Genomic DNA, 197,583 nt, shown 5'->3' on the forward strand with positions numbered 1-197,583 from the left:
TGGAACCCAGGGAAATACCTTGTGGACGACCTGGCAGCCGGTACCGGGATACTATTGGACACTGTTTAATTTATATGATGCATCAGGTAATCTGGTTGACCAACAGTGTTATGGGTTTACAAATGCACAGTAGAAGAGTACTATAAATTTATAATTATGAAACATATGAAGGAAGAAATCTATATGATACAGATGAAATGAAAAGGTGCGGCGTAGAGTATTATTCAATTGGAAGATAATGGCGCAGGCGGTAACTTTTGTTACTGCCTGTTTTTGCATCTGCTCTTGTTAGATGGAAAATTTTGCGTTAAAATGAAAAAGATTGGAAATACAAGCATAAATTAATGGAGGAAGTGTAATGAGCAGAGGAACAGAAGAATTAAAAGGAAAAATAATTCTTGTTACTGGTGGAGCTGGCTTTATCGGTTATCATCTGAGTAAACAATTATTAGAATATGATTGTACAGTTATTGGATATGATAATCTGAATGATTATTATGAAGTCCAGTTAAAGTATGACAGATTAAAGGATTTGGAAGGAAGAGAAGGATATACATTTATTAAGGGTGATCTTGCAGATAAAGAAACATTGGGAAAATTATTTCAGGAGTATTCTTTTGATATCGTAGTAAATCTTGGCGCACAGGCAGGTGTAAGATATAGCATTGATAATCCGGATGCATATATTTCATCCAATATGATTGGCTTTTATAACATACTGGAATGCTGCAGACATTATCCGGTAGAACATCTGGTATATGCATCATCCAGTTCTGTATATGGCGCGAATAAGAAAGTGCCATTTTCAGTAGAAGATAAAGTAGATTATCCGGTAAGCCTTTATGCAGCAACCAAGAAATCGAATGAGCTGATGGCGCATTGCTATAGCAAATTATATGGAATACCGGCAACCGGTTTACGTTTCTTTACAGTATATGGTCCGTTTGGACGACCAGATATGGCATATTTTAAATTTGCAAAGAAGATTATGGCAGGTGAAACCATCCAGATTTACAATAATGGCGATATGATGCGTGATTTCACATACATAGATGATATAGTGAAAGGAATTACCAATATTCTGCCAAATCCACCAGCAGAGATAGGGACCGGAGCCAGATATAAAGTTTATAATATTGGTAACAATAAGCCGGAAAAATTAATGGATTATATTGAAACACTGGAGAAACATTTAGGCAGGGAAGCGAAGAAAGAATTCCTGCCGATGCAGCCGGGAGATGTTTACCAGACCTATGCAGATGTAAGTGATCTGATGCATGATTTTGATTTTAAACCAAGTACTTCGATTGATGAAGGACTGGGAAAATTTGTAACATGGTTTAAGGAATATTATAGATACGAGTAAGGAAGAGATGTACAAAATGAAGAGAATTTTAAAAAGAGCAATAGCATGTTTACTGGCAGTCCTGATGCTGGCCGGGGAAGCACCGATGCAGAAAGTCCTGGCAGCAGAAGTAGAAAGCCAGACAGAACAGCAGGAAAATGTAACGAAAGAAACAGAACAACAGACTGCGGTACAACAGGCTGAGACGGAGCAGGAACAGCAGGATAAAACCGATGTTCAGTTAGATACTGAGCAGCCGGAAGATGCAAATGATGTTCAGTTAGATACTGAGCAGCCGGAAGATGCAAATGATGTTCAGGTGGGCACTGGACAGCCAGAAGAAACAACTGGTATTCAGGTAGAAGTACCACTGCTTAATTATGTATATGTAGATAAAAACAGGGTAGAAATAGGCGACACGCAGAATATTGTACTGAGTGTGGGTGACGATACAACAGTAATAGAGTCTGCTAAGTTGTATGTTCAGAATAAGGATGGTGAACAGTATACTTTAGAAGCATCTGAAATAGATGGAAATGCAATACTGTTTGCAGAAAATTATCAGGATGAAAACCAGACAGGTGTGTATACACTTTATAGCTATGAAATTACAGTAGATGGTATCGTTTATACACAGGTGCTTTCAGAAACAGGAGTGGATGTATCTTATGGAGTAAACTGTGATGTGGAATCCACGCCGGATGCACAACTGGTAGATGAGGACACAGTAGAATCTGACATGGATGTAGTATCTTTTGACGAGGATGGTAATCAGACATCCGAAGATTCTATTGCATCAGCAATTGAAAATCAGCAGCAGGAGCAGTCTGAGGATGGAATTACCCGCTCTACTTATGGCAGCAATGGAAATATCGTTGTAGTACTGGATCCGGGACATGGTGGTTCGGATCCGGGGGCATCAGGGAATGGACTAAGGGAAAAAGACCTTACACTTAAAATTGCTCAATATGCGAAACAGGAATTGGAAAAATATGCAGGAGTAACAGTATATCTGACGCGTACATCAGATAGTTACGTGGGATTAAAAGATAGAGCAACTTATGCTAAGAGTGTAAATGCAGATATATTTGTCAGTTTACATATTAATTCGAATACAAGTGCGAGTCCGAATGGGGCTGAAATATATTATCCTAATAGAAATTATAACGCATCTATTGGTGAAACGGGGAAACAACTTGCTTCTCAGGTTATAAAACAATTAACAGCATTAGGAATAAAAAATAGAGGAATAAAAGAGGAAGATCAATGTAAAGATCCAGATGAAGAATATATGTATCCAGATGGTTCCCATGGAGATTATCATTCGGTTATTCGTAATTGTAAAAAAGAAGGAATTCCTGCAATACTTGTTGAACATGCTTTTATATCAAATGCATCAGATGCAAGCAATTATTTATCATCAGATGAAAAACTGAAAAAATTAGGTGTAGCAGATGCACAAGGCATTGCAGAATATTACAATTTAAAACAGGGCTTTCAGATTAACAAAATCAATTTTCAAGATAAAAACAACTCTGTAGAAATATCAGCACAGTGCTCAGATACAAAAGGAGTACAGTATCGGTATTTATATTATGATTTTGCAACACAGTGCTGGGGTGTTATTTCTGAGTGGACAACAGAATCTAAAGTGGAATGGCAGCCAAAAGCTGGTAATTACTGGGTACAGGTAGCAGCAATTGACAGCAATGGAAATGGTACGACGAAGACAGTTTCCTATGCAGCAACACATAATTATACCGGCTATTATCTTGATCTGAATGGAATGTGTTATATCATGAGAGATAATGGTATTGATGTAGGTGTGGCGTATGACAGCAATGCATCAGATGTGAAATTCAGATGGCAGGCATATAATTTGGATAAACAGCAATGGAGCATGGTGGCAGACTGGACGGGAAGCAACTGGGTAACATGGAAACCGGAACAGGGCAACTTCTGGCTCTATGTAGAGGCAATGACACCGGATGGTGCGACACAGAATACGATTATGTGTTTTGCATCACAGAAAGATTATTCCCATCATTCATTAAACCTCAATGGAATGTGCTACAATATTTATGATGACCGGATTGATGTCGGAATTGCTTATGATAGTGATGATTCCAATGTGACATTTAAATGGGAAGCATATAACCTGGATAAGCAGGAGTGGAATCTGGTAGCAGACTGGACGGGAAGCAACTGGGTATCCTGGTATCCGGACAAAGGCAATTACTGGATGCATGTGACAGCACGGACATCAGATGGTGTGACGAAAGAATATACAATCTGTTTTAATGCAGCAAGAAATTATAATCATAAATACATATCCATTAATGGAATTTGTAGCGTGAATGATAAAGCAGCTATTAATCTTGGAGTATCCTATAATACAAATGACACATCTCCGGCTTTTCGTTGGCAGATATATGATTTGAGTACAAGCACATGGTCTACACTGACAGACTGGACTGGAAGTAACTGGGTATCCTGGTATCCGGGTTCTGGTAATTACTGGGTATATGTGGAAGCAAGAACCAGTGACGGAACAGTAGAAAACTATTGCATTGCTTATCAGGTGACGGCAAGATATGAGATCATGGGAACGACCAGTACCAATATTTCCCAGATGGTTGCATATTATAATGCCAATAATGCTTATCCGGAATTCTATGCATCTTCCGATGCACCGACAATAGAAGCATTTTGCCAGATATATCTGGAAGAATGCCAGGCAGAAGGACTGAAAGCAGAAGTGGCATTCTGCCAGGCGATGCTGGAAACCGGATTTTTACGATATGGCGGGGATGTACAGATTAACCAGTATAACTTTGCCGGATTAGGAGCAACTGGTAATGGAGCACCGGGAAATTCCTTTGGCAGTGTAAGGGAAGGAATCCGGGCACAGGTACAGCACTTGAAGGCCTATGCATCAACTGCTGGTCTGAACCAGCCATGTGTGGATTCACGGTTCCAATATGTAAAGAGAGGAACTGCACCATATGTAGAGTGGCTTGGAATCCAGGAGAACCCATATGGAAAAGGATGGGCGACTGCTAAAAATTATGGCTATAATATTGTTAATCTTTATATGGCAAAACTGTTTAAATATTAAATGAAGGAAAAAGAGTGAAATGAAAAAAGCGTTACAGAAGATGATCACTTTTTGTGCAGTGGTACTGGGGATATGCTGCATGAACAAAATGGATGCAAAGGCATTTACAACAGGAAATTTGGAATATATGAATGGAAACTATTATTTATATTCCGGCAATCAGAAAATAATCAATGACTTTGTATTTGATGGCTCGTATACCTATTATGCCCAGGCAGATGGAACACCAATGATGAATCGTCTGACCTATCATCCAGATGGGGAACACGTTATTTATTTTGATGAAGATGGGCATGAAGTATTTAATAATTTTCAGTATTGCCCAAGTGTCGGATATACCTGCTATTTTGATTCCCAGGGCTATCTGTATAAAGACCAGATAACATACCTGGACGGACAGCCATATTATTTAAATGCAAATGGGGCGTTAGAGCAGAATGGCTGGTTCCGGTATGCGAATGGAAGAGATTATGGATATGCGGAATCTGACGGATGTTTAATAAATAATAAATTTGCAAAAGATAATCAGGGACGTGTTGTCTTTTACCACTGGAATGGAATGGTTGCAAGAGGTCTGATATCCGATGGATTATGGTATTATAGCATGGATGAAGGGGATGGACATTACCTGGGACGTTTTAAAGCGGCAGGCGTTGCACCGTCAGATACCTATCAGCTCCAGGTACTTGACCTTGTCAATGAAGAACGGTTAAGCAGAAACATTGCACCATTAAAGTTAAACGAACAGGTGCAGCAGGCAGCACAGGTACGTGCAGGTGAAATCAGCACAGTATTCAATCATATACGTCCGGATGGAAGATCCTGCTTTACGGCACTGGATGAGTATGTAACAGATGGATATGGTTCTGCCGGAGAGAATATTGCAGCAGGACAGAGCAGCCCACAGGAGGTGGTGAATGACTGGATGAATTCACCAGGACACAGAGCCAATATTCTGAAAGAAAGTTATACGGCACTGGGAGTAGGATATTATTATGGTTCCGGTCCATACTACTGTTATTGGGTACAGATGTTTATTGGAGACAGATACTGGTAAAATTTATGAGGTAAAAGGAGAAGAAAATTTATGAAAAAGCAATTTATGAAGAAACATTTTTGGAAGACTGCGGCGTGTCTGGGACTCATGGCAGTAACATTGGCAGGCAGTAATAAGATAACGGCGGAGGCACATACCGCACACATAATGGGAGAACTTAAGACGGAGAACGGAGTGCAGTATCTGTATTCAGAAGGACAAAAAGTAATCAATGATTTTGTCTTTGATGGAACTTATACTTATTATGCGCAGGCAGATGGAACACCGATGAAAGACCGTCTGTCTTATCATCCGGATGGAGAACATATTATTTACTTTGACGAGAATGGTCATGAAGTTTTTAATAAATTCCAGTATTGTGAAGCTGTAGGATATACCTGTTACTTTGATTCCCAGGGCTATATCTATAAAGATCAGATTACATTTGTAGATAGTGTGCCATATTATCTGAATGCAAACGGTAAGATGGAAGATTCCGGCTGGTTCTACTTCGCGAACGGTAAGGACTGCGGATTTGCAGATACAGATGGAACCTTGCGGAATAATGGATTTTCTTATGATCCATGGGGAAGAGTTGTCTTCTACAACTGGAATGGAATCGTAGCCCGTGGCATAATTTCCGATGGAGTATATCTTTATAACATGGATTACTATGATGGACATTTCCTGGATGGATTCTCAATAGAAGATGTGCTGCCAAATTAGTTCTGAAAAGAATTGGTTGAAAAGGGAAAAAAGAACTGGTACAATTGATTTGTAACCAAAACAATAGAGCAACAAGAAATGGAGAAAGAAGTTTATGAAGAAACAACTGATGAAGGTTGTGGTATGTCTGGGGATTATTCTTGCAGCATTTTCTGTAAATAAGACATCTGCCAAAGCATACACAACAGGAACATTGAGCAGTGATGGACATCTGTACAGCAATGGCAGAATGGTAATCAATGATTTCGTCTTTGATGGAACCTATACCTATTATGCACAGGCAGATGGAACACCGATGAAAGACCGTCTGACCTATCATCCGGATGGAGTACATATCATTTATTTTGATTCCCAGGGGCATGAAGTATTCAGCAATTTCCAGTATTGCCCAAGTGTCGGTTATACCTGCTATTTTGATTCTCAGGGGTATATCTACAAGGATCAGATTACTTTTGTGGATAGTGATGTCTATTATCTGAATGCAAATGGTAAAATGGAGGATAGTGGTTGGTTCCAATTCGCAAATGGTGTGGATTATGGATATGCTTATAGTGATGGTACTTTGAATTGCTATGGATTTGGTTATGATCCATGGGGAAGAGTTGTATATTATCACTGGAACGGAATGGTAGCCCGTGGACTGATCGCAGATGGTAACAATTACTATAGTATGTCAACGGAAGATGGACATTATCTTGGAAGCTTTTCCAATGGAAATACCAATCCGCTGTATGGACCAGGTTACTATATTGTTGGTATAAATATGCCGGCAGGAGAATATTTCCTTGCAAATCAGGGCGATGGTGTTTCATTTAATATTTATAATAGTAATGGATCTGTCCGGGATGACTGGAGTGATCAGAACCTGATTTTTACTGCTGTGCCAGGTGAAGAAGTATACATTTATGAGGGAATCGCAACGCCAAATCTTGCTTCCCAGTCAATCAGCCTTTCCTATGTCGGTGTGAATGCAAAGATTGGTATTCATCTTGGTGAAGGCGTATATCGTATTACTGCAACAGACCGTTCGAGTTATAGAAGCTACTACAATGTGTGGAATGATTCTACATTTTTACATGGTGTTGCAAACAGCCATGAATTTTCATATACAGGAGAGTCTGTTGATGTAAGAGTCTATAATGGACAGGTGCTGGATGTATGGGGTGCGACGGTTGCTTATGTAGGCCCGTAATCAGAATAGAAAAGAATAAAAAGCGTAAGAAAATGCTTTCTGATGTGTCAGAAAGCATTTTTTATATTGAAAGGATAGTAATAAAGCTGATATAATAAAGACAGCTATTAGAATGAAGGAGGAAAACGAATGAAAAAATGGAAGAAAGGGATGGCGTTGCTGGCAATTGCTGCAATGATAGTGCAATTATTACCGGTGAATGTAAAAGCAGAAAATTTAAACACAGATTTAAGTGAAAAAACAGGATATCTTCCTGCAGGACTGATGGAAGTCACCCTGACAGAGGAAGATGTAGCTGATGCGATTTCATTAGAGGACCAGGAATATAGGGCAAAGACATATAGTGCTTCTGGTACTGATTACAGTTCCAGCTATTACTATAATCAGTTATCTTATGAAAAGAGAACATTATATAATAGTATGCAGTATGAATGTGAACAGTATCTGGATACACAGGAGGATGCGGTAGTAGATGGTTCTTCTTATGCAAGGACAGACTACATAGAATGCACAGGCATGTCAACAGATGATTTGTGGGAAGTTGTTTGGATATTTACGCTTTCAAACCCGCAGTATTATTTTGTCCGTGGTACATCCGCTTTTAAAGGATATCAGGGCTCAAAACAATATGTGGCACTGGCAATTTATCCGGATTATCAGAAAGGATATGTACGTGCAAAATATACTGCCCAGTTTAATGCAAAAGTGAATAACTGGATAAATGAGATTAATGCAGAATCCTCAGATTACTTTAAAATTAAAAAAGCACATGATATTGTATGTGCGAACATCGTATATGATAATGATTCCAGCAATCAGGAAAAGCATCAGAGCAGCGGAACAGCAGTACTGACGGGAAACTCAGTATGCGCAGGCTATGCACAGCTCTTTTCCCTGTTATGCAATGCAGCAGGCATATCTGCAATCTGTGTAACCAGTCCATATCATGAATGGAACGAAGTGAAGCTGGATAATAACTGGTATGTTGTAGATTGTACCTGGGATGATTCTGATTCAGACAATAGCTGGTATTATAATTATTTTTGCAAATCAGATGCTACAATAAATGAGGGATATCATGAAGTGGAAAGTTGTCTGAGTGCATACAGACCGGCATGTAATTCAGATTATATCGGAAAAGTGTCCTCTTATAATGGAATCAGTTTTTATCGTGAAGTAGATGGAAATATCCGCAGCTATGATGAAAAAGGAAAACTGATTACCAATAAATTTGTATTTGACGGAAGTTATACCTATTATATGCAGGCAGATGGAACACCGATGAAAGACCGTCTGACTTATCATCCGGATGGAGAACATATTATTTATCTGGATACAGAAGGACATGAGGTGTTTAATAATTTCCAGTACTGTCCAAGTGTGGGATATACCTGCTATTTTGATTCCCAGGGATATATTTATAAAGATCAGATTACCTTTGTTGGCGATAAAGTATTTTATCTGAATGCAAATGGAAAGATGGAGAACAGTGGCTGGTTCCGGTTCGCAAATGGCAGGGATTTTGGATATGCGAATACGGATGGAACTTTGAAATGTGATGGATTTTCTTATGATCCATGGGGAAGAATTGTATTCTATCACTGGAATGGAATGGTAGCCCGTGGATTAATTACAGATGGTGTATATTATTATAATATGGATGCAACAGACGGACATTATCTTGGAAGTTTCCAGTAAATAAGAGGAGATTTTGGATGAAAAGAAAACTGGTTACATTTTTAACAATGACAGCAATGGTGACATTATTTACGACAGGAATAAATGAGACTGCATATGCGCAGACAATGGATGAAGAGACGGTGGTGTCCCAGAACTATGCAAGCGGAACTGTTTATATTTATACGGCAGCAGACCTGGTGAATCATGCAGATACATCAATGGGAGACAATTATGTTCTCATGAATGATATTGATATCAGCGCATATATGGGGAACATTGCAGGTATGCAGCTGCAAGGAACATTTAATGGAAATGGACATATCATATATGGAATCACTGGAGACAAGTCCCTGTTTTCCTATAACTTGGGACGAATCAGTAATCTTACTGTAGTGGGCAATCTGCAGGTAAACAGTGCGTCCTTTATTGATGTTGCTGGAATTACAGCATATAATGCAGGAACCGTTGAGGACTGTGTCAGCAAGGTGAATATTACCTCTGGTGGAAGCGCTAATATCCGTGTTGGCGGAGTTGCAGCAACTAATGTAGGTGACATTTACCGTTGTAAGAATGAAGGATATATTTCCGGAAATATTGCGGAAGTGGGCGGTATTATAGGGCTGAATGGTGGAACAAATGTGGTGGATTGTGAAAATACCGGAGCAATCAGCTTTACAACCAGTAATTGTCATGTTTATGCAGGCGGAATCATTGGCGATGAAACAAGATTTGGCGGAAATACCCAGTTTAGTGTAGAAAACTGTAAAAATTCAGGAGATATTTCCGGAGATGCCGGAAACGGAGCCGCTACAATTGGCGGTGTCATTGGTGAAACAGCAAGAAAAGGTGACAATAGTACATCATTGATTAAGAATTGTACAAATACAGGAAATATTTCCGGTACAGGTAGCCTGGGAGGAGTGATTGGAAATATTAACCGTGGAAATTCCTATATGCAGAATGGTGTGGAAATTTCTTCGGGTGGAGATAATATTGTTGTAGAAGGCTGCGGAAACAGTGGAAACATTACTGCAAAGAAATCAGGAAGTTCCTCTGTTGGAGGCGTATTTGGCGGTGCTGTAATTTCCAAAACTGGAACGATATATGTAAAAGGATGTGGTAACTCAGGAAGTATTTATAGTGAAAACGGCAGGAGCAATGTCAATATAGATGTTTTAGGCGGAATTGGCGGTGCCATGAATAATTTTGGAACTGAGGATGGGACTGGCAGCTATGTATATGTAGAAAACTGCTATAACAGAGGCTATGTAGATGATAATGTAAATTATTCTTCAGACCAGATTGCAAATACATCAGGCAGTAATATGGCAGTAACGAATTGCCAGTATACCGGCAACCGTTTTAAGACAGATGCAGATGGAACAATACATGCATATTATCCGGATGGAACACCTATTTACAATCAGTTTATATTTGACGGATATTTTACTTATTATATCCAGGCAGATGGAACAGCAATGAAAGACAATCTGACTTATCATCCGGATGGAACACATATTATCTGTTTCGATGAAAAGGGACACGAAGTATTTATGGATTTCTATTATTGCTCCAAAGTAGGATATACCTGTTACTTTGATTCACTGGGATATATTTATAAGGACCAGATTACTTTTGTTGGCAATAAGACATATTATCTGAATGCAAATGGTAAAATGGAGAATAGTGGATGGTTCCAGTTCGCAAATGGCATGGATTATGGATATGCAAATGCAGATGGAACATTAAAAACGAATCAGTTCTCCTATGATCCATGGGGAAGAATTGTATTCTACCACTGGAATGGAATGGTAGCCCGCGGATTGATCACAGATGGTGTCTACTATTATAATATGGATACAACAGACGGACATTATCTTGGAAGTTTCCAATAATTGAAAAATCAGAAAATACTGGAAAAAAGACTGGAATCCGGATGGTCATTATTTGACCATCCGGATTCTTTTTGATACAATATAGATAACTATGTTTTCTAAGGAGGAATACTTAAGAATATGATAAATTATGATTTCGTGACAGAGAGCATGAGAATGCATCTGACGAAACAGAATCGAATGGTTTTTCGTGGTTTCTTTCCAGAAGATAATCCGGAAGGAAGAACGATTAAAGTATATGTAAATAAAAAGGAAATTCCAGTAGAGATAACAATAGAGAAAAGTGTGGATGTCAGAAGAAGATATCTGCATTACCAGATGAATGTAGGAGAAGAAGTTACAGGAGAATTTGGAATACCGGAAGAACCGGTTACAGAAATCCGGGTATACAGCTGCAAGGGCAGTGAGGAAGCGTTGTCTTTCCGGGCAGATGGGAAATTATATCAGAGCATATGCAGCCAGCTGGAAAGCAATCTGGAGATGGAACGTTTAGAAGAGGATAAAATTGTTCTGACCGGATGGAGTGCAGCAGGGGATACAACCAAATGTGAAGTTTTTATCGATAAAAAAAGTGTACCATTTGAAGTACAGTGGAAATATCGTAAAGATGTAGTAGATGTTTTTGGAGAACTTTCAGACAGTATAAATTGTGGTTATGAAATCTTTGTACCGGATCAGGGAGGAAAGAGACTGGTACTTATACTGAAAGCAGCAGATAAGCAGAAACGGTTTGAAATATTATTGGAAAAAGTCCGCCAGGGAGAAGAAAAACAGACTGGTTCCGGCTATGTGAGAAAAGCGATTGCGTATTGGAAACATTATGGCTTCCGGAAAATGGTGCGTAAGGTGTTCTATAAGTTAAAGGGCAAAAAGGACACGATGAATTACGAGGAATTTCTGAAGAAATATGGAGTAGACGAAAATGAACTGGAGCGGCAGAGACAGGATGTAATAAAAGATGGACCATTGTTTTCAGTTGTTGTTCCATTATACTGCACCAAAGAAAAATTTCTGCGTGAAATGATAGAGTCGGTACAGGCGCAGACATATACCAACTGGGAACTGTGTCTTGCAGATGGAAGCGGAAAAGAAAAATCCCTGAAAGAAACTGTAGATATATATGCAAAAGAGGATAAGCGTATAAAATATATTTTATTGGAAAGCAATGAAGGAATTGCCGGTAATACCAATGAAGCACTGAAAATGGCGAATGGAGATTTTATTGTATTGACAGACCATGATGATCTGCTTTCACCGGAAGCATTATATCAGTGTGCGAAAGCAATACAGAAAGAGCCGCAGACAGACGTTATTTATTCGGATGAAGATAAGGTGGACATGAATGGCAGACACTATTTTGAACCACATTTTAAATCTGATTTTAATATTGATTTATTATGTACCATGAATTATATCTGCCATTTATTCGTATTCCATAAGACGATTCTGGAGAAAGCAGGTTTCTTTCAGAGTGAATATGATGGCGCACAGGATCATGATTTTATACTGCGTTGTACCGAGGCAGCAGAACATATTGCCCATATTCCAAGAGTGCTGTATCATTGGAGATGTCATTCCCAGTCAACTTCAGAGAATCCGGAAAGCAAGCTGTATGCATTTACTAATGGATGCAAGGCGGTAAAAGCACATTATGACAGAATTGGAATTCCAGCAGAAGTAGAAAGAGGACCTTTTTATGGAATGTATCATACCCGTTATCAATGGAAAGAAGAACCATTGCTTTCGATTATCATTCCGAATAAAGACCATGTGGCAGACTTGAGAAAATGTATGGATTCCATCGAAGAGAAATCCACCTACCGGAATTTTGAATTTATCATTGTAGAGAATAACAGTACAGAAGAAGAGACCTTTGCTTATTATAAAGAGATAGAGACAAGAGATAATGTAACTGTCTTATATTACAAAGGAGACTTTAATTATTCGAAGATCAATAACTTCGGTGTGGCGCAGGCAAAGGGAGAATATATCCTTCTTCTGAACAATGATACGGAGATAATCGAACCAGACAGCATCAAGGAAATGCTGGATGTATGTATGCGCCCGGATGTAGGAATCGCCGGAGCAAAATTATTATATGAAGATAATACCATACAGCATGCAGGTGTTATCGTTGGATTTGGCGGTATTGCAGGTCATGCATTTATCGGACAGGACAAAGAAGACAATGGATATTTTTCCAGGAGCATAAGTGTGCAGGATTTATCAGCAGTAACAGCTGCCTGTCTTATGGTACGAAAAAGTGTATATGAAGAAGTCGGGGGACTGGATGAAGAATACAAAGTAGCTTTCAATGATATTGACTTCTGCCTGAAAGTAAGAAAAGCAGGTTATCTTGTAGTATACAATCCATATGCACAGTTCTACCATTATGAATCAAAATCAAGAGGTCTGGAAGATTCTGCGGATAAAGTGGCAAGATTCCAGCGGGAGATCGCTTTATTTGGAGAACGCTGGGGAGATATTCTGGAAAAAGGGGATCCGTATTATAATCCGAATCTGACACTGGATAAAGCAGATTTTTCACTGAAAGAGTGAGAACCATAAATGGTCTGGTATTGTAAAAAGTGGTGCAATATCATGAATATATAACGGAGGCATAGAAATGATTAATTTCAATGAACCACCTTATATGGAAAAAAGCATGGATTATATCCGTAAGGCGGTAGAGAACAAGAAGATTTGTGGAGATGGAGAATTTACAAAGAAATGTAATGCTTGGCTGGAAGAACATACCGGGACAAAAAAGGCATTACTGACAACATCTTGTACCCACGCAACAGAACTGGCAGCTATTTTATCCGGGATTCAGCCGGGAGACGAAGTGATCATGCCGGCATATACCTTTGTATCTACAGCAGATGCCTTTGTCTTAAGAGGTGCTAAGGCGGTGTTTGTGGATATCCGTCCGGATACCATGAATATAGACGAAAAACTGATTGAACATGCGATTACCGATAAGACGAAAGCGATCGTTCCGGTACATTATGCCGGAGTATCCTGTGAAATGGATACGATTCTTGCAATTGCAGAGAAATATCATCTTCTGGTAATTGAAGATGCCGCCCAGGGTGTGATGTCTTTTTATAAGGGAAAGGCACTTGGAACCATGGGAGATTACGGATGTTACAGTTTCCATGAGACAAAGAATTACAGTATGGGAGAAGGCGGAGCACTTTTAATCCGGGACGAGAAAAATGTAGAGAATGCAGAAATTGTCCGGGAGAAAGGAACAAATCGTAGCAAATTCTTCCGGGGACAGATTGATAAGTATACCTGGGTAGAAGCGGGTTCTTCTTATCTGCCAAGTGAGTTAAATGCAGCATATCTTTATGCACAGCTTGAAGCAGCGGATAAGATTAATGAAAAACGTCTGTCTATCTGGAACCGCTATTGGGATGGATTGGAAAAATTATCTGATGAGGGTAAAATTGTCCGCCCAACGATACCGGAGGGCTGCGCACATAATGCACATATGTTTTATCTGAAAGCAAGGGATTTAGAGGAAAGAACAGCTTTAATCAGTTATTTAAAGGAACAGGGGGTACAGGCTGTATTTCATTATATTCCATTACATACAGCACCGGCAGGCCGGCGCTATGGTATGTTTGCAGGAGAAGACCGTTATACAACGAGGGAAAGCGAGAGGCTGGTCCGCCTGCCGTTATATTATAATCTGTCATTGGAACAGGCAGACTATGTGATAGATAAGGTTAATGCATTTTACAAAGAGAGATAAATGAAAATACAGGAAAGAGGACAGAGTAAATGGTTATTGTTATTGGGGCAACAGGATTTATTGGAATGTATACCGTAGACCGCTTCTTGGAAGAAGGTTATGAGGTGCTGGCAACTGGAAGAAATGCAATCATGAAGCAGGAACTGGAAGCAAAAGGCGTTACCTGTGTGTCATTGGATATTTCGAAAAAAGAAGATTTTGACAAATTACCGACAGAAGGTGTAGAGGGTGTCATTTTACTGGCAGGTCTGCTTCCGGCAAATGCACCGGTGGACATTGCACAGGATGAGAATGCTGCAGATTATATTCGCATCAATGTGGAAGGAACGATAAATGTGCTGGAGTACTGCCGCAAGAATGGCATTCAGAAAGTGATCGCTACCAGCAGCTATGCAGATGTAAGAAATGCATGGAAAAAGGGTGTTGCACTTAAGGAGACAGAACCGAGAGATTTCATGTATACAGGAGACCATGCAATATATGTGATTTCCAAGAATGCAGCCAATGATGTAATGGAATATTATAATGAACAGCATGGCATGCAGTGCGCTTCTTTCCGTCTGCCGCCGGTATATGGTGTTGGCCCGCATTCAGAAATTTATGTTAATGGCAAATATTATAAGACGGGAATCCAGACTTTTATCGAAAATGCAGAAGCTGGAAAAGACATTGAAATCTGGGGTGACCCACAGATTTCCAGAGACATTATTTATGTAAAGGATGTTGCAAGAGCATTTGTGCTGGCGTTACGCAGTGATAAGACCTATGGTCTTTATAATATGACATCCGGTACAGAACTAACTTTAGAGAAGCAGGTGCAGACCGTTATTGATGTATTTGGACCGGGTAAGGGGTCTCAGATTGTCTATCGCCCGGACAAGCCAAATAATACACCATCCTTTTTGTTTGATATGACAAAGGCGAAGGAAGATTTCGGTTTCGTGCCGGAGTATCTTTCTTATCGTGCAATTATGGAAGATTATAAAAAAGAATTAGAAAGCGGAAGATGGGATAAGTTCATCGCAAGCCGCCGCAAGGAAAGTTAAGTGCCGGGAGGATGGCAATATGAAGAAAATTGTAATTATAGGAGCGAATTCTTTTCAGAATCCGCTCATTTTAAAGGCGAAAGAGATGGGATATGAGACACATGTATTTGCATGGAAAGATGGCTCTATCGGAGAACGGACAGCAGATTATTTTTATCCCATCAGCATTGTGGAAAAGGAAGCAATCTTAGAAGAATGCCGGAGGATTCAGCCGGATGCAGTTGCAACAATAGCATCTGATCTTGCCAATATTACCGTGCAGTATCTGGCAGAGCAGCTGGGATTACCACATAATTCTGACAACTGTATCTATATATCTACCAATAAATTTGCCATGCGGGAAGCTTTCGCAAAACATGGTGTGCCTACACCGGGCTTTGTCAGTGTATGTGAAGGGGATGATTATGCGAAAGCAGTAGAATCTATGCAGTTTCCAATGATTGTAAAACCGACCGACCGTTCCGGAAGCCGCGGTATTATGAGGGTGGAACGTCTTGAAGAGATTGCTCCGGCAGTAGAAGAGGCAGTGCGTAATTCTTTTGAAAAGAAGGCAATTATTGAAGAATATATCGAAGGCAATGAATATAGCTGTGAATGTATTTCTTATCAGGGCAGACATCATGTGCTGGCGGTGACAAAGAAATATACCACAGGATATCCTCATTTTATTGAGACCGGACATATGGAACCACCGGAGCTTTCTGAAATTGAAATGAACCGGGTGAAGGAATTTATTCCGAAGGCACTTACTGCTCTTGAGATTGAAAATGGCGCTTCTCATTCAGAATTTAAACTGGATGCCGATGGCAATGTAAGAATCATTGAAATTGGTTCCCGTATGGGTGGCGACTGTATTGGCTCCCATCTGGTATATTTATCTTCCGGATATGACTTTGTCCGCATGGTAATTGAGACTGCTTTGGGACAGGAACCGGAACTGACACCGGCACATGAGCCGATGTGTGCGGGAATCCGCTTTGTGTTTACAAAGAAGGATCTGGATGTTTTGGAAGAGATTAAGAGCAAAAGTCCGGAATTGCTTCAGATGGTAAGTGAAATGGAACCGGTAGGGGAACATCAGGTAGTAGACAGTGGAAGCCGTTTTGGTTATTACATTCTGGCTGGAAAAAATCAGGCAGAGATTAAGGATTGGTTGGAACGATGAGTAAAGTAGAAGGAAAGAAAAAGTGGATACTGCTGATTTTACTGCAGCTGGTAATTATGATATACACATTATCCGGTGTGGCAGCGAAGTTTGCAGCAGGATATGAGTTTTTATCCATGGGATTTATTCTGTGTTACGGAGTGGAAATCTGCATCCTTGGATTGTATGCCATTTTCTGGCAGCAGATTATCAAAAGGGTTGATTTGTCGGTAGCATATGCAAACCGGAGCATTGCGATTTTGTGGTCTATGATCTGGGCAGCACTGATTTTTGGAGAACATATTTCGGTACAGAATATTATTGGTGTCCTTCTGGTAATTGCCGGCACCATGATTGTGAATAAGGAGGGTTAAAAGATGATATACTGGCTTTTTCTGGTGGCATCCGTAGTAGTAGCTTCCTTTTCGCAGATTTTGTTAAAGAAAAGTGCTGCAAAAAAATATGATAATGTAATAAAGGAATACTTAAATCCATATGTCATCATCGGATATGCCATGATGGTAGGAACTACCGTATTGACGATTCTGGCATATCATGGAATTGAATATAAGAATGGCCCGGTCATTGAATCCCTGGGCTATATCTTAATTATGATTTTAAGCTTTTTCTTTTTTAAAGAGCCGATTACAAAACGTAAAGTATTTGGAAATGCACTGATACTGCTTGGCATTATCGTGTTTTACCTATAGGAGGGTATGAAAATGGATATATCAGTTGTAGTTCCGGTCTATGGATGCCGGGCAGCACTGCATGAATTGCATAGACGTCTGGTGGAATCGGTAAGTACCATCACTGATGATTTTGAAATTATTCTGGTAAATGATGCCTGCCCGCAGAATTCGTGGGAAGTAATCGAAGAAATCTGTAAGGAGGACAGCCGTGTAAAGGGGATTGAATTATCCCGGAATTTCGGACAGATTATGGCAATAACTGCAGGACTGGATGCCTCAAAAGGAGACTGGGTAGTGGTGATGGACTGTGATTTACAGGACAGACCGGAAGAAATCCCGAATCTTTATCGCAAGGCTCAGGAAGGTTATGATGTGGTCTTTGCCAGAAGAGTACATAGAAAAGATTCTTTCTTAAAGGTATTGGTATCTAAAATATTCTATAAGATTTATTCCTTTGCATCGGATGGACACTATGACCCGGCAATCTGTAATTTCAGTATCAGCAAACGTGTGGTAATTGATAATTATTGCAAAATGCGGGAAATGCACCGTGCTTTTGTTATTTATGTGAAATGGCTTGGCTTTAAACAGACAGCAATTGATGTGGAACACGATTCCCGTTTTGAGGGAAAATCCTCTTATAACATGAAGAAACGTTTTAAGATGGCAGGAGAGATTTTAACCTCCCAGTCAGATAAGCTTCTAAAATTCACCATGGGCTTCGGCTTTTTGATGTCCATCATTTCAGCACTGGTGATTATCGGACTGATTATCTATTATTTTACCGGTCATGTGGCAGCAGGCTGGACCAGTATCGTAGCAACCAACTGTCTCATCGGAGGAATTATTATTATGGTAGTCGGTCTGGTAGGCATTTATGTAGGAAATATTTTTATGCAGTCAAAACAAAGACCCCTTTATGTGGTGCGCCAGATGCTGAATGAGGAGAAGGAAGATGCAGATTCAAATCGATAGGAAGAAATGGTTAAAAAATGCAGCAGTATTGCTTGCAGAACTGGTTCTGATTCTTGCAGGGCTGGTTCTGGTGGGAACGGTTGGAGAACGGGGATTTGACAACTGGAAAATATATTTTACTTTCCAGCAGGAAAAACAAAATCTTGAAGAAATAAAAAGCTCTGCTAATGATTTAATCCAGGATGAGGATGGATATATTACGGGGGAAGACAGTTTCTTTATTATTCCGGTAAATGCAGATAAACTCTTGGATGTTGAAATGAATCAACTGAATCAGAAAATTACAGGTTTTATCTGGCAGTCAGAAACAAAAGAATTTAATAGTGATCCAGCAACATATACTTATCAGCTGGGGCATAATCCAATTCAGGTGGAAAAAGGAACAAAGTATATTAAACTATTGATTTCAGATGTACAGGGACTGCATTATAATATTAACCAAATCTCTTATCGAAATCCATTTGAAGTGTATGTACGAATTCATAAGAAGGCTATTTTTAAAATAGCAATTGTATTATTGCTGGTTGGAGTACTGGTAAAAGGTGTGGAATATATTTCGGAAGATAGAACAAAACTAAAAAAAACTGCTTCCATTACAGTATTTCTTTTTGTGGTTGGTATCACCGTATTATATATTTTTCATGATTATATATTTGGTGACAGACTTTTTATCTTTGCGGATATTGGCTCAGATACCATCCAGCAGTATTATCCATATTACATGAACTGTGTAAGAAGAATACAGGAAGGAACATTTGGTATCTGGAACTGGGATTATGGTTTGGGAACAAGTCTGATGAACAATATTTCACAGACGTTGGATCCATTTGGATTGTTTGTAATATTAGGTGGAGTAATCGGTGGAATCTCAAAGGTAAGAAGACTGCTTGTAGTAGCGCAGATATTGAAGATTGTTTTATCGGCACTTTTATGCCGTTATTTTTTGAAAATGTTTCATGTTTCAGAAAAAGCAGCATGTGTTGGCGGATATCTTTATGCATTTAATGGTTATCTGATGTTATGGGGACAACATTATTTGCTGGGAACAATTTGTGTATACCAGATAATAATTTTGATTTTCCTGGAGAAACTGTTACGGGAAGTCAAAGTAAAATATATTGCGGGATTGGGAGTCGCAGTCGCAGCATCGACATTATACAGTTATTATAATACATATATGGCACTTGCATTTGCTGCAATATACTGTGTACTCAGGCTGATTAATCCGGAGCTGGACTGGCAATGGAAAGACAGATTAAAACGTGCGGCAACAGTCTTTGGAACAATTATATGTGGCGTATTTATGGATGCGGTGACATTATTGCCGGCAGCATCTTACCTGACTTCCAGTTCGACAAGGCTGGATTCCAGTGAGTCTGCAATTACAAAGTTTTTAAGTGGTCTGTTTTCTACTTATACAATGGATGCCAATATAGAAACAACGGGTCGTCTTATATCAAATAATACTTTTTGCATTAACCAGTTAGAGCATGCAACGGGTTGGGGAAATTATTATGAGATGCCAAATGTCTGCCTTACTGTATTTATATTTATATTTCTGGGACAATTTCTTGTACGTAAAATAAGAGAGTGCAAAAATACAAAACAGCTGGTATATGGAATCTTTGTGACAATGGTAGGCGTATTTATTTTGTATAATCCGGGATTTGCCATTGCGTTTAATGGATTTGCATATGTGCAGGCAAGATATACTTTTGTAATCATGCCGGTAGCAGCATTGCTGGTAGCAACAGAATGGGAAAGTCTGATTGTAAGAAAAAAAATCAGTATTTTTGGATTGGCATTGGGGCTGGCGGCAAGTGTTGGAGTGCTGTTACAGACCGATCGGAGAGCGTCTGGTGAAGTGATAAAATATGATGGACAGCTTATTGTTTTGTGCCTGATCTTTGCAGGATTGCTTGGAATTGGATATTTTTGCAGAACAAAAAAGATATGGGGGATAGTAGAAGTTTTCCTTGGAATATGTCTGATTATTTCTGTGGGAAGGGAAAATTATATTACCAATAATGAGCGGGTAACGGCTTATGCTTCGGGAGAAAAAATAATTTATTCTGATAAAGGGATGGGAAATGATACGATAGATGCATTGAAATATTTAAAGGAGAAAGATGATTCTTTTTACCGCGTGGAGAAGACATACTCATTTTCTTCAACGTATGGAGATTCGTTGATAGCCGGATATTCTGCTATAACTGATTATAATAGTACCATAAATCGCAATTTGTCATCTTTTTATACAAATCTGTACAGTAGCCAGAAGGTGACAGATGCTCAAAGGGCATTTATTGTGACAGATGAAACAGAGATTTATCCGATGCGGTTGATTAATTTAAAATATATTTTAAGTACATCTGAAATTGATTATTCCTGGTGCCAATATGTACATAAAATAGGGGAGGTATATATATATCAAAATATATATGCAGATTCAGTTGCTTCTTTTTATGAAAAAACTATTTCACAGGAAGAATGTGAAAAAATGGATGAAGGAAGTCGCCGAAAACTTTTAGGGGATACCTTGATTGTCAGGGACAGACAGGATATGTTATCAAAGGAAGAACCTGGACAGACGGACATTGGAGATTTTAAAGTAGACGGTTCTTCACTTGAAGGTACTGTTTCGAATGAGAAGGAAGGATTTCTGCTTTTGACTATTCCAGATCAGGAAGGCTGGGAAATCTATGTAGATGAGGAAAAAGAAACAATCATAAATGGTGATTATGGATTTACTGCAGTAAGACTGAAACCTGGAGTTCATAATGTGCAGGCGGTATATCATATTCCAAGGTTAAAGGAAGGTATTATAGGAAGTGTACTTGGAATCATTGTTTTAGCTGGAGTATGTCTGATATTGCATTTAAAAGATAGAAAACGAGGTGTGGGTAAGCAGAAATGAAAGAGAAAATAAAAAAAATTCCGGTTAAATATTGGATCGCAATTGGTGTATTTTTAATAATTTCAGTTTTGATGGTAAAACATAGAAACGTATTTTATGAATCAAGACAGGATAATTATAATGATAGAAGTGGAGAGAATGATGTAATTCCAGCTGAAGAGACGATTGTTACACAGTATTTTGAAATAAAAGAGAGTGTGCAGTCGATTGCACTTTTAATGACAAATGATTCAGGTCAGAATGTTGTTATAGATGCAGGACTTTATAATGCAGATACAAATGAATTACTAGCTAGCGCACAGACCGATTTACCGGATTCCAGGGGGGAAGAGTCGGTAATAAGTTTTTCATTTTCATCTGGTGAGGTGAGTGGAAAACAGAAAGTATATCTTACGCTGCAGGAAGAAACTCCTGTTGATGAGGTGAATTACTGTGTACTGAAAGGGGATTATGAATCCGATATGGCAGTAAATAATCAGGAGTCAGGAACAAGACTTCGGATGTCTGTTATTTACGGCGGAGGATTAAATCTAGCATTTTTTGTTTTATTCGGATTAGGAGCAGCTGTAGTTGTTGGTATTTGTGTGTTGCCGAAACGGTTAGAACGTCCGGAGTATATATTTGTTATTTTAGCAACAGTAATGGGAATTGCAATGGCGTTAATTAATCCGCCGTTTCAGGAATGTGATGGTCCATCGCATTTTTATAAGGCAATGGATGTTTCTTATGGAAATATACTGGGCTCTTTTGGTAATTTTTCCCATGGGGATGGTGTGATAAATGTTCCTGAGAATGTGAGTGATATTTCATATCGGCAGATAACACCGGATGGAAGTGAAGGAAGTGAATATGTAAATTATTTAAAAACTCATAAATTTTCAAATGTTAAGGTTGAAATGACATATTATGAAAGTGTGACGTCGATTGTATATTGGCCACAGGGACTTGGAATTTTCATTGGAAGAGCATTGAATTTAAGTATCTATGGTGTCATTTTGATGGGAAGACTGTTTAACCTGTTAACTTATGTTATGCTTGGATTTTTTGCAATTCGTTTTATTCCCTGCTATAAGAATTTACTTGCAATGCTGGCAGTAATGCCTTTAAGTATATATCAGGCAGCTTCGCTTTCGCAGGATGCGGTACTGAATGGATTTGGGTTCTTATTTATTGCGTTATGTTTATATTATGCTTTTGATGAAAATGTCAAGTTGTCATGGAAACATACGTTACTGCTGGGCTTTTTGTTACTTGGAATGTTCTTGTGTAAATATGTTTATGCATGTATGGGATTGTTGGTATTTTTGATTCCAAAGAATAAATTTGAAAGTAACCGAAAGTATTGGAAAGCATTTGCAATAACCTTGATACCATTTGCTATTTTATGCATTTATATCATGTCTCGGGTTTCAACGGGAATTAGTGGGCTTCAGGCAGTTGGTGGAGCATCCAGTGATATGACACAGTTACAGTATCTGATGGCTAATCCGCTGGTGGGTGTAAAGGTAATATTCTCTACTGTTTTGGTACAAACAAATGAATATTTGCATCAGCTTAATATACTGGGAAGCCTGAATTATCCGCTTAGTATGCTTATGATTATTGCACCGTGTTTTCTGACTACAGTTGGAATGCTGGATGGTCAGAGTATGGATGGAAAAATAAAAGTAAGACAGAGGGTATTACTAATCGTTACTTTTATAATTACAGCAGTGGCAGTGATGCTCGGACTGTATATTGCTGATGGTTATGCAAACCCGGTAGGGGCTGCTGTTGTGGGAGGAGTACAGGGAAGATATTTTATTATTCTTATAATTCTTCCATTTATCGCATTAGTCAGTGATAAAATAAAACATAACATAAATCATTTTACAATAAAGGTATCTGCAATCATGGGAATAATGCTTCTTTATGCATTGTTTATTCTGATTAAGACCTGTTATTAAGGAGAAAGGGCGAATAGAGGAATGGGATGGAACATTGGTAGTACAGCTTTTTTTGTGGCAGCAGTGATAATAGTTTGGAGCAGTATTTTTGGCTTGTATAAAAGTGAAGAAAAACAGACCGGAGTGACATGGATAGTAATGTTGCTTATTTTATTAAACTGTTATCACACATTTTGGGCGGCGGTTTTAGATTTAGTACATATCCCGATAAATATTATATCAATTGGAATCATTGATATGATAACAGGAGGTATAGTATGGTTTTTTAATTGGAAAAAGAAGAAATATCAGAAATATGAGTTTGCGGTAAGTGATTTGATGTTTGTCGTAACAGCCGTAGTTGTTTTAATTATTTTTGCAAAAACAAGATATGGTGGAACAGCTCTTAATCTTAATTTCCTTACAATTGATCCAGCGAATCATTTCCGGGCAGCAATGGACCTTGTGAATGACGGAACTGTTACAAGTATGTTTTATGAAACTGTTTGGAATGGATTATTTATAGAGATGCTGGCACCACTGGCAACAGTGGACTATTACTACCGTTTTTATGTTTTGAGTGAACTGATTCAGGTGTGCCTTTCTGCATTTGTTTTCTATGGAATAGCAAGAAAGTATAGTAAAGACCGTTTCGGCAGGGTTGCAGCGTACATTCTTTCCTTTGTATATATGATTGGATATCCTATGTGTTCCATGATTTATGGTTTTACATATCTTGGAATGGGTGTTACCGTTGTAGGTATGTTGATTATTTTAACTGATATGTATTTAAAAGAGAATATGGGAAAATGGATGAACATCATTTTCCTGATGCTGGGGTGCCTTGCTATTTTTGAATGCTATGTGATGTTTATGCCGGTGGCCTTTTTTGCACTAATTACCTGCATTTTTGTAAAACAATGGAAAATGCATAAGTTAGTATCACGAGACACTGTGGTAACCTGTCTGGCAGTGTTCCTGATTCCGTGTATTCTTGGATTTGTATATACATATGCCGGTGTATTTAAAGATGGGGTAACGGTATCCAGTGCAATTGTGAATGAAGGGGCATGCTACAGGGATCTTTTTTCTAATTTTGTTATATATATACCGCTGATTTTATTTGGATTCTATGCAATGTGTAAGAAAGGGGATAATAATCTTGTATTGTTTTTGGCACCTTACACATTTGTATTTACATTGTTACTGCTTTGGAAAACGGTTACAGGTAAGGCATCTACATATTACTTCTATAAAATATATTTTTTGTTGTGGTTAATAGCTTTTGTATTAGTATTTTATGGAGTCGTTTATGCACAAAAGCAGACCAGAGTCCTGATAACAGGATGCTTTATTACCTGGGTATTTTTGGTTGGAATGTATCTGGGAAAAGTAGAGGAACGTATCCAGATACATAATAGTCTTATGGTTTCGTCATATAAGGCAGAAGCATATAATGATTTATTGCATTATAATTACATAACGTTTTGGATGCCAGGATATTCGAAAGAGAAAGAGGAATTATATCATTGGGTTTACAATGAACTTTTAGAACAAGGAGAGGAACTTGTTCCGATGGCAGGATACTGGGAGGATGATTTGTGGTATCAGGCAATTACGAATCAAAGATATTATGGCTGGGGACAGAGTGATCCGAATCACACAGATTATTTTAATCATTTGAATGATTCTGGAGCAGAGTATATACTGGTATTAAAAGACAGCCAGATTTATCAGGATGAACAGGCATATTTTGATTCACTGGAAAGGATATATGATACGGAAATCGGCTTTGTAGGTAAGCTAAATGAAAAGTAAGGAATGATTCATATGGATAAGAAAGTAAATGTATTATTATCGGCTTATAATGGAGAGAAGTATATTCGTGAACAGATAGAAAGTATATTGGAACAGTCTTATAAAAATATTGAAATATATGTAAGAGATGATGGTTCAAAAGATGGAACACTGACTATTTTAAAAGAGTATGAAGAACGAGGCCTAGTTCATCTTGAAGCAGGAAAAAATGTCGGCTTTGTGAAAAGTTTTGAGTGGCTGATTGCAAATGGCGGTGAAGCAGATTATTATGCCTTTAGTGATCAGGATGATTTTTGGTTTCCGGATAAGATAAAAATGGCATTGGAATTGCTGGATAAAAGCCCATCGGATGTTCCTGTTTTGTATTTCTCAAATTATGATTATTATGATGGCGGGTTAAATTTTGTGGCACATAGGGACTGTAAACATCCTAATATATCTTTTGCAAATTCAATGGTAGACTGTGTTTCATTGGGCTTTAACAGTGTATTTAACCGTAAAGCTAAGGACATGGTAACAGAACAGATGCCAAAATATTCTACCGGACACGACTGGTGGATGTATATGGTGTGTGTTGGCATGGGAAAGGTTATATATGATGAACGTGCAACCGTAAAATACCGTAGAACAGGGAGCAATGTTAGTAACAGCGGGGATAGCTTTTGGAAAGCACAAGTTTGGAGGTTTAAAAAGTTTTTCCTGAATCACTATTTTAAGTATATCAGACGTCAGATTCGTGAATATGCGGAATTATATAAAGATAAGCTGAGTGAAGAAGATAGAAAGACTCTTTATCTGTTTACACAAGAGGGATTTCATCCAATAGTAGCATTGAAAAAAGTGTTTTATCCGCATAAATTGCGTCAGGGAATGATTGATGAAATCTTTGTCAGAGTACTGTTCCTCATCGGAAGGCTGTAAGTTGCAAATTTTAAGAAAACATAGTAAACTGTATAAGTTAACAAGAAGGAGCAACGATGAAATTTACTGTTTTAATCGTAACCTATCATCCGGACTGGAAGAAATTATTAGTTACACTGGATTCTGTCATGGCACAGACCTTTAAGGATTACGAAATCGTAGTCTCAGATGATGGTTCAGAAGAAAACTGTTTTGATAAGATAGAAGCTTATTTTGCGGCACACCAGTTTGCAAATTATACCCTTATTCCTCATGAGAAGAATCAGGGAACGGTAAAGAACCTCATAGATGGTCTGGCAAAGGCAAAGGGTAAATATGTCCGGGATTTTGGACCGGGGGATGCATTCTATAATGAACATACCCTGCAGCAGGTGTATGATTTTATGGAAGAGAACCGGTATGAGTCCTGCTTTGGACTGATGCGGGGTTATTGCCGCAGGGAAGATGGCGGTGTAGATTATGTGGAATTTCCGCATCCCTTTGATTTATCTCCATATAAGAACTGGAATGAGGATAAGATTGTAAAGAATCTGGTGCTGTATCGGGACAATGCTTCCGGTGCATGTACCTGTTATACCGTAGATTATTATATGACTTATCTTAAGAAGATAGAGGGAACGGTCATTTATGCAGAAGATATTTTTCAGATGATGGCAGGCTTAGATGGCAGACCGATGCATTTCTTCCCGGATTATCTGGTATGGTATGAAGCCGATACCGGAGTATCCACTAAGAAGAAAAGCAGCTTCTCGGAGCTTCTTGCACAGGATGTAGACCGTTTCTATGCCATGATTCAGGAGCAGTACAGCGATAATCCATATGTGAAGAAGCAGAAAAAGGTATTGGGATTATATAAAATCAGAAACCTTTATCTTCGTACTTTGTTACGGCTGTTCCGCAATCCGGATGCCATTCGTTATCTTATAAGCCATATGCTGCAGGCACGAAAAGGTGCATACCGGCCATCACATCAGCAGAAGGGATTTTTGGATAATCCGGAATTCGGCAAAGAAAAAGCAGAGTAAGGGTAAGAAAAGAATTAAAATAGAAAAGTGAAGCACAGCAATGTGGAAGAAGGAGAATGTCCATGGAAGTGATTAAGTACAGATTTCAGCAGCATGGGGATGAACGCGGTCAGCTGGTAGCATTGGAAGAGATGCGTGATATTCCATTTGAAATTAAGCGTGTTTACTATATGTATGATACCGTAGATGGTGTACGAAGAGGCTATCATGCACACCGGTGTTTAGAACAGATTCTGATTCCGATTCATGGAACCTGTAAGATTCATCTGGATAACGGCAGTGAGACGGCAGAGGTCTTATTGGACAAGCCATATGAAGGCTTATATATTGCAAATAATATGTGGCGGGAAATGTATGATTTCTCCGAGGATGCAGTGCTGATGGTACTGGCATCAGAATATTATGATGAAAATGATTATATCAGGAATTACGATAAATTCCTTGCATTTGTAAAAGAGGAAAATAAGGATAAGTAAAGGAGAATTGCCATGAAAATACCATTTGTGTCATTTGAGAAAATGCATGATGAAATCAAGGAGGAACTTACCGGAAAATTTCAGCAGGTTTTAGCAAAAAACTGGTTTATCCAGGGAGAAGAATTAGCAAAGTTTGAAGAAGAGTATGCTGCATATTGTGGCGTGAAATACTGTGTAGGTGTAGGTAACGGACTGGATGCACTGTTCCTTCCACTGAAAGCATATGGAATCGGGACAGGCGATGAAGTCATTGTTCCATCCAATACCTTTATTGCAACTGCACTGGCAGTTTCTTATACAGGTGCAACTCCGGTATTTGTAGAGCCGACTTTAGAGTCCTTTGACATTGACCCGGCAAGAATCGAAGAGAAGATTACCGATAAGACCAAAGCAATTATGGCAGTACATCTTTATGGACAGCCGGTACCAATGGATGAAATCATGGAGATTGCAAAACGCCATAATCTGAAAGTAATTGAAGATTCTGCACAGGCACATGGTGCACTCTATAAGGGAAAACATGTGGGAAGTCTTGGAGACGGAGCTGGATTCAGCTTTTATCCGGGCAAGAACTTAGGTGCATTAGGAGATGCCGGAGCTTTTGTAACCAATGATAAAGAGCTGGCAGATAAAGTACGTGCCCTTGGCAACTATGGTTCTGATTATAAATATCATCATATCTATCAGGGAAATAACTCCAGACTGGATGAGATGCAGGCAGCTTTCTTAAGAATTAAATTAAAGAACTTAGACCGCTGGAATGCAAACCGTATTGAGACAGCAGAGAAATATCTTGCCGGAATTAAGAATCCGGAAATCGCTCTGCCAACTGTAATGCCGGATACGAAGCATGTATTCCACATCTTTGCAATCCGCTGTGCACGCAGGGATGAATTAGAGAAGTTCTTAAATGAAAAGGGAATTGGAACCAATAAACATTATCCGATTCCAATGCATCTGCAGGGCGCATATGAAAGCCTTGGCATCAAAAAGGGAGAGCTTCCACTGGCAGAAGAGATTTCTGCAACAGAGCTTAGCATTCCGATGTATTATGGAATGACAGAGGAAGAAACCGGATATGTCATTGATGCAATCAATGCATTCAAATAGAAGAGGAGAGACTATGTTTCGATTTGAAAAATATGAGGACAGTTTAGAGGAACAGTGGGATAAATTTATCACAGAAAAATCCATAAACGGAACCTTTTTACAGAGCCGCCGGTTCTTCAATTATCATCCGGCAGGCAGATTTAAAGATGTATCTCTGGTAGTATATAATGAGAAAAATAATATCGCAGCCCTGATTCCGGCATGTGAATTGGAGCAGGATGGGAAAAAGGTATTTTTCTCCCACAAAGGAACCACCTTTGGCGGTATCATTATCGACAAGAAGCATCACAATGCAAAACATGTCGTGGTATTAGTAGAAGAATTAAAAGATTATCTTAAGGAGCAGGGCTATAACGAGGCTTATCTTAAGATGACTTCCGATATTTTCTCAGAAGTAGAAAGTGATTTATTCCAGTATGCATTCCAGCATGCAGGCTATACGGAGCATAAGGAGCTGAGTACTTATGTAAACTACGCGACTTATAAAGAGGCAATTCTTTCAAACTTTGCACAGGGAAAACGTACCAATGTACACAACTGTGAGAAGGAAGGTCTGGAATGCAGACCGCTGACGACAGATGATGAGATTAAAGAATTCTATGATATTCTCTGTGAGAACCTTTCCAAGTATGATACCAAACCGGTACATACTTTAGCAGAGCTTTTAGATTTCAAGAATGACCGTTTCCCGGAGGAATGTGGATTCTTTGGTATCTTCAAAGAGGATGAAATGTTAGCAGGTTCCATGATGTTTTATTTCGATAAAGTAGGCTGTGCCCATACACAGTATCTTGCTGCAAGACAGGCGTTTAATAAATTAAGCCCGATGACCTTTATGTATTATTCCATGATTGTGGAAATGAAGAATCGTGGCTATAAACGGATTTCCTGGGGAACAGCAACCGAAGATTTGGGTAATTATCTGAACATGGGACTGATTACCAGCAAAGAAGACTTCGGAAGCTCCTATTGTAATAACCTGACCTACTCCATTACATTGTAGGCACTGGAGGATAGTATGAAAGTAAGCGTCCTTGTGACTTTTTATAATCAGGAAGATTATGTGGATGAGGCATTGCAGAGTGTCTTTGACCAGAAATGTGATTTTGATTTTGAAGTACTGATTGGTGACGATGGATCTACCGATGGCACCATGGCAAAATTACAGAAATGGAAGCAGAAATATCCGGACAGAATGGAAATTTATGTGATGGACCGGGAACCTGGTGTGAAATACAACAGTAGCCAGCGGGCATCAAGAAACCGTCTGAATCTTTTGCAGTATGTAAAGGGAGAGTATTTTGCTTATCTCGATGGGGATGATTTCTATGTCGATGACCATAAACTGCAGAAGCAGGTAGAGATTATGGATCAGCCGGAAAATGCAAAATATGCAGTCTGTGCCCACAATGTCTATGCCTATGATGAGAAGACGAAAGAAAATACCCCATTTTTAAACTGCAATCATACGATGAAATTAAAGGGAACAACCTATTGGGGGCGTTTCTATTTCCATCCGGATTCTATTCTGATGCGAAGTGCCTATATCAAGGATATTCCGAAGGATGTGGTAGCAGATTATTTTAATGATAATACCATTACGTTCTGTTTTATTAAGCATGGGGATGTATATTATATGCCGGATATTATGGCGAGCTATCGTCAGACCGGAGACGGCATCTGGACGGGAAATTCCCGGTTTATCAACTATCTTAGAAATTTGATGGACTATGACTTGGAGCAGAAGATTGCACCGGAATTTATCCGCTACAGTCTCGTACGTCACTGGGCAGATATGAGTTTCATGCATAAATGTAAGGAGAAACCGGCTGGTGAGAAGGCTGCTTTCTATGAAGATAAGATAACAAAGGACGGACTTGACGTTTCAAAGGCATGGTTAGAATATGTTAAGACTGGAAAAATGTCTGATAAAAAGGCTTTGAAATTATACCGAAAAGCAAAGTTCTGGTATTTTGTCTGTCATGTAAAATGGCTGTTCATTGACAGTTTATTATTACACAATTAGGATATCTGGAATGGATGGAATCAAAGATGAGTGAGAAGAAAAAATTTGGCTTTGTGGTATTGCATTATTGCACTCTTGATATGACAAAGAAGTGTATTGCGGCAATTCAGGAGAAAATGGCACAGGCTGATTATGAAATTGTGGTAGTAGATAATGCGTCCGGCAACGGAACCGGTAAAGATTTAGCGGAGTGCTATAAAGACACAGAGCATGTAAGTGTTCTTTTGAGTAAGGAAAATCTCGGCTTTGCCAAAGGCAACAATCTAGGCTATGTATATGCAAGAGAAGAACTGCACTGCGATTTTATCTGTGTAATGAACAATGATGTGATTTTATTGCAGGATAACTTTGCGCAGCTGGTGGAGGCAGCCTATGAAGCACATCAGTTTGCAGTAATGGGACCGCATATTGAATTAAAGGATGGCAGGGAAAATGCCATGTATTATGAAATTGCATCCATTGAGGGTTTGAAAAAAGAACGCCATGTATATGAGACGAGATTAAAACACATTACCTCTTCCATTTATCCGCTTTGGAATCTTTGGGACAGAGCAAAGCTGCTGCTTCGCATCTTCCTTGGAAAGATTCATGTCATGCCGGAATTAAAGAAACATGAAGACTGCACAGAAGGCTCCTTGGAATATCAGGATGAGCTGGTACTGCATGGCTGCTGTCTGATTTTCTCGCCGATTTATCTTACAAAATATAAAGATGCATTCGTGCCGGATACCTTTATGTTCCGGGAAGAAGAACTTTTATATTTAAGATGTAAAGAAGCGGGAATACCGATGGTATACTGTCCGGAGGTAAGAATTCTTCATCTTGAGGATATCTCTACGGATTATATTTATAAGACCGAGCGTAAAAAAGAAATCTTTAATCTGGAGAATCAGATTAAATCACTTGGAATTCTCTTGGAACATTTAGAGGTAATGCAGAAGTAACTGCGAGGACATATTGTGAAAGAAGTAAAATCAATCAAATTTAACTTTATAATGAATCTGATTCGGGTTTTGATGACGATATTATTCCCACTGATTACCTATCCGTATGCAACGCGGGTACTGAATTCTGCCGGAGTAGGACGGGCTGCCTATGTAGCATCCATTGTCAGCTATTTTCAGCTGATAGCATCCTTTGGTGTCAATAATTATGCCATTACAGAGGGTGCAAAAATCCGTGATGATAAAGCAAAATTAAATAAATTTGCTTCGGAAATGTTTTTCATCAATCTGGTATTTACGGTGCTTGCCTATATCGGATTTGCAGGTGCGTTGTTCCTGCCGAAGTTTGATGGCTATGAAATGCTGCTGTTAATCAGCAGTTCTACGGTTCTATTTACCACCCTTGGTATGGAATGGCTCTATGAACTGTTGGAAGAGTATGAGTATATTACGATTCGTTCTGTCATTTTCCAGGTAGTAGCACTTGTAATGCTATTTGTGCTGGTACGGAATGAAGGTGATGTGGCATGGTATGTGGCATTGACTGCGGTATCTACCGTTGGCTCCGGTGTGCTGAATTTTATTCACAGCAGACATTACATCCATTTATTTGAAACAAGAGTCCATTGGGCTGATATCAAGGTTCATATGAAACCGATGGTATATATGTTTGGCGTTTCGATTGCATCTGTTATTTATCTCAATTCCGATATTACAATGTTGGGATGGATGAAGGGAGATAAGGATGCGGGAATCTATACAACGGCATCGAAGATGAATCAGGTTTTGTGTACGCTGATTAAATCTCTGAGTACGGTTATCATGCCCCGGATGGCATATTATCTTGAAAATGACCAGAAGGATAACTTTGACCGGCTGTTAAAACAGGCATTCCGTTTTATGATGATGTTAATTGTACCATGTATGGTGGGTATGCTTTTGATTTCGCCGGAAGTCATTCATCTGATATCCGGTAAGAATTACAGCGAGTTTTTCCCGAGTGTTATAACATCGAGAATTCTTGCCATCAATTTGTTCTTCTCGCCGATTAACGGCTTTATTGCATATCAGATATTTATGCCAAAGAAGAAAGAGAAGATTATTTTCTGGGCAACCTTGGGTGGCGCAATCAGTAACCTTATCATTAACTACCTGCTGATTCCGGTATTAAGCTACGATGGAGCAGCAATTGCTACCGTACTGGCAGAGGCAATGGTAATGTTAATCTGCATTATCTTAGGACATAAGATGATACCGTTTAAGGGAATGATGCAGGGTGTCTGGAAATATGTCATCGCATCCGTTCCGATGGTCATTGCATATGTGCTGTTTCAGAAGGTAACTTTCAGCAGTTATTTGATTTATATGTTACTGATGATTATAATTGGAGTAGTAACCTACGGCATTATGCTTTTAATCTTAGGGGATGAACTGGTGCGTGAAGAAGTACGCATGATATTTGGAAAATTGAAACACAATGAAAAATAAGGAGGATACACATGAAAATTGCAGTAGCAGGAACCGGTTATGTGGGATTGTCAAATTCCATTTTATTAGCACAGAATAATGAGGTATGGGCAGTCGATATTGTTGAAGAGAAGGTCGATCTGATTAATCATAAGAAATCTCCAATCGTCGATAAGGAGATTGAAGAATATTTAGCAGAGAAACCATTGAATCTGCGGGCTACCACAGATGCAAAGGCAGCATATGAAGGAGCAGATTTTATTATCATTTCCACTCCGACCAACTATGATGAGAAGAAGAATTACTTTGATACATCATCCGTAGAAGCCGTAATCAAGCTGGTTATGGAATATGCACCGGATGCAATTATGGTTATCAAATCTACAGTTCCGGTTGGCTATACCGAAAAAGTAAGAGCGCAGTTTGGTAGCAAAAATATCATCTTCTCTCCGGAATTCTTAAGAGAAGGAAGAGCATTATATGATAACCTCTATCCATCCCGTATCGTAGTGGGATATCCGAAAGAGGATGAAAGCTTAAGGGCAAAGGCAGAAGAGTTCGCCGGCTTATTAAAACAGGGTGCTATCAAAGAGGATATTCCGGTATTATTAGCACACCTCACCGAGGCAGAAGCAATCAAATTATTTGCAAATACTTATCTTGCACTGCGTGTTTCCTATTTTAATGAGCTGGATACCTATGCAGAGGTAAGAGGATTAAATACCAGACAGATTATCGAAGGCGTAGGCTTAGACCCGCGAATCGGTAACTATTATAACAATCCGTCCTTCGGATATGGCGGATACTGCCTGCCAAAGGATACCAAGCAGTTACTGGCAAATTATGCGGATGTTCCAAATGATATTATCGGAGCAATCGTTGCAGCCAATACGACAAGAAAAGATTTCATTGCACAGCAGATTTTAGATAGAAATCCTTCTGTAGTAGGTATTTATCGTCTGACCATGAAGACCAATTCCGATAACTTCCGCCAGTCTTCTATTCAGGGCGTTATGAAACGTTTGAAAGCAAAGGGCATTGAAGTAGTGATTTATGAGCCAACCTTAAAGGATGACAGCTTCTATAATTCCAAAGTAATCCATGACTTAGACGAGTTCAAGAAGGTGTCCGATGTTATTGTATCCAACCGTAACAGTGCAGACTTAGAGGATGTGCAGGACAAGGTATATACCAGAGATATTTATGACAGAGATTAATTTTAGAAAATAAAGCTGCCTGATTAGAACGACGAGATTAGCGCAGTGAGATTAGAGCAGTGAAAAAAGGAGACAAGATGAAACTGAGCCTTTATAACCTCAGAAAAGGTTTCCGATATTTAAAAAATTATGGTTTAAAGGAATTCTTCATCCGCCTGAAAGAAAAAGGAGAACCGGAGCAGATTTCCTATGCGGAATATGCAGCAGGCCATAAGGTAACAGAAGCACAACTTAAGATACAGACAAAAGAATCTGATAAGTGGTCCTATCGACCGCTTATCAGTTGTGTTTATATGGGAGAAAATAGAGAAGATGCGTTGGCTATGTTAGAACAGCAGAGCTATATCAACTGGAATCTAACCTGTATCGATAAGCTCTGTACCGGAAAAGAAATAGAGCTTTCCGGGGAATATGCAGCGCTTATTGAGGCGGGTGACACCATAGAACCGGATGCTTTATACGAGCTTGCCCATGCCATTGCTTTTCCAAAAGAGACAAAGCAGTCAGGAATTCACTGGGAAGAAATCGGAAAGCCGGATTTGATTTATACGGATGAAGATGTCAGATGTCCGGATGAATCAAAGACAACGGAGACAGCAGAGCCTCTTTTAAAGCCGGACTTCAGCCCGGATTATCTGGAAAACTACTGTTATATCAGACATTTATGCTGCATCAGAAAAACGGTATTCCTGCAGGCGCTGAAAGAAAATGACGGAAATCCTGCAATAGAAGAACTGATCTGCCGGGCGGCAAAGCAGTCCGATAGTATCATCCATATTCCCAAAGTGCTTTATCATACAAAGGCGGAGCATGCACCGAGAGTAGAACATGCCTCTATGGCAGTGGGTAGTCACGAAAAGAAGCAGCCACTGGTATCTATTCTGATACCGAATAAAGACGAAAAAGCTTCTTTGGAAAAATGCATCACATCCATTCGGCAGGGCAGCTACCGGAATTATGAGATTATCATTATAGAAAATAACAGTAAAAGCGAAGAAATCTTTGATTATTATAAAGAGCTGCAGATGCAGTATCCAGATATCCGCGTGGTAGAATGGAAACCTGAGATACCGGGTACTTTTAATTATTCAGCCATTAATAACTATGGAGCATCCTATGCAAAGGGTGAATATCTTTTGTTCTTAAACAATGATATTGAGATTATAACAAAGGATTACATGGAACGGATGCTTACCCTGTGCGGAAAAGAAAATACCGGAGCAGTGGGAGCAAAGCTTTATTACCCGGATGATACGATACAGCATGCCGGAATTGTCATAGGCATCGGTGGGCATGCCAGAGGAATTGCAGCCAATATGTGTGTAGGACAGGTACGCAGCGATAGTGGGTATATGTATAGAGCCAGCCTGCGGCAGAATTTAAGTGCAGCAACAGCAGCATTTCTTATGGTGCCGGCAAAGGTGTTCCGTGAGGTGGACGGATTCTGCGAAGCTTTATCAGTAGCATTTAATGATGTGGATTTGTGTCTTAAAATCCGGAAGAAGGGTTATCTTATTATATATGAACCATCTGTAGAAGCGTACCATTATGAATCAAAGTCCAGAGGACAGGAGGATACAGAGGAGAAAGTACGCCGTTTTCAGGAAGAGATTGAATATATGAGAACCCGCTGGATTGATATTTTAAAGCAGGGAGATCCCTATTATCATCCCGGACTGACCCGTTACCGGACAGATTATTCCCTGGGACAAAAGCACTAAGGCATTGCAGAATTTGTAAGAAAGTGGTAACTTTGTAACTGAGTATAGAGAAAAACAAGTAACAGGGAGGTAGAGTTACACATGATGAAAGTTTATATTTGTCCGAAATGTGGCTGGATACGGACGGTTTCAAGAAGAAATGAAGTGGAATGTTTTAAATGTGGAAATGAAAAGATGGTTCTGGCAAAGATTCCTTATGAGAAATATGGGAAGATGAGTGAGAAAGAACGGAAAGACTATTCGGAAAGCTGGCTGTATATTCACAGAAACAGCATTTGACAGAAGAAGAACATACTTTTTTCACAGAAAATTAAGAAAGAATTCGGTTGTACCTGCCAGGGTAGGACTGGTATAATATTCCTAAAAAGATGGCTTGTATTGCATAAGAGGGAATAGATTATGTATAAAAAAGAACGAAAAAGCTGGATGAAGCATCTTGACTTTACGATTCTGGATATTATTTGTCTGGAACTTGCATATGCCTTATCCTATTTTATGCGTTTTGGAAGAAAAAATGAGTTTTTAAATGAGGAATATCAGCGATTAGCGGTAGTCCTTATTTTGATTGATATCTGCGTGGTATTTTTCGGCGAATCCTATAAGAGCATTCTGCGGAGAAAGAATACGCAGGAATTTAAGCATGTTGTTGTTCATACAACAATCATTGTTGCTGGAATGATGGTATATGGATACTGGACCAGACAGTCTGACTTTTCCAGACAGATTTTCCTGATGTTTTGGGGACTGTCTATGATTTTTGAATTTGTCGGTCGTTCTGGGCTTAAGAATTTTATTAAGAAAAAGATGATGAATGACAGAAATCTGTCTGCCATGATAGTGGTAACGACAGATGAACTGGTGGAGAGCTGTCTTAAGGAATTTGAAAATCTGCCATATCGGGAATTTGCCGTGCGTGGAGTTGTTGTAGTGGATGCAATGCGTAAGGGAGAAACTATACGGAGCATTCCGGTGGTGGCAAATGCAGATGATTTCTTTGAATATGTAAAAAATAATGTGGTAGATGAAGTATTTATCAATGGCAATACGATAGCCAGCAGCCAGGCACTGGCAGATGATCTGCTGGAAATGGGCGTTACGGTACATTTTAATCTGGTACATGCTTCCAAGCTGATGCCGAATAAAGTAATCGAGCAGTGTGGAAATTATATGGTTTTAACTTCCAGTATGTGTATTGCAACACCACGTCAGTTGTTTTTTAAACGTCTGATGGACATTGTAGGCGGTTTTGTGGGATTGGTGATTGCCGGTATTGCTACCATTATTTTTGCACCGATTATTAAGAAACAGTCACCGGGACCGATTTTCTTTTCCCAGATCCGTGTGGGGAAAAATGGCAGGAAATTCCGCTTTTATAAATTCCGTTCCATGAATGTAAATGCAGAAGAACAGAAAAAAGAGCTGATGGGGCAGAATGAGATGTCAGGGCTGATGTTTAAGATGGAAGATGATCCGAGAGTATTTCCGGTTGGCAGGTTCATGCGGAAGTTTTCCATTGATGAACTGCCACAGTTCTGGAATATTTTAAAAGGGGATATGAGTCTGGTAGGCACAAGACCGCCAACGGAGGAAGAATTTGCCGGATATGAGGCAAGGCACCGGGCAAGACTCGGAATTAAGCCGGGGCTTACCGGAATGTGGCAGGTCAGTGGAAGAAGTGACATTACGGATTTTGAAGAAGTGGTACAGCTGGATACCTACTATATTACAAACTGGTCACTGGCATTGGATATTAAAATCTTGTTTAAGACCATTCAGGTTGTTATAACAGGAAAAGGATCGAAGTAAGCAATGGGATTAACGAAAAAGGCTGCATATGCAGTTGGAATGATACGCAAGCATGGACTCCGAGGACTGGCGATTAAAGTAATGGAAACAAAATATGAGCCCATAGACCATGAATATACGAAAAACTGGCAGAATTATATGGTGACAAAAGAAGAATGGAAGGTGCAGCGGAATACGTTGTTTGAACATATGCCGCTGGTTTCTGTTGTAGTACCATTATATGAGACACCGGAATGCTTCTTACGGGAACTGATAGAGGGCATGCTGGGACAGTCCTATGAAAACTGGGAACTGTGTCTTGCAGATGGAAGCCCTACCGATAAAATCGAACGTTTTCTTGCAGAAAATTATAAAGAGGATGCAAGAATACGTTACCGCAGACTGTTGGAAAATGGTGGGATTTCAGAGAATACCAATGAGGCAGTTGCGATGGCAATAGGTGAATATATCGGATTATTGGACCATGATGATGTGCTGGCTGCCAATGCCCTTTATGAAGTGGTGAGGATGTTAAATGCCCATCCGGATGCACAGGTGATTTATTCCGATGAAGATAAAATTGATGCAGAATCCGGGATACACAGCCGGCCACATTTTAAGACGGATTATAATCCGGAATTGCTGATGCATTATAATTATATCTGCCATTTTCTGGTGGTAAAGAAGACCATGCTAGAGAAGGTGGGGGATTTCAATCCCTGCTATGATGGTGCCCAGGACTATGAACTGGTGCTCCGCCTGACGGAGCAGACGGATGCCATTTATCATATTCGAAAGATTCTTTATCATTGGAGAATACACAGTGGTTCCACGGCAGGCAGTTCCCTGTCCAAGGATTATGCCTATGATGCGGGAAAGCGGGCATTGGAAGCTTACGTGCAGAGGCGGAAAATCCCGGCAGAGATTAAAGAAGCCCAGGGGCATAATTCTTATGAAGTGATTTATGAACAGGAAGTTCCGGAGCCGGAGCTTATTAATCTTGCGGAAATAAAGGAAAAAGATGCTTTAAATGAACTGGTAGAAAACAGCACAAGGGAATATCTTTTCATTTATGACAGCCGTCGCACCAGATTGCTTGGGGAGAGAGAACGAAAAGAACTGGCACAATATGCCTGTTTAAATAAAGTGGGACTGACAGGTGTCCGGTTTAAAAAACACCGGAAGTTAGTTTCGGCAGGCATTGGCGTATTACCGGATGGAAAGATGGGATATCTTTTTGAAAAACTTCCGGTCTGCTTCAAGGGATATTTCAACCGGGCAGTGCTTCCGCAGAATGTCAGCGCCGTTCCGCTGGAACAGTGTATCATAAAGAAAGAAGCATATCTTAAGGCTGGCGGAATTGCGCTGGATAAAGAACCGTTAGAGCGGGCAATAGATTTTGCCGGACGTCTGAAAAAAGCGGGATATCAGATTATGCTGGATGCAAAACTTACAGCAGTTTATAAGGGATAGAAAATGAAACATGTATTTATTATAGGCAGTAAAGGAATTCCGGCGGCTTACGGCGGGTTCGAGACATTTGTAGAGAATCTGACCGGACAGGCAGTCAGTGAAGAAATTCAGTACCATGTGGCGTGTATGTCCGACCATAATGAAGAATTTACTTATCATAATGCGAAATGCTTCCGGGTGAAGGTGCCGGATATCGGACCAGCGAGAGCCGTGTATTATGATTTGGCAGCATTTCGTTACTGCATTCAGAAAATTAAAAAAGAAAAGATAGAGGATGCCGTTGTCTATGTGCTGGCATGCAGAATAGGACCATTTGTGGGGCACTTTAAAAGGCAGCTGCACCGGTTGTCTGGTACACTTTATGTAAACCCGGATGGACATGAATTTATGCGGGCAAAATGGAATAAATGGATTCGTAAATACTGGAAATATTCGGAAAAGGGAATGGTAAAGCATGCAGATTTATTAGTCTGTGATTCAAAGAATATTGAACAGTATATCAGGGATGAATATCATAAATATCAGCCGAAGACCACATTTATCGCATATGGAACACTATCTTATAAAGCAGGTGAACCAACAGAGGAGTTGCTGGCATGGTATCAGAAGTTTGATATCAGAAAAGAAAATTATTATCTTATCGTCGGAAGATTTGTCCCGGAAAATAATTACGAGACAATGATTCGGGAATTTATGGCATCTGATTCCACAAAAGATCTTGTAATCATCACAAATGTGGAAGAAAATGCTTTTTATGAAAGTTTAAAAGAGAAAACCGGCTTTTTAAATGATAAGCGGATTAAATTTGCAGGAACCGTGTATGATGCTGCATTGCTGGCAGAAATCCGCTACTTTGCTTATGGATATTTCCATGGACATGAGGTGGGAGGAACCAATCCATCCCTTCTTGAGGCACTCAGTACCACAAAACTGAACCTGCTTTTAGATGTGGGCTTTAATAAAGAAGTGGGGGAAGATGCCGCACTGTACTGGAATAAGAAAAACGGAAATCTTGCCACACTGATTCAGAAGGCGGATACTATGGATGAAGCAGAGCGGGAAGAGCTTGGCCGGAAAGCGAAGGACAGAATGAAGAAATGGTATAGCTGGGAAGCAATTGTACAGCAGTATGAAACACTGTTTTTTACAGGAGAGGAAGAGAGAGAATGATATCGGTCTTAGTAGTAACCTATAACGGAGAAACCTATATCAGAGAACAGATAGACAGCATACTTAAAAATATCGGACTGGGTGATGAACTGGTGGTATCGGATGATGGTTCACTGGATACTACGAGGGAAATCCTTAAGTCCTATCAGGAACAGGATGCCAGAATCCGTGTTATGGAAGGACCGGGTGAAGGCGTTATTGCCAATGTGGAAGCAGGACTTAGGGCGTGCCGGGGCGATTATATTTTCCTTGCAGACCAGGATGATGTCTGGATGCCGGATAAAGTAGAGAAAGTCATGGAAGTATTCCGGAGGAAGAAAGCCATGGTTGTGGTTCATGATGCCAGAGTGACAGATGCTGCATGCAAAGAGACACTGATGCCGTCCTTTTTTGTTTACCGCCACAGTGGAAGAGGTGCGATTAAAAATATGATTAAGAATACCTATATGGGCTGCTGCATGGCATTTCGGAAAGAGGTATTGGATGCAGTACTTCCGATTCCGAAGGATGTTACCATGCATGATCAGTGGATTGGTGTGAAATGTGATTTGAAATATCACCGCACGGTATTTTTAAAGGAGCCATTGATTCTTTACCGGAGGCATGAAAAAAATGTATCTGATTTTTCCCATAACAGCGTAGGTGTAATGATTAAGAATCGATTAATTTTTCTGAAACGGATCTTAAGCTATCATGGATAATATTGACACAAAAAGTGTTTTGTTATATATTAATTTCAATTGTTTTGAAAAATGAATAAAAACTGTTTAACATCAGGAAAATAAGATAATGGAGATGACTTATGAGTACAAGTAGTAATAATAGAAACCGTAAAAGAAAGAAAATGACCAGACGTCAGAGAAGAAAGAGAAAATTGATGCTTTTTATAGTAGAAGTACTGGTTATCTTAATTCTTCTGGCAGCATTATTTGTAATTATTAAATTAAATAAACTCAATAATACCGGTGATTTGGATGAAGATAAGCTGAATATTAATATTGATGCCAAAACCCAGGAATTGTTAGATGGTTATACGAACATTGCATTATTTGGTATTGATAACCGCAGTACCGGCAAATATGAGTCCGGAAACAGTGACTGTATCATGATTGCAAGTATTAATAATGATACGAAGGAAGTAAGACTGATATCGGTTTACCGTGATTCTTTCCTGGCAGTAGATGATGATGACGATTTAAGAAAACTCAATGCAGCATATGCAAAAGGCGGTCCGACCGGTGCAGTTGCAGCATTGAATAAGAATCTTGATCTGGATATTAAAGAGTATGTAGCTGTGGACTTTAATGCAGTTATGGAAGTGGTAGATGCACTGGGTGGAATTGAACTTGATATTAGTTCCAAAGAAGCAGAAACCATGAAAATATATATCAATGAGATGAATGAGGTAATGGGAACCAATGGAACAGCCGTTTCCGGACCTGGACTTCAGACAGTGAACGGAATCCAGGCATTGGCTTATTGCCGTGACCGTTACAGCGGTGGTGATGACTACGGCCGTACCGAGCGTCAGAGAACCGTTATCAGTAAAATAGTCGAGAAGGCAAAAGCAGCCAGTCTTCCTACATTAAATAAGGTGATTGATGAATTATTCCCGGATATTTCCACAAGTCTTAGCAGTTCTGAAATATTGGGACTGGCAGCAGGCATCAAAGACTACGAACTGGCAGATACACAGGGCTGGCCATTCCAGCTTACGACAGAGCGTATGGGAGGAAAGCTTGGCGATGTAGTAGTTCCTACAGATCTGGAAACCAATGTAAATTTACTGCATCAGTATTTATTTGATGTAGAAGATTATGAGACAACACAGACCGTAAAGAATATCAGTAAATCCGTAATCAATGAGACTGGAAAGACTGCTTCGGATACAGTAAGGGATACAAATCCGTTTACGGCAGAGGACACAGAGGCGGATACCCAGACACAGTAAAGAAAGATAAATAAAAATATTCATAGGAAAAGCTGTCTGGAATAGGACAGCTTTTCTTTCGCAGGAAATAAGGAAGAGACGAAAAAGAGACGGAAAACGAATTCAGAAAAGTTGTTTCTTATATCATGACAGGAGGTTCTCCATGGCGGGAAGAACATCGGAAAAAGGGAATACAACAGGAAAAACAATATTCTGCTTTATCGGAAAGGTAATAGGAGCTGGAATTACAGCATTTGCAATTCTGGCGCTTTTTTGCGTATTTTATTACAACCCTCCGGTACATGAACCATGTGGAAATGGAGTGACCAGCTATGTAAGACAGGCAGATACGTTCTGGGCGAGAGGAACGGAAGGTTTTGCCATGGGAACTACAGATGACAGTGGTTATAACAACAGTTATCCGGCGGATGGAAGAAAGACTGCTATTTTAATGATGGGTTCTTCCCAGACGGAAGGACTGTATGTCAACGAGGATAATTGTGTATCTTATTTGCTAAATGAGAAATACGCCGAAGATGGAAGCAACCGGTATGTATACAACGTGGGAATGTCAGCCCATACCATTTACCGTAATATCAGTAATTTGGAAAATGCCCTTAAGGTTTATCGGCCTGCTGAATATGTTGCGTTAGAGACCGGAACACTGGCAATGAATCCGGTAGAAGCTGCGCAGGCATTGAACCATGAAATGCCTGAGCTGACAGCGGGAAGCGGAATACCGGCACTGGAAGTATTAGAAAAGAATCCTTATATCAAGCTGCTGTATCAGCAGTATAAGAATCTGCAGAGCCAGAACAATGGCGAAGCAGATGTAACGATTACGGAAAATGCAGGATATGATGTATTTGGTGATGACACCTATGCGGCCACGGAGGAACTGCTTGCCTATATCAGCAGGACAGCGGAAGAAGCAGATGTTCAGGCGGTGATTTATTATATTCCGGATATGACATTGACAGAGGATGGTAGTTATGAATGCTCTGCAAGTGTGGACACCAGAGATACTTTTGCAGAATTATGTGGAAAATATAATATTATTTTTGCGGACATGACAGATTCCGTAGAGGAAGCCTATGTGAAAGAGCATATCGTAGCCAGTGGATTTGATAATACAACAGTTGGCTATGGGCATCTTAATGCATATGGACATGAGCTTCTGGCACAGTGCATTTATGATGCAATCGGAGAGGAGGAGCAGAGATGAGTTTTGCAAGTGTAAGCTTTTTACTGTTTTTTCTTGTAGTGCTTCTTCTTTTACTTCTTGTACAGAGGGTGCTGCCTTTTGCGGAAATAAAGCGCCGCATCATATGCCAGGGAATCCTTCTGATAGCCAGTTATGTTTTTTATGGCTGGTGGAATATGCGGCTTTGCCTGCTTTTGATGGGAATTACCTGGATTTCCTTTTTTACCGCAGTTAAAAAAGATGAAAAGCATCTGCGGCAGAGCCGGATTTCTTTTCTGATTGGAGTAGGTACGCCTTTGGCGGTCCTTGGAATTTTTAAATATTATGATTTCTTTGTGACTTCCTTTTGTGATGTGTTTCATCTGACACCGGGAGTGCTGAATCTGATTCTTCCGGTAGGAATTTCCTTTTATACCTTTCAGGCATTGAGCTATACCATTGATGTCTATACCGGGAAGATAGAAAAAGAAAAAAGCTTTTTGCAGTTTGCGTTGTACTTAAGTTTTTTTCCACAGCTTGTAGCGGGACCGATTGTAAAAGCATCGGAGTTTCTGCCACAGCTTAAGGAGAACCGGAAGGTTACACTTGCGGGACTGGAAAGTGGAATACAGATATTTGTATTTGGTATGTTTAAGAAAGTGGTATTGGCGGACAATATTTCTGTATTTGTGGATGAAGTATATCGTAGTCCCCAGATATTTGGTTCCGGAACGGTTGCACTGGCAGTAGCAGCCTATGCCATTCAGATTTATATGGATTTTTCCGGTTATTCGGATATGGCAATCGGCTGTGCAAAATGTATGGGCTATGAATTACCGGTGAACTTTAACCTTCCATATATATCCCATAATGTCAGTGAGTTCTGGAAACGGTGGCATATCAGCCTTTCAAGCTGGCTGATGCAGTATCTTTATATTCCGCTGGGTGGTAACCGCAAGGGACGTATTCGTACTTATGTAAACCTGATGATAACGATGCTTTTAGGGGGACTCTGGCACGGTGCAGAATGGAGCTTTGTATTGTGGGGTGGTCTCCATGGACTGGCTCTTTGTATCCATAAGGGCTTCCGGAAACTGGCTGGGTATCAGAAAGGGCAGGAGAGAAAGAAAAATGTTCTGGTGGATACCTTATCCATCCTCGGAACGGACATTTTTGTCTGCATCTGCTGGATATTCTTCCGGGCAGAAAATGTGCCGAAGGCATGGCTGGTATTAAAACAGTTATTTGGCTTCCAGGCGGGCATTACACATCCGTACAGCTTTGCCATTGCAGCAATTATTATTCTTTGCATTGCAACAGTGGCTGCATATCTTAGGGCAGCAAAGAAAAAAGAAAAGACCGTCAATGGTTTTTATCCGGTTATGGATTTAAATCATTTCTGGTCTCTTGTGATTTTCTTTGTTGAGATAGGCCTTATCCTTGGTCTGGCTTATGTGAAGGGCAGTCCGTTTATTTATTTTCAGTTTTAGGTAAGGCAGTTTGTGTGTCTGCCATGGAGGTCTTTGGTGTCATCGGTTCATCAATAATGAATGGTGGACGGTTTCTGGTGGCATCATAAATACGCCAGATGTAGGAACCAATAATACCGATGGAAAGCATAATAATTCCCATACCCATTAAAAGTACGATTAATAATGAGGTATAGCCTTCTGCAGTTATAATTCCGGTCATTTTCCGGTAAATTGTAATAAAGAACAGAATGAGTGCAAAGAGAAATACTCCGGCACCGGCTGCAGTGACCATGGTAATCGGAAAGCTGGAGAATCCTATCAGGGAATCCGTGGCAAGTTTTATTTTTTTGTGAAGAGTCCATCGGGAATGTCCGATGGTTCTTTTTTTCCGGATATAAGGAACAGTTGCAGTCTGAAAGCCACTCCACAGGACCTGTCCCATAAGAGAGGTATTTTTTTCCTTCATTGCGACCAGCAGGTCAATGATTTGGCGGTCAATCAGAAAACTGTCAAATCCACCTTTGGGCATGGTGGGAAGTGCAACCTCCTTCATAATATAGGCATAAAGGGAAGAAACAGCTTTCTGTGTAAGAGGTTCCTCACGGTCAGCACGGGTAGCAAGTACTACCTTATTACCATCCCTGTATTTTTCTAACATACTTAAGATTAATTCGGATGGTTCCTGTAAGTCTGCAGCTTTGCGGACAGCACAATCGCCACTGCAGCGGGAGAGTCCTGCAAGAATGGCAGCATGTTCACCAAAATTACGGGATAATTTTAATGGGATAATATGTGTATCCAGGCGGGCAAGCTCGCAGATGACATCATAGGATTTATCTTTGGAACCATCATCAACCATGAGAATTTCATAGTCACAATCTAGTTTACATAAAACCTTTTCCCGCAGATCATTGTAAAGTGGAAGAAGGTTATCATGGTTAAAATACACTGGTATTACAATGGATAGTTTCATAACATTGGCTCCTTTCATAAACTATTACTTCTTGATTCTTTATTATGATAACGTATGTTTTTGTAAAATCAATAGGGTAAAGAAAGTCTTAAGAAAATAGTAAGAGAACTCTTAGTTGTCTGGATAAGTTTTCAGGAGTATAATACCAACGATTCATCATGAAGAAGAAATTAATAATGAAAAGGAAATGAGAATGGAAAAGACAAATCAGACTCTGAAAAGAGGGTACTTAATATGTTTATTTCTGGCATTGACAATTTGGAGTATGGCAACTACTTCCGGAAGCGGGCCGGATGAAGCAATGAAATATGATATCTGTAATTATATAGCGTCCCATGGAAAGCTTCCTGATGGAACGGACCCGGCGCTAAGAAATCCAATCTGGGGAATATCATATGGATTTACTCCGATTCTGTCATATATGATAAGCGGAGTTTTTTTGAAAATAGCTTTTTTATTTACCACAAATGCGTATTGGCTGTATGTGGCAGTCAGATTCACCAGTGTACTTTCCATAACCGGAATGGCATATTTGATGTTTCAGATAGGAGAGTACTTATTTCAAACCAATAGAAGCAGATTTTTGTTCGTAATGTCTGGAACCCTGCTGCCCCAGGTAATGTATCTTGGAAGTTATCTGAATAATGATTCCTTTGCATTATTTACAATTGCATGGATTATTTATGCCTGGCTTAGGGGCAGGGACAGACACTGGGACTGGAAAAGCTGTATCCTATTAGGAACTGGAATAGGGTTATGTGCATTATCTTATTATAATGCCTACGGTTATCTTTTGATGAGTATACCGTTTTTCTTTATTTCCTACTGGAAGGAAAGGCAAATAGAAGGTGAAGGAAAAAGAACTGACATGCATCGGATGTTCAGGATGGCAGCAGTAATTGCTATTGTAGCAATACTTTTAGCTGGCTGGTGGTTTATCCGGAGTGCAATATTATATGATGGTGATTTCCTTGGACTTCGAACAACGGATAAATATGGAGAAATGTATGCACAGCCGGGATTCCGTCCGTCAGAACGGCCGACGCCATATCATCAGGGCTGGTCATGGTACCAGATGTTATTTACTTCCGGCTGGCTGAGAACATCACTGATCAGCTTTATTGGAATATTAAGGACCTGCGACTGGAATCTGATGGGCAGGGGCTATCTGGGGATTGGAATACTTTTTCTTGCTGGAATCATTGGCTATCTGGCAGGCGGGTGGAAAAGAAAAATATTTTCGTCAGACAGACTGCTGCATATCACATTTCTGATATGCATGGTAATTCCATGCGGATTGAGTATTTATTATTCTTTTTATAGTGACTATCAGCCACAGGGGCGGTATCTGATGCCGATGCTGATTCCGTTTCTTTATTTTGTCACGACAGGACTGACTTTGGTACTTGAAAAGATACCACAAAAAGTAAATCGTATGTTATACGGTGGAATTTATATGTTTTTCATATTGATATCTGCAGCAAGTTTTTATTATGTTCATGCGCTGATATAGATTTCAAAAAAGGACTGGATAATCCCCGGTTTTTCTTATATAATGTCAAAAGGACGATAAAGACAGTTCTATAAAAGATAGGATGAAACAACAGCAATTGGAATAGAATGTAAAAGAAAAGCAGGAGGAAGAATTATGTGCGGAATTGTTGGATATATAGGGAAGAAACAGGCTGCACCAATTTTGTTGGATGGACTTTCAAAACTGGAGTACCGTGGTTATGATTCGGCAGGTATGGCAATCTTTGATGGGAAGAAGATTAACATGGCTAAGGCGACCGGAAGATTAAAGGTATTATCTGAGCTGACCCATGAGGGTGCTACCTTGCCGGGAACGGTTGGAATCGGTCACACACGCTGGGCAACCCATGGTGCACCGAGTGATATCAATGCGCATCCACATTTCAATGAAGCCGGTACGATTGCTGTGGTACACAATGGTATCATTGAAAACTATATGAAATTAAAGAAAAAGTTATCAGAAAAAGGCTATAAGTTTCGGTCAGACACGGACACTGAGGTTGTGGCCCAGCTGCTGGATTATTACTATACCGGGAATCCATTGGAGACCATTACCAAGGTCATGCATCGTGTGGAAGGTTCTTATGCACTGGGAATTATCTTTGCAGAGAATCCGGATGTTATCTATGCAGTCCGTAAGGACAGCCCTCTGATTGTAGGAAGAGGTGAGGGGGAGAATCTGATTGCATCCGATGTCCCGGCAATTTTAAAATATACCAGAGATGTATATTTTATTGAAAATGAAGAAATTGCCCGCCTCTCCGAGGAAAAAATAGAATTCTTTAATGTAGACGGGGAATCTATCGAAAAAGAATGCAAACATATCGAGTGGGATATTCATGCAGCAGAAAAAGGCGGCTATGAGCATTTCATGTTAAAAGAAATGAATGAACAGCCAAAGACCATAAGAGATACCATCAGTCCACGTATCAAGGATGGCAGAATTGTCATCGATGAGCTTGGAATGAGTGACGAAGAAATCAGAAATATCAGCAGAATTCACATTGTTGCCTGCGGTTCTGCTTATCATACCGGATTTACCAGTAAGTATATTTTCGAAGGAATGGCAAGAATTCCGGTAGATGTAGATGTGGCATCCGAGTTCCGCTACCGGAATCCGATTTTAGAGGATGGAGCCCTTGTCATTATTATCAGTCAGTCCGGAGAGACAGCAGATTCCCTGGCGGCACTCCGTATGGCAAAAGAGCGTGGTGTTAAGACCCTTGGTATTGTAAACGTAGTTGGAAGCTCCATTGCAAGAGAGGCAGATAAAGTAATGTATACCTGGGCTGGACCGGAAATTGCAGTTGCAACTACAAAGGCATACAGTGCACAGCTTGTGGCACAATATCTTCTGGCAATTAAATTTGCACAGGTTCGTGGTAAAGTTACGGAAGCAGAAGTAGGAGAAATGCTTCGTGACCTTAAGAAGCTGCCGGATCAGGTAGAAATGTTACTGAGCCATAAAGAGAAGATCCAGAAATTTGCCAACCGTTTCATTGCAGCTAAGGATATTTTCTTTATCGGAAGAGGAATTGATTATGCGATTTCCATGGAAGGCTCTTTAAAATTAAAAGAGATTTCCTATATTCATTCTGAGGCATATGCAGCAGGTGAGTTAAAGCATGGAACCATTTCCCTGATTGAAGATGGTACACCGGTCGTTGCAGTGGCAACACAGGATGCACTGCTGAAAAAGACCATCAGCAATATTGTAGAAGTGAAGACCAGAGGCGCATTTGTCATGGCAGTCACCAATGAAGGCAATACAGAGATTGAAAAGACAGCAGATTATGTCATCTATATTCCACAGACCAATGCATATTTTGCCAATTCACTGGCAATTATTCCATTACAGCTGTTCAGCTACTATGTAGCAGTTGGAAAGGGCTGTGATGTGGATAAACCAAGAAATCTTGCAAAATCCGTAACGGTTGAGTAATTTATAGAGCAATTGGAAAAGAAGATGCGGTTTTACTTAGAATTCTATTTCTATGAAAGGACATTTTATTTTGTGCACACTAAAATGCCAGCCGTTCTAAAATTTTGTTTTGCTTGCTTGTAAACTGTCTTTCCGTTGCTTTGACTTAAGATAGCTCCACCGTCCGTTGAATACGGATGCCACATAATGCCTGCAAGGGGCACTAAGGATTTCGGATAAAGTTTAATTCATCTGGCAACCGGCGCATATTCACATCCATGTTCAGATGCGCCTCGCTGGCACGTCCTGTGCCAGCGTTGCCGGGTGCCAGACGAAATCCTAAGTGCCCCTAACAGTCCTTATCAGGCATCCGTACTTCGACGAACGGTGGAGCTATCTATGTCAAACATTGGAAAGACTGTTTTTATAGCAAAAAGCAAAACGAAATATTAAGAACGGTGGTATTTCGGTGTGAAAATAAAATGTCCTTTTTTATAGAAAAAATTCTAATGTAAAATATATCCTCTTTTGCAGAGCTTTTTACAAATTAAACATAAAAGAAACATATTTTTCTCAATAAATAAACACAGAACTGACACAATTTATGGATATTATCATAATCAGAAAGTAACAAAGAGATGAAAGGAGTAATCTTTATGGAAAACAATTATAACAACAATTTTAACTCCAGCTCTCCTTATTCATATAATCAGACGAACCAGCAGACAGGAGACGGAACAAATACTTCATGGAGCAGTCAGGTGAACGGAAATACTTCACAGGGCTACAGTCAGGGAACCCAGTATGGACAGGGAAATGCCTATTATAGTCAGGGAACCCAGTATGGACAGGGAAATGCCTATTATAGTCACGGAACACAGCCATATGGACAGAATCAGCAGAAGAAAAAACGGAAAGAAAAAGTAAAGAAAGAACATGGTAAAGGTGGATTTGGTGTAAAACTTGCAAAATGTGCAGCTATTGCATTAGTCTTTGGATTGATTTCAGGAAGCGTATTTGCGGGAACAAATCAGCTGCTTGGAACGAAGTGGAGCAACTCTGAATCTGCTAAGACAGAGGCTTCCCTGAATAAGAGCAGCAGCGGAGATACCGTTAAGGCAGCAAATACTTCATCCAAAGCAGTAACCGATTTGACGGATGTCTCAGATATTGCAGATAATGTAATGCCATCTATTGTTGCAATTACGAATATGAGTGAAAAACAGGTAAGCACCTGGTATGGATATACTGCATCACAGCCACAGGAAAGCTGTGGTTCCGGAATCATAGTAAGCCAGGATGACCAGTACATCTATGTAGCAACGAATAATCATGTGGTATCCGGTGCCCAAAGTATTACCGTGCAGTTCTCAGATGACAGCACAGTAGCCGCAGAAGTAAAAGGAACAGATGCAGGAAGTGACTTAGCAGTCGTTGCAGTTCCGATTTCCGATATCAGCGCAGACACCTTAAGTACCATTAAGGTTGCAACCCTTGGCAATTCTGATGACTTAAGTGTAGGTCAGGCAGCAGTCGCAATCGGAAATGCGTTAGGTTATGGGCAGTCTGTTACAACCGGTGTTATCAGTGCATTGAACCGAGAGGTGTCCGTAGAAAATGATGACGGTTCTACCACCACCAATGAACTGATACAGACTGATGCGGCTATTAACCCTGGTAATAGTGGTGGCGCATTACTGAATGCCAAGGGTGAAGTAATCGGTATCAGTTCTGTAAAATATTCTGATACCAGTGTAGAAGGTATGGGCTATGCTATCCCGATTAATACAGCGTCTCCGATTATTGAAAAATTAATCAACCGGGAACAGGTGGATGAATCCCGTTCCGCATATCTTGGAATCTCAGGTGTAGATGTATCCTCCGCCGTTGCACAGACCTATAATATGCCGGAAGGAATATATCTCTATCAGGTAAAGGAAGGTTCACCGGCAGAGCAGGCAGGCTTACAGGCAGGAGATATTATCACATCCTTTGATGGAAGCAAGGTTTCATCTACAACAGAATTAAATGATGCGATTAAGTATTGTGCAGCAGGTGATTCTGTAGAAGTTGTATTTGAACGTCAGACAGATGGACAGTATCAGGAACAGACGGTAACCGTAACTTTAGGGCAGAAAAACTAAAAACGGATAACAAAAGGTAACCCTTAGTCATCTATAAAGCAAAGCCACCGATAAGGCAGATAAAACAGCAGTGTCTTAAATATGTTGAAGAAAACATAGACACTGCTGTTTTTTTACTTTACAGGAAATTGCTTTCCTGTAAAGTAAAAAACGCTCCGCGAGGATGCACACTGCGGCGTATAAGGTAGATGTCGCAAGCGACCGCCGCAGGCGCGAGAATGTGCCAAGGCACATTCTTTGTTACGCAAGTAGCGAGAAAAAGTCTGGCAGAAAAGAAGGAGCCAGGTTTGTTTGAGCGAACTTCTTTTCTGCCAGACTTTGGTGAGCGCTGCGAGAACTTTAGAAAAAATTAATAGTTGTTTCGGGTATTTTCTGATATGATAGAAAAGTAAGAAAAATAAACTTATGAGGAAAGTAAAAGATGAATCCATTAGATTTTAGCAGAATAAAAGACGAGGCACATCCGGAGGATTTTTTAAGTGAGATGAAACCCTTTGGGGATTTGATGATGTATTACCGGTGTGCCATGATGGAAGTGGAAACAAAGTTTAAGGTATTAAATGAGCAGTTTTCCACACAATATAACAGGAATCCGATTGAGTCCATAAAAACAAGACTGAAGAAACCGGCAAGTATTATTGAAAAAATCAAACGGAAGAACATTGGATTTTCCATGAAAGCAATTGAGGAGAATATGTTTGATATTGCGGGAGTGCGTGTCATCTGTTCTTTTCAGGAAGATATTTATACTATGGCAGATTTGCTGCTGCAGCAGGATGATATCATTCTGGTAGAGAAGAAAGATTATATTGCACATCCGAAGGATAACGGATACCGTAGTCTGCATCTGATTGTAGATGTGCCGATATTTTTATCGAACGAGAAGCGCCATATGAAAGTGGAGGTGCAGCTCCGGACCATTGCCATGGATTTCTGGGCGAGTCTTGAGCACAAGCTTCGCTATAAGAAACATATTAATAATTCAGAAGAAATAGCAGATAAATTAAAGCATGTTGCAGATGTAATTACAGAAATGGACTGCGAGATGCAGGATATCCGTCATATGATAGAATTTATAGACGATAATACAGAATCGTAGTATACTATAGATATCTGGCACAAGGAGGAGGTAATAAGATGACAGAGGGTGGATTTCTGATTTTCCTTGGAATTTTAATCTTATTTGTAATAATTGTAGCTGTAATAGCGGTAGTAGCCGCAGTATCCGGGGCCGCAGCGGCAATTGCAGATGAGGACAAAGAAGAAGAGTAGAGAAAAAGAACGTTCCTGAATGGAAATTATTCCAGACGGGAACGTCCTTTTTTGTCTTTTACAATGTTATAAATCGATACCAAGTCCTTCAAAAAGCACTTTCATAGAGTCTATTTCAAGAATCAGAATCATGGCACTTTTAATCTGGGTATGGGCAAAACTTAACCGTTCATCAATAAAGAGAACCTGATAATCCAGTCTTGTAAATTCTTTTTCCGGGACAGCCAGAATTTCACCAATGGTACCAAGATGGTTCTGCGGTGGTTCAATATCAATAAAGGTATTTGTCATTTTTGCAATAGAATTTACATAAGCAGCAGTTGTGATGTTTGCCATTTCGCGCAATACGGATAAATCCATATCATTCAGTGAATCAATGGAATCGACATTTTTTTCATAAAAGGTGTTGATAAGCCGGCTGGTAAATTCTTTCTCCACAATCTGAAGCATAACACCATTCATATCACCTTTTACATTTACAGTCATACCAATAGCAGTTTTATCTGCCCCACCAAGATAATCTGCAGCTTTGGCATAATCCATCAGGCAGATATTTGGCACTTCAATATCTACCGGTGTATTTAAGAGGCCTGCCAGTGCAGTAGCAGCATTACCGGAACCGATGTTGCCAATTTCAGCTAGAACGCTTAAATGCATAGAATCCAGTTCTTTTAAATTTAGCATAGACATAAAAACTCTCCCTTTGTCATTACAGTATAAATTTTTCTCGTTTTCGTTTATTATAACATAGGATACAGGCAATGAGAATGGATTTTTATGGCATTTCGAAAGGAATTATAAAGAATTTTGAAGAATAAAAAACTCACCCTTGACAAAAGTGCCTGGCAAATTTAATATAATGCCTAGAGATAAAGGTAATGAGAAAGAGGAGTACATCGGTACGGTTCTAAGAGAGGACGGCTCATCGGCTGAAAGGTTGTCTGAATACGACAGATGGAAGGTAGCTTTCGAACCGGAAGACCCAGAAAGCCTGTAACCGGAATCATATAAAGAATTTCAACAAGGCATAAGTTTTCCCGGCACTCCACGTTACGGAGAAGAGATATGCATAGATACTATGTATAACGAAGGTGGTACCGCGCTGATTCGCCCTTCTTATCCAGTTGGATAGGGAGGGCTTTTTAACTTTACAGAAAATTGTTTTTCTGTAAAGAAAAACATGTGCCTTTAGAACAGCAGTATTTCCTATCAAAAGTCCTAAACCTTTCAGATAACTGAAATGTCTATGAATAAAAATAATGCTTTTACAAATTACGAAACGTCCAATTTAGAAAAAGGAGAACAATTATGAGCAAAGAACTTGCAAAAACCTACGACCCAAAAGGGATTGAAGACCGACTTTATAAGAAATGGGAAGACAATGGATATTTCCATGCACAGGCTGACCGCAGCAAGAAACCGTTTACCATTGTAATGCCGCCGCCAAATATTACCGGACAGCTTCATATGGGACATGCATTGGATAATACCATGCAGGATATATTAATCCGTTACAAGAGAATGCAGGGATATAATGCATTATGGCAGCCGGGAACAGACCATGCAGCCATTGCAACAGAGGTAAAGGTTATTGATTCCTTAAAGAAGCAGGGAATTGACAAGAATGACCTCGGAAGAGAAGGCTTCTTAGAAAAATGCTGGGAGTGGAAGGATGAGTATGGCAGCCGCATCATCAACCAGTTAAAGAAAATGGGTTCTTCCGCAGACTGGAGCAGAGAACGTTTTACCATGGATAAAGGATGCTCTGATGCAGTTCTTGAAGTATTTATAAAATTATATGAAAAAGGTCTTATTTATAAAGGCTCCCGTATTGTAAACTGGTGTCCTGTCTGCAAGACATCTATTTCCGATGCCGAGGTAGAACATGAAGAACAGGATGGCTTCTTCTGGCATATCAATTATCCGGTAGTAGGGGAAGCGGGAAGATTCGTAGAAATCGCAACCACCCGTCCGGAGACTTTATTTGGTGATACTGCAGTAGCAGTAAATCCGGATGATGAACGTTATCAGGATATTATCGGAAAAATGTTAAAGCTTCCGATGACAGACCGTGAGATTCCGGTTATTGCAGACTCCTATGTAGATAAAGAATTTGGAACCGGATGTGTAAAGATTACACCGGCTCATGACCCGAACGACTTTGAAGTGGGAAAACGTCATAATCTGGAAGAAATCGTTGTTATCAATGATGATGCAACCATGAACAGCAAAGCCGGCAAATATGCGGGCATGGACAGATACGAATGCCGGAAAGCACTGGTAGAGGATTTAGAGAAGGAAGGACTTTTGGTAAAAGTTGTTCCGCATTCCCATAACGTAGGAACCCATGACCGCTGTGGCACAACCGTAGAGCCAATGATTAAACAGCAGTGGTTTGTAAAAATGGATGATTTAATCAAACCGGCAGTAGAAGGTGTAAAGAATGGAGATATCAAGCTCCTTCCAAAACGTATGGAGAAAACCTACTTTAACTGGACGGATAATATCCGTGACTGGTGTATTTCCAGACAGCTCTGGTGGGGACATCGTATTCCTGCATATTACTGTGATGAATGCGGAGAAATGGTAGTATCTAAGAACGCACCGGAGAAATGCCCGAAGTGCGGCTGCACCCATATGACACAGGATCCGGATACTCTGGATACCTGGTTCTCTTCTGCATTATGGCCATTTTCAACCTTAGGCTGGCCGGAGAAAACAGAAGACTTAGATTATTTCTATCCGAATGATGTATTAGTAACCGGATACGATATTATTTTCTTCTGGGTAATCCGTATGATTTTCTCAGGATATGAGCAGATGGGCAAAGCACCATTCCATACTGTATTATTCCACGGACTGGTTCGTGATTCCCAGGGCCGTAAGATGAGTAAATCTCTTGGAAATGGAATTGACCCGTTAGAGGTTATTGATAAATATGGTGCAGATGCCTTGAGACTGACACTGATTACCGGAAATGCACCGGGAAATGATATGCGTTTCTACTGGGAGCGTGTAGAAGCATCCCGTAACTTTGCCAATAAAGTGTGGAATGCATCCCGTTTCATTATGATGAACTTAGAGGGCATGGAGGTAACAGAGCCTGCAATTTCTGACCTGGCACCGGAAGATAAATGGATTCTTTCAGCAGTTAATACATTGACCAAAGATGTAACAGAAAATATGGATAAATTCGAACTTGGTATTGCAGTACAGAAAGTATATGACTTTATCTGGGATGAATTCTGTGACTGGTATATCGAGATTGCCAAAGTTCGTACTTATAAGAAAGACGAGGATGCCAGGGCTGCCAACAGTGCACTCTGGACACTTCGTACTGTATTAGGACAGGCATTAAAATTATTACATCCATATATGCCATTTATCACAGAAGAAATCTACTGTACCTTAAATCCGCAGGAAGAGACCATTATGCTGGCTGACTGGCCGGTTTACAAAGAAGAGTGGAATTTCTCGGCAGAAGAAGAGATGCTTGCTCATGTAAAAGAGCTGGTAAAAGGCATCCGTAACTTAAGAACAGAGATGGATGTTCCACCATCCAGAAAGGCAAAGGTATTTATCGTATCTGAAGACAAAGCACTTTGTGAGACCTTCGAGAGCATGAAGAAAACATACCAGAATCTTATCAGTGCCAGCGAGATTGATGTCCAGTCCGATAAGGCAGGAATCGGAGAAGATGCAGTATCCGTAGTTATTCCGGGAGCTGTTGTATACATGCCGTTGGAAGACCTGGTAGATATGGAAAAAGAAAAAGAGCGTCTTTTGAAAGAAGAAGAGCGTCTTAAGAAAGAACTTGCCCGCTCCCACGGCATGTTAAATAATGAGAAGTTTGTAAGCAAGGCACCTGCTGCAAAGATTCAGGAAGAGAAAGATAAGCTTGCAAAATATGAGCAGATGATGGCTACCGTACAGGAGCGTCTGGCTCAGATGAAATAGTTACAAAAGTTAAAAGACAGGTATTGTCGATTCGCCGCAGTTTCTGCGGCGAAAACTTTTTATGGAAACAGGATAACCTCTTGAAAAAATTTTCCACTATATTATACTTAGAAAAGTGGTGACAAAAATGACTTATGAAGAGATTTGCAATTATATATATGAAATACCAAAGTTCACAAAGAAAAACAGTTTAGAGCATACGAAAGAGATTCTGCGGAGGCTTTCTATCAGAGAGCATCAGTTTGAAATCATCCATGTGGCAGGAAGCAATGGCAAGGGAAGTGTGTGTGCATTTATCAATCAGGTGCTGGTGGAACATGGATATGAAGTGGGACTCTTTACTTCTCCGCACCTTGTATGCATGGAAGAACGTTTCGTAATCAATGGCGAAAAGTGCAGTCAGGAAGAATTTGTAGAAAGCTTTGAGGCAGTGCAGAAGGTGGTAGAGCAGATGGAAGCAGAAGGACTGCCGCATCCAGCATTTTTTGAATATCTTTTTGCCATGGGCATGTATCTTTTTCAGAAGCGGAAAGTACATTATCTTATTTTAGAGACCGGACTTGGCGGAAGGTTAGATGCAACGAATGTATTTGAGGAACCGTTGCTTACGATTATTACATCTATCAGTCTCGAGCATACACAGATTTTAGGAGATTCCATTGAAGCAATTGCAGGAGAAAAGGCAGGGATTATCAAAGAAGGCGTTCCTGTTATCTTTGATGGAAGTAATGAAACAGCGGCAGAAGTGATAAGGCAGACTGCAAGGGCAAAAAGAGCACCTTATTACTGTATTTCTTTAGAAAGTCTTAAAATTCATAAAATAACCGGGAAAACTATTGATTTTTGTTATACCAATGGGTATGATGTTGTTGATTTGAAAATCCCGTTTCCGGCAGAATATCAGATGATGAATGCGTCACTGGCATATCGGGCGTTATCTGTCCTTCAGGTGGAAACCGGAATTGGAAAAGCAGAGATTATCTCTGCAATGGAACATACCAGATGGATGGGCAGAATGCAGCAGGCAGAGCCATTTATCTATTTTGATGGAGCACATAATGCAGATGGTATTGCCCACTTTGTGAAAAATGTGCAGAAGATTGCGGAAGAAAAGCCAGTTCTTCTTTTTTCCATGATGGAAGAGAAGAATCATAAAGAAGCAGTAAAAGTACTGTGCAAGGAAGTTTCGTGGGATAGTATTGTACTGACCCGCATCCCGGACAGCCGTGGAATTGACCCATTGAAATTGCAGGATGAATTTATGGCAAACGGCCGGGAAACAGTAGTAATAGAAGACTGTGCACAGGCATACAGATATGTAAAGGAATACAGGAAGGACAACCAGATGGTATTCTGTGCGGGTTCCCTGTATTTGATTGGAGAATTGGAAAAGATAGCAGGAGGAAATGAAGCATGATAGATTTTGAAGAAGAATTAAAGAAATTCAAACCAAGCCTGGAAGTAGAAGAGGCAGAGGAAGCTATTTACAATCAGGACTTAACGGATATGACAGACATTTTAAGAGAAATGATGAAAGAAGCAAGACGACAGTAGAATTCGTTAAGTGAGGTAAAGTATGAAATGTTATAATTGCGGAGCAGATCTGACAGGGGACAACCGTTGTCCGAACTGTGGAATTGACGTAAAAGTATATAAGAAAATTGTGATGACCTCTAATTATTATTATAATCAGGGATTAGAGCGAAGCAATGTCCGTGATTTATCCGGAGCGATTGAAAGTCTTAAGAAGAGTCTTCGGTTTGATAAGACGAACATTCAGGCAAGAAATCTCCTGGGACTGGTACTTTTTGAGACCGGTGAGGCGGTATCTGCCATGGGTGAATGGGTGATTAGTAAGAGCCTTCAGCCAAAGGATAATGATGCAGGACGTTATCTGGACGCTGTGCAGAAGAATCCGGCACAGTTAGAAACGGTAAATCAGACCATTAAGAAATACAATCAGGCATTGTTATATTGCAGACAGAATAGTACAGATCTTGCAATTATCCAGTTGAAGAAGGTATTGTCCTTAAACCCGAAACTGGTAAAGGGACATCAGCTGCTGGCTCTTTTGTACATGAAAGAGAATAAATTCGAGCAGGCAAAGAAGTCATTGCGGGCAGCTATGAAAATTGATTCCAGCAATACGATTACACTGCGTTACATGAAAGAGACCAATCAGATGCTGCGCAGTGCCAACAGCGGTAAGAAGAAAAAGAAAGAAGATGACCTTATTTCCTATAAGAGTGGAAATGACCTCATTATCCAGCCGACAAAATTCAAAGATACTTCAGGTTTTGCCACAATACTGACCATTTTGCTTGGGGTGGCAATTGGTGTTGCAGTCACCTGTTTCCTTGTAGTGCCAAGTGTAAGACAGAAGGCAAAGAGTGATGCCAATACGTCAGTGGTTCAGGCAAATGATACCATAACCACGAAGAATCAGCAGATTACCAATCTGGAAAATCAGATTGATGACCTGAACCAGCAGGTGTCTTCTGCAAAAAGCGATTCCGAGGAGACTTCCAATAAGATTAACAGCTATGACCAGCTGCTTTCAGCATATAAATCCTTCCAGGAGGGAGATATTACAGCAGCAGGAGATGCACTTTCCGGTGTGAAGGAAGAAAACCTTTCCGATACCGCAAAGGAAATTTATCAGAATATCAACGCAACTGTAAATGACCAGTATCTTCAGGTGACTTATGCAGACAGTTATCAGGCATACAGTAATTATAACTATGAAGAAGCGAAGACCGGATTTGAAAAGGTAGTAGAGATGGATGAGGCATACCAGGATGGCAATGCGATTTATTATCTGGCACAGACCTACCGGAATCTGGGCGAGAATGAAAAAGCCATCGAATACTATCAGAAAGTGATTGATGGTTATCCGAATACGGAACGTGCAGCCAATTCTTCCCGCTATCTGGAAGAATTACAGAATGCAGAACAGTAACAGAATAAAGAAAAACAGTTTACAAAAGACGTCAGGCAGATTGCCGGGCGTCTTTTGTAGTTTACAGGAAATTGCTTTCCTGTAAACTACAAAACGCACCGCGAGGATGCACACTGCGGCGTATAAGGTAGATGTCGCAAGAGACCGCCGCAGGCGCGGGAATGTGCCAGGGCACATTCTTTTTACGTAATGTATATGGAGGATAGAAGAATGGAATTTAAGTATGAATTAGAAAATGGATGTCTTACCATCCGGGTGCCAAAGGAGTTGGATCATCATTGCGCCACACAGCTGCGGGCAGAGGCAGATTTACTGATTGATTCTTACCGGGTTAACAAACTGGTTTTTGATTTTGCCGGTACAGAATTTATGGACAGCTCAGGAATTGGCGTGGTAATCGGAAGGTGCCGGAACATGAATTACAGCGGCGGAAAAGTGGTGGCAGAGAATATGAATGAGCGGATCCGGAAAATTTTTGTGGTATCAGGTCTGCATAAACTGGTTCAGATGAAAGAAGGGGAGAAGAAGTAGGTATGAAAATGGAGGCTGTAAATATGGAAAGAAGAAATGAGATGAAACTGGAATTTGAGGCATTATCCGTAAATGAAGGATTTGCCAGAGTAGCGGTAGCAGCATTTTGCGCCCAGATGAATCCCACACTGGATGAGTTAGAGGATATTAAAACTGCGGTATCGGAGGCGGTAACCAATGCCATTATCCATGGCTATGAAGAAAAGGAAGGAACGGTAGTGATGCAGTGCTGTCTTTCCGGAAGTACCGTACATATTACCGTAAAAGACAGCGGGAAGGGAATTGCGGATATTGAACGGGCAAAGGAGCCGTTTTTTACGACAAGGCCGGAGCTGGAGCGGTCCGGTATGGGCTTTTCTTTTATGGAGGCTTTCATGGATGAAGTAGAAGTACGGTCAAAGGTCGGAGAAGGAACTGTTATAAAAATGAAAAAAAATCTGGTGCGGGAAAGTTAAGTGGAGAATGGAACAGACAATTGCTTATATCAAACGGGCACACAAAGGGGATAAGCAGGCAAGAGATACGCTGGTGCTTGGAAATCAGGGACTGGTCTGGAGTGTGGTACAAAGATTTTTAGGAAGAGGACATGATAAAGAAGAACTGTTTCAGATTGGATGCATCGGACTGATGAAGGCAGTGGATAAATTTGATGTAAGTTATGAGGTATGCTTTTCCACTTATGCAGTACCGGTGATTATGGGAGAAATCCGCCGCTTCCTGAGGGATGATGGCATGGTGAAGGTCAGCAGGAGCATGAAAGAAAAAGGCTATCTTATCAGCAATGCAAGAAAGGAACTGACAGACATGCTTGGAAGGGAGCCGGAGTTAAAGGAACTGGCAGAAAAAACCGGGCTTTCGGAGGAAGAGATTGTCCTTGCAGTGGAAGCCAATGGAGAAGTAGAATCCATTTACCAGAGCGTCTATCAGTCAGATGGCAGTGAAATCTATCTATTAGACCGGTTAAAGGATAAGAAGAATGCGCAGGAAGAACTGGAAAATAAGCTTCTGATAGAAGAATTGCTGCAACAGTTATCCGGAAGGGAGCAGCAGCTGATTAAGATGCGTTATTTTGAAAATGCCACGCAAAGCCAGATTGCAGCAAAGCTTGGCACCAGTCAGGTGCAGGTCAGCCGCATGGAGAAGAAAATATTACTACAGATGAGAAAATATATGAGCCAGGGTTGACAAACAAAGGGGGTGGAAATATACTAAAAAAGGATTAAGCAAGATTCCCTTGTCAAAGTGTTCCGGCTTTGATGGGGACTTTTTTTTACAGGAAAAGAAGAGAAAGGAAGTGGAAAGATGATTAAGTACTATTGCAGTGAACAGAACCGTATCACCGAAATTGAATCACCAGGGGAGGATTGCTGGATATCCCTTGTAAATCCAACAGAGGCAGAAGTCGCAGCAATGGTAAATCAGTATGGAATTGATGCAGATGCCATGCGTTCTGCACTGGATACGGACGAGCGCTCGCGTATTGAAACAGACGAGAATTATACCATGGTATTGGTTAATATCCCGAATATTGAAACCCATAATGATAAGGAACTTTATGATACTATTCCACTTTCTATTTTTGTGGTAAAAAAAGCAGTCATTACAGTAAGTCTTGAAAAGACTCCGATATTAGAAGCATTTGCTAATGGTACGGTGCGGGATTTTAATCCTGCCATGCGTTCCCGCTTTGTGCTTCAGATTTTGTACCGGACATCCTCTCTTTTCTTACAGTACTTAAGAAGTATTGACCGCCAGAGTGAAATTGTGGAAAACAAGCTGCACAAGTCCACACAGAACCGGGAGTTAATCGAGCTTTTGAAACTGGAAAAGAGTCTGGTTTACTTTACGACAGCACTCCGCTCCAATGAGGTGGTACTGGAAAAATTATTTAAAAATGACAATATTAAAAAATATCAGGAAGATGAAGAACTTCTTGAGGATGTTATTGTTGAAAACAAGCAGGCAATTGAGATGGCAAATATTTACAGCGGCATTTTGAGCGGAATGATGGATGCTTTTGCATCAGTTATTTCCAACAATCTGAATGTGGTAATGAAGGTGCTTGCCATAATTACAGCTGTACTTTCTGTTCCGACTATGATATTCTCAGCATATGGCATGAATGTGGCTGCAAAGGGAATGCCGTTCGCAGAGAGTCCTTATGGATTTCTTATTATCGTATTAATCGCAGTGGTATGCAGTCTCATTGTTGCATTAATCTTTGCTAAGACAAAGATGTTTAAATAAAAGTAGGGGATGGAAGGTAATATGTACGACAATTATGTGTTTGACCTGTATGGAACACTGGTAGATATCCATACAGAGGAAAACGATGCTAAGGTATGGGAAAAACTGAGTCTGTTTTACGGATTTCATGGAGCTTTATATGCCCCGCAGGAATTACAGGAATCTTATCTGGCATTGATTCAAAGCAAAGAGACAGATTTAAAGGGAGAGTTGGAAAAGGAGCCACACTATGCCCATGAGGCATTTCCGGAGATTCGCATTGAAGAAGTATTCAAAGAGCTTTATGCGAAGAAGGGGATAAAGGCTGATGATGCACTGGCAGTTCATACCGGACAGTTCTTCCGGGTACTGACCATGGAGTATGTGCGGATTTATGATGGCGTAAGAGAATTATTAAAAGCATTGAAAAAATGTGGTAAAAAGGTATATCTTTTATCCAATGCCCAGAGAATCTTTACGGAATATGAGATGAATTATTTGGATATTACAAAATATTTTGACGATATTTTAATTTCATCCGATTATGGAACCAAGAAACCAGACATCCGTTTTTTTGAACAACTGATAGAAAAGTATCATCTGGATGTGAAGAAAACACTGATGATAGGAAATGATGTACGCTGTGACATCAACGGGGCAAAAGAGGCAGGTCTTGATACTTTTTACATTCATTCGAATATTTCTCCAAAAGATGACCAAAAGCCGGACAGTACCTATTACCTGCCTGCAATGGATATGAAAAAAGTAAAAGAACTTATCCTGCAAAACGCTTCCGGTACTCGCGGGGTGTAACATAAAAGCGTTTCTTAAACAGCCGGTTGAAGTAAGAGAGGTTGTCAAAGCCTACTTCAGCGGCAATGTCTAATATAGAAGCTTCAGACGAAATAAGCAGCCGGCTGGCCATGGTCAGCCGGTAATCATTTAAATATTCTGTAAAAGTAGTTCCCATGGTATTTTTGAAAAACTTCATAAAATGAGACTGGCTTAAGTCCAGCGCATCTGCCATTTCTTCAATGGAAATTTTACTGGCATAATTTGTCTCAATATATTTAATGATGCGTTTCATCTTTTCCAGGGATTTCTGGTTCTTGCGGGAGACGCTTGTTTCGCAGCAGTTAGAGATCAGAATGGAAAAGAGCAGGAAAAGCTGTCCTTTAATCACAAGCTGGAAGGCCGGGGGATTGGTCCTGCAGACTGCATCCGCAGCATTGATACAACCGGCAACCTCGTTATAGAATGGCATACCCGGTGTAAAATGTGTGGTAAGCCGCAGTGTGCCGTCTAAAAGCGGTGTAAAGTAGCGACTGTTACAGATGTCTGTCTGTTTGGCAAGGAGCATTTCCAGTTTAAAAATAATATTAATATATTCCATTTTGTAATCGAGATACTGTTCAATGGAATGAACCTGTCCCGGAAGAATCAGAAGAATACTTCCTTCCTGAACCGGGTATTCTTCCAAATCTACGGTAATCAGTCCGCAGCCTTTTTTGATGTAGATAATTTCCGTTTCATCATGCCAGTGGGCAGGCACCCGCTCAAAATCTAAGGGAATTGAACAGGGATAGGTGATATATGGGAAACTTTCTGAACCATGTGATTTTTTTTCCTGGTAATTTTCATATTCGAGAATATTCATGGGAAACGCCTTTCGTCAAAATGTACAAAAAAGTGATTTTTTCTAAAATCTCCGAAATATGATAGTATTGTACCACTTTTGACCGGTATATTACAAGAAAATGTAAAAGAAATGTTAGATAATGCATACATAAGAGAACGAACTGAATTCAAATTTTACGGAGGGTCAAAAATGAATTTACAGGAAATCGTAACAAAGAAATATAACAAGGGAATTGCTGATTGCTCTAATGAAGAATTATACTTCGCATTATTAGAGATGACAAAAGCAATGGCTGAGAAGAAAGAAAACCACAACGGAAAGAAAAAATTATATTATATTTCCGCAGAGTTCTTAATTGGAAAACTTCTCTCCAACAACCTGATTAATTTAGGTGTATATGATGAAGTAAGAGATGTACTTGCAGCAAATGGCAAAGACATCTGTGCAATTGAAGAGGTTGAGCCGGAACCATCACTTGGTAACGGTGGTCTTGGAAGACTTGCAGCATGCTTCCTTGATTCTATTGCAACATTAGGATTAAACGGTGATGGAGTTGGACTTAACTATCATTACGGATTATTCAAACAGGTATTTGAAAACAACCTTCAGAAAGAAACCAAGAATCCTTGGATTCAGGATGAAAGCTGGCTGACAAAGACAGATAAGAGCTATCAGGTACAGTTTGGTGGATTTAATGTAATTTCAAAATTATATGATATTGATGTTACCGGATATGAAAACACAACCAACAAGCTTCATTTATTCGATATCGAAACAGTAGATGAGAGCATCGTTGGGGATGGAATTGACTTTGACAAAGAGGATATCAAGAAAAACCTGACATTATTCTTATATCCGGATGACAGCGATGACAAGGGACGTCTCCTTCGTGTTTACCAGCAGTACTTCATGGTAAGCAACGCTGCACAGTTAATCTTAGATGAGGCAGTAGAAAGAGGATGTAACTTACATGATCTTGCTGATTATGCAGTAATCCAGATTAATGATACCCATCCATCTATGGTAATTCCGGAGATGATTCGTCTGTTAATGGAAAGAGGAATCGGCATGGACGAGGCTATTGCAATCGTTTCCAAGTGTTGTGCATATACCAATCACACCATCTTAGCAGAAGCATTAGAGAAATGGCCAATCTCTTTCTTAGAGAAAGTTGTTCCACAGTTAATGCCAATCATCTACGAATTAAACAACCGTGTAGTTGCTAAATATGATGACAAGTCTGTATACATCATTGATGATGAAAAACGTGTACACATGGCTCATATGGATATCCACTACGGATTCAGCGTAAATGGTGTTGCATACCTTCATACAGAAATCTTAAAAGATTCTGAGTTAAATAACTTCTACAAGATTTATCCTGAGAAGTTCAACAACAAGACAAACGGTATCACATTCCGTCGTTGGTTATTACACTGTGATAAGGGATTGACATCCTTAATCGAAGAACTGATTGGACCAGGATTCAAGAAAGATGCAATGGAACTGGAAAAATTAGGACAGTTCGTAAATGACGATGCAGTATTAGACAAATTGCTTGCAATCAAGACTGAGAACAAAGTTGTTCTTAAGAACTACTTAAAGGCAACACAGAACATCGACTTAGATGAGAACTCAGTATTTGATATTCAGATTAAGAGATTACATGAGTACAAGAGACAGCAGATGAATGCACTCTATGTAATTAACAAATATTTTGAAATCAAAGCAGGAAAGAAACCGGCAAGAAAGATTACCGCAATCTTTGGTGCAAAGGCAGCTCCGGCTTACATCATTGCAAAAGACATTATCCATTTAATTCTCTGCTTACAGCAGTTAATCGCAAATGACCCGGAAGTAAGTCCATACTTACAGGTTGTTATGGTAGAGAACTACAATGTTACTTTAGCTGAGAAATTAATCCCGGCAGCAGATATCCATGAGCAGATTTCCTTAGCTTCTAAAGAGGCATCCGGAACATCTAACATGAAGTTCATGTTAAATGGTGCAGTAGCAATCGGAACCATGGACGGAGCAAACGTAGAAATGCATCAGTTAGTAGGAGATGATAACATCTACATCTTCGGAGAGTCTTCTGACGAAGTAATTGAGCATTACGCAAAAGCTGATTATGTATCACGCAAGTATTATGATAATGATGCAGATATCAAACGTGCAATCGACTTCATCGTAAGTGATGAAATGAAAGCAATCGGAAATGCAGAGAATTTAGAGAGACTTTTCAATGAGTTAATCAACAAAGACTGGTTCATGACTCTTCCGGATTTCGAATCTTATCGTGCAAAGAAAGATGAAATGCTTGCAGATTATGAAGATAGAAAAGCATGGGCAAAAATGATGCTGACAAACATCAGCAAAGCCGGCTTCTTCTCATCTGACCGTACAATTGAGCAGTACAACAAAGATATTTGGAAATTAGACTAAATTTTGATAAAAGTATTCTCCAACCTTTAAAAACAATGAGGGACAGATAGAAATATCTGTCCCTTGTTGCGTTTTATGAAATACGACTTAGAGCTTCAATCCCTTTAACAGTGCGCCAAGGCTGGTAGAAGCACTTTCATCAGAGGTGTAGGCGGATAAGTCTTCTTTTTCTTCTACAGAAGTATCTACCATTTCTTCTTCCAATGCACGCATGCTTAAGCTGATTTTGCCGTCGTTGGTATTTAAAAGCTTGGCTTTTACATGCTGTCCTTCCTTTAATACTTCGGAAGGCTTATTAATACGGCGTTCACAAATCTGGGAAATGTGGACAAGTCCCGTAAGTCCGTCCCCAAGGTTGATAAATGCACCATATGGCATCAGGCTTTCCACGGTTCCTTCTACAATACTGCCCGGAACTAACATGGCAATCTTATGATTTCTTTCTTCTGTTTCTTTTTCAAGAGCAACGGATTTACCGGAGAGAACCAGCCGGTCATCTTCCTCATCGACAGTAATGACACGGACTTCTAATTCCTTTCCAACATAGCTTTCTGTATCTTCTACATAGGCAGTGGTAATCTGTGAAGCCGGAATAAAACCGCGAATGCCATAAAGATATGCAACCACACCGGCTTTTACCGCTTCAATGACCTTTACGGTAACAACGGTTTCGTTTTCCAACAGCTCTTTTAACTTATCCCAGGCAAGCACTTCGTTGGCTTCTTTCATGGAAAGTAAAATGTTGCCTTCTCCATCATCCCGGCGGATGACCGTTGCTTCTAAGACATCTCCCGGATGAATGTGCTCGTCAATGACAAAGGATGGGTCGTTGCTGACGTCATCTGCTTTGATGATTCCCGGGGCATAATACTTTAAGTCCAATGTGATGGCGTCTTCATCCACAGAGATAACGGTTCCGGTTAAGATGTCTCCTTCGTTGATTTTCCGGAAGGAAGCCTCAAGCTCTGCTTCAAAGTCCTGCATGGTTTCTTTTGCTTCGTTTTCTGACATAGTAAAACCTCTTTTCTTATCTGATTCTGGTTAGGCGATTGCGAAAGGGGACAGGAGCTGCCGGAAGAATATTACGGGATTCACAGGGGATTTATCTTTATCCGGTATGAAATGCCAACAGTTCTTATAATGCGTGTTTTTCTTAATTGTAAACTGTCTTTCCGGTTGCTTTGGCTGAATATCGACGCTGTCCGCCGGGCACAGATGCCACATAATGCCTGCAAGGGGCACTGGGAATTTCGGCATACTTTTTCTTTTGCCTGGCAACCGGCACAAATTCACATCCATGTTCAATTGTGCCTCGCTGGTACATCCCTGTACCAGCGTTGCCTGTTGCCAGACAAAATTCCCAGTGCCCCTAACAGCCCTTATCAGGCATCTGTGCTTCGGCGAACCGTTTCGATATTCTGACAAACATTGGAAAGACTGTTTTAATAGCAAAAAGAAAGACACGCATTTTAGAACTGTGGTATTTCGTAGCGAAAGATAATCTCCTGTGAATCCGTGATATTATTGGGGCAATCATCTTTCTGTCCCGCTTCGCAATCGCCTAACCATATGCATGAGAATAACTCATGATTTTTCTTGCAGTGTATCACAGGAAACGAAGAAAAACAAGCCGGGGCGAGGTTGAAAGAAGAGCCTTAATTTGCTATACTAAAGCGGATGAAAGCGAGGCAATTATGAAGAAAATAAAATATATGGCAGTTGTACTTGCAGCAGGACTGTTGCTGGCCGGCTGTGAGGAGGATGAGACACAGAATAATAAAGATGCATATCGGCAGATAGGCATCAACTGTATGCAGGAGGGTGACTATGAAGGAGCCGTTGATGCATTTCAGAATGCACTGGACCAGTCACTGGCAGTTGTAGGAGAAGAAGAAATAGATACCTGTTATTATAAAGCAGCAGCACAGTATGCCGCAGGAAAGAAAGAGGATGCCATTGAGACATATCAGGCATTAATCAATTATGACAAGAAAAATGCCCAGGCATATTTCCTGTTAGGAGAACTGTACCGGAAAGAAAATGACATGGATAAAGCAAAAGAAAATTTTAATCTGGCAGCACAGTATGCTGGCACTGACTATGAAATGTATATTGCTTTGTATCAGGAGTGTTATGCCGCAGGAATGCAGACCGAAGGTCAGGAGTATCTGAAAAAAGGTATTGAAGCAGGTGGTAAATCAGCGGAGGACTATGCCCAGAGAGGCAGAATTTATCTATTACTGGGAGATTATGATAATGCGGAAACAGAGCTTACGACAGCCATTCATAAAAAGAGCACGGAAGCTTCTTTGTATATGGCACAGCTCTATGAAGTGAAAGGCGAAGATGAGAAGGCAGCCGGATTATATAAAGAATATATTGATGAAAATCAGGATAATCCGACAGCATTGATCTGTCTGGGAGGAATGGAATTAGAAAAAGGTAATTATGACAGTGCAATAAACTATCTTAAGATGGCACTGGATTTAGATGCAGGCTCACAGAAGCAGGAGGCGCAGCGTAATCTGATACTGGCATATGAACAGAGCGGAGATTTCGCATCTGCAAAAAGCGAGATGGAGGATTATACAAAGAATTATCCGAATGACGAAGAAGCTGCCCGGGAATACTTGTTTTTGATGACACGTTAAGCAAAAAGGGCAAAATGTATGGGACAGGGAAACGAGAGAAAAGGGCAGAGAGGAACAATACGAAAATGAGCGAAACCTATGAGATTATCGTGCTGGATTTAGATGGCACCTTAACTAATTCAAAGAAAGTCATTACACCAAAGACGAAAGACGCACTGATGCGGATTCAAAAAGAAGGGAAAAAAGTAGTGCTGGCATCCGGCCGTCCTACCGGGGGCATTGTAAAGCTGGCAGACGAACTGGATTTGAAGAGCTATGGCGGATTTGTACTGGCATTTAATGGTGGAAAGATTATTAATTATGAGACCGGAGAGATTGTATACAATAAGACAATACCGGTAGAACTGGTGCCGGCAGTGTATGAGCAGGCATGCAGACTGGGTGTGGGCGTGCTTACTTATAAAGGAAATACCATCATCCATGGAAACGGAGTGAATAAATATAGCCGTAACGAGGGAAAAATTAACGGAATGCCGATAAAAGAGGTAGATAATTTCGCAGAATATGTAGATTATCCGGTAAATAAATTCCTGATGACAGGAGAACCGGAAAAGATTGCAAAAGCACAGGATGTGATGCGGCAGACCTTTGGAGAACAATTAAACGTTTTCCGCTCAGAACCGTTTTTCTTAGAAATTGTTCCACCATCCATTGATAAGGCATATTCTCTTGGAAAACTGTTAGAATATCTGGGAGAAAAGAAGGAGCAGATGATCTGCTGTGGAGATGGCTTTAATGACAAGTCTATGATTGCATTTGCCGGGCTTGGTGTGGCAATGGCAAACGCACAGCCGGAGGTAAAAGAGGTTGCAGATTATATTACCACTTCCAATGATGAAGACGGAGTGGCACTTGTAATAGACAGATTCATGTAAGGAAGGCGTATGGCATGCAGAAAATAACAGAACTATTGTCAAAGGGAAAATCACCATATCATGTAACAGAATGGACAGGAAAGCAGTTACAGGAGGCAGGGTATGAAGAATTAAAGCTGCAGGAATCCTGGCAGCTTCATGCAGGCGGTAAATACTATGTAAGACCGTATTCCGGTATGGTAGCGGCATTTGCTGTTCCAGAACAGCTGGATAGAAAGACGGCGCTCCGCCTGATGCTGGCCCATACAGATTTCCCATGTTTTAAAATAAAACCGAATCCTGAGGTGAAGACGAAGGATTACAGGCAGTTAAATGTGGAGCCATATGGCGGTATGCTCAAAAATACATGGTTTGACCGTCCACTTGGAATTTATGGGAAAGTGGTATTAGAATCGGAACATCCATTTGCACCGGAAGTAAAGCTTTTCGGAAGTGAGGAACCATCAGCAGTGATTCCGTCATTAGCACCACACCTGAACCGTGAGGCAGGCGGAAAACAGGAATATGATATGCAAAGAGAACTGCTTCCACTGTTTGGAATAGAGCGGGACGGAGACGTTACGGAGAATTTCTTTACGGATTACTTAAAAGAGCATCTTGGGGCAGAGGTAAATGAGGTTTTAAGCTATGATTTATTCCTTACCAATATGGATGAACCGGAATTAATAGGAAGTGATAAGAAGCTTCTTTCTTCTCCGAGAATCGATAATCTGGCATCGGTAGCAGCAATTGTGGAGACAATGTGTGAAAAAACAACCGGAGATTCACTGGTTGTAGCAGGACTATTTGATAATGAGGAAATCGGCAGCCGTTCCAAGCAGGGAGCAGACAGCAGTCTGCTTAAGGATATCATAATGAAGATTGGAGCAGCCTTTGGAATGGCAGAAACAGAGATAAATGATATGCTCCGGGGAGGCTTTCTCTTGTCTATAGACGGAGCTCATGCCGTACACCCGAATTACACAAATAAATCAGATATTACGAATGATGTGATATTGGGAAAAGGAATTACCGTTAAGACTTCTGCCAGCCAGCGGTATCTTTCTGACAGTGAGGCAACAGCGGTGGTGATGCAGCTTTGTAAAAAGACAGATATTCCATATCAGGTGCAGGTAAACCGTTCTGGCATGCCGGGTGGACAGACCCTTGGACCAATTGCGGTTTCCTACCTGCCAATGCAGGGGGCGGATATTGGAATTCCAATGCTTGCCATGCATTCAGCAAGAGAACTGGCAGATATGGGAGATTATCAGGCATTGGTAATGTTTTTGAAAATATTTTCTGCATAAAGAAATTGCAAAAAAGGTTGGACTTTTTGGAAAAATATCACAAAATGTCGTTGACAATCGGCAGGATTCAGTACAAAATTAGTAGTATAACGTAATGCACAGAAAGTGCATTGATTGGAGGAAATATATGGCGTTGGGAAAGAACAAAAAAATTGTAAATCTGGTTCAGTCAATCAGTGAAATGAAAGAAGAGAATTATGCTGCAGGTTTACCGGAACTGCAGAATATGTATGAGCGAATGAACGCTGGCAGACGTCAGCTTGCACAGGTATATAGGGAAGATATGAAGGCAGTTATGACAATGAGTGCTTTGGGTCTGAAAGTTGGACATGATACCGTAAAGATGACAACGGCAGCAGAAGATGTCAATGCAGCAACAAAGACAATCCATGATGCAACAGCAGAAACATCCAGTATTGCAGAGGAAGTAAGAAATGCCCATGAGGGTCTGACCAATACAATTATTGATGTATCAGAGAAAACTACGGATATTTATAAGAAGATAGAGAATGGCCAGGAAGAACTGACCGCTATCCGGGATTTATCCAAAGATGCAATCTCAGAATCCACAGAAATGAAGAAGAATATGGATGCATTGATGGATGTTATCAATCATATGAATGAAGTCATTGAAGGCATCAATGCAATTTCCGAACAGACCAACCTGCTGGCATTGAACGCATCAATCGAGGCAGCAAGAGCAGGAGAAGCAGGAAAGGGATTTGCCGTTGTAGCGGAAGAAATCCGTCAGCTGGCAGAGGGAACCAAGCAGTTAACCGGAAATATGGGTGAATTCGTAGAAGGAATCCGCGATGCTTCTGAGAAGAGCTCTAAGAGTGTGGATGTTGCAATTACATCTCTTGACAATATTGATCAGAAAATTAATGCCGTATGGAATATTAATGACGAGAACAAGAAAAATGTTGGAACCATCAGCGAATCTATTGGTTCCCTTGCTGGTATCAGTGAAGAAATCAGCAGCTCCATGAATGTGCTGGAAACCCAGGTGTCCTGTATTGAAAACCAGTGCAGTAATCTCAGCAATGATGCAGAATTGCTGACGGTTATAAATGGAAATTTAAAAGGTTCGGTAGAACCATTAGCCCAGGTTGAAACGGGTATGGATAATGTGGCGAAGGTTATAGGAGAAATGAGCCATGATGCATTTTACCGTATGGATAATGCAGTTTTTGATGCTTATGTACAAAAAGCAATGGAAGCACATAGGGCATGGCTTGAAACTTTACATACCATGGTAACTGAGAAGAATGTCCTTACGTTACAATTTGATGATACAAAATGCGGCTTTGGCCATTTTTACTATTCCATGCATCTGGAAAATCCGGCAATTGCACCGGTCTGGAATGCACTGGCAGAGAAACACAGAAGATTCCATGGCTATGGAAAAGAAGTGCAGCAGGCACTGTTCGATGAGAATGCGGAAAGAGCAGAAGAAATTTATCAGGAAGCAGAGAAATGCTCAAATGAATTACAGAATGATTTTGCTGCAATTTTAAATATTTCTGCAGGATTATCCCAGAACGGACAGAGTGTGTTTGCATAAACAGAAAGTAAGAAAAGGATATTTTATGCCTGAATTTTTTGAAAATAATGAAATGAAAGAAAGAGTCATCCTGGTTGGCGTAAGCAGCCAGGATGGCGATGATACAGAAGACTCCCTGGATGAATTGGAGGAGCTGGTGAAGACTGCCGGAGCAGTAACGGTGGGCAGGGTAATCCAGAACCGTCAGACAATACATCCGGGGCTTTATATTGGTAGCGGAAAAGTAGAAGAGCTGCTGGATGAAATTGCATGGACCAATGCAACAGGAATTGTCTGCGATGACGAACTAAGCCCGGCACAGCTTCGGAATCTTTCGGATGCCCTGAACGTAAAAGTGATGGACAGAACTTTAATTATCCTTGATATTTTTGCAGCCAGAGCATCTACCAGTGAAGGAAAGATACAGGTGGAACTGGCACAGCTCCGTTACCGCATGAGCCGTCTTTCCGGTATAGGAAAGAGTATGTCAAGGCTGGGAGGCGGAATTGGAACGAGAGGTCCGGGAGAGAAAAAGTTAGAGGTAGACCGTCGTCTGATTGCATCAAGAATCAGCCAGCTCAAACGGGAGCTGGAGGAAGTGAAACGGCACCGGGAAGTGAATCGTGTGGCAAGACAACGGAATCATGTTCCGGTGGCAGCAATTGTAGGGTATACCAATGCCGGTAAATCAACTCTTTTAAATGCTCTGACCGGAGCTGGAATTCTTGCAGAGGATAAACTTTTTGCAACCTTAGACCCGACTACCAGAATGTTAGAACTTCCGGGAAGCCAGAAGCTTTTGCTTACGGATACGGTAGGGTTTATCCGGAAACTGCCGCATCATCTGATTGATGCCTTCCGTAGTACTTTAGAGGAAGCTAAGTATGCAGATTTTATCATTCATGTGGTGGATGCATCCAATCCACAGGCTGCCAAGCAGATGCATATTGTATATGAGACATTGCACCAGTTAGAGGTTACAGATAAAAAGATACTGACATTGTTTAATAAGCAGGATGCTATTACAGACCGGGAACCATTGCGGGATGGCAGGGCAGATATTACTTTACGGGTATCTGCAGCAAGAGGTGATGGCCTAGAAGAACTGAAAGACTGTCTTGCCCGGATACTGCGGGAGAACAAGCGCTATCTTGAGACAGTGCTGCCATATGACAAGGGTGGATTGCTGCAGCAGATAAGAGAAACAGGAGAATTAATAGCAGAAGAATATCTGCCGGAGGGAATCCGTATAGAAGCATATGTACCTCCGGCGCTATTTGAGAAAATACATGCATGAGCAGATTGCCCCAGAACTGCTTGTATGCTAAAATAGGAGCAACAGGAGGTATTCCACATGACAATCTTAATAAAAGGTGGCCGCATTTTAGATCCGGCTACGAAAACAGATGATGTAATGGACCTTTTCATAGAAGATGGAGTCATTACAAAAAGAGGGAAAAATATCAAAAAAAAGGCAGAGAAGACTATTGATGCCAAAGGACTGTATGTAATGCCGGGACTCGTTGATATGCACGTGCATTTGCGGGATCCAGGATTTACCCATAAGGGCGATGTTGAAACAGAAACCCGTTCCGCAGCAAGAGGCGGATATACCACGGTACTTGCAATGCCAAATACCAGGCCGGTGGTAGACAATGCTGATGTAGTACGTTATGTACATCATAAGGCAGAAAGTGTCGGACTGGTGCATGTATTACAGGTTGGCGCTATAACAAAAGGACAGCAGGGAGAGGAATTAGCTGACATCAAAGAGATGGCGGAGGCAGGAAGCCCTGCAATCAGTGAAGATGGCAAATCAGTCATGAATTCACTTCTTGCAAGAGATGCCATGCTGGTAGCAAGAGACTGTAACATTCCGGTACTGTCACATTGCGAAGATAAGAATCTGGTTGGCTCCGGCGTGGTCAACGAGGATGAGAATGCAAAACGTTGGGGACTGGCTGGAATTACCAATTCCGTAGAAGATATCATGATTGCAAGAAATATCCTGTTATCCAAAGATACCGGTGCACACCTGCATCTTTGCCACTGCTCCACGAAGAATAGTGTAAACATGGTGAAATATGCCAAGTTAGAGCATATTCCGGTATCCGCAGAGGTATGTCCGCATCATTTTACACTGACATCAGATGATATGGCAGAGGGAGATACCAATTATAAGATGAATCCGCCACTCCGCCGGAAAGAGGATGTGGAGGCATTGAAAAAGGGACTTTCCGATGGAACCATGGAAGTCATTTCCACAGACCATGCACCGCATACCGCAGATGAAAAAAATAACAGCATGGTAAAGGCTCCGTTTGGAATCGTTGGAATGGAAACTGCAGCAGCACTGACTTATACAGAACTTGTGCTGGGGGGATACTTAACACCGATGCAGATGGTAGAGAAGATGAGCTATAACCCGGCACAGATTCTTCATTTGAAGAAGGGAACTTTGGAAGAGGGAAGTATGGCAGATGTCATGCTTTTTGATCCAGAATGCACTTATGCCATTGATAAGAACAAGTTCTGGTCGAAAGCAAAGAATACACCATTCCACGGCAGAAAAGTAACCGGTAAAGTAATGATGACTATCTGTGAAGGCAGAATTGTATATGATGCAGCAGAAGAATAAGAAAAAGAAAGGCTTAAAGATATGATTAACAAATTAATTAAAAAAATCGAGAAAACCCATGCACCAATCGTTGTCGGCTTAGACCCGATGTTAGATTATGTTCCGGAACATATTAAGGCAGCAGCATTTAAGGAGCATGGTGAGACTTTAGAGGGTGCAGCAGAAGCAATCTGGCAGTTTAACAAAGCAATTGTAGATGCCACTTATGATCTGATTCCTGCTGTAAAACCACAGATTGCCATGTATGAGCAGTTTGGAACAGAGGGTGTGAAAGCATATCAGAAGACAGTAGATTACTGCCACTCCAAAGACCTTGTGGTAATCGGAGATGTAAAACGTGGCGATATCGGTTCTACATCCGCAGCTTATGCAGTGGGACATCTTGGTAAAGTTCAGGTGGGAGGTAAAAAGCTTTCTGCTTTTGATGAAGACTTTGCAACAGTCAATCCATATCTGGGTTCAGACGGAATCAAGCCTTTCCTGGAAGTATGTAAAGAAGAGAAAAAAGGTATCTTCATTTTAGTTAAGACCAGCAATCCATCCAGTGGAGAATTCCAGGACAGATTAATTGATGGCAGACCACTGTATGAATATGTCGGTGAAAAGGTAGCGCAGTGGGGCGAAGAAGTCATGGGAGATAACTACAGCTATGTGGGAGCAGTAGTAGGAGCAACCTATCCGGAGATCGGAAAAGTCCTTCGTAAAGTAATGCCAAAGAGCTTTATCCTGGTTCCGGGATACGGTGCCCAGGGTGGAAAAGGAGCGGACTTAGTACATTACTTCGACGAAAACGGACTGGGTGCAATTGTTAATTCATCCCGTGGAATCATTGCCGCATATAAGCAGGAAGCTTATGCATCTTTTGGAGCAGAGCATTTTGCAGATGCATCCAGAGCAGCAGTAGAGGCAATGATAAAAGATATCGATGGAGCTTTACAGGCAAGATAGGAGAAGAAGATGGCAGAGAAGTTTAAAGAACAGGCGATTATTATCCGCCAGGAAGAAATTGCGGATGACATTTACAGTATGTGGCTGCGTACGGAAGAGATTGCAGCACATGCAAAAGCAGGTCAGTTTGTATCTGTATATTGTAATGAAGGAAGCAGACTGCTTCCAAGACCAATCAGTATCTGTGAAATTGATAAAAAGGATAATGCCATCCGTCTGGTATACCGTAAAGTTGGAAAGGGAACAGAAGAGTTTTCCGGTATGCATACCGGCGGAATCCTTAATATAACAGGACCGCTGGGAAATGGATTTCCGAAGAAAGAAAAGAAAGCGTTCTTAATTGGCGGTGGAATTGGTATTCCACCAATGTTAGAGCTGGCAAAAGAATTGGACTGTGAAAAGCAGATGGTACTTGGCTTCCGGGATGAACTTTTCCTGATGGATGAATTTCGTGAAGAAGGGGAAGTCTATGTGGCAACTGAGGACGGAAGTGCCGGGACAGAAGGAAATGTATTGGATGCCATTCGTGAAAATGGGCTGACAGCAGATATTATCTATGCCTGCGGACCAAAGCCGATGCTGGCAGCTATTAAGGAATATGCAAAAGAGAAACAGATTGAGTGCTGGATTTCCATGGAAGAACGTATGGCTTGTGGAATCGGAGCCTGCTTAGCCTGCGTGTGCCAGTCTAAGGACAAGGACGAACATTCCAATGTCAATAATAAACGTGTATGTAAAGAAGGACCGGTTTTCCGGGCTGAGGAGGTGGAACTTTAATGAATACAAGAGTGAATCTGGCAGGAGTATTATTGAAGAACCCGATTATGACAGCATCCGGAACCTTTGGCTCCGGTCAGGAATACAGTGAATTTGTAGATTTGAATAAACTGGGTGCAGTAGTGACAAAAGGTGTTGCCAATGTACCATGGCCGGGGAATCCGACCCCTCGTGTGGCAGAGGTATATGGTGGAATGTTAAATGCTATCGGTTTACAGAATCCTGGTATTGATGTATTTGTACAGCGTGATATTCCGTTTCTTACCCACTATGACACACGCATTATTGTAAATGTATGTGGTAAAACAACCTCCGATTATATAGAAGTTGTGGAAAGACTCTCCGATCAGCCGGTAGATATGCTGGAAATCAATATTTCCTGTCCAAATGTCAAAGAAGGCGGTATTGCCTTTGGACAGAATGCAGCTTCTGTAGAAGAAATTACAAAAGAAGTGAAAAAATATGCAAGACAGCCGGTTATTATGAAATTGAGCCCGAATGTAACGGATATTACAGAGATGGCAAAAGCGGCAGAAACAGGCGGAGCAGATGTGATTTCCCTGATTAATACACTGACTGGAATGAAGATTGATGTAAACCGCAGAAAATTTGCTTTGGCAAACAGAACTGGTGGGATGTCCGGACCGGCAGTGCATCCAATTGCAGTGCGTATGGTATATCAGGCAGCCCAGGCAGTGAATATTCCGATTATCGGAATGGGAGGTGTACAGAGCACGGAAGATGCATTGGAACTGATACTGGCAGGAGCAACCGCAGTATCTGTGGGAACTGCAAACTTTACCAATCCTACCGCAACGATTGATATTATCAATGGTATACAGGATTATATGGAAAATAATGGAGTTGAAGATATCAATGAACTGATTGGTGCAGTCACTGATTAATGGGACTGTTTTTGATGCTGCCGGAAGAATATCACGGGATTCACAGGGGATTATCTTTTGCTACGAAATACCGCAGTTCTAAAATGCGTGTTTTTCTTTTTGTTATGAAAACAGTCTTTCCAATGTTTGTCAGAATATCGACACAGTTCGCCGAAACACAGATGCCTGATAAGGGCTGTTAGGGGCACTGGGAATTTCGTCTGGCAACAGGCAACGCTGGTACAGGGATGTACCAGCGAGGCACAATTGAACATGGATGTGAATTTGTGCCGGTTGCCAGACAAAAAGCAACGCATACCGAAATCCCCTGTGCCCCTTGCAGGCATTATGTGGCATCTGTACCCGGCGGACAGCGTCGATATTCAGCCAAAGCAACCGGAAAGACAGTTTATAATCAAGAAAAACACGCATTATAAGAACTGTTGGCATTTCATACCGGATAAAGATAAATCTCCTGTAATCCCGTGATATTATTGGGGCAATCATCTTTTTGTCCCCTTTCGCAACCGCCTAAAGTAATGTAATTGCCAGAAAGGATAGAAACAGTGGAAAAGATTTGGAATTTCTTTGAAAATCTTGATGAACTTGTATATGTCTCAGATGTTGATACATATGAACTTGTGTATATGAACCGGAAAACACGGGAAAACTTTGGATTTCAGACCCAGGAGGAAATAAAAGGAAAGAAATGTTATGAGGTGATGCAGCATAATGCCGCCCCTTGTAGTATGTGCAATAATCAGGAACTGGTAGAAGGTGAGTTTAAAGAATGGAAGTATTATAATCCGGTTCTTGGCAAACATCTGTTGTTGAAGGATACTATGCTGGAACAGGATGGTCGACGTTACCGGGTAGAAATTGCACTGGATGTCAGCAACGAAGAAAAACAGGGAAGTCTGATTCAAAACTATGAAAATATGGAGGCTATTATAAATGAGGGCATAAGAATTTCGTTAAATGCCCCTACATCAGAACAGTCGCTGGAAATTATCCTGGAATATCTTGGAAAGGCATTGAATGGAGAACGTACCTATATTTTTGAAAAAAACTTATTGGGAAATGACGATAACACCTATGAATGGGTAGCGAATGGTATCAGGCCTGAGAAAGATAATTTGCAGAATGTTCCGGCTGAAGTATGCGAGAACTGGTACCGCAATTTTAGGGAAGGCAAAAATATTATCATTGGTAATCTGGAAAATATACGTGAGAGTGATCCACTGCAGTATGAGAATCTGAAACAACAGAATATTTCAACGCTGGTAGTAGTTCCACTGTATGAAGGTCAGAAAATCATCGGTTTTTATGGAGTTGATAATCCTCCCGAAAAAATGTTGGATTATACTTCTAATATGCTTCAGATTATGGGATATTTTATTGTCTCCAGCATCAGAAGGCGTAATCTGGTGCGGGAATTGGAACGGATGAGCTATAGTGACCAGCTTACGAAACTTGGAAACCGGTTCGCCATGGAACAGTATGTTACAGATGCATCAGGGACTTCATGCTTTGGTGTGGTGTATTGCGATATTACAGGACTGAAAAGGGTAAATGATACTTTAGGTCATCAGGCAGGTGACCAGCTCATTCTGCGTGCCGGCGAATTACTCCGTGAGGAATTTTCAGACTATGGACTGTTCCGTATTGGAGGGGATGAACTTCTGGCACTGTGTGCAGGTATCGGAGAAGAGGAACTGAAGCAGCGGATAGAACGTATGAAGGCTGGCATGAAGAAAAAGGATGTAGTAATGGCAGTCGGATCAGTATGGCAGGAAAGCTGGGAACGTGGATTTGACCTCTTGCTGATGGAAGCTGAACGCAGAATGTATCAGGAAAAAGCAGCTTATTATAATAATGCCGGTATAGACCGGCGCCATTAAGAAAAATGCATTGAGGTTTTCAGGGAAGTATGGTAGCATAAGAAATTAGGTAAAAGAAAAAAGTGATATTTCACTGTTGACATATTCAGGAGGTTTCATACATGGAAGCATATAAGAAAGAGTTTATAGATTTCCTACCTGCTCCTTTATCTTAACCCTTGTGAATGCCCTCAAATGCTTGATTTTACAGGCTTTGAGGGCATTTTTAATTTGAGAGGAAACTATCGTAACTTATCATAAAATGGTGTAATTTGATGAAAAAAGTGTGTAGTAAAGTGTGTAGTAATTCGTAGGAAGGATACGCTAAATATCAAGAGTGGCAGTTGATTCGTCCATGTGTTTGTAGAGATACAGATGCATGGACTTTTTTATTTTGGTTACCGGCACAGATGCCGGAGAAAGAGAGGATTATATGACAGAGAAGATTAGAGAATACAGTATGAACGGAGCACTGATTATCGGTGTGGATAATGGCTACGGAAATATGAAAACAGCCAGAAGATGCTTTAAGACAGCAATTGCAAAGTATGACAGCGCACCTGTGTTAAGCAGAGATTATATCGAGTACGATGGTGGATATTATGTCATTGGAGAGGGAAGAAAGGGTTTTGTGGCAGATAAGCAGACTGATGACGACAATTATATGCTGACACTTGCGGCTATTGTAAAGGAACTGGAAGCAAGAGGAATGACAGACTCTGTAAACAGGGCAAGGATTCATCTTGCAGTTGGGCTTCCTCTGAAATGGGTGCAGGCACAGAGGGAGGACTTTAAGAGATATATGCTTAGAAACAGCAGCGTAGAGGTCGGCTATAAAGACAGACTTTATTATATTGAATTCGCTGGCTGTACAGTTATGCCGCAGTGTTACTCGGCAGTGACAGAGAATCTGAAGGATTTTGCAGGGGTGACACTTCTTGCAGATATTGGAAATGGCACCATGAATTTGATGTATCTGAATAACGGTAGACCAATGGAAAGCAAGGCATGGACCGAGAAGCTTGGTGTGTTCCAGTGTTTTCAGAAGATTCACAATATGGTGCAGGACAAAACGGGAGACAATCTTATGGATGATGTAATTGATAATATTCTTCGTAGCGGGAAGATTGAACTGCCGGAGCCACATGCATCACTCGTGGAAAAGGCAATTTGTGACTATGTGGAGGAGATTTTTCAGAAGCTTCGTGACCATGAATATAATGAGAAGCTGATGAAGGTTTACTTCATGGGTGGCGGAGCAAGACTGGTAGAACAGTTTGGAAGTTATAATCCGGACACCACCATTTTTAATCATGATATCCGTGCTAATGCAAAGGGCTATGAGTATTACTGCTATATGCTTTTAAGACATCAGGAAAGAGCAGGCAGAAGGTAGGTGAGGCAATATGACAAAGCACTACAGGAATCACAACATCCGTTTCAATATGACGGATGAGGGAGGCGTGCAGGCGTGGGAACGCCTGCACTCCGCTGAAGTGGAACAGGACTTTAAGTCGCAGAATGCTTTTGTGGTGGCTGCGATTAATGATTATTATGAAAGGCATCTTGCCAAGAAAAACGATCCATATCTGGAGAGTCGGGAAAAGGAAGATGCCTTTGCAGACAGACTGGTGCAGACTGTGGAGCAGAAGCTTCTTTCAAATCTTCCGGCACTTGCAGCCATGTATCAGATGCAACAGCAGGCATTTTTTCAGGCAGGACTACAGGCTGGTGGGATAATGTCTTATCCGTATCAGCAGGGAAATCCGGGAGCTGAGGCATCGGTGGGGGTAAAGCTAGTTACGGAACCGATACAGGGCAGTGAACAACCGATAGAAGTTGTAAAGCAAGAACTGTCGGAGCCAGAAGAGAATGAGTTTCTGGATTACTCGTTTGGTGTGTAAATTATGGATTCGTGTTGATTTTCAATTGATAAAAGAAGAAGTGGCATGATATAATTAACCACACAATGAGTGTGTGAGATAAAGGTTCAGATACCACTTCGAACGGTGGAAGAGTGGGAAGCGGGTCGAAGAAAGCCTCCTGAATATATTCCACGGTTGAAAAAGTATCAGATTATGTATGAACAGCAATTTGGGAAGCAAAACAAGAAGGAACACGATGATACTGTTTGAGGTCACAGTTTGTGACCTCAGAATGAGTACACAGATTGTAGACTTGAAGTCGCAATTTGCGACTTCAAAAATGGATTGGAGGATTCGATGGCAAAAGATAATAGTGAATTGATTGACGTAAATTCAGATGTAAAGGATAGGGTTATGGAAGTGAGTCATATTCAGAGTCTTATATATGTTATTAGAGGAAAACAGGTAATGCTCGATAGTGACTTGGCAATTTTGTATCAAGTTGAAACAAAAACTTTTAATCAGGCTGTAAAAAGAAATATTGAAAGATTTCCTGAGAATTTCAGGTTTCAACTAAAAAAGGAAGAGTACGACTCTTTGAGGTCACAATTTGTGACCTCAAAAGAAGGGAGAGGTGGAAGAAGATATCTGCCATATGTTTTTACAGAACAAGGTATTGCAATGCTTTCTGCGGTGCTGAGGAGTGATATTGCAATACAAGTCAGTATCAGGATAATGGAAACATTTGTTGAAATGCGTAAATATATGGCAAACACGTCACTTTTGTATGATCGCATGAATGCAATAGAAGAAAGACAGATAACTTATCAAAATGAAACAAATGAGAAATTTGATAAAGTATTTGCATATATTTCTGACCACGAAGAATCACAGCAGAAAATCTTTTTTGATGGACAGATATATGATGCGTTTAGCTTACTGATAGATCTGGTAGCTAGTGCAACGAAAAGTCTTGTATTGGTCGATAATTATGTCGATGTGGGAACTTTAAATATTCTGTCCAAGAAGAAAGAGAATGTATCGGTAACGATTTACACAGTTAGAAAAAACAGATTGTCAGAAAAAGATATTGAAACTTTCAATCAACAGTATCCCAAACTTGAAGTGAACTACACAGGTGTATTTCATGACAGGTTTTTAATCATTGATGACAAAAAAGCGTATCACATTGGTGCATCATTAAAAGATGCAGGAAAGAAATGTTTTGCTATAAGCTTATTAAACGATTCTGGTGTGATATATGATATTTTACAGAGGCTGGATATAGAAACAGAAGAAAACGAATCATAAAGAGGGATAATGACTTGGGGTGGGTAACACCCAAGTCCCCCCCCAAGTCACCCCCCCAAGTCTAACAGACTGATATTACAGAAAGAATTCTATTGTTTTGTAATGAGGGTAGAAGCAAGAAGGATATAGCCGATGATAATCAATTCAATTATCCAAGTAAACATCGGCTACATTCCCGGGTACAATTGCAGTAAAGACAGAAAGACACACCATCCCCTTTGTAGATGGTGTGTCTTTCTGTCTGGGGGTCTCGGGGGCGTAGCCCATGAGCAGGTAGCACCGATGGCGCAGACAATGAGGCGGAAATAAAATCAGGGTACCGGAGGGGACCCTGATTTTATTTTTGACGAGTTGGCAAGCCAGCGGTACTACCTGCCTATATCATCCCCACCACATCGGAAAGGGAATAGAAGATTTCAATAAGTAGTAGAGATGTGAAAAAAAGCAGTCCGAAGCGGTAAGCGAAGGGCTGCTTTTGTCTGTCTGACGGAGTCTTTTTTCCGTCAGGCAGACCTGTGGGGATGATGTGCCCTGCTGACGAAGCATCGCTTACACAAAGGCTACGAAGAAATACCAAGACGGATGCAGATGATAGCGGTTCTTATGGACAGTATAGCTATAACAGATACAGTTTAGACAACATCTGCAACCAAATGGCTACAAAGCAGAGCAACAGTAGAACCACAACAGGGGCATGACACTGCAATTTACCGGTGCAGACCACAATTTCTATTAGTATGTAGCCATAATCCGGTGCAATCGTAGCCAAAACACAATAACTGAAAATACCAAAAAATGAAGCCATGAAACAATTGGAAGAAAAGGCAGCAATGCCAATTCAACCAATGAGTTTTGTGGCTTTTTTTACAGATAAAAAGAAGGAGGACACTATGGGGAAACGAACAAGAGACGAGGTAATCTATTCTCGTGTGGATTACCGTGTAAAACAGGAATTTGAATCACAGATGAAGGAGAGCGGATATAAGACTTCCGCTGATTTCATCGACTATCTGCTCCGGGGCAACAAGGGCAGGCAGATTGACGGGACAACATTAAAGCAGTTTATGGAGGTCATGAATGAGGTCTGCTACGAACTGAAAAAGCAGGGAGTCAATATCAACCAGCTGGCAAGGAATATCAATGCCTATCCGGATTTGATATCCATGACAGCATTTGAACCGTTCCAGAGAGTATTCCGGCGGTTGGAAGACTCAGTATTAAAACTATATGAAAAGGTGGTGAGTTAGATGGCGGTATATGGAAATGTCAATGTAAAATATGCTCCATGCAAGTCTGTGGCACAGCTTCACAGTGCTGCAGATTATATTCTGGGGAAGAAGAAGGAACAGCTAAGTTCCAGTGTTATCAAGACAAAGTCGGAGTTATATAATGCTTTTGGCTGCAATCGGGATAACTTTGCAAACAGTGTCCTTATGACAAGGAAAATGCATCAGAAGAAGTATAGCCGGTTCTTCCCGCGGGACATTCTGGCACAGAAGCTATCAATATCCTTTCATCCGGAGGACAATGATAAGCTGACTTATGCAGAGGCTTACAAGATGGCAGAGGACTTTGCTCGTGAGTTCTTCTGGAAAAAGGGATTTGAGGTATTGTTTGCGGTTCATGTGGATACGGAGCATGTTCACGTGCATTTTCTGGTAAATAACTGTAATCAGAAGGATGGTTCTTCCTTTCGGAGAGGTCCGAAGGAGCTGGTGGAAATGTCGGAATATTTTGGAGAACAGTGCAGAAGCCGGGGCTTGACACACTCTGTCCGTGACAGCTTCTACAATCCGGATAAGACCAGGGAGGAACGCACCTTAGCGGAAAATCATATGCAGAAAAGGGGAAAACTTTCTTTCAAGGATGAAATGCGTGTGTATATCAGACTTGCCATGAATGATCCGACCACGCAGAACATTCATGATGTGGTGAATATGTTAGAAAGAACCTATCATATGAATGTAAGGCTGAAAGGTAATACCATTAGCTATGCCCTTCCCTATCGTAGCAGTAATGGAGGCAAGGTAAAGGCAGTACGAGGCAGTAAGCTTGGTAAGCGATTCACGGTTGCAGGCATCAGGGAATATATGAAACAGAAGGAAAAAGAGGATTGGTTTGATTATCCAAGGCAGGAGCAGGACATCGAGCATTCCAGTCAGTCCATGAAGGATTATCCCAGATGGGAAGAGGATGAGGAGGAAGTGAAGGAGTCTGCTTCTAAGGCTAAAAAGCAGATACCAACACAGGAGTCACAGCCGACCAGAAAACCGGATGTTTCTGTATATGAGGCATATGACGAGTTTCAGGAAAAACATGAGATACCGGAGAATGACGAGTCTTTCTTTTATGGTGCTGCATTTGATGACTTCAATAAAGAGTGGCAGGGACTTGATGCAGGCGCAGGCTCGGTAAGTACTGAGTTTGGCACAACAAATAACTCAACCGACGCAGAACCATATAATGAGGATGAGTTAGACGAATTACTTGATAACAATTCGTCAACGGTGCCGGTTCAAAATAAGCCGTTTCCATCTCCAGCAGAATACCGCAAGCTCTCTCTGGAAAAACGTGCTAAACTTCTTCCGCCACCTTCTGATGACCGAATTGAAGAACTAAAGAAGTATCAGGACAGAATGGGATATACCGAAGAATCCATGCGGAGTATGCGTTACAAGATGTCTGTATATGATGATTTTACCGAGGAATATGATTATCGTGTGAAATACAACAGAAATCATTCTTCAGAGGAGCAGCTAAAAGCACAAGCGGAACAGCAGATAATCACACCGGTTCGTAGACGTGGGCGTGGCAGATGACAAGGCTTTGATTGCCTTTCAAACTCACTTTCGGTAAGAAAAACTCCATTGCACATAAAATGATTTTGAGCTATAATTTTAATGGATTTTTGTATGAAAGGCGGGTATGATATATTACCAAACATTATGCTGGTAGGAGCAGAGCAAGAGTTATCACAGACGGGAAAAGAACACCGTTTGAAAGAAGCTATTGCCCCCGTAGCGGAAAAGTATGATTATATCATTATAGACACGCCGCCCTCTTTGGGTGTGTTGACCGTAAACGCATTTACGGTGGCAGGTGATATTCTGATACCGACCACAGCGGGCATATTTGCCACAACAGGAATTAACCAGCTTAACGAAACAGTAAGGAGCGTACAGCGGTACTGCAATCCTAATGTAAAGATAACGGGTATTCTGTTTACAAGGTTCAATCCGAGAGCAAACATCAGCAAGCAGATAAAGGAACTTACGGAACAGTTGAGCGAGTACATTTCTGCACCGATATATAAGACCTATATTCGGTCAGCGGTAGCGGTAGAGGAAGCACAGGCAAACAGAACAGATATATTTGAGTATGCGGAGAAGTCCACCGTATCAGAGGACTATAAAGCCTTTATAGAGGAATTTTTGAAAGGAGAGGTAGAGAGTAATGGCAGGAAAGGCAAAATTTGACCAAGAAGCGGCGTTTAAGTCGATTATAGGTGCAGGAGCAAGCGAGGGTTCAGAGAAGCCAGTGGCAAAAGGCAGACCAAAAGCGGAGTGGGAAACAAAGAAGCCCATAAAAAAGCGTGTGAGCATTGGAACGAGGGTGGCTTAGCAAAGGTTTGGATAGATAAGGACGGGTATCTTTGTATCGAATATGAAAGCGGCGAATGGTGGCACTACAACGATAAAGGAGAGTGGTGGTAGATGAAAGTAGGAAAGTATCAGATAGGACGTTTCCATGCGATTATTCGCAAGGAATACGCAGACGGAAGTGTTGACTATTGGCAGGGATATAAGACATTATTAAATGAAGAATGAGGTGAAGAGAATGAATAAGAAACAAAAGAAAATATTTTTTTGTGTTTGTATGATTTTTTTTCTGTTTTTAATTGTTACTATATATTTATTGAAGCAGAAATCACCATATGAATATTTGAAAGAACAAAAAGGAATGACAGCACAAACTACTGCAAATGAATGTTTGGAAGAAATTCGATTCGACAATAAATATATAGTGTTTTTCATAAATGAGAATGGAAATCTATCATGTGCAGTTATGAAGAAGAAGATATTTTCTTATGAAATATTAAGAATTAGTGGAGAACTATCACAGAGCAAGAATAGTAAAAATTATTTATTTAGTTCATACGAAGATAATGGATATAAATGGATTGATTGGGGTGTGATAAATGATAGTGATATTGAATCAGTATTATCTAATGATAACAAGATGAATATTATTGATAATTTGCAGTATTCATTTAGAATATGTTGGATTATTGGAAACGGAGAAGAGAATACGCCACCAGAGCATGAAGAAATAAAAATAGGTAGTTCAATTTGAACTACCTATTTTTTATGGTTAGTTTAATAATATATTCCGGTAATATTGCAAACTAAAGGCCATTGATTTTTTACATTACTTAATGTAAATCCAGCCGAAACGCTATCACTTCCTACATTCATAGAAACACTACCTGTTGTTTTTTGATAGGTATGAATATATTTTAAGACAGCTTCTGCCGTGTTACCATTTCCAGTCATAGTATTCTTTTTGATATTAATAGTTGCATTTATATTTTTATTATAATTTGCAAAATGGTCTTCAAAAAGACTTTCTTCAAAAGACCATACTCTTCCACCGTTTGCGATAGAGTCAACCATTGTAGGATAAGTGACTTTTCCAGTTAAATCAGTCGCCGAGCATGAAGATGAATTTGTAGTAAATAAACCAGACCAAGTAATTCCCATAAAATCTTTACCTATGGCTGGATTTTTTTCTGAACTTGTAAAAGCCCCAAAGTCCCAATTTGCGTTTCCATTTAATTTACATGAGACGCTTTTTCCAGAGATAGATTGAGAACCAGAAAAAGTAAGTGTTAATTTTCCATAGGTTCTTTTAGCAGCACGACTTGTAGACATTGTGTTAATGTTGGAGAAATTATCAATACCAATATTTTCAACTTCGTCTTTAGATAAAAGACGACTATTAGAAACATAAATATCTTCATTTTTATCGGTAGCAAGAGTTTCTTCTACAAAAACTGTTGCTGTTATCGTATCAAGTTGCTTTGATTCGTTGTTAAGTGAATAGTTATTAGGTGCAGGTGATGTTTCTGTTACAATATAAGCATCTGGAAATTCTGGGGAGTAAATTATATTGTTAGTTTTTGTTACAGTATCATTTGAGATATTATTAGATTCTTTTGCAAATGTCGTTGTAGACATTCCCATAACCATAACAGCAGTAAGTGCAAGATTTACAAGTTTCTTAAAATGTTTTTTCATCATAGGCAATACCTCGCTTTCTTTGAAAAATCAATGGTTTACATAAGTCATCATTGCATATTGTCAATATTTTGTCATGTAAAAAATGAAAAATTCTGTAAATTTATAAACGCAATAATGATATAACAGAAAAATGTGATTGTACTTGCATTGTCAAGATAATTATTTAATAGGAATATTGATAATAAATTATATATAATATATAATTTATAATTTATGTATAGTAAATATGAAATAAGTTATTTATTTAAAGAAAGAGGAAAGGGAGTGAAGCTGAACGAGAGATTACTTTTTAATCATTTTTTTAATAGTGGTGCTGGTTCTGCTTCTTCCGTTTATCCTTTGGTGGAAGCACAGGCACAAAGAAACAGATAGAAAGGGGAACAGTAAAATGTAATAGGGTGAATGATTATAGCAAAAAGACCAGTATCAATATATGATTTTAAGGCTTTCGGGGCTGCCATTAAAGCCGCGAGAAACGAATACGGAGAAAGTCGCAAAAAAGTAAGCGACGAGTTATATATCTCCCCGCGCTATCTTGCGAATATCGATAACAAAGGACAGCAGCCGAGCCTACAAGTTTTCTATGACCTCGTTACCCGTTATGCTGATATTTGGGTGTGTTCTGACTATATGTATCATTGTTATGGCAATACCTAATGCGTGCTGATTAGTATTTTTTTATATTGCTCCGCAAGCTCTTTCTTTCCCCATCTCATATACAAACTATACAAATAACGAGCAGTACTTTTGGAATAATCATTATCAGGGTTCTCGTTCATAACAGCATGAAAGACGGCATCTGCGTTAAGCAGGTGCTGTTCTGCTATCACAGGCTGAGAACGGGTATAAGCAATGACACCACGATAGAACTCGCACATACCATAATCAAGGTTATTTCTACCCATAACTTCATCAATGGTGGATTCACAGAAATCAATAATTTCCAGAGCAGAATCATATTCCTTATTCTGCACCAGCATGTTAGCAAGTGAGAGTGTCTGCTGCAGGGTATCATTATTCTCTATCAATCCAAGACTGGCATATTCCCTGCGTACTGTGAAAGCTGTCTTGAGTTCTGATACGGCTTCTTCCAGTTTCTTCCGGAACAGATAAGCTGTAGAGAGGTTGTTGTGCAGGTTTGAAAGCAGATTGGCGGAACGGGCATCCGCAGTATTGGTCTTATGGTAATTTTCCATGAGGGCAATCGCCTTTTTATATTTCTTAATGGCATTATCATATTCCTTGCGTGGGAACAGAAGCTGTGCTTTGTAATCTAATAATAATGCTTTGTCACAGGCAGAAATGTGGTTGGTTTCTTGCGTAATATCTGGTGTGCCTGATTTATCTGAATTATACGATTTACTCGTTTCATCCGACTTGCCCGAATCATTCATAAGATTCATCACATATTCTATACGTTCTACCAGCTCCGACAGATAATCGGTATCCAGATATTTGTCAAAGTAAGGGTACATATCCTGTAAGAACAGTAGATAGTAAGCCCTGTTATCTAGGATGATGTGTCTGTTGATGCTTTTCAGACATTCCATGACAGTCACCGGTCTTTTTACATCCAGACCGTGAGCAAGGCAAATCAAATGCAGGTGATTTAACATCACATGGCAGTCTGATACGGTTGGAATGGTCTCTGCGATTGCCACTTCCTGAATGAGAGGATGGAGTGCAATCGTCTTATTTTCGGTATCTTCACTGATAATGCCATAGCGTATCAGCTCATTAACATTTTTGAGAGAATCCAGTTCCAGCCACATTTTGAACGCACTTTTATAAACTCCTGATACCGGCAGGAGTGAGAGGTTACGGAGGATATCAATACTGTCCTCATTTAATCTATTAAGCTTCATCAACATGCGAAGGTGTCCTATCATACTGGCATAGGAGAATTCATCATCCTTGAATACCTCGATTTCTTCCATGTTCTGCCCGATACCGCAGGAACGCAGCTCCTGTAACAATTCTTCCGGTTCCATGCCGCTGGCTTCTAAGGTAAGAGCAGCCATGCAGACAGTCAGGGTATGACAGTTCACTTCTTCTATAATGGCAGACACACTGTCCGGATCACGTTTTGCAGAAGGACAATGCTTGTAGAACAGTTCTGTCAGTTCTTTTTCTTTATCCAATTCCTTTATTTCTATAGAATCATAATTCTTAAGTTTGCATCTGCTGGTAATCAATAGCTGCATATCATTCTTCATCAGTTCCTTTAAGAAGGGTTCGTCCTTTGGAAGCACATTGAAGTTGTCCAGAATCAGCAGTGTATCTGTGTGGAGTCTCTGCATCACCTTATAGTGATTCTGAAAACGGACTTCCTCATTCATTTCTACGGAATCATCTGCAAATGTAAGGTTTGCGATGTCTTTTCTCAAATCACCGGTGTAATACAGATAAATGATATTGGTGTACTTTTTACGGTTCGTCTGTGCATAGGCTTTGGCAACTTCGCTTTTTCCAATGCCTGCCATACCAGTAATGAATAAGACGGATTGATTGGAAAGATGGGATGCGATTGCTTTTATCTCATCCTTTCGTCCAATGAATGCCTGATTGCAGGAGGGAAGCTTATTGCAAAGAATCACTTCCGAAAGGTCGGGAGAATAGAGCGCACCTGTGCTATGGTCATTCAAAATCGCATATCTTACCACAGAGCAGAAAAAGGCTGCATTATCCGGCTCCTGAATCAGTGCATCAGCCATTTCCTGCCCGATGGTTTTTATACTGTCTGTAATCAATTCCTCCATCTGGATTCGAGCCTGTGCTTCGTTCAACAGGTTCGGAATAATCTTATCTCTGAAATCATCCTCCATCGTATCCCATTCATCCTCATCTTCATAAGTCTTTAGGATATCTATAGGAATCGGGCGGGCGCCATTGCACCAGCGGCTGTACATCGTCGTGTCATCTGCGATTAATTCCGAAGCTGTCAGAGTATCATCCAGATATGCAGAGAACAGACTGCGTACAAGCTGGTGCTGCGGGTAGGTTTTCTTTTTATTTTCCAATAATACACCAATCACATTGGCGAAGGTCAGTCTGTTTCTCATCTGTGTGCTCCTTTCAGAGAGGATTTATCAATCCCGCTATCTATCTTATCTGTCTTTCTATATTTTCATTCTTTGAAAAGTTTCTATGTCAAGTCGCGGTCAAGTGACCGTCAATTATTTTATTCTCTATATTTTACTACAATTAACTTACAAAACGTAGCCGGGCGGCATCAGAAATGAAGCAAATCGGCTACAACAATCATAACACAAAACAAACTTATGTTCTACAAGAATATCGAAATGTTTTAACTGTACATTGAAAACTTCATGAGTTGTATTCACAGTCAACGGACTTTGCGATGATACTTAAAGCAATTTAAGCGGAGCAAAGAACAGACACTTCCGTCAAGGGTGGGAGATGATCTCGCGCAGGAGAGGCCCACAGGCAGGTTTCAGTAGTGAGAAATCGGTGCTAAAGAATCCAGACAGTGGATACGTAGAAAACCAAACTAAGAGTACTGGAACAATCTTACTTTAGGAACCGCTTATTGCGGGTAGGAAAGAAGGTGGTTAATGAGAATATTACGAGAGGAGGCAGGACTACCATGAAAACAGAACTTGATACAAGAGCGTTATTAAATGTAAAGGAAATGTGTGAGTACCTTGGTATTGGACAGACGAAAGCAAGAGAATTGCTTTCCAATCCGGCCAATGGTTTCACGGTAAGAATCGGTAACAGACTATATGCTCATAAGGGCAGATTAGACCACTGGTTACTGAATCAGATTCTTTCATAAATAAGAACACGGAGGAGTTTCAAAATGAGAATTCAATTTTTGAAACGGATTGATAATTGTAAGGTTTTATGGTAGAATAGGGACGATATTTGGAATCCTTCCTATTCTACACTTAGGAAGGAGGCATAAATGGGTAAATCCCTTAATGGTAAAGAATTAGGTAAAGGCTTATCACAGAGAAAGGATGGTCTTTATCAGGGAAGATTCGTGAATCGTTTTGGCAAGAAGCAGACGGTTTACGCAAAGACGCTGAATGAGGTAAGACAGAAGCTTAGAAACGAACAGTATGAGGATGAAAAGGCACTCAATGTTGTTGCGAAGGACGTAACGCTTGACGAATGGTATGAAATCTGGATGGATACCTGCAAGAAGAATTGCAGAGACTCCACCAAGGAGACATACGCAGGTCATTATCGCAGAATACAGAAGGCTCTGGGATGGAGAAAACTCACATCCTTGAATTTACTGATTATGCAGCAGGCGATTAACGAACTGGAAACAGACAATGAGCGTAAGAATTCGAAAAAGATACTGGTCGATATGCTGGAGAAAGCAATAGACTCTGATTTACTTATCAAAAATTCTGCTAAGCAGATCAATACTGTGATTTCTAAAGAGGTTAAGAAAGAACGTAGAGTATTAACGGTAGGTGAAACGGAGCTTTTTTTTAGCTATGCGAAGGACACATTCTACTACAATTTATATGTAGTGGCAATCGACACAGGAATGCGTATTGGTGAGTTGATGGGGCTTCAGTGGTCTGATGTAGACTTTGAAAAGAAGGTTGTACACGTCAGACGTTCCTTATGCTATTTCCGCAAGGATGGCAAATATGTCTTTGAATGGCATGATACCAAGACGCATAACAGCAAGCGAACCATTCCCTTAACAACAAGAGCTATGGAAGCTCTGAAAAAACAAAGAGTTCGCGGGCAGGAGATTCTGCTTAAGAACGCACAAACAGCACAGGACGAATACAAGAATCTGGTTTTCGTAACCAGAAACAATCGACCTACACAGCAGTTCATCGTACAGGAATGTATGGATGTAACAACGAGACGAATTCAGAAGGAACACCCGGAATTTGAGAGGTTCTCTCCTCATTGTTTCCGTCACACCTTTGCAACAAGGGCAATCGAGAACGGAATGCAGCCTAAGAGCGTGCAGAAGCTTCTCGGACATGGCTCCTTACAGCTGACAATGGATTTGTATTGTCACGTAACAGATGATACCTTGTTTGACGAGATGAGGAAGATGGAAGCGGTGTAAAGTGTGTAAAAAGTGTGTAGTAAAGCAATTTGAGACAATAATAAAGGCGTGAAAGCCTTATAAACAGGAGGTTTTAAGATAAAATGGAACAGTATAAGCAGGAATTTATTGAATTTATGGTGGAGAGTGAGGTTTTGAAATTTGGTGACTTCACATTAAAGAGTGGAAGAAAGTCTCCATTCTTTATGAATGCAGGTGCATATGTAACCGGTTCACAGTTATCCCGCCTTGGAGAATATTATGCAAAAGCAATTCACGACCACTATGGTACCGATTTTGATGTGCTGTTTGGACCGGCATATAAGGGAATTCCGCTTTCTGTTGCAACAACAATCGCATTCAGCCGTCTTTATGGCAAAGAGATTCGTTACTGTTCTAACCGTAAAGAAGTAAAAGACCATGGCGATACCGGAATTTTGCTTGGAAGCAAAATCAAAGATGGTGACCGTGTTGTTATTATTGAGGATGTAACGACATCCGGAAAATCTATTCAGGAGACATTCCCAATCATTCAGGCACAGGGAGATGTAACCATTCTTGGACTGATGGTATCCTTAAACCGTATGGAAAAAGGACTTGAGACAGACAAATGCGCATTGGATGAGATTCAGGAGAAATATGGTTTTCCTGCAAATGCAATTGTCAGCATGGCAGATGTGGTAGAGTGTTTATACAACCGTCCTTGTCAGGGCAGGCTTATCATTGATGATAAGATGAAAGAAGCAATTGATAAATATTATGAGCAGTATGGGGCAAAATAAACAGCAAAAATGAAATGGGGAAAAGGAATTGAGTCAGAAGACGAGAAAACTGCTTCGTATCGGAGCATGGATTTTATTCGTAATATATCTGGGTCTGCTTTGCTATTTCCTGTTCTTCTCAGAAATGATGGGAAGAACCTATTCCGAAAGAAGCTACCATTATAATCTTATGCCCTTAAAAGAAATCAAGCGGTTTATTATTTACCGGAAGGTACTGGGGACGAAAGCAGTCTGCTTTAACCTTCTGGGAAATATTGTCGCTTTTATTCCTTATGGAATGCTGCTGCCATTACTGGCACATAATCAGAGAAAGTTCTACCGGATAGTGCTTTTGAGTTTTGACTTCAGCCTGCTGGTGGAACTGGTACAGCTTGTATCCAAGGTAGGAAGCTTTGATGTAGATGATCTGATTTTAAATACCATCGGCGGGGCAATTGGATATGTTGGATTTTTGCTGGCAAATCATATCCGGTGTCACAAATTTGAGCAGAAAGAATAGACTTCGGTACAATATGGTATCGGGAGAAAGAACATGAGAAAAAGACGAAGAGGATACAGAAAATATAAATTTACAGAAAAAACACTTTCGAAAAGAGGAATTACAGCACTTGTTCTGGCATTACTGTCACTGGTCAGTTTTGTGGTGATGGTAGTTCTTGCATTCAGAAGTGCCGGTAATTTAAGCATATACATAGCCTGCTATGGAATCCTGGCTTTTTTTGCAGCATTAGCCGCAGTGATTCTTGCAATTATAAGCCTGAAGGAGGAAAATTCATTTCGCAGCATTCCGTATGCTGCTACATTTTTCTCGATTTTTTCACTGCTTATCTGGATAGCTGTCTATGCAGGCGGTATTCTGTTGTAGGCAAAATTAGAAATATAAAGGATATAAAGTATGGAATATCAGAATTTAAACGCAGAAGAAAGAGAAGCAATTACAGAACGACTGGATTTGGTAACGGAACGGATACATGAACTTGCGGCAGAACCGGAGGTTTGTGAGCCGTTCCGTGCTTATTTTAAAGGAACGGCAGCATTTATTGTAAAAACGGAAGAAGTATTGCGGCAGGTATTAAATGACAGCTTCTGCAGCCAGAGCAGGGAAACATTACAGAAGATAAATGAAGCATTGTATGAGGAGATTTTGCCGGAACATTATAAAGAAAGCTATGCCAACCCGGATTATGCCTGTATAACCCTGGGCGAGGAATACGGTACACTGCTTAGTATGCTTTACGCAGAGCTTCGGAGCCTGATTCCTTATGCTTATGAGGGCGATGTGGAAGCCTATACCTGCTTCTGTGAATTGTTTATCCAGGTTTATACCTGTTTTAATGACGAAGAGGGAACAACCCCGAAAGAAGTGCAGCAGGCAATTTACTGGTTCTTCCACGATTATAGTGAATTGTTTACCGAGCGCAGCGTCTGTGAAATGGTAGATGCCAGCCGGGATTTCTTTACCCGGATAGTAATGGATTCTGATTTACAGGATTTAAAATACCTTTATTATTATGGAGAACCAGTCGGAGAAAATGAAATCCGTATGGCAGAGTATATGAACCAGCTTCCGCAGGAGAAGATTCAGGCAATGGCGGATACTTATACGGAAGGCTACCGGATTGGCTTTATTACCACCGGAAAAGACTTATCCATAAAATCTACCGTAAATGTGGAATATGCCATCGGAATGGAACGTATGGTGCGGGCAGCAATTGCTAATTTTGAGAAGATGGGATTAAAACCGACGATTTACCGGGATGCGTTTTCTTCCTTCCGTAACCGCGGCAATTCCAAGCGGGGCTGCTATGCGGCTTCTGTGAACCGTCAGTTTGATTATGACCATAAAGCAGATAAAGCAGTATATTTAGATAAAGCCTTTGTGGAACGCCGATTAGAGACACTCCGGACTGTATATGAAGATAAGAAAGAACTTGCAGCAGGCTACGCAGGTCCGGCAGTAATCGAAGTGTTCGGAGAACCGTTATTTGAACCGGAAAATAAAAAAACTGCCTGCCATTACAGCGACAAGCAGAATGAATTAAATGTCTATTATGCGTCACAGGCTGGGCAGATTACCAATCAGTATATTAAGGGAGAGGAAAGAAGCTTTACGATTATTGCTTATCCGCTCCCGCAGATTGGCAGCAACTTTGAAGAAATCTTTGATAAGACGGTAGAATTAAATACACTGGATTATACCCTGTACCGGGATATGCAGGCGAAAATTATTGAAGTATTAGACCAGGGAGTCAGGGCACATATCAGAGGAAAAGGCGATAACGAAACAGATATGACCGTGGAATTATACCACCTTAAGAATCCACAGAAAGAGACTATCTTTGAAAACTGCGTGGCAGATGTCAATATTCCGGTAGGGGAAGTATTTACTTCACCGGTGCTGACCGGAACCCACGGAGTACTGCATGTATCTTATGTCTATCTTAACGGACTCCGGTATGAGAACCTGAAAATGACGTTTGAAGATGGAAAAGTTGTGGATTACAGCTGCAGTAATTTTGACAGTGAAGAAGAGAACCATAAATATATTTATGATAACGTGCTGATGCACCATGATACGCTGCCGTTAGGGGAGTTTGCTATTGGAACCAACACCACGGCATACCGGATGGCAAAGGACTTTGATATTGCAGATAAATTGCCGATTCTGATTGCAGAGAAGACAGGTCCACATTTTGCAGTGGGAGATACCTGTTATTCCCAGGCAGAGGATACGCCGGTTTATAATCCGGATGGCAAAGAAATTGTGGCAAGGGATAATGAAATCTCAATTCTTCGGAAAGAAGACGAGAGTAAGGCATACTTTAACTGCCATACGGATATTACGATACCGTATGATGAATTAGACTGCATTTATATTGAACGGGCAGATGGCAGTACCGGGGATATTATAAGAGATGGCAGGTTTGTAGTACCGGGCACAGAAAAACTGAATGAGCCGTTGGAAAATAAGACTTCATTTCCGGCGTAAAACAGTGTATACTAAAAGGACAAGTATCTATGAGAAAAGGAGAAAGAAAATGGCAAAAGTAGGAATTGTAATGGGCAGTGATTCAGATATGCCTGTAATGGCAAAAGCAGCAGATATTTTGGAACAGCTTGGAATCGAGTATGAGATGACAATTATTTCCGCACATCGTGAGCCGGATGTATTTTTTGAATATGCAAAGAGCGCAGAGAGCAAAGGATTTAAAGTAATTATCGCAGGAGCAGGAATGGCAGCACATCTTCCGGGAATGTGTGCAGCAATCTTCCCTATGCCGGTAATCGGAATTCCAATGCATACCACATCTTTAGGCGGAAGAGATTCTCTTTATTCTATCGTACAGATGCCGACCGGTATTCCGGTAGCAACCGTTGCAATCAATGGTGGCGCAAATGCAGGAATTCTTGCAGCAAAGATTCTTGCAACATCAGATGATGCATTATTGGAACGATTAAAAGAATATTCTAAGAATTTAAAAGAGCAGGTAGAAGCAAAGGATAAGAAGCTTCAGGAAGTCGGCTACAAAGAATACATGAAATAGCAGGCGTAAGTGAGTCAGTATGCCTTTATCGTTGACGAGCGGTGAAATCATTAGATAAGAATAGTGAAATAGAGGAAAAAGAAAAGGGTAGAGAGAAAAAAGTTTTAAAAATAAGGTTGAGGAGAATACGAATGAAAACAACACTGATTATTATGGCGGCAGGCATTGGCTCCCGTTTTGGCGGCGGAATTAAGCAGCTTGAGAAAATGGGACCAAATGGCGAGATTATTATGGACTATTCCATTTATGACGCGGTGGACGCAGGTTTTGATAAGGTTGTATTTATCATTCGCAAGGATATTGAGGCGGATTTTAAAGAAATCATTGGAAACAGAATCGGAAAACAGGTAGAAGTAGATTATGTATTCCAGGATATCAATGATATACCGAAAGGCTTTACAGTGCCGGAAGGCAGAACAAAACCATGGGGAACCGGTCAGGCAGTATTATGCTGCAAAGGCGTAGTGAAGGAACCATTTTTAGTCATCAATGCAGATGATTATTACGGAAAAGAAGCATTTGTAAAGATGCATGATTTTCTGGTAAATCATGAAGAGGATAAGGAAAGATTCCGCCTTGGAATGGCTGGATATATCCTGAAGAACACACTGAGTGATAACGGAACCGTTACCCGTGGTGTCTGTGTGGTAGATGAAAAGAGTGGCTATCTTGAAAAAATTTTAGAGACACACAGCATCTATGCCGATGAAAAAGGAAAAGTACATTGTGAAGAAGCTGATGTGGCAGAATGGATTCACCCGGATGTAAATGTATCTATGAACATGTGGGCTGGCTATCCGGATTTTATTGATTATCTGGAAGAGGGCTTCCGTGAGTTCTTAGCACATATTGAAGACAATCCGATGAAGAAAGAGTATCTGCTGCCAAATATTGTGGAATTGCTTTTGAATCAGGATAAGGCAACCGTAAAAGTTTATGAGACAGCAGACCGCTGGTTTGGAGTTACTTATTTAGAGGACAAACCATTTGTTGTGGATTCCATCCGCGGACTGATTAAAGACGGTGTCTATCCGGAAAATCTTTGGGCATAGAATTGGAGGATTGTAACATGAAAAAGAAGAGAATTGTGATTGCATTAGGACATGAAGCATTGGGAACAACACTTCCGGAACAGAAGAAAGCAACCAAGCTTACCGCAAAAGCAATCGGAGATTATATTAAGGATGACTGTCAGGTAGTTCTTTCCCACAGCAATGGACCACAGGTGGGAATGATACATACTGCAATGGCTGAATTCGCAAGAATTTATCCGGAATATACTGCTACTCCGATGTCTGTCTGCTCTGCTATGAGTCAGGGCTATATCGGATACGATTTGCAGAATGCCATTCGTACCGAATTATTAAACCGTGGAATTTACAAACCGGTATCTACTGTTTTAACACAGGTAACCGTAGACCCATACGATGAAGCATTTTATCATCCAACCAAAATTATCGGCCGTGTCATGACAGAGGAAGAGGCAGAAGCAGAAGAGAAGAAAGGGAACCATACGGTAAAACAGGGCGATGGATACCGCCGTATCGTGGCAGCTCCAAAGCCAATGGACATCGTAGAAATTGATGCCATCCGTGCACTTTCCGATGCAGACCAGGTAGTAATTGCCTGTGGTGGTGGCGGTATTCCTGTATTAGAGCAGGATAATAATCTAAAAGGTGCCAGCGCAGTCATTGAAAAAGACCTTGCAGCAGGCAGACTTGCAGAGCTTTTAGATGCTGACCAGCTCATTATCTTAACCAGTGTTGAGCATGTGTGTTTAAATTATGGCACAGCCAATGAACAGCCATTGGATGAGATGACGGTAGAAGAAGCAAAACAGTATATGGACGAGGGTCAGTTTGAAGAAGGAACCATGCTTCCGAAGATTCAGGCAGCAATCGATTACATCGGCAATTCTGCAGTCCGTTCCGTACTGATTGCAAACTTGGAGGAAGCATTAGATGGTGTCAGCGGATTAAAGGGAACTTTGATTCATAAGTAAGATGATATAGGGAAATGTGAGGGAATCTATGAGAACATCAGAAAGAAGCACATTCCATAAGGGCAGCAGGCACTCGGCAGTTACCGTATGCCTGTTGCTTGTTATGTGTCTGGTATTTCTGACCGCTTGCGGGAAGGATAAAAAAGACGATACAGTTGCGAATGTGAATACCGAAGAAACATTAACAAATACAGAGGTACCAACAACAGAAAGTGTAATTGACACCGAAGAAGTTGTAGATACGGAAACAGAAACAGAGACGGAAACAGAGCATGTTCCGGCAGTATTGAATCCGGATACGGTAGTTTATGCAGAAGAGACTGTTTATACGACAACAAGAGTCAATGTGAGGATAGAACCTTCTACCGATGCAGAGGTTTATAAGAAATTATCTGCGGGAAAAGAACTTATCCGCACTGCAAATGATGGAAGCTGGAGCCAGGTTTCATTGGATGAAGGAACTTATTATATGGCATCCGATTATTTGACCACAGAGAAGCCGCAGGAGCCGGTAGCATTGACTGGAAGTGCAGGAACCGGAATTATATCCGGAAGCGGTGGACATGTCATCTGCATTGACCCGGGACATCAGAGCAGAGGAGACAGTACACCGGAGCCGGTAGCACCGGGATCTTCTGAGACCAAGGCAAGAGTAACCGGAGGAACATCCGGCGTTGCAACCGGACAGACAGAGTATCAGCTTAATTTATCCGTCAGCTTAAAATTGCGGGATGAACTGGTAGCAAGAGGTTATACCGTAGTCATGACAAGAGAAACCAATGATGTGAATCTCAGTAACAGCGAGCGGGCAGCCATTGCAACCAATGCGGGAGCAGAAGCATTTGTCCGTATACATGCCAACGGATCTACCAACAGCGGAGCCAATGGGGCTATGACAATCTGCCAGACGGCGTCCAATCCGTATGTAGGAAGCTTTTACAGCCAGAGCCGTTCTCTTTCCCAGAATATACTGGATAGTCTGTGTGCACAGACCGGTGCAAAGAAGGAATATGTGTGGGAGACTGATACCATGAGTGGAATTAACTGGAGTACCGTACCGGTAACAATTGTAGAAATGGGATATATGACAAATCCCACCGAAGATTCCAATATGGCAACGGACTCTTATCAGACTCAGATTGCACAGGGAATCGCCAATGGGATTGATGCTTATTTTGCCGGTAATTAGGCAAGATAATTAATGACAGCAAAGAGAATGAGATCTTCTTTTGGAGAAGCATTTGCAATGCTGTGGGACTCTCCGCTTTTGCAGACGCAGGTATCACCGGCTTCTAAAGCAACGATGGTTCCGTTATCGTCATAGGCTGCATGACCGGAGAGAATGGTGATGATTTCTTCTTCCCCTTCATGCATATGCTTTCCGAGAGAACAGCCCGGTCTTAAGATGAGTTTTGCAATCATCTTGGCTGGGCTTTCATAGTCTATAGGATTGACGGAACGGATAATCTCAACAGTGCCGGTTCCGCCTTTCATATTTTCGTTAAAAATATGTTTTAATTCAGATGCTCTATGATACATATATTACCTCCTGAATAGTTGTGCTATGCATTACAGTATAGCCAGTGAGCAGTCAAATGTAAATATGTATTGTGATAGAAAATTATTGCCAATAAGAATGAAAAAGAAATACAGGAGACCTTTATGAATTTATTATCAGCAGAGAATATAACCAAGACATTTACCGGAAGAAAGTTATTTTCCAATGCCTCCTTTTATTTGCAGGAAGGAGAGAAAGTCGGAATTGTGGGAATTAACGGAACCGGAAAATCCACTTTACTGAAAATGCTGGCAGGCTTAGAGGAACCGGATGCTGGAGAAATCACCAAGGCAAATCATGCGGTAATCCGCTATCTTCCGCAGATGCCGGAATTTGGAGAAGAAGAGACTGTTTTAGAAAGTGTACTGGTAACGGCACACCGGAAGAATCAGGCAGATGCTTCCGGGGAAGATTATCAGATGTGGAATTTAGAGAGCAAGGCAAAATCCATGCTCACAAGACTTGGCGTATATAATTTTGAAGAAAAGACGAAAAACTTATCCGGTGGAGAAAGAAAACGTCTGGCTCTTGTGGCAGTGCTTTTAACACCCTGCGATATTCTGCTGTTAGACGAGCCTACCAACCACCTGGATGCAGATATGGCAGAGTGGCTGGAAGGATACTTAAAGGGCTTTAAGGGAACACTGATTATGGTAACCCATGACCGGTATTTTCTGGACAGCGTATGTAACCGTATTGCAGAAATTGATAAAGGCTCCATTTACAGTTATCAGGAAAATTATTCCGGTTATCTGAATCTGAAGCAGGAGCGCATGGATATGGCAGTTGCCGGGGAACGGAAGCGGCAGTCCATCCTTCGCAAGGAGATCGCCTGGATGCAGCGGGGCGCAAGGGCAAGGTCTACCAAGCAGAAAGCCCATATCAAACGTTATGAGAATCTTAGAGACCAGTCGGGACCACAGTTTGATAAGCAGGTGGAATTGAGTTCGGTTTCCAGCCGTATGGGAAAGACGACGGTAGAGCTTCATCATATCAGTAAATCCTATGGAGAAAAAAAGCTGATTGAGGATTTTTCCTATATCTTTCTTAAGAATGACAGAGTCGGATTTGTGGGACATAATGGATGCGGTAAGACCACTTTGATGAAGATTATCGATGGCAGGGTAAAGCCGGATGCCGGAGAACTGGTTATCGGACAGACCATAAAGATAGGCTATTATTCCCAGGAGATTGAAAAGGATGCATCGGCGGGAGTTGCCTATATGGATCCGTCTTTAAAGGTTATTGAATATATCCGCAATACTGCAGAATATGTCCGGACAGAGGATGGACTGGTGTCCGCATCAGCCATGTTGGAGCGTTTCTTATTCCCACCGGAAGAACAGTATGGCGTTATCGGAAAACTTTCCGGTGGAGAAAAGCGGAGACTGAATCTGCTTCGTGTATTGATGGAAGCACCGAATGTACTGATTTTGGACGAGCCGACCAATGATCTTGATATTACCACACTGGCAATTTTAGAGGATTATCTTGATAATTATGATGGAATCGTCATTACGGTATCCCATGACCGGTATTTCCTTGACCGTATCGCAAAGCGGATTTTTGCATTTGAACAGGGAAACATAAGACAGTATGAGGGCGGTTATACGGATTATCTTGCCAAGCGGCCGGAGGAAGAGACTGCAGCAGGAAATGCAGGCACAGAGACTTCCAGGAAAAAAGCAGACCAGACGGAAAACGCAGATGCCACAGAGAATGACGAAAAGAAGGATTCCAAGGCGACCTGGAAGAGCGGCAGGAAGTTGAAATTTACCTGGCAGGAGCAGAAGGATTATGAGACCATCGAGGACGATATTGCAGCTTTGGAAGCAAAGTTAGAAGAACTGGATGAGAAGATGGGAAGCTTTGCCAGTGATTTTGTAAAATTAAATGAGCTGACCCAGGAGAAGATAAAAGTGGAAGATGAATTAGAGCATAAGATGGAACGCTGGGAGTATTTAGAAGAACTGAATGCCAGAATAAAGGCTCAGGACAAGTAGGAGATAAGGCTATGGAGAAGGAAAAAAACAGTAAGAATATTATGGATTATGCAACGGTTACACTCTTAGATGCAGAGAATGCCATTGAAATCATCGACCAGACAAAGCTGCCTGGAACGATAGAACTGATCCGGTTAAAAAGTGCGCAGGAAATCTGGAATGCCATTTATTTATTGAAAGTCCGTGGCGCACCGGCAATAGGTGTGGCAGCAGGCTTTGGCATTTATCTTCTGGCAAAAGAAATTGAAACAGAGGATTATGAAGTCTTTTATGAAGCTTTTCAGAAACAGAAAGAATATTTGAATTCTTCCCGTCCGACCGCAGTCAATCTCTCCTGGGCATTAAACCGGATGGAGAAAGTCTGCATTGCAAATAAAAATAAGCCGGTTGCAGAGATAAAAGAATTGCTTCATAAAGAAGCCATTGAGATTCAGGAAGAAGATATCCGGGTCTGCAAAAGCATCGGAGAACACGGACTGGCACTGGTGAAGCCGGGTGATGGTATTTTGACCCATTGCAATGCCGGACAGCTTGCCACCAGTAAATATGGAACTGCTACAGCACCGATTTATCTGGGGGAAGAAAGAGGTTATCATTTTCATGTATTTGCAGATGAGACAAGACCTCTTTTGCAGGGGGCGAGACTTACTTCTTTTGAACTGCATGCAGCAGGGGTGGATGTGACCCTGATTTGTGATAATATGTCAGGCGCCGTTATGAAGCAGGGGCTGGTACAGGCTGTATTTGTAGGCTGTGACCGGGTGGCAGCCAATGGAGATACGGCAAATAAAATCGGAACCTCCGTTGTGGCAACGGTAGCAAAGCGGTATCATGTACCTTTTTATGTCTGTGCACCGACTTCTACCATTGACTTAAATACAGCAACCGGAGATGACATCTGCATCGAAGAGCGTCCGGCAGAGGAAGTGACGGAGATGTGGTATCAGGAGCGGATGGCACCGGAAGGCGTCAAAGTATACAATCCGGCATTTGATGTGACAGATCACGATTTAATCAGCGGAATTGTAACAGAGTATGGAATCGCAAGAGAGCCATATACGGAGAGCTTAAAAGAAATCCTTTCGAAGAGAAATGCATAAGGTATCAATTTTTGTGCAAACTGATATCTTGAAAAGTATCTATCAGTAAGGTATGATAGTAATAATGAGGTTTTAATAAAAATATAGGCGGTGTCGATCACGTACACCGCCTGTTTAGCGAAAAGAGGGAATAGAAATGGCAATAAAGTTTCAGAAAGAGCCAATGAATGCACATTCATCCATAAAGCATGTAATCGGCGTAGTCAGCGGTAAAGGTGGTGTTGGAAAATCTTTTGTCACAGCATCCATGGCAGCCGCTATACGTAAGAAAGGTTATGAAGTAGGTATTATGGATGCCGACATTACCGGACCATCCATTCCAAAGATGTATGGAATTCACGGAAAAGCAGTCGGAGATGGAAAAGAGATTCTTCCGGCAGTGGCAGAAGACGGAACCAGGATTATGTCTGTAAATTTATTGGTTGATACAGAAGAAACGCCGGTTGTATGGCGTGGACCAGTCGTTGCCGGCGTAGTAAAGCAGTTCTGGAGTGACGTGGTATGGGGTGACATTGATTACCTTTTCGTAGATATGCCACCGGGAACCGGAGATGTTCCACTGACTGTATTCCAGTCTCTTCCGGTAGAAGGAATCATTATCGTAACTTCTCCGCAGGAACTGGTTCAGATGATTGTAAAGAAAGCATATAACATGGCAGGGATGATGAATGTTCCTGTCCTTGGAATCGTTGAAAATTACAGCTATTTAAAATGTCCGGATTGTGGAAAAGAGATTTCCTTATTTGGAGAAAGCCATATTGATGAAATCGCAGCAGACCTTGATTTGTCCGTTCTTGGAAAACTTCCATTGGATCCGGCATATGCAAAAGCTGCCGATGCAGGACAATTTTATACTATGGACAACCCATATATTGCCAAAGCAATTGAGGCGTTGGAACAAATTTAGATAATAACAGGTAATCTGCCATTTCGGTGGGTTACCTGTTTTATGCGGGAAATAAAAAATATGTTTCCCGTAGTTAAAGCGATGCAGCATAGCAACAGAAAAATGCATGAAAAGCACCGCAGACGTGGAAAATAAAATTCCACGGATATCAAACATTATATTTTAAGGAGGAGCTTTCGTTATGAACGAACGAAAAGACGCAATTCGCGACGCACGGACACTTGGTGTTCCGAAGATGCTGTTGTTAGGACTTCAGCACATGTTCGCAATGTTTGGCGCAACCATTCTTGTGCCGATTCTGGTGAACAGCTATTTTGAGGGAGAAGGCCTTTCCGTACAGGTTACTTTAATCTGTGCCGGTCTTGGAACTTTATTCTTCCACCTTTGTACCAAATTAAAAGTACCTGCATTCTTAGGTTCATCCTTTGCATTCTTAGGAGGATTTTCTACGATTGCACAGTTGGATACCGGAGTCTTTGCAGACATGACCATGGGAGAGAAGCTTCCATATGCCTGTGGTGGTATTGTTGTTGCAGGAGCTTTATATCTGATTCTTGCACTTGTTATCAAGGTCGTAGGAGTAAAGAAAGTAATGCGTTTCCTGCCACCTGTTGTAACAGGACCAATCATCATCTGTATCGGCCTTTCCCTTGCACCATCTGCAGTAAACAATGCATCCACCAACTGGATTCTTGCACTGATTGCACTGGCAGTTATCATTATCTTTAACATCTGGGGAAAAGGAATGTTCCGCATTATCCCGATTCTTTTAGGTGTTGTCATTTCCTATGCAGCAGCACTGATTATGCAGGCAGCAGGACTGACTAATCCGGATGGAAGTGCTATCTTAAACTTTACCGAAGTAGCATCTGCAAGCTGGGTAGGACTTCCTCCATTCCAGTTATGCAAATTTAACCTGACTGCAATCTTGGTTATGGCACCAATCGCACTGGCAACTATGATGGAGCATATCGGAGATATGTCTGCAATTTCTGCAACTGTTGGTGAGAACTTCATCGAAGATCCGGGACTTCACAGAACCTTAATCGGTGACGGACTTGCAACCGCATTTGCAGGTATGGTTGGTGGTCCTGCAAATACTACATATGGTGAGAATACCGGTGTATTGGAATTAAGCCGTGTGCATGACCCTAGAGTGATCCGTATTGCAGCTGTATTTGCAGTTATATTAAGCTTTATTCCGAAAATGGCTGAAATCATTGGCTCCATGCCATCTGCAATCATCGGTGGTGTCAGCTTCATGCTTTATGGTATGATCTCTGCAATCGGTGTCAGAAACGTAGTAGAAAATCACGTTGATTTTACCAAATCCCGTAACTTAATCATTGCAGCAGTAATCTTAGTCAGCGGACTTGGATTTTCCAATGGACTTACCTTTACCATTGCAGGAACCAGCATTACCTTAACCGGACTTGCAATCGCAGCTTTAGCTGGAATTATCTTAAATGCAATCTTACCTGGTAAAGATTATCATTTCGGAGATGATCCAAAGGCAGATGCCAACCGTGGACTTGACATGAATCCGATTCAGGAAGAAGATATTCAGTAAGTAATAAAAAGCAATTTATGTAGAAAGAAACAGGTCATATTCAGCTTGTGAGGGCTGGGATGACCTGTTTTGCGTTGCTTGGGAATGGCTGGAGTTTAGTTTTTTAATATTTCATTAAGTTGTTTCGAAATCAAAGGAAACACGGTATACTATAAGCAGCAGTAAAAGTGATGAAAACGTACGGAAAGAAGAGGAACATATCATGTTAGAACAGTTATTACATATAGATGGGCAGATTTTATTATGGATACAGGAGTATCTGCGATTCCCGGCACTGACTTCCGTGATGAAGGATATTACAAATCTTGGAAATGCTGGAATCTTATGGATTCTGATAACCATTGTGCTTTTGTTGGACAAGAAGACGAGGAACGTAGGCTATATGTCGGCACTGGCTTTAATTGGTTCGTTAATTGTAGACAATATTTTACTTAAAAATCTGGTGGCAAGAACCAGACCCTATGAAGTGGTTGATGGATTGAAGCTTTTAATTGAAAAGCAGCCAGATTATTCTTTCCCATCGGGACATACCGGAAGTTCTTTTGCATCAGCAATTGTATTATGGAAAGAGCTTCCTAAAAAATATGGAGTAATGGCATTAATTGCAGCTGTTCTGATTGCATATTCACGGTTATATGTAGGGGTGCATTATCCGTCGGATGTGTTGGCAGGAGTGGTGATTGGAACCGTACTGGCGTTAGTTTCGGTATGGCTGGTAAAAAAGATTCAGGGACAGAAGAAACTTGTGAAATAAAAAATGTTTCTAAACCGGATGAGAAAAAAGTAGAGTCAGGAAGCAGACTCAAAGCAGGAGGAGAAGGATGGAATTACAGCAGGCGGTGGAATTATCAAAGCGGGTTCAAAATGAAATCAAAAAAAGCGTAAAAGGAAAAGATGATTGTATCCGGAAGGCATTCTGTGCAATTTTAGCAGGAGGACATATTTTAATTGAAGATGTACCGGGAGTGGGAAAGACAACGCTGGCACTGGCTTTTTCGAGGGCATTGTGCCTTGAAAATCACAGGGTACAGTTTACACCGGATGTACTGCCGGCGGATATTTTGGGATTTTCTATATATGATAAGGAGCAGGGCGGCTTTTATTATCATCCGGGTGCAGTCATGTGCAATCTGTTTTTGGCAGATGAAATCAACCGTACTTCTCCAAAGACCCAGTCAGCCCTGTTAGAGGTTATGGAAGAGGGAGAAGTGACGGTAGATGGCATCAGTCATCCGGTTCCGAAACCATTTCTTGTAATGGCAACCCAGAATCCAAAAGGAAGCACCGGAACGCAGATGCTGCCGGAATCCCAGTTAGACCGTTTCATGATTTGTATGAGCATGGGATACCCGGATTTGAAAAGTGAGATTGAGATTGCCAAAGGAAAGAGCATCGGACAGAGCTATGAGAGCATAGAAGGTGTGATGACAGGGGCGCAGCTGCAGGCAATGAAAGAAACCGTAGAAAATATTTTTATACATGACAGAATTTATGAATATATGATGGCGCTGATTCATGCCACCAGAAAAAATCCTTATATTGAGCTGGGCGTCAGTCCGCGTGGAATGGTGGCACTGACGAAAATGGTGCGTGCCAATGCATTTTTAAAAGAGAGAGATTATGTGATTCCGGCTGATGTAGAGGATGTTTTTTATGATGTCACAAAGCATAGAATCGTATTAAATACCAAAGCACGGGTCACCGGGGTGTCCGGGGAAGCAGTTCTTGAAAAAATTATGGAAGATACCACAAAACCAACTTCATTTAAGGGAAAAGAGTAGCCTATGGCAACAGGACTGATACTTGTACTTATTGTTGGTGCATTAGGATATCTTGGAATCATTTATACCAGCCCGGCATTGATGCTTTTGTCGATTTGCTGCGGAGTAATGCTGTTTTTAGGCTATGGCTATATTTTATATATGATGCTTCGGGTAAAATGCCGGATTCAGATTCCGATTGTTATGGCAGAGCAGGAAGAAGGCGTTATGATCTGTGCGGTGACGGAAAACCGGAGCAGGCTGCCATTGCCGAAGGTGGTATACCGGATGGATTATCAGAACTCCTTTGGCAGGAAAAAGAGAAAGTTATCCATACAGACGGCGGCGGATGCAAAGAGCAGCAGCCGGATGAGCGTGGAGGTAGCAGCAAAAAGCAGTGGAAATTATACATTCCGGCTGGTTCGGGTAAGATTTTATGGCCTGCTTGGAATCGGCTATCTGACCAGGTATGTGCGCTATGAGGAACGGCTTTCCATTATGCCAAAGATAACACCGGTAATGATAGAGGTGGGATTAGCTTCCCGGTATTTTCAGGGAGAATCGGAAGTATATGATGATAAAACCGGGGGAGATGACGTATCTGAGGTATTTCAGATCCGTTCCTTTCAGCCGGGAGATAAAATCCAGAATATTCACTGGAAATTATCGGCAAAAGAAGATGAACTGATGGTGCGGGAAAACAGCCAGCCGATGGGCTGTCCGGTGGTGATTCTTCTTGACATCAGCGGAGGACAGAAAGAGACGGAGAAGCAGAGAAACCACTTTTTTGAAATGGTAATTTCGATTTCTTTTGGACTGGTGGAAAAACAGTGCCCTCATTATATCGCATGGTATGATGAAAAGGAACATGACCTCATCCGGGTAAGGGTAGATAAGGAAGAGAAGGTATATTATTTTATTCTGCTTTTGTATGGAGCGGTTCAGAGCCGGGAAAAGATGGATATTGCACTTTTATATCAGGAGAAATACCGGGGTGAGACAGCAGTTACAAAGATAGAAATGAACCTTGCAGGAAAACTTATTGTGGCAGGAACGGAAATAGAAGATTTCGCAAAAGCGGAGATTAGAGTATGAGAAAAAAGAAGAAAACATATGCATCGGTTATGAAAAAGACCGGAAACATACGGTATTCGCAGAAAGGACGGCGGGCAGGAAAAATTGCATTGCCGCCGCAGGTCATGCGTGTGGGAATGCAGAGCCTGCTGGCTGTACTTTGGGAGCTTTCCATGTTCTTTATATTTGGAGACATCTTTCTGACTAACCGGTTTGGAAAGCCTGTATTGATATGGGTTTCTGTTTCTGCGGCAGCATTGACGTTTTCTTTTTCCTATTTTAAGAAGGCGGACAAGTGGCTGCTGCCTGTGGGAGAACTGCTGGTGGGACTGGTGCTTGGCAGGAAGGAACTTTATCCCGGGATGGCAGGACTGATCCGGCTGGTAGTGCAGAAAATCAATATGTACTATAATGTGCAGATTGTATCCGGATTTGAACGGTATCTTGATTTAAATCCGGTGGTAGCAGTAACAGCATGGCTGTTAGTTATCTTGTCTATTCTGCAGATTTATTTTCTGGTGGTAAGAAAACGGCTGGCTGGAGTGTTGATTCCACCGCTACTTCTTATAATGCTGGATTTTGCGGTGGGCTATGCACCATCAAAGCGGGCATTGATTTGTTTCTCACTGGCTGCGGCAGGAAGCTTTGGTTACCGGGCTGCCGGCCGGGTGGAATTAAAGCAGTTGGAATATCTAAGGCAGAAAGCAGTATGCCTTTTTCTGGTGGTGGCGGTAGTTGTTTCTTCGCTGGTATTTAGAGTGGCAGAACCGAAAGCCAAAGAAATGGTGGCAAGAAGAAGTGAAATTGAAAAAAATGCGCAGGATATGGTAACAGAAATGGCAATGACAGCTGCCAATCTTTTGGCAGAAATTCCTTTTGGTAAAGATATTTTCTCCTTCCATCAGCCGGGACGGGTCAGCAATATGGCACCGGAATTTGAGGACAAGCCGGTTATGGAAGTGACTGCTTATCAGATACCGGATGATACGGTATATTTAAGAGGTTATGTAGGCGATTATTACAAAAATGGAAGCTGGAAGACTTATGATTCCAGTGATTTTGTGACTGCCATGCAGGAAGCAGACAGCAGTCTTAAGGAACAGACCGCGGGACAACAGGTACAGAATATTCTGGCATATACCCAGAGCTATTATACCTATTACTGGGATACCATTTACCGGGTGCAGTATTTTGATGAGAAAGACCCCTATGCATACCTGCCATACTATACGTTGGCAAGCTATTATCAGGATGAACGGCAGCCCGCCGGGGTTCTTATGGATGGAGACCGTACTGTGCTCCGAAATGGCAATGACGTTCTGGAAGTAGACGGAACCATAAGAAACAGCATGTCACATCTTTATATGAATGCTTTGTTTACAGCAGATTTGGCAGATGGTGCTTATGTGGACCGGAATGAGACACTGAGCGAATCGGAAGTAAATGAAATTATAGAGAATATGAATAGCTGGCGGTATGATTTGGCTGGGTTTAACAGCAAATTACCGGAAGACGAATGGGCATTTATAAAGAGATATAATGAGTATACGGAAAAATATACGTATGTGCCGGAAAATCTCACAAGAATCCGGGAACTGGGAAATCAACTGGAAGCGGAGTATGAAAGAGATTATTCGGATTTTGTAGATAACCGATTTACTGTGAATGGTACTTATTATGATAATATTTATAACTTTAAGGAAATCTATGCAGTCTATCTGGTGAAACGGGAACTGGCGAAGTGTAACTATAATCTGGATTTGGACAATGTGCCATGGGGACAGGATGTAACAGAACATTTTCTGTTTGATACGAAGGAAGGCTTCTGTCAGCATTTTGCCAGTGCGGGAACACTACTTCTGCGGCAGATGGGAATTAAGGCACGGTATGTCAGCGGCTATGCTGTAAGTACATCGAAGTTTAAGAAGGACAGTGATGGGAATTATACGGCAGAGGTTCTTGATAATCAGGCACATGCCTGGACGGAAATCTATATAGACAGTGTTGGCTGGGTGCCGGTGGAGATGACGCCGGGAAATAAAACCGGCATTGACCGTCTGGAGATTCAGCAGGAAAGTGACAGCATTACCATCCGGATGAATGATGGCAGAACAGCTGACCTAATTACGCTGGAGCGAAGTGATTATCAGGACAGTTCCAAAGATGACAATCAGTCGGATTTATCTGGCAGCGGAATGCAAAATACGGAAAATCAGAATACAGAAAGTCAGGGTACAGAAAGTCAGAACACAGAAAGTCAGAACACAGAAAATCAGGATACGGAAAATCAAAATACAGAAAATTTCATGCAGGATGGCAGCAAGACAGGAAAACAGAATCAGAAGGAAAGCCGTTTAAAGGTCATTTTGATTGTTGTGGTAATCATCATTCTGCTTTTTGCAGCAGGTATCTGGTATTACTTAAGAAAGATAGAAGGAAAACGGAAGAATGGAATACATAGTTACAAGCGTATCATCCGTTGGAATTCGAACCAGATTTATCGCATCTTACGGCGGAAGGGCATTGTAAATGCTAAAGTACAATCCGACCGGGCATTCAGGGAACAGCTTTTAAATTATGGGGGCTGGAGCATGGAAGAAAAGGAGCGTTATCTTCAGATTCTTGAAGTGGCAGCGTATAGCCATAAGAAACTTACCAGAGAGGATATGCAGTTTGTACAGAAGCTTTACCGGAAGTTAAAAGAATAAAAACAACAGCCGCACCAGTGTATACACGGATACGGCTGTTGAGCTTGGAATTATACGGTTTCCGGTTCGTCGTAATCAACACCAAAGGTTTCTACGGTAACGGTTTTCATTCGTTGGTCTTCCATTGGACGGTCGCTGTAGTCGGTTGCAACTTCTGCGATTTTATTTACCACATCCATGCCTTCGATGATTTTACCGAAAGCAGCGTAAGCACCATCTAAGTGTGGAGCATCCTTATGCATGATAAAGAACTGGGAGCCGGCAGAGTTTGGCATCATGGAACGAGCCATGGAAAGAACGCCTGCAGAATGCTTTAAGTCATTGGCAAAGCCGTTCTGTGCAAATTCACCCTTGATACCATATCCTGGACCGCCCATTCCGGTTCCTTCCGGGTCACCACCCTGAATCATAAAACCGTTGATGACACGATGGAAGATAAGTCCATCATAAAATCCCTTGTTGACAAGGCTGATAAAGTTATTTACTGTGTTAGGAGCAACCTGCGGATATAATTCCGCTTTCATAATATCTCCGTTTTCCATTTCAAATGTAATAATAGGATTCTGAGCCATTGTAAGATACCTCATTTCTGTTCATTGAATTCATCCTGCATAACAGAATGTAGTTCTACTATAGCGGAAAAAGGCTTTTTTGTAAAGAAAGAGAGAAGGAAATATGTGCCACTGGAATACTGTAAACTGGAACTGTATCATACGAAAAGAAACATTAGAAGAAAAACTTTCTGAAGAAGAGAAACATGCATTAAGCCGCCTGCAAAAAGAACTGTCAGAGCAGAAAAAAGTGGAACTTCTTTTTACAGATGCTGATTTGGAAAAAGATATCACATTTTTCCTGAGCGGACATCATGTAAAGCCGGAGGAATGTATGCTGCTTGCAACAGATCCGGAAGAAGTGGCATGGGCGAAAAAGGAGGCAGATTCTGACTCAGACCAGCTTACCATCATTGGCTATGAAGTGCCGGATTTTTCAAAACAGATGCCTTTAAGCAATGTGGATATGCTGCTTCTTGGACTGGAAGAAGTGGACACAGAATTTTTACTTCGGACATTTCAGCGGAAGCATCACCTGCCGTGGCGGATACTAGAGACAAAGCGGTGCTATCTGAGAGAGATTACGTTAGATGACATGGACGATTTATTTGATTTATATAATAAGAAGGGAATCTCCGATTATATCGAGCCCCTTTACGAAAGGCAGGAAGAGGAGGAGTACCAGAGAGCATACATTGAAAATATGTATGGCTACTATGGATATGGCATGTGGCTGGTAAAGGGAAAAGACACCCATCAACTGATTGGAAGAGCCGGGATCGACTATCGCAAACTGCTTGACGAAAAAATTATCGAGATGGGCTATGTCATTGCACCGGAATACCAGAGGCAGGGTTATGCATATGAGGTCTGTCAGGCAATCATGGCATGGGTAAAAAATAATCTTGAATTTCGAAGAATTGACTGTCTGGTGGAGCCGGGGAATGAAGCATCGTTGGGACTGCTTCATAAACTTGGCTTTCAGGAAACAGAGAAGATAAAACAGGATGGAAAAATATTCCGGCATTTCTGGTATTTTTATCCGTGATTGGAAAGTTAAACGGTAGGAGACATTTTTATACATAATATAAATCTTTTTTTCATATATAGTACAAAGCGAAAATGTATCCGGAACATGATATAAAAAATAAGTTACGGATACAGACGCAAGGTACGAAGATGGATGGAGGATATATGGGAAAAGAGAAGGTGGCAGGAAAAGGAAATCTTTTTACGACAATGGGCAAAGTGTTGCTGGTCATGTATATTCTGACGGGAATACTGCTTTTTATTCTGGCGGCAGTCTTATATAAAATGGAATTAAGCGAAGCTGCGGTAAATATCAGCATTATCATAAGCTATATTGTAGTGGGATTTGTCGGCGGCTTCATCATTGGAAAGATTAAGAAGAGCCGGAAATATCTGTGGGGAGCCGTGATGGGGCTATTATATTTTGCGGTGCTGCTCATTGTGTCCCTGATATTGAAAAAGGGACTGGATTCCGGGATGCAGCACATCCTTACAACACTGATTTTATGCACTGCTTCGGGAACTGTGGGCGGAATGCTCAGTTGAAAAAAAGTGCTTTTCTTATGAAAGACTATGTGTTATACTAACTAGAGGTATTTTTTCGAAAGGAGATAACGAGATGAAACATATTAAGACCCTGAATACAAGAAAGTTACAGAATACAGTAAAGAAGGGCGGATGCGGCGAGTGCCAGACATCTTGTCAGTCAGCATGCAAGACTTCCTGTACTGTAGGAAACCAGACTTGCGAGCATTGCAAATAATTACCAGAAGTTCAGATTGAGAACGAACGAAACGACCGTACGCCTGCGCGGACGGTCGTTATAATGTTGTAAGAAAGTGAGGAAATATTGTAGTGGTTCACCAGTATAAAAACAACGGCTATAATATTGTCCTGGATGTAAACAGCGGCGCCATCCATATTGTGGATGACTTAACCTATGATGTCATTGCATTGTGGGAAGAGACAAGCCGTGAAGAAATCATACAGAGACTGAATAAGACCTATGATGAGGCGGAGATAAAAGAAGCAATTGAAGAGATAGAGGAATTGCAGAAGAACGGAGATTTGTTCACACCGGATGATTATGAAGAATACATCGGTGATGTAACAAAGCGTCCTACTGTAGTAAAAGCACTGTGTCTGCATATTGCCCATGATTGTAACCTTGCCTGCAGATACTGTTTTGCAGAAGAGGGAGAATATCACGGCAGACGTGCGTTAATGTCCTATGAAGTAGGAAAAGCTGCATTGGATTTCCTGATTGCCAATTCCGGCAACCGCCGGAACTTAGAGGTGGACTTCTTCGGTGGAGAACCTACCTTAAACTTCCAGGTGGTAAAAGATTTGGTAGCATATGGAAGAGAGCAGGAAAAAATACATAATAAGAATTTCCGGTTTACACTGACCACAAATGGCGTTCTTTTAAATGATGATATTATGGAGTTCGCTAATAAAGAGATGGACAATGTTGTATTAAGTATTGACGGAAGAAAAGAAGTCAATGATTATATGCGTCCGTTCCGTGGTGGTCAGGGAAGCTATGATGTGATTGTTCCGAAATTCCAGAAATTTGCAGACAGCAGAAATCAAGAACGCTACTACGTGCGTGGAACCTATACCCATCATAATTTAGATTTTTCCAAGGATGTACTGCATCTGGCAGACCTTGGTTTTAAGCAGATTTCCGTAGAGCCGGTTGTGGCACAGGAGACAGATGATTATGCCATCCGTGAGGAAGACCTGCCACAGCTTTTTGCAGAATATGATGCACTGGCAAAAGAGATGGTAAAACGGAAAAAAGAAGGAAAAGCATTCAACTTCTTCCACTTTATGATTGATTTGGAGGGTGGTCCTTGTGTTGCCAAGAGACTTTCCGGATGTGGTTCCGGAACCGAGTATCTGGCAGTAACACCTTGGGGAGACTTATATCCATGTCATCAGTTTGTTGGAAATGAAGATTTCCTGATGGGAAATGTTTTTGAAGGCTTAAAACGTACCGATATCCGGGATTCCTTTAAGAGTTGTAATGTTTATTCCAAGGAAAAATGCAGAGAGTGTTTTGCAAGATTCTACTGTAGCGGTGGATGTGCAGCGAACTCTTATAATTTCCATGGTGATATTCATAATACCTATGACATTGGTTGTGCATTACAGAAGAAACGTGTGGAATGCGCAATTATGATAAAAGCCGCAGAGGCGGAAATTTAAGTCAGGAGAAAGGAAGAAGAAAATGAAGAAAAGTAAGGGCGTAGCCATATTACTTGCAGTTCTCTTGGTTTTAGCAGGACTGTCGTATTATGCGTCTATCATCTTATCTTCAACCGGAAAAGGCGAAGATAAGAACATTAAGCTTGGATTGGACCTGGCAGGTGGTGTCAGCATCACATATCAGGTAGAATCTGAGAATCCGACTTCCGAGCAGATGAAGGATACTATTTACAAGCTTCAGAAGCGTGTGGAAGGCTACAGTACAGAAGCATCTGTATATCAGGAAGGTGATGATCGTATCACCGTTGAAATTCCAGGAGTAAAGGATGCAAACAAGATTCTGGACGAACTTGGAAAACCGGGTTCCTTAGAGTTCCGGGATCCGGACGGAAATGTTTACATGACCGGTAATGATGTAAAGGATGCACAGGCTGCAACACAGCAGGACAACCTTGGCAACAAGCAGTATGTGGTTCAGCTTACACTTACCGATGAAGGTGCACAGAAATTTGCAGATGCAACCACTGCCAACGTTGGAAAGGTCTGCCCAATTGTATACGATGACGAGGCAATCAGTACGCCTCGTGTAAAAGAAGCAATTACCGGCGGAAGCGCAGTAATCGATGGAATGAGTTCCTATGAAGAAGCAGAGACTTTAGCTTCTAACATCCGTATCGGTTCTCTTTCCTTAGAGTTATCTGAGTTACAGTCCCAGATAGTAGCAGCACAGCTTGGTACAGAAGCAATTTCAACGGCATTAAAGGCAGCAGCAATCGGTCTTGCCCTGATTGCGGTATTCATGATTGCTTACTACTGGATTTCAGGTGTGGCAGCAACCATAGCACTTGGAATTTATACTACAATGGTAGTTGCAGTTATTTATCTTTTTGAAATTACACTTACCCTTCCGGGTATCGCAGGTATCATCCTTTCCATTGGTATGGCGGTAGATGCAAATGTTATTATCTTCGCCCGTATCAGGGAAGAAATTGCATCCGGCAAGACTGTTTCGACAGCGATTAAGACCGGATTCCAGAAAGCGTTATCTGCAATTTTAGACGGAAATATCACCACCCTGATTGCTGCAGCAGTGCTGGCATTTAAGGGAAGCGGTTTCGTAAAAGGATTTGCTTATACACTGGCAATCGGTATCGTATTATCTATGTTTACTGCATTAGTTGTAACAAGACTGGTATTACATGGATTGTATGTAATTGGTTTCCGTGATGCAAAATTCTATGGAAGACAGAAAGACCGCCGTCCAATGCATTTTATTGCAAAACGCCACGTATTCTTTATTGTTTCAGCAGTAATTATCATTGCCGGATTTGTGGGAATGGGCGTAAACAAAGCCAATGGCAAGGGCGCATTGAACTTAAGCCTTGAATTTGTCGGTGGTACATCTACAACCGTAGATATGGGTAAAGATTATACTCTTGCAGAATTAGATTCTGAAGTAATTCCTCTGATTGAAGATGTGACTGGCGATTCCAGTGTGCAGGCTCAGAAGGTAGAAGGAAGCACACAGGTTGTATTTAAGACCAGAAGCCTTGATTTGGACGAAAGAGAGCAGTTAAATACTACATTAGAAGAAAATCTTGGTGTAGATACTTCAACTGTTTCCTCTACTAATATCAGTTCCACTATCAGTGGTGAAATGACAAAAGATGCGGTCTGGGCAGTAGTAATTGCAACAATCTGTATGCTGGTTTATATCTGGTTCCGGTTTAAAGACATTCGTTTTGCAACTTCTGCTATTTTAGCACTGATTCATGATGTACTGGTTATTTTAACCTGTTACTCCTTATTACGTCTGTCAGTAGGAAGTACATTTATTGCAGTAATGCTGACAATCATCGGATATTCCATCAATGATACCATCGTTATCTTTGACCGAATCCGTGAGAATATGCATCTGGTAAGAAATGTGGATAAGGAAAGCTTAACCGAAATAGCTGACCGCTCCATTTCCCAGACAATTTCTCGAAGCTTAAATACTTCAATTACAACTTTTGTAATGGTATTCCTGCTTTATATCCTTGGAGTTGCATCCATTAAAGATTTCTCACTTCCTCTTATGGTAGGTATTGTGAGCGGAACTTATTCTTCTATCTGTATTGCAACAGAGCTGTGGTTTGTATTCAAAACACGCTTTGCAAAGAAGAATGCATAAGTAACAGAAATGATTTCCCCTCTTCTGATTTTGGAAGAGGGGATTTTTACATTTCGGCATTGTTTAAAAAATTAATATCCGGGGGATTGCGAAAGGAAAGAAGAGATTTACTGCAATAATATTACGTTGATTTGCAGCAGATTCTCTTTCGTTATGAAATACCACAGTTCTAAAATGCGTGTTTTTCTTTTGGTTATGAAAACAGTCTTTCCAATGTTTGCCAGAATAGCTGCACGGTTCGCCGAAGTACAGATGCCTGATAAGGGCTGTTAGGGGCACTGGGAATTTCGTCTGGCAACAGGCAACGCTGGTACAGGGATGTACCAGCGAGGCACATTTGAACATGGATGTGAATTTGTGCCGGTTGCCAGAAGAAAGTATAATTATGCCGAAATTCCCTGTGCCCCTTGCAGGCGTTATGCGGCATCTGCTTTCGACGGACAGCGCAGCTATTCAGTCAAAGCAACCGGAAAGACAGTTTATATGCAAGAAAAACACGCATTGTAAGAATTGTTGGCATTTCATATCGGATAAAGAGAATCCGCTGTAAATCGCCGTAATATTTTCTGGCAAAGACTATTTCCTTTCGCAATCACCGAAAATTAATATTTGAAAAAGGAGAAAAGAATGAATACAATTCAGAAAATAGCAATTGCATATGGAATAATTGCAAATATTGTCGGGCTATCCGTCATGGGAATAGATAAACGCAGAGCCATCTGTCATAAATGGCGTATTCCGGAAAAAACATTATTTCTGGTAAGCATACTGGGAGGAAGCATTGGGACATGGGCAGGTATGTATCTGTTCCGTCATAAGACAAAACATTGGTACTTTGTAATAGGAATGCCATTTATACTGATTGTGCAACTGGTTTTATACTATTATTTTTGGTAAAAATATTTTCAAACCGGGATAGGCGTGATAAAATATATCAAACAGAAATGAGATATGGATAATAGGTGAACAACAGTATCAGGGAGAAATGCAAATTATGGCAGGAATGATGGAGTTAAATGGCTGCCGGATTATTGTAAAGGAAATTGCCGGCGGGAAGAGGGTATTAGATACAAGAATTAAATCTTATGATCCGATCCGTAAAGTAGTAAAGGTTAGTGCAGGAAGCCTGGACAACCGGATGGAGCATGCAGTGACGGTTATCATATTTGGACCGAATGGGAGCCTGGTAGAAGCTACCGGTAATCTTCGGAAGGTTATAATTGCCAATGAAGTAGAAATCGAGCTGGGCAGGAGTAAGAATGGTGAGAAGCGGAAGCATGCCCGTTATCCCTTAAAAGAAAAGGGATATATAGAATCTGTTATTGTGGATGGAACATTAATTGAATTGCAGAAGCCAATTGAAATGGAAACCTGTAATATCAGTGGAAATGGAATTCTGATTCAGACAATGGCAGGAAGCGGGACAGTTGGAACGGAACTGCGGATTTGCGTGAAACTTGGAGATACAATGTTACAGAAGACATATCGGATTGTCCGGATACAGAATGCAAATCTTAAGACAGAAGAGTATGGCTGCATGATGATTCGTGACAGGAATATATAAGGGCGGAGTGACAGAATGAGACTTAGAAAAATTCCAATTGATTTTTTATGGGAAGGCCTGGAACTTTCCGGAGATATTTATAATGACAGAGGTTCGGTGCTGCTTTTGAAACGGGGCGAAGTCCTGACACAGGACCGGTTAGATAAACTTTCCAAGTTTGAACGTGGTGGATATATTACAACCAGTGAGGAAACTTATCAGGAAATTCTCAACAGTGGAAAAGCACCAAGAGCTGCATTGCAGAGAGTATACGAAGAAGCAATCGGCTATACAGCATTAAAAAACGATGTAGACAGTATTTTTTCTGTAACCAGAAATGCTTCCGAAATTAATATGGAAGCAACGGAGACTGTTACAAAGGATATTTTTACTAAGATTAAGGTATTGGATTTTCCTAAAATATTTCAGTGTATTGATGCACCGAGAGAGATGGATGAGAATTTGCAGCGCCATTCCCTGAACGTAGCATTTACCAATGGTGTTATCGGGCAGTGGCTGAAGCTTCCGGAACCGGTGATTAAAAAGCTGGTATGCGCCGGATTAGTGCACGATATCGGAAAGACGAAGATACCGGAAGAAATCTTAAATGCACCGAGAAGACTTACGGAAGAAGAATTTGAAATCATAAAAGCTCATCCCGTTTATTCATATGAGCTGCTTTGGGATAATGTAGATGAAGATATCCGGTTAGCGGCAAGACATCATCATGAGCGGCTGGATGGCAAGGGTTATCCGGATCAGATTGCAGGAGATGAGATTTCTCTGCTGGCAAGGATTACCGCCATTTCCGATGTGTATGATGCCATGATTTCCCAGAGAAGTTATAAGGAATCCATGATTCCTTTTGATGTGTTGGAGAAATTTAAAAAGGGCGAATTTCCGGGACTGGATGAACGCCTGGTAGACTTATTTGTGAAAAATATGGTGGAAAATTACCGGGATGTAAAGGTACAGATGTCCGATGGAAGAATCGGTGTGGTGCGTTACATTCCACCAAATGACCTGAATCATCCGATTATCAACTGTAATCATGATGTCAGTCAGACAGATGATAAATGGTATTGCGTCTGCATTGCAAATCAGACAGGAAAATAGATTTTGCATAAATAAAAACCTCTTTACCAGAAAACTGGTAAGGAGGTTTATTATTTATAGGCTTTGTTTCAGGCAGGTTTTGATATCATCGGAAGCATTGCTGATTGGCTTTATGTGGAAGGTATCGGTAAGATACTGCAGCACATTTGGACTGATGAAGGCAGGAAGCGTTGGACCTAAATAAATATCATGAATGCCAAGGCTTAAAAGGGCAAGCAGGTCAGCAACCGCTTTCTGTTCATACCAGGATATAATCAGTGACAGTGGAAGTCCGTTTACGTCCGTTTCAAAAGCATCTGCAAGTGCAGTAGCAATGCGGATGGCAGAGTAGACATCATTACACTGTCCCACATCCAAAAGACGTGGAAGCCCTGCTACTTCACCAAAATCTAGTTTATTAAAACGGTATTTTCCGCAGGCAAGCGTCAGAATCATACAGTCAGATGGAACCATCTGGGCAAAGTCAGTGTAGTAATTTCGTCCCGGACGGGCACCGTCACAGCCGCCGATAAGGAAGAAATGGCGGATTTGTCCGCTTTTAACAGCTTCCACAAGCTGTGGGGCATAGCTTAAGGCAGCGTGGTGTCCGAAACCTACCAGAATCTCTTTTGCCGGCTGGTCTTCCTGAAAACCGCCAAGTTCAATTGCCTGTTTTATGATTTCACTGAAATCTTTGTCTCCATTTTCTTTCCGACCGACATGTTTCACACCATCCCAGCCTACTACATTCGTGCTGTAAATCCTGTCTTTGTAGGAATCTCTCGGACGCATCAGGCAGTTGGTGGTCATCAGGATACAGCCTGGAATGTTGTCAAACTGTTTCTGCTGATCCTGCCAGGCTCCACCGAAGTTACCTACAAGATGAGAATATTTTTTCAGTCCATCATAACCGTGGCAGGGCAGCATTTCACCATGGGTATAGATGTTGATGCCGGTGCCTTCCGTCTGCTTCAACAGCATTTCCAAATCCTTTAAGTCGTGACCGGAGACAATGATAAATGGCCCTTTTTTAATAGTAACATTTACCTTATGCGGGGAAGGATTGCCATAAATAGTGGTATTGGCATCGTCCAGTTTTTTCATGACTTCAATAGCCATTTCACCGGTACGCATGGTCAGACGGATCAGGTCTTCGACAGTCAGCCGGTCATCGGTAATGGCTTCTAATGCCAGTATATAAAAGTCATCCACTTCATCACTGAAGTAACCTAATTCTCTTGCCTGATGACCATAGGCACTGATACCTTTTAAACCGTAGAGAATAGTCTGACGGAGGGAGCGGATGTCTGGGTCTAAGGATTTGTCATACATAATGCCCGCCATAGGAGCATCCTTTAACATATCCGTTTTTGAATCCGGCAGATGATAGGTGGCATGGAGTGTGGAATTCGAAATTTCACCTACCAAATTGTGAAGCTCTTCTTTGATTTGCTGTGATTGCCGGAGCAGTGCCACATGTACATCTGCATCAAAATTTACATTGGTAAGTGTCGTAAAAAGTACATTTTCAATAAAGCTTACAATCGATTTGTCCATATGTTGTCCCTGCTCCACCAGCACTTTTCCGTAGCAGCTGATTCCCTTTATCTGAAAAATAAGTAAATCCTGCAGGTTGGCAATTTCCGGTGTCTTTCCGCATACGCCAAGCTTTGTACAGCCTTTGCCACCGGCTGTCTGTTCACACTGATAGCAGAACATTTCATAATTTAAATCCATGTTATTTCCCATACGATAATCTCCTTTTATAGAAAATTTTTTGGACGATTGCGAAAAGATATATTTTTCTTTCAAAATTTTTACTATAGAAGGGCATTTCAGCACAAATTACTTCCAATGCCCTTCTATATTTAAAATTTTTGAAATAAATTCTTACGTTCTTTTTCATAATCGCCTAAGAAAAGTTTATATATCGGCATTAGCATGAGCCGGGAAAAGGAATATTATGCATGAAGAAATAGAGTAGATAAAATAGAAAGTTGACAATGGAATAAAATCTGGCTAAAATACTTAGGAACCGAACTAATTAGAAATAGTAATAAGTTTAAAGAAAGGAACAGATTTGCCATGGAAACAGGAAAGGTAATTAATAAAATATCCAACCGGCTCCGCAGACGTTCTAAGAAAATACAGGAATCTATCGGAATCAGCGGAGCAAAGGGTAACATCTTAAATTATATTCTGGTGGAATCAGAAAACCATCCGGTATACCAGAAAGAGATTGAGGAAGAATTTGGCTTGCGTCCGTCTACTGCAACAGAGACTTTAAAGAATCTTGAGCAGGCAGAACTAATCTGCCGGGTGCCGGAATCAGAGGATGGAAGATATAAGAAGATTGTTTTTACAGAACAGGCGCGGAAGATTGAACATATTCTGCGAAAGGAAATTACGGAATCGGAAGAACTTTTATTACAGGGAATTACGGAAGAAGAAAGAAAAGAATTTTTAAGAATTGCCGAGAAGATGCTTCGGAATCTGGAATGAGAAATTTAAAGTTACAAGAGGCCGATGAGTGTCTTTGGGAAGCAGATTTTACCGGCAGAAAGGAAGGGTTACAATGGACGAAAATGAATTAATGGGCAGCATGAAGGTGTCGAAGGCAGTAGCAAAGATGGCAATTCCAAGTGTCATCAGCAGTCTGGTTACTGTCGTTTATAATATGGCGGATACATTTTTCGTAGGGCAGACAGGGGATCCGTTGCAGGTGGCAGCAGTCAGTCTGACGAATCCGATTTTTATATTATTCATGGCATTTGCCAATATGTTTGGTATGGGCGGAAGCGCAGCGGCATCTATGGCATTGGGCGAAAAGAAGGAAAAAAGAGTAAAGCAGGTTTCTTCTTTTATTACCTATGCATCACTTATCGTGGGAATTGTTTTTGCTGCAATTTTACTGGTTGGAATGCAGCCGGTTTTACAATTGTTTGGAGCAGATGCAGATACTTATGAACTGGCGAAAGGATACACAACATATATTTCTTATGGTGCACCGTTTATTATCTGGTCTGCGGCAGCAAGCTTTGTTGTGCGTGCGGACGGAGCCAGCCGGGAAGCTATGGCAGGAAGTATGATAGGAACCGTGGCCAATATTATTTTAGACCCGATATTTATCAGTGGATTTGGTATGGGTGCAGCAGGCGCAGCCATTGCAACGACTATTGGAAATATAATGGCGAGTGTATATTATCTTTGGTATTTCTGTAGAAAGAGCAGGAACATGTCTATGGCATTCCGGTATTTTAAATGTGGGGACAGAATTCTGTCCCAGGTATGCTCGGCAGGACTTCCAACAGCTATTTTTTCTGCATTGATGAGCATTTCTACGATTATTTTAAACCAGATTCTGGTGGCATATGGAAATGCACCGGTAGCGGCTATTGGAATTGTATTTAAGGCAAATATGTTTATCACATTTTTACAGATGGGACTGGCAAATGGAGTACAACCGTTATTAGGCTATAGTTACGGTGCAGGGAACAGGGAGCGTTTTATTACAGTGGAACGTTATACGAAGAAATGCTGTCTGATTGTAGGTGTATTGGCGACAGCACTGTTTTTCTTTTTCCGGGAGCCGATTATCCGCCTGTTTATTTCTGATACAGAGGTCATAAATTATGGTGTGGAAATGCTGATTGCTTATATGATTTCCGGTCCGGTCATTGGCATTTTATTTATGAATATGAACTGTATGCAGTCTACCGGAAATGCACTTCCGGCAACGATTCTTTCTATATTGAGACAGGGCGTACTTTTGATTCCGGTGCTTTACGGCTTGAATGCATTGCTCGGTCTGCACGGTGTTATCTACGGACAGGCATTGACGGATTATGTGGCAGTTCTCCTTTCTATTGTAATCTGGCGTTGGAAACGCAGGAAAACTTTATAGGCGAAAATGGTCAGGTTGCCTTTTTCACAGGTTGGTGCTATGCTGACGATAGTAGATTGGCAGAGTAAGTGGAGGAGAAGGCATGGAGCAGAATGTTCAGAAAGCAGAACAGATGAAATACCGGCTGGCAGATGCCATGAAGCAGTGTATGGCGAAGATGCCGATAGAACGGATTACAGTCCGGCAGATTGTGGAACTGAGCGGAACGACAAGACAGACATTTTACCGTCATTTTCAGGATAAATATGATCTGATAAACTGGTATTTTGACAAAATTTTAGCAGAATCCTTTGAACATATGGGAGAGGGAAAGACGGTATATGAGGGGCTGGTAAAGAAATTTGAATATATTGAACAGGAAAAATTATTTTTCAGGGCTGCATTTAAATCAGACAGCCAGAACTGCTTAAGAGACCATGATTTTGAACTGATTACCCGGTTTTATACGGATAAAATAGAAAAGAAATCAGGACAGAAATTATCGGAGCATCTTCATTTCCTTCTGGAAATGTATTGCCAGGGTTCAGTTTATATGACAATTCAGTGGGTGCTTGGAAGAAAGAAGACTACACCGAGGGAACTGGCAAAGGCACTGACGGAAGCGGTGCCGGCAGAACTGAAAGCAGTATTTGAAAAATTGCAGATGATATAGTGGTGACGGATGATGATTGAGAGTGGAATTTGTCCATGACAGATATTGAAAAATCAAGTGACAGAGTTGCCTTTTTGTAACTTTTTATTTGTCTTTTTCATTGGTAAAATAGAGGTATCAATAAAGGACAAAGGAGAAGATAAAATGGCAAACAGAATTATGTTAAACGAGACTTCCTACCATGGCGCAGGAGCAATTAAAGAAATCGCAAACGAGGCAAAGGCAAGAGCATTTAAGAAAGCATTTGTCTGTTCTGACCCGGATTTGATTAAGTTTGGTGTAACATCCAAAGTAACCGATGTATTGGATGAAGCAGGACTTGCTTATGAAATCTATTCTGATATCAAGGCAAATCCTACCATTCAGAACGTACAGCATGGTGTGGAAGCATTTAAAGCATCAAAAGCAGATTATATCATTGCAATTGGTGGTGGTTCATCTATGGATACATCAAAAGCAATTGGTATCATTATTGCAAATCCGGAATTTGAGGATGTCAGAAGCTTAGAGGGTGTAGCTCCGACAAAGAAGCCTTGTGTTCCGATTATTGCTGTACCGACAACAGCCGGAACTGCAGCAGAAGTTACCATTAACTATGTAATTACAGATGTAGAGCGTAAGAGAAAATTTGTATGTGTAGACCCGCATGATATGCCGGTTATCGCAGTAATTGACCCGGAGATGATGTCATCTATGCCAAAGGGACTGACAGCTTCCACCGGAATGGATGCACTGACACATGCCATTGAAGGATATACTACAAAGGCTGCATGGGAAATGACTGATATGTTCCATTTGAAAGCGATTGAAATTATCAGCAGATCTTTAAGAAGTGCAGTTGCCAATGAAAAAGAAGGCCGTGAAGGAATGGCATTAGGACAGTATATTGCAGGAATGGGATTTTCTAATGTAGGACTTGGAATTGCACATTCCATGGCACATACATTAGGTGCTGTATATGATACTCCACATGGAGTTGCCTGTGCAATGATGCTTCCAATCGTAATGGAATACAACGCAGAATGCACTGGTGAGAAATATCGTGAGATTGCAAGAGCAATGGGTGTAAAAGGCGTTGATGATATGTCTGTAGAAGAATACAGAAAGGCAGCCATTGATGCGGTACAGCAGTTATCTGTAGATGTTGGAATTCCAACAAAATTAGAGGCGTTAAAGGAAGAAGACTTAGAATTCCTTGCAGAATCCGCTTTTGCTGATGCCTGTGCACCGGGCAATCCAAAGGATACAAATGTAGAGGATTTGAAAGTTTTATTCCGTAAACTGATGTAATCAGAAACTTAGACAATATATTATAGAAGAAAAGATAGCAGACTCCCGGAGTATCGGAAAAACGATGTTCCGGGAGTTCTTTATGAAAAATTTATTTGCGTCTGATAGGATGGAACCGTATAATAAATGTGGAAATCAAACCGGAGGAAGTAGGAAAAATCATAGAAGAAGAATCTATGTCAATATAGAATAGAGAGAGGAAAAGAAAAATGGCAGCACAGTTAGCTTTTGCAAGTGATTATATGGAAGGAGCTCATCCGGCAATTCTCAAGAAGTTAGCGGAGACAAATCTGATAAAAAGTGCCGGATACGGACTGGATGAATATTCGGAAACTGCAAGGGAAAAGATTCGGAAAGCCTGCAATGCACCGGAGGCAGAGGTGCATTTTCTGGTGGGAGGAACACAGACCAATGCCACGGTAATTGATGCCCTGTTAGCATCCTATCAGGGAGTGATTGCGGCAGAGACCGGACATGTCAGTTCCCATGAGGCAGGAGCTATTGAAGCGGGTGGACATAAAGTGTTGACGATTCCGCAGACAGATGGAAAAATCAGCGCAGAAAAGGTAGAAGAAGTCTTAAATAAATTTAAAGAGGATGGCAACCGTGATCATATGGTGATGCCGGGAATGGTATACATTTCCCAGCCGACAGAATATGGAACCTTATATAACAGGCAGGAATTAGAAGCATTAAGTAAAGTATGCCGCAGCAATGGTGTTCCACTTTATTTAGATGGAGCAAGACTTGCTTATGCACTGGCATGCCCGGTGAATGATGTGACATTAGAAGATATTGCAGCATGCTGCGATGCCTTTTATATCGGAGGAACAAAATGCGGTGCATTGTTTGGAGAGGCGGTGGTATTTCCAAAGCCGGGGCTTATTCCGCATTTCTTCACCATTGTAAAACAGCATGGAGCACTGCTTGCCAAGGGACGGATACTTGGCATCCAGTTTGATGTGTTATTTGAAAATGATTTATATGAGCATATCGGAGAGCCGGCAATTGCAGCGGCAGATAAGATTCGGGAAGGCTTAAAGGAAAATGGAATCGAACTTTATCTGGATGCTCCCACCAATCAGGTCTTTTGCGTGGTAGAGAATGCATTTATGGAAAAGCTTGCGCAAAAAGTTGAATTCAGCTTCTGGGAGAAAAAGGATGAGAACCATACGGTAATTCGTTTTGCAACCAGTTGGGCAACGACAATGGAAGACGTGGATGAGCTGATAAAATTGATTAAACAGATAAATGAGTAGATGAATGATAGACGGATAAACAGATAATGAATAAAAAGGATGGAATGAGGATTTAAAAGATGTGGGCAATACTAATGATAGTACTGTTTTTCAGTGCGTTTGCAGGAATCATCTATCTGATAAACCGGATTGGAAAATTTGGTTTCCTGAATAAAATAACAAAAGGAAAAAAGTGGCTGCGCATCCTAATTAGTGCGGTTTTGGTATGTGGAATCACCGTAATACTCTGGGTAGCGTGGGGTTCGATGAATGCTATAGTATGCATTCTGCATCTGATTATATTCTGGCTTATCAGTGACGGAATTTTTGCACTGATAAAAAAACGCCGGAAGAGATCTTTGAAAAGATATTATGCCGGAGCTGTGGCACTTGTATTTACCATAGGATATCTTGGAAGCGGCTGGTATCTGGCACATCATGTATGGGAGACGGACTATCAGATTCAGACGGATAAGGAAGTAGGAAGCCTTCGGGTGGCAGTATTTGCAGATTCCCATGTAGGGACAACTTTTCATGGGGAAGGCTTTGCCGAGCATATGAAAACCATAGAGGAGCAGCACCCGGATGTGGTTCTGATTGTGGGAGACTTTGTGGATGATGATACGACAAAAGAAGATATGATAGCCTGCTGCAAAGCATTAGGAGAGCTTGATGCGACTTATGGTGTATATTATGTCTTTGGAAATCATGATAAAGGATATTATCCGCCGGAATACCGGGGCTATGATGGAAATGATTTGATAGTGGAATTAGAAAAAAATCAGGTACATGTTCTGCAGGATGAGGTAGAACTGATTGCGGATAAATTCTATATAATAGGAAGACAGGATAAATCCGAAGAATATGCAGAAAAAAGAGCCACAATGGAAGAACTGACGGCAAACCTTGATCCGGATAAATTCTCCATTGTATTAGACCATCAGCCACAGGATTATGCAGCGCAGCAGAATGTCAATGTGGATCTGGTTCTTTCCGGACATACCCACGGTGGACAGCTATTCCCGCTGATGACCATTGAGAATCTTACGAAAATGACACCGGATGACCGTGTCTATGGATATGAGCAGAGAGAAAATACGAATTTTATTGTAACATCAGGAATTTCCGACTGGGCGATTAAGTTTAAAACGGGATGTAAGTCGGAGTATCTTATGATTGATATTGAAAGAAAATAAAAGAGGTGTATATGAAAAAGTTATTTTTGTATTTGACGGAATTTTTTTGCAGGAATGTCAGTGATGGCAGTAGAGTTAGGCGCAAGCAGATTACTTGCACCATATTTTAGTTCTTCCCAGATAGTCTGGACAATCATTATCGGAACCATTATGATTGCCATGGCATTGGGAAATATTTATGGCGGAAGGACGGCAGACAAATCACCGAACCCGGATAAACTGTATGGAAGAATTATCATTGCCGCAATCTGGATTGCATTAATTCCGGTAGTGGGAAAATATATTATCATAGGAATATCAGCCCTTTTAATCTTTGCGGTAAATAATAATTTCCTGATTATTGCAGCTTTTGCAGCCTGCATGGTAATTTTCGTATTTCCGCTGTTTCTGTTGGGAACGGTAACACCATCCCTGGTAAAATATTCTGTTGATAATTTAGATGACAACGGAAAGACAGTAGGTACCTTAGGGGCATTTAACACCATCGGAAGCATCATTGGAACCTTTATCCCAACCTTTGTGACAATTCCGGCAGTAGGAACATCCGTTACATTTCTTATCTTTGCGGGAATTTTACTGGCATTATCCATCGTATATTTTATCAATGCGCATACCGGAAAGAAGAAAATAGTTGCATCTATTCTGATATTTGCACTGTGCTGCGGGTTTGGATATTCCGACTCATTTGCATTCTGGGAAAATAATCTGACCTATGAGGGGGAATCCGTATATAACTATCTTCAGGTATACGAAAATCAGGACAAGGTGTCCTTATCCACCAATGTGTTATTCGGTGTGCAGTCTGTGTATATGAAGCAGGATGAACTGACCGGCATGTATTATGATTATGCCATGGCGGCACCGCTTATGTTAAAAGACAAAGAAATATCAGACATGGATGTGCTGATTCTTGGAATGGGAACCGGTACTTATGCAACCCAGTGCCGGAAATATTTTGGAGATATGAATGTGGAAGGTGTTGAAATTGATGAGAAGATTACAAAGCTTTCCAGACAGTATTTTTCACTTTCGGAGGATGTGCCGGTAACGACTTATGATGGAAGAGCATTTTTAAATGCATCCGATAAGAAATACGATGTCATTATGGTAGATGCTTATCAGGATATTACGATTCCGTTTCAGATGTCTTCCGTTGAATTTTTTACGCTGGTAAAAGAGCATTTAAATGAAAATGGCGTAATGGTGGTGAATATGAACATGCGTGGGCAGAAAGAAGGAAATATTAACCAGTATCTTTCCGACACCATAGGAAGTGTATTTGGAACAGAATATACTGTGGATGTGGCAGGCTCTACAAACCGGGAACTGTTTGCATCCGACAATGGAGAAATTTTAAAGAATCTTTCTAACAACATTTCCAAGCTTGAGAATCAGGAGTTAAAGGGAATGATGACAGAGGTATTGGCAGATACCGTTTCCTATGAAAAGGGCGATTATATTCTTACAGATGATAAGGCACCGGTGGAACTTCTTGGAATGCAGGTGATTGATGAGATGATAAAAGATGAAGTTGCATATTATAAGGGAGTTTATAAAGAGGAAGGGCTGAAAGGACTGCTGAATTCCTTTTAAATATAAGAAAAATAGAAATTAACAAAAATTGTCTGAAAATTTTAGCACTCACCTCTTGACAGTGCTAATAATGCGTGCTATATTTATGCTTGGAAACAGAAATAACAGGAATTCGTTCATAGCACAGTGGGAAATGAGGTGAAAGATATGAACATTCAGAAATTTACACAGAAGTCAATGGAAGCAATCCAGGATTGCGAAAAATTAGCATATGAATATGGCAATCAGGAAATCGAGCAGGAACATCTTTTAGTGGCATTACTGCAGCAGGAAGATGGACTGATTTTAAAACTGATTGAGAAAATGGAAATCCAGAAGGAGCATTTTGTAGACAATGCAATCCGCCATCTGGAAGCAAGAACCAAGGTGTCCGGCGGCCAGGTTTATGTCGGTCAGGCATTGAATAAGGTATTGATTAGTGCAGAGGATGAGGCAAAGCAGATGGGAGATGATTATGTCTCTGTAGAGCATCTGTTTTTATCCTTATTAAGATATCCGAATCCTGCATTAAAGGAAATTTTTAAGGAATATGGTATTACAAGAGACCGTTTCCTGCAGGCACTGTCTACGGTGCGTGGCAACCAGCGTGTGACCTCCGATAATCCGGAAGCTACTTATGATACCTTAAATAAATATGGATATGATATGGTAGAGAGGGCGAGAGACCAGAAGCTGGATCCGGTCATCGGACGAGATGCAGAAATCCGGAATGTAGTGCGAATTTTGTCCCGTAAGACGAAAAACAATCCGGTACTGATTGGCGAACCCGGTGTAGGTAAAACCGCAGTTGTAGAGGGACTGGCACAACGGATTGTACGTGGTGATGTTCCGGAAGGATTAAAGGATAAGAAGCTCTTTGCACTGGATATGGGTGCATTGGTAGCCGGAGCAAAATACCGTGGTGAATTTGAGGAACGTCTGAAAGCAGTATTGGATGAAGTAAAGAAATCCGAAGGTCAGATTATCCTCTTTATCGATGAGCTGCATACCATTGTCGGTGCAGGAAAAACCGATGGAGCCATGGATGCCGGACAGCTTTTAAAACCAATGCTTGCCCGTGGAGAACTGCATTGTATCGGTGCTACCACATTGGATGAGTACCGGGAATACATTGAAAAGGATGCCGCATTGGAACGAAGATTCCAGCCGGTTATGGTAGACGAACCAACGGTAGAAGATACTATTTCTATCCTGCGTGGATTAAAGGAGAGGTATGAAGTATTCCATGGAGTAAAGATTACCGACAGTGCACTGGTTTCCGCAGCAGTGCTTTCGAACCGTTATATCTCAGACCGGTTCTTACCGGATAAGGCAATTGACCTGGTGGATGAAGCCTGTGCACTGATTAAGACAGAGCTTGATTCCATGCCGACCGAGTTAGACGAACTGAACCGCCGTGTCATGCAGTTAGAGATTGAAGAGACTGCATTGAAAAAAGAGGATGACCGTCTGAGCCAGGAGCGTCTGGCAGACTTACAGAAAGAGTTAGCAGAGCTTCGGAGTGAGTTCCAGAATAAGAAGGCACAGTGGGACAATGAAAAGAAATCCGTAGAGAAAGTCCAGAAGCTGCGTGAGGATTTGGAAAGCCTGAAAAATGAAATCCAGCAGGCAGAGCAGAGCTATGATTTAAATAAAGCGGCAGAATTAAAATATGGTAAGCTGCCGCAGTTACAGCAGCAGTTGGAAATTGAAGAAGAGAAAGTCAAAGGTGAAGATTTATCACTGGTACATGAAAGTGTCAGCGAAGAAGAAATCGCAAAGATTATCTCCCGCTGGACCGGAATCCCGGTAGCCAAACTGACTGAGAGCGAACGAAATAAGACACTGCACCTTGATGAAGAACTGCATAAACGTGTCATTGGACAGGACGAGGGCGTTACCAAGGTAACAGAAGCAATCATCCGTTCCAAAGCCGGAATCAAAGACCCGAGCAAGCCAATCGGTTCTTTCCTGTTCTTAGGACCAACCGGTGTAGGTAAGACAGAGCTTGCCAAAGCATTAGCAAGCTGCCTTTTCGATGATGAATCCAATATGGTCCGTCTCGATATGAGCGAGTATATGGAGAAATATTCCGTCTCCCGTCTGATTGGAGCACCTCCTGGATATGTAGGCTATGATGAAGGTGGTCAGCTGACGGAGGCAGTCCGCCGGAAACCGTATTCCGTAGTCCTCTTTGATGAGGTGGAAAAAGCACATCCGGATGTCTTTAATGTACTGCTTCAGGTACTGGATGACGGACGAATTACCGATTCCCAGGGACGTACCGTAGACTTTAAGAATACCATTATTATCATGACTTCTAACTTAGGCTCCATGCATCTGTTGGAGGGCATTGACGAAAATGGCGAGATTCGTCCGGAAGCAGAAGAAGCTGTCATGGAAGAACTGAAGGGTAACTTCCGGCCGGAATTTTTAAACCGTCTGGATGAAATCATTATGTTCAAACCGCTGACCAAAGACAACATCGGCAACATTATCAAGTTACTGATGGAAGATCTGAATAAACGTCTTGCAGACCGTGAACTGAAAGTAGAACTGACCAAGGCTGCCGAGGATTATATTACTGAGAAGGGTTATGACCCGGTATATGGTGCAAGACCGCTGAAACGTTTCCTGCAGAAATATGTGGAGACATTGGCAGCAAAATTGATTCTTGCAGATAAAGTCAGAGAGGGAGATACCATTCTTATCGACCTTACCGATGGAGAACTGACTGCCAGCGCAAAACCGGCGACCGCCTGAAATGGTTCAAGCCTGACATAATAAGAAATGCAGTTGCTGCATATATTGTCAGGAGAGCAGAAAAGTAACGGTGTAAAATGAGTCGAATCCGAAAAGCATTGATATGGATGAATCTGGCACTGGCGGTATTGGTAATTGCCGCCGGAGCCTGTCGGATCCGTGTCAATCATCTGGTAAATGCAGAGAGCATGAATATAAAGAAAACAAGTGGAATAAAAGAGGTTGCATTGACATTTGACGATGGACCAAGCCCGGAATGTACGAAAGATTTACTGGAAGGGCTGAAGGAGCGCAATGTCAAAGCAACCTTTTTTGTAATCGGAGAGAAAGCAGAGGCATATCCGGATTTGATAAAGAAAATTCAGGATGATGGGCATATCATAGGAAATCATTCCTATACCCATGTGAACCTTGGCATCTTATCGAAGAAAGATGCCTGTGAGCAGATTCGAAAGACCAATGATGCCATTTATCAGATTACCGGGGAATATCCGCAGTTTTTGCGTTCTCCTTTCGGAAGCACCCAGAAGAATCTGGACTGTCAGATGAATATGATAGAGGTGCTCTGGGATGTAGACCCAAGGGACTGGGAGGTGCAGAATAAGGAAAAAGTCGTCAATAAAGTAATGACGGATGTCAAAGATGGTGATATTATTTTATTACATGACGGTTATGACAGCAGTATGCTGGCAGCCTTTGAGATTATTGACCGGCTGCAGGCACAGGGTTATGAATTTGTAACGGTAGATAAGCTGATATTTGAGTTACCTTGAGAAAAAAGAATGTTTCAATGGATTTTTGGTGTGTTTTCACTGGAAAATCGAGAAAAAATACCAGAATAGACTTGTCAAAAGACAAAAATTAAGGTATGGTATCTTAGGATGAAATGAATTATTTTAAAGCTCAAATGTCATTTTGAAACCAAAAAAGTATAAAAATGAAGAAAAATAAGAGTAAAAATGCAAGATTCGTTTTGAAATTATGCAAGGAGCAAAAATGGATTTATTTGATTACATGCGGGAACAGAATATGGAAAAAGAGTCTCCCCTTGCGGCAAGACTTCGTCCCACGACCTTAGACGAAGTAGTCGGGCAGGAACATATTATCGGAAAGGACAAGCTGTTATATCGTGCCATTAAAGCAGATAAGTTAAGTTCTATTCTTTTCTATGGACCGCCGGGAACCGGAAAGACCACGCTGGCAAAAGTGATTGCCAATACCACCAGTGCTGAATTCCTTCAGATGAATGCTACATCTGCAGGAAAGAAGGACATGGAGGAAGTGGTGCAGCAGGCAAAGAACAATCAGGGAATGTATGGAAAGAAAACGATTCTTTTCATCGACGAGATTCATCGTTTTAATAAAGGACAGCAGGACTACCTTCTGCCTTTTGTAGAAGACGGAACGATTATCCTGATTGGTGCCACAACGGAAAATCCATATTTTGAAGTCAATGGAGCTTTACTATCCCGTTCCATTATTTTCGAACTGCATGCACTGGAAAAAGAAGATATTAAGAAGCTTTTGGTGCGGGCAGTTACCGATAAGGAAAAGGGAATGGGTGCATATCAGGCAGTCATCGACGAGGATGCACTGGAATTCATGGCAGATGTTGCCAATGGAGATGCAAGGGCAGCCCTTACCGCTATTGAACTTGGAATCTTAACCACACCACGAAGCGAAGACGGACTTATCCATATTACAATCGATGTGGCACAGGAATGTATCCAGAAGCGTGTAGTGAAATATGATAAGGCAGGAGATAATCATTATGATACGATTTCTGCATTTATCAAAAGTATCCGTGGAACAGACCCGGATGCAGCCCTTTATTACCTCGCAAGAATGTTATATGCAGGAGAAGATATCCGTTTCATCGCAAGAAGAATCATGATCAGCGCGGCAGAGGATGTTGGTACAGCAGACCCGATGGCATTGAATGTAGCGGTTTCTGCTGCACAGGCAGTAGAACGCATCGGTATGCCGGAGGCACAGATTATTCTTGCAGAAGCAGTTGCCTATGTGGCAAGTGCACCAAAGAGTAATGCATCCTATATGGGACTGAATCGTGCGATGGATGTGGTAGAACATACCAAAACGGCACCGATACCAAATCACTTAAAGGATGCACATTACAAATCCGCCGGAAAATTAGGACATGGTCTGGGTTATCGTTATTCCCATGATTACCCTCATCACTATGTCAGACAGCAGTATCTTCCGGACGGGCTGACGGATTCGGTATTTTATGAGCCGACCGACAATGGAAAAGAAAAAGAAATCGCCCAGTGGCTTCACTGGTTAAAAGAAAATGATGAATGATACAGGAGGAAGGAATAAGATGCAGTCTTATCAGGAAATGTCAAAAGAAGAATTGTATAAGGTAAAGGAAGGTCTTGAAAAAGAATATGCAAAATACAAGGGAATGGGTCTTTCTTTAAATATGGCAAGAGGAAAGCCGGCAGCAACCCAGCTCGACCTTGTTATGCCGATGCTGGATGTATTAAACAGCAGCAGTGAATTAATTGCAGAAGATGGTACAGACTGTAGAAATTATGGAGAATTAAAAGGAATTCCGGAAGCAAGAAAATTAATTGCAGATATGGTAGGAAGCACACCGGACCATGTCTTTGTATACGGTAATTCCAGCTTAAATGTTATGTACGATACCGTATCCCGTTCCTTTACCCATGGTGTCATGGGAAGTACACCATGGTGCAAACTGGATAAAGTAAAATTCTTATGTCCGGTACCGGGTTATGACCGTCATTTCGGAGTAACAGAATTTTTCGGTGTAGAAATGGTAAATGTACCGATGACTTCCGAAGGACCGGATATGGATATGGTAGAGCGTCTGGTAAGCAGCGATGATTCCATTAAAGGAATCTGGTGTGTACCAAAATATTCCAATCCTCAGGGAATTACTTATTCCGATGAAACTGTCCGCCGTATGGCAGCATTAAAGCCGGCAGCAGAAGACTTCCGTATTTACTGGGACAATGCCTATGTAGTACATCATCTCTATGAAGATGAGCAGGATGACCTTTTAGATATCATCAGCGAATGTGAGAAAGCCGGCAACCCGGATATGGTATATGAATTCTGCTCTACATCAAAGGTAAGCTTCCCGGGAAGCGGTATTGCAGCAATCGTAACTTCCAAGGCAAACCTTGACTTCATTGAAAAACAGTTTACGATGCAGACCATCGGACATGATAAGATTAATCAGCTTCGTCATGTACGTTATTTCAAAAATATTGACGGAATCAATGCACATATGATGAAACAGGCAGCAATTATGCGTCCGAAGTTTGAAATGGTAGAAAGAACATTGCAGGATGAATTAGGCGAGCTTGGAATCGGTTCCTGGATTAGCCCGAAGGGTGGATACTTCATCTGCTTTAATACTTTACCGGGATGTGCAAAGAGTGTTGTTGCCAAAGCAAAAGAAGCAGGCGTTGTTATGACACCGGCAGGAGCACCTTTCCCTTATGGAAAAGACCCGGAGGATTCTGTTATCCGTATTGCACCAAGCTTCCCGACTATGGAAGAACTTGAGACAGCAACTAAAATTTTTGTACTTTGCGTCAAACTTGCAAGCGTAGAAAAATTGCTTGCAGAATAGAAAGAATCATATGAAACAGGAAAAAAGACAGGGAATTTTATTTATTATAGGAGCAGGCTTCTTCTTTGCACTGATGACATTTTTTGTCCGGCTGTCAGGAGACCTGCCTACGACGGAAAAGGCTTTTTTCCGAAATGCAGTAGCTGCCGTTGTGGCAGCTTTTCTGCTCATCCGGGCAAAAGAGCCATTCTATGCACCAAAGAAAAGCTGGGGCGGACTCTTCATGCGAAGCTTCTGCGGAACGGTAGGATTAATCTGTAATTTCTATGCCATTGACCGGCTGAATATTGCAGATGCCAATATGTTAAATAAGTTATCGCCTTTCTTTGCAATTATTATGTCAACCTTTATCTTAAAGGAAAAGGCAAATAAAGTAGAATGGGGAGCAGTCGTGCTGGCATTTACCGGAGCACTGCTTGTCATTAAGCCATCCTTTGATATACAGTTTGTTTACGGACTGATTGGAGCACTGGGCGGACTGGGTGCAGGAATTGCTTATACCTATGTGCGTAAATTGGGAAAAATGGGAGTGAAGGGACCAGTTATTGTCCTTTGTTTTTCACTCTTTTCCTGTGTTGTCACATTGCCGTTTTTTATCATCGGATATAAGCCTATGAGCATGACACAGTTTGTCTGCCTTATGCTGGCTGGCGTATGTGCAGCAGGCGGACAGATCTGCATTACCACAGCATATACGAAAGCACCGGCAAAAGAGATATCTGTTTTTGATTACACCCAGATTGTCTTTGCGGCACTTCTTGGCATTCTGTTCCTGAATCAGATACCGGATGTCCTCAGTATTGCAGGCTATATTGTAATCATTGGAACTGCCATATTTAAGTGGCAGTATAATATGAAATGCGACACCTAGAAAAGGGAACTGGAAAAGATATCTGAAAATGCACTTTTTTACGGTAATGCGTAAAAATACTGTTGCGTTGAATCAGGCTATCACTTATAATGATACTCAAAGTAAATTTATTGGGCGATTGCGAAATTGGATAACCAGTCTTTCAAATTTTTCTATAGAAAGGGCATTGGAGTCTGCACTGAAATCCCGTAGTTCTAAAAGGTATATTTTGCTTGATGCGATAAAAACAGTCTTTCCAATGTTTGACATCGTCGCTGCATTGTTCGTCAACTTCAGATGCATGATAAGGGCTGTTAGGGGCACTTAGAATTTCGTCTGTTCTTTGGCAACGCTGGCACAGGGACGTGCCAGCGAGGCGCAATTGAACATGGATGTGAATTTGCGCCGGTTGCCGGAATGTACGATGTCCATGCCGAAATTCTTAGTGCTCCTTGCAGGCTTTATGCCGCATCTGCAGTTGGCGGACAGTACAGCGACCCCGTCAAAGCAACGGAAAGACAGTTTACAATCAAGCAAAACATACACTTAAGAACTGCTGGCATTCCAGTACAAATAACTCCAAATACCCTTTCATAGCAAAATTTTGAAAGAAAAGCTGTCCCCTTTCGCAATCGCCTAAAGAAAATCACATAGAGAAGGAGAAGAAACATGTATACATTAGAAGATATTCAGGCAGTGGACATGGAAGTTGCAGATGCCATTACCAAAGAATTTGACCGTCAGAACAGCCACATTGAGCTGATCGCATCTGAGAACTGGGTAAGCCCGGCAGTAATGTCAGCGATGGGAAGTGTAATGACTAATAAATATGCAGAAGGCTATCCGGGAAAGAGATATTACGGCGGATGTGACTGCGTTGATATTGTAGAGAACCTGGCAATTGAGAGAGCAAAAGAGCTGTTTGGCTGTGACTATGTAAATGTACAGCCACATTCCGGTGCACAGGCAAACATGGCTGTACAGTTTGCTATTTTAAAACCGGGTGACACCGTAATGGGAATGAACTTAGACCACGGCGGACATTTAACACACGGAAGCCCGGTAAACTTTTCTGGAACTTATTTCCATATTGTACCTTATGGTGTAAATGATGAAGGCTTCATTGACTACGATAACGTAATGAAGATTGCAATGGAATGTAAGCCAAAGATGATTATTGCAGGTGCATCCGCATACGCAAGAACCATTGATTTCAAGAAATTCCGTGAAATTGCAGATGCCTGTGGTGCAGTTCTTATGGTTGATATGGCACATATCGCAGGACTTGTTGCAGCAGGACTTCATCCAAGCCCAATCCCATATGCAGATGTTGTAACAACAACAACCCATAAGACCTTAAGAGGACCAAGAGGCGGAATGATTCTCTGCAATCAGGAAGCAGCAGATAAATATAACTTTAATAAGGCAGTATTTCCGGGAATCCAGGGTGGACCTTTAATGCATGTCATTGCAGCAAAGGCAGTCTGCTTAAAAGAAGCGTTACAGCCGGAATTCAAGGTATATCAGCAGGGTATTATTGATAATGCCCAGGCACTTTGCAAGGGATTATTAAGTCGTGATATCAGGATTGTATCCGGCGGAACTGACAACCATCTGATGTTAGTAGACCTTACTAATTATGATTTGACAGGTAAGGCAGTAGAAAAATTATTAGATGCTGTAAACATCACATGTAATAAGAATACCATTCCGAATGATCCGAAGTCTCCATTCGTAACCAGCGGCGTTCGTCTTGGTACTGCAGCTGTTACATCAAGAGGCATGAATACAGAGGATATGGATAAGATTGCAGAAGCAATTGCCATGATGATTAAAGAGGGTGAAACAGCTTCTGAAAAAGCAAGAGCAATCGTATCAGAGTTAACTGCAAAATATCCTTTGAAATAAATCACAAAAAATTTTGCCGGGAAATTAATGATTTCTTAAGAAATCTTAGGAATTATCCATGCTGTATTTCAGATAAGAAAATGATAAAATAGTCGTAAAGTATGAAAGCTTTACGGCTATTTTTTCGATTGTCAGGCATTCCTGAGAAACTGCCAACGGCAGCTTCTACAGGTAAAAGGCAGAAAAAAGGAATTATTCAGGAGGAGACAGATGAGCAAAAAGAAGGTAGGCATTATTATTGGAGTTATTGCAGCGGCAGTAGTTGCAGCCGGAGTAGGATTCTATTTCCTAAAGGGAAGAAGCAACGGTGGAAATTCTGCAGACAAGGTATATGTAGAAAAAGTATCTGCAATTATGAACCAGTCAGCAGGAATCAATAATCGTTACAGTGGTGTGGTAGAACCACAGGAGACCTTAGAGATAAATAAGGATTCCGAACGTAAAGTAAAGGAAGTATACGTTTCTGTTGGTGATGAAGTAGAAGAGGGAACCGTATTATTTTCTTATGATACAGAAGATCTGCAGATGCAGATAGACCAGGCAAAGCTTGAGATGGAAGGCATTGCAAATGACATTTCCAATTCAAATGCACAGATTGCAGAATTGCAGAAAGAAAAAGCAAGCGCACCGGAAGACCAGCAGTTTGAATATACCACACAGATTCAGACACTGCAGACTTCCATTAAGCAGTCAGAATACAACAAGAAAAGCAAACAGGCAGAGATTGACAAATACCAGAAATCCATCGACAACTCAGAAGTAACCAGTAAGATGGCTGGTGTTGTAAAAGAAATCAATGAAAACGGGGTGGATCCCAATGGAAATACTGCAGCATATATGAAAATATTAGCGACAGGCGAGTACCGTGTAAAAGGAACAATTGATGAGACTTCTGTAGGAACAATATCTGAGGGAACACCGGTTATTTTACGTTCCAGATTAGATGAGACGCAGACCTGGACAGGAAGTATTTCCAAGATTGATACTGAAAGCACGCAGACTGACAGTAATTCTTCTTATATGTATGATGGAAGCAGCTCCGGAGATTCTGCGTCCAAGTATTCATTCTATGTTACTTTGGACAGTACAGATGGACTGATGTTAGGACAGCATTTATATATAGAGCCGGATTACGGACAGGGTACAGCAGAGGAAAAAGAAGGACTCTGGCTGTATGACTATTATATTGTGCAGGATGATGGAGATCCATATGTGTGGGCAGCAGATAAGAAGAACCGTCTGGAAAAACGTAAAGTGGAATTAGGCGAGTATGATGAAAATCTGGGTGAATATGAGATTAAATCCGGACTTTCTGAAGATGACCTGATTGCATTCCCAATGCAGGGACTGTATGAGGGTGTAGCTGCAGTTACCAATATGGAAGAAGTAGATTATTCTTCTCCATTATATAATCAGGAATCTACAGATGATTCCGGTATGGATGAGGGAATGTATGATGAAGCCGGAACTGAGTACATGGATGAAGGTATGTATAATACTGACGGAACCGAATACATGGACGAAGGAATGTATGATGAAGCCGGAACTGAATTTACAGATAGCGGCGAGTCAGGTGCGACAGATTCGGAGGTGGTTGAATGATTCTGAATCTGCAGCATATCTATAAAGATTACAATCAGGATAAACTGGTAGTTCCGGTATTGAAGGATGTATCTTTACAGGTAGAAGAAGGAGAATATGTTGCTATCATGGGACCGTCCGGTTCCGGAAAGACAACATTGATGAATATTATCGGATGTCTGGACAGACCGACTTCCGGAACCTATGAACTGGCAGAAAAGGATGTCTTAAACTTAAAAGACCGTGAGATGTCGGCTGTCCGACTGAACAGTATTGGATTTGTATTCCAGAGTTTTCAGCTGATGCCAAGGGAAAGTGCACTGGATAACGTATCACTTCCGCTGAGCTATGCCGGTGTAAAGAAGAAAGAACGGAAAGAAAGAGCACAGAAGGCATTGGAGCGTGTAGGCTTAGGAGACCGTTCCGGATTCCGCCCGACACAGCTTTCCGGTGGACAGAAGCAGAGAGTGGCAATTGCCCGTGCCATGGTAAATAATCCGAAGATTTTACTGGCGGATGAGCCGACCGGAGCATTGGACCAGAAATCCGGTAAACAGATTATGGAACTGTTCCAGAGCCTGAATGATGAGGGCGTTACCATTGTCATGATTACCCACGATATTAATATTGCAAAGCAGGCAAAGAGAATCCTCCATATAGTAGACGGAGAAATATTTACAGACGATGAGGAGGGCAAGGCATGAAAAAGAAAGTTATAATTGCAATTCTAATCGTAGTTTTAACCGGAGGTGGAATCACCGGAGGAGTAGTAGGATACCGGGCATACCAGAACAGTAAGCTGGTAGCAGAGGTACAGTCAGTATCCATGTTAAATACCGGTTTCTGGGGTGACAGCATGGAAAGTGACGGAACCGTGACCAATGGACAGCAGCAGGATGTTTATGTCAGCACAGAGCAGACCGTTCAGAAAGTATTTGTAACAGAAGGACAGGAAGTATCCGAAGGTGACCCACTGTTACAGTATGATATGACCAATATTGACCTTGCAATTGAGATGAAGAAATTAGACATCCAGACGACCGAAAATAATATTGCTGTAGCACAGAAGGAATTGGAAAAGCTTAAAAATACCAAGCCGGTCAGCAATACCACAACAAGTACACCGTCTGTAGACAGTGTGACACCATCAGCACCGGAAACACCATCTACGGATACTTCTGTAACCACACCGGATACGGTAGAAGAGAAGAACGGAGATGCCTATAATTATATTTCAACAACGGCGCAGCCATATACCGGAGATGGAAGCCAGGAGAATCCATACCGCTTCTTATGTACAAAGGAAGCATATGTCTATGGAAGCTATCTGAATACATTGAAAAGTGAGGGGAAGGTTGCGGTATTTGAAATTCATGACGGAAATACCGTAGCCGGAACCTTAATCAGTGCATGGACAAAAGTCGGTGCAGCTTTAGAGGAAGCAGACCCGGATGCAAAATGGTATGTTATTGATGGAAGTAAAGTAATTAATGAGCCGGATATCCCGGATACCCCGGTCGAACCGGTTGTACCGGATACACCATCTGTACCGGATGATAACCAGCAGAGCGGATATACGGCAGATGAACTGGCAAAAGAGATTGCGGATAAAGAAAAAGAACTGACTAAGCTTGATCTGGATAAAAGAAAAGCGGAGCTTGCGTTGAAACAGATGGAAAGCCAGTCAGAAGATGGAATGGTTTATGCTGAGTTTAATGGTACCGTAAAGAAAGCAGGAGATCCGGATAATCTTCCAAATGATGGAAGTGCATTTTTGACACTTTCCGGTTCAGATGGTCTATATGTAAAAGGAATACTAAATGAGCTTGCATTGGAACAGGTGAAGGTGGGACAGAGTGTTACAGCAACCTCCTGGAGCACCGGAATGGTATTCGATGCAACGATAACAGAGATTAATGATTACCCGGAAGATGCAAATGGATATTATGGCAGTGGTAATCCAAATGCCTCCTATTATGGTTATACTGCATATATTGAAGACAGTACCGGACTTGGCAATGGAGATAACTTAAGCCTTTCCATCAATCTTGGCGGAGATGAAGATGCTTCTGATAAGATTTATCTGGATAAAGCGTATGTGCGTAAGGAAGATGGTAAGAGCTATGTCATGAAGGATGATGGAACCGGTCATCTGGTAAAGCAGTATGTGAAGACAGGAAAGACCATATACGGATATGCAGTAGAAATCAAATCCGGAGTTACAATGGATGATTATCTTGCTTTTCCATATGGCAAGACAGCAAAAGAAGGAGTCAAAACCAATAAGGATGAAGATTCCGGAACTGAAATGTATTAGTAGGAGGGACGAACATGTTAGAAAATTTAAGATTATCTTTTCAGGGTATCTGGTCACACAAGATGCGTTCCTTCTTAACTATGCTGGGTATTATTATTGGTATTGCAGCAATTATTGCAATTGTATCTACGATTAAAGGAACGAATGAACAGATTGAGCAGAACCTGATTGGCGCAGGCGATAACAATGTTACAGTGCAGTTGTATCAGGGAGATTATTCCATGGATTTTTCCTATGAAAGTGTACCGGGTGGAATTCCGGTAATTACAAATGAAGCACTGGAGCAGATTAAAGATCTGGATGAAGTAGAGGATGCATCTTTATTCCTTTCCAGACAGGATTATGATGGAGCATACTATAAAAATACTTCTCTTTCCGGCGGTTATATTATGGGAGTAGACAATGGCTACTTTAATACTGCGGGAATGATTATGAAGAGCGGACGCTGCTTTACCGAAGAGGACTATAGTGATTTTGCAAAGGTCGCAATCTTAGATGAAGATTCTGCAGAAGCATTATTTCAGGGTGAGAATCCAATTGGAAAGACCATTGAGATTAAGCAGCAGCCATATATTGTTGTAGGAATTGCAACCAAGAGCGAGCAGTTCGAACCGGTTATCAATTCCATGGATGATTATTATACTTATTCCCAGGACAGCAGTGGTAAGATTTATGTACCATCTGTAACCTGGCCGATTATCTATCGTTATGACGAACCACAGCAGGTTCTCATTAAAGCAAAGAGCACCAGCGATATGACCAATGCAGGAAAGAAGAGTGCCGATATTTTAAATGGCTATCTTGCAACATCGGATGATACCATTAAGTACAAATCCGAAGACTTACTGGAGCAGGCAAAACAAATTCAGCAGTTGAGCCAGTCCACCAATACCATGTTAATCTGGATTGCCGGAATTTCCCTTCTGGTTGGCGGTATCGGTGTAATGAATATCATGCTGGTATCCGTAACGGAGCGTACCAGTGAGATTGGTCTGAAGAAAGCAATCGGAGCAAGAAAGTCTGTTATCTTAGGACAGTTCTTAACCGAGGCAGCAGTACTTACCAGTTTAGGCGGATTGATTGGAGTTCTGGTGGGAATCATATTAGCTGAGATTATCTCGAAACTTAGTACCACACCGGTTGCCATCAGTGCACCGGCAGCCGTAGGCGGCGTGGTATTCTCCATGATTATCGGAATTATTTTCGGTCTTCTGCCATCCTATAAGGCAGCAAACTTAGACCCAATCGAGGCATTGCGTCACGAGTAAAAAATAGAAAACGTGTAAAATAAGAGGAAAATTCAGATTTCATTGAATTTTCCTCTTTTTAGGTTTTACTGTCATGGTGTAAATGAGCTGTTTTTATATCAGAAAGACCAAGAAAATAATCAGAAGAAACCTGATAGTAATGGCAAAGCTTCAGAAGATGACGGATAGGAAGCTCGTTAGCACCACGTTCGTAACGGGCATACATGGTCTGGGAAGTTCCGAGAACGTCGGCAATTTCCTGCTGGGTTTTGTCATGATCTTCGCGTAAATTACGCATTCGCTGTATATAATCCATAAGAATCTCCAAATCTAAAAATAAATCCGGAATTTTTTTAAAAACAAATTTCTATAATTCTAAAAAATCCAGAATATATCCTAAAAATAATAGGTCTTGCAGAGGACTTTTTTAATTTATCATAATAAAGATGTTTACTATTAATTTTAGTAAATATATGTACTAAAATAGAGAACAGTTCAAATGATAAAAGGAAGATAAAAAGGAAAGGCGGACATTTATGAAAAACAGAAAGATTTCAACAGCAATAGCGGAAAAAGTTATGACAGGAGTATTAACGATACTTATGGCAATATCAGTTACAGCCTGCGGCAGCACGAAGGAGCAGGCAAATTCAGCTGCCACAGAAGTGACCGAAGCAGTTGTCACAACTGAGACAGAGAGTGAGACAGCAACGGAGGCAAAGGTAGAAAATGAGATCGTGACAGAGACCGAAGCAGTGACGGAGACAGAAACAGAGGAGCCGGTGCTGTTTCGGGTAAAGGTTACAAGTGAAAATGGAGCATATATTTCGGAAAAACCTACAGATTTTGCGTATGGTGAAATTATGCTATATGATTATGGAACAGAATTTAATGTTTACGAAGTTTATGAAAATTCGGAAGAAGATTCCATTTATTATAGAGTTAAGAATGAATCTGGTGAAAATAAATATATATGGGATGGAGATGTTACAGTTATTGACTAGCATTTTAATTCATCATGATTTTCAACAACACAGTATTTGGGATATAAAGAACAGCAAAAATTTTCTTAAAAGAAAAGTCGCTTAGACCGTGAGGTTTAGGCGATTTTTGCTATTACCAAGCATCCAGTGAATAATTGAGGTGAATTGGAAAATTAAATTCCAGCCCATTTTAGAATTCAAAAAACTGGAATTAAAAATTTCACTTTACGAAACTATATGCAAGAGTAAATTCCGGATTTCTGTTTTTGAGGGTAAAAAAACTGGAATTTAAAAATTCACTTTACAATAAGTAAAAAATGGAAAACTTGATAATATAGTCAAATCATGATATGATGTGACTATAATATAGGCGGAGGTGTTTTTTATGCATGCATTACAGGAAACAATACGACCATCTGCAGATTTAAGAAATCATTATAGTGAAATTTCAAAACAATGCAGAGAAGAAAATGAAGCGGTTATAATCACAGTAAACGGTCGTGGTGATACAGTCTCTCTTTCGTATGAGGAATATAAAAGAATGAAGTCAAGAATAGAACTTTTGGAAATTCTTACAGAAGCGGAAGATGATGTAAAGAATGGTAGAGTAGCACCGGTTCGTGAAACATTTGATGATTTAAGACAAATGCTTGGGGAGGAATAGAATTATTGAAATATGAAGTTGTTCGTACAGAAACGGCAGATGCGCAGATTAGAAAAATCGTATTGTATATAGCCGAAAATTTTGGTAATAAGGTTGCACTGGAAAAATTAGAAGAACTGGAACAGAATATTCTTGATTTGGCAGTTCATCCATTAAAGGGGGGAGAACCGCATTATCTGGTATTGAAAAGACAAGGGTATCGGGTGTTGATATTGGAAAAAAATCTGGTTTTCTATAAGATAAATGAAGAAAATAAAAGAGTTATAATCTATGCTGTTGTTGACCAACGCCAGGATTACTTAAATATTATCAGAGGATTGTAGAATCCCCTTGCGTAAATCCAATCCCCGCGCTATAATAGGAAAAAGAGTAAAAACAGCGTTTGACGAAAGCTAAGATTGACGGAATAATTCAGAGAGCCGGCGGCTGGTGTGAGCCGGTATTAGGAAGCAATTGGTCCACTTTCGGAGGCTGGTGGTGAAAGCCACGGGTTCGTACCCCTTATGATACGCAATGAAGTGGTCGCAGGCAAAGAAGAGAAGACGTAAAAAGAGATGCGGCAAAATGGGTGGCAACGCGGAACGGTAGATAAGCCTTTCGTCCCATGTATGAAAATGCATGGGATGGAAGGCATTTTTTATGCGAGTAGCGAGAAAAATCGCATGCTTACGAATCAATCCTATAAAATTTTCAAAAAAAGCACATGATATCAAAGAAGGAGAACAAAGATGATTGATTTAAAATTCTTACGGGAAAATCCGGACATCGTAAAAGAGAACATTAAGAAGAAATTCCAGGATCACAAATTGCCACTGGTAGACGAGGTAATTGAGTTAGATGAGCAGGCAAGAAGTGCACAGCAGGAAGCAGATGCATTACGTGCAAACCGTAACAGTATTTCCAAGCAGATTGGTGCATTGATGGGACAGGGCAAGAAAGACGAAGCTATGGCATTAAAAGAGCAGGTAAGCAAAGATGCAGCCCGCCTTGCAGAGTTAGAAGAGCAGGAAAAAGATTTACAGGAAAAGATTACCAGGATTATGATGACAATTCCAAACATCATAGACCCATCCGTTCCGATTGGAAAAGATGATTCCTGTAACGTAGAAATTGAAAAATTTGGTGAGCCGGTTGTTCCGGATTTTGAAATCCCATATCATACCGATATCATGGATCGTTTCCATGGTATTGATTTGGACGCAGCAGGAAAAGTTGCGGGAAATGGCTTCTACTATCTGATGGGAGACATTGCAAGAGTACATTCTGCAGTTATTTCTTATGCAAGAGATTTCATGATTGACCGTGGATTCACATACTGTGTACCACCATTTATGATTCGGAGCAATGTTGTAACCGGTGTTATGAGTTTTGATGAAATGGATGCCATGATGTATAAAATCGAAGGTGAGGATTTGTATCTGATTGGTACTTCTGAGCATTCCATGATTGGTAAATTCATTGATACCATCAATGATGAAGAAAAACTTCCATATACCCTGACCAGCTACTCTCCATGTTTCCGTAAAGAAAAAGGAGCACATGGTATTGAAGAACGTGGTGTATATCGTATCCACCAGTTTGAGAAGCAGGAAATGATTGTTGTATGTAAGCCGGAAGAGTCCAAAGAGTGGTATGATAAGCTCTGGAAGAATACCGTAGATTTGTTCCGCAGCTTAGATATTCCGGTACGTACCCTTGAGTGCTGTTCCGGAGACTTAGCAGACTTGAAAGTGAAATCCTGTGACGTAGAAGCATGGTCTCCACGTCAGAAGAAATACTTCGAAGTAGGAAGCTGCTCTAACTTAGGCGATGCACAGGCAAGAAGACTGAAAATCCGTGTTAAAGGCAAGGATGGAAATAAATATTTCGCACATACCTTAAATAATACTGTAGTTGCACCACCTCGTATGCTGATTGCGTTCTTAGAGAACAACCTCAATGCGGACGGAAGCGTAAATATTCCAAAGGCATTGCAGCCATATATGGGTGGAAAAGAAAAACTGATTCCACTGGATTAATAGAAAATAAGAATTTTGGAAACTGATTTTGAAAAATAAGTTTCAAATAGTGAGAAAATCAAAAGAAACAGGAAACTGTGTTTTGTGTATAAAATTCACAAGACACAGTTTCTTTTTTATGAAGAACTATTGTGAAAAGTGTGATAATTATTGATAAAAATAACCGGATATTGTATAATATATACAAATACTGTGATGAATCACGACAAAAAGCAACCTGTGAGGGGAGCAATACAGGTATCATACAAAGGAGGGGCACATGGCAGAACCAAGAGAATTGATTCTGAAACTCGGTCAGAAAATTACAGACCGAATCGGAGTGAAAGTTACGGAAAATGACCCGGAATACTGGGGACTTGCCGGAGTGGTAACGGATGAGATGGCAGAAGTTGCACTGGCAATGAAAGTCAGAGTACCGGCTACCGCAGCAGAAGTAGCAAAGAAATGTAAGAAGAGCGTAGAACGGACCGAAGAACTGTTAGAGCAGATGAGTGTCATCGGACTGATTGAATACAACCGGGAAAATGAAGACCATCATAAGCAGTACATACTGCCAATGTTTGTTCCGGGCTGTGCAGAATTCATGGTAATGAATAAAGAGCAGGTGGAAACACATCCGGAGATTGCAGATTTCTTTGAACAGATGTCAAAACTTCCGCTGGAGAAAGTTACACCTATGGTTCCGCTGGGTGGAGCAGGAATCGGAATGCATGTTATTCCGGTAGAAAAAGCAATCCCGGCAAACCAGCAGTCGGCAAGCGTGGAGCATATTTCCCACTGGCTCAATAAATATGATAAATATTCCGTTGGTGCATGTTCCTGCAGACGTCAGCAGCGAATCCGTGGGGAGGGAACCGGAGACTTAGAGGATGATTTGTGTATCGGTGTCGGCGACATGGCAGATTACTGTGTAGAGACCGGAAAGGGCCGTTACATTGATTATGATGAAGTAATGGAGATTCTGCAGCGTGCAGAGGATAATGGCTATGTCCATCAGATAACAAACATCGATGGTGAAGATAAAATCTTTGCAATCTGTAATTGTGCAGTTGGTGTATGTAATGCACTGCGTACATCCCAGCTTTTCAACACACCGAATATGTCACGCTCCGCATACCGTGCCAGTGTAGAGCCGGAGAAATGTGTAGCCTGCGGAAGATGCGTAGAGTACTGTCCGGCCGGAGCAGCAAAGCTTGGACAGAAACTATGTACCAGAGATGGCGGACATATCACTTATCCACAGCAGGAACTTCCGGATACTACGAAGTGGGGACCGGAGAAATGGAATCCGAATTATAAGGATGATAACCAGATTAACTGCTATGATACCGGTACTGCACCATGTAAGACAGCATGTCCGGCACATCTTCCGGTACAGGGCTATATTAAGATGGCATCCCAGGGAAGATATCTGGATGCATTAAAGCTGATTAAGACGGAGAATCCGTTCCCGGCAGTCTGTGGTGCAATCTGTAACCGCCGGTGCGAGGACGCCTGCACCAGAGGAACTATTGACCAGGCAGTTGCTATTGATGAAATCAAGAAATTCATTGCGGAACAGGAGCTCCATGCAGAGAAGCGTTATATTCCACCAATGTTGAATTATTCCGGAAAGCCTTTTGAGGAGAAGGTAGCAGTAATCGGAGCAGGACCGGCAGGGATGTCAGCCGCATTCTATTTAAAGAAAATGGGTTATCCGGTTACTGTGTTTGAAAAAGAAAAAAGACCGGGTGGTATGCTGATGAATGGTATTCCATCTTTCCGTCTGGAAAAAGATGTGATCAATGCAGAAATCGATGTGCTGCGCGAGATGGGGGTAGAATTCAAGTGCGGCGTAGAAGTTGGCGAGGACATTACCATAGCACAGCTGCGTGAACAGGGGTATAAAGCATTTTACATAGCAATTGGTGCACAGGGCGGACGTATGACCGGAGTACCGGGAGAAGACGCCGTAGGCGTAGAAACCGGAGTAGACTTCTTGCGTCGTGTCAATTTAAATGAAGAAGGCGTGAAATTATCTGGCAAGACCGTAGTAATCGGTGGAGGAAATGTAGCAGTAGACGTTGCAAGAACCGCACTTCGTACCGGATCTTCCGATGTATCCATGTTCTGTCTGGAATCAAGAGATATTATGCCGGCAGCCGATGATGAGGTGGCAGAGGCAGAAGAAGAGGGCATTGTGGTAAATAATTCCTGGGGACCAAAGGAAATCCTTACCGAGAATGGCAAAGTAACCGCAGTGGTATTCAAAAAATGTATCTCTGTACTGGATGAGAATAAACGGTTTTCACCAAAATATGACGAAGAAGAATTATTAACTGTTCCTTGTGACCAGGTATTATTATCCATTGGACAGTCCATTAAGTGGGGGGCTTTATTAGAAGGAACCAGAGTGGAATTTAATCCGAACGGAACCTTAAAGGCAGACCCGGTAACATACCAGACTGCAGAGCCGGATATCTTTACCGGTGGAGATAACTATACCGGACCAAGATTTGCTATTGATGCTATTGCAGCAGGAAAAGAAGGTTGTGTATCTATTCACCGTTTTGTCCATGAAGGACAGAGCCTTACTTTGGGACGTAACAGAAGACAATTCATTGAACTGGATAAAGACAATATTAAAGCTGAGACCTTTGACAATGCAAAACGTCAGGTGCCGGGACATAAGGCTGGAGATGCAAAGCATACCTTCCGTGATTTACGAAGCACCTTTACCGAGGAGCAGGTACAGAAGGAAGCAAACCGCTGCTTAGGCTGTGGTGCTACCGTAGTAGACCCGAATAAGTGTATCGGCTGCGGAATCTGTACAACGAAGTGCGAATTTGATGCCATCCACTTAAGCCGTGACCTGCCGGATGCAAGCCGCATGGTAAAATCAGAAGACAAGTTAAAGGCAATCTTCCCATATATGTTAAAGCGTGAGATTAAGATTAAATTCAAAGGCAGGAAGAAATAAAAAGCAGGATGTGAGTGTATGCATGAACTGGGAATTATCATTCATATTTCCAAAACATTAAAGGAAGTAGCAGAAGAAAATGAAGTGACGAAGATAGGTTCTGTTACTTTGGAAATTGGAGAAGTCAGCGGAATTGTCCCGGAATACCTTTTAGACTGCTGGGAATATTACCGGAAGAAATCGGACCTGTTATCGGAATCGGAATTGCGTATCGAGACGCTTCCGGCGGTAACCATGTGTGAACATTGCAAAAAAACTTATCCGACTGTAAAATTCGGCAGACAATGTCCGTACTGTAAGAGTGATGACACCTATCTGCTGACGGGAAATGAATGCAGTATCAAAGAAATGGAGGCCTGCTGAGGCAGGCTTTCGGATAAAATATTTATCAAAGAAAGAAGGGGTTAAAATGTTGTTTCATGTTTATGGAGGAAATGGAATTTATCAGTGGATTGCCATGCTGGCAGTCTTAGCCGGACTTATTTTATTAAATGAGTTTGCAAGAAGAACCAAGTTTGGTGGACTTATGATGTTTGGAATTATTCCGCTGGCACTTACCGTTTACTTTGTTGTAATTGCAGTATGCGCAGGACAGGGCGTAGAATGGGCAGTAAATAATCAGACACATCTTTATATGAATGGATGGTTCCATTATGCAAAACTGTATGCAGCACTTGCCGGATGTATCGGCTTTATGATGATTAAGTATGAATGGGGTATTGGAAAGAAACAGTGGTTCCGCGCATTCCCATTTGTAATCGTAGCAATTAATATTTTGATTGCAGTAGCCAGCGATTTCGAATCCGCAATCAACGGCTGGTATTCCTGGTGGTTATCTTCCGAAGATGTATGGCTTTATGGTGGCTGGCACAACGTAATGAACGGAATCGCAGGAATCTTAAATATCCTTTGCATGACAGGCTGGTGGAAAGTATATTCCTCCAAAGACAAGAAGGATATGATCTGGCCGGATATGATCTGGGTTTACATTGTAGTATATGATATCTGGAACTTTGCTTATACCTACAATTGTCTGCCAACCCACTCCTGGTTCTGTGGTGTAGCACTGCTTTTGGCACCTACTATTGCAGCATTAATCTGGAACAAGGGTGGCTGGATTATGAACCGTGCAAATACACTGGCAATCTGGTGTATGTTTGCACAGATTTTTCCACTGTTTCAGGAGACTGCTGCCGATGGAACAACCTATTATCCATGGGCAACCATTTCCAGACAGTATGCAGACGGAACGGTAAATGGCATTGTAGCAGGAACTTCGAACAATGCAGATCCGACCGCAATGACAATCGTCAGCGCACTGGCACTGATTGTAAATGCCATTGCTTTAGGATACATCATTTACAAATCTGTAAAGAATAAGAAGAATCCGTATACCAACGAAGTATTTACAGACTTCAAGTATTATAAAGATGCACTGGCAAGAGCAGATGTAAAATAGGGTATAATTGAGGAACTGGAAATGAAAGTAATTGAAGTAAAAAGAAGTATATTTGAAAATAATGATAAGGATGCGGCCAGCTTAAGAGAACAGTTAAAGGGAGAGAAAACATTTCTCTTAAATCTGATGTCTTCACCGGGAAGTGGCAAGACTTCTACCCTGGTGCCAACGGTCAATGAACTATTAAAGGACTACCGGGTAGGAGTCATGGAAGCGGATATTGATTCCGATGTAGATGCATGGACGATTGCTGATAAGACAAAGGCAAAGGTTGTGCAGCTTCATACCGGCGGTATGTGCCATCTGGATGCAGACATGACCAGACAGGGCTTGAAGGAACTTGGCACTGAGGATGTAGATATTGCTATCCTTGAAAATGTGGGGAACCTTGTCTGCCCGGCAGAATTTGATACCGGAGCAGTGAAGAATGCAATGATTTTATCCGTACCGGAAGGACACGACAAGCCATTGAAATATCCATTAATCTTTACCGTATGCGATGCACTTATTATCAATAAAATTGATGTGCTGCCATATTTTGACTTTGATATGGATAAGGTAAAGGAGTATGCATGGAAACGGAATCCGAATCTTAAGATATTCCCAATCTCCGCAAAGACCGGAGAGGGAATGGAAGTATGGTACTCCTGGCTGAAAGAAGAAGCAGATAAATGGATGAAATAAAGTATCCTTTTGGGTGAGAAAACAGCCGGAAATATCGCAAAAAAACTAATAAAAGAACAAAAAATAATTAATTGATTAAAAAATGCCCTTGCAATAGGGATAGAAAAGTGCTATAGTCCTAGCTGTAGACGAAGATGTCAAAAACACGGAAACGTGTTTTTGGCATTTTTTTTTACTTTACAGGAAATTGTTTTCCTGTAAAGTAAAAAACGCTCCGCGAGGATGCACACTGCGGCGTATAAGGCAGATATCGCAAGCGACCGCCGCAGGCACGAGAATGTGCCAAGGCACATGCTTTGCTCCGTGCGCTACTCGCATAAAGAGTTTCTCAAGTGAAAAGAAGGAGGATTAGATATGAATACTGGAGATACAGCCTTTATGCTGATTGCAACAGCACTTGTGTTTTTTATGACACCGGGACTTGCATTTTTCTATGGAGGTCTTGTACGAAGAAAGAATGTATGTAACACGATGATGGCATGTGTGGCAATCATGGGATTGTCGGTAGTGCTTTGGACACTGTTTGGTTATTCCCTTGCATTTGGTGGCAATCACGGAGGTATCATCGGAGATTTCCGTTGGATAGCCTTGAATGGTGTAGGCTGGGAGGCAGGACCTTATGCAGATACCATTCCACATCTTGTATTCTGTGCATTTCAGATGATGTTTGCCATGATTACACCGGCACTGATTACCGGTTCCTTAGTAGGAAGAATGAAGTTTAAGGCACTGTTTCTCTTTGTAACACTATGGTCCTTTGTTGTATATTATCCACTGGCACATATGGTCTGGGGAGAAGGTGGACTTTTAGCAGCGATTGGCTCTGTTGATTTCGCCGGAGGAGATGTGGTACATATCAGTTCCGGAGTCAGTGCATTGGTTCTGGCAATCATACTTGGAAGAAGACGTGGCTATGAGCAGGTAACTTATCGGATTCATAATATTCCGTTTGTTGTATTGGGAGCATCCCTTTTATGGTTTGGCTGGTTTGGATTTAATGCAGGAAGTGCACTGGCAGCCGATGGACTGGCAGCCCATGCATTTATGACATCTGCAATTTCAGCAGCAGCAGCCTTATTATCCTGGATGTTTATTGATGTTGTAAAAGAAGGAAAGCCAACCCTGGTAGGCGCATCCACCGGACTTGTAGTAGGACTTGTGGCAATTACACCGGGTGCAGGATTTGTTCCAATCTGGTCAGCATTTATTATCGGAGCTTTGGTCAGCCCGATTTGTTACTTCGGAGTTGCACTTATTAAGAAAAAACTGAAAATTGATGATGCGCTGGATGCATTTGGATGCCATGGAATCGGCGGTATCTGGGGTGGAATTGCCACCGGAATTTTTGCACAGAAATCCATTAACAGTACTGCAAAATGGGATGGTCTGGTGTTTGGAGATTACCGTCTTTTCCTGGCACAGCTGGAAGGAATTTTAATTACCATTGTAATTGCAGTGGCTGGTACCCTGCTTTGTGTAGCAGTGGTAAGAATCTTTACTCCACTTCGTGTGAGCTTAAAAGAAGAACAGCTTGGACTGGATGTAACACAGCATGGAGAAAATGCTTACCCAAGCTTCAACGGATTAGACCAGTAGGATAGAAAAGGAGATAATCAGATATGATGATTAAAATAGATGCAATTGTGCGGGAAGAAAAATTCGAAGATGTAAAAGCAGCATTAAATGCCATCGGAGTCAACGGTATTACGGTATCGCAGGTTATGGGCTGTGGTGTGCAGAGAGGATATAAAGAAATCGTCCGGGGCATGGAAGTGGCAGTGCAGATGCTTCCGAAAATCAAATTTGAAATCGTAGTATCTTCCGAAGAATGGGAACAGAAAACCATCGAAGCCATACAGAAGGCAGCCTTTACCGGGGAGGTCGGCGATGGCAAAATCTTCAGCTATGAGATTCGCTCTGCCCAGAAAATCCGTACCGGAGAGACCGGCTATGACGCATTACAGAGCAACGATTAAAGGAAGGATAGATTAAAAAAGTAATACAAAATTGATTAAATTTAGACCTTGACATTAAATTTAAAAGGGAGTAAAAACAATAATTAAATAATTCATATGAGGAGGAAATTGAAAATGAATGGTTTAGTTATTGTATTAATAGCCATCGTATTGTTGGCTGCCGGTTATTTACTTTATGGACGCTGGCTGGCTAAGAAATGGGGAATCGACCCGAAAGCTGAAACCCCTGCAGTAAAATATGAAGACGGAGAGGACTTTGTTCCTTCATCCAGATTTACCGTATTCTCACATCAGTTCTCATCTATCGCTGGTGCAGGCCCTGTAACGGGACCAATCCTTGCCAGTGTGTTCGGATGGGTACCTGTATTCTTATGGATAGTAGTTGGTGGATTGTTCTTCGGAGCAGTACAGGACTTCGGTGCTCTGTACGCATCAGTTAAGAATGAGGGAAAATCCATGGGTATGATTATTGAAAAGTACATCGGTAAGATGGGAAGAAAACTTTTCATGTTATTCTGCTGGTTATTTACCCTTCTGGTAATCGCAGCATTTACAGATATGGTTGCCGGAACCTTCAATGCATATCCGGCAGGTGATGGTAATGCTGTATATGCTAACGGTGCAGCAGCAACCGTTTCCATGTTATTTATTGGTGTTGCAGTTATCCTTGGTATTATCTTAAAGAAAGCACCAAAGATGAACGAAATCGTAAAAGGTATTGTTGCAATTGCATTAATCGTAGTAATGTTTGCAGTAGGTATGAAACTTCCAATCTATACCAATAAGACCATGTGGATCTACATTATCATGATTTACTTATTCTTGGCATCGGTACTTCCAATGTGGCTTTTGATGCAGCCAAGAGATTATATGACAACCTTTATGCTTCTTGGTATGATTATCGGCGCAGTTGTTGGTGTAGTAGTTGCACATCCTGCAATGCAGTTAAATGCATTTAACGGATTCGTTTTAACCGGAGCAGACGGAAGTAAATCCTATCTGTTCCCGACCTTATTTGTAACCATTGCCTGCGGTGCTGTTTCCGGATTCCACAGTCTGGTATCTTCTGAGACATCATCTAAGACCATCCGCAATGAAAAAGATATGCCTATGGTTGGTTATGGCGCAATGGTAGTAGAGTCATTACTTGGAATTATCGTATTGGTCGTTGTTGGTGCAGTAGCTGTAAATGGTACAAAACCAGATGGAACACCATTTGCAATCTTCTCATCCGGTGTTGCTGGCTTCCTTGAGATGTTAGGTGTACCAAATGATGTGGCAACTGTATTTATGACCATGTGTGTATCTGCATTAGCACTTACTTCACTGGATTCTGTAGCACGTATCGGACGAATGTCCTTCCAGGAATTATTCTATGAGGATACAACAGACCCTGCAAAAATGGGTGGTGTCCGCAAAGTATTAACCAATAAATATTTTGCAACAATCGTAACCTTATTCTTTGGATACTTATTAACACTGGGCGGATACAACAATGTATGGCCGCTGTTTGGTTCCGCAAACCAGTTGCTTGCAGCACTTGTTCTGATTGCACTGGCTGTATTCTTAAAGACTACCGGACGTACCGGCTGGACGCTGTATGTACCAATGGTAAGCATGCTGGCAGTAACCTTTACTGCACTGGTTCAGAAATTCATTGCACTGGTAAGCAATGTAATGAATGGAACTGCAGTATTCTTAGTAGATGGTTTGCAGCTCATTGTTGCAGTTCTTCTGATGGTATTAGGTGTTATGGTAGCAGCAAGCTGCTTTACCAAACTGTTAAAGACCAAAAAACAGGAAGAAGCATAAATTGAATAGAAATTAAATTGAAATTTTTAAATGGAAATTACATTTACTTCTTTTCAAATGGGGAAAAATAAGATACAATCTTGAGTTATGAGATAGTAAAGGAGCAAATGACGATGATTAAGGTAGTTAAATTTGGTGGAAGTTCACTTGCAAGTGCAACACAGTTTGCAAAAGTAGGCAGGATTATCACATCAGACCCGGAACGCCGCTATGTTGTACCAAGTGCACCGGGAAAACGAAATTCCAAAGATACCAAGGTAACGGATATGTTATATGCATGTTATGCTCTGGCGGAAAATGATGAGGATTTCGATAAGGAATTAAAAAAGATTGCAGAACGTTATGATTCCATTATTAACGGACTGAACTTAAAGCTTTCTCTGAAAGATGAGTTTGAAGTAATTGCGAAGAACTTTGCAGCTAAGGCAGGTTCTGATTATGCAGCTTCCAGAGGCGAATATTTAAATGGAATTGTAATGTCGAACTATTTAGGCTATGAATTTGTAGATGCGGCAGAAGTAATCTTCTTTGATAAAGATGGTAACTTTGATGCAGACAAGACGGATAAAGTGTTGAGCAAACGTCTTTCCAAGGTTGAACGTGCTGTAGTTCCTGGATTTTATGGTTCCATGCCGGACGGAAGTGTTAAGACCTTCTCCAGAGGCGGCTCTGACATTACAGGATCTATTGTTGCAAAGGCTGTACATGCAACAGCATATGAGAACTGGACGGATGTTTCCGGTTTCCTGATTGCAGACCCAAGAATTATTGACAATCCGGAACCAATTAAAGTAATTACATACCGTGAGTTAAGAGAGCTTTCCTACATGGGAGCAAGCGTATTACATGAAGATGCAGTATTCCCGGTTCGTAAAGCCGGTATTCCAATCAACATCCGTAATACCAATGCACCGGAAGATGAGGGAACATGGATTGTGGAAACAACCTGTCACCAGTCCAAATATACCATTACCGGTATTGCCGGAAAGAAAGGCTTCGTATCTGTAAATATTGATAAAGATATGATGAATTCAGAAGTTGGTTTTGGACGTAAAGTGCTTTCTGCATTTGAAGAAAACGGTATTAACTTTGAACATATGCCATCTGGTATTGATACCATGACCGTATTTGTACATCAGCCGGAATTTGAAGGCAAGGAACAGGCAGTTGTATCTGCAATTCACCGCCTTGCAAAGCCGGACAGCGTAGAATTAGAGTCTAACATCGCCCTGATTGCAGTTGTAGGACGCGGTATGCGTTCCACCAGAGGAACATCCGGAAGAATCTTCTCAGCACTGGCACATGCAAATGTCAATGTTAAGATGATTGACCAGGGGTCATCTGAGTTAAATATTATCATTGGAGTAAGTAATTCTGATTTTGAAAATGCCATCAAGGCAATTTACGATATTTTCGTAACAACGCAGTTATAAGAAAACTGAAGAAAATATATAAAGAAGATGTAGAAAAAGAGACCTGTTATTTTGCAGGTCTTTTTTGCTTTACAGGAAATTGCTTTCCTGTAAAGTAAAAAACGCTCCGTGAGGATGCACACTGCGGCGTATAAGGTAGATGCCGCAAGCGACCGTCGCAGGCACGAGAATGTGGGATAAATGTCTGGTAAATAAATTTAAAGAGTTTCATAAAAAGCAGGTGGAAAGTCGGAATATTTGTGGTAAAATAAAAGAAATATGCTGGAGGGAACATAATGGAAGAACTGGGTAATATTGCAGTCTTTTTAGCTGGATGGAATAGTGAATATCAGACCAGATTAATCAATGGTATTATTCGTAAGGCAAAGGAAGCAAACTATGCAATCTCTATTTTTACCTGTCAGGCAGGGAGTGAGATTTCGGACAAGCATGTGCTTGGAGAAAATAAAATATATTCGCTGGCTAATCTTTCGCGTTTTGATGGCGTAATTTTTGCGACCAATACAATTTGGGAGAAAACAACAAAAGAGGAAATTATTCGAAGAATACATCACGCTGGCATTCCTGCAGTAAGCTTTGAGGAAAAGGTAGAAGGCTTAAGCCTGATTGGAATAGATAATTATAAGGCAATGCGGGAGATGATAGAGCATGTTGACAGTCATGGCTATCATCCAATTCATTTTGTAGCTGCAAATGCAACAAATGAAGAGAGTAATATCCGCCAGAAGGCATTTGAAGATTTTGTGGAAGAAAAGAACTATTCAACAGAAGATTATACGGTATGGCATGGGGATTTTTCCTTTGACAGTGGCGTACAGGTAGTGGATGCCATGGAAGAGGCTGGAAAGATACCACGGGCACTTTGCTGTGTCAATGATGAGATGGCATTAGGCGCCTGCAACCGTTTGAAACAGTTGGGATATCAGGTGCCACAGGACATAGCAGTAACAGGATTTGATGGCTCTTATGATACCCAGCGCTATATTCCGGGAATTACTACGGTAGACAGACCAAAGGAGACACTGGGATATACCGCTATGCAGTTACTTTTGCAGGAAATTGAGACAGGGAAGAAGCAGGAGCTGATTTTATCTTCACGTGTTGCAGTGCATGAAAGCTGTGGCTGTGTTTTAGAGGATAAAAAGCGCGTGGTATCTGCGATAGAAACGTTATACCTTGAAAAAAAAGAAAATGAAAAATATACTTATCAGATACGCAATATGGAAGATGAGATGATGGAGTGTGAATCATTGGATGAATTAATCTTCTGTATCCGCCAGAATATTGGGAAGTTTACGACAGAGGATGTATATCTGTGCCTGAATAAGAGTATTTATTATGAGATGACCGGCCGTGGTAACAGCATTTTACGCAACCGCACAATTACCCGGGATTATGAAAACAAGATATACATAACCAAATTAAATAATGAGGACGGCATGCCGGAATTTTATTCTTTTACCAGTGAGCAGATGTTCCCGGCAATGTGGAATGGCAGAGGTTCAGGGGAATATCTCTATATGCCGGTTCATTTCAGGGATAATTGCCTGGGATATATGATACTGACCGGTACATTGGATACAAAACATATTCCGAATTATTATGTCTGGATTCGTAATATCAGTAATGCATTGGAAAAGTTAAAGAATGTATCAGAACTTCGGAATGCTGCCCGTAACATTGATAATATGGCAGTCCGCGACAGCCTGACAGGAGTTTATAACCGGATGGGAATCAACCGTTTTGTGGTAGATATGGTAAAACAGGCAAATACCAGCAGACGTCGATTGTTATTTATCTTTGCTGATATGGACGGGTTAAAGAAAATCAATGATGAGTTTGGTCATGAAGCGGGTGACCAGGCAATCTGCCTTGCAGCAGAGGCGTTGCAGGAGGCGTTCTGTGAAAAGGAACTGATTATCCGTTATGGAGGGGACGAATTCTTAGTGGTTTCTGATGCTTTATGCTGGGAACAGGCTGAAGAAAAGAAAGCTCAGATAACAGCCTTGTTAAAGCAGTGGCAGAGGGATGAGAAGCTGCCGTACCGTCTGTCTATGAGTATTGGTTATTACCAGAAGGAGCCGGATACCGAGGCATCCATGGAACAGTATATTAACTGGGCAGATGAGCGAATGTATGAGATGAAATGTAAGAACCGTGAGCAGCGAAAATAAATAATAAGTATAAAAAGCATGAAAGGCATTGGAGCAGAAAAATTTCCTGTTCCGATGCCTTTTTGACAGTTGCAATGCATCTGCAGGTTAAGCCATCTGATTTGCAGTTTTATAACGGTAAATCATTTCTGCATGCTGCTGTTCTTCCGTCTGGATATGGTTTAAAATCTGACGGACTTTTGGAGAAGCAAAGCTGAATAAATCGTTGTTGTATGCGGAAGATACATACTTTTCACTGGAAATGGAATCGCTGCACAATAATGCATCGTGCTTCTTGTCGGCATTTTCACTGGATGCATGGTAAGCAGCGTTTGGCTGATAGTTCTTCGGGGCAGCTATACCAACATCAGGCGTATCACCGGAAAGCAGACTGCTGATGGTGTCATAGTGTTCTGCTTCTTCTTTCTGAATGACCTCAAATAACTGTTTTAATTCAGGGTCTTTTGCTTCGCTGCTGTAAAAGGCATATTTGTCGCGGCAAAGTTCTTCCTGCTGTTTTAAATCATTTAACAGCATAGTCTCTTGTTCGGTTAAAATCATTTTGTCATCACCTCATCCGTAATATAACCCGAAAGGAGTATTTTTATACAAATTATGCGAAAAAAAAGATAGAATTATTGATTGCACTTGATAACTGTGCTATGCTAAAGTGTATTTAACAATTTAAATTGGAATCAAAAGAGAATAGGAGCGAACAAAAATGTTAGACCAGATTAACAGCATTCTTGGTAAAATTGATAATTTTGTCTGGGGTGTACCACTTATTGTATTGATCCTTCTGGTGGGAATTTTTCTTACCATCCGCCTGAAGGGACTTCAGATTAGAAAATTACCATTAGCAGTAAAATATTTGTTTGAAAATGAAAAGAGTGGCGAATCCGGCGAAGTATCCAGTTTTGCAGCACTTTGCACTGCATTATCAGCAACCATAGGAACCGGAAATATTGTCGGAGTAGCAACTGCATTGGTAGAAGGTGGACCGGGTGCGTTATTCTGGATGTGGATAGCAGCACTGGTTGGAACTGCCACAAAATATAGTGAGTGTCTACTGGCAATCAAGTACCGTGTGGTGGCAGAAGATGGTCATATCATCGGCGGACCATTCTATTATATTGAAAATGGAATGGGATCAAAGTGGAAATGGCTTGGAAAATTATTTGCCTTCTTTGGTGTGGGCGTAGGTTTATTCGGAATTGGAACTTTTACACAGATTAATGGTATTACCAGTGCAGTAAAGGGCTTCTTTGACCCGGATACCACATGGACAGTTGACCTCTTTGGAAGAACTTATTCCTGGACTGTAATTATTGCAGGTATTATTCTTACCATCTGTGTGGCACTTGTTATCATCGGTGGAATTAAGAGAATTTCTACAGTATCACAGGTCATTGTACCATTTATGGCACTGACTTATGTGGTTGTTGTATTAATTATTATTGTGATGCATATTACAGAGGTTCCAGCAGCATTTGCAACCATTATAAAGAGTGCCTTTGGATTTAAGGCGGTAGCCGGTGGTGCAATGGGAAGTATTATTGTAGCAATGCAGAAAGGTATTGCCCGTGGTATTTTCTCAAATGAAGCAGGACTTGGTAGTGCACCAATCGCGGCTGCAGCAGCCCAGACCGATTATCCGGTAAAACAGGGACTGGTTTCCATGCTTGGAACTGTAATTGATACACTGATTATCTGTACCATGACAGGTCTTGCAATCGTACTTACCGGTGCATGGGACATGGGCTTGGAAGGTGTTGCTGTTACAACCAAGGCATTCCAGCTCGGACTTCCGTTCCCAAATCAGGTAGCATCCTTTATCCTGATGGTATGTCTGGTATTCTTTGCATTTACCACAATCTTAGGATGGGATTATTACAGTGAGCGCTGTCTGGAGTATCTGACCGGACATAAGAAGGCTGTTGTAAAAGCATACCGCTGGTTATACATCTTAGCGGTATTTATCGGACCGTTTATGACAGTATCTGCTGTATGGACCATTGCAGATATTTTCAACGGACTGATGGCTCTGCCGAACCTGATTGCAGTTACTGCATTGAGCGGTGTGGTTGTGGCTGAAACCAAAGTTTATATGGATGGATTAAAAAAAGATAAGATTCAGCCATAGAAAGATAGGAAAAAGGGAATATTAGATGATCACTAATTAGGAGCAGGTACAGTGAGAAAGTTATTGCGTTTTTTAAAGGATTACAAAAAAGAGAGCATTTTAAGTCCATTATTTAAATTATTAGAGGCATCCTTTGAATTGTTTGTGCCTTTGGTTATGGCAGCAATCATTGATACCGGTATTGGCAATAAAGATGGCGGATTCATCTTGAAAATGTGTGGAATCTTGATTTTGCTGGCATTAGTGGGACTGACCTGTTCCATTACTGCACAGTATTTTGCAGCAAAAGCGGCAGTAGGTTTTGCAACTAAGGTACGTCATGCATTATTTGACCATATTCAGAAATTGTCCTATACAGAGATGGATACCGCAGGAACGGATACCATGATTACCAGAATGACCAGTGATATCAATCAGGCACAGTCCGGTGTCAATATGGTACTCCGTCTGTTTTTGCGTTCTCCTTTTATTGTATTTGGTGCCATGATTATGGCATTTACCATTGACGTAAAGGCAGCGCTTATCTTTGTGGTAACGATTCCTGTTTTATCCGTTGTGGTATTTGGAATTATGATAATTACAATTCCGTTGTTCCGCCGGGTGCAGGCATCTTTAGATAAAGTCCTTGGAGTAACAAGGGAGAATCTGACCGGAAGCCGTGTTATCCGTGCCTTTAATAAAGAGCAGGAAGAAATTGCAGATTTTGATGAGAGTAATGAGAGGCTGACGGATGTACAGCTCTTCGTAGGAAAAATTTCAGCATTGATGAATCCGCTTACCTATATTATCATCAACGTGGCACTGGTTATTCTTATCTGGACAGGTGCAATTCAGGTAAATATCGGAAAGATTTCACAGGGTGAAGTAGTAGCACTGGTAAACTATATGTCCCAGATTCTGGTGGAATTAGTAAAGCTTGCAAACCTGATTATTACGGTAACCAAGGCAATTGCCTGTGGAAACCGCGTGCAGAGTATTTTTGAGATGGAGACTTCCATGGTGGATGGAAATGGAAGCAAAAAGGAAGATACCGGATATACCGTAGAATTCCGCAATGTTTCCATGCGTTATAAAGGTGCCGGAGCAGATACCTTAACCGGCATTGATTTTAAAGCAAAGCCAGGAGATACCATTGGTATTATCGGTGGAACCGGTTCCGGGAAGTCCTCTGTGGTCAATCTGATTCCTCGTTTCTATGATGTCACGGAGGGACAGGTTATGGTAGATGGCATGGATGTTCGGGAATATAAGATTACGGATTTAAGAGATAAGATTGGTATTGTGCCGCAGAAAGCAGTGCTGTTTGCGGGAACCGTCCGAAGCAATCTTGCCTGGGGCAAAGAGGATGCGACGGAAGAAGAGATGCAGCAGGCACTTTCCGTTGCACAGGCAGCAGAAGTTGTAGATAAGAAAGACGGTAAGCTGGATGCGGAAGTAGAACAGGGTGGAAAGAATTTCTCCGGTGGACAAAAGCAGCGTCTTACAATTGCCAGAGCACTGGTAAAACAGCCGGAAATCCTTATCATGGACGACAGCTCATCTGCACTGGATTATGCTACCGATGCTAAACTGCGTCAGGCAATTCATAATATGCCAAACCGTCCGACCGTATTTATCGTATCACAGCGTGCCGCATCCATTATGTATGCCGATAAGATTATCGTATTAGATGATGGAACTGTTGCAGGAACCGGCACCCATGAAGAATTGTTAAAGGATTGCAGCGTATATCAGGAAATCTATTATTCGCAGTTTAAGAGGACGGAAGGAGGACACTGATATGAAAAAGGAATCAAGACAGAAGGAAACCCTTGGAAGAATCCTTAAGTATATGAAAAAGTACTGGTTATTCTTAGGTTTGTCCATTGCATTAGCGGTGCTCAGTGTAATTTTAACCTTATACATTCCGATTCTTACCGGAGATGCCATTGATTATATCGTAGACAAAGGAAAAGTGGATTTTACTTATATTACACCGATCCTTAAGAAAATGGTGGTAGTCATTCTGATTACGGCAGCTGCCCAGTGGATTATGAATGTCTGCAACAATAAGATGACTTATAATATTGTCCGGGATATCCGTAAGGATGCTATCCGCAAAATAGAGATTCTTCCACTGAAATATTTAGACGCTCATTCCTACGGTGAAATAGTCAGCCGCGTAATTGCGGATGTAGACCAGTTCGCAGACGGACTTCTGATGGGTTTTACCCAGTTGTTTACCGGTGTGGTAACAATTGTCGGAACATTAGGCTTTATGTTGAGCGTCAATGTAAAGATTACGGCAGTGGTAGTATTTTTAACACCGTTGTCTTTTGTGGTAGCAGGATTCATTGCAAAGAAAACATTCTCCATGTTTAAGCTGCAGTCGGAAACAAGAGGAGAGCAGACTGCTTTAATCGATGAAATGATTGGAAACCAGAAAATTGTCCAGGCATTTTCCCATGAAGATGAGGCGTTGGAAAGTTTCGATGAAATTAATGGAAGACTGGAAAAATATTCCCTTCGTGCCTTATTCTTTTCCAGCATTACCAATCCGAGTACCCGTTTTATCAATGCGTTAGTTTATGCAGGTGTTGGCGTGTTTGGCGCAGTTTCAGCTATCCATGGTGGAATCAGTGTTGGGCAGTTATCCTGTTTCTTAAGTTATGCAAATCAGTATACGAAGCCTTTTAATGAGATTTCCGGTGTCGTAACTGAGTTACAGAATGCACTGGCTTGTGCAGCAAGAGTATTTGAGCTGATTGATGAAGAGGCACAGGTACCGGATGCAGAAGATGCAGTGGTATTAGAGGAAGTAAAGGGAGATGTGGATTTAGAGCATGTTTACTTCTCTTATGAGCCGGGGCAGAAGCTGATTGAGGATTTTAATCTCCATGTCAATCCGGGTGAGCGTGTGGCAATTGTCGGACCGACCGGATGCGGTAAGACAACATTGATTAATCTTCTGATGCGGTTCTATGATGTCAACAGCGGAATCATCCGTGTCAGCGGCGTGCCGGTTAAAGATATGACAAGAAGCAGCCTGCGCAGCAGCTATGGTATGGTATTGCAGGAAACCTGGTTAAAGGAGGGAACCATTCGTGAGAACATCTGTATGGGAAAACCGGATGCTACCGATGAAGAAATCATGGAGGCAGCAAAAGCTTCCCATGCCCATAATTTTATCAAACGTCTGCCCAAGGGCTATGATACGGTAATTGCAGAGGACGGTGGCAATCTTTCCCAGGGACAGAAACAGCTTCTTTGCATTGCCAGAGTTATGCTTTGCCTGCCGCCAATGCTGATTTTGGATGAAGCAACTTCATCGATTGACACACGAACTGAGATGAAGATTCAGGAAGCTTTTGGCCGGATGATGAAGGGAAGAACCAGTTTTATCGTTGCCCATCGTCTGTCTACCATTGAAGAGGCAGACATTATTCTGGTTATGAAAGACGGACATATTATCGAACAGGGCAATCATGAAGAACTGCTTCGGAAGAATGGCTTCTATGCAGCCCTTTATAACAGCCAGTTCGTACAGTCATAGAATTGATTTATAGTGTTACATGTTGTAACAGCATTTCGTACGTTACCCCAAGTTCCGGATTAAAATTCCATGGAACGAGAGCTGCCTGGCAGCCGGGGTAACGTTTTTTGATGTCTAAAATGCATTCCATGGCGCCGATTACGGGAGAATCATTAAGGGAAGAAGTCCGTTCATTTCCAAAGAAAGCGTCTTTCCCGGTAGAAAGCAAAATGGTATCATTAACCCGTTTTACAATCTCATCGGTCTGGGAGGCAATATATTCCGTTACCCGTTCGTCCTGCCAGTGACAGGCTTCTGCAATGGTATCCCAGATCCACGCAGCCATATTATTAAGCTGGCTGTGAAGACCAAAAGCTACAGAATAATCAAAAGCATGGCTGCCATAGCGTATGACATGCTTTTTGGCTTTCTCATAAGTCTGATGCAGAAATGCCAGTGCCGTACTGACCGGAAACTCCGTATCGATGGAAGCACCAAAAAGCTTTTTCTGCTCAAAGAGTGTATCACAGAAATTCTCGTAGTCACTGCCGTATAAACCGGTAAGATTGCATTCGTCAAGGTGAATGGTAGGATAAGTTTCCAGTTGATAGCGTTTAAGAGCCTGTTTCATGGCAGGAAGATTATTATCAATTAAAGTAATCGATGAAAAGTGTCCGGCAAGGAGTGACAAGTCCCAGTCGTTACAGCAGCCAGCACCAAAGATGGCAAGAGTACTGTCAGCAGCAGTAGATGCAATCAGATAGTTGCTGATGGCATTGCGATACTCTGCCCAGTCTTCATAGGCGTGGGGCAGAAATTGTTTTTGCAAGAGGTCTTCGTAAAGTGACATGGGATACTCCTTTCATTATGTGTATCGGAACGGTTGGTATAAATGTGGTTATTTTTGATGCTGAGAGGGAAAATGTCCTCCCTACCGCCACAACAGACCATATTTATACAAACTGGTTTGTCTTCTCGTCATATTCATAGTCGATGGCGGAAAGCTTATTGCAAAGCTCGTTCCTCGAAAGATTTAAGGCAGAGCAGAGTTCATCCAAGGTAGGGTAGAAATCCCGAAGCTGTGTATTGATGTAACTTAATAACATGACTGGGTCATTTGGTATATTCATGGTGTAATATCTCCTTTTATCATTGATTGCATAGGTGCTTGCGAAAGGGGGAGAGGATTTCCTGATAAAAAAGTTTTAAGGCATTCGTGGCACATTTGATTTTAAGATGATGAAATGCCACAGTTCTAAGTAGTCCATTTTTCTTTTTCGGATAAAAACAGTCTTTTCCATGTTTAACAGAATATTGGTACTGTCCGTCAAAGTACGGATGCCTTTTAAGGGCTGTTAGGGGCACTTGGGATTTCGTCTGGCAACAGGCAACGCTGGTACAGGGATGTACCAGCGAGGCACATTTGAACATGGATGTGAATTTGTGCCGGTTGCCAGATGAAATCAGAATTATGCCGAAATTCCTAGTGCCCCTTGCAGACATTATGTGGCATCCGCTTTTGACGGACAGTGCCGATATTCTGTCAAAGCAAGTGAAAAGACAGTTTATAATAAAGAAAAATGGACTACTAAGAACAGTTGGCATTTCACATCCAAAAAAATCAAACGTACATCGAATGCCACAAAATTTCTTTATCCTTAAAATCTCTCCCCATTCGCAAGCACCTATGGATTATTCAGGTATATGCCCAATTTTAGTCTAAAATTTATCGGCTGACAACCTGAAATTAATATAGAAAATGATTTACATTACTGATTTATCATGGTAGTATACTAAAGTGATGGAAAAAGAACTTAATAAAAAGAAGTTACAAAAAGAGGAGGAACTCTATTATGAAGAAGAAAATGTTGACTGTTTTACTGGCAGCTGCAATGACCGTGTCACTGGCTGGCTGTGGAAGTAAGGATGCAGATAAAAAAGACAATGCATCTGTCCAGAATACTGAAAATGCAAAGAGCGACAATGGTTCAGACCGTACCCAGTTTGTTGTAGGATTTGACGCAGAATTTCCACCATATGGCTATATGGATGAGGATGGAGATTATACCGGATTTGACCTTGAACTGGCACAGGAAGTATGCGATCGTAACGGATGGGAACTGGTAAAGAAACCAATTAACTGGGATTCAAAAGATATGGAATTAGAGTCAGGTTCCATTGACTGTATCTGGAACGGATTTACCATGAACGGAAGAGAAGATGATTATACATTCTCTGATCCATATGTAGACAACAGTATCGTTGTAGTTGTTGCAAAAGATTCGGATATTAATAAATTATCAGATCTGGCAGGAAAAGTAGTAGACGTCCAGGCTGATTCTTCAGGACTTGCAGCATTACAGGGAGATGATGCAACCGATGAAAATAAAGAGCTGACTGCATCTTTTGCTGAACTTCAGCAGGTAGCTGATTACAATACTGCATTTATGAACTTGGAGTCCGGTGCTGTAGATGCAGTAGTATTGGATATCGGAGTAGCAAAATACCAGATGTCATCCAGAGGAGATGCTTTCCGTATGTTGGATGAGCAGGTGTCCAGCGAGCAGTATGCAATCGGATTTAAAAAAGGTAATACAGAGTTAAAAGACCAGGTTCAGAAGACCTTGGATGAGATGGTAAAAGATGGAACATTTACTACTATCGTAAATAACTACACAGATTATAATTTACCAGAAATGGTTTGCTTAGGAGAATAGATATGTCATTTATTGCTGTAGCACAGCAGCTGGGTTCCGGTATGCTGGCATCACTTTCTATATTTGTATTAACATTGGTATTTTCACTGCCGTTAGGACTTTTAGTGGCATTTGGAAGAAAGTCACGGATTAAGCCGGTGCAGTGGCTTGTAAAATTATACATATCCATTATGCGTGGAACTCCGCTGATGCTTCAGCTTTTGGTGGTGTATTTCGGACCATATTACCTATTTGGAATCCGAATCTCCAAAGAGTATAGCTTTTATGCAACAATCATTGGTTTCTCCATTAATTATGCGGCATATTTCGCAGAGATTTATCGTGCAGGAATCGAAGGAATCCCGGTAGGACAGTATGAAGCAGCCAAAGTATTAGGATACTCTAAGGCACAGACCTTCTGTAAAATCATTTTCCCGCAGATGGTAAAACGCGTGGTGCCGCCGGTAACCAATGAAGTTATTACACTGGTAAAAGATACTTCCATGGCATTTGTACTGGCTTATGCAGAAATGTTTACCATTGCAAAACAGATTGCGGCCCGTGTCAGCAGCATCATGCCATTGTTTGTAGCAGGACTTTTCTACTACATCTTTAACTTTGTAGTGGCATTTATCATGGAACGAATTGAAAAGAAACTGAGTTATTATAAGTAAGGAGAGGAAAAGAATGAAGCTGTTAGAGATAAAGAATGTAAAGAAAAGCTTTGGGGCTGTAGATGTACTTCATGATATTTCACTCTCCGTGGAACAGGGTGAGGTTGTAGCAATTATCGGTCCTTCCGGTTCCGGTAAATCAACACTGCTGCGTTGTGCCACACTTCTTGAGACAATGGATGAAGGAGAACTGGTTTATCTCGGTGAGCATGCGGTGTCAACCGGTGCGGATGGAAAATCCCAGTATGTGGGAAACGCAGAATTAAAAAAGATTCAGGGATATTTCGGACTGGTATTTCAGAACTTTAATCTGTTTCCACATTATTCCGTGTTAAAGAATCTGATGGATGCACCGGTACATGTGCAGAAGCGGAATAAAGAAGAAGTAAAGAAAGAAGCAATGGAGCTTCTTGAAAAAATGGGGTTATCCGATAAGGCAGACTGCTATCCATGCCAGCTTTCTGGTGGACAGCAGCAGAGAGTTGCCATTGCAAGAGCGTTAGCACTTCATCCACAGATTTTATTCTTCGATGAGCCAACCTCCGCATTAGATCCGGAGCTTACCGGAGAAATCTTAAAAGTAATCCGTCAGCTGGCAAGTGAGCATATGACCATGGTAATTGTAACTCATGAGATGGCATTTGCCAGAGATGTGGCTGACCGTGTCATTTTTATGGATGGCGGTTATATTATTGAACAGGGTGACCCGAAGGAAGTAATCGAGCATCCGAAAGAAGAGAGAACAAAGCAGTTCCTGGCAAGATTTGCCCAGAATTAGGATTGGGTAAAACCGGGATTGCATTATTTATAAAGTCTGCTATAATTCGTCATAGGTATTTGCTTCAGCGACCAATAAATATGTATGAGAACAAGCATAGGAGAAGCTATGAAGATAATTATAGTGGGCTGTGGTAATGTAGGTGCAACACTTGCAGAACAGCTTAGTAAAGAAAAACATGATATTACAGTAATTGATACCAGACAGCAGGCTGTAGAGGCAGTGACCAATGTATGTGATGTAATGGGAATTATTGGAAATGGTGCAAGTTTTAATGCACAGACAGATGCAGGGATTGCAGATGCAGACCTTATGATTGCAGTGACAGGTTCAGATGAACTGAATCTTTTATGCTGTCTGATCGCAAAAAAAGCAGGAGGCTGCCATACGATAGCAAGAGTCAGCAATCCTGTATACAGTAGAGAAATAGGTTTTATTAAAGAGGAATTAGGGTTGTCCATGATTATCAATCCACAGCTTGCAGCAGCACGCGAAATGGCGAGACTGCTGAAATTCCCTTCCGCGCTCAAAGTGGATTCATTTGCCAAGAGCCGGGTGGAATTAGTCAACTACCGGATTGAGGAGGACAACCCTCTTTGTAATATGCAACTTAAGGATATGGGAAGCAGACTGCATTGTGACGTACTGATAGCAGTGGTTGAGCGTGGAGATGAAGTATATATTCCGGATGGTAATTTTGAGTTGAAAGCCAGGGATGAGATTTCTATTGTAGGAACACCGGCTAAAACCATTGAATTCTTTAAGAAACTGGGTGTGCCTACTTCTTCTGCGAGTGATGCACTGATTGTCGGTGGCGGAAGAACTTCTGTTTATCTTGCAAAGCAGCTTTTGGAAATGGGTATCCGTGTCAAAATTGTAGAGCGTGATGAAGAACGCTGCGAAGAATTAAATGAAATGGTTCCAAAGGCGATGATTATCTGTGGTGATGCAACAGATAAAGACCTTTTAATCGAAGAGGGATTGTTAGAGACAGAAGCCTTTGTGGCAACCACTAATTTTGATGAAGAGAATATCATGCTGGCATTGTTTGCAAAGAGTTTATCTTCTGCAAAACTGATTACTAAAGTTCATCGTATTTCTTATGATGATATTATTGACCAGTTAGATGTAGGAAGTATTATTTATCCGAAATTCATTACTTCTGAGAGTATTATCAAGTATGTACGTGCCATGAAAAACTCCATGGGAAGTAATATTGAGACATTGTACAAGCTGAATGATAACCGGGTAGAAGCACTGGAATTTTTAATTAAAGAGGGTTCTCCGGTGGTTGGAATTCCGCTGCAGGATCTTCGCTTGAAACCTAAGATGCTGATTGGATGTATCACCCATAAAGGAAAAGTGACCATTCCAAAAGGACAGAGTGTAATTGAAGTGGGAGATACGGTAATTCTTGTTACCACGACGACAGGGTTACATGATATCCGGGATGCATTAAGGTAGGAGGCTTGTCATGAATTATTCCATGATTCGATACATATTAAGCAGTGTTATATGCTTCGAGGGAATCTTTCTTCTGCTTCCGGCAGCAACAGCAGGTATTTATCAGGAAAAGGAAGGCTTTTTATATCTGATTACCGGACTTGCCTGTATGCTGATTGGGTTTTGGGGCAGAAGAAGAAAACCGAAGAGCAGTGTATTTTATTCAAAAGAAGGATTTGCAGCAGTTGCATTAAGCTGGATAATCCTCAGTCTGATTGGCGCATTGCCAATGTATTTAACCGGAGAATTTCCATCTTATATTGATGCGTTATTTGAGACAATTTCCGGCTTTACGACAACAGGCTCAAGTATCTTAAGTGATGTAGAGGCACTTTCCCGTGGAACAGCTTTCTGGCGTTGCTTTACCCACTGGATTGGTGGTATGGGTGTGCTGGTATTTATTATGGCAGTCATGCCCCTTTCCGACAGTTCCAGCATGCATCTGATGCGTGCAGAAAGCCCGGGACCATCTGTTGGAAAACTGGTTCCAAAGGTAAAGAGTACCGCAATGATTCTCTATGGAATCTATGTAGTCTTTACGGTGATTGAGATTATTGCACTGCTAATAGCAGGAATGCCACTCTTTGATTCCATGACATTGACCTTTGGTACCGTGGGAACCGGTGGATTTGGACTATTAAACAGCAGTATTGCATCATACAGTACAGCGGTGCAGATTATCATTACGGTATTTATGATTATCTGTTCCATCAATTTTACTGTATATTATATGTTTTTGATTAAGCGGCCGAAGGAAGCACTGATGTGTGAGGAAATGCGTTACTATCTTTTGATCGTATTCGGTTCGGCACTGCTTATTGCATTTAATATCAGAGCCAGCTTTGCTTCTTTTGGAAAAGCATTCCAGCAGGCAATCTTTCAGGTGGCATCTGTTATCAGTACTACAGGATTTGCCACGGCAGATTTTAATCTCTGGCCGGAATTTTCAAGAACGATTCTGGTGCTTTTAATGTTTGTCGGAGCCTGTGCCGGAAGTACCGGCGGTGGAATTAAGGTTTCCCGTCTCATTATTATGGTAAAATCTGTCCGCAATGAAATTATGTCTGTGACCCATCCAAGAAGTGTGCAGAAGGTACATATGGACGGAAGACGAATACCGGATAATGTGGTAAAGACTGTGTTATGCTATCTGGCAGGCTATGTTGTTATTCTTATCGTATCAGTGTTGTTAATCAGTCTTGATAATTTTGATATGACAACGAACTTTACAGCAGTTATGGCAACCTTTAATAATGTCGGACCGGGACTTAACAGGGTAGGACCGACCGGTAACTTTGGTGGGTTCAGTGTTTTATCCAAGCTGGTATTGATGTTTGACATGCTGGTTGGACGATTGGAATTATTCCCGATGTTAGTGATTTTTGCACCGGGTTTATGGCGGATTCATCCTCACCGCCATGTTGGCAAAGTTCAGTAAATCTTAATAAATAATAAGGAATCCCTCCTTTGCCTGTATGCTATAATGTGTTTGGAATAGCAGACAGGCAGGAGGGATTTTTATGAAAAACCGTATTCTTGTGGTGGATGATGAGAAGGAGATTGCAGACTTAGTAGAGATATATCTGGTAAGTGAGAAGTTTGACGTAATCAAGTGTTACGATGGAGATACAGCAATAGATGCAATAGAGCATGAGAAAATTGACCTTGCAATTTTGGATATTATGCTGCCGGGGATTAGTGGACTGGAGCTGTGCCGCCGGATTCGAAAAAAAGAGAATTATCCGGTTATTATGTTAACTGCAAAAGATTCCGAAGTGGATAAAGTAACCGGACTTACCATAGGAGCAGATGATTATGTGACAAAACCGTTTCTTCCGCTGGAACTGGTTGCAAGAGTGAAGGCACAGTTACGCCGTTATGAGCGCTATGGAGCAAGGACGGACCAGCCGGCAGAGAATATGTCTTTTGACGGTAATATAATAGAAAATACATCTGCAAATGGTTCATATGATGCGGCAGATGGAACGTATGCATCAAATCATGCAGGAACGGAATCGGATGATACTATTATATGCCGTGGAATTTTGTTAAAGAAATGTGCACATGAATGCTATCTGGATGGAGATGAGATTTCACTTACACCGACAGAATTTACGATTTTGCAGGCGTTGTGTGAAGCAAAAGGCAGGGTACTCAGTGCGGAAGAGCTGTTTCATATTATCTGGAAAGACGAATATTATAGCAAAAGCAACAATACCATAACCGTTCACATCCGGCATCTGCGGGAGAAACTTAAGGATACCGGTGAACGTCCAAAATACATTAAGACAATATGGGGAGTGGGATATAAGATTGAAAGATGACAATAATAAGAAAAAACTGGATTTTGCACCGGTAAGACGAAAAATATTTTCCCGGATTGTATTACTGATGGCAGGAGCTTTCTTTGGCATCTGGTTTCTCTACCAGTATGTGCTGCAGGGCAGATTTGCGGATGGAATTGTAAGGTTTCTTTATGATTTTACCAGCATGACTTATGAAGATGCGAGAGATTTCTATTGGCATAATATCGGAAATCACTTCGAACTGATTTTCTTTGGGGCAATTGCACTGGTATTCTGTCTGATGTTTTATTTCTTTTTAAATTCATTTACAAAATATTTTCAGGAAATTGATAATGGAATCAATGCATTGGTGCATCATGATGGCAGACAGATCCGCATGTCGAAGGAAATGGCTGCCATGGAAGAAAAGTTAAACAGCGTGAATGCAACTTTAAACCGGCAGCTTTATGATATTCAGATGGCAGAGAAGAAGAAGGATGAGTTGGTATTGTATCTTGCCCACGATATCCGGACGCCGCTTACCTCTGTGATTGGGTATCTGAAATTATTAGAGGAGATGCCGGATATTTCAAAAGAGCAGCAGGATAAATTTATCCATGTCACCCTGGACAAAGCACTGAGACTGGAAGTTCTGGTGAATGAATTTTTTGACATCACCCGTTTTAACCGGCAGGATATTGAACTGGCAACGACAGAGATAGATCTTTATTATATGCTGATGCAGCTGTCGGATGAAGTGTACCCGCTTCTTGCACCGGAACATAAGAAAGTGGAAATACAGGCTGATGAAAACTGCAAAGTATATGGGGATGCAGATAAGCTGGCGCGTATTTTTAATAACATATTAAAAAATGCCATTGCCTACAGCAACCCGGACAGTACCATTGTCATTTCCGCATGGGAGGAGCCACCGGGAACCGTTATCCTGTTCAGTAATCAGGGGCAGACAATATCACCGGAAGAACAGCAGCGTATTTTTGATAAATTCTATCGGCGGGATGAAGCGAGACAGACCAACAGCGGAGGAGCGGGTCTGGGACTTGCCATCGCAAAGGAACTGGTGGATCTGCATGGAGGAACTATCCGTGTAATGAGTGAAAATGACCGGACAACATTTAAGGTCTGCCTGCCGAGACGAAAAATGCCGACAGCTTAGAAACGCCGGTTGTATTTTTATGCGTATTATTTTATAATATTCGTTATGAGTAAAGAAGAAAAAAAGCAGAGACAACAACATAAAGAGAAGATAAAGCAGGAGAAAGCTTTCGCTAAAGCAGAAAGCAAACAGGAGAAAGCCGCTGCCAAAGCAGAAAGCAAACAGGAAAAGCAGGCTGTCAAAGAGCAGAGCCGGCAGCAGAAAGCCGCTTCAAAGGAATTGGAAAAGCAGGAGAGGCAGCAGCGGAAAGCAGAAGATAATAAGCGCCGTCATACCGATATCAAATGGGACCGGCTGGATAATACGGCACATCTTTTTCCGGTAATTGCAGGAGAAGCAATGAGCAATGTGTACCGGATTGCAGTTACTTTAAATGAAGAGGTACAGCCGGAGTATCTGCAGCAGGCACTGGATATCGTACTTCCGAAATTTCCGGGCTTTAACTTGAGACTGCGTCAGGGAATTTTCTGGTATTATTTTGAAGAGAATGGCAAAAGTGCTCCAAGAGTACAGGAAGAAAGACATTTTCCATGCCGTTTTATCAGACAGAATAAGAACCACAGCTATCTTTTTCGGGTAACTTATTATAAATGCCGGATTAACCTTGAGGTTTTTCATGTACTGACAGATGGCATGGGCGGAATCAATTTCTTAAAGGAGCTGACCTATCAGTATTTAAGACTGGTGCATCCGGAACTGAAGGAGAAGCTGGGAGATAAGTTAAGCAGCGACACATCCATGAACCGTGAGGACAGCTTCCTTAAAAATTACAAGCACAGCTATGCCAAGGGATATAAGACAAAGAAAGCATATCTTATCAAAGGGGAAAAATTACGAACCGATGAATTTGGAGTGATTCATGGATTTGTAAAGATTCCGGCATTGAAAGAGGTATGTCATAAATATGGTGTCAGCATCAATGAGTATCTGGTTGCGGCATTTGCTTACAGCGTATATCGGGAATATCTGCATGGCATGCCGGACAAACGTCCGATTCGTGTGGCGGTTCCGGTGAATTTAAGACCATATTTTAATTCCATTACCACCAAGAACTTTTTTACGGTAGTATCTGCAGAGTTTGAACCGGTGGAGGATTCCTATACGTTTGAAGAAGTATTGAAGATTACTACAGAGAGTCTTCATCAACAGATTAATAAAGAGCATTTAGAGGAACTGTTTTCTTACAATGTGTCCAATGAGAAATTATTGATTGCAAGAGCAGTACCGCTGTTTTTGAAAAATATTGCCATGCGTTATGTGTATACATCGGCAGCACTGGCAAATACATCCACTGTAACCAACATTGGAAATGTGAAAGTGGAAGAGGATTACCAGCCATATATCAAGATGTTTTATGCATTCCTTGCCATGTCAAAGGGACAGAATATCAAGGGAACGATTTGTTCCTATCAGGATACGCTGGCATTTACCTTTAGTTCTGTTTTAAAAGATACATCCCTGCAGCGTGGATTTTTCCGGAAACTGTCAGAGGATGGTCTGAATGTGGAAATAGAAAGTAATGGTGTGTATTATGAGTAAATGTAAGAACTGTAATGTGGAAATCTTAGATGACAGCCAGATCTGTCCGCTGTGCCACAGTGTATTAGAAGAGGGAGAAGAAGGACACAATACCTATCCGGATGCATGGATTCCAACCAGAAGATTAAAATTTGTGACAAATATTATATTCTTTCTGGTGTTATTAGGCAGTGTGGCAGCAGGCTATCTCAATTATATCTGGTATCAGGGAAAACTCTGGAGCCTGATTGCAATTGCAGGACTTTGGTATCTGTTCCTGATTTTCCGGTTGGATATTTTAAGCAATAATGGATATCGGACGAAAATCATAGCAACCACATTATCCGGAATTTTATATGTGATTCTGATTGACTGGATAGTGGGATTCCATGGCTGGTCGGTTAATTATGTGCTTCCAGCAGGCATTATGCTGTTAGATGCAGGTATTGTTCTGCTCATGATTATCAATTCCAGAAACTGGCAGAGTTATCTGATGTTCCAGTTGTTTGGAATTGTATGCAGCCTGATACCGCTGCTTTTGATAGCACTTCACATCGTGACCCATCCGGGCTTAAGTGAACTGGCATTTGGAATATCGGTATTTTTATTCCTCGGAACGCTGATTATCGGTGACCGCAGAGCCAGACTAGAGTTAAAGAGAAGATTTCATGTAAGGTGATTATGGAAGAAAGTAAGACGAGTGTACAGGGCAGAGTCATCCGTGACCTAATTGCCCGTTTTGCAAGTGATAACTTGATAGGAAGAAAATTAAAGACCGGAGAGCTTCGTAAGAAAATGGTGGAACCGGCGTGGAAATGCCCGGACTGTTTTCTGATGCAGAAAATTAAGATGCCACAGTTTGAAATGGAGCTTTTAACCTCCATGCAGAATCCAAGGGAAGATAAAGTAGTTCTGCAGCTGCATGGTGGCGGGTATATTGGAAAAATGCGAAATGCCTACCGTACCTTTGCCGGACTTTACAGTGAGGTGGGAAAAGGAATCAGTGTGCTGACCATCGATTACCGCGTGGCACCAGAGCATCCTTTCCCGGCAGCATTGGAAGATACGGTGGAAGCCTATGAATGGCTGCTAAGCTGTGGATTTAAGCCGGAACAGATTATTGTGGCAGGTGATTCTGCCGGAGGTGGACTGGCATTGGCACTTTGCATGTACTTAAAGGATCATGGGAAAGCACTTCCCTGCGGACTGATTGCTATGTCTCCCTGGACAGATCTGACTGCCAGTGGTGAATCCTATGATACGAATTATGAGCGTGACCCGTTATTTGGAAATACAAGGGACAGTCTCATTTATAATAAGGATTATGTGGGAGACGCAGACGAAACGAATCCTTATATTTCACCGTTGTTTGGTGACTTCATAGGATTTCCACCAATGCTGATTCAGGTTGGTTCTTATGAGATGCTTTTAAGTGATTCCACATCCGTAGCAGAGAAGGCAAAGAAGCAGGGCGTAAAAGTCCGCTTAAGCATTTACGAAGGAATGTTTCATGTGTTCCAGATGGCAATGCTTATGATGCCGGAATCCAAGCGGGCATGGGCTGAAGTCGGCAAATTCATTGAGATGATTTCGGAATAAAAATCCGCTGTATCGGAAAAGACTGATTAAAATGTCTCAACCGGCACAGCGGATTTTGTATATGCAGGTAACTAACGTTTGTTAGTCAGGTGTGACACGTTCATATAATTTGGCAGTCCATTTTCGTAGGAAATGGAAGTCTCGCCCTGAATCAGTGGGAGAAGATATGCTACCATTTCTTCGGTAACGTCATTTCCACGCTCGTTAATCCATGCTCTCGGAACGGATTTTGCTTCATTCGCAATGTTCTTGATTTCTGCATAACCATATTCGATGGTATATGGTGCATTGGAAGTACGGTTCATGGTTACCATGGAAGCGGTAATGCCCTGTTTTGCAAACGCAACAGCATGTTCACCGGAAGCAACTGCTTCATTTAAATCGGTGGCAGAAGAAAGGTGGGCAGCGCAACGTTGTAATACATTTACTTCTACAGAACGGACTTTTACGTTGATATTGTCTTTAATCAGATATTCCAACGCTTTACCGGCACCGCTTAACTGGCTGTGACCGAAGGTATCTTCCATGCTTTCTCCGGCACAGATATAATTGCCTTCTGCATCATGAATTCCTTCAGATACCGCAATGATAATATTGTTGTGTTCCTCTAAGAGCATACGCACATCTGTTAAGAACTCCTCCTTGTCAAAATTGCATTCCGGAAGATAAATAAGATGCGGCGCATCGCTGTATTCGTTTCTGGCAAGGGCGGAAGCGGCGGTCAGCCAGCCGGCATCGCGTCCCATAATTTCTACGATTGTTACACTCTTTACGGCATAGATAAATGTATCATGTGCAATTTCAAGTAAAGAAGATGCAATATATTTGGCGGCGGAGCCAAATCCCGGAGTGTGGTCTGTTACCATCAGGTCATTATCGATGGTTTTTGGAATACCAATAATGCGGACATTGCTTCCGATTCGCTCGGCATATTCGGAAAGCTTTAATACAGTATCCATGGAATCATTTCCGCCGATATAGAAGAATGCACCGATATTCAGCTTTTCAAACTGCTTGAAAATATAGTTATAAGAAGAATCATCATCCATAAAATCCGGCAGCTTAAAACGGCAGGAACCAAGGTACATTGCCGGTGTGTGAATCAGACGCTCTAATGCATTTTCGTCTGCTTCCATAATTTCGGAAAGGTTAAGATAATGTTCATTTAAAATACCTAAGATTCCATTTACGGAACCGTAAACAGTGCCATAGCAGCCGGCAGCACCTTTAATGACACCGGCAAGGCTTGCATTTATTGCAACGGTTGGTCCACCGGACTGGGCAACCATGCAGTTTTGAATCGATGTATTCATAGTCAGACTCCTTTGTGATTTCAAAGATTTGTGTTAGGATATATAAGAAAGTTATAGTTACGATAAGAAAATATCCTACAAGAATAACTATATATGATAGAATCGGAAAAGGCAAGACTAATCCGGGGGGAGTGGGAAGAACCGCAAGAAAAAATAAAGGAAAGGTAAAAGAGATGGAAAATTGTATGCTCTGCCCAAGAGAATGTGGCGTAAATCGTAAAAAAGGTGAAATGGGAGTCTGCGGTCAGACAGCAGCTATAAAGGCTGCAAGAGCGGCACTTCATATGTGGGAAGAACCGTGTATTTCCGGGCAGAATGGCTCCGGAACGGTCTTTTTCAGCGGCTGTAATTTAGGCTGTATCTTCTGCCAGAATCACAATATTGCCACAGGAAAAGCTGGAATTGAAATAAGTATAGAGCGGCTGGCAGAAATTTTCCTGGAATTGCAGGAAAAGGGTGCAAATAATATCAATCTGGTAACGGCAGGACATTTTGTACCACAGGTGGTTGAAGCACTGAAGCTGGCAAAGCAGCAGGGACTTTATCTTCCGATTGTTTATAATACCAGCTCCTATGAAAAGGTGGAAACACTTCGCCTGTTAGAGGGTTATGTGGATATTTATCTTCCTGATTTAAAATATGTTGACAGCGCAATCAGCAGCAGGTATTCCCATGCAGCGGACTATTTTACTTGTGCCAGTGCAGCGATTGCAGAAATGGTGCGGCAGGTAGGCAAACCGGAATTTGTTTTCGAACGGGCAGCAGGCAAAGAAGGCAGCAGTGTAGAATTTCTGGCAGATGAGAAAAAGAAAATTTCGGAACAGCAGAATAATATGATATTTGACGCAGCAGAATATCAGGAGCGCAGCGAAGCCGGGGAGTCTCTTCTGATGAGAAAAGGCGTCATTGTGCGCCATCTTGTTATGCCGGACTGTGTGGAAGATTCCAAGCGTGTGATATCTTATCTTCTTAAGACCTATGGAGGTCGGATTTTTATCAGCATTATGAATCAGTATACGCCGCTGCCACAGTGCAGGGAGTATCCGGAATTAAGCCGCCGGGTAACGGAAGCGGAATATGATGCGGTGGTGGATTATGCGATTGAACTTGGCATTGAGAATGGTTTTATCCAGGAAGGGGATGTGGCAGAGGAGAGCTTTATCCCGGAGTTTGATGGAGAAGGGATTGTGCGGAAAGATGTAGATAGATAATTGCAATAATAAAAAGAAATAGCATCCCACTCGTCCAAAGTAGATGCTATTTCAAAAATAGTTTTCACTGAGGGCAAATCGGAGCATATCCGATTACCTTTCTAAGTGGAGTATATATGAAAATATTTGCAATTTCAAGCAAACTTTTTGACTTGCTCTATGGTAATTTGATAGGTTCTAATTTTAATCTGAGATATTTCATTTCGTCATTAATTAATTTGACTGTTTCTACTGCATTTTCATTTTTTGCAGCTTTCAGGATACGCTCAAGTCTTTGAAATTCATCTATTAACATTCCAGTATATTGTTTATCTGTTAACATAGATTCTTCATTCATTTTAACACCTTCTTCCATAAAAATATTATATCATAGTTAAATAGAGCGTAGCAACTTGGAATTTACTATTGATATATGAATTGATAGTAGTAAAAGGAAAAATGTGTGATATAATAAAAATAAATATATGTTAATTGGATCAAATAAAAAGTTGATATGAAGTATTTTATAATAGAAACAAAGAGAAGGGGTACCTGAAATGAAAAAGAGCATTGTAATTGCAATCGTCGGAGTATTAGCAGTAGCTGGTGTTGGAAGTGCAGTTTACTTCCAGACAATAAAGGATCCAAAGGTAGGAAATACAGTTGCGTCTGCAGAGCAGAATCTGGCAATTCCATCCGCAGATGATATGGAAGCACAGGTGAAAGAAGTTGTAGCTGCAAAGGAAGCGGAGCTGGAAACACAGAAAGTAGCAGAGGAGGAAGCTGCAAGAGTGGCAGCGGAACAGGCGGCTCAGGAGAAAGAGCAGGTTGCAGATAGCAATACAAGCACCAAAGAAAATGCAACTGCAAAATCCAATAAATCCAGCGATACCGGAGCTAAGGGGAATGGTTCTTCTTCCGGAAAAGGAAATAGCAGCGCATCTACATCCAGCAACGAAGAGAATCCTTATGGATTTACAGAGGATGACCTTCCGGATCTAGCACCTGGTACAACAATTGATATTGGAGAACCAACTCGTTCTTATGATATTCCGGGTGGTGGAACTGCAAACGTATATGACCATATAAGTGATGATGAACTTAATGAGCATCTTAATTAATGGAAGGAATTAAAAAGTTATAAATTAAAGGGAGGGACGTTTGTCCTTCCTTTTTTACTGCTTTATAGTAAAAAATGGAATAAAAAGAATTAATTCAAGTTCAATTGATGAAAATGCGTATTAAACACACATAAAAATATTTGCAAATACACAAAAAATGTGTATAATATAATTGAAAGGGGGATACTATTTGAAGAATAGGGAATTAGTAAAGAAACTGGAAGCAGCAGGCTTTTCGTTGGAAAGACATGGTAGTAATCATGATATATATACAAGAGGTTCAGACGAAGAACAGATTCCAAGACACAAAGAAATTAATGAAAGATTAGCAAAGGCAATTATAAGGAAATGGGGATTATAAGAATTCCCATTTCTTATATGATAATTATAAATGATATGATGAGATTAAGAATGGAGGTTGTTTTGTATGAGACAGGTATATCCAGTAATTTTTACACCACTGAATGATAAAAAAGATACTGTATTAATAGAGGTGCCGGATTGGGAAATATTAACTGAGGGGTATGGAATGGCTGATGCAGTGAAAATGGCAAGGGATGCAATCGGTCTAAAAGGAATAACCTATGAAGATAAAGAAAAAAAGTTTCCAGAGGCAAGTTCTATAAATGAAATTGATACTTCTAAGGGTACTTTTGCAGAAGATGGAGAGGGCTATGTATCATTTGTTGATATTGATTTTACAGAGTATCGAAGGAGAGTAGATAATAAAACAGTAAGAAGAAATGTAACATTGCCAAATTGGTTAAATCAGGAAGCAGAAAAAGCACATATAAATGTTTCCAGAGTGTTACAGGAAGCACTTATGTTAAAATTAAATGTTTCAAGATAAAAGTAATCTAAATGATAAAAAATCTTGACATCTCCCGCAAAAGTTCTATAATACATTTTCGGTAATGCGAGGATGTAAAAGGATGAATAAAGAAAGAGACTATTTTTTTGATAATTTAAAAGCGGTATTGATATTCTTAGTTGTGCTGGGACATTTCCTGCTTCCAATCCATGGAGATAATCCACTGGTGGTAGTGAAACGGCTCATCTATGTATTTCATATGCCGCTTTTTGTATTTATCTCCGGCTATTTTGCCAAGAAAATTTATAAAAATGGACAATATAATTTTAAGAAAATATTGTATCTACTGAAAGCATATGTTGTGTTCGTTGTGGCAATTCAGATAGTATATGCCATTGCGGGATTTGAAAAATTTACGGAGATAGATTTCTTTTCCCAAAGTGGTGCACCGTGGTATTTATTTGCAATGATTGTATGGTATCTGACGATACCACTTGTCCGTAAATGTAAAGCGGTGCCGGTTCTTTTGCTTACGGTAGTGCTGGCATTAACAGCTGGCTATTTTAAAAATGTGGGAGACTTTTTATGTCTGTCACGAATTCTGGTATTTGGACCGTTTTTTTATCTGGGCTATTTTCTGGAGCAGAAGACACTGGAAAAAGCATTGCAGCCAAAGTTTCAGAGACTGGTGGTTCCATGCGCGGAGGCAATCTGTATCTTTATTCTGGCATATGGAGCAAGGTTGAAAGATTCCCTGGGAATGGTATATGAAAATATATCCTATTATGAACTGGAAGAAGTGTGGAAAGGACCGATGGTCCGCCTTTCCCTGATGATTGCAGCATTTCTTATTTCCTGGGCAATTATGTTTTGCATTCCGAGAGGAAAGACAAGGTTGTCAGTAATCGGACAGAATACCATGCCGGTATATATGCTGCACCGGATTTTACGGGATATTCTGATGTTTGCCGGAATCTATGATTATCTGGGTGACTGGGGCTGGATAGCATTTTTTATCCTGTTAGGATTAAGTGCTGGAATCGTATATGTGTTAAATAATTCACATGTTGTCAATCAGGTCAACCGGATACTGGCATTACATACGCCGCAGTTGATCAGAAACTTAAAAAGGCAACGGGCACGTTAGTCTGGATGGAAGAGATTGATACCATTGGAATGATAAAGAGAGGTGGTCGTATGTCAGAAAATAGAAAAATTCGTGTTTTTTATCAGTTTAACGGATATGTCCAGGGTGTGGGATTCCGCTATCGCATGTCGCATCTGGCGGGGCATTTTGGTGTGACTGGCTGGGTGCGCAATGAATATGACGGCTCGGTACAGGCAGAATTGCAGGGACTGCCGGAAGAAATTGATATGATAATTCAAAGACTCTGCCAGGACCGTTACATCGAAATCCGCAGCATGGACAGAAAAGAACTTCCACTGGATGAGACGGAACGGGGCTTCCATGTAAAATATTAAAATGTAAAAAGCAGCTTCTGGCATACTTTGTCAGGAGCCTTTTTACTTTACAGGAAATTGCTTTCCTGTAAAGTAAAAACGCTCTGCGAGGATGCGCACTGCGGCGTATAAGGTAGATGTCGTAAGCGACCGCCGCAGGCGCGAGAATGTGCCAAGGCACATTCTCTGTTCAGAAAAGTTGCAAAAAATAGCAAGAAATAGTAAACTGTGGGATATGCGAGTATACTACTATGAAAATGAATTAGAGGATGAATTTTCGGAAGCAAAGATAACTGCGAAGAAAATTGATGGAACATATCAGTACAGCCAGGACAGCTTGGGAAGGAAATTATTACATTTTATCTGTTATAATCTCATTGCAAAACCGGTGGCATGGTGCTTTTTAAAGATAAAATACCGTCATAAGATAGTGGGACGGGAAAAAATAAAAGCGTTAAAGGGACAGGGATTTTTCCTCTACGGAAATCATACCAATGCAGGAGCAGATGCACTGATTCCCACAATGCTGGCACATCCGACGGACGTATATGTGATTGTGCATCCGAATAATGTTTCTATGCCCTTTTTCGGAAAAGTAACGCCATATCTTGGGGCGTTGCCGCTGCCGGATGATAAGGATGCCATGAAACATTTCTTAGAAGAAATCGGAAAGAAAATCACTGCGAAAAAATGCGTGATGATATATCCGGAGGCACATATCTGGCCTTATTATACGAAGATACGTCCTTTTAAGGATTCTTCCTTCCGTTATCCGGTGCAGTATCAATGCCCGGTAATCTGTTTTACCAATACATATCAGAAACGGAAGCATAGTAAAAAGCCGCAGATAGTAACCTATGTGGATGGTCCGTTTTATCCGGATGCGAAATTGCGTGGAAAAGAGCAGAAAGCAGACCTTAGAAACAGGATTTATGAACAGATGAAAGAAAGAAGCAGCAGGAACACCCTTGTACTTGCTACTTATATCAAAAAAGGTGATGTATGAGAAATATTCTATTTTCGGGGAATGTCAAAGTATTTGATGGAATACTGACCGGGATGCTGTCCATTTTTATGCGGACGAAATCGACAGAGCCATACCGCATCTACATTTTTACAATGGATGTATCACATTTAAGAGAGGATTTTCTGCCGGTGAGTGATGAGCAGATTGCATTTTTAAATGAGGTAGCAAAGTCCTATAACAAAGAAAATATTGTAATCAAGATTGATGTGACAGATATTTATAAAGAAGAATTTGCAGGCTGTCCGAACGAAGGTGCGTATTGTTCACCATATACCCTGCTTCGTCTGTTTGCAGATAAGATTCCGGAAATCCCGGATAAGCTTCTTTATCTGGATGCAGATATTTTATTTAACCGGGAGCCGGAGCTTTTATATGACATTGATGTAAAAGGGTATGAGTATGCTGCAGCAAGAGACCACTATGGAAAATATTTAATCAATCCAAACTATATCAATGCGGGAGTATTGCTTTTTAATATGGCAGAGATTAAGAAAACAGGCCTTTTTGAAAAAGCAAGACATCTCATTAAGACAAAAAAATTACTGTTTGCGGATCAGGATGCAGTATACAGAAGTACCACGGCAAAGAAAATGCTGCCGCAGAAATATAATGACCAGAAGTTCTTACATAAGAATACAATAATCAGACATTTTTCCAAACGGCTTTTTTACCTGCCATATCCGCATACGGCAAATATTAAGCAGTGGAATGTCAGTGCAATTCACAGAATTTTTAAGTATGAAGCGTTTGATGATATTCTGTTCGAATATATTTATCTGAAAAAGAAATTTGAACAGGACACTAAGAGGTAAGGAGTTAATTTATGGAAATGAAGAGTTTATCACAGTATGGGAAGAAAGCGGAGATACCGATTTTCTTTGCCTGCGATGAAGGATTTGTAAAATATACGATGGTTTCCATGAAGTCCATCATGGAAAATGCAGACCGCAGCCGGAAATATCATATTTACATTTTACATATGGGAATTACGAAAGCAATCCAGGCAAAAGTGCTTGCCATGGCAGATGAAGAATTTGCAATTGATTTTGTGGATGTTACAGACAAGATGAGGAGCATTGCAGATAAGCTTCCGATTCGTGACTATTATTCCAACACAACATATTTCCGGCTTTTTATTCCGGATATGTTTCCACAGTACCGCAAGGCACTTTATATTGACAGCGATACCATCGTAGTGGGAAATATTGCAGAATTATATGACCATAAGCTTGGTAAATTATATGCCGGAGTCTGTCCGGACCGTGTGGTAGCACAGACAGATATCTTAGGTGATTATGTAGAAAAGGTATTAGGCGTAAAGCGTGCTAGATATTTCAACGCCGGAGTAATGCTGATGAACTGCAGTCAGTTCCGTGAAAATCATCTTTTAGATGAATTCTTAGAGATGCTTCACATCTATCTTTTTGTGGTAGCGCAGGATCAGGATTACCTGAATCTGATTTGCAAGAATCAGGTGCTTTATATGGAACCGAAGTGGAATGCACAGGTATTTGGAGAACTTGCCTGCCCGGAAGAAGAGGTGGGATTATTCCATTTTAATATGGCAGCCAAACCATGGCATTATGAAGACTGCCGTCTGGCAGAGTATTTCTGGAAATATGCGAAGATGACAGCGGATTATGATGCCATAAAAGAAGGACTTGCTAATTATACCGATGAGCAGCGCCGCAATGACAGTGTGTCTGGTGAGAAATTAATCCAGCTTGCGGTATCTGAGATTAACAGAGAAGATAATTATCTTCGCAAGATGGAAAAAGCCGGAAAATCAGAAAGTAAGCTTGCGCTGCTTGCTCACATAGAGGAACTGGAGCGGGAAGGAAGATTTTCAGAAGATGCAGAAGAAAATCCACCGGCACCGGTTCTGATGCCGGAAGATATTAATTATCTTCCAAGAAGTTTAAAGAGCAAGACACAGACCAAATATGCATTTAAAGTAGCAAGATGGTTTGTCAATATGCTGATAAAGAAAAAGCAGTTGATAATCAAAGAATACAAAGGCATTGAAAATCTTGAAAAAGTAGCAGACGGAGCAGTCATTACCTGTAACCATTTCAATGCATTTGACAGCTTTGCCATCCAGCTTGCCTTCGAGCAGGGTAAATTGAAAAAGAAAAAAATGTACCGTGTAATCCGGGAAGGCAATTATACCGGATTTCCGGGATTTTACGGAGTGTTAATGCGCCATTGCAACACACTGCCGTTAAGCTCTAATTTTAAGACCATGGAGAAATTCATTGCTGCCGTAGACAGGGTATTAGAGAAAAATCAATTTGTACTTGTCTATCCGGAGCAGGGAATGTGGTGGAATTACCGGAAACCAAGACCGCTGCAGAAGGGCGCATTTACCTTCGCTGCCAGAAATAATAAGCCGGTACTTCCCGTATTTATTACCATGGAAGACAGTGATGTTTTAGATGATGACGGATTCTATGTGCAGGAATATACGGTGCATTTCTGCGAACCGATTTATCCGGATCCGAATAAAAAGCGTGCACAGAATTCCTGTGGGATGCGGGATAAGAATTATGAAGCGTGGAAAGCTGTTTACGAGCAGACCTATGGAGAGAAACTGACCTATAGTTGTGATGAAAAACAGCCGATTAAAGAGAAGAAAGCACTCTAATAAAAGTTGCAGGAAATGTAATATGTATTGAGAAAGGGTAAAGGGATAAATTATGAATAATCAGTGGAACCAGATGCCACCAAACATGCCGTCACAGCAGAGACCGCCGATGCCACCGAATATGCCGCCGCAGCAAGGTGGACCAATGCCGCCGAATATGCAGATGCAACAGGGCAGACCGATGCCACCAAACATGCAGATGCAGCAGAGACCGCCGATGCCAACGAATATGCCGCCACGACAGGGAAAAATGCCACGACCGGAGCTCTCTCCGGAAGATAAGAAGCAGGCAGACAAATTATGTATTATTTCCATGATTTTGATGTTTGCACCGATGGCAGTAATTTTTATTAAGAATATTATTCTGGGACTGTTGTTTGATGCAGGAAAAGAAGAAATTTATTATAATATCGCAAGCAGCTATGTATTAGGTTCAATTCTGACTTTTCTTATGGCTGGCTGTGGAATTGCAGCACTGGTACTTATGATTTTGGTCCGTGTAAAATATCCGCAGAGTGTATTTGGTAAAGTGCTGATGTGGCTTTATATTGCACTTGCCATTCTTGTAGTAGTATTTATAGCAGTAACAATTATTGCCTGTGGGCTGGCATTCATAAGCTGTGTCCGAAACTGTCCGGGCTGATGAGGCAGGAAAATAAATGATAGATATTACGATTTTGCACTGGAGAATTTCGCCGTATTTTATCTGTTTTCTCTTAAGCTTTGTACTGGCATATCTTTATGCCACATGGTATTTGAAAAAAGCAGGAGTAAGGGGCAGTCATATCTTTTATTCAGAGCTTTTGAATACAGTTCTGGCATTATATTTTGGAGCATTTTATACCTTTATTGTGCAGCTGGCAGAACAGGGTAAAGTAGAAACATTTGGTTTTTCCAGTCTTGGCGGTATGGCGGGCATCCTGCTCGGTGTGTGGATTTTTACAAAAATCAGTAAGGAGAATAAGAAGGAATTATGGACTGCATATGTGCTGGCATTGGGACTGATGTATGCAGTTTCAAAGCTCGGCTGCTTTTTTGCGGGCTGTTGTGGAGGAATACCATATCGGGGACCGGTCAGTGTCCGCTATCTTGAAAATGGAGTGACAGGAGGATATCTCTTTCCGGTCCAGCTGGCAGAGACGATCTTATTTCTGCTGGCGTTTTTGTTGCTTCACAGGATGGCAGAACGAAGAAGGAATGGTATAATTCCAAAGAGTCTGTTGCTGTATGCGATATTAAAATTCGTACTGGATTATCTGAGGTATTATGAAGACAGAAAGATTTTCAGTGCGAACCAGTGGGGATGTCTGCTGGTAGCTGTAAGCGTATTGCTCTATGAGGCAGTACGGCAAATTAGACAAAGAGCGAATAATAAAGTAATATAACGGATATGAGAAAAGAGTTTTGTGGGTGTTGTGCCGGCAGAACTCTTTTGCATTGTTATGCATCCAAAGAAGCTGACGGACAGGTTATGGTGTTTATCAAGCGTTATATTTATTGTAAAAGGTTGGATTCGGAACAAAGTATTTAGAAAAAATTGGGAAATAAGTTTACATAATATAGGTACGAAATATGGGACACATCCTGTTGTAACATGATCTTATCAGAGAGCAAAGCCACTGAAAAATACCAGAAAAGTGGCAGAAAAGCGAAGGAAAAGATAAGAAAAAAGACACAGGGAGGTCACAATTATGCGTGATAATACAGTACATGTAAGAAGAGGAAAGAAACATCCGTCAAGAATGGAAATGATAGTGCTTGCAGCTCTTGCAGCCCTTATGGTAAGCGGCGGAACATTATTACTGCTGGCAGCTTTGCTGGGACAGGATATTACAGACTGGAACCACAGAGCAGCAATTACAGCAGGTCTTTCTCTTGCCGGAGTTGTGTGGGGATGGTTAATCAGGGCAAACCGTTAGACATATCCGTGGGATAAGTACGACATGGTTTTTCGAATTGAGGTTGACGCATTCCCGATAGTTTTCTATAATGAAACTGATTATATTGTACAGGAAAATCAAAAGAAGATTTTCTGTTGTTTTGGAGAAAAAGGGAATTGAAGGAGACGGAAAATGAAGAAAACAATTCGTAAGATAGAGATACTTTTCATGACATTGATTTGCATTTTTGCCATGTCAGGAATGCCGATGCAGGTATATGCAGGTCCTGCGGATAATTCGCTGGAGACACTGACAGTAGCCGAGGGTTCATTATCACCTGCATTTGAAGGAAGCCGTATGTACTATACGGTACAGGTAGGACAGGATGTAAGCAGCGTGACGGTAAGTGCAAAAACGGTAAATCCGGCAGCAACGATTCAGTCCGGGGTGGGAACCACTACCTTAAAAACAGATGGAGATACAAAGATTGACGTAGTAGTGCAGGCAGAGAATGGAAATCTTGCAACTTATCATCTGACCATAACCAAGTCTGCAACAGGTGCTACAACAAATACAGATACTACAACAAGCACAGACACAGGCAATACTCCGGCGGACAATAATACCGGAGCAGATAATGGCACAGATACAGCCACACCGGACGATACTGTATCTGCCTATACCGTGTCAGAAGATTTCGCAGCAGAACAGATTCCGGCAGATTTTACAGAAGCACAGGTGCCTTATCAGGGAGCTGAATACCGTGGTGCTGCTTTTAACAATGGTAATTTATCTCTTTTATATATGACAGATGCAGCAGGAAATGCAGGCTTTTATGTGGTAAATGGCACCGATGGCAGTGTGTGCCCATATATTCGTATCGATAATGGGGATAATTATCTGATTTTAATGACACCTTCGGCAGTGACTTCCATTGTACCGGGCGAAGCAACCACGCCTATTCAGGTTGGGGACAGTACATTTGAAGATGCATACGCAACAGATACAGAAAATATTTATACCGTATATGGAATGACAAATGATGGACAGGAAGGCTGGTATAATTACAATACCAGTGATGGAACCTTCAGCGAATACCAGTACAGTGACAGCACGGAGGAGGATACCGATACCACCTATCTTCAGAATGCATTAAATGACTTAAATGACAAATATACCGCTAGAAAAGACCGGGATTTAAAAATTATTGCCGGATTAATTGTAGTAATCGTAATTCTTATTTTTATCATTATTAATCTGTTGCTTCGTGGAAGAAGAGGTTATGAAGAAGAGGACGATGATGAAATCGAAGAAGCAGTAGATATCTTTGAAGAAGAAAAACGCAGAAAGGCAAAGAAGAAACAGAAATTCGTAGAAGATGCCGGTAAAGTCGAAGAAGAACCGGTCGAAGAAAAAGAGACCAGTGCAGTGAAGGATTTACCGGAGAAAGCAGAGTCAGAAGAAAAAGAAGAAGCGGATTCCGCCGCTCAGTTACCGGAAGAAGTGGCAGAACGGTTAGGCGAAACTGACTTTATGGAAGAATTTGAAGAAGAACCGGAATTTATGTCCGGCAGAAAGAAACGTGAAAAGGAAAAGAGAGAAAAAAAAGAGAAGAAACGGCGGAGCAAAGATATTTTTGATGACGATGATGAAGATAATGGAATCTTTGCAAGCCATGATGACTTTATTGAAAAAGAATCATCAGATGATGATATTGAAGTAATGGATTTAAATGATTTATAAGAGAATTGGCGCGTAGTGACAGGAGGATTTTATGCATAAACCATATACAAAACAAGCGCAAAAAGTAATAGAACTGACGACAAAGGCAGCCAGAAGCATGCATCATAATTATATTGGAACAGAGCACCTTTTACTGGGATTGCTAAAAGAAGGCAGTGGAGTAGCTGCCTGTGTTCTGATGGATGCGGGAGTAGAAGAAACCCGTCTGGTAGAACTGATAGAAGATTTAATCGCTCCATCTTCGGATGTGGCAGTATTAGACCGGAAAGGTTATTCTCCAAGGATTCAGCATATCATTGAGACCGCTGACCAGGAGGCAGAGCGTTTTGACAATGAGAATATCGGAACAGAACACCTTTTAATTGCATTATTGAAAGAGGCAGACTGTGCCGGTGTACGTCTGTTGAATACACTGGGTGTGAATATCCAGAAGATTTATATCGAGACTCTGGTAGCCATGGGAGAAGACGTAAACCGCTATAAAGAGGAGATTGCGGCAAGCAAATCCGGAAAAAAGAAAGCAGTAGAAGTAACGCCAACCTTAGATCAGTATTCCAGGGATTTGACTGCTATGGCAGCCTATGGTGAGATAGACCCGGTGATTGGCAGAGAGGCAGAGATTGCCCGCGTGATTCAGATTTTAAGCCGCAGGACGAAAAATAATCCATGCCTGATTGGAGAGCCGGGAGTTGGAAAGACAGCTATTGCAGAAGGACTTGCCCAGCGTATTGCATCCGGACTGGTTCCGGATACAGTCCGGGGAAAACGAGTGGTAACACTGGATTTATCCGGAATGGTAGCAGGCTCTAAATACCGTGGAGAATTTGAAGAGCGGATTAAGAAAGTCATTCGTGAAGTGACAGAAGCAGGAAATGTACTTCTTTTCATAGATGAACTTCATACCATTATCGGAGCAGGTGGAGCGGAAGGTGCTATTGATGCATCCAATATTTTAAAGCCATCCCTTGCCCGTGGAGAAATACAATTAATCGGAGCAACCACATTAGAAGAATACCGTAAATATATTGAAAAAGATGCAGCCCTGGAACGTCGTTTCCAGCCGGTAACGGTGGAAGAACCGACGGAAGAGCAGGCAATAGAAATATTAAAGGGATTAAGAGAACGCTACGAGAAGCATCATCATGTACAGATTACAGATGCCGGAATAGAAGCGGCAGTGAAGCTGTCTATCCGTTATATTGCAGACCGTTATCTGCCGGATAAGGCTATTGATTTGATGGATGAGGCTTCCTCGAAGGTTCGCCTTGGCGGATTTAAAATGCCGGAGAAGATTAGTGAACTGGAACGTAAGGCTGCTCAGTTAGAGGACGATATGGAGACGGCATTGATGGAACAGCGGTTTGAAGATGCCGGGGCAATCCGCAAGGAGAAGGAAGCTGCCCGGAAGAAATACGAAAAGCAGGTGGAAAAATACCATCGGGATGCAGACAAGAAGAAACTGGTTGTCGGAGAAAATGAAATTGCAGAAATTGTATCTGACTGGACAAAGATACCGGTGAAGAGACTGGCAGAGGGCGAGGCTGCACGTCTCAACCGTCTGGAAAAGACACTGCATAAGCGTGTAGTAGGACAGGAAGAGGCAGTCAGTGCAGTGGCAAGAGCAGTCAGAAGAGGACGGGTAGGATTAAAAGATCCGCATCGTCCGATAGGTTCCTTCCTTTTCTTAGGACCGACCGGAGTTGGTAAAACAGAGATAACAAAGGCACTGGCAGAGGCTGTCTTTGGCGATGAGCAGGCAATGATTCGTGTTGATATGTCAGAGTACATGGAGAAGCACAGTGTTTCTAAAATGATTGGTTCACCGCCAGGTTATGTAGGTTATGAAGAAGGCGGCCAGCTCAGCGAAAAGGTCAGAAGAAAACCATATTCTGTTATTCTTTTTGATGAAATTGAAAAGGCACACCCGGATGTATTTAATGTATTGCTTCAGGTACTGGATGATGGACAGATTACAGATGCTCAGGGCAGACGGGTAGATTTTAAGAATACGATTATCATTATGACTTCCAATGCAGGGGCGCAGTCTATCATTGCACCGAAGAAGCTTGGATTTGCTGCAGGCGAAGATGAAAAGAAGAATTATGAATACATGAAAAATGGTGTAATGGAAGAAGTCCAGAGAATCTTTAAGCCGGAGTTCTTAAACCGAATTGACGAGACCATTGTATTCCGGGCTCTCAATAAAGAGGACATGAAGAAGATTGTCACCATTTTAAGCAAATCTTTAATTGACCGGTGTGAAAAACAGATGGGTATCCATCTGACCATAACCGGCAGCGTAAAAGGATACATTGCTGAGAAGGCATACAATCCGAAATATGGAGCAAGACCATTGCGGCGTATGATACAGACACAGATAGAAGATATGCTGGCAGAAGAGATTTTATCCGGTAAAATCAAGCCGGGAGATGATGTGGAAATCCGCATGGTAAAAAAGGAAATAAAAACCGCTGTGAATTCATCAAAATAACTGGAAAAATGTGTCGAGATAAGCTATAATATTTTCATAAAATTTACGAAAAAGCCATCGTGGGATAGTGGCTTATAGGAGGATAAAAAATGGCTGTAGTTGCAGAATTAATTCGTTCAGAAGCAAACGGAACAATCAGTTTTGGAGATTATACACTGGGAGCAAAATCCAAACTGGACAATTTTGAACATGCGGGAGATTTGTACAAAGTTAAGACATTTCGTGAGATTACCAAATTAGAGAGAAATGGAATGTTTGTATATGAATCTGTTCCAGGAACTGCAGTTACAAATATGGTAGCATCCGAAAACGGTGTGGAATTTGAAGTAGAAGGACCGGAAGATGCAGAGATTACACTTGGCTTAATGGAAGAGACAGAGTATGATGTATTTGTAGCAGGAAAATCAATTGGTCAGATGAAGACCAATTTAGGTGGTAAATTAACACTTAGCGTTGAATTAGACCCGGAAACTCCGGTTGCAGTAAAAGTATCCAGAGTATAAATGGATATATCAATAAGATGATAAGAAAGAGAATCCAATTCCAGCGGATTGGGTTCTCTTTTTACTAATTTACGCGAGTAGCAAGAAAGACAGTTATTGCAAGAATAAGGGGGAAAATAGATGGCAAAGGGAAAAGCAACCGTATTTTTCTGCCAGGACTGTGGCTATGAATCATCCAAATGGATGGGACAGTGCCCGGGATGCGGCGGGTGGAATACTTTTGTAGAAGAAGTGATAGATAAATCAGCACCTGCAAAAGTGCGGAAGGAAGCAGCGAAAGCAGAAGTTGTAAAAATTGCAGATATTAAAACAGGGCAGGAAGAACGGCTGACTACCGGATTAAAAGAGTTAGACCGGGTTTTGGGCGGTGGAATCGTAAAAGGTTCCCTTGTTTTGGTTGGCGGTGATCCGGGAATTGGAAAATCCACGTTGCTTTTACAGGTGTGCCGGAATCTTTCCATGCAGAAGACAGATGTATTATATATTTCCGGAGAGGAATCCTTGCAGCAGATAAAGATTCGCGCAGAGCGTATCGGAGAGTTTGGAGATACTTTATCACTGCTTTGTGAGACAAATCTGGATACCATCAAAGAAGTGATTAGCAGAACCAAGCCGGAAATCGTAGTCATTGACTCCATTCAGACCATGTATAATGAAAATGTCACATCGGCACCGGGCAGTGTTTCCCAGGTCCGGGAAGCAACCGGAGTTCTGATGCAGATTGCAAAGGGGCTTGGTATTTCTATTTTTATTGTCGGACATGTGACCAAAGAGGGTGTTGTGGCAGGTCCCCGTGTGTTAGAACATATGGTAGATACGGTATTGTATTTTGAAGGTGACCGTCATGCGGCATATCGTATATTGCGTGGTGTGAAGAACCGGTTTGGTTCCACGAATGAGATAGGTGTATTTGAAATGTGTAACGAAGGGTTAAGGGAAGTGGAAAATCCTTCGGAATATATGCTCAGTGGAAAGCCGGAGGGAGCATCCGGTTCTGTTGTGGCATGCTCTATGGAGGGAACCCGTCCGATTCTTTTGGAAATACAGGCACTGGTGTGCCACAGTAATTTTGGAATGCCAAGAAGAACAGCTGCAGGAACGGATTATAACAGGGTCAATCTTCTGATGGCTGTATTAGAAAAGAGACTGGGACTGTCTTTAAGTTCCTGCGATGCATATGTAAATATTGCCGGGGGTATCCGTATGAATGAACCCGCAATTGATTTAGGTATTGTGCTTGCGATTGTATCCAGCTATAAAGATGTTCCAATTGATGAGAAGACCATCTGCTTTGGAGAGGTAGGATTAAGTGGCGAAGTACGTGCAGTCAGTATGGCGGCACAGCGCGTGCAGGAAGCACAGAAGCTTGGCTTTACCACCTGCATTCTACCTGAAGTTTGTAAAGCAGGATTGAAGAAGAATCCAAATATAAATGTAGTGGGTGTCAGCAACGTACAGGATGCCATCCGCTATATTTTATCCAAAGAAAAATGAATTGAACACACAATTCAAATAATTTAGATAAAAAACGACAAATGACCTACTTTAATAAATATGGCAAAATCGTGTTGACATCCAGAAAATGACGTGCTATTATAAAACTCCACCGCGCAGGAAACGCCTGTTGCGGCGGGAGATAAGAATTAAAAAAATAAAAAAAGTTGTTGACAAAAGCTGACAGACATGATATTCTGTGAAAGTTGCAGGTCAGCAACGAAACACAAAGAACCTTGATAACTGAACAGTGAAATAACCTTGAAAGATTTTGAGAAAACGTAATCAAAAGATTACAAAATCATTCAGGACAGCATCTCTATTCAATA

Annotated in this window: 169 protein-coding genes and 1 pseudogene (1 of these 170 only partly in view); 155 read left to right on the forward strand and 15 right to left on the reverse strand. The window is 41.2% G+C overall.

The window, feature by feature from the left end; translation table 11 throughout:
• The 36 genes from DWY37_RS04330 to DWY37_RS04505 all read left to right on the forward strand — a co-directional run.
• Positions 1 to 133, forward strand: partial view of a DUF5722 domain-containing protein gene (locus DWY37_RS04330; protein WP_118541878.1) — the end only. The gene continues 2,099 nt to the left of window position 1, outside the view; only the last 133 of its 2,232 coding nucleotides appear in the window; its start codon lies beyond the left edge, outside the window; the stop codon is at positions 131 to 133.
• 225 nt (positions 134 to 358) lie between these two features.
• Positions 359 to 1,366, forward strand: coding sequence for an NAD-dependent epimerase (locus DWY37_RS04335; RefSeq protein WP_118173012.1), 1,008 nt, complete (start codon positions 359 to 361; stop codon positions 1,364 to 1,366).
• A 16-nt stretch (positions 1,367 to 1,382) separates the two neighbouring features.
• A complete protein-coding gene (locus DWY37_RS04340; RefSeq protein ID WP_158575664.1) occupies positions 1,383 to 4,463 on the forward strand; it encodes an N-acetylmuramoyl-L-alanine amidase in 3,081 nt (1,026 codons plus the stop codon).
• Between the two features lie 19 nt (positions 4,464 to 4,482).
• Positions 4,483 to 5,520, forward strand: a complete 1,038-nt coding sequence (locus DWY37_RS04345; protein ID WP_118544444.1) for a CAP domain-containing protein — start codon at positions 4,483 to 4,485, stop codon at positions 5,518 to 5,520.
• Positions 5,521 to 5,550: 30 nt separating this feature from the next.
• Positions 5,551 to 6,225, forward strand: a complete 675-nt coding sequence (locus DWY37_RS04350; RefSeq protein WP_118541886.1) for a hypothetical protein — start codon at positions 5,551 to 5,553, stop codon at positions 6,223 to 6,225.
• A 94-nt stretch (positions 6,226 to 6,319) separates the two neighbouring features.
• Positions 6,320 to 7,417: a hypothetical protein gene (locus DWY37_RS04355; protein WP_118541888.1), complete on the forward strand. Its 1,098-nt coding sequence runs from the start codon at positions 6,320 to 6,322 to the stop codon at positions 7,415 to 7,417.
• Positions 7,418 to 7,546: 129 nt separating this feature from the next.
• On the forward strand, positions 7,547 to 9,115 hold the full coding sequence (locus DWY37_RS04360; protein ID WP_117946410.1) for a transglutaminase domain-containing protein: 1,569 nt from the start codon (positions 7,547 to 7,549) through the stop codon (positions 9,113 to 9,115).
• Positions 9,116 to 9,132: 17 nt separating this feature from the next.
• Complete coding sequence (locus DWY37_RS04365) at positions 9,133 to 10,992, forward strand: hypothetical protein (RefSeq protein WP_118541890.1); 1,860 nt, start codon at positions 9,133 to 9,135, stop codon at positions 10,990 to 10,992.
• Between the two features lie 120 nt (positions 10,993 to 11,112).
• Positions 11,113 to 13,551 carry a glycosyltransferase family 2 protein gene (locus DWY37_RS04370; protein ID WP_243092087.1) on the forward strand — a complete coding sequence of 813 codons (2,439 nt, stop codon included), beginning with the start codon at positions 11,113 to 11,115 and terminating at the stop codon, positions 13,549 to 13,551.
• 67 nt (positions 13,552 to 13,618) lie between these two features.
• Positions 13,619 to 14,752 carry a dTDP-4-amino-4,6-dideoxygalactose transaminase gene (gene rffA / locus DWY37_RS04375; RefSeq protein ID WP_118541892.1) on the forward strand — a complete coding sequence of 378 codons (1,134 nt, stop codon included), beginning with the start codon at positions 13,619 to 13,621 and terminating at the stop codon, positions 14,750 to 14,752.
• A gap of 29 nt (positions 14,753 to 14,781) precedes the next feature.
• Positions 14,782 to 15,798: an NAD-dependent epimerase/dehydratase family protein gene (locus DWY37_RS04380; protein WP_118541894.1), complete on the forward strand. Its 1,017-nt coding sequence runs from the start codon at positions 14,782 to 14,784 to the stop codon at positions 15,796 to 15,798.
• A gap of 19 nt (positions 15,799 to 15,817) precedes the next feature.
• A complete protein-coding gene (locus DWY37_RS04385) occupies positions 15,818 to 16,963 on the forward strand; it encodes an ATP-grasp domain-containing protein (RefSeq protein ID WP_118541896.1) in 1,146 nt (381 codons plus the stop codon).
• Positions 16,960 to 17,316, forward strand: a complete 357-nt coding sequence (locus DWY37_RS04390) for a transporter (protein ID WP_117698685.1) — start codon at positions 16,960 to 16,962, stop codon at positions 17,314 to 17,316. The genes DWY37_RS04385 and DWY37_RS04390 overlap by 4 nt, the downstream gene beginning before the upstream one ends.
• Before the next feature lie 3 nt (positions 17,317 to 17,319).
• The gene (locus DWY37_RS04395; protein WP_117698686.1) at positions 17,320 to 17,652 is read left to right on the forward strand and encodes an EamA family transporter; all 333 of its coding nucleotides are present in this window, start codon (positions 17,320 to 17,322) and stop codon (positions 17,650 to 17,652) included.
• 12 nt (positions 17,653 to 17,664) lie between these two features.
• Complete coding sequence (locus DWY37_RS04400) at positions 17,665 to 18,609, forward strand: glycosyltransferase family 2 protein (RefSeq protein WP_118541898.1); 945 nt, start codon at positions 17,665 to 17,667, stop codon at positions 18,607 to 18,609.
• Positions 18,590 to 21,526, forward strand: coding sequence for a YfhO family protein (locus DWY37_RS04405; RefSeq protein WP_158575666.1), 2,937 nt, complete (start codon positions 18,590 to 18,592; stop codon positions 21,524 to 21,526). The genes DWY37_RS04400 and DWY37_RS04405 overlap by 20 nt, the downstream gene beginning before the upstream one ends.
• Positions 21,523 to 23,472, forward strand: a complete 1,950-nt coding sequence (locus tag DWY37_RS04410) for a DUF2142 domain-containing protein (RefSeq protein WP_117698689.1) — start codon at positions 21,523 to 21,525, stop codon at positions 23,470 to 23,472. The genes DWY37_RS04405 and DWY37_RS04410 overlap by 4 nt, the downstream gene beginning before the upstream one ends.
• A 21-nt stretch (positions 23,473 to 23,493) precedes the next feature.
• Positions 23,494 to 25,269 (forward strand): hypothetical protein, encoded by a 1,776-nt coding sequence (locus tag DWY37_RS04415; protein WP_117698690.1) that lies wholly within the window; start codon positions 23,494 to 23,496, stop codon positions 25,267 to 25,269.
• 12 nt (positions 25,270 to 25,281) lie between these two features.
• Positions 25,282 to 26,190, forward strand: coding sequence for a glycosyltransferase family 2 protein (locus DWY37_RS04420; protein WP_158552104.1), 909 nt, complete (start codon positions 25,282 to 25,284; stop codon positions 26,188 to 26,190).
• A 56-nt stretch (positions 26,191 to 26,246) separates the two neighbouring features.
• Complete coding sequence (locus tag DWY37_RS04425) at positions 26,247 to 27,215, forward strand: glycosyltransferase family 2 protein (RefSeq protein WP_117698692.1); 969 nt, start codon at positions 26,247 to 26,249, stop codon at positions 27,213 to 27,215.
• Between the two features lie 62 nt (positions 27,216 to 27,277).
• On the forward strand, positions 27,278 to 27,691 hold the full coding sequence (locus tag DWY37_RS04430; RefSeq protein ID WP_117698693.1) for a sugar 3,4-ketoisomerase: 414 nt from the start codon (positions 27,278 to 27,280) through the stop codon (positions 27,689 to 27,691).
• A gap of 12 nt (positions 27,692 to 27,703) precedes the next feature.
• Positions 27,704 to 28,801 (forward strand): DegT/DnrJ/EryC1/StrS family aminotransferase, encoded by a 1,098-nt coding sequence (locus DWY37_RS04435; protein ID WP_118544442.1) that lies wholly within the window; start codon positions 27,704 to 27,706, stop codon positions 28,799 to 28,801.
• A 13-nt stretch (positions 28,802 to 28,814) separates the two neighbouring features.
• Positions 28,815 to 29,804: a GNAT family N-acetyltransferase gene (locus DWY37_RS04440; protein ID WP_022244451.1), complete on the forward strand. Its 990-nt coding sequence runs from the start codon at positions 28,815 to 28,817 to the stop codon at positions 29,802 to 29,804.
• A gap of 15 nt (positions 29,805 to 29,819) precedes the next feature.
• The gene (locus DWY37_RS04445; RefSeq protein WP_117698694.1) at positions 29,820 to 30,827 is read left to right on the forward strand and encodes a glycosyltransferase family 2 protein; all 1,008 of its coding nucleotides are present in this window, start codon (positions 29,820 to 29,822) and stop codon (positions 30,825 to 30,827) included.
• Positions 30,828 to 30,853: 26 nt separating this feature from the next.
• On the forward strand, positions 30,854 to 31,771 hold the full coding sequence (locus DWY37_RS04450) for a glycosyltransferase family 2 protein (RefSeq protein WP_158561572.1): 918 nt from the start codon (positions 30,854 to 30,856) through the stop codon (positions 31,769 to 31,771).
• A gap of 15 nt (positions 31,772 to 31,786) precedes the next feature.
• A complete protein-coding gene (locus tag DWY37_RS04455; protein WP_118558538.1) occupies positions 31,787 to 33,259 on the forward strand; it encodes a flippase in 1,473 nt (490 codons plus the stop codon).
• Between the two features lie 11 nt (positions 33,260 to 33,270).
• The gene (locus DWY37_RS04460) at positions 33,271 to 34,455 is read left to right on the forward strand and encodes a nucleotide sugar dehydrogenase (RefSeq protein WP_118544441.1); all 1,185 of its coding nucleotides are present in this window, start codon (positions 33,271 to 33,273) and stop codon (positions 34,453 to 34,455) included.
• Between the two features lie 77 nt (positions 34,456 to 34,532).
• Positions 34,533 to 36,176 (forward strand): glycosyltransferase family 2 protein, encoded by a 1,644-nt coding sequence (locus DWY37_RS04465; RefSeq protein WP_118544440.1) that lies wholly within the window; start codon positions 34,533 to 34,535, stop codon positions 36,174 to 36,176.
• Between the two features lie 81 nt (positions 36,177 to 36,257).
• Positions 36,258 to 36,455, forward strand: a complete 198-nt coding sequence (locus tag DWY37_RS04470; protein WP_022244445.1) for a hypothetical protein — start codon at positions 36,258 to 36,260, stop codon at positions 36,453 to 36,455.
• Between the two features lie 120 nt (positions 36,456 to 36,575).
• Complete coding sequence (locus tag DWY37_RS04475) at positions 36,576 to 37,982, forward strand: sugar transferase (RefSeq protein ID WP_118541910.1); 1,407 nt, start codon at positions 36,576 to 36,578, stop codon at positions 37,980 to 37,982.
• A gap of 3 nt (positions 37,983 to 37,985) precedes the next feature.
• Positions 37,986 to 39,434: a glycosyltransferase family 2 protein gene (locus tag DWY37_RS04480; RefSeq protein ID WP_118088232.1), complete on the forward strand. Its 1,449-nt coding sequence runs from the start codon at positions 37,986 to 37,988 to the stop codon at positions 39,432 to 39,434.
• Positions 39,435 to 39,437: 3 nt separating this feature from the next.
• Positions 39,438 to 40,604: a beta 1-4 rhamnosyltransferase Cps2T gene (gene cps2T / locus DWY37_RS04485; RefSeq protein ID WP_118541914.1), complete on the forward strand. Its 1,167-nt coding sequence runs from the start codon at positions 39,438 to 39,440 to the stop codon at positions 40,602 to 40,604.
• Entirely contained in the window at positions 40,601 to 41,305 is a 705-nt protein-coding gene (locus tag DWY37_RS04490; RefSeq protein WP_118088234.1) for a glycosyltransferase family 2 protein, read from the forward strand. Before cps2T ends, DWY37_RS04490 begins: the two co-directional genes overlap by 4 nt.
• A 101-nt stretch (positions 41,306 to 41,406) precedes the next feature.
• Entirely contained in the window at positions 41,407 to 42,555 is a 1,149-nt protein-coding gene (locus DWY37_RS04495; RefSeq protein ID WP_118544439.1) for an LCP family protein, read from the forward strand.
• Between the two features lie 142 nt (positions 42,556 to 42,697).
• Positions 42,698 to 43,759 (forward strand): SGNH/GDSL hydrolase family protein, encoded by a 1,062-nt coding sequence (locus DWY37_RS04500; protein ID WP_118542388.1) that lies wholly within the window; start codon positions 42,698 to 42,700, stop codon positions 43,757 to 43,759.
• Positions 43,756 to 45,207: an MBOAT family O-acyltransferase gene (locus DWY37_RS04505; RefSeq protein WP_118544438.1), complete on the forward strand. Its 1,452-nt coding sequence runs from the start codon at positions 43,756 to 43,758 to the stop codon at positions 45,205 to 45,207. Before DWY37_RS04500 ends, DWY37_RS04505 begins: the two co-directional genes overlap by 4 nt.
• Here DWY37_RS04505 and DWY37_RS04510 read toward each other — a convergent pair.
• On the reverse strand, positions 45,188 to 46,162 hold the full coding sequence (locus DWY37_RS04510; RefSeq protein ID WP_117697452.1) for a glycosyltransferase family 2 protein: 975 nt from the start codon (positions 46,160 to 46,162) through the stop codon (positions 45,188 to 45,190). The two genes, DWY37_RS04505 and DWY37_RS04510, sit on opposite strands and share 20 nt — an antisense overlap.
• 193 nt (positions 46,163 to 46,355) lie before the next feature.
• Between DWY37_RS04510 and DWY37_RS04515 the strand changes: the two genes are divergently transcribed.
• The 5 genes from DWY37_RS04515 (at position 46,356) to DWY37_RS16260 (ending at position 53,032) form a co-directional block, all read left to right on the forward strand.
• Positions 46,356 to 47,675: an ArnT family glycosyltransferase gene (locus DWY37_RS04515; protein ID WP_158551977.1), complete on the forward strand. Its 1,320-nt coding sequence runs from the start codon at positions 46,356 to 46,358 to the stop codon at positions 47,673 to 47,675.
• Positions 47,676 to 47,810: 135 nt separating this feature from the next.
• Complete coding sequence (gene glmS / locus DWY37_RS04520; protein WP_117697456.1) at positions 47,811 to 49,637, forward strand: glutamine--fructose-6-phosphate transaminase (isomerizing); 1,827 nt, start codon at positions 47,811 to 47,813, stop codon at positions 49,635 to 49,637.
• A 635-nt stretch (positions 49,638 to 50,272) separates the two neighbouring features.
• A complete protein-coding gene (locus DWY37_RS04525) occupies positions 50,273 to 51,760 on the forward strand; it encodes a S1C family serine protease (protein WP_117840512.1) in 1,488 nt (495 codons plus the stop codon).
• 421 nt (positions 51,761 to 52,181) lie between these two features.
• Positions 52,182 to 52,859 carry a GTP pyrophosphokinase gene (locus DWY37_RS04530; RefSeq protein ID WP_117840515.1) on the forward strand — a complete coding sequence of 226 codons (678 nt, stop codon included), beginning with the start codon at positions 52,182 to 52,184 and terminating at the stop codon, positions 52,857 to 52,859.
• A gap of 38 nt (positions 52,860 to 52,897) precedes the next feature.
• On the forward strand, positions 52,898 to 53,032 hold the full coding sequence (locus tag DWY37_RS16260; protein ID WP_256385704.1) for a hypothetical protein: 135 nt from the start codon (positions 52,898 to 52,900) through the stop codon (positions 53,030 to 53,032).
• Between the two features lie 66 nt (positions 53,033 to 53,098).
• Here DWY37_RS16260 and DWY37_RS04535 read toward each other — a convergent pair whose 3' ends face one another.
• Positions 53,099 to 53,722, reverse strand: a complete 624-nt coding sequence (locus DWY37_RS04535) for a chemotaxis protein CheC (protein ID WP_117697461.1) — start codon at positions 53,720 to 53,722, stop codon at positions 53,099 to 53,101.
• Between the two features lie 618 nt (positions 53,723 to 54,340).
• Between DWY37_RS04535 and DWY37_RS04540 the strand changes: the two genes are divergently transcribed.
• The 9 genes from DWY37_RS04540 (at position 54,341) to DWY37_RS04575 (ending at position 63,518) form a co-directional block, all read left to right on the forward strand.
• Positions 54,341 to 56,989 (forward strand): valine--tRNA ligase, encoded by a 2,649-nt coding sequence (locus DWY37_RS04540; protein WP_117697463.1) that lies wholly within the window; start codon positions 54,341 to 54,343, stop codon positions 56,987 to 56,989.
• 127 nt (positions 56,990 to 57,116) lie between these two features.
• A complete protein-coding gene (locus tag DWY37_RS04545) occupies positions 57,117 to 58,406 on the forward strand; it encodes a bifunctional folylpolyglutamate synthase/dihydrofolate synthase (RefSeq protein WP_118542107.1) in 1,290 nt (429 codons plus the stop codon).
• On the forward strand, positions 58,403 to 58,543 hold the full coding sequence (locus DWY37_RS15945; RefSeq protein WP_022244427.1) for a hypothetical protein: 141 nt from the start codon (positions 58,403 to 58,405) through the stop codon (positions 58,541 to 58,543). Before DWY37_RS04545 ends, DWY37_RS15945 begins: the two co-directional genes overlap by 4 nt.
• A 22-nt stretch (positions 58,544 to 58,565) precedes the next feature.
• Entirely contained in the window at positions 58,566 to 59,948 is a 1,383-nt protein-coding gene (locus tag DWY37_RS04550; protein ID WP_022244426.1) for a tetratricopeptide repeat protein, read from the forward strand.
• Between the two features lie 210 nt (positions 59,949 to 60,158).
• On the forward strand, positions 60,159 to 60,479 hold the full coding sequence (locus DWY37_RS04555) for an STAS domain-containing protein (RefSeq protein ID WP_022244425.1): 321 nt from the start codon (positions 60,159 to 60,161) through the stop codon (positions 60,477 to 60,479).
• Between the two features lie 23 nt (positions 60,480 to 60,502).
• Entirely contained in the window at positions 60,503 to 60,934 is a 432-nt protein-coding gene (gene spoIIAB / locus DWY37_RS04560) for an anti-sigma F factor (RefSeq protein WP_117697634.1), read from the forward strand.
• Positions 60,935 to 60,941: 7 nt separating this feature from the next.
• Positions 60,942 to 61,664, forward strand: coding sequence for a SigF/SigG family RNA polymerase sporulation sigma factor (locus tag DWY37_RS04565; protein WP_118056454.1), 723 nt, complete (start codon positions 60,942 to 60,944; stop codon positions 61,662 to 61,664).
• Positions 61,665 to 61,781: 117 nt separating this feature from the next.
• Entirely contained in the window at positions 61,782 to 62,726 is a 945-nt protein-coding gene (locus tag DWY37_RS04570; protein ID WP_022244422.1) for a magnesium transporter CorA family protein, read from the forward strand.
• Positions 62,727 to 62,747: 21 nt separating this feature from the next.
• Complete coding sequence (locus tag DWY37_RS04575) at positions 62,748 to 63,518, forward strand: HAD family hydrolase (RefSeq protein ID WP_243092088.1); 771 nt, start codon at positions 62,748 to 62,750, stop codon at positions 63,516 to 63,518.
• Here the strand turns inward: DWY37_RS04575 and DWY37_RS04580 are convergent.
• Positions 63,481 to 64,362 carry an AraC family transcriptional regulator gene (locus DWY37_RS04580; protein WP_118056452.1) on the reverse strand — a complete coding sequence of 294 codons (882 nt, stop codon included), beginning with the start codon at positions 64,360 to 64,362 and terminating at the stop codon, positions 63,481 to 63,483. The two genes, DWY37_RS04575 and DWY37_RS04580, sit on opposite strands and share 38 nt — an antisense overlap.
• A 171-nt stretch (positions 64,363 to 64,533) precedes the next feature.
• Between DWY37_RS04580 and DWY37_RS04585 the strand changes: the two genes are divergently transcribed.
• The gene (locus tag DWY37_RS04585) at positions 64,534 to 66,789 is read left to right on the forward strand and encodes a glycogen/starch/alpha-glucan phosphorylase (protein ID WP_118542111.1); all 2,256 of its coding nucleotides are present in this window, start codon (positions 64,534 to 64,536) and stop codon (positions 66,787 to 66,789) included.
• 87 nt (positions 66,790 to 66,876) lie between these two features.
• On the opposite strand, the gene DWY37_RS04590 is transcribed toward DWY37_RS04585, so the two are convergent.
• Positions 66,877 to 67,800, reverse strand: a complete 924-nt coding sequence (locus DWY37_RS04590) for a S1 RNA-binding domain-containing protein (RefSeq protein ID WP_118542113.1) — start codon at positions 67,798 to 67,800, stop codon at positions 66,877 to 66,879.
• 683 nt (positions 67,801 to 68,483) lie between these two features.
• Between DWY37_RS04590 and DWY37_RS04595 the strand changes: the two genes are divergently transcribed.
• From DWY37_RS04595 to DWY37_RS04685, 18 genes are all read left to right on the forward strand, one after another.
• Positions 68,484 to 69,440, forward strand: a complete 957-nt coding sequence (locus DWY37_RS04595; RefSeq protein WP_158575668.1) for a tetratricopeptide repeat protein — start codon at positions 68,484 to 68,486, stop codon at positions 69,438 to 69,440.
• A 65-nt stretch (positions 69,441 to 69,505) separates the two neighbouring features.
• Positions 69,506 to 70,315 (forward strand): Cof-type HAD-IIB family hydrolase, encoded by an 810-nt coding sequence (locus DWY37_RS04600; RefSeq protein ID WP_118177111.1) that lies wholly within the window; start codon positions 69,506 to 69,508, stop codon positions 70,313 to 70,315.
• A gap of 14 nt (positions 70,316 to 70,329) precedes the next feature.
• Positions 70,330 to 71,604, forward strand: coding sequence for a M18 family aminopeptidase (locus tag DWY37_RS04605; protein WP_118542117.1), 1,275 nt, complete (start codon positions 70,330 to 70,332; stop codon positions 71,602 to 71,604).
• Between the two features lie 127 nt (positions 71,605 to 71,731).
• On the forward strand, positions 71,732 to 73,168 hold the full coding sequence (locus DWY37_RS04610) for a methyl-accepting chemotaxis protein (RefSeq protein WP_158575670.1): 1,437 nt from the start codon (positions 71,732 to 71,734) through the stop codon (positions 73,166 to 73,168).
• 25 nt (positions 73,169 to 73,193) lie between these two features.
• Entirely contained in the window at positions 73,194 to 74,444 is a 1,251-nt protein-coding gene (hflX, locus tag DWY37_RS04615; RefSeq protein ID WP_117697635.1) for a GTPase HflX, read from the forward strand.
• 57 nt (positions 74,445 to 74,501) lie between these two features.
• On the forward strand, positions 74,502 to 75,785 hold the full coding sequence (locus DWY37_RS04620) for a dihydroorotase (protein ID WP_118542121.1): 1,284 nt from the start codon (positions 74,502 to 74,504) through the stop codon (positions 75,783 to 75,785).
• Positions 75,786 to 75,806: 21 nt separating this feature from the next.
• Positions 75,807 to 76,733 (forward strand): orotidine-5'-phosphate decarboxylase, encoded by a 927-nt coding sequence (gene pyrF, locus DWY37_RS04625; protein ID WP_118088251.1) that lies wholly within the window; start codon positions 75,807 to 75,809, stop codon positions 76,731 to 76,733.
• A gap of 9 nt (positions 76,734 to 76,742) precedes the next feature.
• On the forward strand, positions 76,743 to 77,510 hold the full coding sequence (locus DWY37_RS04630; RefSeq protein WP_022244410.1) for a dihydroorotate dehydrogenase electron transfer subunit: 768 nt from the start codon (positions 76,743 to 76,745) through the stop codon (positions 77,508 to 77,510).
• Positions 77,510 to 78,415, forward strand: coding sequence for a dihydroorotate dehydrogenase (locus tag DWY37_RS04635; RefSeq protein WP_118542123.1), 906 nt, complete (start codon positions 77,510 to 77,512; stop codon positions 78,413 to 78,415). The genes DWY37_RS04630 and DWY37_RS04635 overlap by 1 nt, the downstream gene beginning before the upstream one ends.
• Before the next feature lie 545 nt (positions 78,416 to 78,960).
• Positions 78,961 to 80,295, forward strand: a complete 1,335-nt coding sequence (locus DWY37_RS04645; protein ID WP_242986067.1) for a sensor domain-containing diguanylate cyclase — start codon at positions 78,961 to 78,963, stop codon at positions 80,293 to 80,295.
• Between the two features lie 358 nt (positions 80,296 to 80,653).
• The gene (locus tag DWY37_RS04650) at positions 80,654 to 81,670 is read left to right on the forward strand and encodes a ParM/StbA family protein (RefSeq protein ID WP_117946480.1); all 1,017 of its coding nucleotides are present in this window, start codon (positions 80,654 to 80,656) and stop codon (positions 81,668 to 81,670) included.
• A 10-nt stretch (positions 81,671 to 81,680) separates the two neighbouring features.
• A complete protein-coding gene (locus DWY37_RS04655; protein WP_117946482.1) occupies positions 81,681 to 82,178 on the forward strand; it encodes a hypothetical protein in 498 nt (165 codons plus the stop codon).
• A 318-nt stretch (positions 82,179 to 82,496) separates the two neighbouring features.
• Complete coding sequence (locus DWY37_RS04665; RefSeq protein WP_118542125.1) at positions 82,497 to 83,450, forward strand: ORF6N domain-containing protein; 954 nt, start codon at positions 82,497 to 82,499, stop codon at positions 83,448 to 83,450.
• Between the two features lie 890 nt (positions 83,451 to 84,340).
• The gene (gene mobC / locus DWY37_RS04670) at positions 84,341 to 84,697 is read left to right on the forward strand and encodes a plasmid mobilization relaxosome protein MobC (protein WP_022292457.1); all 357 of its coding nucleotides are present in this window, start codon (positions 84,341 to 84,343) and stop codon (positions 84,695 to 84,697) included.
• Entirely contained in the window at positions 84,698 to 86,269 is a 1,572-nt protein-coding gene (locus tag DWY37_RS04675) for a relaxase/mobilization nuclease domain-containing protein (protein WP_008120479.1), read from the forward strand.
• Between the two features lie 81 nt (positions 86,270 to 86,350).
• Positions 86,351 to 86,926 (forward strand): ParA family protein, encoded by a 576-nt coding sequence (locus DWY37_RS04680; protein ID WP_015568193.1) that lies wholly within the window; start codon positions 86,351 to 86,353, stop codon positions 86,924 to 86,926.
• Positions 86,904 to 87,071: a hypothetical protein gene (locus DWY37_RS15950; RefSeq protein ID WP_008120476.1), complete on the forward strand. Its 168-nt coding sequence runs from the start codon at positions 86,904 to 86,906 to the stop codon at positions 87,069 to 87,071. Before DWY37_RS04680 ends, DWY37_RS15950 begins: the two co-directional genes overlap by 23 nt.
• A 216-nt stretch (positions 87,072 to 87,287) precedes the next feature.
• A complete protein-coding gene (locus DWY37_RS04685; protein ID WP_022292460.1) occupies positions 87,288 to 87,803 on the forward strand; it encodes a hypothetical protein in 516 nt (171 codons plus the stop codon).
• A gap of 23 nt (positions 87,804 to 87,826) precedes the next feature.
• Here DWY37_RS04685 and DWY37_RS04690 read toward each other — a convergent pair whose 3' ends face one another.
• Positions 87,827 to 88,750, reverse strand: a complete 924-nt coding sequence (locus DWY37_RS04690) for a hypothetical protein (RefSeq protein WP_117946484.1) — start codon at positions 88,748 to 88,750, stop codon at positions 87,827 to 87,829.
• A gap of 408 nt (positions 88,751 to 89,158) precedes the next feature.
• On the opposite strand from DWY37_RS04690, the pseudogene DWY37_RS04695 reads away from it, so the two are divergent.
• A pseudogene (locus DWY37_RS04695) lies at positions 89,159 to 89,353 on the forward strand (transcriptional regulator); the annotation flags it as partial.
• A gap of 50 nt (positions 89,354 to 89,403) precedes the next feature.
• On the opposite strand, the gene DWY37_RS04700 reads toward DWY37_RS04695, so the two are convergent.
• Positions 89,404 to 91,812: an ATP-binding protein gene (locus tag DWY37_RS04700; RefSeq protein ID WP_008120474.1), complete on the reverse strand. Its 2,409-nt coding sequence runs from the start codon at positions 91,810 to 91,812 to the stop codon at positions 89,404 to 89,406.
• A 545-nt stretch (positions 91,813 to 92,357) separates the two neighbouring features.
• On the opposite strand from DWY37_RS04700, the gene DWY37_RS04705 reads away from it, so the two are divergent.
• The 10 genes from DWY37_RS04705 (at position 92,358) to DWY37_RS16060 (ending at position 101,315) form a co-directional block, all read left to right on the forward strand.
• Positions 92,358 to 92,549 (forward strand): excisionase, encoded by a 192-nt coding sequence (locus DWY37_RS04705; RefSeq protein ID WP_015568191.1) that lies wholly within the window; start codon positions 92,358 to 92,360, stop codon positions 92,547 to 92,549.
• Positions 92,550 to 92,678: 129 nt separating this feature from the next.
• Positions 92,679 to 93,818, forward strand: coding sequence for a tyrosine-type recombinase/integrase (locus DWY37_RS04710; protein WP_008120472.1), 1,140 nt, complete (start codon positions 92,679 to 92,681; stop codon positions 93,816 to 93,818).
• 83 nt (positions 93,819 to 93,901) lie between these two features.
• Positions 93,902 to 94,579 carry an orotate phosphoribosyltransferase gene (pyrE, locus tag DWY37_RS04715; protein ID WP_118541288.1) on the forward strand — a complete coding sequence of 226 codons (678 nt, stop codon included), beginning with the start codon at positions 93,902 to 93,904 and terminating at the stop codon, positions 94,577 to 94,579.
• A 28-nt stretch (positions 94,580 to 94,607) separates the two neighbouring features.
• Positions 94,608 to 95,078 (forward strand): VanZ family protein, encoded by a 471-nt coding sequence (locus DWY37_RS04720; protein ID WP_117697497.1) that lies wholly within the window; start codon positions 94,608 to 94,610, stop codon positions 95,076 to 95,078.
• Positions 95,079 to 95,111: 33 nt separating this feature from the next.
• Positions 95,112 to 95,444: a DUF6142 family protein gene (locus DWY37_RS04725; protein WP_117697499.1), complete on the forward strand. Its 333-nt coding sequence runs from the start codon at positions 95,112 to 95,114 to the stop codon at positions 95,442 to 95,444.
• Between the two features lie 30 nt (positions 95,445 to 95,474).
• Positions 95,475 to 97,568, forward strand: a complete 2,094-nt coding sequence (locus tag DWY37_RS04730) for an aminopeptidase (protein WP_118541292.1) — start codon at positions 95,475 to 95,477, stop codon at positions 97,566 to 97,568.
• Between the two features lie 49 nt (positions 97,569 to 97,617).
• Positions 97,618 to 98,124 carry a 5-(carboxyamino)imidazole ribonucleotide mutase gene (purE, locus tag DWY37_RS04735; RefSeq protein WP_118541294.1) on the forward strand — a complete coding sequence of 169 codons (507 nt, stop codon included), beginning with the start codon at positions 97,618 to 97,620 and terminating at the stop codon, positions 98,122 to 98,124.
• Positions 98,125 to 98,255: 131 nt separating this feature from the next.
• Complete coding sequence (locus DWY37_RS04740; protein ID WP_118541296.1) at positions 98,256 to 99,176, forward strand: sugar phosphate nucleotidyltransferase; 921 nt, start codon at positions 98,256 to 98,258, stop codon at positions 99,174 to 99,176.
• A gap of 17 nt (positions 99,177 to 99,193) precedes the next feature.
• Positions 99,194 to 100,126, forward strand: coding sequence for a carbamate kinase (gene arcC, locus DWY37_RS04745; RefSeq protein ID WP_117840556.1), 933 nt, complete (start codon positions 99,194 to 99,196; stop codon positions 100,124 to 100,126).
• Positions 100,127 to 100,154: 28 nt separating this feature from the next.
• Positions 100,155 to 101,315: an N-acetylmuramoyl-L-alanine amidase gene (locus DWY37_RS16060; protein WP_243092089.1), complete on the forward strand. Its 1,161-nt coding sequence runs from the start codon at positions 100,155 to 100,157 to the stop codon at positions 101,313 to 101,315.
• On the opposite strand, the gene DWY37_RS04755 is transcribed toward DWY37_RS16060, so the two are convergent.
• The gene (locus tag DWY37_RS04755; protein ID WP_022244169.1) at positions 101,312 to 101,665 is read right to left on the reverse strand and encodes a cupin domain-containing protein; all 354 of its coding nucleotides are present in this window, start codon (positions 101,663 to 101,665) and stop codon (positions 101,312 to 101,314) included. The two genes, DWY37_RS16060 and DWY37_RS04755, sit on opposite strands and share 4 nt — an antisense overlap.
• Before the next feature lie 123 nt (positions 101,666 to 101,788).
• Here DWY37_RS04755 and DWY37_RS04760 point away from each other — a divergent pair, with 123 nt between their 5' ends.
• The 8 genes from DWY37_RS04760 to DWY37_RS04795 all read left to right on the forward strand — a co-directional run bounded on the left by DWY37_RS04760 (position 101,789) and on the right by DWY37_RS04795 (position 112,806).
• A complete protein-coding gene (locus tag DWY37_RS04760) occupies positions 101,789 to 103,687 on the forward strand; it encodes an ABC-F family ATP-binding cassette domain-containing protein (protein ID WP_118541298.1) in 1,899 nt (632 codons plus the stop codon).
• A gap of 11 nt (positions 103,688 to 103,698) precedes the next feature.
• A complete protein-coding gene (gene mtnA, locus DWY37_RS04765; RefSeq protein ID WP_118544436.1) occupies positions 103,699 to 104,787 on the forward strand; it encodes an S-methyl-5-thioribose-1-phosphate isomerase in 1,089 nt (362 codons plus the stop codon).
• Between the two features lie 136 nt (positions 104,788 to 104,923).
• Positions 104,924 to 105,694, forward strand: a complete 771-nt coding sequence (locus DWY37_RS04770) for an Mrp/NBP35 family ATP-binding protein (RefSeq protein ID WP_243092090.1) — start codon at positions 104,924 to 104,926, stop codon at positions 105,692 to 105,694.
• A gap of 181 nt (positions 105,695 to 105,875) precedes the next feature.
• Positions 105,876 to 107,264: a uracil-xanthine permease family protein gene (locus DWY37_RS04775; RefSeq protein WP_117946494.1), complete on the forward strand. Its 1,389-nt coding sequence runs from the start codon at positions 105,876 to 105,878 to the stop codon at positions 107,262 to 107,264.
• A 202-nt stretch (positions 107,265 to 107,466) separates the two neighbouring features.
• Positions 107,467 to 108,018 carry a phosphatase PAP2 family protein gene (locus tag DWY37_RS04780; RefSeq protein ID WP_118541300.1) on the forward strand — a complete coding sequence of 184 codons (552 nt, stop codon included), beginning with the start codon at positions 107,467 to 107,469 and terminating at the stop codon, positions 108,016 to 108,018.
• 67 nt (positions 108,019 to 108,085) lie between these two features.
• The gene (locus tag DWY37_RS04785; protein WP_118541302.1) at positions 108,086 to 109,045 is read left to right on the forward strand and encodes an AAA family ATPase; all 960 of its coding nucleotides are present in this window, start codon (positions 108,086 to 108,088) and stop codon (positions 109,043 to 109,045) included.
• 3 nt (positions 109,046 to 109,048) lie between these two features.
• Entirely contained in the window at positions 109,049 to 110,119 is a 1,071-nt protein-coding gene (locus tag DWY37_RS04790) for a DUF58 domain-containing protein (RefSeq protein ID WP_118541304.1), read from the forward strand.
• Positions 110,116 to 112,806 carry a transglutaminase-like domain-containing protein gene (locus DWY37_RS04795; protein WP_118541306.1) on the forward strand — a complete coding sequence of 897 codons (2,691 nt, stop codon included), beginning with the start codon at positions 110,116 to 110,118 and terminating at the stop codon, positions 112,804 to 112,806. Before DWY37_RS04790 ends, DWY37_RS04795 begins: the two co-directional genes overlap by 4 nt.
• A gap of 50 nt (positions 112,807 to 112,856) precedes the next feature.
• Here DWY37_RS04795 and DWY37_RS04800 read toward each other — a convergent pair whose 3' ends face one another.
• Positions 112,857 to 113,378 carry a peptidylprolyl isomerase gene (locus tag DWY37_RS04800; protein ID WP_117840572.1) on the reverse strand — a complete coding sequence of 174 codons (522 nt, stop codon included), beginning with the start codon at positions 113,376 to 113,378 and terminating at the stop codon, positions 112,857 to 112,859.
• A gap of 103 nt (positions 113,379 to 113,481) precedes the next feature.
• Between DWY37_RS04800 and DWY37_RS04805 the strand changes: the two genes are divergently transcribed.
• The 8 genes from DWY37_RS04805 to DWY37_RS04845 all read left to right on the forward strand — a co-directional run bounded on the left by DWY37_RS04805 (position 113,482) and on the right by DWY37_RS04845 (position 121,429).
• Positions 113,482 to 114,405 (forward strand): GNAT family N-acetyltransferase, encoded by a 924-nt coding sequence (locus DWY37_RS04805; protein WP_118541308.1) that lies wholly within the window; start codon positions 113,482 to 113,484, stop codon positions 114,403 to 114,405.
• 146 nt (positions 114,406 to 114,551) lie between these two features.
• Complete coding sequence (locus tag DWY37_RS04810; RefSeq protein ID WP_022244180.1) at positions 114,552 to 114,932, forward strand: TIGR04086 family membrane protein; 381 nt, start codon at positions 114,552 to 114,554, stop codon at positions 114,930 to 114,932.
• 73 nt (positions 114,933 to 115,005) lie between these two features.
• Positions 115,006 to 115,149: a six-cysteine ranthipeptide SCIFF gene (gene scfA / locus DWY37_RS04815; RefSeq protein WP_022244181.1), complete on the forward strand. Its 144-nt coding sequence runs from the start codon at positions 115,006 to 115,008 to the stop codon at positions 115,147 to 115,149.
• Positions 115,150 to 115,241: 92 nt separating this feature from the next.
• Positions 115,242 to 116,597, forward strand: a complete 1,356-nt coding sequence (scfB, locus tag DWY37_RS04820; RefSeq protein WP_022244182.1) for a thioether cross-link-forming SCIFF peptide maturase — start codon at positions 115,242 to 115,244, stop codon at positions 116,595 to 116,597.
• A 22-nt stretch (positions 116,598 to 116,619) separates the two neighbouring features.
• Positions 116,620 to 118,770 carry a protein translocase subunit SecD gene (secD, locus tag DWY37_RS04825; protein WP_117697530.1) on the forward strand — a complete coding sequence of 717 codons (2,151 nt, stop codon included), beginning with the start codon at positions 116,620 to 116,622 and terminating at the stop codon, positions 118,768 to 118,770.
• A 627-nt stretch (positions 118,771 to 119,397) separates the two neighbouring features.
• Positions 119,398 to 119,667: a DUF1294 domain-containing protein gene (locus DWY37_RS04835; RefSeq protein ID WP_117697532.1), complete on the forward strand. Its 270-nt coding sequence runs from the start codon at positions 119,398 to 119,400 to the stop codon at positions 119,665 to 119,667.
• 97 nt (positions 119,668 to 119,764) lie between these two features.
• Complete coding sequence (locus tag DWY37_RS04840; protein WP_158551983.1) at positions 119,765 to 120,334, forward strand: PilZ domain-containing protein; 570 nt, start codon at positions 119,765 to 119,767, stop codon at positions 120,332 to 120,334.
• Positions 120,335 to 120,349: 15 nt separating this feature from the next.
• Complete coding sequence (locus DWY37_RS04845; protein WP_117946503.1) at positions 120,350 to 121,429, forward strand: HD-GYP domain-containing protein; 1,080 nt, start codon at positions 120,350 to 120,352, stop codon at positions 121,427 to 121,429.
• Positions 121,430 to 121,483: 54 nt separating this feature from the next.
• Here the strand turns inward: DWY37_RS04845 and hcp are convergent, their stop codons facing one another.
• Positions 121,484 to 123,157 carry a hydroxylamine reductase gene (gene hcp / locus DWY37_RS04850; RefSeq protein WP_118541312.1) on the reverse strand — a complete coding sequence of 558 codons (1,674 nt, stop codon included), beginning with the start codon at positions 123,155 to 123,157 and terminating at the stop codon, positions 121,484 to 121,486.
• Between the two features lie 336 nt (positions 123,158 to 123,493).
• Here hcp and DWY37_RS04855 point away from each other — a divergent pair, with 336 nt between their 5' ends.
• The 17 genes from DWY37_RS04855 (at position 123,494) to DWY37_RS04940 (ending at position 145,572) form a co-directional block, all read left to right on the forward strand.
• The gene (locus DWY37_RS04855) at positions 123,494 to 123,910 is read left to right on the forward strand and encodes a MarR family winged helix-turn-helix transcriptional regulator (RefSeq protein ID WP_022243914.1); all 417 of its coding nucleotides are present in this window, start codon (positions 123,494 to 123,496) and stop codon (positions 123,908 to 123,910) included.
• Between the two features lie 73 nt (positions 123,911 to 123,983).
• Positions 123,984 to 125,312: an MATE family efflux transporter gene (locus DWY37_RS04860; RefSeq protein WP_118173144.1), complete on the forward strand. Its 1,329-nt coding sequence runs from the start codon at positions 123,984 to 123,986 to the stop codon at positions 125,310 to 125,312.
• 82 nt (positions 125,313 to 125,394) lie between these two features.
• The gene (locus DWY37_RS04865; protein WP_117840586.1) at positions 125,395 to 125,964 is read left to right on the forward strand and encodes a TetR/AcrR family transcriptional regulator C-terminal domain-containing protein; all 570 of its coding nucleotides are present in this window, start codon (positions 125,395 to 125,397) and stop codon (positions 125,962 to 125,964) included.
• 144 nt (positions 125,965 to 126,108) lie between these two features.
• Positions 126,109 to 127,254: a lactaldehyde reductase gene (gene fucO, locus DWY37_RS04870; protein ID WP_118541314.1), complete on the forward strand. Its 1,146-nt coding sequence runs from the start codon at positions 126,109 to 126,111 to the stop codon at positions 127,252 to 127,254.
• Positions 127,255 to 127,463: 209 nt separating this feature from the next.
• Positions 127,464 to 128,513: a threonine aldolase family protein gene (locus DWY37_RS04875; RefSeq protein WP_118541316.1), complete on the forward strand. Its 1,050-nt coding sequence runs from the start codon at positions 127,464 to 127,466 to the stop codon at positions 128,511 to 128,513.
• 59 nt (positions 128,514 to 128,572) lie between these two features.
• Complete coding sequence (locus DWY37_RS04880) at positions 128,573 to 129,688, forward strand: metallophosphoesterase (protein ID WP_118177123.1); 1,116 nt, start codon at positions 128,573 to 128,575, stop codon at positions 129,686 to 129,688.
• A 63-nt stretch (positions 129,689 to 129,751) separates the two neighbouring features.
• Entirely contained in the window at positions 129,752 to 131,281 is a 1,530-nt protein-coding gene (locus tag DWY37_RS04885; RefSeq protein WP_118056702.1) for a spermidine synthase, read from the forward strand.
• Between the two features lie 147 nt (positions 131,282 to 131,428).
• A complete protein-coding gene (clpB, locus tag DWY37_RS04890) occupies positions 131,429 to 134,023 on the forward strand; it encodes an ATP-dependent chaperone ClpB (RefSeq protein ID WP_117697547.1) in 2,595 nt (864 codons plus the stop codon).
• A gap of 77 nt (positions 134,024 to 134,100) precedes the next feature.
• Positions 134,101 to 134,796, forward strand: coding sequence for a polysaccharide deacetylase family protein (locus DWY37_RS04895; RefSeq protein WP_022243921.1), 696 nt, complete (start codon positions 134,101 to 134,103; stop codon positions 134,794 to 134,796).
• 223 nt (positions 134,797 to 135,019) lie between these two features.
• A complete protein-coding gene (locus tag DWY37_RS04900) occupies positions 135,020 to 136,345 on the forward strand; it encodes a replication-associated recombination protein A (protein ID WP_118541322.1) in 1,326 nt (441 codons plus the stop codon).
• Positions 136,346 to 136,364: 19 nt separating this feature from the next.
• Complete coding sequence (locus DWY37_RS04905) at positions 136,365 to 137,648, forward strand: aminotransferase class I/II-fold pyridoxal phosphate-dependent enzyme (protein WP_118541324.1); 1,284 nt, start codon at positions 136,365 to 136,367, stop codon at positions 137,646 to 137,648.
• 10 nt (positions 137,649 to 137,658) lie between these two features.
• Positions 137,659 to 138,519 carry a DMT family transporter gene (locus DWY37_RS04910; RefSeq protein ID WP_118541326.1) on the forward strand — a complete coding sequence of 287 codons (861 nt, stop codon included), beginning with the start codon at positions 137,659 to 137,661 and terminating at the stop codon, positions 138,517 to 138,519.
• Between the two features lie 648 nt (positions 138,520 to 139,167).
• A complete protein-coding gene (glyA, locus tag DWY37_RS04920; protein ID WP_118541330.1) occupies positions 139,168 to 140,406 on the forward strand; it encodes a serine hydroxymethyltransferase in 1,239 nt (412 codons plus the stop codon).
• A 210-nt stretch (positions 140,407 to 140,616) separates the two neighbouring features.
• The gene (locus DWY37_RS04925) at positions 140,617 to 142,008 is read left to right on the forward strand and encodes an efflux RND transporter periplasmic adaptor subunit (protein ID WP_118541332.1); all 1,392 of its coding nucleotides are present in this window, start codon (positions 140,617 to 140,619) and stop codon (positions 142,006 to 142,008) included.
• Positions 142,005 to 142,691 carry an ABC transporter ATP-binding protein gene (locus DWY37_RS04930; protein WP_117697558.1) on the forward strand — a complete coding sequence of 229 codons (687 nt, stop codon included), beginning with the start codon at positions 142,005 to 142,007 and terminating at the stop codon, positions 142,689 to 142,691. The genes DWY37_RS04925 and DWY37_RS04930 overlap by 4 nt, the downstream gene beginning before the upstream one ends.
• A complete protein-coding gene (locus DWY37_RS04935; protein WP_118541334.1) occupies positions 142,688 to 144,304 on the forward strand; it encodes a biotin/lipoyl-binding protein in 1,617 nt (538 codons plus the stop codon). Before DWY37_RS04930 ends, DWY37_RS04935 begins: the two co-directional genes overlap by 4 nt.
• Positions 144,305 to 144,318: 14 nt before the next feature.
• A complete protein-coding gene (locus tag DWY37_RS04940) occupies positions 144,319 to 145,572 on the forward strand; it encodes an ABC transporter permease (RefSeq protein WP_118541336.1) in 1,254 nt (417 codons plus the stop codon).
• Between the two features lie 58 nt (positions 145,573 to 145,630).
• Here DWY37_RS04940 and DWY37_RS04945 read toward each other — a convergent pair whose 3' ends face one another.
• Complete coding sequence (locus DWY37_RS04945; protein ID WP_330417538.1) at positions 145,631 to 145,849, reverse strand: helix-turn-helix domain-containing protein; 219 nt, start codon at positions 145,847 to 145,849, stop codon at positions 145,631 to 145,633.
• Between the two features lie 238 nt (positions 145,850 to 146,087).
• Between DWY37_RS04945 and DWY37_RS04950 the strand changes: the two genes are divergently transcribed.
• The 13 genes from DWY37_RS04950 to DWY37_RS05010 all read left to right on the forward strand — a co-directional run bounded on the left by DWY37_RS04950 (position 146,088) and on the right by DWY37_RS05010 (position 161,713).
• Entirely contained in the window at positions 146,088 to 146,555 is a 468-nt protein-coding gene (locus tag DWY37_RS04950) for a hypothetical protein (protein WP_118541340.1), read from the forward strand.
• 364 nt (positions 146,556 to 146,919) lie between these two features.
• Entirely contained in the window at positions 146,920 to 147,198 is a 279-nt protein-coding gene (locus tag DWY37_RS04955; protein WP_022243932.1) for a type II toxin-antitoxin system Phd/YefM family antitoxin, read from the forward strand.
• Positions 147,199 to 147,203: 5 nt separating this feature from the next.
• Positions 147,204 to 147,521 carry a type II toxin-antitoxin system RelE/ParE family toxin gene (locus tag DWY37_RS04960; protein ID WP_117697569.1) on the forward strand — a complete coding sequence of 106 codons (318 nt, stop codon included), beginning with the start codon at positions 147,204 to 147,206 and terminating at the stop codon, positions 147,519 to 147,521.
• Between the two features lie 405 nt (positions 147,522 to 147,926).
• Positions 147,927 to 149,216, forward strand: coding sequence for a serine--tRNA ligase (serS, locus tag DWY37_RS04965; protein WP_022243934.1), 1,290 nt, complete (start codon positions 147,927 to 147,929; stop codon positions 149,214 to 149,216).
• Positions 149,217 to 149,475: 259 nt separating this feature from the next.
• A complete protein-coding gene (locus DWY37_RS04970; RefSeq protein WP_118541342.1) occupies positions 149,476 to 152,175 on the forward strand; it encodes an FAD-dependent oxidoreductase in 2,700 nt (899 codons plus the stop codon).
• An 18-nt stretch (positions 152,176 to 152,193) separates the two neighbouring features.
• Positions 152,194 to 152,538 (forward strand): hydrogenase maturation nickel metallochaperone HypA, encoded by a 345-nt coding sequence (locus tag DWY37_RS04975; RefSeq protein WP_118541344.1) that lies wholly within the window; start codon positions 152,194 to 152,196, stop codon positions 152,536 to 152,538.
• A 46-nt stretch (positions 152,539 to 152,584) separates the two neighbouring features.
• On the forward strand, positions 152,585 to 153,634 hold the full coding sequence (locus DWY37_RS04980; protein WP_117840600.1) for a DUF5692 family protein: 1,050 nt from the start codon (positions 152,585 to 152,587) through the stop codon (positions 153,632 to 153,634).
• 21 nt (positions 153,635 to 153,655) lie between these two features.
• Entirely contained in the window at positions 153,656 to 154,318 is a 663-nt protein-coding gene (hypB, locus tag DWY37_RS04985; protein ID WP_118541346.1) for a hydrogenase nickel incorporation protein HypB, read from the forward strand.
• Positions 154,319 to 154,672: 354 nt separating this feature from the next.
• The gene (locus tag DWY37_RS04990; protein WP_118541348.1) at positions 154,673 to 155,914 is read left to right on the forward strand and encodes an ammonium transporter; all 1,242 of its coding nucleotides are present in this window, start codon (positions 154,673 to 154,675) and stop codon (positions 155,912 to 155,914) included.
• Positions 155,915 to 155,937: 23 nt separating this feature from the next.
• On the forward strand, positions 155,938 to 156,294 hold the full coding sequence (locus DWY37_RS04995) for a P-II family nitrogen regulator (protein WP_022243940.1): 357 nt from the start codon (positions 155,938 to 155,940) through the stop codon (positions 156,292 to 156,294).
• A gap of 114 nt (positions 156,295 to 156,408) precedes the next feature.
• Positions 156,409 to 158,106, forward strand: coding sequence for a carbon starvation CstA family protein (locus tag DWY37_RS05000; RefSeq protein ID WP_117947833.1), 1,698 nt, complete (start codon positions 156,409 to 156,411; stop codon positions 158,104 to 158,106).
• Between the two features lie 113 nt (positions 158,107 to 158,219).
• Positions 158,220 to 159,539 carry an aspartate kinase gene (locus DWY37_RS05005; RefSeq protein ID WP_117697584.1) on the forward strand — a complete coding sequence of 440 codons (1,320 nt, stop codon included), beginning with the start codon at positions 158,220 to 158,222 and terminating at the stop codon, positions 159,537 to 159,539.
• A gap of 275 nt (positions 159,540 to 159,814) precedes the next feature.
• Positions 159,815 to 161,713, forward strand: coding sequence for a diguanylate cyclase (locus DWY37_RS05010; protein WP_118541350.1), 1,899 nt, complete (start codon positions 159,815 to 159,817; stop codon positions 161,711 to 161,713).
• An 87-nt stretch (positions 161,714 to 161,800) separates the two neighbouring features.
• On the opposite strand, the gene DWY37_RS05015 is transcribed toward DWY37_RS05010, so the two are convergent.
• Positions 161,801 to 162,253 (reverse strand): ferritin-like domain-containing protein, encoded by a 453-nt coding sequence (locus DWY37_RS05015; RefSeq protein ID WP_117840611.1) that lies wholly within the window; start codon positions 162,251 to 162,253, stop codon positions 161,801 to 161,803.
• Between the two features lie 160 nt (positions 162,254 to 162,413).
• Between DWY37_RS05015 and DWY37_RS05020 the strand changes: the two genes are divergently transcribed.
• From DWY37_RS05020 to DWY37_RS05030, 3 genes are read left to right on the forward strand one after another with little or no spacing between them, the layout of a single operon-like run.
• Positions 162,414 to 163,835, forward strand: coding sequence for an alanine/glycine:cation symporter family protein (locus DWY37_RS05020; protein ID WP_117840613.1), 1,422 nt, complete (start codon positions 162,414 to 162,416; stop codon positions 163,833 to 163,835).
• Positions 163,836 to 163,886: 51 nt separating this feature from the next.
• Complete coding sequence (locus DWY37_RS05025; protein WP_022243946.1) at positions 163,887 to 165,614, forward strand: ABC transporter ATP-binding protein; 1,728 nt, start codon at positions 163,887 to 163,889, stop codon at positions 165,612 to 165,614.
• 1 nt (position 165,615) lies between these two features.
• Positions 165,616 to 167,367 carry an ABC transporter ATP-binding protein gene (locus DWY37_RS05030; RefSeq protein WP_117697594.1) on the forward strand — a complete coding sequence of 584 codons (1,752 nt, stop codon included), beginning with the start codon at positions 165,616 to 165,618 and terminating at the stop codon, positions 167,365 to 167,367.
• 7 nt (positions 167,368 to 167,374) lie between these two features.
• Here the strand turns inward: DWY37_RS05030 and DWY37_RS05035 are convergent, their stop codons facing one another.
• A complete protein-coding gene (locus DWY37_RS05035) occupies positions 167,375 to 168,196 on the reverse strand; it encodes a hypothetical protein (protein ID WP_118541352.1) in 822 nt (273 codons plus the stop codon).
• Positions 168,197 to 168,299: 103 nt separating this feature from the next.
• Positions 168,300 to 168,476 (reverse strand): DUF4250 domain-containing protein, encoded by a 177-nt coding sequence (locus tag DWY37_RS05040; RefSeq protein ID WP_117840619.1) that lies wholly within the window; start codon positions 168,474 to 168,476, stop codon positions 168,300 to 168,302.
• 723 nt (positions 168,477 to 169,199) lie between these two features.
• On the opposite strand from DWY37_RS05040, the gene DWY37_RS05050 reads away from it, so the two are divergent.
• The 10 genes from DWY37_RS05050 (at position 169,200) to DWY37_RS05095 (ending at position 179,576) form a co-directional block, all read left to right on the forward strand.
• A complete protein-coding gene (locus DWY37_RS05050; RefSeq protein WP_022243951.1) occupies positions 169,200 to 170,063 on the forward strand; it encodes an amino acid ABC transporter substrate-binding protein in 864 nt (287 codons plus the stop codon).
• Positions 170,064 to 170,065: 2 nt separating this feature from the next.
• Positions 170,066 to 170,716 carry an amino acid ABC transporter permease gene (locus DWY37_RS05055; RefSeq protein WP_022243952.1) on the forward strand — a complete coding sequence of 217 codons (651 nt, stop codon included), beginning with the start codon at positions 170,066 to 170,068 and terminating at the stop codon, positions 170,714 to 170,716.
• A 13-nt stretch (positions 170,717 to 170,729) separates the two neighbouring features.
• A complete protein-coding gene (locus tag DWY37_RS05060; protein ID WP_022243953.1) occupies positions 170,730 to 171,494 on the forward strand; it encodes an amino acid ABC transporter ATP-binding protein in 765 nt (254 codons plus the stop codon).
• Positions 171,495 to 171,602: 108 nt separating this feature from the next.
• The gene (gene trkA / locus DWY37_RS05065) at positions 171,603 to 172,958 is read left to right on the forward strand and encodes a Trk system potassium transporter TrkA (protein ID WP_118541356.1); all 1,356 of its coding nucleotides are present in this window, start codon (positions 171,603 to 171,605) and stop codon (positions 172,956 to 172,958) included.
• Positions 172,959 to 172,968: 10 nt separating this feature from the next.
• On the forward strand, positions 172,969 to 174,435 hold the full coding sequence (locus DWY37_RS05070; protein WP_117840624.1) for a TrkH family potassium uptake protein: 1,467 nt from the start codon (positions 172,969 to 172,971) through the stop codon (positions 174,433 to 174,435).
• A gap of 82 nt (positions 174,436 to 174,517) precedes the next feature.
• Positions 174,518 to 175,321: a response regulator transcription factor gene (locus DWY37_RS16065; RefSeq protein WP_117840626.1), complete on the forward strand. Its 804-nt coding sequence runs from the start codon at positions 174,518 to 174,520 to the stop codon at positions 175,319 to 175,321.
• Positions 175,311 to 176,459, forward strand: a complete 1,149-nt coding sequence (locus DWY37_RS05080; RefSeq protein ID WP_243005982.1) for a sensor histidine kinase — start codon at positions 175,311 to 175,313, stop codon at positions 176,457 to 176,459. Before DWY37_RS16065 ends, DWY37_RS05080 begins: the two co-directional genes overlap by 11 nt.
• Before the next feature lie 45 nt (positions 176,460 to 176,504).
• Positions 176,505 to 177,998 carry a hypothetical protein gene (locus tag DWY37_RS05085; RefSeq protein ID WP_243092091.1) on the forward strand — a complete coding sequence of 498 codons (1,494 nt, stop codon included), beginning with the start codon at positions 176,505 to 176,507 and terminating at the stop codon, positions 177,996 to 177,998.
• Positions 177,991 to 178,656: a DUF6320 domain-containing protein gene (locus tag DWY37_RS05090; protein WP_117841230.1), complete on the forward strand. Its 666-nt coding sequence runs from the start codon at positions 177,991 to 177,993 to the stop codon at positions 178,654 to 178,656. Before DWY37_RS05085 ends, DWY37_RS05090 begins: the two co-directional genes overlap by 8 nt.
• A 2-nt stretch (positions 178,657 to 178,658) precedes the next feature.
• Positions 178,659 to 179,576: an alpha/beta hydrolase gene (locus tag DWY37_RS05095; RefSeq protein WP_117840628.1), complete on the forward strand. Its 918-nt coding sequence runs from the start codon at positions 178,659 to 178,661 to the stop codon at positions 179,574 to 179,576.
• A gap of 71 nt (positions 179,577 to 179,647) precedes the next feature.
• Here the strand turns inward: DWY37_RS05095 and DWY37_RS05100 are convergent, their stop codons facing one another.
• Positions 179,648 to 180,889, reverse strand: a complete 1,242-nt coding sequence (locus tag DWY37_RS05100; RefSeq protein ID WP_118544435.1) for a 6-phosphofructokinase — start codon at positions 180,887 to 180,889, stop codon at positions 179,648 to 179,650.
• A gap of 173 nt (positions 180,890 to 181,062) precedes the next feature.
• Here DWY37_RS05100 and DWY37_RS05105 point away from each other — a divergent pair, with 173 nt between their 5' ends.
• Positions 181,063 to 182,100, forward strand: a complete 1,038-nt coding sequence (locus tag DWY37_RS05105) for a radical SAM protein (protein WP_118541364.1) — start codon at positions 181,063 to 181,065, stop codon at positions 182,098 to 182,100.
• A 157-nt stretch (positions 182,101 to 182,257) separates the two neighbouring features.
• On the opposite strand, the gene DWY37_RS05110 is transcribed toward DWY37_RS05105, so the two are convergent.
• Positions 182,258 to 182,437, reverse strand: coding sequence for a hypothetical protein (locus DWY37_RS05110; protein WP_022243963.1), 180 nt, complete (start codon positions 182,435 to 182,437; stop codon positions 182,258 to 182,260).
• A gap of 199 nt (positions 182,438 to 182,636) precedes the next feature.
• On the opposite strand from DWY37_RS05110, the gene DWY37_RS05115 reads away from it, so the two are divergent.
• The 15 genes from DWY37_RS05115 to radA all read left to right on the forward strand — a co-directional run bounded on the left by DWY37_RS05115 (position 182,637) and on the right by radA (position 197,254).
• Positions 182,637 to 183,200, forward strand: coding sequence for a hypothetical protein (locus tag DWY37_RS05115; protein WP_117840634.1), 564 nt, complete (start codon positions 182,637 to 182,639; stop codon positions 183,198 to 183,200).
• 190 nt (positions 183,201 to 183,390) lie between these two features.
• Entirely contained in the window at positions 183,391 to 183,561 is a 171-nt protein-coding gene (locus DWY37_RS05120) for a type II toxin-antitoxin system HicA family toxin (RefSeq protein WP_022243964.1), read from the forward strand.
• 66 nt (positions 183,562 to 183,627) lie between these two features.
• A complete protein-coding gene (locus tag DWY37_RS05125) occupies positions 183,628 to 184,050 on the forward strand; it encodes a type II toxin-antitoxin system HicB family antitoxin (RefSeq protein WP_022243965.1) in 423 nt (140 codons plus the stop codon).
• Between the two features lie 82 nt (positions 184,051 to 184,132).
• Entirely contained in the window at positions 184,133 to 185,158 is a 1,026-nt protein-coding gene (locus tag DWY37_RS05130; protein WP_158575672.1) for an acyltransferase family protein, read from the forward strand.
• A gap of 50 nt (positions 185,159 to 185,208) precedes the next feature.
• A complete protein-coding gene (locus DWY37_RS05135) occupies positions 185,209 to 185,493 on the forward strand; it encodes an acylphosphatase (RefSeq protein ID WP_022243967.1) in 285 nt (94 codons plus the stop codon).
• A 214-nt stretch (positions 185,494 to 185,707) separates the two neighbouring features.
• Positions 185,708 to 186,478, forward strand: a complete 771-nt coding sequence (locus DWY37_RS05140) for a lysophospholipid acyltransferase family protein (protein WP_118542272.1) — start codon at positions 185,708 to 185,710, stop codon at positions 186,476 to 186,478.
• Entirely contained in the window at positions 186,475 to 187,311 is an 837-nt protein-coding gene (locus tag DWY37_RS05145; protein WP_118542270.1) for a glycosyltransferase, read from the forward strand. Before DWY37_RS05140 ends, DWY37_RS05145 begins: the two co-directional genes overlap by 4 nt.
• 11 nt (positions 187,312 to 187,322) lie before the next feature.
• Complete coding sequence (locus DWY37_RS05150) at positions 187,323 to 189,143, forward strand: glycosyltransferase (RefSeq protein WP_118544433.1); 1,821 nt, start codon at positions 187,323 to 187,325, stop codon at positions 189,141 to 189,143.
• A 52-nt stretch (positions 189,144 to 189,195) separates the two neighbouring features.
• Positions 189,196 to 189,786, forward strand: coding sequence for a hypothetical protein (locus DWY37_RS05155; protein WP_117697625.1), 591 nt, complete (start codon positions 189,196 to 189,198; stop codon positions 189,784 to 189,786).
• 16 nt (positions 189,787 to 189,802) lie between these two features.
• A complete protein-coding gene (locus DWY37_RS05160; RefSeq protein ID WP_118542264.1) occupies positions 189,803 to 190,528 on the forward strand; it encodes a prolipoprotein diacylglyceryl transferase family protein in 726 nt (241 codons plus the stop codon).
• A 306-nt stretch (positions 190,529 to 190,834) separates the two neighbouring features.
• Positions 190,835 to 191,062 (forward strand): hypothetical protein, encoded by a 228-nt coding sequence (locus DWY37_RS05165; RefSeq protein WP_022243971.1) that lies wholly within the window; start codon positions 190,835 to 190,837, stop codon positions 191,060 to 191,062.
• 153 nt (positions 191,063 to 191,215) lie between these two features.
• On the forward strand, positions 191,216 to 192,766 hold the full coding sequence (locus tag DWY37_RS05170; RefSeq protein ID WP_118542262.1) for a cadherin-like beta sandwich domain-containing protein: 1,551 nt from the start codon (positions 191,216 to 191,218) through the stop codon (positions 192,764 to 192,766).
• 31 nt (positions 192,767 to 192,797) lie between these two features.
• Positions 192,798 to 195,257, forward strand: a complete 2,460-nt coding sequence (locus DWY37_RS05175; RefSeq protein WP_118544432.1) for an ATP-dependent Clp protease ATP-binding subunit — start codon at positions 192,798 to 192,800, stop codon at positions 195,255 to 195,257.
• Positions 195,258 to 195,346: 89 nt separating this feature from the next.
• The gene (locus DWY37_RS05180) at positions 195,347 to 195,760 is read left to right on the forward strand and encodes an endosialidase (RefSeq protein WP_117697630.1); all 414 of its coding nucleotides are present in this window, start codon (positions 195,347 to 195,349) and stop codon (positions 195,758 to 195,760) included.
• Positions 195,761 to 195,880: 120 nt separating this feature from the next.
• The gene (radA, locus tag DWY37_RS05185; protein WP_117697631.1) at positions 195,881 to 197,254 is read left to right on the forward strand and encodes a DNA repair protein RadA; all 1,374 of its coding nucleotides are present in this window, start codon (positions 195,881 to 195,883) and stop codon (positions 197,252 to 197,254) included.
• The last annotated feature ends 329 nt before the right edge of the window (positions 197,255 to 197,583 follow it).

It is taken from the genome of Roseburia sp. AF25-13LB, from assembly GCF_003478915.1.
Classification (GTDB): Bacteria; Bacillota; Clostridia; order Lachnospirales; family Lachnospiraceae; genus Roseburia_C; species Roseburia_C amylophila.

Coding starts and splice junctions, on each gene's coding strand:
- DWY37_RS04335 (WP_118173012.1), top strand. CDS start 359: ATGAGCAGAGGAACAGAAGAATTAAAAGGAAAAATAATTCTTGTTACT.
- DWY37_RS04340 (WP_158575664.1), top strand. CDS start 1,383: ATGAAGAGAATTTTAAAAAGAGCAATAGCATGTTTACTGGCAGTCCTG.
- DWY37_RS04345 (WP_118544444.1), top strand. CDS start 4,483: ATGAAAAAAGCGTTACAGAAGATGATCACTTTTTGTGCAGTGGTACTG.
- DWY37_RS04350 (WP_118541886.1), top strand. CDS start 5,551: ATGAAAAAGCAATTTATGAAGAAACATTTTTGGAAGACTGCGGCGTGT.
- DWY37_RS04355 (WP_118541888.1), top strand. CDS start 6,320: ATGAAGAAACAACTGATGAAGGTTGTGGTATGTCTGGGGATTATTCTT.
- DWY37_RS04360 (WP_117946410.1), top strand. CDS start 7,547: ATGAAAAAATGGAAGAAAGGGATGGCGTTGCTGGCAATTGCTGCAATG.
- DWY37_RS04365 (WP_118541890.1), top strand. CDS start 9,133: ATGAAAAGAAAACTGGTTACATTTTTAACAATGACAGCAATGGTGACA.
- DWY37_RS04370 (WP_243092087.1), top strand. CDS start 11,113: ATGATAAATTATGATTTCGTGACAGAGAGCATGAGAATGCATCTGACG.
- rffA (WP_118541892.1), top strand. CDS start 13,619: ATGATTAATTTCAATGAACCACCTTATATGGAAAAAAGCATGGATTAT.
- DWY37_RS04380 (WP_118541894.1), top strand. CDS start 14,782: ATGGTTATTGTTATTGGGGCAACAGGATTTATTGGAATGTATACCGTA.
- DWY37_RS04385 (WP_118541896.1), top strand. CDS start 15,818: ATGAAGAAAATTGTAATTATAGGAGCGAATTCTTTTCAGAATCCGCTC.
- DWY37_RS04390 (WP_117698685.1), top strand. CDS start 16,960: ATGAGTAAAGTAGAAGGAAAGAAAAAGTGGATACTGCTGATTTTACTG.
- DWY37_RS04395 (WP_117698686.1), top strand. CDS start 17,320: ATGATATACTGGCTTTTTCTGGTGGCATCCGTAGTAGTAGCTTCCTTT.
- DWY37_RS04400 (WP_118541898.1), top strand. CDS start 17,665: ATGGATATATCAGTTGTAGTTCCGGTCTATGGATGCCGGGCAGCACTG.
- DWY37_RS04405 (WP_158575666.1), top strand. CDS start 18,590: ATGCAGATTCAAATCGATAGGAAGAAATGGTTAAAAAATGCAGCAGTA.
- DWY37_RS04410 (WP_117698689.1), top strand. CDS start 21,523: ATGAAAGAGAAAATAAAAAAAATTCCGGTTAAATATTGGATCGCAATT.
- DWY37_RS04415 (WP_117698690.1), top strand. CDS start 23,494: ATGGGATGGAACATTGGTAGTACAGCTTTTTTTGTGGCAGCAGTGATA.
- DWY37_RS04420 (WP_158552104.1), top strand. CDS start 25,282: ATGGATAAGAAAGTAAATGTATTATTATCGGCTTATAATGGAGAGAAG.
- DWY37_RS04425 (WP_117698692.1), top strand. CDS start 26,247: ATGAAATTTACTGTTTTAATCGTAACCTATCATCCGGACTGGAAGAAA.
- DWY37_RS04430 (WP_117698693.1), top strand. CDS start 27,278: ATGGAAGTGATTAAGTACAGATTTCAGCAGCATGGGGATGAACGCGGT.
- DWY37_RS04435 (WP_118544442.1), top strand. CDS start 27,704: ATGAAAATACCATTTGTGTCATTTGAGAAAATGCATGATGAAATCAAG.
- DWY37_RS04440 (WP_022244451.1), top strand. CDS start 28,815: ATGTTTCGATTTGAAAAATATGAGGACAGTTTAGAGGAACAGTGGGAT.
- DWY37_RS04445 (WP_117698694.1), top strand. CDS start 29,820: ATGAAAGTAAGCGTCCTTGTGACTTTTTATAATCAGGAAGATTATGTG.
- DWY37_RS04450 (WP_158561572.1), top strand. CDS start 30,854: ATGAGTGAGAAGAAAAAATTTGGCTTTGTGGTATTGCATTATTGCACT.
- DWY37_RS04460 (WP_118544441.1), top strand. CDS start 33,271: ATGAAAATTGCAGTAGCAGGAACCGGTTATGTGGGATTGTCAAATTCC.
- DWY37_RS04465 (WP_118544440.1), top strand. CDS start 34,533: ATGAAACTGAGCCTTTATAACCTCAGAAAAGGTTTCCGATATTTAAAA.
- DWY37_RS04470 (WP_022244445.1), top strand. CDS start 36,258: ATGATGAAAGTTTATATTTGTCCGAAATGTGGCTGGATACGGACGGTT.
- DWY37_RS04475 (WP_118541910.1), top strand. CDS start 36,576: ATGTATAAAAAAGAACGAAAAAGCTGGATGAAGCATCTTGACTTTACG.
- DWY37_RS04480 (WP_118088232.1), top strand. CDS start 37,986: ATGGGATTAACGAAAAAGGCTGCATATGCAGTTGGAATGATACGCAAG.
- cps2T (WP_118541914.1), top strand. CDS start 39,438: ATGAAACATGTATTTATTATAGGCAGTAAAGGAATTCCGGCGGCTTAC.
- DWY37_RS04490 (WP_118088234.1), top strand. CDS start 40,601: ATGATATCGGTCTTAGTAGTAACCTATAACGGAGAAACCTATATCAGA.
- DWY37_RS04495 (WP_118544439.1), top strand. CDS start 41,407: ATGAGTACAAGTAGTAATAATAGAAACCGTAAAAGAAAGAAAATGACC.
- DWY37_RS04500 (WP_118542388.1), top strand. CDS start 42,698: ATGGCGGGAAGAACATCGGAAAAAGGGAATACAACAGGAAAAACAATA.
- DWY37_RS04505 (WP_118544438.1), top strand. CDS start 43,756: ATGAGTTTTGCAAGTGTAAGCTTTTTACTGTTTTTTCTTGTAGTGCTT.
- DWY37_RS04510 (WP_117697452.1), bottom strand. CDS start 46,162: ATGAAACTATCCATTGTAATACCAGTGTATTTTAACCATGATAACCTT.
- DWY37_RS04515 (WP_158551977.1), top strand. CDS start 46,356: ATGGAAAAGACAAATCAGACTCTGAAAAGAGGGTACTTAATATGTTTA.
- glmS (WP_117697456.1), top strand. CDS start 47,811: ATGTGCGGAATTGTTGGATATATAGGGAAGAAACAGGCTGCACCAATT.
- DWY37_RS04525 (WP_117840512.1), top strand. CDS start 50,273: ATGGAAAACAATTATAACAACAATTTTAACTCCAGCTCTCCTTATTCA.
- DWY37_RS04530 (WP_117840515.1), top strand. CDS start 52,182: ATGAATCCATTAGATTTTAGCAGAATAAAAGACGAGGCACATCCGGAG.
- DWY37_RS16260 (WP_256385704.1), top strand. CDS start 52,898: ATGACAGAGGGTGGATTTCTGATTTTCCTTGGAATTTTAATCTTATTT.
- DWY37_RS04535 (WP_117697461.1), bottom strand. CDS start 53,722: ATGTCTATGCTAAATTTAAAAGAACTGGATTCTATGCATTTAAGCGTT.
- DWY37_RS04540 (WP_117697463.1), top strand. CDS start 54,341: ATGAGCAAAGAACTTGCAAAAACCTACGACCCAAAAGGGATTGAAGAC.
- DWY37_RS04545 (WP_118542107.1), top strand. CDS start 57,117: ATGACTTATGAAGAGATTTGCAATTATATATATGAAATACCAAAGTTC.
- DWY37_RS15945 (WP_022244427.1), top strand. CDS start 58,403: ATGATAGATTTTGAAGAAGAATTAAAGAAATTCAAACCAAGCCTGGAA.
- DWY37_RS04550 (WP_022244426.1), top strand. CDS start 58,566: ATGAAATGTTATAATTGCGGAGCAGATCTGACAGGGGACAACCGTTGT.
- DWY37_RS04555 (WP_022244425.1), top strand. CDS start 60,159: ATGGAATTTAAGTATGAATTAGAAAATGGATGTCTTACCATCCGGGTG.
- spoIIAB (WP_117697634.1), top strand. CDS start 60,503: ATGGAAAGAAGAAATGAGATGAAACTGGAATTTGAGGCATTATCCGTA.
- DWY37_RS04565 (WP_118056454.1), top strand. CDS start 60,942: ATGGAACAGACAATTGCTTATATCAAACGGGCACACAAAGGGGATAAG.
- DWY37_RS04570 (WP_022244422.1), top strand. CDS start 61,782: ATGATTAAGTACTATTGCAGTGAACAGAACCGTATCACCGAAATTGAA.
- DWY37_RS04575 (WP_243092088.1), top strand. CDS start 62,748: ATGTACGACAATTATGTGTTTGACCTGTATGGAACACTGGTAGATATC.
- DWY37_RS04580 (WP_118056452.1), bottom strand. CDS start 64,362: ATGAATATTCTCGAATATGAAAATTACCAGGAAAAAAAATCACATGGT.
- DWY37_RS04585 (WP_118542111.1), top strand. CDS start 64,534: ATGAATTTACAGGAAATCGTAACAAAGAAATATAACAAGGGAATTGCT.
- DWY37_RS04590 (WP_118542113.1), bottom strand. CDS start 67,800: ATGTCAGAAAACGAAGCAAAAGAAACCATGCAGGACTTTGAAGCAGAG.
- DWY37_RS04595 (WP_158575668.1), top strand. CDS start 68,484: ATGAAGAAAATAAAATATATGGCAGTTGTACTTGCAGCAGGACTGTTG.
- DWY37_RS04600 (WP_118177111.1), top strand. CDS start 69,506: ATGAGCGAAACCTATGAGATTATCGTGCTGGATTTAGATGGCACCTTA.
- DWY37_RS04605 (WP_118542117.1), top strand. CDS start 70,330: ATGCAGAAAATAACAGAACTATTGTCAAAGGGAAAATCACCATATCAT.
- DWY37_RS04610 (WP_158575670.1), top strand. CDS start 71,732: ATGGCGTTGGGAAAGAACAAAAAAATTGTAAATCTGGTTCAGTCAATC.
- hflX (WP_117697635.1), top strand. CDS start 73,194: ATGCCTGAATTTTTTGAAAATAATGAAATGAAAGAAAGAGTCATCCTG.
- DWY37_RS04620 (WP_118542121.1), top strand. CDS start 74,502: ATGACAATCTTAATAAAAGGTGGCCGCATTTTAGATCCGGCTACGAAA.
- pyrF (WP_118088251.1), top strand. CDS start 75,807: ATGATTAACAAATTAATTAAAAAAATCGAGAAAACCCATGCACCAATC.
- DWY37_RS04630 (WP_022244410.1), top strand. CDS start 76,743: ATGGCAGAGAAGTTTAAAGAACAGGCGATTATTATCCGCCAGGAAGAA.
- DWY37_RS04635 (WP_118542123.1), top strand. CDS start 77,510: ATGAATACAAGAGTGAATCTGGCAGGAGTATTATTGAAGAACCCGATT.
- DWY37_RS04650 (WP_117946480.1), top strand. CDS start 80,654: ATGGACTTTTTTATTTTGGTTACCGGCACAGATGCCGGAGAAAGAGAG.
- DWY37_RS04655 (WP_117946482.1), top strand. CDS start 81,681: ATGACAAAGCACTACAGGAATCACAACATCCGTTTCAATATGACGGAT.
- DWY37_RS04665 (WP_118542125.1), top strand. CDS start 82,497: ATGGCAAAAGATAATAGTGAATTGATTGACGTAAATTCAGATGTAAAG.
- mobC (WP_022292457.1), top strand. CDS start 84,341: ATGGGGAAACGAACAAGAGACGAGGTAATCTATTCTCGTGTGGATTAC.
- DWY37_RS04675 (WP_008120479.1), top strand. CDS start 84,698: ATGGCGGTATATGGAAATGTCAATGTAAAATATGCTCCATGCAAGTCT.
- DWY37_RS04680 (WP_015568193.1), top strand. CDS start 86,351: ATGGATTTTTGTATGAAAGGCGGGTATGATATATTACCAAACATTATG.
- DWY37_RS15950 (WP_008120476.1), top strand. CDS start 86,904: ATGGCAGGAAAGGCAAAATTTGACCAAGAAGCGGCGTTTAAGTCGATT.
- DWY37_RS04685 (WP_022292460.1), top strand. CDS start 87,288: ATGAATAAGAAACAAAAGAAAATATTTTTTTGTGTTTGTATGATTTTT.
- DWY37_RS04690 (WP_117946484.1), bottom strand. CDS start 88,750: ATGATGAAAAAACATTTTAAGAAACTTGTAAATCTTGCACTTACTGCT.
- DWY37_RS04700 (WP_008120474.1), bottom strand. CDS start 91,812: ATGAGAAACAGACTGACCTTCGCCAATGTGATTGGTGTATTATTGGAA.
- DWY37_RS04705 (WP_015568191.1), top strand. CDS start 92,358: ATGAAAACAGAACTTGATACAAGAGCGTTATTAAATGTAAAGGAAATG.
- DWY37_RS04710 (WP_008120472.1), top strand. CDS start 92,679: ATGGGTAAATCCCTTAATGGTAAAGAATTAGGTAAAGGCTTATCACAG.
- pyrE (WP_118541288.1), top strand. CDS start 93,902: ATGGAACAGTATAAGCAGGAATTTATTGAATTTATGGTGGAGAGTGAG.
- DWY37_RS04725 (WP_117697499.1), top strand. CDS start 95,112: ATGAGAAAAAGACGAAGAGGATACAGAAAATATAAATTTACAGAAAAA.
- DWY37_RS04730 (WP_118541292.1), top strand. CDS start 95,475: ATGGAATATCAGAATTTAAACGCAGAAGAAAGAGAAGCAATTACAGAA.
- purE (WP_118541294.1), top strand. CDS start 97,618: ATGGCAAAAGTAGGAATTGTAATGGGCAGTGATTCAGATATGCCTGTA.
- DWY37_RS04740 (WP_118541296.1), top strand. CDS start 98,256: ATGAAAACAACACTGATTATTATGGCGGCAGGCATTGGCTCCCGTTTT.
- arcC (WP_117840556.1), top strand. CDS start 99,194: ATGAAAAAGAAGAGAATTGTGATTGCATTAGGACATGAAGCATTGGGA.
- DWY37_RS16060 (WP_243092089.1), top strand. CDS start 100,155: ATGAGAACATCAGAAAGAAGCACATTCCATAAGGGCAGCAGGCACTCG.
- DWY37_RS04755 (WP_022244169.1), bottom strand. CDS start 101,665: ATGTATCATAGAGCATCTGAATTAAAACATATTTTTAACGAAAATATG.
- DWY37_RS04760 (WP_118541298.1), top strand. CDS start 101,789: ATGAATTTATTATCAGCAGAGAATATAACCAAGACATTTACCGGAAGA.
- mtnA (WP_118544436.1), top strand. CDS start 103,699: ATGGAGAAGGAAAAAAACAGTAAGAATATTATGGATTATGCAACGGTT.
- DWY37_RS04770 (WP_243092090.1), top strand. CDS start 104,924: ATGGCAATAAAGTTTCAGAAAGAGCCAATGAATGCACATTCATCCATA.
- DWY37_RS04775 (WP_117946494.1), top strand. CDS start 105,876: ATGAACGAACGAAAAGACGCAATTCGCGACGCACGGACACTTGGTGTT.
- DWY37_RS04780 (WP_118541300.1), top strand. CDS start 107,467: ATGTTAGAACAGTTATTACATATAGATGGGCAGATTTTATTATGGATA.
- DWY37_RS04785 (WP_118541302.1), top strand. CDS start 108,086: ATGGAATTACAGCAGGCGGTGGAATTATCAAAGCGGGTTCAAAATGAA.
- DWY37_RS04790 (WP_118541304.1), top strand. CDS start 109,049: ATGGCAACAGGACTGATACTTGTACTTATTGTTGGTGCATTAGGATAT.
- DWY37_RS04795 (WP_118541306.1), top strand. CDS start 110,116: ATGAGAAAAAAGAAGAAAACATATGCATCGGTTATGAAAAAGACCGGA.
- DWY37_RS04800 (WP_117840572.1), bottom strand. CDS start 113,378: ATGGCTCAGAATCCTATTATTACATTTGAAATGGAAAACGGAGATATT.
- DWY37_RS04805 (WP_118541308.1), top strand. CDS start 113,482: ATGTGCCACTGGAATACTGTAAACTGGAACTGTATCATACGAAAAGAA.
- DWY37_RS04810 (WP_022244180.1), top strand. CDS start 114,552: ATGGGAAAAGAGAAGGTGGCAGGAAAAGGAAATCTTTTTACGACAATG.
- scfA (WP_022244181.1), top strand. CDS start 115,006: ATGAAACATATTAAGACCCTGAATACAAGAAAGTTACAGAATACAGTA.
- secD (WP_117697530.1), top strand. CDS start 116,620: ATGAAGAAAAGTAAGGGCGTAGCCATATTACTTGCAGTTCTCTTGGTT.
- DWY37_RS04835 (WP_117697532.1), top strand. CDS start 119,398: ATGAATACAATTCAGAAAATAGCAATTGCATATGGAATAATTGCAAAT.
- DWY37_RS04840 (WP_158551983.1), top strand. CDS start 119,765: ATGGCAGGAATGATGGAGTTAAATGGCTGCCGGATTATTGTAAAGGAA.
- DWY37_RS04845 (WP_117946503.1), top strand. CDS start 120,350: ATGAGACTTAGAAAAATTCCAATTGATTTTTTATGGGAAGGCCTGGAA.
- hcp (WP_118541312.1), bottom strand. CDS start 123,157: ATGGGAAATAACATGGATTTAAATTATGAAATGTTCTGCTATCAGTGT.
- DWY37_RS04855 (WP_022243914.1), top strand. CDS start 123,494: ATGGAAACAGGAAAGGTAATTAATAAAATATCCAACCGGCTCCGCAGA.
- DWY37_RS04860 (WP_118173144.1), top strand. CDS start 123,984: ATGGACGAAAATGAATTAATGGGCAGCATGAAGGTGTCGAAGGCAGTA.
- DWY37_RS04865 (WP_117840586.1), top strand. CDS start 125,395: ATGGAGCAGAATGTTCAGAAAGCAGAACAGATGAAATACCGGCTGGCA.
- fucO (WP_118541314.1), top strand. CDS start 126,109: ATGGCAAACAGAATTATGTTAAACGAGACTTCCTACCATGGCGCAGGA.
- DWY37_RS04875 (WP_118541316.1), top strand. CDS start 127,464: ATGGCAGCACAGTTAGCTTTTGCAAGTGATTATATGGAAGGAGCTCAT.
- DWY37_RS04880 (WP_118177123.1), top strand. CDS start 128,573: ATGTGGGCAATACTAATGATAGTACTGTTTTTCAGTGCGTTTGCAGGA.
- DWY37_RS04885 (WP_118056702.1), top strand. CDS start 129,752: ATGGCAGTAGAGTTAGGCGCAAGCAGATTACTTGCACCATATTTTAGT.
- clpB (WP_117697547.1), top strand. CDS start 131,429: ATGAACATTCAGAAATTTACACAGAAGTCAATGGAAGCAATCCAGGAT.
- DWY37_RS04895 (WP_022243921.1), top strand. CDS start 134,101: ATGAGTCGAATCCGAAAAGCATTGATATGGATGAATCTGGCACTGGCG.
- DWY37_RS04900 (WP_118541322.1), top strand. CDS start 135,020: ATGGATTTATTTGATTACATGCGGGAACAGAATATGGAAAAAGAGTCT.
- DWY37_RS04905 (WP_118541324.1), top strand. CDS start 136,365: ATGCAGTCTTATCAGGAAATGTCAAAAGAAGAATTGTATAAGGTAAAG.
- DWY37_RS04910 (WP_118541326.1), top strand. CDS start 137,659: ATGAAACAGGAAAAAAGACAGGGAATTTTATTTATTATAGGAGCAGGC.
- glyA (WP_118541330.1), top strand. CDS start 139,168: ATGTATACATTAGAAGATATTCAGGCAGTGGACATGGAAGTTGCAGAT.
- DWY37_RS04925 (WP_118541332.1), top strand. CDS start 140,617: ATGAGCAAAAAGAAGGTAGGCATTATTATTGGAGTTATTGCAGCGGCA.
- DWY37_RS04930 (WP_117697558.1), top strand. CDS start 142,005: ATGATTCTGAATCTGCAGCATATCTATAAAGATTACAATCAGGATAAA.
- DWY37_RS04935 (WP_118541334.1), top strand. CDS start 142,688: ATGAAAAAGAAAGTTATAATTGCAATTCTAATCGTAGTTTTAACCGGA.
- DWY37_RS04940 (WP_118541336.1), top strand. CDS start 144,319: ATGTTAGAAAATTTAAGATTATCTTTTCAGGGTATCTGGTCACACAAG.
- DWY37_RS04945 (WP_330417538.1), bottom strand. CDS start 145,849: ATGCGTAATTTACGCGAAGATCATGACAAAACCCAGCAGGAAATTGCC.
- DWY37_RS04950 (WP_118541340.1), top strand. CDS start 146,088: ATGAAAAACAGAAAGATTTCAACAGCAATAGCGGAAAAAGTTATGACA.
- DWY37_RS04955 (WP_022243932.1), top strand. CDS start 146,920: ATGCATGCATTACAGGAAACAATACGACCATCTGCAGATTTAAGAAAT.
- serS (WP_022243934.1), top strand. CDS start 147,927: ATGATTGATTTAAAATTCTTACGGGAAAATCCGGACATCGTAAAAGAG.
- DWY37_RS04970 (WP_118541342.1), top strand. CDS start 149,476: ATGGCAGAACCAAGAGAATTGATTCTGAAACTCGGTCAGAAAATTACA.
- DWY37_RS04975 (WP_118541344.1), top strand. CDS start 152,194: ATGCATGAACTGGGAATTATCATTCATATTTCCAAAACATTAAAGGAA.
- DWY37_RS04980 (WP_117840600.1), top strand. CDS start 152,585: ATGTTGTTTCATGTTTATGGAGGAAATGGAATTTATCAGTGGATTGCC.
- hypB (WP_118541346.1), top strand. CDS start 153,656: ATGAAAGTAATTGAAGTAAAAAGAAGTATATTTGAAAATAATGATAAG.
- DWY37_RS04990 (WP_118541348.1), top strand. CDS start 154,673: ATGAATACTGGAGATACAGCCTTTATGCTGATTGCAACAGCACTTGTG.
- DWY37_RS04995 (WP_022243940.1), top strand. CDS start 155,938: ATGATGATTAAAATAGATGCAATTGTGCGGGAAGAAAAATTCGAAGAT.
- DWY37_RS05000 (WP_117947833.1), top strand. CDS start 156,409: ATGAATGGTTTAGTTATTGTATTAATAGCCATCGTATTGTTGGCTGCC.
- DWY37_RS05005 (WP_117697584.1), top strand. CDS start 158,220: ATGATTAAGGTAGTTAAATTTGGTGGAAGTTCACTTGCAAGTGCAACA.
- DWY37_RS05010 (WP_118541350.1), top strand. CDS start 159,815: ATGGAAGAACTGGGTAATATTGCAGTCTTTTTAGCTGGATGGAATAGT.
- DWY37_RS05015 (WP_117840611.1), bottom strand. CDS start 162,253: ATGATTTTAACCGAACAAGAGACTATGCTGTTAAATGATTTAAAACAG.
- DWY37_RS05020 (WP_117840613.1), top strand. CDS start 162,414: ATGTTAGACCAGATTAACAGCATTCTTGGTAAAATTGATAATTTTGTC.
- DWY37_RS05030 (WP_117697594.1), top strand. CDS start 165,616: ATGAAAAAGGAATCAAGACAGAAGGAAACCCTTGGAAGAATCCTTAAG.
- DWY37_RS05035 (WP_118541352.1), bottom strand. CDS start 168,196: ATGTCACTTTACGAAGACCTCTTGCAAAAACAATTTCTGCCCCACGCC.
- DWY37_RS05040 (WP_117840619.1), bottom strand. CDS start 168,476: ATGAATATACCAAATGACCCAGTCATGTTATTAAGTTACATCAATACA.
- DWY37_RS05050 (WP_022243951.1), top strand. CDS start 169,200: ATGAAGAAGAAAATGTTGACTGTTTTACTGGCAGCTGCAATGACCGTG.
- DWY37_RS05055 (WP_022243952.1), top strand. CDS start 170,066: ATGTCATTTATTGCTGTAGCACAGCAGCTGGGTTCCGGTATGCTGGCA.
- DWY37_RS05060 (WP_022243953.1), top strand. CDS start 170,730: ATGAAGCTGTTAGAGATAAAGAATGTAAAGAAAAGCTTTGGGGCTGTA.
- trkA (WP_118541356.1), top strand. CDS start 171,603: ATGAAGATAATTATAGTGGGCTGTGGTAATGTAGGTGCAACACTTGCA.
- DWY37_RS05070 (WP_117840624.1), top strand. CDS start 172,969: ATGAATTATTCCATGATTCGATACATATTAAGCAGTGTTATATGCTTC.
- DWY37_RS16065 (WP_117840626.1), top strand. CDS start 174,518: ATGAAAAACCGTATTCTTGTGGTGGATGATGAGAAGGAGATTGCAGAC.
- DWY37_RS05085 (WP_243092091.1), top strand. CDS start 176,505: ATGAGTAAAGAAGAAAAAAAGCAGAGACAACAACATAAAGAGAAGATA.
- DWY37_RS05090 (WP_117841230.1), top strand. CDS start 177,991: ATGAGTAAATGTAAGAACTGTAATGTGGAAATCTTAGATGACAGCCAG.
- DWY37_RS05095 (WP_117840628.1), top strand. CDS start 178,659: ATGGAAGAAAGTAAGACGAGTGTACAGGGCAGAGTCATCCGTGACCTA.
- DWY37_RS05100 (WP_118544435.1), bottom strand. CDS start 180,889: ATGAATACATCGATTCAAAACTGCATGGTTGCCCAGTCCGGTGGACCA.
- DWY37_RS05105 (WP_118541364.1), top strand. CDS start 181,063: ATGGAAAATTGTATGCTCTGCCCAAGAGAATGTGGCGTAAATCGTAAA.
- DWY37_RS05110 (WP_022243963.1), bottom strand. CDS start 182,437: ATGAATGAAGAATCTATGTTAACAGATAAACAATATACTGGAATGTTA.
- DWY37_RS05115 (WP_117840634.1), top strand. CDS start 182,637: ATGAAAAAGAGCATTGTAATTGCAATCGTCGGAGTATTAGCAGTAGCT.
- DWY37_RS05125 (WP_022243965.1), top strand. CDS start 183,628: ATGAGACAGGTATATCCAGTAATTTTTACACCACTGAATGATAAAAAA.
- DWY37_RS05130 (WP_158575672.1), top strand. CDS start 184,133: ATGAATAAAGAAAGAGACTATTTTTTTGATAATTTAAAAGCGGTATTG.
- DWY37_RS05135 (WP_022243967.1), top strand. CDS start 185,209: ATGTCAGAAAATAGAAAAATTCGTGTTTTTTATCAGTTTAACGGATAT.
- DWY37_RS05140 (WP_118542272.1), top strand. CDS start 185,708: ATGCGAGTATACTACTATGAAAATGAATTAGAGGATGAATTTTCGGAA.
- DWY37_RS05145 (WP_118542270.1), top strand. CDS start 186,475: ATGAGAAATATTCTATTTTCGGGGAATGTCAAAGTATTTGATGGAATA.
- DWY37_RS05150 (WP_118544433.1), top strand. CDS start 187,323: ATGGAAATGAAGAGTTTATCACAGTATGGGAAGAAAGCGGAGATACCG.
- DWY37_RS05155 (WP_117697625.1), top strand. CDS start 189,196: ATGAATAATCAGTGGAACCAGATGCCACCAAACATGCCGTCACAGCAG.
- DWY37_RS05160 (WP_118542264.1), top strand. CDS start 189,803: ATGATAGATATTACGATTTTGCACTGGAGAATTTCGCCGTATTTTATC.
- DWY37_RS05165 (WP_022243971.1), top strand. CDS start 190,835: ATGCGTGATAATACAGTACATGTAAGAAGAGGAAAGAAACATCCGTCA.
- DWY37_RS05170 (WP_118542262.1), top strand. CDS start 191,216: ATGAAGAAAACAATTCGTAAGATAGAGATACTTTTCATGACATTGATT.
- DWY37_RS05175 (WP_118544432.1), top strand. CDS start 192,798: ATGCATAAACCATATACAAAACAAGCGCAAAAAGTAATAGAACTGACG.
- DWY37_RS05180 (WP_117697630.1), top strand. CDS start 195,347: ATGGCTGTAGTTGCAGAATTAATTCGTTCAGAAGCAAACGGAACAATC.
- radA (WP_117697631.1), top strand. CDS start 195,881: ATGGCAAAGGGAAAAGCAACCGTATTTTTCTGCCAGGACTGTGGCTAT.